Origin of the sequence: Aeromonas sp. S9(2024), assembly GCF_041403185.1 — a bacterium.
GTDB classification, from domain to species: Bacteria; Pseudomonadota; Gammaproteobacteria; order Enterobacterales; family Aeromonadaceae; genus Aeromonas; species Aeromonas enteropelogenes.
The window spans coordinates 343217-571077 of record NZ_JBGLRE010000002.1 but is presented as its reverse complement, the minus strand read 5'-3'; the positions used below and the strand labels follow the sequence as shown (position 1 = coordinate 571077).

At 60.2% G+C, this 227861-nt stretch carries 211 protein-coding genes, 1 tRNA gene, 1 riboswitch and 1 other annotated feature (2 of these 214 running past the window's edge); of the genes, 119 read left to right on the top strand and 93 right to left on the bottom strand.

Annotated elements, in window-relative coordinates; translation table 11 throughout:
- From nusA to pnp, 6 genes are all read left to right on the top strand, one after another.
- Positions 1-1171, top strand: the 3' portion of a protein-coding gene (gene nusA, locus ACB028_RS05880) for a transcription termination factor NusA (protein WP_225634183.1). It extends 332 nt beyond the left edge of the window; the window shows 1171 of its 1503 coding nt (coding positions 333-1503); the start codon falls outside the window, past its left edge; the stop codon is at positions 1169-1171.
- Positions 1172-1191: 20 nt separating this feature from the next.
- Positions 1192-3894 carry a translation initiation factor IF-2 gene (gene infB, locus ACB028_RS05875; protein WP_342017421.1) on the top strand — a complete coding sequence of 901 codons (2703 nt, stop codon included), beginning with the start codon at positions 1192-1194 and terminating at the stop codon, positions 3892-3894.
- Positions 3895-3949: 55 nt separating this feature from the next.
- The gene (gene rbfA, locus ACB028_RS05870; RefSeq protein ID WP_042028100.1) at positions 3950-4384 is read left to right on the top strand and encodes a 30S ribosome-binding factor RbfA; all 435 of its coding nucleotides are present in this window, start codon (positions 3950-3952) and stop codon (positions 4382-4384) included.
- 1 nt (position 4385) lies between these two features.
- Complete coding sequence (gene truB, locus ACB028_RS05865) at positions 4386-5336, top strand: tRNA pseudouridine(55) synthase TruB (protein ID WP_026455737.1); 951 nt, start codon at positions 4386-4388, stop codon at positions 5334-5336.
- A 143-nt stretch (positions 5337-5479) separates the two neighbouring features.
- A complete protein-coding gene (rpsO, locus tag ACB028_RS05860; protein ID WP_026455738.1) occupies positions 5480-5749 on the top strand; it encodes a 30S ribosomal protein S15 in 270 nt (89 codons plus the stop codon).
- 168 nt (positions 5750-5917) lie between these two features.
- Complete coding sequence (pnp, locus tag ACB028_RS05855) at positions 5918-8065, top strand: polyribonucleotide nucleotidyltransferase (protein ID WP_042073278.1); 2148 nt, start codon at positions 5918-5920, stop codon at positions 8063-8065.
- Positions 8066-8156: 91 nt separating this feature from the next.
- Here the strand turns inward: pnp and ACB028_RS05850 are convergent, their stop codons facing one another.
- From ACB028_RS05850 to ACB028_RS05805, 10 genes are all read right to left on the bottom strand, one after another.
- Complete coding sequence (locus ACB028_RS05850; protein WP_042073275.1) at positions 8157-9215, bottom strand: chemotaxis response regulator protein-glutamate methylesterase; 1059 nt, start codon at positions 9213-9215, stop codon at positions 8157-8159.
- Positions 9212-9703, bottom strand: coding sequence for a chemotaxis protein CheD (locus ACB028_RS05845; RefSeq protein ID WP_216994141.1), 492 nt, complete (start codon positions 9701-9703; stop codon positions 9212-9214). The genes ACB028_RS05850 and ACB028_RS05845 overlap by 4 nt, the downstream gene beginning before the upstream one ends.
- A 5-nt stretch (positions 9704-9708) precedes the next feature.
- Positions 9709-10512 (bottom strand): protein-glutamate O-methyltransferase CheR, encoded by an 804-nt coding sequence (locus ACB028_RS05840; RefSeq protein WP_026455742.1) that lies wholly within the window; start codon positions 10510-10512, stop codon positions 9709-9711.
- A gap of 51 nt (positions 10513-10563) precedes the next feature.
- Positions 10564-12735, bottom strand: coding sequence for a methyl-accepting chemotaxis protein (locus ACB028_RS05835; RefSeq protein WP_371143740.1), 2172 nt, complete (start codon positions 12733-12735; stop codon positions 10564-10566).
- A 47-nt stretch (positions 12736-12782) separates the two neighbouring features.
- Entirely contained in the window at positions 12783-13346 is a 564-nt protein-coding gene (locus ACB028_RS05830; protein ID WP_061476111.1) for a chemotaxis protein CheW, read from the bottom strand.
- Positions 13347-13564: 218 nt separating this feature from the next.
- Positions 13565-15775, bottom strand: coding sequence for a chemotaxis protein CheA (locus ACB028_RS05825; RefSeq protein ID WP_371143739.1), 2211 nt, complete (start codon positions 15773-15775; stop codon positions 13565-13567).
- A gap of 23 nt (positions 15776-15798) precedes the next feature.
- The gene (locus tag ACB028_RS05820; RefSeq protein WP_342010269.1) at positions 15799-16125 is read right to left on the bottom strand and encodes an STAS domain-containing protein; all 327 of its coding nucleotides are present in this window, start codon (positions 16123-16125) and stop codon (positions 15799-15801) included.
- Positions 16126-16138: 13 nt separating this feature from the next.
- Positions 16139-16507 carry a response regulator gene (locus ACB028_RS05815; RefSeq protein ID WP_026455745.1) on the bottom strand — a complete coding sequence of 123 codons (369 nt, stop codon included), beginning with the start codon at positions 16505-16507 and terminating at the stop codon, positions 16139-16141.
- Between the two features lie 9 nt (positions 16508-16516).
- Positions 16517-17719, bottom strand: a complete 1203-nt coding sequence (locus tag ACB028_RS05810; protein WP_371143738.1) for a methyl-accepting chemotaxis protein — start codon at positions 17717-17719, stop codon at positions 16517-16519.
- Positions 17720-18003: 284 nt separating this feature from the next.
- Complete coding sequence (locus ACB028_RS05805; protein WP_371143737.1) at positions 18004-19092, bottom strand: ketoacyl-ACP synthase III; 1089 nt, start codon at positions 19090-19092, stop codon at positions 18004-18006.
- Positions 19093-19294: 202 nt separating this feature from the next.
- Here ACB028_RS05805 and ACB028_RS05800 point away from each other — a divergent pair, with 202 nt between their 5' ends.
- The 3 genes from ACB028_RS05800 to ACB028_RS05790 all read left to right on the top strand — a co-directional run bounded on the left by ACB028_RS05800 (position 19295) and on the right by ACB028_RS05790 (position 23074).
- Positions 19295-20242 (top strand): LysR family transcriptional regulator, encoded by a 948-nt coding sequence (locus ACB028_RS05800; protein WP_223378858.1) that lies wholly within the window; start codon positions 19295-19297, stop codon positions 20240-20242.
- A 129-nt stretch (positions 20243-20371) separates the two neighbouring features.
- Positions 20372-20983, top strand: a complete 612-nt coding sequence (locus tag ACB028_RS05795) for a LysE family translocator (protein ID WP_371143736.1) — start codon at positions 20372-20374, stop codon at positions 20981-20983.
- A 219-nt stretch (positions 20984-21202) separates the two neighbouring features.
- Complete coding sequence (locus tag ACB028_RS05790) at positions 21203-23074, top strand: U32 family peptidase (RefSeq protein ID WP_371143735.1); 1872 nt, start codon at positions 21203-21205, stop codon at positions 23072-23074.
- Positions 23075-23251: 177 nt separating this feature from the next.
- On the opposite strand, the gene ACB028_RS05785 is transcribed toward ACB028_RS05790, so the two are convergent.
- The 3 genes from ACB028_RS05785 to ACB028_RS05775 form a co-directional block, all read right to left on the bottom strand.
- Entirely contained in the window at positions 23252-24040 is a 789-nt protein-coding gene (locus ACB028_RS05785; protein WP_371143734.1) for an SIR2 family protein, read from the bottom strand.
- A gap of 126 nt (positions 24041-24166) precedes the next feature.
- Positions 24167-24646 (bottom strand): methylated-DNA--[protein]-cysteine S-methyltransferase, encoded by a 480-nt coding sequence (locus ACB028_RS05780; RefSeq protein WP_371143733.1) that lies wholly within the window; start codon positions 24644-24646, stop codon positions 24167-24169.
- On the bottom strand, positions 24643-26190 hold the full coding sequence (locus tag ACB028_RS05775; RefSeq protein WP_371143732.1) for an AlkA N-terminal domain-containing protein: 1548 nt from the start codon (positions 26188-26190) through the stop codon (positions 24643-24645). The genes ACB028_RS05780 and ACB028_RS05775 overlap by 4 nt, the downstream gene beginning before the upstream one ends.
- Positions 26191-26491: 301 nt before the next feature.
- On the opposite strand from ACB028_RS05775, the gene ACB028_RS05770 reads away from it, so the two are divergent.
- The 6 genes from ACB028_RS05770 to ACB028_RS05745 all read left to right on the top strand — a co-directional run bounded on the left by ACB028_RS05770 (position 26492) and on the right by ACB028_RS05745 (position 30352).
- Positions 26492-26881 (top strand): type IV pilin protein, encoded by a 390-nt coding sequence (locus tag ACB028_RS05770; RefSeq protein WP_052445761.1) that lies wholly within the window; start codon positions 26492-26494, stop codon positions 26879-26881.
- Between the two features lies 1 nt (position 26882).
- The gene (locus tag ACB028_RS05765) at positions 26883-27302 is read left to right on the top strand and encodes a GspH/FimT family pseudopilin (RefSeq protein ID WP_042028083.1); all 420 of its coding nucleotides are present in this window, start codon (positions 26883-26885) and stop codon (positions 27300-27302) included.
- Entirely contained in the window at positions 27299-27700 is a 402-nt protein-coding gene (locus ACB028_RS05760; RefSeq protein WP_371143731.1) for a prepilin-type N-terminal cleavage/methylation domain-containing protein, read from the top strand. The genes ACB028_RS05765 and ACB028_RS05760 overlap by 4 nt, the downstream gene beginning before the upstream one ends.
- Positions 27694-28242 carry a PilW family protein gene (locus ACB028_RS05755; RefSeq protein WP_201940713.1) on the top strand — a complete coding sequence of 183 codons (549 nt, stop codon included), beginning with the start codon at positions 27694-27696 and terminating at the stop codon, positions 28240-28242. The genes ACB028_RS05760 and ACB028_RS05755 overlap by 7 nt, the downstream gene beginning before the upstream one ends.
- Positions 28239-29858 carry a hypothetical protein gene (locus ACB028_RS05750; protein ID WP_371143730.1) on the top strand — a complete coding sequence of 540 codons (1620 nt, stop codon included), beginning with the start codon at positions 28239-28241 and terminating at the stop codon, positions 29856-29858. Before ACB028_RS05755 ends, ACB028_RS05750 begins: the two co-directional genes overlap by 4 nt.
- Positions 29859-29950: 92 nt before the next feature.
- Positions 29951-30352, top strand: a complete 402-nt coding sequence (locus ACB028_RS05745) for a VOC family protein (RefSeq protein WP_371143729.1) — start codon at positions 29951-29953, stop codon at positions 30350-30352.
- 72 nt (positions 30353-30424) lie between these two features.
- On the opposite strand, the gene ACB028_RS05740 is transcribed toward ACB028_RS05745, so the two are convergent.
- The 4 genes from ACB028_RS05740 to ACB028_RS05725 all read right to left on the bottom strand — a co-directional run bounded on the left by ACB028_RS05740 (position 30425) and on the right by ACB028_RS05725 (position 33881).
- Complete coding sequence (locus tag ACB028_RS05740) at positions 30425-31903, bottom strand: carboxypeptidase M32 (RefSeq protein ID WP_371143728.1); 1479 nt, start codon at positions 31901-31903, stop codon at positions 30425-30427.
- A gap of 114 nt (positions 31904-32017) precedes the next feature.
- Entirely contained in the window at positions 32018-32599 is a 582-nt protein-coding gene (smrA, locus tag ACB028_RS05735; protein WP_371143727.1) for a DNA endonuclease SmrA, read from the bottom strand.
- Between the two features lie 99 nt (positions 32600-32698).
- Complete coding sequence (locus tag ACB028_RS05730; RefSeq protein WP_082037553.1) at positions 32699-32869, bottom strand: DUF3149 domain-containing protein; 171 nt, start codon at positions 32867-32869, stop codon at positions 32699-32701.
- Between the two features lie 121 nt (positions 32870-32990).
- On the bottom strand, positions 32991-33881 hold the full coding sequence (locus ACB028_RS05725) for a TraB/GumN family protein (RefSeq protein ID WP_224210246.1): 891 nt from the start codon (positions 33879-33881) through the stop codon (positions 32991-32993).
- Between the two features lie 87 nt (positions 33882-33968).
- On the opposite strand from ACB028_RS05725, the gene ACB028_RS05720 reads away from it, so the two are divergent.
- Positions 33969-34301 carry a DUF1904 family protein gene (locus ACB028_RS05720; RefSeq protein WP_371143726.1) on the top strand — a complete coding sequence of 111 codons (333 nt, stop codon included), beginning with the start codon at positions 33969-33971 and terminating at the stop codon, positions 34299-34301.
- 83 nt (positions 34302-34384) lie between these two features.
- Here the strand turns inward: ACB028_RS05720 and ACB028_RS05715 are convergent, their stop codons facing one another.
- The 6 genes from ACB028_RS05715 to ACB028_RS05690 form a co-directional block, all read right to left on the bottom strand.
- Positions 34385-35212: an SDR family oxidoreductase gene (locus ACB028_RS05715; RefSeq protein ID WP_371143725.1), complete on the bottom strand. Its 828-nt coding sequence runs from the start codon at positions 35210-35212 to the stop codon at positions 34385-34387.
- A gap of 107 nt (positions 35213-35319) precedes the next feature.
- Positions 35320-36768 (bottom strand): OprD family outer membrane porin, encoded by a 1449-nt coding sequence (locus ACB028_RS05710; protein ID WP_061475998.1) that lies wholly within the window; start codon positions 36766-36768, stop codon positions 35320-35322.
- Between the two features lie 491 nt (positions 36769-37259).
- Positions 37260-39197 (bottom strand): methyl-accepting chemotaxis protein, encoded by a 1938-nt coding sequence (locus ACB028_RS05705; RefSeq protein ID WP_371143724.1) that lies wholly within the window; start codon positions 39195-39197, stop codon positions 37260-37262.
- Positions 39198-39317: 120 nt separating this feature from the next.
- The gene (locus tag ACB028_RS05700; RefSeq protein WP_371143723.1) at positions 39318-40208 is read right to left on the bottom strand and encodes a DMT family transporter; all 891 of its coding nucleotides are present in this window, start codon (positions 40206-40208) and stop codon (positions 39318-39320) included.
- 309 nt (positions 40209-40517) lie between these two features.
- Positions 40518-40594, bottom strand: a tRNA-Arg gene (locus ACB028_RS05695).
- A gap of 50 nt (positions 40595-40644) precedes the next feature.
- Positions 40645-41796 carry a flagellar assembly protein FlgT gene (locus ACB028_RS05690; RefSeq protein WP_026456676.1) on the bottom strand — a complete coding sequence of 384 codons (1152 nt, stop codon included), beginning with the start codon at positions 41794-41796 and terminating at the stop codon, positions 40645-40647.
- A 200-nt stretch (positions 41797-41996) separates the two neighbouring features.
- On the opposite strand from ACB028_RS05690, the gene ACB028_RS05685 reads away from it, so the two are divergent.
- Positions 41997-42617 carry a FlgO family outer membrane protein gene (locus tag ACB028_RS05685; RefSeq protein ID WP_042028055.1) on the top strand — a complete coding sequence of 207 codons (621 nt, stop codon included), beginning with the start codon at positions 41997-41999 and terminating at the stop codon, positions 42615-42617.
- A gap of 10 nt (positions 42618-42627) precedes the next feature.
- On the top strand, positions 42628-43053 hold the full coding sequence (locus tag ACB028_RS05680; RefSeq protein WP_371143722.1) for an LPP20 family lipoprotein: 426 nt from the start codon (positions 42628-42630) through the stop codon (positions 43051-43053).
- A 90-nt stretch (positions 43054-43143) separates the two neighbouring features.
- Here the strand turns inward: ACB028_RS05680 and pheA are convergent, their stop codons facing one another.
- A complete protein-coding gene (pheA, locus tag ACB028_RS05675) occupies positions 43144-44316 on the bottom strand; it encodes a prephenate dehydratase (protein WP_223378815.1) in 1173 nt (390 codons plus the stop codon).
- Positions 44317-44354: 38 nt separating this feature from the next.
- Positions 44355-44488 (bottom strand) — a sequence feature (Phe leader region).
- A gap of 169 nt (positions 44489-44657) precedes the next feature.
- Between pheA and ACB028_RS05670 the strand changes: the two genes are divergently transcribed.
- The 17 genes from ACB028_RS05670 (at position 44658) to ACB028_RS05590 (ending at position 57667) form a co-directional block, all read left to right on the top strand.
- Complete coding sequence (locus tag ACB028_RS05670; RefSeq protein WP_371143721.1) at positions 44658-45269, top strand: HAD family hydrolase; 612 nt, start codon at positions 44658-44660, stop codon at positions 45267-45269.
- 18 nt (positions 45270-45287) lie between these two features.
- Positions 45288-45566 carry a DUF6482 family protein gene (locus tag ACB028_RS05665; RefSeq protein ID WP_026457152.1) on the top strand — a complete coding sequence of 93 codons (279 nt, stop codon included), beginning with the start codon at positions 45288-45290 and terminating at the stop codon, positions 45564-45566.
- Between the two features lie 80 nt (positions 45567-45646).
- Positions 45647-46492: a hypothetical protein gene (locus tag ACB028_RS05660; RefSeq protein ID WP_371143720.1), complete on the top strand. Its 846-nt coding sequence runs from the start codon at positions 45647-45649 to the stop codon at positions 46490-46492.
- Positions 46493-46602: 110 nt separating this feature from the next.
- Positions 46603-47175 (top strand): DUF3157 family protein, encoded by a 573-nt coding sequence (locus ACB028_RS05655; protein WP_371143719.1) that lies wholly within the window; start codon positions 46603-46605, stop codon positions 47173-47175.
- Between the two features lie 184 nt (positions 47176-47359).
- Positions 47360-47995, top strand: a complete 636-nt coding sequence (locus ACB028_RS05650; RefSeq protein ID WP_371143718.1) for an outer membrane beta-barrel protein — start codon at positions 47360-47362, stop codon at positions 47993-47995.
- A gap of 180 nt (positions 47996-48175) precedes the next feature.
- A complete protein-coding gene (locus ACB028_RS05645) occupies positions 48176-49120 on the top strand; it encodes a DUF523 and DUF1722 domain-containing protein (RefSeq protein ID WP_061475980.1) in 945 nt (314 codons plus the stop codon).
- Between the two features lie 63 nt (positions 49121-49183).
- Positions 49184-50071 carry a MerR family transcriptional regulator gene (locus ACB028_RS05640; RefSeq protein ID WP_371143717.1) on the top strand — a complete coding sequence of 296 codons (888 nt, stop codon included), beginning with the start codon at positions 49184-49186 and terminating at the stop codon, positions 50069-50071.
- The gene (gene phrB, locus ACB028_RS05635; RefSeq protein WP_371143716.1) at positions 50068-51489 is read left to right on the top strand and encodes a deoxyribodipyrimidine photo-lyase; all 1422 of its coding nucleotides are present in this window, start codon (positions 50068-50070) and stop codon (positions 51487-51489) included. The genes ACB028_RS05640 and phrB overlap by 4 nt, the downstream gene beginning before the upstream one ends.
- A gap of 1 nt (position 51490) precedes the next feature.
- Positions 51491-51919: a nuclear transport factor 2 family protein gene (locus tag ACB028_RS05630; RefSeq protein ID WP_371143715.1), complete on the top strand. Its 429-nt coding sequence runs from the start codon at positions 51491-51493 to the stop codon at positions 51917-51919.
- The gene (locus ACB028_RS05625; protein WP_371143714.1) at positions 51916-52650 is read left to right on the top strand and encodes an SDR family NAD(P)-dependent oxidoreductase; all 735 of its coding nucleotides are present in this window, start codon (positions 51916-51918) and stop codon (positions 52648-52650) included. Before ACB028_RS05630 ends, ACB028_RS05625 begins: the two co-directional genes overlap by 4 nt.
- On the top strand, positions 52647-53906 hold the full coding sequence (locus tag ACB028_RS05620) for an NAD(P)/FAD-dependent oxidoreductase (protein ID WP_371143713.1): 1260 nt from the start codon (positions 52647-52649) through the stop codon (positions 53904-53906). Before ACB028_RS05625 ends, ACB028_RS05620 begins: the two co-directional genes overlap by 4 nt.
- A complete protein-coding gene (locus ACB028_RS05615; protein WP_371143712.1) occupies positions 53903-54661 on the top strand; it encodes a DUF1365 domain-containing protein in 759 nt (252 codons plus the stop codon). Before ACB028_RS05620 ends, ACB028_RS05615 begins: the two co-directional genes overlap by 4 nt.
- The gene (locus ACB028_RS05610; RefSeq protein WP_342010229.1) at positions 54661-55917 is read left to right on the top strand and encodes a cyclopropane-fatty-acyl-phospholipid synthase family protein; all 1257 of its coding nucleotides are present in this window, start codon (positions 54661-54663) and stop codon (positions 55915-55917) included. Before ACB028_RS05615 ends, ACB028_RS05610 begins: the two co-directional genes overlap by 1 nt.
- 2 nt (positions 55918-55919) lie before the next feature.
- Complete coding sequence (locus tag ACB028_RS05605; RefSeq protein ID WP_342010228.1) at positions 55920-56399, top strand: DUF2878 domain-containing protein; 480 nt, start codon at positions 55920-55922, stop codon at positions 56397-56399.
- The gene (locus ACB028_RS05600) at positions 56396-56614 is read left to right on the top strand and encodes a TIGR02450 family Trp-rich protein (protein ID WP_124239298.1); all 219 of its coding nucleotides are present in this window, start codon (positions 56396-56398) and stop codon (positions 56612-56614) included. Before ACB028_RS05605 ends, ACB028_RS05600 begins: the two co-directional genes overlap by 4 nt.
- Positions 56571-57113: a chalcone isomerase family protein gene (locus ACB028_RS05595; RefSeq protein WP_342010227.1), complete on the top strand. Its 543-nt coding sequence runs from the start codon at positions 56571-56573 to the stop codon at positions 57111-57113. The genes ACB028_RS05600 and ACB028_RS05595 overlap by 44 nt, the downstream gene beginning before the upstream one ends.
- A gap of 14 nt (positions 57114-57127) precedes the next feature.
- Positions 57128-57667, top strand: coding sequence for a DUF3833 domain-containing protein (locus tag ACB028_RS05590; RefSeq protein WP_371143711.1), 540 nt, complete (start codon positions 57128-57130; stop codon positions 57665-57667).
- A gap of 73 nt (positions 57668-57740) precedes the next feature.
- Here ACB028_RS05590 and nqrM read toward each other — a convergent pair whose 3' ends face one another.
- The 9 genes from nqrM to ACB028_RS05545 all read right to left on the bottom strand — a co-directional run bounded on the left by nqrM (position 57741) and on the right by ACB028_RS05545 (position 65586).
- Positions 57741-57965, bottom strand: a complete 225-nt coding sequence (nqrM, locus tag ACB028_RS05585) for a (Na+)-NQR maturation NqrM (protein ID WP_026458096.1) — start codon at positions 57963-57965, stop codon at positions 57741-57743.
- A gap of 11 nt (positions 57966-57976) precedes the next feature.
- Positions 57977-59014 (bottom strand): FAD:protein FMN transferase, encoded by a 1038-nt coding sequence (locus ACB028_RS05580; protein WP_371143710.1) that lies wholly within the window; start codon positions 59012-59014, stop codon positions 57977-57979.
- Positions 59015-59017: 3 nt separating this feature from the next.
- On the bottom strand, positions 59018-60241 hold the full coding sequence (nqrF, locus tag ACB028_RS05575; RefSeq protein WP_042073202.1) for an NADH:ubiquinone reductase (Na(+)-transporting) subunit F: 1224 nt from the start codon (positions 60239-60241) through the stop codon (positions 59018-59020).
- A gap of 17 nt (positions 60242-60258) precedes the next feature.
- Complete coding sequence (gene nqrE / locus ACB028_RS05570) at positions 60259-60855, bottom strand: NADH:ubiquinone reductase (Na(+)-transporting) subunit E (RefSeq protein WP_026457917.1); 597 nt, start codon at positions 60853-60855, stop codon at positions 60259-60261.
- Positions 60856-60858: 3 nt separating this feature from the next.
- Positions 60859-61491, bottom strand: a complete 633-nt coding sequence (locus ACB028_RS05565; protein ID WP_042028012.1) for an NADH:ubiquinone reductase (Na(+)-transporting) subunit D — start codon at positions 61489-61491, stop codon at positions 60859-60861.
- Positions 61484-62272: a Na(+)-translocating NADH-quinone reductase subunit C gene (locus ACB028_RS05560; protein WP_026456010.1), complete on the bottom strand. Its 789-nt coding sequence runs from the start codon at positions 62270-62272 to the stop codon at positions 61484-61486. Before ACB028_RS05560 ends, ACB028_RS05565 begins: the two co-directional genes overlap by 8 nt.
- Positions 62262-63491, bottom strand: a complete 1230-nt coding sequence (locus ACB028_RS05555) for an NADH:ubiquinone reductase (Na(+)-transporting) subunit B (RefSeq protein WP_026456009.1) — start codon at positions 63489-63491, stop codon at positions 62262-62264. The genes ACB028_RS05560 and ACB028_RS05555 overlap by 11 nt, the downstream gene beginning before the upstream one ends.
- 3 nt (positions 63492-63494) lie before the next feature.
- Entirely contained in the window at positions 63495-64838 is a 1344-nt protein-coding gene (locus tag ACB028_RS05550; RefSeq protein WP_026456008.1) for a Na(+)-translocating NADH-quinone reductase subunit A, read from the bottom strand.
- A 442-nt stretch (positions 64839-65280) separates the two neighbouring features.
- On the bottom strand, positions 65281-65586 hold the full coding sequence (locus ACB028_RS05545) for a BolA family transcriptional regulator (protein WP_042028010.1): 306 nt from the start codon (positions 65584-65586) through the stop codon (positions 65281-65283).
- A 204-nt stretch (positions 65587-65790) separates the two neighbouring features.
- Here ACB028_RS05545 and ACB028_RS05540 point away from each other — a divergent pair, with 204 nt between their 5' ends.
- The 5 genes from ACB028_RS05540 (at position 65791) to ACB028_RS05520 (ending at position 70644) form a co-directional block, all read left to right on the top strand.
- Positions 65791-66924 carry a methyltransferase gene (locus ACB028_RS05540; RefSeq protein WP_342010225.1) on the top strand — a complete coding sequence of 378 codons (1134 nt, stop codon included), beginning with the start codon at positions 65791-65793 and terminating at the stop codon, positions 66922-66924.
- A gap of 18 nt (positions 66925-66942) precedes the next feature.
- Complete coding sequence (locus tag ACB028_RS05535; RefSeq protein ID WP_026456005.1) at positions 66943-67527, top strand: YajG family lipoprotein; 585 nt, start codon at positions 66943-66945, stop codon at positions 67525-67527.
- Between the two features lie 2 nt (positions 67528-67529).
- Positions 67530-68105, top strand: coding sequence for a peptidylprolyl isomerase (locus ACB028_RS05530; protein ID WP_371143709.1), 576 nt, complete (start codon positions 67530-67532; stop codon positions 68103-68105).
- A gap of 160 nt (positions 68106-68265) precedes the next feature.
- Positions 68266-69645 (top strand): MFS transporter, encoded by a 1380-nt coding sequence (locus ACB028_RS05525; protein ID WP_371143708.1) that lies wholly within the window; start codon positions 68266-68268, stop codon positions 69643-69645.
- A gap of 156 nt (positions 69646-69801) precedes the next feature.
- A complete protein-coding gene (locus ACB028_RS05520) occupies positions 69802-70644 on the top strand; it encodes an outer membrane protein OmpK (protein ID WP_042073198.1) in 843 nt (280 codons plus the stop codon).
- Between the two features lie 94 nt (positions 70645-70738).
- On the opposite strand, the gene ACB028_RS05515 is transcribed toward ACB028_RS05520, so the two are convergent.
- Positions 70739-71221 carry a YajQ family cyclic di-GMP-binding protein gene (locus tag ACB028_RS05515; protein ID WP_026456001.1) on the bottom strand — a complete coding sequence of 161 codons (483 nt, stop codon included), beginning with the start codon at positions 71219-71221 and terminating at the stop codon, positions 70739-70741.
- 200 nt (positions 71222-71421) lie between these two features.
- Between ACB028_RS05515 and ACB028_RS05510 the strand changes: the two genes are divergently transcribed.
- Positions 71422-72363, top strand: coding sequence for a ketopantoate reductase family protein (locus ACB028_RS05510; RefSeq protein ID WP_371143707.1), 942 nt, complete (start codon positions 71422-71424; stop codon positions 72361-72363).
- Between the two features lie 22 nt (positions 72364-72385).
- On the top strand, positions 72386-72946 hold the full coding sequence (locus ACB028_RS05505) for a DJ-1 family glyoxalase III (protein ID WP_371143706.1): 561 nt from the start codon (positions 72386-72388) through the stop codon (positions 72944-72946).
- Between the two features lie 89 nt (positions 72947-73035).
- Here ACB028_RS05505 and ACB028_RS05500 read toward each other — a convergent pair whose 3' ends face one another.
- On the bottom strand, positions 73036-73242 hold the full coding sequence (locus tag ACB028_RS05500) for a hypothetical protein (RefSeq protein ID WP_338611058.1): 207 nt from the start codon (positions 73240-73242) through the stop codon (positions 73036-73038).
- Between the two features lie 126 nt (positions 73243-73368).
- Between ACB028_RS05500 and dinB the strand changes: the two genes are divergently transcribed.
- The 6 genes from dinB to rlmM all read left to right on the top strand — a co-directional run bounded on the left by dinB (position 73369) and on the right by rlmM (position 79956).
- Positions 73369-74424, top strand: a complete 1056-nt coding sequence (gene dinB, locus ACB028_RS05495; protein WP_371143778.1) for a DNA polymerase IV — start codon at positions 73369-73371, stop codon at positions 74422-74424.
- Positions 74425-74494: 70 nt separating this feature from the next.
- Positions 74495-76636 carry a methyl-accepting chemotaxis protein gene (locus ACB028_RS05490; protein WP_371143705.1) on the top strand — a complete coding sequence of 714 codons (2142 nt, stop codon included), beginning with the start codon at positions 74495-74497 and terminating at the stop codon, positions 76634-76636.
- Between the two features lie 274 nt (positions 76637-76910).
- Entirely contained in the window at positions 76911-77831 is a 921-nt protein-coding gene (locus tag ACB028_RS05485) for a transcriptional regulator GcvA (protein WP_042027993.1), read from the top strand.
- A complete protein-coding gene (locus tag ACB028_RS05480) occupies positions 77824-78450 on the top strand; it encodes an alpha/beta fold hydrolase (RefSeq protein ID WP_371143704.1) in 627 nt (208 codons plus the stop codon). Before ACB028_RS05485 ends, ACB028_RS05480 begins: the two co-directional genes overlap by 8 nt.
- Before the next feature lie 32 nt (positions 78451-78482).
- Complete coding sequence (locus ACB028_RS05475; protein ID WP_225634249.1) at positions 78483-78869, top strand: DUF423 domain-containing protein; 387 nt, start codon at positions 78483-78485, stop codon at positions 78867-78869.
- Entirely contained in the window at positions 78862-79956 is a 1095-nt protein-coding gene (gene rlmM / locus ACB028_RS05470) for a 23S rRNA (cytidine(2498)-2'-O)-methyltransferase RlmM (protein ID WP_371143703.1), read from the top strand. Before ACB028_RS05475 ends, rlmM begins: the two co-directional genes overlap by 8 nt.
- Before the next feature lie 94 nt (positions 79957-80050).
- On the opposite strand, the gene ACB028_RS05465 is transcribed toward rlmM, so the two are convergent.
- From ACB028_RS05465 to queF, 7 genes are all read right to left on the bottom strand, one after another.
- Complete coding sequence (locus ACB028_RS05465) at positions 80051-80509, bottom strand: hypothetical protein (protein WP_338611051.1); 459 nt, start codon at positions 80507-80509, stop codon at positions 80051-80053.
- Between the two features lie 117 nt (positions 80510-80626).
- Entirely contained in the window at positions 80627-81634 is a 1008-nt protein-coding gene (locus tag ACB028_RS05460) for an isocitrate dehydrogenase (RefSeq protein ID WP_042073186.1), read from the bottom strand.
- Between the two features lie 160 nt (positions 81635-81794).
- Positions 81795-82607 (bottom strand): flap endonuclease Xni, encoded by an 813-nt coding sequence (gene xni, locus ACB028_RS05455; protein WP_371143702.1) that lies wholly within the window; start codon positions 82605-82607, stop codon positions 81795-81797.
- Positions 82608-82762: 155 nt separating this feature from the next.
- Positions 82763-84118, bottom strand: coding sequence for a nucleotide 5'-monophosphate nucleosidase PpnN (gene ppnN / locus ACB028_RS05450; protein WP_042027984.1), 1356 nt, complete (start codon positions 84116-84118; stop codon positions 82763-82765).
- A gap of 146 nt (positions 84119-84264) precedes the next feature.
- Complete coding sequence (locus tag ACB028_RS05445; RefSeq protein WP_223378770.1) at positions 84265-85872, bottom strand: diguanylate cyclase; 1608 nt, start codon at positions 85870-85872, stop codon at positions 84265-84267.
- Positions 85873-85963: 91 nt separating this feature from the next.
- Entirely contained in the window at positions 85964-88234 is a 2271-nt protein-coding gene (locus tag ACB028_RS05440) for a hypothetical protein (protein WP_371143701.1), read from the bottom strand.
- 180 nt (positions 88235-88414) lie between these two features.
- On the bottom strand, positions 88415-89275 hold the full coding sequence (gene queF, locus ACB028_RS05435) for an NADPH-dependent 7-cyano-7-deazaguanine reductase QueF (RefSeq protein WP_371143700.1): 861 nt from the start codon (positions 89273-89275) through the stop codon (positions 88415-88417).
- Between the two features lie 125 nt (positions 89276-89400).
- Between queF and syd the strand changes: the two genes are divergently transcribed.
- Positions 89401-89949 carry a SecY-interacting protein gene (gene syd / locus ACB028_RS05430; protein ID WP_371143699.1) on the top strand — a complete coding sequence of 183 codons (549 nt, stop codon included), beginning with the start codon at positions 89401-89403 and terminating at the stop codon, positions 89947-89949.
- Positions 89950-90045: 96 nt separating this feature from the next.
- Here the strand turns inward: syd and ACB028_RS05425 are convergent, their stop codons facing one another.
- The 5 genes from ACB028_RS05425 to ACB028_RS05405 form a co-directional block, all read right to left on the bottom strand.
- The gene (locus ACB028_RS05425; protein WP_223378762.1) at positions 90046-90819 is read right to left on the bottom strand and encodes a Zn-ribbon-containing protein; all 774 of its coding nucleotides are present in this window, start codon (positions 90817-90819) and stop codon (positions 90046-90048) included.
- 3 nt (positions 90820-90822) lie between these two features.
- Positions 90823-91119, bottom strand: coding sequence for a hypothetical protein (locus ACB028_RS05420; RefSeq protein WP_042073175.1), 297 nt, complete (start codon positions 91117-91119; stop codon positions 90823-90825).
- A 72-nt stretch (positions 91120-91191) separates the two neighbouring features.
- Positions 91192-91428, bottom strand: a complete 237-nt coding sequence (locus ACB028_RS05415) for a DUF2789 domain-containing protein (protein ID WP_026458264.1) — start codon at positions 91426-91428, stop codon at positions 91192-91194.
- 70 nt (positions 91429-91498) lie between these two features.
- Positions 91499-91798, bottom strand: coding sequence for a DUF3301 domain-containing protein (locus ACB028_RS05410; RefSeq protein WP_026458265.1), 300 nt, complete (start codon positions 91796-91798; stop codon positions 91499-91501).
- Positions 91799-91887: 89 nt separating this feature from the next.
- Positions 91888-92928, bottom strand: coding sequence for a DUF3549 family protein (locus ACB028_RS05405; protein ID WP_371143698.1), 1041 nt, complete (start codon positions 92926-92928; stop codon positions 91888-91890).
- 209 nt (positions 92929-93137) lie between these two features.
- Between ACB028_RS05405 and ACB028_RS05400 the strand changes: the two genes are divergently transcribed.
- The 6 genes from ACB028_RS05400 (at position 93138) to ptsG (ending at position 99439) form a co-directional block, all read left to right on the top strand.
- Complete coding sequence (locus ACB028_RS05400) at positions 93138-93473, top strand: YqcC family protein (RefSeq protein ID WP_026457550.1); 336 nt, start codon at positions 93138-93140, stop codon at positions 93471-93473.
- Positions 93470-94210, top strand: a complete 741-nt coding sequence (gene truC / locus ACB028_RS05395) for a tRNA pseudouridine(65) synthase TruC (protein WP_371143697.1) — start codon at positions 93470-93472, stop codon at positions 94208-94210. The genes ACB028_RS05400 and truC overlap by 4 nt, the downstream gene beginning before the upstream one ends.
- 82 nt (positions 94211-94292) lie before the next feature.
- Entirely contained in the window at positions 94293-94733 is a 441-nt protein-coding gene (locus ACB028_RS05390) for a flavodoxin (protein ID WP_223378754.1), read from the top strand.
- Positions 94734-95261: 528 nt separating this feature from the next.
- Entirely contained in the window at positions 95262-96536 is a 1275-nt protein-coding gene (locus ACB028_RS05385) for a maltoporin (RefSeq protein WP_042073170.1), read from the top strand.
- Between the two features lie 288 nt (positions 96537-96824).
- Positions 96825-97586 carry a MalM family protein gene (locus tag ACB028_RS05380; RefSeq protein ID WP_371143696.1) on the top strand — a complete coding sequence of 254 codons (762 nt, stop codon included), beginning with the start codon at positions 96825-96827 and terminating at the stop codon, positions 97584-97586.
- Positions 97587-98008: 422 nt separating this feature from the next.
- Positions 98009-99439 (top strand): PTS glucose transporter subunit IIBC, encoded by a 1431-nt coding sequence (gene ptsG, locus ACB028_RS05375; RefSeq protein ID WP_042027964.1) that lies wholly within the window; start codon positions 98009-98011, stop codon positions 99437-99439.
- A 232-nt stretch (positions 99440-99671) separates the two neighbouring features.
- Here the strand turns inward: ptsG and ACB028_RS05370 are convergent, their stop codons facing one another.
- From ACB028_RS05370 to map, 4 genes are all read right to left on the bottom strand, one after another.
- The gene (locus tag ACB028_RS05370) at positions 99672-100055 is read right to left on the bottom strand and encodes a DUF3461 family protein (RefSeq protein WP_005303475.1); all 384 of its coding nucleotides are present in this window, start codon (positions 100053-100055) and stop codon (positions 99672-99674) included.
- Between the two features lie 204 nt (positions 100056-100259).
- A complete protein-coding gene (gene dapD, locus ACB028_RS05365) occupies positions 100260-101087 on the bottom strand; it encodes a 2,3,4,5-tetrahydropyridine-2,6-dicarboxylate N-succinyltransferase (RefSeq protein WP_026458010.1) in 828 nt (275 codons plus the stop codon).
- A gap of 184 nt (positions 101088-101271) precedes the next feature.
- A complete protein-coding gene (glnD, locus tag ACB028_RS05360; protein WP_371143695.1) occupies positions 101272-103899 on the bottom strand; it encodes a bifunctional uridylyltransferase/uridylyl-removing protein GlnD in 2628 nt (875 codons plus the stop codon).
- Between the two features lie 84 nt (positions 103900-103983).
- Positions 103984-104772 carry a type I methionyl aminopeptidase gene (gene map / locus ACB028_RS05355; RefSeq protein WP_042027960.1) on the bottom strand — a complete coding sequence of 263 codons (789 nt, stop codon included), beginning with the start codon at positions 104770-104772 and terminating at the stop codon, positions 103984-103986.
- 373 nt (positions 104773-105145) lie between these two features.
- Here map and rpsB point away from each other — a divergent pair, with 373 nt between their 5' ends.
- The 17 genes from rpsB to accA all read left to right on the top strand — a co-directional run bounded on the left by rpsB (position 105146) and on the right by accA (position 124380).
- On the top strand, positions 105146-105874 hold the full coding sequence (gene rpsB / locus ACB028_RS05350) for a 30S ribosomal protein S2 (protein ID WP_005303470.1): 729 nt from the start codon (positions 105146-105148) through the stop codon (positions 105872-105874).
- Positions 105875-105978: 104 nt separating this feature from the next.
- Positions 105979-106860, top strand: a complete 882-nt coding sequence (gene tsf / locus ACB028_RS05345) for a translation elongation factor Ts (protein WP_026457973.1) — start codon at positions 105979-105981, stop codon at positions 106858-106860.
- Between the two features lie 71 nt (positions 106861-106931).
- The gene (pyrH, locus tag ACB028_RS05340; RefSeq protein WP_026457972.1) at positions 106932-107666 is read left to right on the top strand and encodes a UMP kinase; all 735 of its coding nucleotides are present in this window, start codon (positions 106932-106934) and stop codon (positions 107664-107666) included.
- Between the two features lie 47 nt (positions 107667-107713).
- Positions 107714-108271, top strand: a complete 558-nt coding sequence (gene frr / locus ACB028_RS05335; RefSeq protein WP_042027958.1) for a ribosome recycling factor — start codon at positions 107714-107716, stop codon at positions 108269-108271.
- Between the two features lie 72 nt (positions 108272-108343).
- Positions 108344-109120, top strand: coding sequence for a polyprenyl diphosphate synthase (gene uppS, locus ACB028_RS05330; RefSeq protein WP_371143694.1), 777 nt, complete (start codon positions 108344-108346; stop codon positions 109118-109120).
- Between the two features lie 27 nt (positions 109121-109147).
- Complete coding sequence (locus ACB028_RS05325; protein ID WP_042027954.1) at positions 109148-110005, top strand: phosphatidate cytidylyltransferase; 858 nt, start codon at positions 109148-109150, stop codon at positions 110003-110005.
- A complete protein-coding gene (gene ispC / locus ACB028_RS05320; protein ID WP_371143693.1) occupies positions 110005-111198 on the top strand; it encodes a 1-deoxy-D-xylulose-5-phosphate reductoisomerase in 1194 nt (397 codons plus the stop codon). The genes ACB028_RS05325 and ispC overlap by 1 nt, the downstream gene beginning before the upstream one ends.
- Positions 111198-112550 carry a sigma E protease regulator RseP gene (gene rseP, locus ACB028_RS05315; protein WP_061475945.1) on the top strand — a complete coding sequence of 451 codons (1353 nt, stop codon included), beginning with the start codon at positions 111198-111200 and terminating at the stop codon, positions 112548-112550. The genes ispC and rseP overlap by 1 nt, the downstream gene beginning before the upstream one ends.
- A 34-nt stretch (positions 112551-112584) precedes the next feature.
- Entirely contained in the window at positions 112585-115101 is a 2517-nt protein-coding gene (gene bamA, locus ACB028_RS05310) for an outer membrane protein assembly factor BamA (protein ID WP_042073162.1), read from the top strand.
- A 149-nt stretch (positions 115102-115250) separates the two neighbouring features.
- Positions 115251-115763 carry an OmpH family outer membrane protein gene (locus ACB028_RS05305; RefSeq protein WP_026456029.1) on the top strand — a complete coding sequence of 171 codons (513 nt, stop codon included), beginning with the start codon at positions 115251-115253 and terminating at the stop codon, positions 115761-115763.
- A gap of 3 nt (positions 115764-115766) precedes the next feature.
- A complete protein-coding gene (gene lpxD, locus ACB028_RS05300) occupies positions 115767-116786 on the top strand; it encodes a UDP-3-O-(3-hydroxymyristoyl)glucosamine N-acyltransferase (protein ID WP_042027945.1) in 1020 nt (339 codons plus the stop codon).
- A gap of 24 nt (positions 116787-116810) precedes the next feature.
- The gene (gene fabZ, locus ACB028_RS05295) at positions 116811-117272 is read left to right on the top strand and encodes a 3-hydroxyacyl-ACP dehydratase FabZ (RefSeq protein ID WP_026456027.1); all 462 of its coding nucleotides are present in this window, start codon (positions 116811-116813) and stop codon (positions 117270-117272) included.
- Between the two features lie 5 nt (positions 117273-117277).
- Positions 117278-118069, top strand: coding sequence for an acyl-ACP--UDP-N-acetylglucosamine O-acyltransferase (gene lpxA / locus ACB028_RS05290; protein WP_026456026.1), 792 nt, complete (start codon positions 117278-117280; stop codon positions 118067-118069).
- Complete coding sequence (gene lpxB / locus ACB028_RS05285; RefSeq protein WP_371143692.1) at positions 118062-119213, top strand: lipid-A-disaccharide synthase; 1152 nt, start codon at positions 118062-118064, stop codon at positions 119211-119213. The genes lpxA and lpxB overlap by 8 nt, the downstream gene beginning before the upstream one ends.
- A 67-nt stretch (positions 119214-119280) precedes the next feature.
- Positions 119281-119871, top strand: coding sequence for a ribonuclease HII (gene rnhB, locus ACB028_RS05280; RefSeq protein ID WP_224210199.1), 591 nt, complete (start codon positions 119281-119283; stop codon positions 119869-119871).
- 62 nt (positions 119872-119933) lie between these two features.
- Complete coding sequence (dnaE, locus tag ACB028_RS05275; protein WP_371143691.1) at positions 119934-123413, top strand: DNA polymerase III subunit alpha; 3480 nt, start codon at positions 119934-119936, stop codon at positions 123411-123413.
- 16 nt (positions 123414-123429) lie between these two features.
- Positions 123430-124380 carry an acetyl-CoA carboxylase carboxyl transferase subunit alpha gene (gene accA, locus ACB028_RS05270; RefSeq protein WP_026456022.1) on the top strand — a complete coding sequence of 317 codons (951 nt, stop codon included), beginning with the start codon at positions 123430-123432 and terminating at the stop codon, positions 124378-124380.
- Positions 124381-124595: 215 nt separating this feature from the next.
- Here the strand turns inward: accA and ACB028_RS05265 are convergent, their stop codons facing one another.
- The gene (locus ACB028_RS05265; RefSeq protein ID WP_026456021.1) at positions 124596-124778 is read right to left on the bottom strand and encodes a DUF3545 family protein; all 183 of its coding nucleotides are present in this window, start codon (positions 124776-124778) and stop codon (positions 124596-124598) included.
- 159 nt (positions 124779-124937) lie between these two features.
- Entirely contained in the window at positions 124938-125888 is a 951-nt protein-coding gene (gene tal / locus ACB028_RS05260) for a transaldolase (protein WP_042073158.1), read from the bottom strand.
- Between the two features lie 702 nt (positions 125889-126590).
- Between tal and ACB028_RS05255 the strand changes: the two genes are divergently transcribed.
- A complete protein-coding gene (locus tag ACB028_RS05255) occupies positions 126591-128021 on the top strand; it encodes a sodium:alanine symporter family protein (protein ID WP_042027935.1) in 1431 nt (476 codons plus the stop codon).
- A gap of 51 nt (positions 128022-128072) precedes the next feature.
- Here the strand turns inward: ACB028_RS05255 and ACB028_RS05250 are convergent, their stop codons facing one another.
- From ACB028_RS05250 to ACB028_RS05240, 3 genes are read right to left on the bottom strand one after another with little or no spacing between them, the layout of a single operon-like run.
- On the bottom strand, positions 128073-130049 hold the full coding sequence (locus ACB028_RS05250; protein WP_371143690.1) for a transglutaminaseTgpA domain-containing protein: 1977 nt from the start codon (positions 130047-130049) through the stop codon (positions 128073-128075).
- Positions 130036-131025 carry a DUF58 domain-containing protein gene (locus ACB028_RS05245; protein WP_268855282.1) on the bottom strand — a complete coding sequence of 330 codons (990 nt, stop codon included), beginning with the start codon at positions 131023-131025 and terminating at the stop codon, positions 130036-130038. The genes ACB028_RS05250 and ACB028_RS05245 overlap by 14 nt, the downstream gene beginning before the upstream one ends.
- The gene (locus ACB028_RS05240; RefSeq protein WP_268855283.1) at positions 131025-131945 is read right to left on the bottom strand and encodes a MoxR family ATPase; all 921 of its coding nucleotides are present in this window, start codon (positions 131943-131945) and stop codon (positions 131025-131027) included. The genes ACB028_RS05245 and ACB028_RS05240 overlap by 1 nt, the downstream gene beginning before the upstream one ends.
- A gap of 169 nt (positions 131946-132114) precedes the next feature.
- Here ACB028_RS05240 and ampC point away from each other — a divergent pair, with 169 nt between their 5' ends.
- Positions 132115-133263 carry an FOX/MOX family class C beta-lactamase gene (gene ampC, locus ACB028_RS05235; RefSeq protein WP_371143689.1) on the top strand — a complete coding sequence of 383 codons (1149 nt, stop codon included), beginning with the start codon at positions 132115-132117 and terminating at the stop codon, positions 133261-133263.
- Positions 133264-133370: 107 nt separating this feature from the next.
- Here ampC and ruvX read toward each other — a convergent pair whose 3' ends face one another.
- Together ruvX and ACB028_RS05225 are read right to left on the bottom strand one after the other, a co-directional pair.
- Positions 133371-133793, bottom strand: a complete 423-nt coding sequence (gene ruvX / locus ACB028_RS05230) for a Holliday junction resolvase RuvX (protein ID WP_026457452.1) — start codon at positions 133791-133793, stop codon at positions 133371-133373.
- Positions 133794-133839: 46 nt separating this feature from the next.
- Positions 133840-134394, bottom strand: a complete 555-nt coding sequence (locus tag ACB028_RS05225; protein WP_342013016.1) for a YqgE/AlgH family protein — start codon at positions 134392-134394, stop codon at positions 133840-133842.
- Between the two features lie 117 nt (positions 134395-134511).
- Between ACB028_RS05225 and ACB028_RS05220 the strand changes: the two genes are divergently transcribed.
- Entirely contained in the window at positions 134512-136137 is a 1626-nt protein-coding gene (locus tag ACB028_RS05220; RefSeq protein WP_371143688.1) for a methyl-accepting chemotaxis protein, read from the top strand.
- A gap of 147 nt (positions 136138-136284) precedes the next feature.
- Here ACB028_RS05220 and gshB read toward each other — a convergent pair whose 3' ends face one another.
- The 5 genes from gshB to metK form a co-directional block, all read right to left on the bottom strand.
- On the bottom strand, positions 136285-137238 hold the full coding sequence (gshB, locus tag ACB028_RS05215) for a glutathione synthase (protein ID WP_371143687.1): 954 nt from the start codon (positions 137236-137238) through the stop codon (positions 136285-136287).
- Positions 137239-137352: 114 nt separating this feature from the next.
- Positions 137353-138084: a 16S rRNA (uracil(1498)-N(3))-methyltransferase gene (rsmE, locus tag ACB028_RS05210; protein WP_224210193.1), complete on the bottom strand. Its 732-nt coding sequence runs from the start codon at positions 138082-138084 to the stop codon at positions 137353-137355.
- A gap of 65 nt (positions 138085-138149) precedes the next feature.
- A complete protein-coding gene (locus tag ACB028_RS05205; protein WP_026458599.1) occupies positions 138150-138854 on the bottom strand; it encodes an endonuclease in 705 nt (234 codons plus the stop codon).
- A 74-nt stretch (positions 138855-138928) separates the two neighbouring features.
- Positions 138929-139438 (bottom strand): SprT family zinc-dependent metalloprotease, encoded by a 510-nt coding sequence (locus tag ACB028_RS05200; protein WP_371143686.1) that lies wholly within the window; start codon positions 139436-139438, stop codon positions 138929-138931.
- Between the two features lie 69 nt (positions 139439-139507).
- A complete protein-coding gene (gene metK / locus ACB028_RS05195) occupies positions 139508-140659 on the bottom strand; it encodes a methionine adenosyltransferase (RefSeq protein ID WP_026457661.1) in 1152 nt (383 codons plus the stop codon).
- Positions 140660-141011: 352 nt separating this feature from the next.
- Here metK and tkt point away from each other — a divergent pair, with 352 nt between their 5' ends.
- Positions 141012-143003 carry a transketolase gene (gene tkt, locus ACB028_RS05190; protein ID WP_371143685.1) on the top strand — a complete coding sequence of 664 codons (1992 nt, stop codon included), beginning with the start codon at positions 141012-141014 and terminating at the stop codon, positions 143001-143003.
- A gap of 383 nt (positions 143004-143386) precedes the next feature.
- Complete coding sequence (locus ACB028_RS05185) at positions 143387-143788, top strand: hypothetical protein (protein WP_224212344.1); 402 nt, start codon at positions 143387-143389, stop codon at positions 143786-143788.
- 90 nt (positions 143789-143878) lie between these two features.
- Here the strand turns inward: ACB028_RS05185 and ACB028_RS05180 are convergent, their stop codons facing one another.
- Positions 143879-145144: a RidA family protein gene (locus ACB028_RS05180; RefSeq protein ID WP_371143684.1), complete on the bottom strand. Its 1266-nt coding sequence runs from the start codon at positions 145142-145144 to the stop codon at positions 143879-143881.
- A gap of 1269 nt (positions 145145-146413) precedes the next feature.
- Between ACB028_RS05180 and ACB028_RS05175 the strand changes: the two genes are divergently transcribed.
- Complete coding sequence (locus ACB028_RS05175) at positions 146414-147286, top strand: hypothetical protein (RefSeq protein WP_371143683.1); 873 nt, start codon at positions 146414-146416, stop codon at positions 147284-147286.
- Positions 147287-147311: 25 nt separating this feature from the next.
- Here the strand turns inward: ACB028_RS05175 and ACB028_RS05170 are convergent, their stop codons facing one another.
- Both ACB028_RS05170 and ACB028_RS05165 read right to left on the bottom strand, forming a co-directional pair.
- Positions 147312-148421, bottom strand: coding sequence for an anhydro-N-acetylmuramic acid kinase (locus ACB028_RS05170; RefSeq protein ID WP_371143682.1), 1110 nt, complete (start codon positions 148419-148421; stop codon positions 147312-147314).
- A gap of 232 nt (positions 148422-148653) precedes the next feature.
- Positions 148654-149979 carry a peptidoglycan DD-metalloendopeptidase family protein gene (locus tag ACB028_RS05165; RefSeq protein WP_223378700.1) on the bottom strand — a complete coding sequence of 442 codons (1326 nt, stop codon included), beginning with the start codon at positions 149977-149979 and terminating at the stop codon, positions 148654-148656.
- A gap of 109 nt (positions 149980-150088) precedes the next feature.
- Between ACB028_RS05165 and tyrS the strand changes: the two genes are divergently transcribed.
- Entirely contained in the window at positions 150089-151288 is a 1200-nt protein-coding gene (gene tyrS, locus ACB028_RS05160; RefSeq protein WP_026456088.1) for a tyrosine--tRNA ligase, read from the top strand.
- 84 nt (positions 151289-151372) lie between these two features.
- On the opposite strand, the gene ACB028_RS05155 is transcribed toward tyrS, so the two are convergent.
- On the bottom strand, positions 151373-152785 hold the full coding sequence (locus ACB028_RS05155; protein ID WP_371143681.1) for an MATE family efflux transporter: 1413 nt from the start codon (positions 152783-152785) through the stop codon (positions 151373-151375).
- A 73-nt stretch (positions 152786-152858) separates the two neighbouring features.
- On the bottom strand, positions 152859-153797 hold the full coding sequence (locus tag ACB028_RS05150; protein WP_371143680.1) for a LysR substrate-binding domain-containing protein: 939 nt from the start codon (positions 153795-153797) through the stop codon (positions 152859-152861).
- Positions 153798-154295: 498 nt separating this feature from the next.
- Between ACB028_RS05150 and ACB028_RS05145 the strand changes: the two genes are divergently transcribed.
- The 6 genes from ACB028_RS05145 to pdxY all read left to right on the top strand — a co-directional run bounded on the left by ACB028_RS05145 (position 154296) and on the right by pdxY (position 164299).
- Positions 154296-155588, top strand: coding sequence for an HAAAP family serine/threonine permease (locus tag ACB028_RS05145; protein WP_225634296.1), 1293 nt, complete (start codon positions 154296-154298; stop codon positions 155586-155588).
- 268 nt (positions 155589-155856) lie between these two features.
- Entirely contained in the window at positions 155857-157137 is a 1281-nt protein-coding gene (yjeH, locus tag ACB028_RS05140) for an L-methionine/branched-chain amino acid transporter (protein ID WP_042027885.1), read from the top strand.
- A gap of 380 nt (positions 157138-157517) precedes the next feature.
- Entirely contained in the window at positions 157518-159047 is a 1530-nt protein-coding gene (cadC, locus tag ACB028_RS05135; protein ID WP_371143679.1) for a lysine decarboxylation/transport transcriptional activator CadC, read from the top strand.
- 760 nt (positions 159048-159807) lie between these two features.
- Positions 159808-161142: a cadaverine/lysine antiporter gene (cadB, locus tag ACB028_RS05130; protein WP_371143678.1), complete on the top strand. Its 1335-nt coding sequence runs from the start codon at positions 159808-159810 to the stop codon at positions 161140-161142.
- A 78-nt stretch (positions 161143-161220) separates the two neighbouring features.
- Positions 161221-163362: a lysine decarboxylase CadA gene (locus ACB028_RS05125; RefSeq protein ID WP_026457947.1), complete on the top strand. Its 2142-nt coding sequence runs from the start codon at positions 161221-161223 to the stop codon at positions 163360-163362.
- Positions 163363-163420: 58 nt separating this feature from the next.
- Positions 163421-164299, top strand: coding sequence for a pyridoxal kinase PdxY (gene pdxY, locus ACB028_RS05120; RefSeq protein ID WP_371143677.1), 879 nt, complete (start codon positions 163421-163423; stop codon positions 164297-164299).
- Between the two features lie 66 nt (positions 164300-164365).
- Here the strand turns inward: pdxY and ACB028_RS05115 are convergent, their stop codons facing one another.
- Together ACB028_RS05115 and ACB028_RS05110 are read right to left on the bottom strand one after the other, a co-directional pair.
- The gene (locus ACB028_RS05115) at positions 164366-164818 is read right to left on the bottom strand and encodes a PliI family lysozyme inhibitor of I-type lysozyme (protein WP_371143676.1); all 453 of its coding nucleotides are present in this window, start codon (positions 164816-164818) and stop codon (positions 164366-164368) included.
- 45 nt (positions 164819-164863) lie between these two features.
- Positions 164864-166897: a M13 family metallopeptidase gene (locus ACB028_RS05110; RefSeq protein ID WP_371143675.1), complete on the bottom strand. Its 2034-nt coding sequence runs from the start codon at positions 166895-166897 to the stop codon at positions 164864-164866.
- 166 nt (positions 166898-167063) lie between these two features.
- On the opposite strand from ACB028_RS05110, the gene tilS reads away from it, so the two are divergent.
- Positions 167064-168425 (top strand): tRNA lysidine(34) synthetase TilS, encoded by a 1362-nt coding sequence (gene tilS / locus ACB028_RS05105; protein WP_371143674.1) that lies wholly within the window; start codon positions 167064-167066, stop codon positions 168423-168425.
- A gap of 45 nt (positions 168426-168470) precedes the next feature.
- Here the strand turns inward: tilS and ACB028_RS05100 are convergent, their stop codons facing one another.
- Positions 168471-169373 carry a GGDEF domain-containing protein gene (locus ACB028_RS05100; RefSeq protein WP_061475897.1) on the bottom strand — a complete coding sequence of 301 codons (903 nt, stop codon included), beginning with the start codon at positions 169371-169373 and terminating at the stop codon, positions 168471-168473.
- Between the two features lie 120 nt (positions 169374-169493).
- Between ACB028_RS05100 and ACB028_RS05095 the strand changes: the two genes are divergently transcribed.
- Positions 169494-171446, top strand: coding sequence for a cation:proton antiporter (locus tag ACB028_RS05095; protein ID WP_371143673.1), 1953 nt, complete (start codon positions 169494-169496; stop codon positions 171444-171446).
- A 6-nt stretch (positions 171447-171452) separates the two neighbouring features.
- On the opposite strand, the gene ACB028_RS05090 is transcribed toward ACB028_RS05095, so the two are convergent.
- From ACB028_RS05090 to ACB028_RS05075, 4 genes are all read right to left on the bottom strand, one after another.
- A complete protein-coding gene (locus ACB028_RS05090) occupies positions 171453-172616 on the bottom strand; it encodes a patatin-like phospholipase family protein (RefSeq protein ID WP_371143672.1) in 1164 nt (387 codons plus the stop codon).
- Between the two features lie 110 nt (positions 172617-172726).
- A complete protein-coding gene (locus tag ACB028_RS05085) occupies positions 172727-173605 on the bottom strand; it encodes an alpha/beta hydrolase (protein ID WP_371143671.1) in 879 nt (292 codons plus the stop codon).
- A 59-nt stretch (positions 173606-173664) separates the two neighbouring features.
- Positions 173665-174246: a TetR/AcrR family transcriptional regulator gene (locus tag ACB028_RS05080; RefSeq protein WP_371143670.1), complete on the bottom strand. Its 582-nt coding sequence runs from the start codon at positions 174244-174246 to the stop codon at positions 173665-173667.
- Between the two features lie 128 nt (positions 174247-174374).
- Positions 174375-175019, bottom strand: a complete 645-nt coding sequence (locus tag ACB028_RS05075; RefSeq protein WP_042027862.1) for a response regulator transcription factor — start codon at positions 175017-175019, stop codon at positions 174375-174377.
- Between the two features lie 158 nt (positions 175020-175177).
- Here ACB028_RS05075 and ACB028_RS05070 point away from each other — a divergent pair, with 158 nt between their 5' ends.
- Complete coding sequence (locus tag ACB028_RS05070; RefSeq protein ID WP_371143777.1) at positions 175178-175813, top strand: glutathione S-transferase N-terminal domain-containing protein; 636 nt, start codon at positions 175178-175180, stop codon at positions 175811-175813.
- Positions 175814-175883: 70 nt separating this feature from the next.
- Here the strand turns inward: ACB028_RS05070 and ACB028_RS05065 are convergent, their stop codons facing one another.
- From ACB028_RS05065 to ACB028_RS05045, 5 genes are all read right to left on the bottom strand, one after another.
- Entirely contained in the window at positions 175884-177995 is a 2112-nt protein-coding gene (locus ACB028_RS05065; RefSeq protein ID WP_371143669.1) for an alpha-amylase, read from the bottom strand.
- A 210-nt stretch (positions 177996-178205) separates the two neighbouring features.
- A complete protein-coding gene (locus ACB028_RS05060) occupies positions 178206-179366 on the bottom strand; it encodes a membrane protein (RefSeq protein WP_042073111.1) in 1161 nt (386 codons plus the stop codon).
- Positions 179366-179737 carry a GtrA family protein gene (locus tag ACB028_RS05055; protein WP_026456917.1) on the bottom strand — a complete coding sequence of 124 codons (372 nt, stop codon included), beginning with the start codon at positions 179735-179737 and terminating at the stop codon, positions 179366-179368. Before ACB028_RS05055 ends, ACB028_RS05060 begins: the two co-directional genes overlap by 1 nt.
- A complete protein-coding gene (locus ACB028_RS05050; RefSeq protein WP_338610948.1) occupies positions 179734-180750 on the bottom strand; it encodes a glycosyltransferase family 2 protein in 1017 nt (338 codons plus the stop codon). The genes ACB028_RS05055 and ACB028_RS05050 overlap by 4 nt, the downstream gene beginning before the upstream one ends.
- A 55-nt stretch (positions 180751-180805) precedes the next feature.
- Positions 180806-181351, bottom strand: a complete 546-nt coding sequence (locus ACB028_RS05045) for a hypothetical protein (RefSeq protein WP_026456915.1) — start codon at positions 181349-181351, stop codon at positions 180806-180808.
- A gap of 337 nt (positions 181352-181688) precedes the next feature.
- Here ACB028_RS05045 and ACB028_RS05040 point away from each other — a divergent pair, with 337 nt between their 5' ends.
- From ACB028_RS05040 to ACB028_RS05025, 4 genes are all read left to right on the top strand, one after another.
- The gene (locus ACB028_RS05040; RefSeq protein ID WP_371143668.1) at positions 181689-182462 is read left to right on the top strand and encodes a substrate-binding periplasmic protein; all 774 of its coding nucleotides are present in this window, start codon (positions 181689-181691) and stop codon (positions 182460-182462) included.
- Positions 182463-182534: 72 nt separating this feature from the next.
- Positions 182535-184019, top strand: coding sequence for a murein L,D-transpeptidase (locus tag ACB028_RS05035; protein WP_371143667.1), 1485 nt, complete (start codon positions 182535-182537; stop codon positions 184017-184019).
- 150 nt (positions 184020-184169) lie between these two features.
- On the top strand, positions 184170-184715 hold the full coding sequence (locus tag ACB028_RS05030) for a DUF882 domain-containing protein (RefSeq protein ID WP_042027856.1): 546 nt from the start codon (positions 184170-184172) through the stop codon (positions 184713-184715).
- A gap of 47 nt (positions 184716-184762) precedes the next feature.
- The gene (locus tag ACB028_RS05025; RefSeq protein ID WP_026458071.1) at positions 184763-185014 is read left to right on the top strand and encodes a lipoprotein; all 252 of its coding nucleotides are present in this window, start codon (positions 184763-184765) and stop codon (positions 185012-185014) included.
- A gap of 85 nt (positions 185015-185099) precedes the next feature.
- Here ACB028_RS05025 and ACB028_RS05020 read toward each other — a convergent pair whose 3' ends face one another.
- Both ACB028_RS05020 and cysZ read right to left on the bottom strand, forming a co-directional pair.
- Positions 185100-185714 carry a trimeric intracellular cation channel family protein gene (locus ACB028_RS05020; protein ID WP_042027855.1) on the bottom strand — a complete coding sequence of 205 codons (615 nt, stop codon included), beginning with the start codon at positions 185712-185714 and terminating at the stop codon, positions 185100-185102.
- A gap of 152 nt (positions 185715-185866) precedes the next feature.
- On the bottom strand, positions 185867-186631 hold the full coding sequence (gene cysZ, locus ACB028_RS05015; protein WP_201978422.1) for a sulfate transporter CysZ: 765 nt from the start codon (positions 186629-186631) through the stop codon (positions 185867-185869).
- A gap of 215 nt (positions 186632-186846) precedes the next feature.
- Here cysZ and ACB028_RS05010 point away from each other — a divergent pair, with 215 nt between their 5' ends.
- The 3 genes from ACB028_RS05010 (at position 186847) to ligA (ending at position 193458) form a co-directional block, all read left to right on the top strand.
- Positions 186847-190221, top strand: coding sequence for an AAA family ATPase (locus ACB028_RS05010; RefSeq protein ID WP_371143666.1), 3375 nt, complete (start codon positions 186847-186849; stop codon positions 190219-190221).
- 15 nt (positions 190222-190236) lie between these two features.
- Entirely contained in the window at positions 190237-191352 is a 1116-nt protein-coding gene (zipA, locus tag ACB028_RS05005; RefSeq protein ID WP_223378665.1) for a cell division protein ZipA, read from the top strand.
- Between the two features lie 99 nt (positions 191353-191451).
- Complete coding sequence (ligA, locus tag ACB028_RS05000; RefSeq protein WP_371143665.1) at positions 191452-193458, top strand: NAD-dependent DNA ligase LigA; 2007 nt, start codon at positions 191452-191454, stop codon at positions 193456-193458.
- 63 nt (positions 193459-193521) lie between these two features.
- On the opposite strand, the gene ACB028_RS04995 is transcribed toward ligA, so the two are convergent.
- Positions 193522-194496, bottom strand: coding sequence for an ABC transporter substrate binding protein (locus ACB028_RS04995; protein WP_342012992.1), 975 nt, complete (start codon positions 194494-194496; stop codon positions 193522-193524).
- Positions 194497-194942: 446 nt separating this feature from the next.
- On the opposite strand from ACB028_RS04995, the gene nrdD reads away from it, so the two are divergent.
- The 4 genes from nrdD (at position 194943) to ACB028_RS04975 (ending at position 198464) form a co-directional block, all read left to right on the top strand.
- On the top strand, positions 194943-197060 hold the full coding sequence (gene nrdD / locus ACB028_RS04990) for an anaerobic ribonucleoside-triphosphate reductase (protein ID WP_371143664.1): 2118 nt from the start codon (positions 194943-194945) through the stop codon (positions 197058-197060).
- Between the two features lie 99 nt (positions 197061-197159).
- The gene (gene nrdG / locus ACB028_RS04985) at positions 197160-197669 is read left to right on the top strand and encodes an anaerobic ribonucleoside-triphosphate reductase-activating protein (protein WP_223378663.1); all 510 of its coding nucleotides are present in this window, start codon (positions 197160-197162) and stop codon (positions 197667-197669) included.
- A gap of 64 nt (positions 197670-197733) precedes the next feature.
- Positions 197734-197904 (top strand): YqaE/Pmp3 family membrane protein, encoded by a 171-nt coding sequence (locus ACB028_RS04980; RefSeq protein ID WP_010673454.1) that lies wholly within the window; start codon positions 197734-197736, stop codon positions 197902-197904.
- A 167-nt stretch (positions 197905-198071) separates the two neighbouring features.
- Positions 198072-198464 carry an energy transducer TonB gene (locus tag ACB028_RS04975; protein ID WP_026456627.1) on the top strand — a complete coding sequence of 131 codons (393 nt, stop codon included), beginning with the start codon at positions 198072-198074 and terminating at the stop codon, positions 198462-198464.
- A 44-nt stretch (positions 198465-198508) separates the two neighbouring features.
- Here the strand turns inward: ACB028_RS04975 and ACB028_RS04970 are convergent, their stop codons facing one another.
- From ACB028_RS04970 to slyA, 4 genes are all read right to left on the bottom strand, one after another.
- Positions 198509-198865, bottom strand: a complete 357-nt coding sequence (locus ACB028_RS04970) for an MliC family protein (RefSeq protein ID WP_342012988.1) — start codon at positions 198863-198865, stop codon at positions 198509-198511.
- Between the two features lie 191 nt (positions 198866-199056).
- Positions 199057-200085: a DUF2955 domain-containing protein gene (locus tag ACB028_RS04965; protein ID WP_042073088.1), complete on the bottom strand. Its 1029-nt coding sequence runs from the start codon at positions 200083-200085 to the stop codon at positions 199057-199059.
- 10 nt (positions 200086-200095) lie between these two features.
- Positions 200096-201151: an HlyD family secretion protein gene (locus tag ACB028_RS04960; RefSeq protein ID WP_371143663.1), complete on the bottom strand. Its 1056-nt coding sequence runs from the start codon at positions 201149-201151 to the stop codon at positions 200096-200098.
- A 1-nt stretch (position 201152) separates the two neighbouring features.
- Positions 201153-201653, bottom strand: a complete 501-nt coding sequence (gene slyA, locus ACB028_RS04955; RefSeq protein ID WP_371143662.1) for a transcriptional regulator SlyA — start codon at positions 201651-201653, stop codon at positions 201153-201155.
- A gap of 255 nt (positions 201654-201908) precedes the next feature.
- Here slyA and ACB028_RS04950 point away from each other — a divergent pair, with 255 nt between their 5' ends.
- The 3 genes from ACB028_RS04950 (at position 201909) to ACB028_RS04940 (ending at position 204957) form a co-directional block, all read left to right on the top strand.
- The gene (locus ACB028_RS04950) at positions 201909-202067 is read left to right on the top strand and encodes a hypothetical protein (protein WP_371143661.1); all 159 of its coding nucleotides are present in this window, start codon (positions 201909-201911) and stop codon (positions 202065-202067) included.
- A 625-nt stretch (positions 202068-202692) separates the two neighbouring features.
- On the top strand, positions 202693-204261 hold the full coding sequence (locus ACB028_RS04945; RefSeq protein ID WP_371143660.1) for an ATP-binding protein: 1569 nt from the start codon (positions 202693-202695) through the stop codon (positions 204259-204261).
- 3 nt (positions 204262-204264) lie between these two features.
- Complete coding sequence (locus ACB028_RS04940) at positions 204265-204957, top strand: response regulator (RefSeq protein ID WP_042073085.1); 693 nt, start codon at positions 204265-204267, stop codon at positions 204955-204957.
- 106 nt (positions 204958-205063) lie between these two features.
- On the opposite strand, the gene ACB028_RS04935 is transcribed toward ACB028_RS04940, so the two are convergent.
- The gene (locus ACB028_RS04935) at positions 205064-205951 is read right to left on the bottom strand and encodes a DMT family transporter (protein WP_371143659.1); all 888 of its coding nucleotides are present in this window, start codon (positions 205949-205951) and stop codon (positions 205064-205066) included.
- Between the two features lie 96 nt (positions 205952-206047).
- Between ACB028_RS04935 and ACB028_RS04930 the strand changes: the two genes are divergently transcribed.
- Positions 206048-206839, top strand: coding sequence for a helix-turn-helix transcriptional regulator (locus ACB028_RS04930; RefSeq protein WP_216993967.1), 792 nt, complete (start codon positions 206048-206050; stop codon positions 206837-206839).
- A gap of 80 nt (positions 206840-206919) precedes the next feature.
- Here the strand turns inward: ACB028_RS04930 and ACB028_RS04925 are convergent, their stop codons facing one another.
- Entirely contained in the window at positions 206920-208437 is a 1518-nt protein-coding gene (locus ACB028_RS04925) for an aldehyde dehydrogenase family protein (protein ID WP_371143658.1), read from the bottom strand.
- A 235-nt stretch (positions 208438-208672) separates the two neighbouring features.
- Here ACB028_RS04925 and ACB028_RS04920 point away from each other — a divergent pair, with 235 nt between their 5' ends.
- The 12 genes from ACB028_RS04920 (at position 208673) to ACB028_RS04865 (ending at position 220069) form a co-directional block, all read left to right on the top strand.
- Positions 208673-210370 (top strand): sigma-54-dependent Fis family transcriptional regulator, encoded by a 1698-nt coding sequence (locus ACB028_RS04920; RefSeq protein WP_371143657.1) that lies wholly within the window; start codon positions 208673-208675, stop codon positions 210368-210370.
- A gap of 147 nt (positions 210371-210517) precedes the next feature.
- Complete coding sequence (locus tag ACB028_RS04915; protein WP_371143656.1) at positions 210518-211840, top strand: diguanylate cyclase; 1323 nt, start codon at positions 210518-210520, stop codon at positions 211838-211840.
- Positions 211837-212250, top strand: coding sequence for a VOC family protein (locus ACB028_RS04910; RefSeq protein ID WP_201940851.1), 414 nt, complete (start codon positions 211837-211839; stop codon positions 212248-212250). Before ACB028_RS04915 ends, ACB028_RS04910 begins: the two co-directional genes overlap by 4 nt.
- Before the next feature lie 101 nt (positions 212251-212351).
- Complete coding sequence (phoB, locus tag ACB028_RS04905; RefSeq protein ID WP_026457670.1) at positions 212352-213041, top strand: phosphate regulon transcriptional regulator PhoB; 690 nt, start codon at positions 212352-212354, stop codon at positions 213039-213041.
- A gap of 9 nt (positions 213042-213050) precedes the next feature.
- Entirely contained in the window at positions 213051-214346 is a 1296-nt protein-coding gene (gene phoR / locus ACB028_RS04900; protein ID WP_371143655.1) for a phosphate regulon sensor histidine kinase PhoR, read from the top strand.
- A gap of 248 nt (positions 214347-214594) precedes the next feature.
- Entirely contained in the window at positions 214595-215569 is a 975-nt protein-coding gene (locus ACB028_RS04895; protein ID WP_124238748.1) for a PstS family phosphate ABC transporter substrate-binding protein, read from the top strand.
- 183 nt (positions 215570-215752) lie between these two features.
- On the top strand, positions 215753-216559 hold the full coding sequence (locus ACB028_RS04890; protein WP_026457721.1) for a M48 family metallopeptidase: 807 nt from the start codon (positions 215753-215755) through the stop codon (positions 216557-216559).
- Positions 216547-217053: a GNAT family N-acetyltransferase gene (locus ACB028_RS04885; protein ID WP_042027816.1), complete on the top strand. Its 507-nt coding sequence runs from the start codon at positions 216547-216549 to the stop codon at positions 217051-217053. Before ACB028_RS04890 ends, ACB028_RS04885 begins: the two co-directional genes overlap by 13 nt.
- Positions 217054-217160: 107 nt before the next feature.
- Positions 217161-218063, top strand: coding sequence for an ROK family protein (locus ACB028_RS04880; RefSeq protein WP_371143654.1), 903 nt, complete (start codon positions 217161-217163; stop codon positions 218061-218063).
- A gap of 41 nt (positions 218064-218104) precedes the next feature.
- Positions 218105-218830, top strand: coding sequence for a copper homeostasis protein CutC (locus ACB028_RS04875; RefSeq protein WP_223378640.1), 726 nt, complete (start codon positions 218105-218107; stop codon positions 218828-218830).
- 155 nt (positions 218831-218985) lie between these two features.
- Positions 218986-219597, top strand: a complete 612-nt coding sequence (locus tag ACB028_RS04870; protein WP_026458368.1) for an FKBP-type peptidyl-prolyl cis-trans isomerase — start codon at positions 218986-218988, stop codon at positions 219595-219597.
- Positions 219598-219754: 157 nt separating this feature from the next.
- The gene (locus tag ACB028_RS04865; RefSeq protein WP_371143653.1) at positions 219755-220069 is read left to right on the top strand and encodes a DUF2845 domain-containing protein; all 315 of its coding nucleotides are present in this window, start codon (positions 219755-219757) and stop codon (positions 220067-220069) included.
- Positions 220070-220123: 54 nt separating this feature from the next.
- On the opposite strand, the gene ACB028_RS04860 is transcribed toward ACB028_RS04865, so the two are convergent.
- A complete protein-coding gene (locus tag ACB028_RS04860) occupies positions 220124-220342 on the bottom strand; it encodes a DUF1107 family protein (protein ID WP_042027810.1) in 219 nt (72 codons plus the stop codon).
- 206 nt (positions 220343-220548) lie between these two features.
- Here ACB028_RS04860 and yfcD point away from each other — a divergent pair, with 206 nt between their 5' ends.
- Complete coding sequence (gene yfcD / locus ACB028_RS04855) at positions 220549-221031, top strand: NUDIX hydrolase YfcD (protein WP_260391520.1); 483 nt, start codon at positions 220549-220551, stop codon at positions 221029-221031.
- A 53-nt stretch (positions 221032-221084) separates the two neighbouring features.
- Here yfcD and ACB028_RS04850 read toward each other — a convergent pair whose 3' ends face one another.
- Complete coding sequence (locus tag ACB028_RS04850; protein WP_371143652.1) at positions 221085-222011, bottom strand: phenylacetate--CoA ligase family protein; 927 nt, start codon at positions 222009-222011, stop codon at positions 221085-221087.
- 143 nt (positions 222012-222154) lie between these two features.
- On the opposite strand from ACB028_RS04850, the gene ACB028_RS04845 reads away from it, so the two are divergent.
- Both ACB028_RS04845 and ACB028_RS04840 read left to right on the top strand, forming a co-directional pair.
- Positions 222155-222628: a peroxiredoxin gene (locus ACB028_RS04845; protein WP_338610896.1), complete on the top strand. Its 474-nt coding sequence runs from the start codon at positions 222155-222157 to the stop codon at positions 222626-222628.
- Between the two features lie 125 nt (positions 222629-222753).
- On the top strand, positions 222754-223722 hold the full coding sequence (locus ACB028_RS04840; protein ID WP_042027804.1) for a calcium/sodium antiporter: 969 nt from the start codon (positions 222754-222756) through the stop codon (positions 223720-223722).
- Positions 223723-223790: 68 nt separating this feature from the next.
- On the opposite strand, the gene ACB028_RS04835 is transcribed toward ACB028_RS04840, so the two are convergent.
- Complete coding sequence (locus ACB028_RS04835) at positions 223791-224942, bottom strand: type III PLP-dependent enzyme (RefSeq protein WP_371143651.1); 1152 nt, start codon at positions 224940-224942, stop codon at positions 223791-223793.
- Positions 224943-225449: 507 nt separating this feature from the next.
- Positions 225450-225560: riboswitch (glycine riboswitch) on the top strand.
- 119 nt (positions 225561-225679) lie between these two features.
- Between ACB028_RS04835 and ACB028_RS04830 the strand changes: the two genes are divergently transcribed.
- Positions 225680-227056, top strand: a complete 1377-nt coding sequence (locus ACB028_RS04830; RefSeq protein WP_223378637.1) for a sodium:alanine symporter family protein — start codon at positions 225680-225682, stop codon at positions 227054-227056.
- Positions 227057-227171: 115 nt separating this feature from the next.
- Here ACB028_RS04830 and ACB028_RS04825 read toward each other — a convergent pair whose 3' ends face one another.
- Positions 227172-227861: the 3' portion of a protein ligase gene (locus ACB028_RS04825; RefSeq protein WP_371143650.1), read on the bottom strand. Its footprint extends 12 nt past the window's final position; 690 of the gene's 702 nt are visible here — the last part of the coding sequence; its start codon lies off the right edge, out of view; its stop codon occupies positions 227172-227174.

Below are 227861 nucleotides of genomic sequence, written 5' to 3'. Positions count from 1 at the left end.
GACTGCCAAGCAGGTCATCGTGCAGAAAGTGCGCGAAGCCGAGCGTTCACAAGTTGTTGACCAGTTCAAGGACAAAGAAGGCACCATCATCAGCGGCGTGGTCAAGAAGAGCAACCGCGACAACGTGATCCTGGATCTGGGCAGCAATGCAGAAGCCGTGATCTTCCGCGACGACATGCTGCCGCGCGAAACTTTCCGTCCTGGTGACCGCGTCCGTGGTCTGCTCTACGCAGTGCGTCCGGAAGCCCGTGGCTCCCAGCTGTTTGTCAGCCGCTCCAGCCCGGACTTCCTGAAAGAGCTGTTCCGCATCGAAGTACCGGAGATCGGTGAAGAGATGATCGAAATCATGGGCGCCGCCCGTGATCCGGGTTCCCGCGCCAAGATCGCGGTGAAGACCAACGATCGTCGCATCGACCCGATCGGTGCCTGCATCGGCATGCGCGGTGCCCGCGTTCAGGCCGTCTCCGCCGAGCTGAGTGGTGAGCGCGCCGACATCGTGCTGTACGATGACAACCCGGCCCAGTACGTGATCAATGCCATGGCGCCCGCCGATGTAGCCTCCATCATCGTCGATGAAGACAACCACACCATGGATATCGCAGTGGAAGCCGCCAACCTGGCCCAGGCCATCGGCCGCAACGGTCAGAACGTGCGTCTGGCATCTCAGCTGACCGGTTGGGAGCTGAACGTGATGACGGTTGAGGACATGCGTGCCAAGCACCAGGCCGAGAACGACCGCATCATGAACCTGTTCACCAGTACTCTGGACATCGATGACGATTTCGCCAGCCTGCTGATGGAAGAGGGCTTCTCCACACTGGAAGAGATCGCCTTCGTGCCGGTCAACGAGCTGCTGGCCATCGACGGTCTGGACGAAGACATGGTCGAAGAGCTGCGTAAGCGCGCCAAGGATGCCCTGACCACCAAGGCCCTGGCCAAAGAAGAATCTTTCGATGGCGTTGAGCCGTCCGAAGAACTGCTCAATCTGAACGGCCTCGGCCGTGAGATGGCTTACGCTCTGGCGGGCCGTGGCATCGGTACCCTGGAAGATTTGGCAGAGCAAGGCATCGATGACCTTGCCGATATCGAAGGGCTGACTGCCGAGAAGGCCGGTGAGCTCATTATGGCTGCTCGCAACATCTGTTGGTTCGGGGAAGAGCAGTCCGAGTAAGATCAAACGGAGGAAAATGAATGGCAGAAGTATCAGTCAAACAACTTGCCACTGACATCGACACACCGGTTGATCGTCTTCTCCAGCAGTTTGTCGATGCCGGTATCAGCAAGAGCAAGGCCGACGACATGGTTAGCGAGTCTGAGAAGCAGACCCTGCTGGCACACCTGAAGAAACAGCATGGAGGTGACGAGGTCACTGCTCCTGCCCGCATGACCTTGCAGCGCAAGACCAAGAGCACCATCAGTGTTCAGGGGACTGGCGGCAAGAACAAGGAAGTGCAGGTAGAAGTACGCAAGTCTCGCACCTATGTAAGACGCTCGGCGCTGGAAGATGAACAGCGTCAGGCGGAAGCCGAGGAAAAAGCGCGTTTGGAAGCAGAAGAAAAAGCTCGTCGCGAAGCCGAAGAGAAGGCCCGTCTCGAAGCTGAAGAGAAGGCTCGCCGTGAGGCTGAGCAGGCTCGTCGTGAAGCTGAGGAAAAGGCGCGGATCGAGGCACAACAAAAGGCTCGACAGGCTCAACAGCCCGCCAAAGCAGCCAGTAGCACAGCTCAGCAAGAGGCAGAAAAGATGGCCAAGCGCGAAGCAGAAGAACTGAAGCGCCAACAGGAACAAACAGCTTTGCAAAAAGCTGAAGAACTCGCCGCGAAGAAAGCCGAAGAGGCTCGTCTCATGGCAGAACAGAATGCAGCCCGCTGGGCTGAAGAAGACGCCGCCCGCGCCAAAGAGAGCAGCGATTATCACGTGACCACCTCCAAGCATGCCCAGGCTGCTGAAGATGAGCTGGATCGCAAGGAAGAGAGCAGCCGCCGTACTGCCGCTGCCGCCAAGGGGCCGAAGAAGGCCGGTCGCCGCGACGACGATCGCAATGACCGCAACTCCCGTGATCCGCGCGCTCGTAAAGGCAAGCGTGGCAAAGTTGCTACCCCGAATGCCATGAAGCACGGCTTCAACAAGCCGGCTGCCGCGGTTAACCGCGACGTGGTGATTGGCGAGACCATCACTGTGGCCGAGCTGGCCAACAAGATGGCGGTCAAGGGTGTCGAAGTCATCAAGGTGATGATGAAGATGGGCGCCATGGCTACCATCAACCAGGTTATCGACCAGGAGACCGCTCAGTTGGTCGCCGAGGAGATGGGCCACAAGGTAGTACTGCGCCGCGAGAACGAGCTGGAAGAGGCAGTACTTAGCGATCGTGACGAGACCTCCGAAGCCAAGCCGCGCGCACCGGTCGTGACCATCATGGGTCACGTTGACCACGGCAAGACCTCGCTGCTGGACTACATCCGTAAGGCCAAGGTTGCCGCAGGCGAAGCCGGTGGCATTACCCAGCACATCGGTGCTTACCACGTTAAGACCGAAAGCGGCATGATCACCTTCCTGGATACTCCGGGTCACGCAGCGTTTACCTCCATGCGTGCTCGTGGTGCCAAGGCGACTGACATCGTGGTGCTGGTCGTGGCTGCCGATGATGGCGTGATGCCGCAAACTATCGAAGCTATCCAGCACGCCAAGGCGGCCGGTGTGCCGCTGGTTGTTGCGGTCAACAAGATTGACAAGCCGGAAGCGGATCCGGATCGCGTCAAGACCGAGCTGGCCCGTTACGACGTCATGTCCGAAGACTGGGGTGGCGATTGCCAGTTCGTGCACGTCTCCGCCAAGTCCGGCGAAGGCATCGACGATCTGCTGGAAGCCATCCTGATCCAGGCCGAAGTACTGGAGCTGAAAGCCGTGGTTGACGGTATGGCCAACGGTGTAGTCATCGAATCCTTCCTCGACAAGGGTCGTGGTCCGGTTGCTACCGTACTGGTACAAGAAGGTACCCTGCGCCAAGGTGACATCGTGCTGTGCGGTCTCGAATACGGTCGTGTGCGCGCCATGCGTGACGAACTGGGTCGCGAGATCAAAGAGGCCGGTCCGTCCCTGCCGGTGGAAATCCTCGGTCTGTCCGGTGTTCCCTCTGCCGGTGATGAAGCGACCGTGGTGCGTGACGAGAAGAAGGCCCGTGAAGTGGCTCTCTACCGTCAAGGCAAGTTCCGCGAAGTCAAGCTGGCTCGCCAGCAGAAGGCCAAGCTGGAGAACATGTTCGCCAACATGACCGAGGGCGAAGTGTCCGAAGTGAACGTGGTGATCAAGGCCGACGTACAGGGTTCCGTGGAAGCGATCTGCGACGCTCTGGTCAAGCTCTCCACCGACGAAGTGAAGGTGAAGATCGTGGGTTCCGGTGTGGGTGGTATCACCGAGACAGACGCGACCCTGGCTGCCGCTTCCAGCGCCATCCTGGTGGGCTTCAACGTCCGTGCCGACGCCTCTGCGCGCAAGGTCATCGAGGCCGAGAGCCTGGATCTGCGCTACTACTCCGTCATCTATGACCTGATCGACGAAGTGAAGCAGGCCATGAGCGGCATGTTGGCGCCGGAGTACAAGCAGGAGATTATCGGTCTGGCCGAAGTGCGCAGCGTCTTCCGCTCACCGAAGTTTGGCGCCGTTGCCGGCTGTATGGTCACCGAAGGTGTGGTCAAGCGCTCCAACCGTATCCGTGTTCTGCGTGACAACGTGGTTATCTATGAAGGCGAGCTGGAATCCCTGCGTCGCTTCAAGGATGACGTCAACGAGGTTCGCAACGGCTACGAGTGTGGTATCGCGGTCAAGAACTACAACGACGTACGCGAAGGCGACCAGATCGAAGTTTACGAGACCGTTGAAATTCAGCGTACTCTGTAAGCCGAGAGTCAGACAAAATAGGGGGCCGCGGCCCCCTTTTATCGCAGGATAGATTATGGCCAGAGAATTCAGCCGGACCCGTCGGGTCGGGCAGCAGATCCAGCGTGAAATCGCGCTGATCCTGCAGCGCGAGGTGAAAGACCCGCGCATCGGCATGGTGACTGTTTCCGACGTGGAAGTGTCCCGTGACCTCAACTACGCCAAGGTTTATGTCACCTTCTTGCAGCTGGAGAATGACGCCGAGCGCATCAAGGAAGGGCTCAAGGCGCTGACTGAAGCGGCCGGTTACATCCGCAGCCTGCTGGGCAGCGCCATGCGCCTGCGTGTGGTGCCCGAGCTGCGTTTCTTCTACGACCAGACCCTGGTCGAGGGGATGCGTCTCTCCAACCTGGTGACCAATACCATCCGTGAAGACAAGCGTCGCATGGCCGAGTCAGGTCGTGAGGATGACGTGGCCGCTCCGGATGACACGACTGAGGATAAAGCCTGAGATGACCCGAAGACGTCGTTTCAAGGGCCGTGATGTGCACGGCATTCTGTTGCTGGACAAGCCGACCGGCCTGACCTCCAACGATGTGTTGCAGAAGGTAAAGCGGATCTACAACGCCGCCAAGGCCGGCCACACCGGCGCCCTGGATCCCCTGGCGACCGGCATGTTGCCGATTTGCCTGGGCGAGGCCACCAAGTTCTCCCAGTATCTGCTGGATGCGGACAAGCGCTATGAGGTGACTGCCAAGCTGGGTGAGCGCACCAACACCAGCGACTCCGATGGCGAGGTGGTTGCCACCCGTCCGGTGAACGTGGCCGTGGGTACCCTGATTGAGGCGCTGGACCAGTTCCGCGGCCCCATCATGCAGGTGCCGTCCATGTACTCCGCCCTCAAGCATAATGGCCGTCCGCTCTACGAGTATGCCCGCGAGGGGATCGAAATTGAGCGGGAAGCCCGCCCCATCACGATTTTCGAGCTCAAGCTCATCAGCTTCGAAGGGGACGAGGTCAAACTGGAAGTGCACTGCAGCAAAGGCACCTACATCCGCTCTCTGGTCGATGATCTGGGGGAAGTGCTGGGTTGTGGCGCTCATGTCACCCAGCTGCGCCGCACCCAGGTGGCCAGCTATCCGTACGATCGGATGCTGACCCTGGAGCAGCTTGAGTGCATCTTCGAGCAGGCCAAGGCCGAAAGCATTCCGCCGCGCGAGCAGCTGGATCCCCTGTTGCTACCGATGGACACCGCCGTGGCGTCTCTGCCCGAGGTGAACATGTTGGCCGTAGTGGCGGCCTATGTGAACCAGGGTCAGGCAGTTCAGGTGCCAGGTGCCCCAACCAGCGGTCAGGTTCGCATGACGGTCGGCCCCGAGCGCGAGTTCATCGGTGTCGGCGAAATTGATGATGATGGTCGGGTTGCCCCCAAGCGCCTGGTCCGTTATCACGACGAGGAGTGATCCTCAGGCGGTATCCGTGCTCTTGCCCGTTGCGCGTCTTTATCATTGCGAAAAGGGGCGGGGGCGATTATGATACCGCCCTCATTTCACGGCTGAATTAGAGATTGGCTGTGAACCTTTAAACACTCTACTGGAGTAATACCATGTCTCTAAATGCTGAGATCAAAGCTCAAATCGTTGCCGAGCACGCTCGTGGCGCCAACGACACCGGTTCCCCCGAAGTGCAAGTTGCCCTGCTGACTGCCCAGATCAACCATCTGCAAGGTCACTTCAAGGAGCACTCCAAGGATCACCACGGTCGTCGCGGTCTGCTGCGCATGGTTTCCCAGCGTCGTAAGCTGCTGGACTACCTGAAGCGTAAAGACGTTCAGCGTTACGCTGCTCTGATCGCCAAGCTGGGTCTGCGTCGTTAATCGACCATCAGATTTCGCGAAAAAGGGGAACCGTCAGGTTCCCCTTTTTTTATTCCCTATCAGCGCGTTGCCTGCCTCACAGAATTTGTGTCACCGCTTACCTTTTGCATCGAATCAAGTATACTTGTGCGCGAATTTAAAGAGCCAAATTGTAAAAAGGAAATTCACGTGAATCCTATTGTAAAGTCATTCCAGTACGGTCAACACACCGTCACACTGGAAACCGGTGTGATGGCCCGTCAAGCCACTGCGGCCGTGATGGTCAGCATGGACGATACCTGCGTCTTCGTGACCGTTGTTGGCAAGAAAGAGGCCGATCACGGCCGTGATTTCTTCCCGCTGACCGTCAACTACCAGGAGCGTACCTATGCTGCTGGTCGCATCCCGGGTGGCTTCTTCCGTCGTGAAGGCCGTCCGAGCGAAGGCGAGACCCTGATCTCCCGTCTGATCGACCGTCCTATTCGTCCGCTGTTCCCGGAAGGCTTCCTCAATGAGGTTCAGGTGGTTGCCACCGTCATGTCCGTGAACCCGGCCGTCTCTCCCGACATCGTTGCCATGATCGGTGCCTCCGCGGCACTGGCCATTTCCGGCATCCCGTTCGGCGGCCCGATCGGTGCAGCCCGCGTGGGTTACATGAACGGTCAGTACGTGCTGAACCCGACCACTACCGAACTGCCCCAGAGCGATCTGGATCTGGTGGTTGCCGGTACCGCCAACGCCGTGCTGATGGTGGAATCCGAAGCGGCCATCCTCTCCGAAGAGGTGATGCTGGGTGCCGTGGTGTTCGGTCACGAGCAGATGCAGGCCGTTATCAACGCCATCAACGAATTCGCTGCCGACGTCGGCACCAAGCCGTGGAACTGGACTGCGCCTGCCGTCAACGAAGCGCTGAAAGCCAAGGTTGCCGAGCTGGCCACTGCCGAGCTGGGTGAAGCCTACCGCATCACCGAGAAGGCCGTGCGTTACGAAACCATCGGTGCCATCAAGGCTCGCGTGGTTGAGCAAGTGATCGCTTCCGGCGTGGAAGAAGATGCCAAGAAGATCGGCGAAGAGTTCCACAGCCTGGAAAGCCGCATCGTCCGTGGTCGCGTCGTCCGTGGCGAGCCGCGTATCGATGGTCGCGATCCTGAGATGATCCGCGCCCTGTCCGTCGCCACCGGCGTACTGCCGCGTGCCCACGGCTCCGCCCTGTTCACCCGCGGTGAAACCCAGGCCATGGTCGTTGCGACCCTGGGTACCGAGCGTGACGCCCAGAACATTGACGAGCTGACCGGCAACCGCGCCGATCGCTTCATGCTGCACTACAACTTCCCGCCGTACTGCGTCGGTGAGACCGGCATGATGGGCAGCCCGAAGCGCCGCGAAATCGGTCACGGCCGTCTGGCCAAGCGCGGCGTTGCCGCCGTGATGCCGAGCGCCGACGAGTTCCCGTACGTGGTGCGCGTGGTTTCTGAAATCACCGAATCCAACGGCTCCTCCTCCATGGCCTCCGTCTGTGGTTCCTCCCTGGCGCTCATGGACGCCGGTGTGCCGATCAAGGCTTCCGTCGCCGGTATCGCCATGGGCCTGGTGAAGGAAGAAGAAGGTTTCGTCGTGCTGTCCGACATCCTGGGTGACGAAGATCACCTGGGCGACATGGACTTCAAGGTTGCCGGTACCACCGAAGGTGTGACCGCCCTGCAGATGGACATCAAGATCGAAGGCATCACCAAAGAGATCATGGAGATTGCCCTGAAGCAAGCTCGTGGTGCTCGCCTGCACATCCTGAAAGTGATGGACGAAGCCATCCAGGCTCCGCGTGCCGAGATCTCCGATTTCGCCCCGCGCATCCACACCATCAAGATCAACCCGGAGAAGATCAAGGACGTCATCGGCAAGGGTGGTTCCGTGATCCGCGCCCTGACCGAAGAGACCGGCACCAACATCGAGCTGGATGATGACGGTACCGTCCGCATCGCCGCCGTTGACGGTGACGCCGCCAAGGAAGCGATCCGCCGCATCGAGGCCATCACCGCCGAGATCGAAGTGAACCGTATCTACGAAGGCAAGGTTGTCCGTCTGGCCGACTTCGGCGCCTTCGTCAACATCCTGCCGGGCAAAGACGGTCTGGTTCACATCTCCCAGATCACCGATGCGCGTGTGCAGAACGTGGCCGACTACCTGAAGATCGGTGACGTGGTGAAGGTGAAGGTACTGGAAGTGGACCGTCAGGGCCGCGTACGCCTCTCCATCAAGGAAGCCAACGCGCCGACTGAAGCCGCTGCTCCGGCTGCCGATGCCGCTCCGGTCGCTGCCGAAGCGCCTGCTGCAGATTAAGACGCAGTGCTGACCGGGCTTGCCCGGTCTGGCTGACCAATCCGGCTCCCCCAGGGGAGCCGGATTTTTTTATGGCCGGCCAACAGAGTGGCTATCTGCCGAGAATGGCGTGATGCATCTCGTCGAGCGGGAGTATGTGGCGTGCGGCACCAAGCTTGATCGCCTCCTTTGGCATACCAAACACCACACAGGAGGCCTCATCCTGGGCATAGGTATTGGCACCGGCATCCAGCATCTCCCTGAGCCCTCTGGCGCCATCGTCTCCCATGCCGGTCATGATGATGCCGGTCGCGTTTTTGCCCGCGTATTTGGCCACGGAGCGAAACAGCACATCCACCGAAGGGCGATGGCGATTGATCAGGGGACCGTCGACCACCTCCACATGGTAGTAGGCACCGCTTCGCTTGAGCAGCATGTGCTTGCCGCCGGGGGCGATCAGCGCGAGCCCCGGGATGACCCTGTCATTGTTTTTTGCCTCCCGTACCTCGATTTGGCATAACCCGTTAAGGCGAGCGGCAAATGATGCCGTAAATTTCTCCGGCATATGCTGCACGATGACGATCCCCGGGCTGACCCGGGGAAGGGCCGTCAGCACAGCCTCCAGTGCCTGGGTACCGCCGGTGGAGGTACCGATGGCGATGAGTCGCTCCGTGGTTTGGGCCATGGCATCTCGCGTCGGCGCCAGTATGGCGTCGGCATGGATTTTGGTGGCAACCTGCAAAGGGGCCGGTTTGCCGAGTCGCTTGAGGTTGGCTTGGGAGGCCGCTCGTACTGCCATGGCCAGATCGTGGGCTGACTCCTGCAGAAAGCTTTTGATGCCCATGGTCGGTTTGGTGATGATGTCTGCAGCGCCGGCTGCCATGGCTTGCAGGGTGGTTTCGGCTCCCTTCTCGGTCAAAGATGAGCAGATGACCACCGGGGTGGGGTGCTCGGCCATTATTTTGGTGAGAAAAGTGATGCCATCCATCCGTGGCATCTCCACATCCAGCACGATGACATCCGGCCACTCCTTCTTCAGTTTCTCCAGTGCAAACAACGGATCGGAGGCGGTCGCGATCACCTTGATGTCGGGTTCCTGTTCCAGCACCCCTTGCAACACCTGTCTAACCACGGCGGAATCATCCACCAACATGACTCTTATCTGTTTCATTCCCCCGTCCCTCGATGATGTGGCAGACGATGATGACGCACCCAAACATGGCCGTTGTTGAGCTCGAAGATGAGGCTTCGGTGGCCAGAGAGGCCCAGATGATGCGCTTTTATGGTGAGGCCCAGATGCCGGGTCAACTGCCATGCGGCCTGGATATTTTGGTCGGCCACATTGGGGTAGTCTCCGGCAGGGGGCGTTATGTCAAACATGTGTCCGCCACCAAAAAGCTTTACTTCATACTCCTGGAGCGGGGGCGGATAGTGGCGGATGGCTTCGATAAACAAGGTGATCGCTTCGTCGCCATAACGGCCATCCAGGGTAGTGGTTTTGACTCCCCGGGTCGGCAGCATGTAGTGACACATCCCCCCCGATTTATGTTGTGGGTGCCACATGGTGATGGCGACACAGGAACCCAGATGGGTTTTGATCACGGCGTCCTCCTGGCCGAAGAAAAACTCTCCGGGGTGCAGCATGATCTCTCGTTGCATCATCATCACCGCTTTTGGTAGATGGAAGGGGAAACCAGATGCAGGCCATGAGGTAATCCGTTGAGGCTTTCGGCATGGCTAACAAGCAGGTAACCCCCGGTCCTGAGTCTGGGTACCAGCCGCTGCACGACCTCGGCCTTGGTCTCCTTGTTGAAGTAAATCATTACGTTGCGGATGAAGATGACATCGAACATGCCGATGTCGGGCAGCTCCTGGATGAGGTTGATGTGCAAAAATCTCACCCGCTCCTGCAGCTTGCGGTCGATGATGAAACTGCCTTCCTGTTGCCCTATGCCCTTCAGGCAGTATTTCATCAGGTATGACATGGGGATATTGTGCGCCCGCTCTATGGGGTAGCGTCCCAGCCTGGCCTGTTCCAGCATGCGCGACGAGATGTCCGAGGCCATGATTTCCCAGTTGAAGCCGCCGTGTTTTTCCGCCAGGGTCATCGCCAGACTGTAAGGTTCCTCCCCGGATGAACTGGCTGCACTCCATATCCGCAATGTCCGCTCCTTTGGCACGAGCGGCAGTACTGTATTGCAGAGAAAGTCGAAGTGTTTGGACTCCCTGAAGAAGTAGGTTTCATTGGTTGTCAGCAGATCCAGCGCCAGTTGCAACTCCTGATGATGGTCGCTCATGATCAGGCGAAAATAGTCACCATAACTGTCCAGTTCGTAATGGTGCAGGCGTTTGGAAAGCCGGCTGGCGACCAGTGCTTTCTTGGCCGGTGACAGGTCGATACCTGCGGCCTGATGTAACCAGCGCTGGAACTGGCCAAATTCGTCGTCATGAAGTTGAGTCTGGTACAAGGCTATGCTCCCGGCTCGGCAAAGCGGCCTGGTTGCCCAGGCCCCGGCACACTAGAAACGGACAAAGTCTCCCTCGTTGAATGGTCGTGGAGGAAGACCGGGCTGCTCACGGCCATTCCCCTCCAGAACAAAGCGCCCCTTGGTACTGTTCTGGGGTTGTGCGGCGTTGTGACCATTGCTCCTGTGGCTCTGTTCGAGAGTGAAGAATTCCATGACAAGCTGCAGTTGCTCTGCCTGGCTGCTCATCTCTTCTGCTGTGGCGGCCAGCTCTTCGCTGCAGGAGGCATTTTGCTGGGTAACCTGGCTGAGCTGGCTCATTGCCTGGTTAATCTGGCTGACACCGGTTGATTGCTCGGCAGAGGCAGCACTGATCTCCTGCACCAGATCGGATGTCTTGTTGATGGAGGGAACCATCTGATCGAGTAGCCGGCCGGCCTTTTCCGCCATTTCCACGCTGCTGGAGGCCAACTCGCCTATCTCCTGCGCCGCTACCTGGCTGCGCTCCGCCAGTTTGCGCACCTCGGCTGCGACGACAGCAAACCCCTTGCCATGATCCCCCGCTCGCGCCGCTTCGATGGCCGCATTGAGGGCCAGCAGATTGGTCTGGTAGGCGATGTCGTCGATGATGCCAATCCGTTTGGCGATCTGTTTCATGGCATCGACGGTCAGTTGGACGGCCTCACCGCCTTCGACAGCTTCCTTGGCTGCCTTGCTGGCCATGCCGTCTGTCACCTGGGCGTTATCGGTATTCTGGTTGATGCTGGCGCTCATCTGTTCGATGGATGCGCTGGTCTCTTCCATGCTGGAAGCCTGTTCACTGCTGGACTGGCTGATGGACTGGGCGGTGGCACTCACCTGCTCGGCGGCACTCGACAGATTGTCGGAGGCGCCGCGGACCTCGGTCACTATATTGGTCAGGGAATCGATGGTCTTGTTGAGGGCATCCTTGGTGGTACCAAAGACCCCCGGGTAGTCTGTCTCTATCTTCTGGGTCAGGTCTCCCTTGGCCAGACACTGCACGATCCGGATCACGTCATTGAGGCTGGTATCGATCACGTTGGCAATCTGGTTGATGCCTTCGCCCAGATTATGGAAGAAGCCGGATTTGCCGGCGAGATCCATGCGGCGGTGCAACTCGCCATTGATCACGGATTGTACTATTTCCGACATTTCGTGCTCGATAGCGACCTCTTTGGTGCGATCTGCCCACTCGACCACCGACCCCAGCCGTTCGCCACTGTCACTGAATACCGGGTTGGCGATCAGCGCAAAGGTACGTCCACCAAGCTGTATTTGGGTACGGTAGGTACTGTTGAGCTTGGCCAGCATGGTCCGCTGGTGCCCCGGATTTTTATGGAAGCTGTCAATATTGGCCCCCATCAGATTCGCAGTATTGAAGTTGTTGAGATCTTTCTTGATGTCCGACTCGGCCAGCTTGAGCATCTCGGTGACGGAGTCGTTCATGTAGATGATGTCGAGGTTGGTATCGGCGATCATGACGTTGGTGCTGGCACAATCGAGTGCTCTCTTGACCCTGAGGCTTTCATTAGCCGAGATTTTGGCGGCTTCATTGGCGGCCTTGACCTCATTTTCGATGGCGATCTCTTTGGTGCGATCAGCCCATTCCACGACTGACCCTAGCCGCTCGCCATTGTCACCAAATACGGGATTGGCAATCAGCGAAAAGGTTCTGCCGCCAATGGTTATCTGAGTGCGATAGGTTGTATCGAGCTTTTGCAGCATGGCCCGCTGATGGCTCGGATTCTTGTGGAAGTTGTCGATGTTCTTGCCCATCAAGTTTTTAACGTCCAGATTGGGCAGTTCCTTGCGAATATCTTGCTCCGCCTGGCCGAGCATGGTGGTGACCGCCTCGTTCATATAGATGATGTTGAGGTCGGTGTCGGCAATCATCACGTTGGTCGATGCGCCGTCCAGCGCCTTGCGCACCCGCAGATTCTCCCGGTACTGGGTCTGGTTGCTCTCGATAGTGTCCAATGCATTCCGCAAGCGGGTTTGCAGCAGGTTTAGGGTTTCATTGAACTCGTGGCAGAGGTCCCGTAGCGGGCCGGTGAGGGTAGACAGATCTATCTGGCCAGCTGTTTGCTCGAGGGTGATGGCGTGATGGATGAGCCGAGTTTCCTCAGCAAGCCTGATTAGCTGCTCTTGCTGCTGGTTGTAGCTGGAACCATTGCCGAAGAGCTTTTCAAACAGTGATTGAGTCATGAGCCTTATCCTTGTGCGACATGCCAATGCGTATTGAGCGTGAGTAATCAGGATGCCTGTATGTATTCCGGTAATTTTTCCGGTTGCTGCGCCAGTTCACTGAGCTGTGCCATCTCCTCAAGTGACAGGACTTTTTCCGTATCAATGAGGATGACGAATTTGCCGTTGACCTTGCCCATGCCGCTGATGAAGTCAGCCCTGATCCGGGCACCAAAGCTGGGGGGCGGTTCGATTTCACTGGGTGAAATGCTGAGGACTTCGGAGACGGAATCCACGACCACACCGATATCCTGGCTACCTTGTGTATCGTCATGATGGTGTAGGCCTTCAATGATGACGATGCAGGTACGCCGGGTGATGTTGGAGGGCGCGTTGCCAAAGCGGGCGTTGAGATCAACGACTGAAACCACGGCGCCGCGTAGATTGATCACACCGCGAATAAAGCTTGGCATCATGGGTATGGGGGTGATGTTCCCGTATTCGATGATCTCTTTGACTCCCAGGATATTGATGGCAAACATCTCTCCGTTGATGAGAAAAGTCAGGTACTGGGCATCACTGTGGGATGTGGCGGGGGGGGCAACCACGGCCACTTCGGTCGATGGGGTCATATCAGCCTCCGGTTGAAAAAAATGAGGAATGCTTCAGCGGTGTGCTGCAGGTGGCATCAGACTGCACCCACTGGCGTGGTTGGCTGGCTTGTAGCCAGGTCTCCTGTGCCAATATGTGCCGAAGGACATGGGAGATGACGCTATCAACCCGCATACAGACCGTGTACTGAACGAGAGGAATGGTGGGGACGTTGAAAGTGTGCTGCACAGTGTTTTCCTCAATTGATGCGCGGTTGATGTTGCAGCCGTGCCAGGGTCTGCCTGTTGATAAGGCCAGACTCCTGATGGATGGCGTGCTGGATCAACGAGGGAATATCAAGGATGAGAGCGACTTCGCCCCCTCCCAGAATGGTGGAGCCGCTGATCCCTTGCAGACGCTGGAATAATTTGCCAAGGGGTTTGATAACGGTCTGGAATTCACCCAGCAGCTCGTCGACGACCAGTCCCGATTTTTTGCCGCCGTGGCTGACGACCACGATATTCTCACGGCGCCCCTTGCTGCCCCGGGTGTCGAAATAGTGTTGCAGACGGATAAAGGGGAGGACTTCCCCTCGCAAGTTGATGAAATTTCGCCCCTGAGTATCGGCCAAGGCACTGGAGGTCAGTTCTACGCACTCGATCACCATATCCAGCGGGATGACGTAATAGGTATCACACACCTTGACCAGAAAGCCGTCGATGATGGCGAGTGTGAGGGGCAGTCTTATCTGTACCCGGGTGCCCTGGCCCGGAATGCTGTCCAGATCCACGGTTCCGCGCAGGGCTGTGATGTTGCTCTTGACCACATCCATGCCGACGCCACGTCCGGAGAGGTTGGTAATGGCTTCTGCTGTGGAAAATCCAGGCTCAAAGATGAGGTTGTAGATCTCCTGATCGGTGAGCGTGGTGCCAGCGCCAATCAAGCCTCGTTCCTGCGCTTTTTGCAGGATCCTGGTCTTGTTTAGGCCGGCTCCGTCATCCTTGATTTCAATCACTATGCTACTGGAGTCATGGTAGGCGTTGAGAGTCAGGGTTCCTTTTGCCGGTTTGCCGACAAGCTGCCTTTGCTCTGCAGGTTCGATGCCATGATCCATCGAGTTTCTGACCAGATGCATCAGTGGATCGCCAATTTTCTCCACCACCGACTTGTCCAGTTCGGTATCGGCACCCGAGATCACCAGGGCGATATCCTTGTTGAGCTCCTGGCTGACATCACGCACCACCCGCTGAAAGCGGTTGAAGGTATCACCGATGGACACCATTCGAAGGCGCAAGGCATTGTCCCTTATCTCTTCCACCAGGTTGGCGATGACGGACGTCGCTTCCTGTAGCTGGCTCTCTCTACTGCGCTTGGCCAGCATATTGGCGCCCGAGCTGGCTACCACCAGTTCACCTACCAGATTGATCAGGTCATCCAGCTTGTCGGCATGGACTCTGACATAGCGTCCTTCCTTGCTTTTATTCTCCTTGGTCTGGTGCTGCTTTTTCAGGGCTGCATCGACCACGACTTCATCGACGGAGCCCTGAGAGATGAGGATCTCTCCCAGTTTTGAGGCAGGGTGCTCTGTGGCCGAATGTTGTAGCTGGAGTCCGTGGCGCAGTTCTTCTGCGGTTAGCGCGCCGGTCTTGACCAGGAGTTGCCCCAGCATTTCGCTATCTTCCGGCAGGGCATTGATAAGGTCTATGTATTCGCTGATCTTGCTGTGAGGCGGCAAGATGGCGATCTGGCAATCATCTCTGACGAATTCAAAGACATCGCTGATCGCAGCCTTGTCTGCCTGGGAATCGAAATCGACCTCGAAGCCGAGGTAGCAGCTTTCCGGATCGAACTCCTCCCAATCCGGTATGGCCTGATGGATGGTTTCCAGCGAGCGTATGGTACCCAATGTGCCGAGATAGCGCAGAAATGCGGCGGGATCCATGCCGTTGCGCAGCACATCAGGCCCAAAACGCAGAGATATATGCCAAAGGGAACCGCTGGACAGCGGCACTTCCTCTTTTTCGATGGGAGGAGGCGAAGGCATTATCGTGTCGGGCAACTGGGCTTCCTGGGCATTCTGGTGCCGAATAAGGGCCAGGCGCAGCTTGTCATCCCGAGCGAGGGCGTCGGCGGTCAGGCTATCTCCCTGCTCAGCCACCACTTCTATCAGCAATTGAATGTGGTCGCAGCTCTCCAGAAGATCCTTGATAAGCGCCGAGGTCACCGATAATTGCTGGTTGCGGATCTGATCCAGCAGATCCTCGACAATATGGGTAAACCCCACGATCGGAAGCAGACCAAACAGGCCCGCGGAGCCCTTGATGGTGTGAGCCGCCCGGAATATGGCCCCGATGAGCTCGTTGTCGTCAGGATTTTCCTCCAGCAAGAGCAGAGAGGACTCCATTTCTTCAAGCAATTCGCGAGCCTCGGCAATATAGGTCTGCAGGGCCAGGTCAAGATTGATGCTCACGGGTGACTCCTCGGCATGGCGATTCAGGGGTGTTCAGCATGGGGAAACAGGGTGGGATCCCCAAAAAATCCCGACAATTGGCACAGCTCCAGCAGTTCGAGCACCGCATGGCTGTGCCAGACCAGGTGCAGTGGATAGCCATTGGCCAAGGCAGTCTTTTTGGCTGCCAGCAATAGCTGTAGCCCGGCACTGTCGATTTCAGTCACATTGGCCAGATTGAGTTCCAGCTCTTGTCCCTGGTGCAACAGGGGAGAGAGCGCCTCTTTCAGTTCGGCTACCGTGTAGATAGTGACGTCGTCAGGCAGGGTGAGCACAGTCTTGTCACCTTGCTGTTCGCGCTGCAATTCCATGGCTGACTCCAGGTTACGGCATGATGAGCTTGGCGACGGCCGCAAGCATCTGTTCCGGCTGGAAAGGTTTGACGACCCAGGCCTTGGCGCCGGCGGCCTGTCCCTCCTGCTTCTTGCTGTCCTGCGATTCGGTAGTCAGCATGATGACGGGGGTGAACTTGTAGCTGGAGAGTTTCTTGGCCTCTTTGACGAAACTGATGCCATCCATATTGGGCATGTTGACGTCGCTGATGATGAGATTGATCTTCTTGCCGTCGAGTTTGTTGAGGGCATCCTTGCCATCTTGCGCTTCGAGTACGTCGTAGCCTGCGGTTTTCAGCGTCATGCCAACTACTTGGCGAATGGTGGCTGAGTCATCCACGATCAGGATCGTTTTACCCATGTTTCTCTCCTAGAAAAAAGTAATGTCTGCACTGCTGACGGTAGGCTTGGTCGTTCGACCATGATGAATGTCCCTCTGCTCATCCGTGGCATAGGTGAGCTCCATGTCGGCCAGCCAGCTATCGGCATCGATCATGATCGGGCCGGAAGTGCGTACCTGTTGTTCCGGGTCGTTCAGATGGTTTGAAAGATGCTCCATGTTGTTGCGTACCTGGTTGAGGATCTGACTTACCCTGTCCTGAAACTGCAGCGAAATGATGACATTGGAGATTTCGTGATGAATGTCGGTGCTTTCGCTTTGCAGCAGGGAAGCCGATTCGGCGAGGCTGTCGGTCGCCTGACGAAAGCGGGTCAGCACCTGTTCGATAGCCTGCTCCGAGTTGGCGACCGAAACGTGATCCCGGGCGGCGGAGCTTTCGGCAATTTCTGAGACGCGGCCAATTCCAGCGTTGATGGTATCGACCTTGTCGCTCATCTTCTGTGCGGTTTCACTGGAGAGGCGGGAGAGGTTGCGCACCTCATCGGCGACTACGGCAAATCCTCGTCCTGCTTCACCTGCCCGCGCCGCTTCAATCGCAGCATTGAGGGCCAGCAGGTTGGTCTGGGAGGCAATCTTGGCGACATCCAGCGCCATGGTGTTGAGCTCCAGGGTATAAGCAGTCAGGCTCTTTATTTCTGCCAACATGGCATCACGGTTTTCCTGGGCCGAATGCATCAGGCTGAGTACCTCATTGAGCTGGAGCTGACTCTCGCTCAACACGGCGGCCATCCCTTTTGATTCGGTGCCACCCAGATCGCCGGCAGCCTGATGGGAGGCGCTGACCGCTTCTTCCAGCTTGTTGGCGAGCCCGCTGAAGCGCTGGGTCAGATCGATCATCGCCTCTTCAGTCTGCTGCCGGGAGCTCTCTATCTGTTGTGACCATATGGGGACCGCCTTTTGGCAGACCTCTTCCAGCCCGATGATCGCATTGGCGAAGGAAGCTGGGGTGGCGTCCTGCTCGTCGGTTGAGGCGTGAGTGTGGCGGGCCTGATTGACGCGATGGGAAGTCCAGAGTGCGGCACCAATGGCCAAGGCGCCGTTCAATAACAGGTAAAGCAAAGAAGAAGATCTGGACAGAAGCAGCAGGCAACCGAGCAATCCCAGCCCGATGCAGCTCAGCCAGCAAACCGGATCCCATAGCGGGTTGATCACGCCACTTTTGTGTTGTGCCATACGCAACTTATCCCTGTGCTAGTCATTAGCTTGGCCGTCGGGTTGTGCCATCCAGATTGGCAACCCAGGGCCTGGTTATATTTACTATTGGCTCAGTAAGGGTAGCGTAAAAAAAATAGTTGGTTGCAAGTCAGTATTGCTTGCCGAAAAAGAGGTAGGGCATTGATAAGGGGAGTTGATGCTGAGCGTTATTTCCGCCGATATCAGCGAGATAGCGAAATCTGGGGTAGCGAAGGAGAGAAAGACAAATAAGGAGCCTGCCATGGCAGGCTCCTTGAACCATGTCAGGCTTTGCTGGCGTGAGCCTGCTGGCAGCCTTCGACGGCATGGGCGATCAGCTCCAGCGCGCTCTGCTCACACGCTGGCAGCTCTTCATCGCACTGACTGATGGGGGTGATGCGATCGCCCCACTTGATGATGGCTGCACCCCAGGTGAGGCCGGCGCCAAAGGCTGCGGTCAGCAGATAGGAGTTCGGCTTGACGCGGCCTTGTTCCAGCGCTTCGCACAGTGCGATGGGCACGGTGGCGGCGGAGGTATTGCCGTAGTTTTCGATGTTCACCATCACCTTTTCCATGGGCGCGTTCATGCGCTTGGCCAGGGTTTCGATGATGCGGATATTGGCCTGGTGCGGCACGATGAGATCGATCTGCTCGGGAGCAATGCCGGCCTGTTCCAGTACAGTGCCGGTTGCCTCACCCATGCCACGGACGGCGCGCTTGAAAATCTCAGGGCCTTCGAAATTGAAGGTGAATAGGCCGTCAATGTCGGCAAAACGCACGCGATCTGTGCCGAAATTTGGCACATGCAGGATTTCTCTGGCTTCGCTGTCGCAGCCGAGCTTGTTGGCGATGAGGCCGCTTTCCTGCTCGCTCGCTTCGATGATCACGGCGCCAGCGCCATCGCCGAACAGCACGGCGGTATCGCGGCGGGCCCAGTCCAGCAGATAGGTCAGACGCTCGGCACCGATCACCAGCACCTTCTTCATCATGCCGGTCTGTACCAGCGAGGTGGCGACGGAGAGGGCGTAGACGAAACCGGTACAGGCAGCATTGAGGTCAAACACGGCGGCATTGGTGGCGCCAAGCTTCTTCTGCACCGCGGAAGCAGCGTTCGGCAGCAGGTTGTCCGGGGTGGCGGTAGCCAAGATGATGCCATCGAGATCGCTGGCCTCGAGACCGGCGCAGGCGAGAGCGCGGCGACCGGCCAGGGTGGCGAGATCCGAGGTGCTGACGTGGGAGATCCGGCGGGCCTTGATGCCGGTACGCGGATAGATCCACTCATCCGACGTATCCATGATGGTGCTGAGGTCATCGTTGGTCAGCACTGAGGGAGGCAAGCATTTGCCCCAACCGGTGATATTGGCGTATTTCATCTTGTTACCGCTTCTCAATGTGGATCGCCCGCGGGCGGAAAATCGCGCAATTATGCCGCACGAGACAACTACTGTCATCTTGTGGTCATGGTTATCTGGCAGGGAGGATGTGGCAATGGGCTGCAAAACAAGGGAAATTTCGCTTAAAGGGAAGGACTTGCCTGCCCTAAGATAGGGCTTTCTCCCTCGACGAGGCGACACCTTGCTCAAAGCCAATCTCAACCTGTTGCCTACCCTCAAGGTGTTGCTGGAGACCCGCAACATCAGCCGGGCGGCGGAGCTGCTGCACCTGAGCCAGCCTTCTATCAGCAAGCAGCTCGCCTTGCTGCGCAGCGAGTTTGGCGACGAGCTGCTGGTGCGGGAGGGGCAACGCTGGCTGCTGACGCCGCGAGCCGAAAGCCTGGCCGCCCAGCTGGCGGACTCTCTCGGTGCGTTAGAGCGGCTCTATGAGCCGCCCGGGTTCGAGCCCGGCCGCTGTGAACGGGTATTCCGGCTCGCCTCGTCCGATTACGTGGCCCAGCATATCCTGCCCGATATCTGCGCAGCGCTTGCCAAAGAGGCGCCGTTGGCGGCGCTTGAGTACAGCTTGTGGGACAAGCGCCAACTGCCACAGTTGTGGCAATCACAGCTTGACCTGGTCTCCACCATCACGGAACAGGTGCCGGATCAGATCCGCGGTCTGCATCAGGGGGAAGATCGGTTGGTTGTGTTGATGGGCCGCCGGCATCCGCTGGCGGACCGTCGCCTGACACTTGATGATTACCTCGCCTGGCCACACCTGCAGGTGAGCGGTGGTGGTGACAAGGATAGCCCGGTGGAGCAGGTGCTGGCGCCACAGGGCCTCTCCCGGCGCTGGTTTGCCCGAGTGCCCTTCTTTCAGGCGGCGGTGGAGGTATTGCTGCGCACCGACTGCCTGATGACCACACCCGCTCATATCGCCTGGCAACTCTCCTGCAATAACGAGCTCGCTTTTGTGGATCTCCCTTTTTCGACCCGCACCCAGCACTATCATCTGCTGTGGCATCAGCGCCACCATCAGGACCCGGCCCATCGCTGGTTTCGCGAGCTGGCCTATCCCTTCCTGCGGGACCACTTGCAAGGCACAGTGGTCGAGAGTCGCAAGGTGCTGGCTCAGACCCAGACCCGTTAGTGCCAGTCGGTTATGCCAAAGCATAGCCAATGGTTATGGGATCTATTCATAACTTTCATTTCTGGCATAGCCATGCGCCCCTTACCCTGAATCCAGGAACAATATATTCAGGGTGAGGGTAAGCACAAAATGGAACTGACGAGTTGGCTGGCATTGGCCGCAATTTGCGTGATGGGGGCCATCAGCCCGGGGCCGAGTCTGGCGTTGATCATTCGCAATACGGTGCAGGGAGGGCAGGGCCACGGGGTGGCGACTGCGTTGGGGCACGGTCTCGGGGTGGGTATCTACGCGCTTATCACGGCGCTTGGTCTGTCACTGCTGATCACCCAGACCCCCTTGCTGTTTGATCTCATCCGCTACGGTGGCGCCGTGTTTCTCGCCTGGCTCGGGGTCAAGGCGCTGTTAGCCAAACCTGCCAGTGGCGAGTCGCGTGAAGAGGAGATGCACCAGCTGCGCGGTCGTCAGGGGGCGTTCGAGGGCTTTATGGTGGCCTTTCTCAACCCCCAGCTCGCCATCTTCTTTATCGCCCTGTTCAGCCAGTTTGTGCATGCCGATACCGGCTGGTATGAGGGGAGCATCATGATGCTCACCGCTGGTGGTATCGACGCGCTCTGGTATGTGCTGGTGGCGTTGCTACTCTCCCGTGGCCCTGTGTTGGCCTGGCTCAAAGCCAAATCGTTCGTCATCGACAAAGTCAGTGGTCTGGTGCTGCTGGGGTTGGCACTCAAGGTGGTGATTTAGCATCAATATCAGGTGACGATTCTTCTCCTTGGCTGGGGGAGGAGGATAAGCGCAGCCTGCCGTAAAAGGAGGAGAGGGAATTTCCCTTGCCCAGGGAGAAGGGCCACGTGCGGCAGCACTAATCCTGTATTTCGCAGTGATCTTAAGCGGGATCAAGGCAATCAGGGTGGCAATGGCCTAGAGTGGCTGCCATTTGCTGTCCGCCCTGATCCCGAGACCATGCACCAGAACAAGCACTCCTTAAGCCACCACAACCGGTTGGAGCTACTGGCTCCAGCCAAGAACCTAGCCTATGGCATTGAAGCCATCAATCACGGCGCCGATGCCGTCTACATGGGCGGACCCGCCTTTGGCGCCCGCAGCGCGGCGGGCAACAGCATAGAGGATATTGAAGCGCTGGCGCGTCATGCCCATCGTTTCGGAGCCCAGGTTTTCGTTGCCTTCAATACCTTGCTGCATGACAGCGAGCTGGAGCAGGCCCGGCGGCTGACCCACCAGATCTATGAAGCGGGAGCCGATGCGCTTATCGTGCAGGATATGGGGCTGCTGGCGCTCGATCTCCCGCCCATTGCGCTCCATGCCAGTACCCAGACCGACAATCGCACCTCGGAGAAGGTGAAGTTCTTGCAGGATGTGGGCTTCTCCCAGGTGGTGCTGGCGCGTGAGCTGTCGCTCGAGCAGATCCGCGAGATCAGTGCGGCCACCAATGTGCAACTGGAGTTTTTTATCCACGGGGCGCTCTGCGTCTCCTACAGCGGCCAGTGCAACATCAGCCACGCCCGTACCGGCCGCAGCGCCAACCGCGGCGAGTGTGCCCAGCTCTGCCGGCTGCCCTGTTCGCTGCAAAAGCCGGATGGGGAAGTGCTGGTGGCCGACAGCCACCTGCTCTCCCTCAAGGACATGGATCAAACCGACAACCTGGAAGCGCTGATCGAAGCGGGGATCCGCTCTTTCAAAATTGAGGGGCGCCTCAAGGGGCTCGACTACGTCAAGAACGTCACCGCCTGGTATCGCCAGAAGCTCGACTCCATTTTGGAGCGCCGCAGTGATCTGGTGGCCTCCTCGGCCGGCCGTTGCAGCTACAGCTTCACACCGGATCCGAAAAAGAGCTTCAACCGCGGCAGCACCGACTATTTCCTCCATGGTCGCCAACAGGGGATTGACTCCACCCGCAGCCCGAAATATGTGGGCGAGCCGCTGGGGCGAGTTACCAGAGTCACCCGAGATGGCATCGAGATCGACGGTAAGCAGGTCACCCTCAACAACGGCGACGGTCTCGGCTTCTTCAAGCCGAACAACGAGCTGGTGGGGATGCGCCTCAACAAGGTCGAAGAGAAGGCGCAGAGTAAGCTGTTACTCCTGTCAGAGCGCATGCCAGGGCTGAAAGTTGGCACCGAGATCTACCGCAACCACGATCAGGCATTCAGCAAGATGCTGGAAAAGGCGAGCGCGGATCGCCGTATCCGGGTCGATATGCAGCTATCCGAGTGCGATGAAGGGATCCGGCTTGAATTGATCGACGAGCAGGGCATCAGCGCCGCCGTCACGCTCCCCTGTGACAAGCAGCCAGCCGACAACCCGGAGCGGGCGTTGCAACAGGCGCGTGACCAGCTTGGTAAACTTGGTAATACCCTGTTTGTGGCGCGCAAGATTGAGTTGGCGTTTACTCACCCGCTATTCATTGCCACATCACAACTCAACGCTTTGCGCCGGGACGGTATCGCCGCGCTGGAAGCTGCGCGTCTGGCCAGTTACCAGCGTCCCGAGCGACGCATCGCCCTGCGCGATGTCAGCTATCCCCAGCCCCGTCTCTCCTACCTTGGCAACGTGCTGAACAGTGCGGCCGAGCAGTTCTTCCGCGAGCACGGGGTGGAGCGCATCGCACCGGCCTATGAGGCGAACAAGGAGGAAGGGGAAGTGGTGCTGATGATCACCAAGCACTGCATTCGCTACAGCCAGAACCTCTGCCCGAAAGAGGTGCCTGGCCTCAAGGCCGAACCACTGGCGCTAAAGATGGGCAAGGATACCTTCCGCCTGCGCTTTGACTGCCGGCGCTGCGAAATGCATGTAATGGGAAGTCTGAAGCGTTGAAGATGTCTCCCCTTTTCCTTAATGGAAAGGGGGGCTATCTTGGTAAATCTCTGCACTAGTTAACACTATTTAGTTATATATGAGGCAAGTTATTATGTTATTTACTAATTTAAATATCGTTAATGGTTAAAAACGATGTAGGTGAGTTACATTTAAAATGCTGGCTGTGATTCTTAACTATTGAAATTTACTCAGAAACTCTTCCAATGCCTCTCCTGGATTTTCTTTCTCGGAAGAAATCATACTGATGCCCCACTGCTCAAGCACAGCTTCTTGTACCGGGTTCGGTTTCGCTGAGAAAATATAAGATTTTGGTTGTGCATCGCCTGCTTGATTGGCTTTCCATAACTTGGATAGCTTATAAAATAAAAGTCGCAGATTGATATCTGCCAAACCATATCCAATAAAAAGCACAGATTTACCTAAAACATCTGAACGAAGTTTTATATCAAGCGGTGTTTCAAATTCAAGCCGCTCAAAATAGCTCGTTTCATCAATAACAATCGACTTATCATCATCGAAATCACCATGAAACTTTACCACCTGTATATTGCCGCTTTTGATTCTTGTAAAGTCTGACACCGAGGCTATTTTAGTAAATGGCTTGTTATAATAGGCAAGGGCATTCTCAATCCATCTATCATAGTTGGTTGTGTATATTATGGGAAAATTGGCTTTGGCAATATACTCGTGCACTTTTGAGTTTGAAATATCAATCTCAGGGGAATGCCAAATTCTATCCATCCAGCTTCTTAAAGGGCCAATACTTCCTTTCTTTAAACGATAGTACTCTGCCAATGCATAATGATCGCCAAAAGATCTATATATTTCTGGTTCATAATCCAGATCCTTGGCTATCTTGTCGATCAGAGTGGACCATGATGGAAGACCAAGGTTCATAGACACGCCTGCACCAACAAAAAGAATCACATTTCCCTGTCTGTAGGCAGATAATAGTTGTTCCATATTTAATATCTCCTCAATAAATATGGATCTACCACTATACCTATTTCAGGGACTTGCATGAAGTCGTAAATGTAAAATGGATATCTATTTATGATAGACAGGGTCTATGATTAGCTAGATATCACGCTATTTAATCTTAATATTTTCCAGTTGCAGCAAGGCTTTTTTAATCTCCAATCCTCCCGCATAGCCGATCAGGCTGCCATTCTGGCCGATCACCCGATGGCAGGGGACGATAATCGAGAGCGGATTGCGACCGTTGGCGGCGCCCACTGCCCGCATCGCATTTGGTTTGCCAATGGCGCGCGCGATATCGCCGTAACTGCGGGTCTCGCCATAGGGGATATCACACAACGCTTGCCATACAGCCTGCTGAAAGGCGGTACCGCTGGCGGCGAGCGGCAGGGTGAAGCGCTGCAGGCGACCGGCAAAATAGGCCTCGAATTCGGCAAGATAGGGAGCGAGCGCCTCGCCATCTTGCTGCCAACCGCTCATATCGGGCAGCGCTCGCAGGCCTGCCACAAAGTCCACATGCACCAGGCCGCGCTCGTTGATGGCGATCAACAGATCGCCGCAGTGGGTTGGCAGAATATCATAGCGGATCATGGGGTTATCTCCTTGTGTTCGTTGTTTCCAGTGTTTTCGCCTGGGTGGGCTGGGTCAATCAGCTGCGCCGGCGCTTCACTCATGGCGTGCCACAGCCAGCTGGCGGCGTACGCTCGCCACGGTTGCCACGCCTCGCTTTGCGCCACGACCTCTTTCACCGGCAGCTTGTCGCCGCCTCCCAGTGCCTTTTGCAGCACCAGATCGGAGGCGGGGAAGGCGTCCGTGTCCAGCCCGCAACGCAGTCGCCAGTAGGCGACCGTCCAGGGGCCTATGCCAGGCAGCGCCAGCAGTTGCTCGTCGCTGGCACTGACGAGGGAGAGTTCGCCGCTCGCGATGGCGGTGGCCAGTCCCTGCAGCGTGCGAATGCGGCTGCCGGGCATGCCGATGCCATCGAGATCAAGCTCGCACAACTGGGCTGGCGTGGGCAGCCGAGCCACTCCGAATTGCGCCCCGGTACGCGTCACCAACCGTCCCAGTATGGTGATGGCGCCTTTGACCGATACCTGCTGGCCGACGATGGCGCGCAGCATCACCTCGTACTCATCCCAACCGCCTGGTAGCCTCACACCGGGCCAGCGCGCCTGCAGGCGCGCCATCAGCGGATCTTGTCCGAGTTGCTCGCCGATGCGCTGCATGTCGGCATCGAGATCCCACATCCGGCGCACGCGATACAGGAGATCAGGCAGCGCCGCGGGTGGCAGATCATGCACGGTGAGCGTCAGGCTGTGCCCCTTGCCTTGTGTGATGCGCACCAGACCACTCTGATCGCCGACACTATGGCGTCGCTCATACACTTCACCATCCACCCGCTCCAGCCCGGGGATCGCCCGTAGCCGGTAGAAAGCGAGCATGGCCGCCACATCAAACGGGGGCCGATACGGCAGCTGCAACGTCAGCGTTGCACCGCGATCATCCGGCAGTTTGTTGTTAGCCTGCTCACCCTGGTCCTCTTGCTGGCGCAGGGTGCGCGGCGCCATGCCATACGCCTGCAGCCAGGCGTCGTTGAAGCGGCGAATGCTCGAAAAGCCCGCAGCAAATGCGATGTCCGTGATGGATAGTTGCGTCTCTGTCAGCAGCCGTTTTGCGAGCAGCAGGCGACGCGTCTGCTCCACCTGTTTTGGCGACGCGCCGAGGTGCTGCCTGAATTCGCGGCGCAGCGTGCGCTCACTGAGGCCGGCTTGTTCGGCAAGTGCGGCGAGCGAGCCATCCGCCAGCTCACCGCGCTCGATGCGCGCCAACAAGCGGGCGAGCGCATGGGGCAGATCGCCGCGGGCTGCGGGGGCGAGCTCGGGGCGACAGCGCAGGCATGGGCGCAAGCCATATTGTTCGGCGGCAGCGGCACTTGGGAAGTAGCGCACATTGTGTTCGTGCGGCGGCCTGGCCGGGCAGACGGGGCGGCAGTAGATGCCGGTGGAGATGACACCGGTAAAGAAGCGGCCATCGAAGCGTGCATCGCGGGCAAGTCGCGCGGCGTGGCATTGCTCTCGGCTGAGGCCGTGGAGTGTCTCTTCCTGCAGATGGTCCTGGCTGGGTGACTGGGTCATGGCATGGCGGCTCGGTACGGGAGACATGATGAGAGAGTAAGGGGGCGAGGGGGCAGTGACTAGCCAGAAACGGACAGGGATAGCAAAAAAGCACGCATGAGCCCCTCGACATGAGTGGTACGCACAATAGGATTCATTTGCGTAAAAATTAATAACCGATCACATATTCATCAAATAGTCATTGCCTGGTGGGACTCGATACTGTCCAATCTAAATAGTTTTTTCTCTTTGATTATTAAGTATTGCCAATACATAGCTAACTTACTGATATAACACAATAACCACTTGCCAAGGACGATAAGTGAAATATCTTTCTGAAGGAGCCCGTGTCCGGGGCTTCAGCTTGACCGAACTGCTGATCACCATGACGGTAGTCAGCATCCTCGCCGCCATCGCGCTGCCCACCTATCGCGACTATCTGGAGAAAGGGCGGCGCTATGAAGCGCAGCAATTGATGATGGAGCAGGCGCTTGCACTCGAGCGCATCTTCACTGAGCAGGGCCGCTATCCCGTGCAATTCACGCTCCCTGCGAACTCCGATTTTTATCAGTTCAGCTACAGCCAGCTGGCGCAGTACACCTATCTGCTCAAGGCGACACCGACTCGTCTGCAAAAGGACAGTTGCGGCACCTTGACGCTGGATCACACCGGATATCGCGCCGCTGCGCGCAGCGATTGCTGGGGGTCATGAGATGAAGATACGAGGCTTTACCCTGATCGAGTTGATGGTGGCAGTGGTGATCGCGGCCATCCTGCTGATGGTCGGTATTCCCTCCCTGAGCGAACGACTCGCCGCCGAGCGGCTGGAGCGCTCCACCGGGGAGCTCGCCTCCGCCTACCGTTTCGCGCGCAGTGAGGCGGTGAAGCTGACGCTGCCCGTGGTGCTGCAAGGCACGCAGAACGGGGGCTGGGAGGTGACGGCCGACAGCAAGCTGCTCAGGCAGGCTGCCGCCCCCGGCGGAGGCGTGAGCATCTCGCCGTTTGCTCCCATCACCATAGCGCCGACCGGCAGCAGCGCGCAGGCCGAGATCACCCTGGCCAATCGCCTCGGCGAGCAGCGCGTGCTCTGCATCGCCCCGAGCGGCCAGCTGCTGCATGGGAGTTGTTCATGAGTGGCGGCCAACCGGGCGCCATGAGGCATCAGCAGGGGTTCAATCTGGTGGAGATCATGATCTCCATGGTGCTCGCGGTGATGGTATTTCTCGGGCTGGCCAAGGGGCAGGTGGTGTCGCTCAAACAGGCGCACTACAGCCTGCAGACGACTCTGGCCACCATAGCGGCGAGCAATAGCGTGGAGCAAATTTGGGGCACTCTGTGCGAAGTGCAGCGCACGCCCGAGCGTTTTTCCGATGATGGCTATCTCGCCCGCTTTGCCTTGCAGCCGGGGCAGCGCCTGCTGCTGCCTGCACGCTACAGCGACAACCTCGTGGTGACCATAGAGTGGCGTGATGGACGGGTCTCCGGTGCCAGGCAGGTGGCGTTGAATGCCGGATTTCCACCCCTATGTTGAACACCATGCACAGACAGCGCGGGGTCAGCCTGGTGGAGCTGATGATCGCCATGGTACTCGGCCTGCTGCTGATGCTGGCGGTCTTTGCCGGCTATGCCCCCATCAAACGCACCGTGGCCCAGAGCAAGGCGCTGGAGCAGGCGAGCGAGGTGCTGCGTTTTGCCACCCTCACCTTCACCAGCAGCATCAAGCAGGCGGATCGACTGATCGCCGTCACCCCGGATCGGCTGACGCTGGGATTCAGGGTGGAAGGGGGCGCCGAGGTGCTCTCCTGCCTTGGCAATCGTAAGACCGCCGACTTTACCGAGCAGTACCGGTTCACGCCGCCCGTGCTCAGTTGTGACGATGGCGAAGGGGCTCGTCTGCTGGTGACCGGGCTCAAGGAGCTGGAATTTGGCGAGCAAGGCTCGCTGGTTATCATCCGTATCCTGCCGGAAGGCTTGCCAGCCTATCTGGCTCCGGGGGTGACGGTACAGGTGGCGCGACGCAAGGCCATCTGGGATGCCGCACTGGCTGGTCAGGCCGCAGGAGGAGCAAGATGAACAAGAGATTGCAACGACAGCGGGGGGCCGTATTGCTGGTAGTGCTGGTGCTCAGCCTGCTCTCGAGCCTGCTGGTGCTGACCAGCATCCAGGACAACCAGATACAGGCCCGGCTCAGCGGCAATTTTCACAAGAAGATCAATGCCCAGCTCAGTGCCGAGCAGGGGATGAACGAGAGTTACCGAGCCTTGCGGACCACCCTGGAGGAGACGCCACGCAGCGAGTGGGCCGCGCTGATCCGGGCCGTACCCGAGCGGGGTAACGGGGTGCAGGATGGCAGCCACTATCAAATCGACAAACCGGCGCAGGCGGTGGCAGACACCCTGGCGCTCTATAGCAGTGGCCATTTTCTGGAGGGGAGCGCCGGCCTCAATGCCCTGTTTTCCCTCAGGCGCCAGCCCGGCAACCTGATCTTCCAGGATTCGGTGGTCGCCTGCGAGGGGCTCAGCCTCTCCGGCAGTGGGCTTATCGACAGTTACGATTCGCGCAAGGGCAGCTATGGTGGCAGCAATGTCAACCAGAATGCCAGCGTGGCGACGGTCAGCGATCAGGCCAATGTGGTGCTCGATGGCCACTCGCCCATCTGGGGCGATGTGAGGGCGACCGGCTCGGTTACCCTCAATGGCTCGTCCCCCGTCTCCGGCAGCCTGGCTGCGGGGGGCGATATCACCATCTCCCCGTCCTCCGACAAGATAGTGCGGGTGGATGGCAATCTGCAGGGGGGTGGCAACCTCACCCTGCAAGGAGGACGGATAACCGGCTCGGTGGCGATGAACGGCAATGTGGCCATGGGCTGGGGCACCAGCATCGACAGCGGCCAGCTCAACTATGGCGGGATGGGCAGCTTCAACGATGCAGAAAACCAGAAGTATCTGGAGCCCCAATATCGCCAGCATCCCAAGCTGCCGCCAGTGGCGGGTCAGGTGTGTGATCCCCTCAACGTGACGGCGCTCGCCGGCTCTCCCCAGTTTGCCAACCTGCCCATCAATGGTGCCCTGACGCTGGGGTCGACCCAGCAGATGGTGCTGACCGAGAGTCCCGCCACCGGCTCAGTCTCCAGCACCAACCAGCACAAGCCGACGTTGCCCTTCCCGGGCAAAGGGGAGGTTTTTGGCAAGGAGCAGACCCTCTACCGGCTGGACAGCCTCAACATGGGGGCCGATGCGGCGCTGACCATCCAGGGGGACGTGGTACTGGTAATTGACCGGGACTTCACCATGAGCGGCAGCAATAAGTTGACGGTGGCCGAGGGTAGCAGCCTGACCCTGATCGTCGGCGGCAAGGTCGAGTTGGGGGCGGGGGCCGAGGTGAGCGCAGCCAAACAGGGACTCACCACAGAGGGCACTCCTGCCATCTCCCTCTATTCGGCCTACAGCGGCAAGGACGGGGTCAAGCTGTCGGGCAACACGCCGCTCTATGCCGCTCTCTATGCTCCTCTGACCGAGATGAGCATCAGCGGCAGTGGCGGGCTGTATGGCGCGGTGCGCGCCAAATATCTGAACGAGAGCGGCGCTGGCGGCGTGCACTATGACGAGGCGCTCGGACTGGCGGATCTTGGCGCGGAACTTGGGCCTGCCCCCGTGCTGGCGCTGAAGCAGTGGCATTTTGTGCACTAGCAACAAGGCATCCGCACCGGCTTCAACGAAAAGGTCGAACCGGGCCGGCAACTGTGACAAGCTGGGATCCTGACATACAAGGAGGATTGCCCATGCCTGGTCCTGCCCGTGCCGGCGCCCTGATCTATGCCAAAGATCCCGGTTCGCTGACCCACTTTTATCGCACCTTGTTGCAGATGGATCTTCTCAGCCAGGATGAGCAGCTGGTGGTGCTGGAGAACGGCGATTTCCAGCTGCTGCTCCACACTATCCCGGAGCCCTATGCAGGCCAGATCGAGGTCACCCAGCCCCCCGAGCTGAGAGAGCGTAGTGCCATCAAACTGTTCTTTACCGTGCCGAGTCTCGCCTGGGCGGAGGCAAAAGCAGCCGATCTCGGCGGTGGCCTGTTGCCGCAGCAGTGGTCAGGCCCCGGCTTCGTGCTGCGTAATGCCTTTGATCCGGAAGGCAACATCCTGCAGTTGCGAGAGTTTCTCGGGGCCCCCGAGTCACACTGAATCTGCCAGGCGTACGATAAAAAAACGGGGCAGCCAGGCTGCCCCGTTTTTTCATGTCACAGTGTCAGGCCATCACTTCAGATAGCGCTGTTCCAGATGCTGGCGCAGCCAGTGCGGATTCAGCGCTTCGCTGGTGGCGCGGCGCACCAGCTCGTCAGTGTCATGAAGGCTCCCCTGGGACCAGATGTGGCGGCCCAGCCAGGCGAAGATCTCCGGCAGGCGGCCCGCCTCAAGAAGGCTGCTCATGCTGCCCAGCTCCTTCTCCAGTGCGAAACGCAATTGCGCCGCATACATGGCGCCGAGCGTATAGCTCGGGAAGTAGCCGAACGAGCCGTCGGTCCAGTGAATATCCTGCATACAGCCGTTCTGGTAGTTGCCCTTGGTAGAGAGGCCCAGCCACTGCTGCATCTTGGCATCCCACAGCTCGGGGATGTCCGCCACCTCGATGCGTCCCTCGATGAGGTCGCGCTCCAGCTCGTAGCGCAGGATCACGTGAGCCGGATAGGTCACCTCGTCCGCATCGACCCGGATAAAGCCGGGCTCGACCCGGTTATAGAGCTTGGCCAGATTGGCCGGGGCAAAGGCCGGCTGCTCGCCAAAGTGGGTGCGAATGCGTGGTGCCAAGAGCGCGAGGAAGGCGGGATCATGGCCCAGCTGCATCTCGCAAAACAGGCTCTGGCTCTCGTGAATGCCCATGGAGCGCGCCTCGGCCACCGGCTGGCCCAACAAGTGGCGCGGCAGCCCCTGCTCGTAACGGGCGTGACCGGTCTCGTGCACTATGCCCATCAGGCTGGAGACAAACTCCTGCTCATTGTAGCGGGTGGTGATGCGCACATCGGTCGGCACTCCGCCGCAAAACGGATGGTTGCTCACATCGAGGCGGCCGTGGGCAAAATCGAAACCGAGCAGTCCCATTACCTCCTGGCCGAGCGCCTGCTGGCTGGTGATGGGGAAGGGGCCTTGCGGGATCAGGATGGTTTCGCTCTTTTGCTGCTCGCTCACCCGCTGGATGAGGGAGGGGAGCCAGCTGGCGAGATCGCCGAAGATCTCGTCGAGCCGGGCGCTGGTCATGCCGGGCTCGTAGAGCGCCAGCATGGCGTCGTAAGGGCGCACGCCTAGGGCCCCTGCACGCAAGGAGGCGACCTCCCGCGACAGTTTCACGACTTCCTCAAGGTTCGGCGCAAAACCGGTCCAGTCGTTGTTTTTGCGCTGGCTGCGCCAGGCGTGCTCGCACTTGCTGCCGGCCAGCGACAGCGCCTCCACCAGCTCACCGGGCAAGAGGCTGGCATCCTGCCACTGGCGTTTGATCTCGCGCAAGTTGGCGCGCTGCACCTCATCCAGCGCTTCCGTTTCAGCCTTGGCGATCCAGTCGCCGAGCTCGGGAGCGGTACGCTTGTGGTGGATCAGCAGACCGAGCTCCGCCATGGCTTCGGCGCGGGCCTCGTTGCCCCCCTCCGGCATCATGGCAGCCTGATCCCAGCCGCAGATAGCCGAGAGGTGGGAGAAGCGGTGCAGCTGTTGCTGATGTTGTTCAAGTTTTTGATATGACATGGGATTGTCCTTGTTATCGTCCCTGATGCTATACACCCCGTACCTGGCATGATCGGGGCCGCTCGATGCTATCACTGCCATGACGCCCTGCGCCATGTTTGCCGGTTGGCCGGGTCAGCCGAGGCGCTTCTGGTGACGTTCGCGGTTTTCCGCCTTCTTGCGCTCGCTCTTTCGCAGTAGCACATAGAGGGCGCCACTGCCGCCGTGACGACGTTCGGCGCTGTGGATGGCCATCACTGCCGGCAACTGCGGCAGCCAGGCGCTCACATAGCTTTTGAGCAGGGCGCGTGGCGTACTGCGTTCCCCCTTGCCGTGCAGGATCAGCAGGCAGCGGATGTCCCGCTGTTCGCAATCCTGAACAAATTGCACCAGAGTCTGGCGCGCCTCGTTGAGGGTCTTCTGGTGCAGATCCAGGCTCGCCTGCAACTCGTATTTGCCGAGCCGCAGTTTCTTGTAGACCCCCTCCTGTACGCCGTCGCGCTTGAAGCCGACGATCTCGTGGGGATCGCGCATCTCGATCGCCTCCATGGTGAGGTGATCGAGTTCAAGTTGCTGTGCAGTGGCGGCCTGGCGGCGGGCCAGCTGGGCTTCGGTCGGGGTGGGTTTGCCCACTTGGGGATGAATATGATCGCTGCGAATGGGCCTGACATCGGCCACTTCATTCAGAAATAGCGAGAGTTCGTCGTTATGAGACACGGCAGGCTCTCCATCAGAAAAAGTGGGAGCCATTATAGCGGCGGGAAGCGGGACGGAAAACGGGACAGGCGGTCAGACGGGGCCGGCCGCCCTGGGTTGTTACGACTCGTTGTGATGGGGCTGCTGCTCTCCCTTGGGCGGCTGCGACTTCATCACCTTGTAGATGAAGTAGGCCGCATAAGAGCTGATCAGCAAGAAGGTACCGATCACCACCAGCATGGACATCAGCCCCACGCTGTTGCCAAACATCAGATCCAGCCAAAAATCCATTTTATTGCTCCTGTCACCCGATTGATGACAGGCATGATAAATACCTCTTTATCCGTAGGGAGATGATCCCGATCAACTCAATGGATGGTTATTAAACATCCACGCCGATTTGTGATCGTTCTCACTGGACTCCTTGCGTCATGGTTGGCTGGGTCAGCGGTGTGATGCGCCACCCTTGTTGCTCCAGCTGGGCCAGCAGCCCCTGTTCGCCGTAAAGATGCAGGGCGCCTACCACGATGAAGCTTTCATTCGGCAGGCTCGGCCATTTTTTCAGCCAGTTGCGGTTGCGCTCCGCCAGCAGGGTCTGCTCCATCCAGCTCTGCAGGGCGGGGGGAGCCATCTCCTCCTTGAGCAGATTGATGAGGGTGGCTTCGTCCCCCTGTTGCCACGCCTTCATCACGGCGGTAAAGGCATTCTCGAGCATGGGCAGCTCGTCCAGGGTGCTGGCCAGCATCAGGGTCTGGTTGTCACCGACACTGGCGAGATAACCGAGCTGTTCCAGCAGGGTTTCGAAGCCGACGACGGGTTTGCCCTCTTTGGCGGCCAAACCGGCAAAGTGCTGATCGATGCCGAGTTGGCTGTCAAAGCCAGTCTTGGCCATGGCCGCCTGGGTGAGGGTAATGGCGGCAAACCAGGGGCGCAGTGGCGAGAGGGTCGCCTCATCCAGACCATAGCGGGCCCCCGCCATCAGGGTGCGCTGGTAGAGCTCGGCAGGCAGGTACTCCTTGAGGCTCTTGCCATCGTTGAGCTGGGTGAGAGACGCCATCCCCTGCCACTGCTCCTGGCTGATGCTGTTCATGTCGACTTCCATCACCAGGGCACGACTCTGCAGCCAGGCGCGTTCGACGGGCTCGGGCAACGGATAGAGCGTGGGCTTGCCTGCATGAATGGAGCCCATCAGCCAGTGCTGCTCATCACCCTTGCTGACCCGGTAGAAGGCGGGATCGGCCAGGGCCGTCAGCGGCAGCAGCAGACAGAGCAGGAAGGAAAACAGTGTGCGGTGAAATTTCATGGGGCGCCTTATGTGTGTAGGGTGGCTTCTCTTCATGACTATAAACCCTATGATAAGACCTCCATTCAGATAACCAAGAGGTTTGCCATGCCCCATCTTCGTTTTCGCGCCATTTCCCTCGACACTCTGCAGCAGATCGGTGGTCCGCTGCTGGCCGAGCTCTGCACCCTGACCGGCGGCAAGCCGGAGTTTGTCACCATGGAGCTGATCGACAGCTGTCAGGTGCGCAATGGCGCGGTGGAGACGGGCTCACCCTTCGTCGAGTTGCACTGGTTCGAGCGACCACAAGCGATGCAGGACGCGGCAGCCGGGCTCATCACCCGCCACCTGAAGGCAGCATTGGGGGAGCAGACCTATGTGGTGGTACAGGTGATCCCCATGGTGAAAAGCGCCTACTACAGCAACGGCGAGCACTACTGATCGAGGCGACGGTGCGCGTCGTGCCAGCGGTTTGCCCCGGCTAGGAGGCGTCGGGCAGGGCCTGGATGGCCTGCTTGCCCGGTTCAGGCCGATTTGGCGAGGATCCGGTCCAGCCAGCGGCTTGGCAACAGGCGGCGCAAGATCGCAAACAGCCGGGTTGGAAAGGTAACGGGGTAACGATGGCGCGGCCGCTCGCTGGTGAGGGCGTGCAGCAGCGGCGGGATGCAGGCTTCGCTTGGCAGGGTAAAGCCGCGGGTGCCCCCTTCACGCTCCAGCCGGCTCAGGGTCTGCTGGTAGGCGGCCTGATGGCGGCTTTGCGCCGGATCGATATGGCGCAGGAAGGCGGCGCGGGCATTGGCGCGAAAACGGGTGTCGATGGGCCCTGGCTCGATCAGACTGATATGCACGCCGGTGCCGACCAGCTCTAGGCGCAGGGTATCGCTGTACCCCTCCAGCGCGAACTTGCTGGCGTTGTAGGCGCCGCGATACTTCATGGCCACCAGCCCCAGCACAGAGCTGTTTTGTACTATCCGACCCTCTCTTGCCGCCAGCATGGCGGGCAGAACCTGACGGATCAGGTGGTGCCAGCCAAACAGGTTGGTTTCGAACTGCTCGCGCAGCGCCTCGGTCGGCAGGTCTTCCAGTGCGCCAGGCTGGCCGTAGGCGCCGTTGTTAAAGAGACCATAGAGGCGCCCTCCGGCCAGTGCCAGCGCAGCGCCAGCCCCCTGCTCGATGGAGGCGGGATCCGCGAGATCAAGTTGCACTGCCAGCAATCCCGCCTGCTGCAACCGGGTCACATCCTCCGCTTTGCGGGCCGAGGCGATCACGGTGAAACCGTGCTCCCCCAACGCCTTGGCGGCGGCCAGCCCTATGCCGCTGGAGCAGCCGGTGATCAGCACAAAACGGGACATGAGAACCTTCCTTGTAGCCTGAGGGGAGTCGAGGCGCATGGTAGCCCGAGCGCCGGAAAAAAGAAAACCGGGCCGACTGGCCCGGTTTGCTGACAATCATTGCCTGCTTACATGATGGTAAACGGCATGATGACGTGGAACTTGACGTCATGCTCGGAGGCGAAGATGTTGGGGTAGTGAGTCCAACCGCCGCTCTGGGTGATGTCGTTGTTGTAGTCGGTGTAGTGCAGCTTGAACAGGGTGCCTTTCAGCTTGCCATCCTGCACGGTATAGCTGACATCGAAGTTGGCTGCCCATTCGGTGTCTTCCCCGTTGGCGGCTTTCTTGCCCTGACCATCTTCGATATCCCAACCGTAGGCACCGGATACACCCACAGACCAGCCCGGAGCACCCACCAGATCATCCAGGGAGCGAGTCACGCCGAAGAACACGGCTTTCTCGTTGTTGGCGTTCCAGTCGGAGCGGGAGTCCCACCAAATTTCGTTGGCGCCCTGGGAGTTGGCGTAGCCGCGGGTCAGACGGGGCAGGTAGTTGCCTTCAGCACCTTCTGCCTTGGTCCACATACCTTCCAGGCGGAAACCGTACGGGCCTGCGCCCCATGCGGCGGTCAACGCTTGCTGCCAAGCCAGGCCGTCATAAGTCTCGATCTCGGAACCGCCCTTGGTGTAGGTGTCAGTTTCGGAGCCGTAGAACTGGTAGCTGGTGGAGAGGCCGCCCAGTACGTCAAACTTGTGAGCCAGTTTGAAGTGGTAGCTGTCCATGTAGTCTTCGGACTGACCGAAAGAGGCGGTGATGGCGGTGCCATTTTCAAAGGTGTAACGAGCCGCAACAGCGTGGATGTAGTCGATGACGTTTTCGTCAGCAAACGGATCCATCCATGCCTTGGCGCGGGAGAAGACCTGGGTCTCTTTGTACCAGGGAGCCTTGTACTCGTCGGCAATGGCGTAAGTCAGGTAGAGACCACCGAAGTTGCCTTCAACCTGGCCACCGCGATAGGTACCCGGCTGATAGGACCAGTTGACACCGATCTGACCCGGTACGTAGAGCTGGGTGTAACCACCCTTGGCGGTCAGGGCGCCTTCCAGGAACTTCAGTTTCAGAGCTGCGTTGGAGAGGCTGAAACCACCTTCAGGAGAGCCATCCTTGAAGTTGTTACCCCAGCTGCGGCCAGCGAAGGAGAATTCGTTCTCTTGGTTGACGGCGTGGTCTTCGGTCACGGCCAGGTCATAGGCGCCAAAACCACCCAGATCCAGACCTACTGTGTCCCAGGCATAACCGGAGTTGAAGTTCAGGGCGGCTTGAACAGTGGAGTGGCTCAGGTTGGATTGGTACTGGCCTACATTGTTCTTGTCGTTGGGGTCACCGTCGATACGCTGACGATCACGCTGGAAGTAGAAGAGGCCGCCAGTGATTTTGGAATCATTGACGAAGGCTTCATAGGATTTGCCGTATTCCGGGCTCATCATGTCCTGGGCTGCCAACGCCATACCGGGGGCGACCAGCGCGGCTACCACAGCGGCACTTAAAGCGGCGCGCTTGAAGATCACTTTTTCCATTTCTATTGCTCCTGATTTTATGGACTTAGCTTTTTTGTTCCGGCAGTTGGCAGCAGGCCTACCGCTCGGTATTGGCATTGCAATCAAAACCCCGAAGGGCAAAAAAATCGTTGTATCTGGTCTGCAGCCGCGACGTCTTGGCACATCTGCGGTGGGCAGCTCTGTTCATCACTAATTGTGTTTTTTTGTGTTCCGATCCTTGGCTATCGGACAACTCAAGAGTACGTTCGCGGTGCGAAATATCAATTAAAAGTTCCCACCAAGTTTCAAAAATATGACCGAGTGCAAATAATCGTGACGGCCGCTCTCATACCGTTTCATCCCCCGTATGACGGCAATGAGAACGTTTTCTTGCTTGCCGTCAGGGTGTTGGAACCTGCGTATCCTGCAGGGTTATGCCGGTGCGGGTATAACCCGTATGCAACATATAATTTTGCGATACAAAAAAACTCACTCCGCCATGGCGGAGTGAGTAGGGAGAATGATGCGGATCAGCCTTGCTGGCCGAGGATGCGGGGGATCTGCTGGGCCTGGTGATGGATATGGGATGAAACCTGGACCGACAGCTGGCTGACCTGGTGCGCATGTTGATGGATGCGGGCGATCAGGTCGGCAAAGCTGGCAAGCTTGTGTTCCTGGCTTTTGGCGTTGTCCGCCCCCTGCAGGGCGATCACCGCCGTGTTGCGGGCGATTTCCCGTACTGCTTGGGTGGTCTGGCGCAATTGCTCGGCCTGGACCCGCTGGCTGCCGGATTCGCTGGTGATGCGGTTCAGCACGGTGGCAAGTTGCTCACCCGAGTGGGTCAGCCGTTTCAGTATGTCGGTGATCTGGTCAAGGGAACGTTGGGTATGGGCCGAGAGCGTGCGCACTTCATCCGCGACCACGGCAAATCCCCGCCCGGCTTCACCGGCCCGGGCTGCTTCAATGGCGGCATTGAGGGCCAGCAAGTTGGTCTGCTGGGCGATGTGGCCAATGACATCGACGATGGCGGAGACCTCGGTGACCGACCCCCTGAGCGCGCGCAAGGCCTCGTCGCTCTCGTCGATGGCGAGCCCGGTCTGATGGGTGGCGTGCAGCATATTGCCGACCAGCCCTTCGCTCTCGCTCATCGCCTGTTCGTTGTGATGGGCATGCCGGGCTATCTCGGCTGCGACCTGATGCACTTCGCTGGCCAGCTGGTTGAGCTCTCCCATCATCTGACCGCTCTCGTCGACCACCTGCTCCGTGGTACGGGTGCTCTGGTGGATTTCATCGACCTGATTGACCATGCCCTGCAGGCTGGTGGAGACCGCCGACAGCTGGCCAGCCTTGTGTTTTTGTTCCTGCTGCAGGCGTCCGATCAGACGGTTGTAGCTGGCGACGATATCCGCCAGTTCGTTGCGCTCGCGCCCCGTCGGCAGGGGATCGGCCTGGCCGGTCTGATCCAGTAGCAGGAAGGCGCTGCGCAACCGCAGCAGTGGCCTGAGCAGCCAGCGGCGCTGCACCAGGGCAAACAGCAGCGCGACCAGCACCAGACACAACGCCAGGGCACCCAGTATGGTGGCAAGGTGGCGGGTCACCGCCAGACGCGCCTGGGCGAGCTGTTCTCCCATCTGCCTGGTTGCCTGCAGCATCTGTAATATGTCCTCCTGTATCGCCTGACGGCCCGCCTGTTGCTGCCCCAACGCCTTGCTGCTGTTGGCCAGCTCCTGTGGGTAACGTTTGATCAGCGACAGCAGTTCGCTGCGGGGCAGCTCACCCAGCTCCTGGCGTTGTGGCTCACCCAGGGTGAATTCATCGGTCGGTGCCTCTTCATAGCGGCCGAGCAGAGGCAGGGCTTGCAACTGCTCCGCCTGTTTTTGCAGGGCGTCCAGTTCGAAGCGGATCCCCTCGAGCAACTTGTCGCTGCCCTGCGCCATGTAACGCTCGCGCAGATGGGCGAGTCCCGGCAGGCTGGCCAGCACGGTGGCGGCTCCCTCCCGGTATTGCCGGGCGACAACTCCTTGCTCGTCGGAGTTGCCCGAACCGGCGTAACGCAACAGGGCAATGGCCTGGCCAGCGAGCTCGTTTTCGGCATGTTGCAGCAGTGACTGGCTGTTGCCGGAGAGCTTGCCGGCGGCAAGATAGTCGTGCGCGATCCGCTGCTCCATCGCTGCCAGCTGCTGGCGCAGTGGCCCTGCCAGAGCATCGGGTTGTCCCGTCAGGCTTTCCAGCGCTTGCTGGCGCAGCGCCTGCGCTTCAGTGAGTCGTTGCGGATCGCCACTATCCAGATAGGCGCGCAGGGTATCTTGCAGGGAGACGGTGATCAGTTGCTGGCGAGCCTCATGCTGTTGTTGGGCGAGATTGCTCTGGCCCAGCTGCTGCCAGCCGTGGAGCAGGGCCAACGCCTGCCCTCCAGCAACCAGCAACAAGACGAGGGAGGAGAGGGTGGCGTAATGGGCGATTTTCACTGTGATCTTCCTGTATGCACAGACCATGGGGAGCATGGCGTGAGGCTAAACAGGATGCGTGGCATTTTTATGACAGGAGCCTTGCGCGCCTTGGTGGCAAGGGCGCCAGGCTCCCGACCGTTACTTCGGGTGTGCCGTTGCCAGTGCCGGGGTGGTTCGTTTGCCCTGCATACCGAGCAGGGCCCCCCCCATGATGAGAGTGCCAGCCAGCAGGTGGCGGGTTGTGAGCTGCTCGCCGTTGAGCAGCACCAGTAGAAGAGTACTCAACAGTGGCGTGAGATAGGCAAGGGCACCGATCCGGCGTGGATCTCCGTCCCGCAGCGCCAGATACCAGGTGACGAAGGCGGCCCCCATGGGACCGATCGCCAATCCGATGATAAGCCACCAGTCACCGGCCGGGATCTGTGTAAGGGGCAGGGGCCCCTCCTGTAGCCAGGCCAGCAGCAGGGCTAGCAAGCCCGCGGGCAGGCAGGCTGCCGCCGTCACGACTGCCGGCGCCGGGGGAAGCCGGCGTGAGAGTACGGAATAGGCGCCCCAGATGATGGCGGCGCCGAGTGCCAGCAGATAACCGGGCAGATAGGCCTGTTGCAGTTGCAGCTCGCCATTGACCATCACCAGCACGGAGCCGGCCAGGCCGAGCGCTCCGGCCAGCAGGTGGCGGGCTTGCAGCGGGTGACCCGGCAGCAGCAGGGGGGTGAACAGTATGATGCACAGCGGCCACAGGTAGTTGATGAGGTTTGCCTCCAGCACGGGAGCGTGGCGAAAGCTCATGAACAACAACAGGTGGTAGAACAAGAGGGCAGTCACAGTGACCAGCCAGGTGAGAGGGCTGGCTCGCCACTGGCGCCAGAATGGCAAGGCCCCCAGGCCGCAAAACAGCAGCACCAGGCCCACCAATACCAGTGGCGATACGCTGGTGACTCTGGAGGTGAGTGCCGCCAGAGAGGCCCACAGCAGTATGGTCAGCAGGGCGAAACCGGTGGACCTGTCCCACCAGGAAGAAGCAGACATCCAACACTCCTTTGCAAGATGCACGACATGATAAAAAAGAGGGCCAGTCTAGCAGAGCGGTTCTGTTTTCGGTGACGGGGTTTTTATCCGTGGCGCCTGTCGCTGATTTCGCGGGATGCAAGATCCCCATGCTGGCCAGCACCCGCGCGGCATTCTCGTCGCAGGTCATCTCCTGCGGCCTGGCGGTATACCGACTCAAGCAGGATGGTCATCGTTTTTCACTTTGGCCTGGTGTCGCAACTTTGGTTAACTAGGGCCGGAAATGATTAAGGGGTTGGCATAGTGACTATGCCAACCCCTTGTTTTGTATGGCGCTCCCGACTGGAGTCGAACCAGTGGCCTGTCCCTTAGGAGGGGACCGCTCTATCCTACTGAGCTACGGGAGCCTTGTGGCGGGCATTATACAAGAAGCCGCTCCCTTTTAAACCCTTGATTCTTATTCCAATACTGCCAAGTCCCCGTTCTGGATGTTGAATGGCGAATATTTGTTCTGGCTGCTGATGATGGCACCATCGTCGAATACCTGTACCACCTCGAACAATCCTGCGGCCGGGTTGCGCATCATGCGTGACTTGCCGTAAGGGTCGATGAAATCGGCGTTGTGCTGGACGCGGAACTGATCCCCCAGCTTGACCCCGTTGCGCCTGCCCAGATTGATGTAGGGGCCCCGTTCATTCTGGCCGACGATCCGGGCGGTGACGGGGGCGCAGCTGAGCTGGCTGACCAGATCCTGCGCCGCCTGCTGCAGTTGGTAATTGACCTCCTGGCCGTAGCTCGATTGCCAGAACTGGCCACCGCTGCTGCCCACCTGTGCCCGCTTGTCAAAGGTCCAGGTGGCGCGGCCCTGATACTCCTTGCGGCTGAGCAGGGAGCCGTTGATACCGTCGAACAGATAGAGCTGCATGCGAAAATTGCGCACCGGATCTTCAAACCAGCTGGTCAGCTGGTTGCCCTGGGGTTCGATGGAGAGGTCGTCGATGCTGCCGAGCACCAGATACTGGCTGTCGGTGCGCAGGCTCAGCGCCTTGATCTCCTCAAGGGCGCTGCGATCCCCCTGTTGCAGATGAAGCGGATCGATGCGCAGGTTTTCGTCCAGCCACTGGCGCACGGCCACCCCTTGCGGGGCGTTCGCCAGGTTCTCGAACATGCGCCGCGACAGATTGGCGGGCATGTCGTCGAGGGCGCCATAGCTCGCCTGGTCCGGATTGCGCATGCGCAGCCTGACCAGCGTCAAATCCTTGGCATAATGCTGGGTCTGGCAGATTTGGCGTTCCGCCTGAATGTCGGCCACCAGGGTGATGTACATGCGGCCGTTGCGCACCTCTTCCCGCTTGAGCCGGTATTGACGGATGTCGCCGCCGGAGCGGATCTGGATCTGCTCGGATCGCAGGCTGCCATTTTCCAGGCGCTGGATGCTGGAGACGGCGGCGCCACTCGCCAGCAGCGCCTGACGCAGGGCATCGCGGGTCGCCTGCTCGCGGGCATAGGCTTCATCCCCCAGAATGGCGGCGCTGCCCTGGGCTTCAATAAGCTCGGCATGGGCGCTCAGGCTGGCCAGCAGCAGGGTCAACAGCAGCGGTAATTTCATAACAGATACCTTGAAGAGGCGGGCAGAGGGCATTGTTTGATGCAATGGCGTCACTGGCCGACATAATTCACAACACGGGTTCGCCCTCTGCGCGGTGCAGGGACGATAATTAAAAAGCAAGATCCATGCCTCATTCCCGGCTCAAGCTTTGCGCCGGTTGTCCGATAACAAGTCAGGTGCAGATACAGGAACAGGTATCCATGAACAAACTCATCACGGCGTTGGCGCTCGCCCTGGCATTGACCGGGTGCGGCTCCGACCCCATCAATCGGGATCTGGGTGATCCCCGGCAGGCGGCAAAGGGGATGGAACTCAACTGGCTGGTGGCCCGCATGACCGATCAGTTGATGGAGCGCAAGTCTCTTACCACCCTGACCGAGCCCATCGCGGTGGCTTCTTTTGTCGATCTCGATACCCTGCAGGACACCAACTGGATGGGTCAGCAGATCGAGGAGAGTTTTATCTACGAGCTCAACCGTCGTGGAGAAGTGGTGGTGGACTTCAAGCTGACCGGCAGCATCAAGGTGACTCCCCAGGGGGATTTCGTGCTGAGCCGCAACTACAAAGAGCTCTCTTCCCGTCTGCCCATCTCCCGCATCCTGGTCGGTACCTTCAGCCGCAACAAGCAGGGGATCCTGGTCAACGCCCGCATCATCGACATGCGCACCAAGATGGTGGAGACCACGGCCCAGAGCCTGGTGCCGCAACAATATCTGGTCGGTGCCAACAATTCGTTTGGCCGGGCCTCCATCAACCGCGGTTATCTGATGCGGGGCAGCCAGGTCGGCCCCAGTGGGCATCTGGTCAACCTGACCCCGTAAGGAGCGAGTCATGAAGATCCTGTTTGGTTGCCTGCTGACCCTGATGCTGGCCGGTTGCAGTAGCAATCGGGTGGTGGATTACACCCAGGGCGGCAAGCCCGATGATTTTCCGGTGCTCAAGGCGGTCGGTTATGCGGTGATCGATATCCAGCCCGGCCCTTCCCAGTCCGAGAAGATGTTGCAGGCCATTCGCGCCTCCAAGATGGACGCCTACCGCGAGCTGGCCGAACAGCTCAACGGTCAGCAGGTACGGGCCCACAGCAGCTACAAGGACTTGACCCAGACTTCAAACGCATTGGATGTGTCGGTGGCCGGTATGGTGCGCGGTGCCCGGGTGGTGGCTACCTATCCGCGTGGCAACACCTATGCAACCGAGATGGAACTCGATACCCGTGCCCTCTATAACATCAACCAGCTGATGGCGGGTCAGTTCTGACTCCTCTTTGGGCAGACATAGGTTGAAGTGGCAAAACAAAAAGCGAACATGATGTTCGCCTTTTGTTGTTTTGATGCTCTGTCAGGCCAATCAGCTGCCCAGCAGCACCGGCGGCACCGTGGTCGGTTTCACGTCTTCGCTCGGGTAGCAGCCCAGTACCTTGATATAGCGGGTGATCTTGGTCAGCTCCACCAGGGCGGCTTGCATGGCCGGGGTCTGCAAATTGGCGGAGACATCCAGGTAGAACATCTCTTCCCACGGGTTGCCCTGCACCGGACGGGACTCCAGCTTGGTCATGTTGATCTCGTGGCTGCGCAGCACCAACAGCGCCTCTACCAGTGAGCCCGGTTTCTGGGAAGTGGACATGATGAGAGTGGTCTTGGCCGGGATCTGGGGCGCCACATCGATGGGCTTGCGCGCCACCACGATGAAGCGGCTGTAGTTCTCCTTCTGGTTGGCCAGTTGCTCGGCCAGCACGTCGAGCCCATACAGCTCGCCGCCAGCGGCGCTGCCGATGGCCGCCGCTTCGGGGCTCGCCAGCTCCTTCACCTTCATCATGGCGCTGGAGGAGGAGTCGCAGATCTCGTGGCGCGCCCCTTCCAGCTTGCTGAGGTAGTGGGAGCACTGCTGGAACACCTGCGGGTGGGCGTAGAAGGTCTTGATGCGGGACAGCTCGGTGGGCACGGCGGTGAGGATGCAGTGCTCGATGGGGTAGGTGAGCTCACCGACGATGGAGAGGCTGGTGTGCTGCATCACGTCATAGACTTCGTTGATGGAGCCCGAGCTGGTGTTCTCGATGGGCAGCACGCCGAAGGCGGCGCGGCCCGACTCCACCGCATCCAGCACCTCGCGAAAGTTCTGGCAGTTCACCTCGATCACCTGATCCTTGTAACGGGCCAGGTACTTGCGTGCGGCGAGGCTCGAATAAGAACCTCGCGGTCCCAGATAGGCGACGCTGGTCATGGGCTCCTGCTGCTCCGGGTTGAGCAGGCTCTGCAGATAGGCCTGCTGGGAGAGCACGGAATCCTCGATGATGGTGTGGTAGATGCGAGTGATGTACTGGGCATCCAGGCCAAGCTGACGGCCCTGCTGGATCAGGGCGACCAGCAGATCCTGCTCGCGCTGGGGATCGCGAATAGGGCGCGGGTTGGCCTGCTTGGCCCGGGCAACCTCGATGCTGAGGGTCTTGCGTTTTGCCAGCAGGGCAAGCAGCTCCTGATCCAACCGGGTAATGTCTTGTCTGATCTCGTCGAGCGTTGCCATGATTGTTCCCTGTCCAAGTAATTATTTGATATATATGCAAAAAAAAGCCTCCGCAGGGGAGGCTCGATTCGTCTTTGCTTTCTGTTCACGAGAGCTGTTTACAGGACGATTAGCCTTCCCTCAAGCGGGCCGGATAAACGAGAAAGCAAAGAAGAATAGGGTTTGCATGGTCATAATCCTCATTGTAACGCCTTAACCATTAAGGGATTTGGCGATTTGATGCAAGTAAAACTTGCCCGCGGAACGGGAAGGGGGCAGGGTATCCGGTGACGCGAATGGGCGTGTCCGAGAGTGGTTTGGCTCCCTCTGGTCCATTTCGCACGATGCGGGAGAGATACGGTATGGCCATTATTTTTGATCTGGGACGGGTGGTGGTGAGCTGGGATCCGGTTGCCATCGTCAGTTCGGTTCGGGGACCTTTGGAGGCCGAACGGCTGGCACAGCAGTTGTTTGAACATCCGGACTGGCAGGAGGTGGACAGAGGGACCCTGTCATTGCACACCATGGCACGCCGGGCCGAGCCGCGCACCGGCCTGAGTGCGGCCGACAACCTCGCCATTTTGCAAGCGGTACCGTCCTCCCTCAGGCCGGATCCCGCTATGCTAACCCTTATAGAGGAGCTGCACGGCGCGGGGCACAGCCTCTACGCCCTCTCCAACATGGGGCACGCCAGTATCGACTGGCTGGAGCAACATGAGGATTTCTGGCGTTTTTTCAGTGGCAAGGTGGTCTCTGCCCGAGTGCGCATGATGAAACCCGAGCCGGATATCTACCGCTATCTGCTGGTGTCGTTCGATCTTGCACCGTCCGATTGTCTCTTTATCGACGATACCCCGGCCAACGTGACTGCCGCCGAGACGCTCGGGATCCGGGGCATGGTGTTTTGCGATGCGGCGCGCTGCCGGCAGCAGCTGGTTGAACAGGGCTATTTGCCCGCAATAGACAAGGGGTAACCCCCTTTTGGGAGCCTTATGGAGCATGGCCGGTTTCGCAACTGGTTGAGTCACTACCCGCAGGCGACGCTGATCATCGCCTGTCGGGATGGCAGTGGCTACCAGCTGTGCGTCGAGGCGGAAGGGGAGTGTCAGTGCCTGACCGACAGTGAGGGGGGCTCCCTGACTTTCACTTCCCTTGAGCAGGCCGAGGGCTTCTTGCGAGCCCATCAGGTACATCAGGCCAGATTGCGGATTTATGACACCCATGGAGAGGATATGGTGCTCCAATCGCAGGAGATCGTCATAAAGTTTTGAATTTAACCGGACTCTTTAAGGGTCTATTCAGCTAATTGTCAGCACAATAATCCACCTTTTTACCATCCGGAGCTGTTTTAATGGATGCCAATGTTGTTGTGCTGAATCAAGGATACGATCAGGCGTTTCAGGCCAGGGAACAGCAGTTGATCGATCAGTTGTCAGCCTATGATGATCTGGTTATCTCCTTTTCAGGCCGGTTGGAATCCTGTTACTGCATCGATTTGTGCCGGGCCAGTGGCGTCCGGATCTGGGCCATGATCATGGATACCCCCACCCGCAGCCGCAGCGAAGTATCCCGCGCTATCCGCTATTGCCGGCGTTATGGCATAGACCACTGGATCGTCAAGACAGATGAGATGATCTTCTGCGATCAGTTGTCGCAACTGGACGAGATCATCGATCCCGTTCGCCGTCTTTGTGAACACAGGGCTACCCATCCAGAGTGGGCGACACAGCCATTCCTGCTGCCGGGGACGGCGGAGGAGCGGGCCGGGTACATAGAGATGTTCGGCTCCATCCCGGAAGACACCATCTGGCTGATGGCCGATCATGGTTTTACCAAAAGAGACGTGCGCTACGGCTTTAACAAACGCCAGCTGGATGATCTGGGCGGCTGCCTCAGTCACCGTTTTGCCCACCCCAGCCAGTTGCAGCCGCACCATTTGCGCATGGTCGATCAGGCGGAGCAGATACTGGCCGATATGGGGTTCGACGAGGCCCAGGTCTTCTTTCATATCCTCTGCGATGGCCGTGAACTCACCTGCAACAGTGGGCCAACCCTGGCCAGGGTACGTCTGCCCGAGCATCAGCGGGCCCGGGCATTCGACATGCAGCCGGACATTCTGCAGGCCCTCAAGGGAACCCTGTTCGATCTGGTCACTCTGGATATGGTGCCTCACGAACGCCACGAGCTGGCGATTTAGTCCGGCGAGGGCGTCGCCAGCTTGCCCGGAGAACGTGAGCCCCGTCATAGGCAAGGCGTGACAGGAGTGTTTATACTGTCGCCCTTTCAATGATATCGAGTCCCGACCCTATGAAATCTTTGTCCCGTCTGCTGGTTGCCCTGTGCCTCACTCCTGTGCTGGCGCAGGCGGCTCCTCTCTCTCAGGTGACCCTGCCCGATGGGCGCCAGGTCCAGCTCAATGATGACTTCACCTGGGAGTATCTGGTGGTCAAGCAGGCTGAGCCGGTCAAGGGGAACGAGGTGGTTGCGAAATCCGGCGCTGTGGTGGCGGTGGCGGCTCCCGTGCTGACCGAGCAGGCCAAGGCCCATCCCGAGCTGCTCTCCCAGGCGGTCCGTGATGGCATCATGGTCAAGCTGGACAAGGTTGAGGGCTCGGATCCCATGGCGCTGAGCTTTCAGATCAGCAACACCGGCACCCGCAATGTGGTCGGGGTGCGCGGCTGGGTGACGCTGTTCAGTGCCGACGGGGTACAGCTGCAGCGTCAGGAGGCGCGTTTCTGGGTCGCCGAGAACCGTCTGCCCGAGACCTATCTGCGCAAGGGACAGGTACGTCCGGCACGTGGTCTCGAGGTGTCGCGTCCGGCCGGGCTGACGGGAGAACCCCTGGTACGGATCGAAATCGACGAGGTGGTTTTCCGCTGATCCCCTGATCTCCTGACCCGGCTCAGTTGGTCCGGGTCAGGGCAGATGTTGCCGCCGTCATCACCTGCAATATCTGCTTACATCTGACATGGTTTGGCAACAGCTTGCCGCTCGGCATTGCCGCCGCCTGTTTGCACAATGACTCCATACCAGCTCTGACGAGCTTACCCATGGAGTCAATCACATGAATAAAACTGCAATTTCTCTTCTGGTCCTGGCCGGCTTCGCCTCTACCTCCGCACTGGCACAGGATGCGTTCAGCTACGCCAAAGGGTCGGCGACCTGGGCACACACCAAGTCCGACTACCTCAATGGCAAATCCAGCAACGACAGCAAGGGAACCCGTGATTTCGGCGGCCTGAGCCTGGATCTCTCCAAGAGCTTCGACTCCAACTTCTACGGCCGTGCCGGCACCGAATTTACCTCCCGCAACAATGGCAACGACAGCATGTCCATCTCCAGCGTCGGTGTCGGTGTGTTCACCCCCTTGAGCAGCGGCCTCAACCTCTATGGTGAGACAGGTTTGACCGGCTATCGCCTGGAGCGTGAGCTGGCTCATGATGTCAATGGATGGGATGCGGTCGCTCGCAAGGATAGCGGCAGCATGTACGGGGAAGTGGGTCTGCGTTACGACATCGGCAATGTGGAGCTCTCCACCGCCTATCGTTACGCCAACATGACCGATGATATGCACGACTTCAAGGTGGGCGGTGCCTACAAGTTCAACCAGAACTGGGCCCTGACTGCCGATTACACCTACCGCAACTGGGATCTGCAAAAAGGCTCCATCTCCAGCCTGGGAGTGAAGTACAGCTTCTGATGCGATGAACTCCGTAGTGTCTTTGATGTTTGCCCATGGCGATGGCCATGGGCTTTTTTTTTTGTCTGATGATGCTCCCTTGCTTGTTCCTGTGCCGTATCGGTTTGCAGTAGTTGTACAACTTCCTTTTTTTTGTATAACTGCTATAACTGAATCAAGGCTTATACAAGGGGTGCCATCATGTACAAGATTAAAGTCGGGATCAGTGCTTGCCTGCTGGGACAAGAGGTGCGGTTTGACGGGGGCCACAAGCGCTCCAGTTTCTGTGAACGGGATCTTGGGGCTCACTTTGACTATCACCCCGTCTGCCCCGAGATGGCCATCGGCCTGGGTGCCCCTCGCGCCGCCATCCGGCTGGTCAAGCGTCATGGCGAGGTACGCGCCGAGGCGAGCAACGGCAGCTTCGATGTCACGGAGAAATTAATCGCTTTCAGCGAGCAGAAGGCGCGCCAGCTCGACTTCATCTCCGGTTATATCCTCTGTGCCAAATCTCCCAGCTGCGGCATGGAACGGGTCAGAATTTATGGCGCCAACAACGAGGGGAGTGCCAAGGAGGGGGTAGGCCTGTTTGCCAAGGCATTGATGGAGGCCAACCCATTGCTGCCGGTGGAAGAGGATGGCCGGTTGTGCGACCCCATCCTGCGGGAGAACTTCGTGCTGCGGGTGTTTGCCTATCACGATTGGCAACAGCTCTGCGCGCGCGGGCTCAGCGCCGCCGCCCTCATCCGCTTTCACTCCCGCTACAAGTATCTGGTGCTCTCTCACGCTACCACTCACTACCGCGCCCTCGGGCAGATGCTCGGCAATCTGGGCAAGGCCAATCTGGAAGAGGTGGCAGAGCGCTACATCAAGGGGCTGATGGCGGCGCTGACCTTGCGGGCAAACCGGCGCAGCCACACCAATGTGTTGATGCACCTGCAAGGCTACTTCAAGCGGGTGCTGACCCCGGCCCAGAAGCAGGAGCTCTGCGACACCATCGACAAGTACCGCACCGGTATTTTTCCGCTGCTGGTGCCGCTGACCCTGATCCGCCACTACCTGCGGGAGTATCCCAATCCGTATCTTGCCGAGCAGGTTTACCTCAATCCTCATCCCGATACGCTCAAGCTGCGTTACGGGCTATGAATGCCGTGTGAAGGTCCCGGCAGCTGGCCGGGGCCTCTCTCCCAACTTTTGATGGACGTCGTTATGTCTGATTTACCGCAAGCCGCTTCCCCTTTGTCTGATGAGGGGATCTACCCCATCCGTGAGGTTTCCCGCCTCACTGGTGTCAATGCCGTCACCCTGCGTGCCTGGCAGCGTCGTTACGGTCTGGTACAGCCGGCCCGCACCGAGAAGGGGCACCGTCTCTACAGCGAGCAGGATATCCGCCAGATTGGCGAGATCCTGAGTTGGCTGGAGCGGGGAGTGAGCATAGGGCAGGTAAAGGGGCTGTTGAGCGAGCCCCAATCCCAGCCGGTGAGCGATCACTGGCAGCAGACTCTGGAGCAGTTCAGTCAGGCACTGCTCGCCTTCAACCAGCGCAAGGCGGAGGCCGAGCTCAACGACCTGCTGGCGAGCTACCCGTTCGAGCTGGTGCGCAGCCGGGTGCTGCAGCCGCTGGTGGAGCGGCTGCTGGGGCTGTGGCGCGAGCGGCCCGATGGCGAGCTGCTGCAACAGGTGTGGCTGGGCTGGCTGCATACCCGCTTCGCCCGCCACCTCATCGAGCAGGAGAAGGGCGTGCCGGTTACTCTGGCGAGCTGGGGGCAGGTCGGGCCCCTCGATCTGGTCTGGGCGGCCTATGAGCTGATTGGCCTGGGTTACGAGGTGCAACTGCTGGGGGCGGTCGAACCTCGCCATGTCACTCTGCTTGAGGGGCGCTCCACTCCCCCCTGGCTGGTGTTGCTGGGGGCCGGGCTTGGCAAGCAGGAGCTGGCCACCGGGTGGCCCACCGGCACCCGCTTCTTTGGCGAGCTGGGGCGCCTCTATGACGGCGACTGGCAGGCCGCTCACGGTTGGAAAGCCACTCTGGGTGAGGCAATAGCGGATGAGGCTGTCGTGGGGACCACCAGCGGGCGCGGGAGGAAAAAGTCATGAAGCTGGTCTGGTTTCGCAACGACTTGCGCCTTGCCGACAACCCGGCCTTGCGTCATGCCTGTGCCGGCGAGGAACCGGTCGCGGCGTTGTTTATTCTCTCGCCGACCCAGTGGCAAGCACACAAGCTGGCCCCCGTTCGCCAGCGTTTCATCCTGGCGCAGGTCGATGAGCTGGGCCGCGAGCTGGCGGCGCTCGGCATCCCGCTCCATTTGCTACGGGTCGAGACTTTTGCCGAAGTGCCGGCGGCGTTGGCTGACTTAAGTCGCGATCTGGGGGTGACCCGGCTCTACGCCAATCAGGCCATCGAGATCGACGAGCAGCGTCGGGATCGGGCCGTCAGTGCCGTGCTGGCGGAGCAGGAGATTGCTTGCCACTGGTTCAACGGCTGCTGCGTGCTGCCGCCCGGGCGGGTGCTGACCGGCTCGGGGGAGATGTTCAAGGTCTATACCCCCTTCAGCCGGGCCTGGCTCAAGGCTCTCGAGGAAGATGGCTTTGTCATTCACCGCGCTCCCGAGCCGCGCGGTGCATCACTGCCGTGGCAGCCGCTGGCCGAGCGGGAAGTTGTCGATGCCGCCCTTGGCGAGCTGACTCCGGATCCTCGCTGGCCGGTGGGGGAGGCCGAGTCTCAGCGCCGTCTGAACACCTTCCTCGATGAGGCTGTGCTCGATTATGGCGAGACCCGGGACTTTCCGGCCCTGGCGGGCACCTCTGTGCTCTCCCCCTATCTGGCGGCCGGTATCATCAGTCCGCGCCAGTGCGTAGGGGCACTGCAACAGCGCCTCGGCTATCGACCCCAGTCAAAGGCGCAGCCCGGATTTGTCTGGCTCAACGAGCTCATCTGGCGCGAGTTCTATCGCCATCTGCTGGTGCTGATCCCAAGCCTCTCCATGAATCGTCCCTTCAAAGCGGAGACGGCGGCCCTGCCGTGGAGCTGGGACCCGGATGCCTTTGCCGCCTGGTGTGAGGGACGCACCGGCTACCCCATCGTCGATGCGGCCATGCGCTGCCTCAATGCCACCGGCTGGATGCACAACCGGCTGCGGATGATAGTGGCGAGCTTCCTCACCAAGGATCTGCATATCCACTGGCGGCTCGGGGAGGACTACTTCATGAGCAAGCTGATAGACGGCGATCTGGCGGCCAACAACGGCGGCTGGCAGTGGGCGGCGGGCACAGGTGCCGATGCGGCCCCATACTTTCGGGTATTCAACCCCACCACCCAGGGACAAAGATTTGATCCACAAGGGGAGTTCATTCGTACCTGGGTCGCTGAACTGGCCGATGTGCCCGCAGCCTATCTGCACCAGCCTCACGACTGGCTGCGGCTCAAGGGGCGGCAGGATTATCCGGCCCCCATGGTGGATCACGCCGTCGCCCGGGTGAGAGCCATCGAAATGTTTCGCTTCCTGGAGAAATAACATGGATGAGCCGCTGGCCCGCTTCGTCGCCCTCTATCAGCAGCTGGACAGACAACAGTTGCACCGATTGTCCGAGGTCTATGCCGACGAGGTGATCTTTATCGATCCTGCCCACCGCATCGAGGGACTGGCGGCGCTCAGCGACTATTTTGCCGCCCTCTATCAGCGCCTCGCCTATTGTCGTTTTGTCATTACCAGTCAGCAGCAACAAGGGCGACAAGCCTGGCTCGGCTGGACCATGACCTTCTCCCACCCAAGGCTGCGTGTCGGCAAGCCAGTGACAGTGGAGGGGGCGACCCGCCTCGAGTTCGACGAGGAGGGCAAGGTCTGCCTGCACCGGGACTATTTTGACCTCGGCGCCATGCTCTATGAGCAGTTGCCGCTGCTCGGATCCCTGGTGCGGACCATCAAGGGGAGGCTGGGGGCATGAGCGGCCGGGTGCTGATCACAGGTGCCACCTCCGGCATCGGCCGCCAGCTGGCCCTCGATTACCGGCGCTCAGGCTGGCAGGTGTGGGGCTGTGGTCGCGATGAGGAGCGGCTGCAGGGGCTGGAGAGTGAGGGCATCACCCCCTTGCAGTTTGATACCCGAAATCCAGCGGCCATGAACGCAGTGGCGGGCACTCTGCCTGCGCTGGATCTGCTGATCCTCAACGCCGGTCATTGCGAATATATGGAGTTGGCCGAGGGGTTTGACGGCGCCCTGTTTGCTCGGGTGATTGAGACCAATCTCATCGCCACCGGTCATGCGCTGGCCGCCTTCCTGCCACTGCTGGGGGTGGGGGCCCGTCTTGCCATTGTCAGCTCGTCGGTGAGCTGGCTGCCGCTGCCAAGGGCCGAGGCCTATGGCGCCTCCAAGGCGGCCCTCGACTATCTGGCCGATACCCTGCGCCTCGATCTGGCCGGCAGAGGGATCGGGGTTACCCTGATCCGTCCCGGCTTTGTGGAAACGCCGCTCACCGCAAAGAATGATTTTCCCATGCCTTGCCTGGTGCCTGTGGAGGAGGCGTCCCGCGCCATCATGGACGGGCTTACCGCCGGTCACCATCAGATCCACTTTCCCCGTCGTTTCATCTGGCTGCTGCGCCTGCTTGGTGCGCTGCCGGTGGGACTCTGGCTGCGTCTTGGCAGCTCGCTTGTGTCGAAAGGACGCCACTCATGAAGAGAAAGATAGCCATCGTCGGTTCGGGGATTTCAGGGCTGACCGCCGGTTTTTTGCTCCACAAACAGCACGACATCACCCTGTTCGAGGCGGCGCCGACCCTGGGCGGCCATACCGCCACAGTCGACGTGGAGCAGGGCGGGCGACGTTACGCCATCGATACCGGCTTTATCGTGTTCAACGATCGCACCTACCCCAACTTCCTCAAATTGCTTGAACGGATCGGGGGGGCACGGCAACCGGCCGAGATGAGCTTCTCGGTGAAAAGCCCGGAGGGGCTTGAGTACAACGGTCACAACCTCGATACCCTGTTCGCCCAGCGCAGCAACCTGCTGAGCCCGCGGTTTTACGGCTTTGTTGCCGAGATCCTGCGCTTCAACCGGGAGGCTCACGCCTGGCTGGTGGATCACCAAGTCCTCGATGTTGGCTCCGAACTGACCCTGGGGGATTTCCTGCAGGCGGGGGAGTTTAGCGACTACTTCGCCCGTCACTACATACTGCCGATGGGGGCGGCCATCTGGTCATCCACCCTGGCCGATATGCGGGGCTTCCCCCTTGGCTTCTTCCTGCGATTTTTTGCCCATCACGGCCTGCTGGAGGTGGCAAACCGGCCCCAGTGGTACGTCATTCCCGGTGGCTCGCGCGAATACATAGGGCCGCTCACGGCGGGATGGCAGTCGCAGATCCGGCTGGCTTGCCCGGTAGCGGGGATCCGGCGAGTGACGAATGGCGTCATTGTCCAGAGCCGTGATGGCGAGGAGCAGTTTGACGAGGTGATACTCGCCTGCCACAGCGACCAGACGCTGACCCTGCTGGCGGATGCGAGCGAGCGGGAGCGGGCCATCCTCGGTGCCATGCCCTATCAGGCCAATGACGTCTGGCTCCACACCGACGCAACTTGCCTGCCGGTGCGCCGCAAGGCGTGGGCCAGCTGGAACTATCAGCTCGGTGATGATGACGGCGCACGGCCACTGGTGAGTTACAACATGAATATCCTGCAGGGGGTGAGTTCACCCGAGCCCTTCTGCGTCAGCCTCAATCCCGCAGGGCGGGTGGACGAGAGCAAGGTATTGCGCCGTTTCGTCTATCACCATCCGGTGTTCAATCAGAGCTCCATCGCCGCCCAGCAGCGGCGACCAGAGATCTGCGGCCAGCGGCACACTCACTTCTGCGGTGCCTACTGGTACAACGGCTTTCACGAGGATGGGGTGCGCAGCGCCCTGGATGTAGCCCGGCGCTTCGGGGCCGAGCTATGAAAGGCGCAACCGCGACTGCGAGCTGCGGGATCAGCGCCATCTGGCAGGGCTCGGTGCGCCACCGCCGCTTCGCGCCGAGGGCTCACGCCTTTTCGTACAGCCTCTTCATGCTGGGACTGGATCTCGACGAACTGCCGGGCCTCGATCAGGGAAGATGGTTCGCCGTGGAGCGGGCCGGGCTGCTCTCCTTTCGTCGTCATGACTACCTGCGGGGGAGTGCGGGCTCTCTCAAACAGGCGGTGTGGGACAAGGTGGCCGAGCTGGGCGGCGATGCCGACCCGAAGGGGCGGGTGTTGCTGCTCGGCAACGTACGTTGCCTGGGGTTTTACTTCAGCCCGGTCAACTTCTACTTCTGCGATCGGCAGGGGAAGACGCGCTATTTGCTGGCCGAGGTCTCCAACACCCCCTGGAACGAGCGCCACTACTATCTGCTGGATCTGGCGGCGCTGGCTCCCCACGACAAGGATTTTCACGTCTCCCCCTTCATGGGGCTGGCCATGCGTTACCACTGGCGGATCCGCCCGCCGGCACAGGAGACGCTGATTCACATCGAGAGCCATCCTGTATCCGGTGAGGCCAAGCTGTTTGATGCCACCCTGGCGCTGCGCCGCGTGCCGCTGTCACGCAAGGAGCTGGTGGCGCTGCTGGTCCGCTGGCCCTGGATGACCATGAGGGTGCTGCTCGGTATCTACTGGCAGGCCCTGCGTCTTTTTATCAAACGAACCCCCATATTTACCCATCCGGAGACTCGCTAATGGAACTGGTGCAATCTTCTGTTTCTGCCTCTTTCATCGACAAGGGGGCCAGGCAACTACTGCTCAATCTGCTGGGGCGGATCGACCAAGGCCAACTGCTGCTGCGAGATGGCCGCGAGCGTCACAGCTTTGGTGATGCAACCAGTGATTTGCATGCCGAGCTGGTGGTGCTGGATCCGGCCTTCTATCGCCGCCTGCTGCTGGGGGGCAGCATAGCTGCCGGTGAAACCTGGGTAGAAGGGCTCTGGACCAGCCCGGATCCGGTGGCGTTGGTGCGGTTGCTGGCGCGCAACCTGCCGTTGCTCGACAGCCTGGAGCGGCGCCTGGGCTGGCTCAGCTTCCCGTTCAACAAGGTGCGCCACTGGCGGAGTCGCAATACCCTGACCGGGTCGCGCGCCAACATCGCCGCCCACTACGATCTCGGCAACGCTCTCTATCAGGGTTTTCTCGACAGCCATATGCAGTATTCGAGCGCTATTTACCCGAGTACCGATGCCACTCTCGAGGAGGGGCAGCAGGCCAAGCTGCGTACCATCTGCGAGCGGCTCGAGCTCGGCCCGGACGATCATCTGCTGGAGATCGGGACCGGCTGGGGTGGGCTGGCCGTCTTTGCTGCTCGCCACTACGGCTGCCGGGTGACTACCACCACCATCTCCCAGGCCCAGCACGACTACGCAAAAGAGTGGATCGGGCGGGAGGGGCTCGGGGATCGCATCACCTTGCTACTGGAGGATTACCGCAAGCTGGAGGGACGGTTCGACAAGCTGGTCTCCATCGAGATGATAGAGGCGGTGGGTCACGCCTTTCTGCCGGACTACTTTCGCCAGCTGTCGCGCCTGCTCAAACCCGGTGGACACCTGCTCATTCAGGCCATCACCATCGCCGATCAGCGCCATGCCCAGTATCTACGCGGGGTCGATTTCATCCAGCGCTATATCTTCCCCGGTGGCTGCCTGCCGAGCGTCTCCCAGATGGCGGGATTGCTGGCCCGCGAAACCGACATGCAGCTGGTGCGGCTGCACGATCACGGCCATCACTATGCCCGTACCTTGGCCCACTGGTGCGAGCGCTTCCTGGCGCTGGCCCCCGAGCTGCCGGCCCTCGGCTACAGCCAGGACTTCATCCGGCTGTGGCACTTCTATTTCGCCTACTGCGAGGGGGGATTCTGGGAACGCACCATCAGCCTGGTACAGCTGGAGGCGGCCAAACCCGGGCCGCTCGGCTGGTCGGGAGACTTGCCGGTAAGCGGTCACTGACCATGTGGCGGTTGGCCCAACTGCTGGGGTTCAACCTCTACTGGTTGCTGGCGGTGAAGTGGCAGCAGCCGGGTCCCTTGCTTGCGATGCTGCTGCTTCATTTTCTCTGCTCGCCAAGCCGCAAAAGGGACCTGCGACTCCTGCCCTTGGCCCTTGCAGGCTGCCTGCTCGATCTGCTGCTCTGGCGGCTCGGGCTGTTCGATTTCAAGGCCGGTTTTCCGCTCTGGCTGGCGCTGCTCTGGGTCGGATTTGCCCTGACGCTGGCCCATGGCATGCGCTGGCTACTGCGATTACCCCGTTGGCAACAGGGGCTGTTTGGCATGCTTGGGGGTACGGTCTCCTATGTGGCGGGAGCCGAGATGGGAGCAGTACACTTACCCTGGGGCATCGGGATCAGTGCGGCCCTATTGGCTGTGATCTGGATGTGGTGGTTACCCCTACTACTGTGGGTAATGGTCAAGCTGGAGGGTGAGCCAAGATGAACACCTTTTCGACCGACACTTTGTTGTTTTCCAAGTGGACCAAAGAGAGCCAGCACGAGCTGACTGATCGCTTCTATCTGGTGGTGGCCTGCCAGCGGGATGCGCAGGGGCGGCTGATGCAGGTGGTGATGCAGGATATCAATACCCTGCAGGAACAGGAGATGGATTGGCATGAATTGGAAGATCCCAGCCATTGGCACATGGGGTGGAACTAGTCTGCTCTTGGCGGTGCTGAGTCTGCTCCTGGCGACTGCCGCGCAGGCTTCTGCCGTCCCCTGGCAACAGTTGCGTCCGGTCGGCCAGGGGGAGATGAACTGGCTCTGGTTCAAGCTCTATGACGCCACCCTCTACAGCGAGAGTGGTCGCTATCAGCCGAGCCATTATCCGCAGGCACTGACCCTGACCTATGCCAGAGCCATCGAACGTGAGGATCTGCTCAGCGCCACCGCTAAAGAGTGGCAGCGGCTCGGTCTTGGCAGTGAGGCCGATCGCCAGCGCTGGCTCGGGCAACTTGCGACCCTCTGGCCGGATGTGGCAGCCGGTGACAGGTTGACCTTCTATGTCGACAAGGCCGGAACCGGCCACTTCTGGTGGCAGGAGCAGCTCCTCGGCTCTCTCGCCGAACCGCAGTTTTCCGCCGCCTTTCTGGCTATCTGGCTGGCGGACAACAGCCGGGATCCAGCCCTTACCCGCCGCCTGCGCGGCCAACCCTGATGCCGGAGCCCTTTATGTCTTGCTACCGTCTATATCGTCTTCTCGCTTTGTTGCCACTCATGCTGCTGACAGGATGTGGTGCCAACCTCAATGACTACCGTGGCCAGGGGCCCGAGTGGGATCTCGCCCGTTTCTTCAGTGGCAAGCTGGTAGCCCATGGCCTGGTCACCGATCGCAGCGGCGAAGTGACCAGTCGCTTTCGGGTCGAGATGGAGGGGCGCTGGCAGGAGGGCAAGGGGGAACTGTTCGAGCAGTTCCATTTTGACGATGGTCGCCAGCAGACTCGCACCTGGTATCTACGCAAGGGGGCGGATGGCCACTGGCGCGGCAGCGCATCGGATGTGGTGGGGGAGGCGGTGGGCAAGACGGAAGGTTTTGCCCTCAACTGGCGTTACCAGCTCGATCTGGCGCTGCCGGACGGTGAAGTGGTACGAGTGAACTTCGATGACTGGATGTATCTGCTGGATGCGGATCGCTTGCTCAACCGGGCCAGGATCAGCAAGCTCGGCATTGATCTTGGGGAAGTGCTCCTCTATATCGAGCGCAAACCATAGCCTTGTGGCCGGACAAACCCCAGTAAAAAGCGCGCCACTGGCGCGCTTTTTGTTACCGTCGGAGCACAGGCGTTCAGATGATCCGGTTCTCTTCCAGCATCTTGCGACGGGCCTCTTCCTTGGCCATCTTCTTCTTGCGGTTGTCACAGGGTTCGGGGCAATCGCACTCTTTCTCGATGCCCACGCTGCCCAGGCCACCGCAGGAGCCGGAGATGCTCTTCTTCTGGAAGATGTAGCCGATGGCCATGGCCACCACTACCGCCAGAAACACCCCGAAGGTGATCAGAAAAATCTGCATGTTGCTGCCTCTTACTTTTTAACCAGATAGGGCTTGAAGGCGTCGGAGTAGGCCTCTTCAAAACCCTTGTCGGTCTTGGTGATCACGAAGATCGCCAGTCCCCGTTCGTTGGCGTAGGCCAGGCTCTTCTCGGTCCCCATCACCATGAACACGGTTGCCAGCCCGTCCGCCGTCATGCAGGAGGGGTGGATCACGGTGACCGATACCAGACGATGCTGGATCGGTTTGCCGGAGCGCGGATCTATGGTGTGGGAGAAACGCTGGCCATCCAGTTCGTAATAGTTGCGATAATCGCCGGAGGTGGCAACGCCGTTGTCACCCGGGACTATCACTTCCTGTACCGTGCCGGTGCCCGCGGTGGGTTTCTCGATGGCCACGCGCCAGGGATGGCCCTTGCCGTTGACGCCATTGATCCTCAGCTCGCCGCCGATTTCAACCAGATAGTTGCGGGCCCCCAGGGACTCCAGGTATTCGGCCACCTTGTCGACGCCAAACCCCTTGGCGATGGCGGAGAGATCCACGTAAAGATCCGGCACATCTTTTTGCAGGGTATCGGCATCGGCGGAGGTGATGACGTGCAGATTGCCAAGCCCGGTCTTCTGACGGGTCTGGGTGATCAGCTCGTCACTCGGGACCTTGGTCGGCCGTTTGTCCGGGCCAAAGCCCCACAGATTGACCAAGGGGCCAACGGTGACGTCCAGCGCCCCCTGGCTCTCACGGCCAATGTGAATGGCCTCAGTGACGACTCGAGCGGTGTCTCGCGACACTACGACCGGTGTGGAGTCACGATGCTGGTTGAAGCGGGAGAGCTCGGAATCGGGACGATAAGTCGACATCTGATCGTTGACCCGCTCCAGCAGCACATCCACTTCGGCCTGCAACTTGGCCGGATCGCTGATGACGTCATCCGCCACCTTGATGGAGTAGTAGGTTCCCATGGTGCTGCCGGTGATATGGATCTCCGGCTTGCTCTGGACCGTTTCCTGATCGCACCCAGTCAAGAAAAAGGCTAGCCCGAAGGCTAGCCAGGTCTTTACAACGCTGTGCATGGATTAACCACCAAAGTCATCCAGCAGGATGTTTTCGTCTTCAACGCCCAGATCCTTGAGCATGTTGATGACGGCGGCGTTCATCACGGGAGGACCACACATGTAGAACTCGCAATCTTCCGGCGCCTCGTGGTTCTTGAGATAGTTCTCGTAGAGCACGTTGTGGATGAAGCCGGTGTAGCCGTCCCAGTTGTCTTCCGGTTGCGGATCGGACAGGGCGACGTTCCAGGTGAAGTTCTCGTTCTCGGCGGCCAGCATGTCGAAATCCTCGACATAGAACATCTCGCGCTTGGAACGGGCACCGTACCAGAAGCTCATCTTGCGCTTGGACTTCAGGCGACGCAGCTGGTCGAAGATGTGGGAGCGCATCGGCGCCATACCCGCACCACCACCGATGAACACCATTTCGGCGTCGGTGTCCTTGGCGAAGAACTCGCCGAACGGACCGGAGATGGTCACCTTGTCACCCGCCTTCAGGCTGAAGATGTAGGAGGACATCTGTCCCGGAGGGGCAGTCCAGTTGCTGGGCGGCGGAGTCGCGATCCGCACGTTCAGCATGATGATGCCGAACTCTTCCGGATAGTTGGCCATGGAGTAAGCACGGATGATCGGCTCGTCAACCTTGGACTCCAGATCGAAGATCTTGAAGCGATCCCAGTCACCACGATACTCCTCGGGAATATCGAAGTCCTTGTAGCGGACGTGGTGAGCCGGCGCTTCAATCTGGATATAACCACCGGCGCGGAACGGTACGCTCTCGCCATCCGGGATCTGCAGCTTGAGCTCCTTGATGAAGGTGGCCTTGTTGTCATTGGAGATGACGGTACATTCCCACTTCTTCACGCCGAAGATCTCTTCCGGCAGTTCGATGTCCATGTCGCCGCGAACGGTGACCTGGCAGGCCAGACGCTCGCCGTGACGGGCCTCGCCCTTGCTGATGTGATCCAGTTCGGTCGGCAGGATGTCGCCGCCACCGGACTTCACCCGCACCTTGCACTGGCCGCAGGAGCCACCACCACCACAGGCGGAGGAGACGAAGATACCGCTGCCGGCCAGCACGCCGAGCAGTTTGCCACCGGCCGGGCTGGTCACAGCCTTGGCCGGGTCACCGTTGATGCTGATTGTCACGTCGCCCGCGGTCACCAGCTTGGACTTGGCGAACAGAATGACTGCCACCAGTGCCAGCAGGATCACGGTAAACATGACCACACCCAAAATAATTTCCATCTATCGTTCCTTTCCGATTACAGGGAGATACCAGAGAAGGACATGAAGCCCAGCGCCATCAGGCCGGCGGTGATGAAGGTGATGCCGAGGCCACGCAGACCTTCCGGAACATCGGAGTACTTCATCTTCTCGCGGATACCTGCCAGCGCAACGATCGCCAGCATCCAGCCTGCACCTGAACCCACGCCGTAGACCACAGACTCGACGAAGTTGTAGTCACGCTGCACCATGAAGGAGACGCCACCGAAGATAGCGCAGTTCACGGTGATGAGCGGCAAGAAGATGCCGAGCGCGTTGTAGAGGGCCGGGAAGTATTTATCCAGCGCCATCTCCAGGATCTGTACCAGGGCCGCGATCACACCGATGAAGGTGATGAAGCTCAGGAAGCTCAGGTCCAGATCGGGGGAGAGGGCACCAGCCTTCAACACGTAGTTGTAGATCAGGTTGTTGACCGGTACGGCGATGGTTTGCACCACGATAACGGCAATACCAAGACCCATGGAGGTCTTGACCTTCTTGGACACCGCCAGGAAGGTACACATCCCCAGGAAGAAGGAGAGTGCCAGGTTTTCGATGAAAATCGAACGAATCAACAGACTCAGATAGTGTTCCATACCTTAATCCTTTGCCTCCACCTGCTTGGGATCCTTGGTGCGAACGCCCCAGATGATCAGACCAATGATGAAGAATGCGCTCGGCGGCAGCAGCAGCAGGCCGTTCGGTACATACCAGCCACCGTTGTTCACCAGCGGCATCAGCTCGAGGCCGAACCAGGTGCCGGAGCCCAGCAGTTCACGCACGGTGGCGACGCTCAGCAGAATGGCGCCATAGCCCAGACCGTTACCGATACCGTCCAGGAAGGAGGGCAGCGGGGCACTCTTCATGGCGTAGGCTTCGGCACGACCCATTACGATACAGTTGGTGATGATCAGACCCACGAATACCGACAGCTGCTTGGAGATCTCATAGGCATAAGCCTTGAGCACCTGGTCAACCACGATAACCAGTGAGGCGATGATCGCCATCTGGGCAATGATCCGCACGCTGTTGGGGATCTGGTTGCGGATCAGGGAGATGAACAGGTTTGAGAAGGCGGTGACCGCCATGACCGCGAGGGTCATTACAAACGCTGTCTTCATCTGGCTGGTAACCGCCAGTGCGGAACAGACACCCAGCACCTGCAAGGCGATGGGGTTGTTGCCGAGCACAGGCGTCAACAGCAACTTTTTCATTTCGCTCTTGTCAGCCATTGTTGATTTCTCCTGCACGAACCTTGGCCAGGAAAGGACCGAAGCCCTTGGGACCCATCCAGAAGTCGAAGGTGTGCTGTACGCCGTTACCGGTCAGGGTAGCGCCGGACAGACCGTCAATCTCATGCTCAGAGCCAGCCGGAGCATGGCCCTTGATCACGCGCAGCGCGGGCATGCCGTTCTGATCGAACAATTTCTTGTCCTTGAACAGGGCTTCCCATGCCGGGTTTTCGATTTCGCCACCCAGACCCGGGGTTTCACCGTGGTCATAGTAGGTGATGCCCTTGATGGTCTGGCCATCCGGAGCAACGGCGACGAAGGCATACATGGTCGACCACAGACCCTGACCGTAGATGGGCAGGATGATGCTATCGATCTTGCCTTCGCTGTCCTTGGCGAAGAACACCGGGATCAGCTTGGAGATCTGGCGCAGGCCGGCCTTGTCGTCGGCCGCAGCCAGACGGATATTTTTGGCCGGATCTTTGGCAGCCTGCTTGGTATCGAAGTTGTCGGCATCGCCGTCAACAAAGTTACCGGTGGAGAGATCCACCAGGCGGGCTTCGATCTTGTCGCCATACAGCTTGGCCATGTCGCGCTTGGCGACATCGCTGATGTCCACACCGGCAACGGCGAGGATGTTGCTCTGCTTGTCCAGTGCCTTGTTCTCCTGTTGGGTAGAACGCAGGCCAACGGCGGCAACGGATACCACGATGGAACAGGCCAGACAGAGGCCAGTCACCACGCTAACGGTGCCGAGGGTTGAATCTTTATTAAACGCCACGAGCAATCCTCCGCTTGATGTTTGCCTGAGCGACGAAATGGTCAAACAAGGGAGCAAACAGGTTCGCAAACAGAATGGCCAGCATCATGCCTTCCGGGAACGCGGGGTTGACCACGCGAACCAGCACGACCATGACGCCGATCAGTGCGCCGTACCACCACTTGCCCTTGTTGGTAAAGGCTGCGGAGACAGGGTCGGTCGCCATGAAGGCCATACCGAAGGCGAAGCCACCCAGCACCAGGTGCCAGTGCCACGGCATGTTGAACATGGGGTTGGTGTCGGAACCGATGACGTTGAACAGCAGGGAAGTCGCGATCATACCGACCATCACGCCGGCGATGATGCGCCAGGAAGCGATGCGCATGTACACGATCATGGCGGCGCCCAGCAGGATCATCAGGGTGGAAACTTCACCGATGGAACCCGGCAAGTTACCCAGGAAGGCGTCCATCCAGCTGATGGCTTCGCCGGTGGCGCTGTTGATCAGTGCCATCTGGCCACCTTGGGCCCACTGGCTCAGGGCGGTCGCACCGGAGAAACCGTCAACGGCAACCCAGACTGCGTCGCCGGAGATTTGACCCGGGTAGGCGAAGAACAGGAACGCACGACCCGCCAGGGCCGGGTTCAGGAAGTTCTTGCCGGTACCACCGAACACTTCCTTGGCCATCACCACACCGAAGGTGATACCCAGGGCGGCTTGCCACAGGGGCAGCTCGGGCGGCACGATCAGGGCGAACAGGATGGAGGTCACGAAGAAGCCTTCGTTGATCTCGTGCTTGCGCACCATGGCGAACAGCACTTCCCAGAAACCACCGACCAGGAAGACGGTGATGTAGATCGGGAAGAAGTGGGCTGCGCCGATCAGCATCTTGCTGCCGACACCGGCCACGGCCGGATCCAGGGAGGCACCCAGCATGGTTGCCAGCGCATATTGCCAGCTGCTGGCACCGGCGGCGGTACCCAGATGGGCAATCGCGGCAATGGACTGGTTGCCGACGTTGTACATGCCCCAGAACATGGCCGGGAACACGGCCAGCCACACCATGATCATCATGCGCTTCAGATCGAGCGCATCACGAACGTGGGCAGCATTGCGGGTTACGGAACCCGGGGTATAGAACAGGGTATACGCCGCTTCGAACAGGGCGTAGTACTTGGCGTACTTCCCACCCGGCTCGAAGTGGTGTTCCATATTTTCAAGAAGTTGCTTGAAACTCATCGCTTAACCTTCCAGTTCAATCTTGGTCAGGCACTCACGCAAGATAGGGCCGTACTCGGTCTTGCCGGGGCAGACAAAAGTACAGAGGGCCAAATCTTCCTCATCCAGCTCCAGGCAGCCCAGTGCTTGTGCACCATCGGTATCGCCAGAGATCATGTCCCGCAGCAGCAGGGTCGGCAGGATGTCGAGTGGCATCACCCGCTCATAGTTGCCGATAGGCACCATGGAACGATCACTACCGTTGGTGGTGGTGGTGAAGTTGATCAGCTTGCCCTTCATCAGATGAGAAAGGGTGGTGCGGGTAATGGAGAACTTGTTGGCGCTGGGGTTGATCCAGCCCAGGAACTCTTTCTCGCGACCTTCACCCAGTGCGCAGACCTGATTGTGGTAACGACCCAGATAGTCGTGAACCCCGTCGGCCTTGGCACCGCTCAGCAGAGAACCGGAGATGATGCGGTTTTCGTCAGCACGCAGCTCGTTGTTGGTAATCTGGCTGATGCAGGCACCCAGACGGGTGCGCAGCAGACGCGGCTTGAGCACGTTCGGACCTGCCAGGGCGATCACCTTGTCGGTGAAGATCTGGCCGGTGGTGAACAGCTTGCCGTAGGCGATCACGTCCTGATAGTTGATGTGCCACTGCACCTTGGTGCTGCTGACCGGATCCAGGAAGTGGATATGGGTGCCAGGCAGACCGGCAGGATGAGGACCGACGAAGATCTCTTCCTTGACCTGGGCCAGGGGAGAGTGAGGCAGGCTGGCTTCGCCCTTGCAGACGTAGACGTTGCCATCAGTCAGGCGAGTCAGCACGGCCAGACCGTCGAGGAACGCCTGGGACTGTTCCTTGATGATCAGCTCGGGATTGGCTGCCAGCGGGTTGGTGTCCATCGCGGTCACAAAGATGGCGCGCGGGGCGGAGCCAACGGCGGGAACCTTGCTGAACGGACGGGTACGCAGCGCAGTCCACTGACCGGAGGCGAGCAGGATCTCCTGCACCTTGCTGCGTTCGAGCTTGGCCAGCTCGGCGGAGGCAAAGTGCTCGAAGGTTACCTGTTCGTCCGAGCCGTCGAGGTCGATGACCACGGACTGAAGAACACGTTTGGCACCACGGTTAATCTCTGAAACCACACCGGTGGCAGGAGCTGTGAATTTAACGCCGGGATTCTTCTTGTCTTCGAAGAGATCCTGACCTTTGATGACGCGATCACCTACTTTGACGAACATAGTAGGTCGCATCCCCACGAACTCCTCGCCCAGTGTAGCAACACGGGTGATGGCGGGGCCATCGTAGATTACTTGCTCTGGCGCACCCAGCACGGGGATGTCCAGTCCTCTTTTGATTGTAATCATACTTACTTGCACTACCGTTACGGGAAGAGAGGTTGGTTAGCGCCGAGAAATACATCACGACGGGTGGTCGAGTGACGATATTGCCGTTGCAACCAGTAAACAGCGCTGGCGATCATCCAATATGCGGGGTCACTCAAAAGCGCTTGAGTTTACCACTTATGACTCATTTTCTGCCATGACAAATGGGTAAAATCCCTGTGCCATCACAAAATTAACCTCTCCTGAATAAGGGGGTGAACCCCTCGTAAACCGTGGTTTTAAAGGTTTTTTTATTTGAATACCCCAATGGGGGTAATCTTATTGTTGAGAATATTGATTAGAAAAGATAATCCGGCAGTTTTGTTTGCGAATTATTCTCATATGGGGCTTTTTATCGCCCCATTTCCAATGACTTGCAGGCGGGATGGCAGAGGGATGCAGGAACTCTCCTGTTCTGGCCGCGTCAGGGTTTGCCGACGCAGCTCGGGGTGCGCGGTGCCTGGCCCTTTTGCTGCCATTCGCTCTCTGTGTAGGTATGCAGTGCCAGGGCATGTACCGGGCCGGCCAGCTCGGGGGCCAGCACTTCATTGATCAGGCGATGACGGGCCAGGAGACGTAGACCTTCAAATTGCGGGCTGACGATGACCACCTTGAAGTGGCTCTCTGAGCCGGGCTCAACACGATGCATATGGCTCTCGTTGATCACCTCCAGCAGGCTGGGAGTGAGGGCGGCGGTCAGTTTTGCTTCAATGTGTTGTTGCATGGTCATCAGGATGCTTCCAGAAAGTGAACGTGGGGCCATTCTATCGGCAGTTGCCTGGCGGAATAAGTCCCCTTATGGAGAGAAATATGGCCCGGGAACGCCGTCATGGCGGCCCGAACTGGTGAAATTCCTCTACCCCGCTAGAATAGCGCCACTTTGCGTCGCCCCTGGCGCCTGTTATCCGAATCAAGCCGAGGTTGGACTCATTCTATGGAAACCCTTCTTGTCACTCCCCATTGCCAGCTGACCCTCTATCGCTACCCGCGCCTGAGCCAGGAAACTCTGCAAGCCTGGGATGCGGCCGACGAATATCTGATCAACACCCTGGCTGAGTCCCCCCTGGAACAGGCAGGGCCCGTCATCATCATGAACGATGGATTCGGCGCCCTGGCGGCATTTTTGCACGATTACGCTCCCGTCAGCGTCACCGATTCCTATATCAGCGAGCGGGCCACGCTGGCCAATCTGATCGAAAACGGGCTGGATACCGACGGCATCCGGCTGCAGGATGCGCTGGCGCCCCTGCCCGAAGCGCCGGCACTGGTGGTGATCAAGGTTTCCAAATACCAGGCGCTGCTGGAGCAGCAACTGTTGGCCCTGCGTCAGGTGGTGACGCCCGCCACCCGCATCATCGCCGCCGGCAAGGCCAAGGACATTCACACCTCCACCCTCAAATTGTTCGAGAAATACCTGGGGGCAACCCGGACGTCGCTCGCCTGGAAGAAGGCGCGCCTTATCCACTGCGAACCGCAGGAAGAACGTCCGGCGCTGGCCAATCCGTTCCCCACCGTCTGGCCGCTGGAGGGCACCGACATGCTCATCCACAACCACGCCAACGTCTTTTCGCGCACCAGCCTGGATATCGGCGCCCGCTTCATGCTGGACAACTTGCCGATCCACAGTGCACGCAAGGTGATCGATCTGGGCTGTGGCAACGGAGTGCTGGGACTCTCGCTGCTGGCACGGGACAGCGAGGTGGAGGTGACCTTCGTCGACGAGTCCTACATGGCGGTGGCGTCGGCACGGCTCAACGTCGAACACAACCTGGCGGAGGCGCTGCCGCGGGCCAGCTTCATGGTCAACAACTGTCTGGATGGCGTCGAGACGGGGGCAGCGGATCGGATCCTCTGCAACCCGCCCTTCCATCAGCAGCAGGCGATCACCGATCATATCGCCTGGCAGATGTTCTGCGATGCCCACCGGGTGTTGCCCAAAGGGGGGGAACTCTGGATAGTAGGCAACCGTCATCTGGATTATCACAATAAACTCAAGCGCTTGTTTGCCAACGCACAAGTCGTTGCGTCAAACAGCAAATTCGTTATTTTGAAAGCCATCAAACGCTAACGTCAAAGGAAGTTCATGATGAAAAAGTCACTCTTGCTGCTGGCCGCCCTGATGCTCGGCGGGTGCGCAACCCATTGGCCCGAGACGGCGCTGCTCAATCCGCAGATCGTGCCGGCCAACCAGCAATACTACTCGGGCAACCGGATCACCATGGAAGGGGTAGACAAGCGTGAGGCTGCCTATGTCTTCTCCATCAAGAAGAAAGAGAAGGCCACCGTGCTGGTCAACAGCGAGCGTCCGCTCAATCTGCTGGTCGCAGAGAAGCTGGCCGAGGGGCTGCGCAGCCAGGGGCTCGAAGTGGGCAATAGCGGCACCACCAACCTGACCCTGGTTATCTCGACCGCGGCGGTCAATGTGGAAGAGAAGACCTTCACTTATGTCACCAAATCCCGGGTCAGCCTGCAGGTGATCGCCGATTTTCAGGGCAACCGTCTGACCAAACAGTTCAACATGTCCTCCAGCAAAGAGGGACCGGGCGAGCCGAGCATGGCGGATCTGGAATCCACTCTGAACCTGCAACTGGGCAACGTATTGCAGCAGATCATGGCGGATGAGGCCCTGCGTGGCTATCTGAAGGGTCAACCGAGCGGCGCAGGAGTCTGATCATGAAAAAACTCTGGTTGCTGGCCATGCTGGTCACTCCGCTGGCATTCGCCGGCCCGCAGGTGAGAATGGAGACCAACCACGGCAATATCGTGGTGGAGCTGGCACCCAAACAGGCGCCCCAGACGGTGAAGAACTTTCTGCGCTATGTGGCGGACGGCAGTTACGATGGCAGCCTGTTTCACCGGGTGATCCAGAACTTCGTGGTACAGGGGGGCGGCTACAACCAGCAGTTCCAGCAGTTGCCGACCTATGAGCCCGTGGTCAACGAATCTCGTGGCGGCCTGCCCAACAAGCGCGGTTCCATCGCCATGGCCCGCACCCAGGCGGTCGACAGCGCGACCCGCCAGTTCTACTTCAACCTGGTGGACAACAACAACCTCAACGCCAATGCCGGTGCCGGCTACACCGTCTTTGGCCTGGTGGTACAGGGAATGGAGGTGCTGGACAAGCTGGCACAGGTGCAGACTGGCTACAGCTCTATCCTGCGTGCCAACGACGTGCCGACCAGCCCCATCATCCTGAAGAAAGTGGTGTTGCTGGCCGAGAGCGGAATCGACAAGAAGGCGGGCAAGTAACCCTTTCTACCCGTGATGGCCGCTGCGACACGCTTTGTTGCAGAAGACAAGGCCCACCCCTTTCGGGGTGGGCCTTTTGTTTGTCTGGCGTTTGGCCCTGCCTTGGCTATCCGGGCCTAACCTGCCAAAATGGCGCACTTTTCCAAGATCCGTCAGGTAGTTGAACATGATCCGCAAACCGAGCTGGCGAGACTCGCTCGCCGTCTATCTCGAAGCCAGAGTGCTGATCCTCTTTGCCATGGGCTTTTCATCGGGTCTGCCCTTGCTGCTGGTCTTTGGCACCCTGTCGTTCTGGTTGCGCGAAGCGGATGTCAGCCTGACCGACATTGGTTATATGAGCTGGGTCGCCCTGGCTTATGGCTTCAAGTGGCTGTGGTCCCCCCTGGTGGATCGCATGCCGTTGCCGCTGCTCTCCAGGCTGCTTGGGCGTCGTCGCAGCTGGATGCTCTTCTCCCAGCTGCTGATCGCGGGGGCTCTGGTTGGCATGGCGCTCTGTGATCCCAAGACCGGACTGGCACAGCTGGCGCTGTTTGCCCTGCTGGTGGCCTTTGCCTCGGCGACCCAGGATATCGTCATCGATGCCTATCGCATTGAATCCGCGCCGGAGCGGTTGCAGGCGGCCATGGCGGCTTCTTACATGACGGGGTACCGGTTGGCGATGATCATGGCGGGGGCGGGAGCGCTGGCCCTGGCAGCCTGGTTTGGCAGCAACGTGGGCTATGACTATCGCGGCTGGCAGATAACCTATCTCCTGATGGCGGGGATGATGTCTCTTGGCATCATCACTACCCTCTTTTGCCATGAACCTCAGATCGACCAGGCTACCCAGGATCAGCAGCAAGCCGAGCGCAAGGCCTGCCTGCTGGCAAAGGGGTGGCCATTGCCGCTGGCGAGTGCGGGGGCCTGGGCCTATGAGGCCATCTGGTGCCCCTTTGCCGACTTCTTCCACCGTTACGGTCGCTCGGCGCTGCTGATCCTGGCGCTCATTGCCTGCTATCGGGTGGCGGATGTGGTGATGGGGGTGATGTCCAACAGCTTCTATGTGGATATGCAGTTCAGCAAGACCGAAGTCGCCACCATCACCAAGGTGTTCGGCGTCATCATGACGTTGGTGGGTGCGGCGCTCGGGGGCGTGCTGGTAATGCGATTCGGTACCCTGCGCATTTTGTTCCTGGGGGCGCTGCTGACTGCCAGTACCAACCTGCTGTTTGCCCTGCTCAACCAGGTGGGCCACAACCTGGAGCTGCTGACCCTGATCATCTCGCTGGACAACCTCAGCGCCGGGATCGCCACCGCCGCGTTTGTAACCTATCTCTCCAGCCTGACCAATGTCGCCTTTTCGGCGACGCAATACGCGTTGTTCAGCTCTGTGATGTTGCTGCTGCCCAAGCTGCTGGCTGGGTTTTCCGGCCAGATAGTGGAGCAGGTCGGCTACAGTGTCTTCTTCGTGGGAACCGGTTTATTGGGGCTGCCTGTGCTGCTGTTGATCGTCTTGGTAGCGAGAAAAGGGGAGTCGTTGTTCTCAATACCGAACAAATAGCAAGCGTTTGCGTTAAAGCGGGGGTGATTAGATTCACACTTCCAAAGAAAGTTCCCCAGAAGTTGTTTCTCCCCCTATTTTATTTGATTAGAATCCCATTCGCTCCTTGTGGGCAGGCTACGGAAAACCTCAACTAACACACAAGAGACCAATAAAATGGCCAAATTTACCAAGACTCTGATCGCTGCCGGCCTGCTGGCCGCTGCTGCCACTCCGGCGTTTGCTGCTGACTACAGCGGTGACATCCACAAGAACGATTACAAGTGGATGCAGTTCAACGTAATGCACACCATCGATCAGCGCCCGTTCACTGCCGCTGATGACGATTACAACGATACCTATCTGGAAATGGAGTTCGGCGGTCGTTCCGGTATTTTTGACCTGTATGGCTATGTCGATATCTTCGATATTTTCGACACCAAACACAGCGACAAGCACGGCGGCCAGAACCTGTTCATGAAGTTTGCTCCGCGCATGTCTCTGGATGCCCTGACTGGCATGGATCTCTCCTTCGGCCCGGTACAAGAGCTGTATATCGCCAACCTGAACAACATGGCTGATGGCCAGATGGAAAACCAGATCGGTCTGGGTGCAGACGTCATGGTTCCCTGGTTCGGCAAGGTTGGTATGAACCTGTACGCTCGCTACTCCAACGAGAACGAATTCTTCAGAGAAGAAGAGAACAGCTGGAACGGTTATCAGTTCTCCATGAACTGGTTCAAGCCTTTCTACACCTTCAGCAACGGCAGCTTCGTCTCCTATCAGGGCTACCTGGATTACGCCTTCGATCTGGATACCCATAACCGCGCCGATCGTACCAGCGACAACCTGGCTACCTTCCACGGTATCTACTGGCACTCCGATCGTTATGCCGTTGGTTATGGCCTGAAATACTTCATGGATGCCTACGGCACCAAAGATGGCTCCACCTCTTACAACGGTTCTCCCTGGAAGAGCTCTGGCTTCAGCCACTACTTCTCTGTTACCTACAAGTTCTAATCGAACTTGGGGTACAAAAAACCGGAGCCTTGGCTCCGGTTTTTTTATTTCTGCCCGATTGGATGGGCGCGAAGAGAGAAAGCGCCCGGGCCAATCAGTCGCGGAAATTCTGGAACTGCATCGGTTGGCCCAGTTCGGCGCCACGCACCATGGCCATCACTTCCTGCAGATCGTCACGCTTCTTGCCGGTGACGCGCACTTCGTCGCCCTGAATGGCGGCTTGAACCTTGATCTTGGAATCCTTGATCAGCTTGACCAGCTTCTTGGCCACTTCCTTATCGATACCCTGCTTGAACTTGACATTCAGGTGGAAGCGCTTGCCGGAATGCACCGAATCACCCACTTCCATGGAGCTGGTTTCGATATTGCGTTTGAGCAGGGCATTGCGCAGTATTTCAACCATCTGCTTGAGCTGGAAATCGGCATCCGCTTCCAGTTTCACCTCTTCCTTGTTCAACTCGAAGCTGGCCTCTACCCCACGAAAATCGAAACGGGTGGCCAGTTCACGATTGGCGTTGTCGACGGCGTTCAACACCTCGTTCATTTTGACTTCAGAGACAATATCGAATGACGGCATAACCGGGCTCCTCATGTTGCGTTATCGGGGGGCAAATCTACCAGAAAACGGGCAAATTTGCTGATTTTGATGGGACCGCTCTGCTAGAATCCCCTGCGCACAGGAGTGGTCGGACCCGTTAGTGTCCGCCAGCGACATCTTCACTTATCCCAGGTAACAGGTTGAGAGGATTGCAGCCCTTACCTCGATTGAGTCACATCATGCCAAGCGGATTACTGAATTCTCGACAGCCTTCGACACCTCAATGGACCCTGCTGGGCTGTGGCGCCCTCGGCGGCGTTTTTGCATCCTTGCTCACCCAAAGTGGTCAGCCGACCCGCGTCTTGTTGCGGGATCACCATCAATCAACCCTGCACCCGGGTATCGACTTCACCTCCCTAGAGGGGCACACCCAGCTGCTCGCCATCGAACGCGGATTTGTCAGCAAACCGGGACAGATCCAGCGCCTGCTGGTGATGACCAAAGCCAATCAGGTGATCGCGGCACTGACACCGTTGGTCGGCAAGCTGGCGGCCGGCGTGCCCATCGTGCTGCTGCACAACGGCATGGGCATTGCCGAGCAGGTCGTCGCCCTGTTTCCCCACAATCCGGTGATCGCCGGTGTCACCAGCCATGGCGCCATGAAGAGCGGTCACTTCGTGTTTCGCCACACCGGCAAGGGCGAGACCTGGCTTGGCCCGGTCAACGAGGCCGCCAGAGCCCATGCCGCGCTGGCCGATGAGCTGGCGCTGGCCCTCGGCCAGGCGGGCTGGGACGAGCAGATCCGGACCCGTCAGTGGCAGAAGCTGGCCATCAACTGTGCCATCAATCCCCTGACCGCGCTGCACAAGTTGAAAAACGGCGAACTGGCGGGGCCTCGTTTTGCCGATACCCTGCAACAGGTCTGTGTCGAGGTAGCCGATGTGATGTGCGCCGAGGGCATGCCGACCACGACCGAAGAGCTGCTGCGCCGGGTGATGACTGTGGTGGAGTTGACCGCCGATAATAACTCTTCCATGCATCAGGACATGGAGCAGAAGCGGGAGACCGAGATCGACGCCATCACGGGGTTCCTGCTGGCCAGCGCGGCAAAGCATGGCATTGCCGTGCCGGTCAATCAGGGGCTCTATCAGGCGATTAAAGAGAAGAGCCAGGTGGCGTGAGCCGAAAGGCAAGGAGGCGAGGATGAGCGTATTGGTGTTGGTGGCCCCGGGGTCGGAAGAGATTGAAACCGTGGCCATCGTCGATACTCTGGTGCGGGCCGGTATAGAGGTAGTGTTCGCCTCCTGCTGTCCGGCTGGTGAGCGCCAGATCAGGGCCTCTCGCGGGGTGCAACTGATGGCGGATTGCCATCTCGACGAGCTGACAATCCGCGACTTCGAGGCGATTGTAGTGCCCGGTGGCCTGCCCGGCAGCGAGGTGATCCGCGATACGCCGCTGGCCATCGAGCTGCTGCAAGCGCAGGCCGCTCTCGGCCGTTGGCGAGCCGCCATCTGCGCGGCTCCCGTGGTGGTGTTGCAGCATCACGGCTTGCTGGGGGAGGCCAGGGTCACCTGTCATCCCGGCTTCCAGTCACAGCTGCCGGCTGCACAGTTGGCAACGGACAGGGTGGTCAGGGATGAAGCTCACCGCCTCATTACCAGCCAGGGGCCTGGCAGCGCCATCGAATTTGCCCTCGAGTTGGTGCGGGTGCTGCGCGATGATGCCCTGGCCGAGCGCGTTGCGGCCCCCATGGTATTGCCATAAAGCAGGGCATGAAGTCCTCCTGCAAAACGGGCTCCCGCCATCACGGCGGGAGCCCGTTTTTTATCTGAGCGCAATGGGAAGAGCTTGGGTCAATAGTCGTACCGATCGCACTGTTTCTTGATGAATTCCCCCTGCCAGCGCGCCAGCTCCTCCCGTGTGCCCAGGGTATCCCCCTTCTCGATGGCCTGTTTGAGATGCGCCATCCTGTCATAAAGCCAGCGGCACTCCGCCGTGGGGTTGTTCTTGGCGCTCACGGCCAGCGGCAGCAGGCAGAGTCCCAGCCATAGATATTTCATCCCGAACGTTCCTTGTTGTGCATGAAAGGTCTCTTTGGAGTCTACCATCTTGTGCCAATGACGGGGATAGTGCGCCCTTTCGCCCTGGGGTAAGATAGCTGCATGTCTGGTTATTTATACAGTGGTATGCGCAAGATCATCCATATCGACATGGACTGCTTTTATGCGGCGGTGGAGATGCGGGACAACCCGGCGCTGCGTGACGTGCCGTTGGCGGTCGGCGGCGCATCCGATCGCCGTGGCGTCATCTCCACTTGCAACTATGTGGCCCGCCGTTTCGGCGTGCGTTCCGCCATGCCGACGGCGCTGGCGAAAAAGCTCTGCCCCCCCCTGGTGCTGCTGCCGGGGCGCATAGCGCTCTACAAGGATATTTCCCGCCAGTTGAGGGCCATCTTTCTGCGCTATACCGATCAGGTTGAACCCTTGTCGCTGGACGAGGCCTACCTCGATGTGACTCACAGTGCCTGCTGTGGTGGCAGTGCGACCCTGATGGCCCGGGAGATCCGCCATGCCATCGCCACCGAACTGGGGTTGACCGCCTCGGCAGGGGTGGCCCCCAACAAATTCCTGGCCAAGCTTGCCTCGGAGCAGCGCAAGCCCGACGGTCTGTTTGTCATCCGTCCCGACGAGGTGACCGAGTTTGTCCGCCAGCTGCCCCTTGGCAAACTGCCTGGGGTGGGGCGCAAGACTGCGGAGCGGCTCGAAGCGCAGGGGCTCTACAGTTGTGAAGATGCCAGAGCCTTGAGCGCACAGGAGCTGTGCGAGCGGTTTGGCAAATTGGGCGAGATGCTGGCGGGTCGGATCTGGGGGCGGGATGATCAGCCGGTTCAGGCACAACGCATACGCAAGACCATAGGGGTGGAGACCACGCTTGCGAGCGATCTGTGTGACGAGCAGGGCTGCCTTGCAGTACTGGACTCCCTGCTCCCCGAACTGGAGCGACGTTTTGAGGCCGTCTGCCCGGCAGATCAGTTGATGGGGCAGGGGATCAAGCTCAAGTTCTCCGATTTTCACCAGACGACTGTCTACCGCAGCCAGGGGGGTTACCAGCGCGGACTCTTTGCCGTCTTGCTGAAGGAGGGATTACAACGGGCTCAAGGGCGGCCGGTGCGTCTGCTGGGGCTGGTGGTCGGCCTGCCGAAAGAGGGGGAAGTGAACCAGCTGTCGCTGGATTTGCTCTGAAAAAGTTAAGTTTTTGTTTATAAAGTCGATACTCTATTTATCTCGGTATGACGTGAAGTAGGAACTTGGCATGCGCGCTCTCTCTGTCCAGGGTCGGATCACCCTGATCTCCGGTTGTTGTCTGTTGGTTACGGCCGCCGTCCTGGTTATCTCCTCGCTCTACAATGCCAACAAGATGCAGGATCAGGTGCTGCAGGCCACCATGCAGGAGGCCCAGCTGTCGGCCGAACACTGGATGACGGCGATAGGGGGTGAACAGGCAGCCAAGGTGACCAGTTACCTCGACGAAGCCTACTTCCGGGCCACCTTGCTGGCCGAAGATCTTCTGTTCCAGCGCAGGAATGCGGCCGAGAACTTTACCCATTCGGAAGCTCTGCGCGGGGCTCTTAATCAGCAGCTGAGGGATGCCGTGGCCTCCTCCGCCAATCTGCTCGGTGCCTATGCGGTGTTCGAGCCGGATCAGCTGGATGGGGAGGACAGCAACTATCAGGGCTCCAGCGCTCTGGGGGCCAATGACAAGGGACGCTTTGCCAGCTACTGGGCCAATGATCACGGAAAGATAGTCTCCGAGGTCATGGATGAGGAGGTGCTGGCCGACGAGAGTCCCACCGAGACCGGAGGGGTGGAAAATGAGTGGTATCGCTGCAGCATCCGCACCCGGGCGCTCTGTCTGCTCGAACCCTATCTGGATGAGGTGGGGGGCCAACAGATCCTGATGACCTCGGTCACCTATCCCTTGCAGGAAGAGGGGACCTTGCTCGGTATGGTGGGAGTCGATGTCCCCCTGACCAGTTTGCAACAGCTGGTGAGCAGCATGGATCAGCAACTCTACAGCGGAAAAGGCAAGATCCTGCTGGTCAGCCACGAGGGGCGGGTCGCCGGGGCCAACGAGTTTGACGTGTCCATGGGGCAGACGCTGGGTCAGCAATATTCCGAGCTAGCCGCCGATTTGAAAGGGTGGCTCGATCAGGGGCAAGTGCTGAGCCGCTGGAGTGATGACGGTGCCTTATTGCAGACCTTCGTGCCAGTCACCATGCGCGGTACCCCGCAACAGTGGGGTATCTATATCGAACTCCCCAGGGACGTGGTGCTGGCGTCGGCCAAGCGGCTGCATGGCAACCTGGCCGAGGAGGGCAGACGCAGTGTAGCCACCCAGGTGGTGATTGGCGTGCTCATCTCCCTCATCGCCCTGTGCGGTATCTGGCTGATGGCACGCCAGATAGTGGCTCCCATCCGTGCCGTGGTGGCTCGCCTCAAAGACATTGCCAGCGGTGAGGGGGATCTGACCCAGCGCATCGAGATCCAGCGCGAGGATGAGATCGGCGAGCTGGCCAAGTGGTTCAACAGCTTCCTCAACAAATTGCAATCCACCATCAGCCAGGTCATCGCCACCGTGGAGGGGACGCGAACCAGCGCGGAGCGGGCCGCCCAGGTGGCCGAGCGCACCAGCAACGGCATGCAGGCCCAGTATCAGGAAATTGATCTGGTGGCCACGGCATTCGAAGAGCTCAGTGCGACGGCGCTGCAGGTGTCCGGCAATGCCAGCGCCGCGGTGACGGCTGCCAACGAGACAGACACGGCGGCCCAGGAGGGCAAATATGTAGTGGCCGATACCCAGACCGCCATGGGGCGGTTGATGACGACCATCAATGAGGCCCAGCCGGTGGTGGAGCGGCTCTCGGCCAACAGCGAGAACATCAATGACATCCTTATCGTCATCCAGGGGATCGCGGAGCAGACCAATCTGCTGGCCCTGAACGCCGCCATCGAGGCAGCCCGGGCCGGCGAACAGGGGCGGGGTTTTGCCGTGGTGGCCGATGAGGTCCGCAATCTGGCGGGGCGCACCCAGAACGCCATCGTCGAGATCCAGACCTTGATCAGCGAGCTGCAATCGGGCACGGGTGCCGTGGTCAATGCGATCCGCGAGGGCCATGGTCAGGCGGATCAGACGCTCGCCAAGGTCGACCTGTCGGTACGGGTGCTGGAGCAGATCATCCAGTCCGTTTCCACCATCCATCAGATGAATGAACAGATCGCCAGGGCTGCCCAGGAGCAGACCCGGGTCGCGGAGGAGATCAATCGCAATGTCAGCAATATTCGCGATGTGAGCCACACCATTCGGGGTGAGGCGGCCACTTCCGCCGAAAATGGTCGTGAGCTGTCGGCACTGGCGGACAAGCAGCAGCAACTGGTGGGGCAGTTCAGGGTATAGAAAAAAGGCGCCATCCAATAAGAGGCGCCAAACACATTCAGATGACAGACTGGGTTAAATCGCGTCGATTTAGCCCCTCTTCCCGCAGAGGAAGAAACACAACACCACAATCACAGTCGGAAGGCTCACGGAAAACACATTAAACCAATATGTCGCAGAAAATGTGAGCCATATGACAACTGATTGCAGGGCGAATTATGTTTATTCACTGGTCGACCCGCAACCGACAAATTATAATGCGCCCCATTAGAAAAACTCATCGTCGGCTGGTGTCATGTCTCGTCGTTTACCCCCGCTCAATGCCCTCAAGGCGTTTGAAGCAGCGGCCCGTCACTTAAGCTTTACCCGTGCAGCAGAAGAGTTGTTTGTGACTCAGGCTGCCATCAGTCACCAGATCAAGGCGCTGGAGGAGTATCTTGGCATCAAGCTGTTCCGTCGCAAGAATCGCTCCTTGTTGCTGACCGAGGAGGGACAGGGCTATTTCCTCGATATCAAGGATATCTTTGCCTCCATTTCGGAAGCGACTGACAAGCTGCTGGCGCGCAGTGCCAAAGGGGCGCTCACTGTCAGCCTGCAGCCGAGTTTTGCCATCCAGTGGCTGGTGCCCAGGCTGGTCAAATTCAGCGAGCGTCACCCCGATATCGACGTGCGGATCAAGGCCGTCGATATGGACGAGGGATCGCTCACCGATGACGTGGACGTAGCCATCTACTACGGCCGTGGCAACTGGCCCGGATTGCGCTGTGACAAGCTGCATACCGAATACCTGATCCCGGTCTGCTCTCCCTTGCTGCTGACCGGCCCCAAACCGCTACGCACGCCGGACGATTTGACCCGGCATACCCTGTTGCACGACACCTCGCGACGGGACTGGAAGGCCTGGTTCCGCCAGCTCGACATCGATGCCCCCAACGTCAATCAGGGGCCCATCTTCAGCCACTCAACCATGGTGATCCAGGCGGCCATTCATGGACAAGGGGTGGCCCTTGGCCACAGCGTGCTGGCCCAGCCCGAGATCGAGGCCGGTCGCCTCATCTGCCCGTTCGAGCAGGTACTGGTGAGCAAGAACGCCTTCTACCTGGTGTGCCAGGAGCAGCAGTCCGATCAGGGCAAGATAGTCGCCTTCCGCGACTGGATGCTGGAGCTGGTGGAACAGGAAGAGGCCCGTCGCCGGGCAAGGCTTGCCGATGCATGAGGTGATCCGGGAGGGGGCGAGTGACGCCCCCGTTCGCATTTTGCTGGCCCACGGAGCCGGCGCCGGTATGGAACACGCCTTTCTCGCCGAACTCTCCCGTCTGCTGGCCGGGCCCGATATCGAGGTGGTGCGCTTCAACTTCCCCTACATGATCAAACGGGCCCGGGATGGCAAGCGTCGTCCGCCCGATCGTCAGCCAGCGCTGCTCGAGCACTGGCGCCAGATGGTGCGGGAGTTTGCCCACCCCAGACTGTTTCTGGCCGGCAAGTCCATGGGCGGGCGGATGGCGGCCGAGATTGCGGGCGAGATGAATGCTGCAGGATTGCTCATTCTCGGGTATCCTTTCCACCCCCCGGCCAAGCCCGAGTGCTGGCGGGGCGAGGTGCTCAAGCAGATCACCACGCCAACCCTGCTGCTGCAGGGGGAGCGTGACACCTTTGGCAGCCGTGCCGAACTGGTCGATTTCCCCTTCTCCTCCGCCGTATCGGTCCATTGGCTGACCGATGGTGATCATGGCTTCAAGCCGCGCAAGGCGAGTGGCGTGAGTGAACAGGAAAACCTGCAGCAGGCAGCGAACGAGATAAGGCGCTTTGTCACCAACCCCCCGGTACAGGGTTGAGGACAGCGAGCGGGAACACAAGGAGAGTTGGGATGCAGATCCACCGACACTGGCTGGTACTGGCCGGCTGCTTTGGCCTGACGGCCACCATGCTGGGCGCCTATGGTGCCCACGGCCTGGCGGCGACCGGCATTACGCCCGAGCGCCTGGCGGCCTTCAATACCGCCGTGCAATATCAGTTTTTTCACGCATTGGCCCTGCTGGTGCTGGGTTGGTGCGGCGTGCGCAGCAAGGTGATCACCTTTGCTGGCACCGCGTTTGTGCTGGGGATCCTGGGATTCTCCGGCAGTATTTATGCCATGGTGCTGCTTGGCAGCAAGGGGTTGGGGCTTATTACCCCGGCCGGTGGCCTCTGTTTTATGTTGGGATGGGCGGCCCTGATCTGGGCTGGCTGTCGTCTTGGAGGAAAAAATGAATAATCTGCTGCTGTATTGCCGCCCCGGTTTTGAGAAAGAGGCGGCGGCAGAGATCACCGAACGAGCCACTAACATGCAGTGTTATGGCTTTGCCCGGGTCAAGGACGACAGTGGCTACATCATCTTCGAATGCTATGGCGAGGACGAAGCTGATCTGCTGGCGCGCAAGCTGCCATTTCGCGAGCTCATCTTTATCCGCCAGATGCTGGTGGTGACCTGCGAGCTCAAAGATCTGGATCTGTCCGATCGCATCACCCCCATCCTGGAGGCGACCCGCGACTACGCCATCTGCGGCGATCTGCGGGTGGAAACCGCCGATACCAACGAGGCGAAAGAGCTGTCGGCCTTCTGCCGCAAATTCACCGTGCCGCTGCGCCAGGCGTTGCGCAGCAACGAGATCCTGACCAAGAAGGAGACCCCGAACCGCCCCGTGTTCCACGCCTTCTTCCTGGCCAACGACCATGTGTTGCTGGGTTACTCCTACTCCTTCAACAACTCCGCCTTCCACATGGGGATCCCGCGCCTGCGCTTCCCGGCCGATGCGCCGAGCCGCTCCAGCCTCAAGCTGGAAGAGGCCTTCTACGTGTTCGTACCGCGGGAAGAGTGGGACGTGCGGCTGCGCTCCGGCATGAAGGCGGTGGATCTCGGTGCCTGCCCGGGCGGCTGGACCTATCAGCTGGTGCGTCGCGACATGATGGTGACCGCGGTGGACAACGGCATGATGGCGCAATCCCTGATGGATACCGGCCAGGTCAAGCACATCCGCGATGATGGCTTTGTCTGGCGTCCCAGCAAGAAGAACATCTACTGGCTGGTGTGTGACATGGTCGACAAGCCGGCACGGGTGACCCACATGATCGCCGACTGGTTCCGCGAGGGCGATTGCCAGGAAGCTATGTTCAACCTCAAGCTGCCGATGAAGAAGCGCTACGCCGAGGCGGTGCACAACATCCAGGTGTTGCGTGAACTGCTGGCGGAGATCGACGGCGGCTTCATCATTCAGGCCAAGCAGCTCTACCACGATCGCGAAGAGATCACGGTGCACGTCTACAACAAGTACTGGGTCTCCAAGCTCGAACCCAAGGCGTGATAGAGACGGAATATCAGCCGTAACATACGGAAATAATGCCAGGACCGACGGGGTTGCCCGTCGGCTTTTTTTTATCTGCAAAAATGCGACAGGTTCAGAAGCGGTAGTCGACGCGCAGGGAGGATTCGTCGTCGGTCACTTTCAGCTCGATCTGCAGCGGAATGGTCTTGTCGACCGGATTGAACTGCATCTTGACGCCATCCCCTCTTAGCTTGATGGCGGTGTGCATGCCACCGGCCTGGAATTTGACCCTGGGTTTGTAGCGCTCGAACGACAGGCTGACACTCTTTTCCGGTGTCAGGTTGAGCTGCGGGTAGGAGGTGACTCTCTGGTTGCCATAGTTGTCAGTGGCGACATCGATCCCGAATGAGAGCGGCTTGGGAGCCTTGAGCAGGTCATTGGTATCCAGACTGGAGCGCCACACCTCGGTGGCGGCCCGCTTTTCCTGCTGCGGCAATCTGGCGGTCTGGGTCGGCAACGTCTGCTCGAAGGCAGAGACAGAGCCCCATAACAGCAGGTAACCCGGAACCAGAAAGCGCCAATACCCGTACATGAAAAACTCTCCCTGTTCTTCTTCTCTATTGAACATAGTTGCTCTCAAGAAGAGGGGAAAGTTGTCTGGAGCATAAAAAAGGGAGCCGAGGCTCCCTTTTAAAATCAATGAATTAGCTTACAGGCGATCGATAATGGCCTGGGTGAATTCACTGGTGGAGGCGCTGCCCCCAAGATCCCGGGTAACCCTGTCGCCGGATTCGATGGTGGCGCGAACCGCCTCGCGAATGCGCTCGGCTTTATCTTGCATGCCGAGGTATTCCAGCATCTGGATGGAGGCGAGGATCACCGAGGTGGGGTTGGCGATATTCTTGCCTGCGATATCCGGGGCCGAACCGTGCACCGCTTCGAAGATAGCGGCGCCATCACCGATGTTGGCACCAGGTGCCATGCCTAGGCCCCCGACCAGACCAGCGCACAGATCCGACAGGATGTCGCCGAACAGGTTGGTGGTGACCATTACATCGAAACGCTCCGGGTACATCACCAGATTCATGCAGGCGGCATCGACGATCATCTCCTCGCTCTGGATGTCCGGATAACGTGCCGCAACCTCGCGAGCCACTTCCAGGAACAACCCTGAGGTGGATTTGAGGATATTGGCCTTGTGGATGATGGTGACCTTCTTGCGCCCTTCCTGGCGGGCCAGTTCGAAGGCGAACTTGACGATGCGCTCGGCTCCGTCACGGGTCACTATGCTCATTGCCTCGGCGCTCTGGTTGTCGTCGCTACGCTTCTGGCCGGCACCCGAGTACATCCCCTCGGTATTTTCACGGACCGTGATGATATCGATGTTGTCGTAACGGCTCTTGGTGCCCTTGAAGGAGATGACGGGGCGGACGTTGGCGTAGAGGTTGAACTTCTTGCGCAGGGAGACGTTGATGGAGGTAAAACCGCCGCCGACCGGGGTGGTGAGCGGCCCTTTCAGGCTGACCTTGTTCTTCTCGATGAGATCCAGGGTCGCCTGGGGCAGCAGTTCGCCATGTTTTTCGAGGGCGGTCAGGCCCGCATCGGCGTAGTCGTATTCGAAGTCACAGCCGGCGTGGTTCAGGATCTGGATAGCCGATTCGATGATGCTGGGGCCAATGCCGTCGCCGGGGATCACGGTAATTTTTGTTTTGGACATGAGAGGGTTCCACTTCCAGGGAGTAGGGGAGGATGGGGCTGTTTTATATCATTTACTCAGCAAACCAACCAGATTCCTTTACATTTTACTCAATTTCCTCAACGAGGTGGGTGAGTCGTGTCATGGTTCGCGCCCTCGACCGGCAATTTGTGTGCACCAGTCACTCGGGTTGTGGCGGATAACGGATATCCCGCAGGTTGAATCCCAGTGGAATATCCTGTTGCAGCCGGACCAGCCGCTGGGCCAGCAGGGCCTCCTCCTGATGCTGCTGCAGCTTGCGCAGGGCCTTGGGGGCCTCTTCCTGTTGGCAAGCCGTCAGCAGGGTAGCCAGATCGCCATATTGTTGCAGCAGCTGGGTCGCTGTCTTGGGGCCTATGCCGGGGACTCCCTTGATGTTGGAGCCGCTCACCCCGGTCAGCGCCCAGAAATCCACCAGTTGGGTCGGCGCCACCCCGTAGTGCTGCTGGACGAAGGCGGCATCGAGCCAGCGCTTGTTGAAGTAGTCGCGGATCCGGATCTGCGGGCAGATGAGCTGGCAAAACCCCTTGTCGGTGGAGATGATGGTGGCCTGATGGCCGCGCCTGGCAATGCCGCAAGCCAGGGTTGCAACCAGATCGTCCGCCTCGTCGGTCTCGGACAGCAGGGCGTCCACGCCACACTCCCAGAATGCATCCTGCAGCTCTCCCAGCCCTTCACGCAGTTCGGTCGGCATTGGCGTGCGCCCCTCCTTGTAGGCCGGGTAGACCTCCTTGCGCCAGCTGTGGACCTCGCCATCGCTCTCTCCGTCAAAGACTGCGATGACATGGGTGGGTTTGCTGGCGGCCAGCAGCTTGCGGCAGGTATTGACGAGGTTGGCGCGGGTAGCGACGAGGGCCTGGGCGGGAGTCAGGGCCTGCTGGGCTTGCACCGCATGCAGACGGCGGATGAGATTGAGGGCGTCGATGATGAGCAGGTGTGGCCTGAGATTTGACATGGGGCACTCTTGGCTGTCGGGGCGCCACATTGTAACAACTGACGGAAGTCATGGCAGCCCTTCCATGGCCCGCGCGGCAAGCAGGGGATAAAAACGGGGGCCGATACGCCCCCGCTTGTCATCTTGATCTGCCTATCAGCAGGCTTGATTGGCCGTCAGCGCACTATCTCGTAACAGGGCACATACTGGCTGCCAGGCAGCTTCATCCGCTGCTGTTTGACGAAGCTCTCCAGCAGCCTGTCCATCAGGTGCATCAGCTCCTTGTCGCCATGGATCTTGAAGGGGCCCTTCTTCTCGATGGCGCGAATGCCCCCCTCCTTGACGTTGCCTGCGACGATACCAGAGAAGGCGCGCCTCAGATTGGCTGCCAGCAGCTGGGGGGGCTGGTTGCGATGCAGATCCAGGCCCCCCATGCTGGCGTGATCCGGCTCGAACGGCAGTTGGAACTCGGGCTCTATCCGCAAGGACCAGTTGAAGGAGTAGGCATCCCCGACCGATTTGCGGTATTCGCGAATTTTCGGCATCGCTTCTTTCATCACTCGGGCCACCTCGGGCGCATCGCCGACGATGATCCGGTAGAGCTTGGTGGCCGGTTCTCCCAAGGTGGCCTTGATGAAGTCGTCGATGGCGCGGAAGTAGTCGGCACTCTCCTTCGGACCGGTCAGCACGATGGGCATGGGCTGGCGCTCGTTGGCCGGGTGCATCATGATGCCGAGCAGGTAGAGCAGCTCCTCCGCCGTGCCGACGCCGCCCGGGAAGATGATGATGCCGTGACCGAGGCGCACGAAGGCCTCCAGGCGCTTCTCGATGTCCGGCAGGATCACCAGCTCGTTGACGATGGGGTTGGGCGGCTCGGCGGCTATGATAGAGGGTTCAGTCAGGCCGATATAGCGGCCGCTGCGCACCCGCTGCTTGGCGTGGCCGACGGCGGCGCCCTTCATCGGACCCTCCATGGCACCCGGGCCACAACCGGTGCAGATATTGAGTTCACGCAACCCCAGCTCGTTGCCCACGGCCCTGGTGTACTGGTACTCGATCTCGTTGATGGAGTGACCGCCCCAGCAGACGATCAGGTTGGGATCGGCGCCGGGCTGGATCACCTTGGCGTTGCGCAGGATGGCAAACACCACGTTGGAGATATGGGTGGAGTTGGTCAGGTTGACCTGGCGGTTGGACTCCAGCTGGTTGGAGACATAGAGGATGTCGCGCAGTACGGAGAAGAGGTGTTCCTGAATGCCGCGGATGATCTCGCCATCGACGAAGGCGTGCTCGGGGGCGTTGAACAGCTCCAGCTTGACCCCGCGCTCGCGCCGGATCACATGAATATCGAAGGATTTGAAACGCTCCAGTATCTCCTTGGAGCTGTCGGTATGGCTGCCCGAGTTGAGTACCGCCAGTGAGCAGTTGCGAAACAGCTGATAAATATCGCTAGAGGCGGTCTGTTTGAGGCGATCCACCTCGAGCTGTGACAGCAGGTCCATGCTGCCAACGGGATTGATGTGCGTAATCATAAATTCCCCTTTCACTCGCTTGTTATCGTTGTGTTTTCCCTGGGGAGAAAAGGGGGATGCTTGTGCATCCCCTGAGTTCGATAGTAGTGGCAAGGCAGGGGGAAGGGGAATAGGGATGAGTTGCGTTTGCTGTTTTTTTAGCCGCCTCAGGCGAGTGTCACTTGATCCCGGCCATTGTTCTTGGAGTGATAGAGCGCCTTGTCGGCCCGTTCGAACACGTCCGAGGGGTTGTCACCATCCTGGAACAGGGTGGCACCGATGGAGATGGTGATCTCCACCTTGGCATCACGAAACCGGAACGGGATGCTCTTGATGGTCTGGCGCAGGGCCTCCAGCGGCTTCTGGAACTTGTCCGGATTGATGTTGGGCAGCAGCACCACGAACTCTTCACCGCCAAAACGGGCGATGAAATCGGTATCGCGCAGGGTGCTCTGCAGGGCCTTGGCGACCACCTTCAACGCCTTGTCGCCGGCCATGTGGCCGTAGTTGTCATTGATGTGCTTGAAGTGATCGATGTCGATGATCGCCATGCACAGCGGGGTGCGGTAGCGCAACCAGCGCTTGTACTCCTGCTCCAGCCGCTCGTCGAGGGCCGCCCGGTTGTGAACCTGGGTCAGGCTGTCGAGGAACAGCTTGTGCTTCTGGATGGTGAGCCGCTTCTTGTATTCGGCGGTCTCCTCCTTCATCAGCCGCAGCTTGGACTCCATGGTGGAGAGGCGGGTGAGCAGGTGACGCTCACGGGCAGCGGTGTTTTCCCGCTCCTGCAGCAGCAGATTGATGGCTCCCATATGACTGGAGATGGCCTCTTTGAGAGCCTCCAGAGTCTGGTGGCTGGCCAGGGAGTGATCGATGGCCTGCAATTCGCTGACCAGCGCCTCCCGGGTCTCTTTGGTCTCGTTTTGCAGGGCACGCCCTTCATCCAGCGATTCGGTAAAGCCGACGTGAACCGCAGACAGGCTCTCGTTGAGGGTGCTCAAAAATGCCCGAGAGGCTTTGCGCTCCTCACGGGTGCCCTCGATGATAAGCTCGATCACCTGCATGCAGGTCTCGGCCAGCAGGTGAGGGGCTATGCCAAGCAGCAGTTGGCGGCGGATATCTCCTAGGCTCTCGCCGATGGCGCCGGCAAAATCGAGTTCCGTGATGAGGCGCTGCAGCTCGTCAGCGATACGGGCATGATCCTTGAAATCGAAAGAGTCATGTGGTGCCTGATGATGATCTTCGCTCTCTGACGCCTGGGGAGCTGGTTTGACTAGCAGTGGCTGGCTTGGCAGCAACTGGATTTTGATCGCTTGCTGATAGAATTCGAGCAGCTTGATCACCTTCTTCTGGTGGTCGGCGATACCGTAACCAGCCGGGCTTGCCAGAAACTCCTTGAGGGATTTGCGGGTCTCTTCCGGGAAGCCCTTGATGGTTTTGAGCTGCTTGGAACCGAGTTCGATGGCCGCCTGGGTCAGGTTCATCGACTCTTCTAGGGCATTGCTGTGCTGTTGCAGCAGTTTTTCGATGGCGAGCAGGTCGGCATCCAGCGAGGTGTAGGATGGATTGCCGTCGAGTTTTTGCTTCAGGCGGGCAAACCGGTTGTCGAGTTCCCGATCGAAACCACGGCAGGAGAGCATCAGTTTGTTGATGAACTGGATGCTGCGGATGCGTTCCGCATCGGAGAAAGAGAGAAGACCGTCAAGCTCCAGCTGTTTCTGCTGGAGGGACTCCCTGAGTCTGGCCAATTGTCCTGTTACGGCAGCGATGTCGTTCATTATCAGGTCGCCCTGTTGTCATTCTTGTTTTTTATGTTGGATAGCAACCGTGGTCGAACCTCGCTTCGAGCCTCGTCTGTTATCTATGTTTTTATTGGTCAACTGGTGCCTGCGTCCTTGCAAGTCGGGGCCAATTAACCCATTGCTTTTCATGAGAAGAATTGACTTTTACCAATCCCTTGTCAATCGCCATCAAGCCGCATTGCCACACATCCCCATTAAAAAATGCCGCCTGCTGGCAATCGATGGCAGCCAGCTCCAGCCAGGCACTTTCCTGGCATTTTTCACTGAGCTGAATGGCTCCTGACAGGGCGAGATAGCAGAGATCGAACAGCCCGTTGTGATCCAGCGCGGTGGCCGCCTTTGGCAGGAAGGGGTGACTCACTATCCCGAGGCTTATCTGGCGATCCAGCGGATATTCGCAGGGGAAGGCGGCGATGGACGCCAGCAGGTCGCCAGCCAGCTGATGCAGATTGGCGACGTGACGCTGGGGCACCACATAGAGGATATGGCCCTCCCGCAGATCATAGATACGGCCATCCTGGGGGGTCAGGGTGTCGACATAGGTGCCAAAGGCCTGCTCTATTTCGCGACTGGCCTGATAGCCGTGATGCTCCAGGGCGTTGATCAGGAAAGGGACCCGGAACAGCAGGTAGTGCAGCTTGTCGTCAAATTCGCTGGTGGGCTCTTCACTCAGGAACCAGCGTTCCGATTTCAACTGGCGTTTGGCCATCTCTCGCGGCCAGCGATTCATCAGGCGTTGCCAGTTGGCGAGGCCGGAGCGTGGCTCGATCTGCAGGGCCTCACCGGTACGCTTGACCTGCAGGCGGGCGGTACGCAGCTTGAGCCAGAGCGTGAAGAAGAGGTAGATGAAGAGCGCCAGCAGCAGGCTGGTGGTGATGCTCGACCAGAGGTAGCGCTCCTGCTGGTGCTGGCTGTTGCTCAGGCGCTGCTCCAGCTCCTTGATTTGCTGAGCCCGTTCAACCTGAACATAGTTGTCACGAATGGCCGCCTGCTCCAGGGCCAGCTCCTGCTGGCGCACCTCTTCACCCAGGCGATGGAACTGCTTGTAGCTGTCGAGGGCCTGGCGCAGATAACCCTTTTGTTCATATGCGAGGGAGAGCAGGCGGAACACCTCGTACTGGCGGCGAGTGTCACCAATCTGGCTGGAGAGGGTTCTGGCATTTTCCAGCTGCAAGATGGCGATGGCGGCTTCCTGCTTCTTCAGATAGAGCTCCCCCAGCAACAGCAGGGTGTCGATCAGCGGCTCCTTGGCATCGTTCAGCTCATGGGACTGACGTGCCGCGTTGAGGTAGTTGCCGGCCAGCGAAAGATTGCCGCTGTACAGGTAGGTCTTGCCGATCTCGTACTTCAGCAGGGAGGCCTGTGCCCGGTTGGTGCCTTCATCCAGCAGATCCAGCGCGTTGAAGAAGTAGACCAGCGCCATGTTGAGATCATTTTGATCGCGGTTGAGACGGGCCAGCACGATGAGGGAGTCACACAGCAGCGAACGGTTGCCGATGGAGTGAAAATAGTTGGCCGCCTCATTGGCATATTGCAGCGCCTTCTGGGGCTCCTGCTCCTCCTGATAGAGCTTGACGATCTGGTTCGACAAGAGACCGAGGAAGAGGGGGGCGTTGAGGTTCCTGGCGCGCTGCTGGGCATCGATATATTCACCGAGCGCCAGCTGGGGTTGTTGCAGGGCGCGATAGAGATCACCACTGATGGCGCTGACCCAGGCGCTGGCGAGCGGATTGGTGGACTTGGCCGCCCAGGTTCTGGCCTCGGCCAGATGGGCCTTGGCCCCTTCAAACTGCCGCTGCTCGATATCGTAACTGGTACGCAGCAGACGGCTGTATACCTGCAACTGACTCTGCTTGAGAAGAGGGGCTGCCAGCTGGCCGTCCAGCTGTTCCAGCAGGGGTTGCCGATTACCCTGCTGCTCCGGCATGCGCTCCAGGCTGCGCAGTTTGAGATAGAGCGCATGGGCTTTGAGTTCGGGTTGCTGCTCTTTTTCCGCCAGCGCGATGGCCGTGTCGAGCGCCTGCTGGGTGGCCTGATATTGACCGAGCTGCAGCAGGCACTTCCCCTTGAGCAGATTGGCACTGATATTCTGCGTCATATTGCTGTAGCTCAGGAGCGGTTCGCGATAGCCGAACTCCTGGCGATTGCTGATGATCTGCTGGGGATTGTTGGCTGCACGCGTCAGGAAGGCGGAGGTGATCTGGACGCATCTGGCCGGATCGGTCAACACCAGGGACTGAGCCTGTTGCAGGTCGACGGAGAGCTGCTCCCTGTCCAGATCCAGATTCGGAGCGGACACGGAGGTCATCATCATGGCCAGAAAAAACAGTTGATTCATTGGATTAAGGGCGGCGCAGAGGTGAGGGCATGTTATCCAAGGCCCCCCCTCTGAGTCCAGTGTTTACTGGTGGCCGCGATGCGGTCCGGGGACCGGAGAGGGGATTTATCCTCGCCTCTACTGTCTGGAGGCGGGCAAGGGGAGGGGGGTACCCTTTCTCCTTGCCTCTTTGAGCCGGGGTTACTGACGGATCAGGCGCAGGTTGGCGGGGACGGCCTCGAAATCGGAGCGGAACGGATTGATATCCAGCCCGCCGCGGCGAGTATAGCGGGCATAGACGGTCAGCTGCTGCGGTTGGCAGTAGTGCTGCAAGTCGATGAAGATCCGCTCGATGCACTGCTCGTGGAACTCGTTGTGCTGGCGAAACGAGATGAGGTAGCGCAGCAGCTTCTCCCGATCGACCCTGGGCCCCTTGTAGCGGATCACCACCGAGCCCCAGTCCGGCTGGCTGGTCACCAGGCAGTTGGATTTGAGCAGGTGGCTGTGCAGCGTCTCTTCCACCACCTCTGAGCCTGCGGCCCCCTGCAGCAGGGTCGCGTCAAACTCGTAACCATCGATCTCGATATCCTGATCGTCGATGCACTCCCCGGGCAGGGTGGCAATCTGGTGCGGCGCCCGGTCGAGGGGGAACAGGGTGACCTGGACGGCTTCTCCCGCACAGGCGCTGAGATCCTTGACCAGCATGGCCTGCACCGCCTCTATGGAGTCGCAGCGGGTCTGGTTGAAGGAGTTCAGATAGAGCTTGAAAGACTTGGATTCAATCAGGTTAGCGCTGGTGGCCGGTATGGTCACCTCGCCCACCGCGACCATCGGCTTGCCCTTGGCATTGAGCCAGGAGAGCTCGTAAAGGGTCCAGACATCGCAACCGGCAAACGGCAGTTCGGCACCCAGTTGCAGGTCGTCCCGGTTCAGGCTGCGCGGAACCGGCTGCAACAGGGAGGGGGTGTACTGGCTGATGTAGTCGGATTGCTGGCCCAGGGTGAGGCCCTTGAGGGCGCTGGCCCCCGCGTATCTCTCTTGTTTGCTCACGTGTTTGCTCATGAAGTGTGGTGATCCCAGGGAAAGGCATACTGGTGGCCCAATAGGGGCCCGGTTCAGGCGGCCTTGTCTGTCGCCATGTTTGATGGTGCAATAGCAGACTTTGCCAGCAATTGTGGGGATTTTCGATGTCGGATCAAGTTTTGTCTGCCCTGGCGCATTTTTTGGCCCGCTGGCAACGGGATGGCGAGGCTCGTCGAGGTCTGCCCTTGTGCGACTGGGAAGCGGACTGGCGCTCTCCGTGCCAGTTGCAGGAGCCGGTCGATGGTCGCATTCCCTGGCGACCTTATCAGCGCACCGAACCTGCCGATTTCAGCGCCCTCGCCGAGGCGCTGGAGCTGACATTGCACCCTGATGCGCTGGCGCTGTTTGGTCACTGGTTCAGTCGCCCCATCCCCTGCCTTTTCAAGGGGCTGCGCCTTGAGCTGATCCTGCCCTGGAACGAGGCGGATCTCGATCTGCTGAAAGAGAACCTTATCGGCCATCTGCTGATGCTGCGCAAACTCAAGCGGACCCCTTCCATCTTTATCGCGACTACGCGCAATGAGATGACCCTAATTTCGCTCGATAACGAGAGCGGTCAGGTGTGGCTGGAGTGGCTCGATTCCGGTCGCCAGCTGGTGCTGGCGCCCTCTCTGGCAGTATTTCTTGCGCGGCTGGAGACCCTGCCGCAATAAAGTTGTCGAAGAGTTGTGAATATAAAAGAAGGGCCTTGCCACGGAGCAAGGCCCTTCTCTTTATCTATCCCAGGCCGGACTATCTGAGCCCGACTCTTAATCCTTGAAATCCCAGGAGAGATTGGAGACCAGTCGGCAGTGGTCACATTTGAAGTCAAAGATCTCGTGCAGCGGCTCGGCCAGCGCCCAGTCTCCGCCACAGCCGGGGCAGGGGCGGGCTTTTTCCTCGGCGGCGTTCAGGCCGCCAACCCGGTAGAGGTAGTAGTAGGTGGGTATGCCGGTCAGGGCCTCCAACCGTTTGCCGAGATCGCTGCCTCGGCGATGGAGGCGACTGCCGACCTCACCAATCTCGTGCAGCGCCGCATGTTCGGCGATGGAGCCGTTCATCTGCAGCTGATCGCACGCCTCCCAATCTTCCTGCCACTTGATGATCTGCTTGTGATCCCCGTTAGCGATGGCGGGCAGGCGGTAGAGCGGGATGGGGGCAAAGTGATCGCCGCAGCGCAGTGGCGAGCAGGTGTGCAAAAAGCTGGTGTAGAGCAGCATCCAGCTGGGGCGGGGGCAGGGGTCAGTGCTGTCGGAGAGCAGGTCGGCCCCCTGCAGATGGAGCTTGGGCGCGAGCAGCCCCGCCTGGTGCAGCCCCTGCTCCGCCAGTTTGACCTGTTCGCTCTGGTTGTCCGGGTGCAGGCTGTCCTGCTCGGGGCAGACGACCCGGCTGACGAAATAGCCCTCGTGCATGCTGGTGGGGAACTCGCGCCCGAGGATCTGGCCCTGATAGCGCAGCATGTCGAGATAGTTGACGATGGCACGCTCGGCTTCGCCCAGCGAGGTGTCGCGGTAGCATTCAAAACAGAGTTCGACGATATACATGACTCAGTTCTGCCCCTGGCGGATCAACAGTTCGGTCAGTCGATCCAGTTTTTGTTCGAGTCGGTTCAGCTGTTCGCCCAGCTGTTGCAGCGTCGGCTCGCCCACAGGTTGCGGCGTTTCTTCTGGCTGACTGGTGGCCAGTTGTGGCTCGGCAGGCTGTTGTTTCCACTGGCTCAACACTTTGAGCAACTCGGCCATGGGGACGGGCTGGCTCAGGCGAGCCTTGATCATGGCGGTGGTGGGGGTCAGGCCCCGGGCGGCCAGTTCATTGGCGATACGGATGATCTCGTGGGCGGACATTAGCGTGCTCTGGGGGGATGGGGGATTGGTGCGGGATCTTAACCAAACCCCGATGGTGAGGAAAGAGGTTGCCTAGCGGGGCTGGCGCAGCATCACGTCCAGCTGATCGATCGCCTCGCACCAGTCCGAGTCGTGCCACAGGGCATCACGTAGAAAGCTGGCCTGGGAGCGGTTCCAGAAACTGGCTTCCGGCAGCAGGGTTTCATTGTCGAGGTGATGCTCATGCACGAAGCGGTGCAGGCTCAGCTCGTCGTTGGCCATGCCCAACTGGGCAAACAGGGCCGGCAGGTCGTGGACAAGGGGTTCCATCTCGTCTCTCCCGTTGCTTGACCCTGAGATTATAGCCAGCCAGTTCCCCCTGTTGCAGCCAGGCCCGGGCTCAAAGTGAGGGCATGCGGTGTGGCGGCAGCTCGACGCCGACCACGTGCAATCCCTGCATCTTGAGAGTGCCCTGATAATGGCTCTCGCCGTCGCTGGAGAACTCGAACTGGTAGTGGGTCAGCAGACGCAGTGGTTGGCGGGCCAGCTCGCGCTTGCCACGGGCCAATGACAGGAGCTGCAAGTCGTGGTGCTGACAGTAGCGACGCATATATTGCCAGGCCAGCTCGGCCTGTCGCCGCTGCTGCCAGAAGAGTCCGCCGATGGCCATCAGCAGCAGGATTCCGAGCATCTCTCCCATGGAGGGGCTTCCTTGTTGTCCATGTGATGACGGGAATCCCCATGCAGGGCTTCCCGTCTCCTTTTCGTTGTCCGTGCGCGAATGCGGGGTTAGGCTGAGGCGAACAGACGGCCGATGGCCTTGCCCAGTGCCTCGCTACGTTCGGGGTCGCGCAGCCTGGCCAGCATATCATTGCGCAGGGCCGGCAAGGTGACCAGTTCGGCAAAAACCTGATTGAAGAACTGGGTCGGTTGCAGGGCCAGCTGCTCCAGATAGTGGCTGAGCAGATCGGCATTTTTCAGATCGGGCCAGAGCCGGCCGGCGATGGCAAGCAGCAGTGCCGGACTGGGCTGGGTTTGCAGCAGGGTCAGCAGCTTGTTGGTGCGCAGAGTATTACCGTTGCAGGAGGCCAGCGCCCGGCACAGATAGGCGAGGGTCTCGGGATTGGGGGCTGCGCACTCCTGCTCCCGGCCGATGCGCTCCAGCAGGGCACCTTGCACTGCCGGTGGCAGGGGGGCGCTCTCCAGACTCTGGCAAAGGGCATAGAGGGGCTCCAGCGGCAGGGTTGGCAAAGCCTTGCACACCAGGGCCAGGTTGCGCTCATCGTGCAGTCGCTCCGCCAGATCGGCGAAGCCCTGTACTCCCAGGGTTTGCCAGCCATCGGCACCGGGCGCCGCCAGATAATGGCGCAGGGCATCGTAATAGGCGGACGGTGCCTGCTCCAGTTGATAGGCCAGCTTGGCATGCAGACTGGCCATCTTGGCCTCGGCCGGGCGGAAGGTATAGGGATTGTCGGCCAGCCGCTGGGCCTTCTCCTCATCCAGCTCGCCAGCCAGCTTGTAGCCCAGGGTTTCCACTACCTGATCCATGAAGTGTTTGGGGCCGCTTGAGATGAGCAAACCGCGCTCATCGAGGGCAAACTTGAGGAACCAGAGGTAGTGGCGGGATTCGGCTGGCTGAAAGAAGTGGACGCCAAGCCAGGCATGCTGCTGCAGGGGCCAGGGATAGGGCTCCTGCTGCTGCTCAATGCGAACAAAGAGATCGCTTGGCAGCGGGCGCACCTGGCGGCCCATGTCAAACAGCTGGAACTGGGTTCCTGCCTGGGTCAGAAATTCGGTCAGGGTATTGATGCTTGAAGCGGTGGCAGACATGGTGTAATCCGGCTTTGGGTGATGCGGGCCGATTATAAGGCCCTCGCCGAGGATCGCCAGTGGTTGCCACGGTTCGCCATGGCAGCGGTGCGGGGCGAGGTGTATAGTATCGCCCTTTTTTGACGGCGGCAGGCCCGGTCCGGCCGCCAGGCGATCGCGTCATGTTCGCCGCCCAAGGATCAACCCGTGGTGAAGAGGAAGAGAGCGAGATGAATCAATATTTGCTGGTAGCTGGCCTGTTGGGGGAACTCACCGCCGAGTTGCAACGCCTCGAACGCTGGCAAGCCGAACACCCTGGCGAGGAGGCGCTGGCGAGCACCCTGCCTTTTTGTGTCGATACCCTGAGCTTCGATCAGTGGCTGCAGTTCGTGCTGATCCCGCGCATGGAGCAGCTGGTGCTGCTGCAGGCCCCGTTGCCGAGCAACGTCTCCATCTATCCCATGGCCAGCGAAGTCTATAAAGAGGAGCTCGCCGAGGTGGCAGATCTGCTGCGCCTCATCGCCCGTTTCGATCTGCTGCTTTCCGGCAAAGTGGTGGAAAAATGAGCCTGACCCTGCTTTATCAGGATGACTGGCTGGTGGCGGTCAACAAGCCATCCGGCTTGCTGGTGCACCGCAGCTGGCTGGACAAGGCCGAGACCCGTTTTGCCATGCAGATGACTCGGGATCTGATCGGGGGCCGTCATGTCTACCCGGTACATCGCCTCGATCGTCCCACCTCCGGGGTGCTGCTGTTTGCGCTGGATCCAACCGTAGCCCGCACCCTGACCGAGGCGTTTGCCAATCGCCAGGTGCAAAAGGAGTATCTGGCGCTGGTGCGGGGCTGGGCGCCCGAGCAGGGGGTGATCGACTATCCCCTCAAGGAGCAGCTGGACAAGATAGCCGACGCCATGAGTGACCCGGATCGTCCGGCCCAGGAGGCCGTCACCACCTTCCGGCGTCTGCACAGCGTCGAGCTGCCTTATGCCGTCTCCAAGAAACACCCGACCAGCCGTTACAGCCTGGTCAAACTGTTCCCGAAGACAGGTCGCAAACACCAGCTGCGCCGCCACCTGGATCATCTGTTCCACCCCATTGTCGGTGATACCACCCACGGTGATGGTCGCCATAACCGCTTCTTTCGCGAGCAATATGGCTGTGAGCGCCTGCTGCTGGTGGCGCGCACCCTGAGCTTTGAGCATCCGGTGTTGAAGGTGCCGATGCGCATCCAGGCCCCCCTCGGTCAAGACGTGCTGCAGCTGTTTGCCGAACTGGGTTGGCCCGCCAGCGAGAGCGATTACTGAGCCTCATTCGGTGGCATCCCTGGTCTGCTTGCTGATAGAGTCGGTGATTATACCGACAACAAGTGCGTGCAGGAGGCAGGTAGTGGCGCAGATCGATATTGTGGTGGGAACCGTCTATGGTGCGGCCATGCTGGTGGCCGAGACGCTGGCGGACGAGCTTGAACGCAAGGGGCACCAGTGTGCCCTGCATGAAGAGGCTCGGCTGGAGGACATAGACCCCGGCCGTTTTTTGTTGCTGGTGAGTGCCACCACGGGCCAGGGGGATATTCCGCCCAATTTGCAACCTTTTGCCAGCGATCTGGCCGATCGGGCGCCCTGGCTCAAGGGGTTGCGCTATGCCCTGATCGCCATGGGTGACAGTAGCTACGAGCATTTCTGTGGGGCCGGCCGTCGTCTTGACGAGCAGCTGCAAGAGTTGGGGGCGAGCGCTGTGATCCCCCGCCTTGAACTGGATGCCACCCTTCATGATGAACCTGAACAGGTGGCACTTTCCTGGCTGAAGGAGTGGACGTTTCAGCCCTGAATTGTTTGTTAAATAGCGCCATAAAAATCCCCTGTCGGTTTGCCACAGGGGATTTTTATTTTCACTATCCGCCAACCCAATTGGTATCCATATTTCTCCCCTGCAAGGTATCTATTTCAAGATGCTAAAAAGTTATCCCGCTCATTTAGTGCCCAGAGGCCGCGACATAACGAGGAAATAAAAGTTCAATCATGAAAGCGATTTCAGTCATGTTTTTAAAAAAGGATGCGCAAATATTCACTTTTGCTTAGAAGCAAATTAATTGTTGGTACCGATTTCAAGTGCAATGTAATTTTAATTTTGTGTATTTTGGTGGTGTTTTGTTGCTCGATTTACTCTTTTTTTACTTCTGTTTGGCGCTGCGAACGTTTGCCGAGCGATTTGTCGCCATTTTGTGAGTCTGCTCATATTTGTCGCGATATGCGCTCCCTATAATCGACCTCGGTTATCACCTGCAGGATTGCCTGGTGATATGAAGTTGAATATTCAGGATCACACTCCTCACAGCGGGAAATAAGGAATATGACAATGAAAATGAAGTGGCTCCCGATTGCAGCAGCTGTTACTGCCGCCCTGGCTTCCCAAGCCGCCTTTGCCGTAGATTTCCACGGTTATATGCGTTCCGGTGTTGGTACTTCCGATAATGGCAGCCTCCAGACTTACTCCAAGCAGAAAGTCGGTCGTCTGGGTAACGAAGCCGAGACCTACGGCGAAGTACAGCTGGGTCAAGAGGCTTACAACAAGGATGGCAAGACCTTCTATGTAGACTCCATGTTTGCCATGGTCTCTGGTCAGCAAGGCCGTGACTGGGAAAGCACCAGCGGCAGCGATGCCGACTTCGCCCTGCGTCAGTTCAACGTGCAAGCCAAAGGTGTGCTGGGCTTTGCGCCGGAAGCCACCTTGTGGGCTGGTAAGCGTTACTACCAGCGTCACGATATTCATATCTCCGACTTCTATTACTGGGATGTATCCGGCGCGGGCGCCGGTGTAGAAAACATCCAGGCCGGTCCCGGCAAGCTCTCCTTCGCCTGGCTGCGCAACGACCCGTGGGATGACTACGATGAGTTCGTTGGTGGTGTCGGCGTAGACAAGCGCGTCGATACTGACGTGCTGGATGTGCGTTATGCCGGTATTCCGCTGTGGACCGACGCGTCCCTGGAGCTGGGTTATGACTTCGCTCGTGCCAACCTGACCGATGAGCAGAAAGCGGCACTGGGCAGCAAGGACTACGAGAAAAATGGCCACATGCTGACCGCCGAGCTGACTCAGTCCATGCTGGGTGGCTTCAACAAGACTGTGGTTCAGTACTTTGCTGACGGTTATGCATCCCAGGCCGTCGATTATGGTAGTGGTTCTGGCAACGGCCTGAGCCAGGCAGCCTCCAAAGGCGATGGCTGGCGTTTCATCAACTGGGGTGTGCTGCCTATCGGTGACAAAGTCGAATTCGGTCACCAGATTGTTTACGGCATGGCCAGTGACATTGATAACAACAGCGCTGACAAGGACACCTTCTCCGTCGTCGTTCGCCCGATGTACAAGTGGAACGACACCATGAAGACCATCGCCGAACTCGGTTATCACCACGATAGCTACGAGCCGAACAGTGGTACTGATTCCAGCACCATCGGCAAGAAGTACACCCTGGCACAGGCTTGGTCCGCTGGTTCCGGCTTCTGGGCCCGTCCGGAAATCCGTGTTTATGCCTCCTATCTGGATGCTGATGGACAGTTCCGTCCGGACTCCAACGGCGTGAAACAGGATGATTCCTGGAACTTCGGTGTTCAAGCTGAAGCCTGGTGGTAAGCTGTTTGATGTCATGAATGCAAGTGCCCCCGCATGACGGGGGCGCTTTTTTTACAACACTGTCCGTAGGGTTACGCAATGAGATATTCCGGGTTAGCCTTGACTGTATTTTGCTCAGTTGTCTTGGGGGGGTGTGCTTCGTTGGAAACAACCGTAGCCCCGACGCAAGAATTCAAATCCATTTTGGGAAATCGTGATACCGCGATGACCCAGCTGGCGTCGGTGAGCAGCTGCTGCCGTGATGTCTCCAGCCTGCCTTTTCAGGAGCTTCAGCCTGGGGCGACCAAGTTGGTCCCGATTGACAGCAGCTCCCCGGCTTACAACTTCAACGAAGGAAAAAGCTATTTTGCTGCCTTCCGCCTGCCTGTGAACTCAGGCAATTTGCGCATTACGGTGGATGGCTTGATCGACAAGTCCCTGTTTAATCCCACCGTAATGATGCTTGACTCCAAATTCAATGTGACCCGCAAGCTTGGCAGTGACGTATTCAAGTACGAGCCCGCCCGCATGCTGGAAGGCGATCGCATGGAGGCCGTGTTTACGGTGGATCGTTCCTATGTGGGTAACCCCAATAACGAGAGCTACATGGTGATCTATACGGATTCCGCCACGCTTGACAAGACAACGACCATCCTGAGCCCGTCCAAATTAATGACCAAGTCGCTGGGGGTTGTTGATTACGGTGAGAAAGATCCCGTTATTCCCCACTCTCCCTGGGGCGTGGTCAGCGTGTCGATGGAAGATCTGAGCGGGGTAAAAACAGATAGCAACTATTACAAGCCTGTCTATCAGGACGTGATCGATGCCAATACACCTGTGGTCAACCCGGAACCCAACAAGCTGGTTGTTCCGCTGGCAACCGGAGTGGGGAGCAAACCCGTGGCTCCCATGTTGGCCGAGACCGAAGCCTTCTATCAATCCCAGATCGAGAAAGCGGTCAATGCCGGTGATATCGACAAGGCGATGCAGCTGGTCAGCGAAGCTGAGCGTGCCGGTTCCAGCAAGGCCAAGGCGGTGTTCGTCGATGCGGTGAAGCGTTCCCAAAAGTAGGGATTAACCCGACTTTTTGACTGAGCAATATATTTTTAAGGCCTCCCTTGTTGGAGGCCTTTTTAATCGGTAGACTGTAATAATAAAAAGGAGTTGGTTACATAGTGTTACATTGTGTTTCCTGTGGATATATTTGGAATTATTAAAATACAAAGCGAAACTGTAATTTATCTATTTGTGTAATAGACTTATCATGCGGTAATTTATCTTGCGAAAATAAGATTTTATTGCAGCCAAACAAGTTGTGATCTCCCCTCCAAATTCAATATTCCTCTCTCTTCGAAAGCAGCAATTTATTACCCGGTGGGTTATATTTTGATGGTCAAAATAATCAAACCCGATCCGACGATATTTGGATGAACTGCTGTTATTTCATTCAAACAACTCGTTCAGGGAAGACAATCCATTCAGGAGCGCACACAATGTTGAAAAATGCTTTCTCTAATCTGCAAAAGGTTGGTAAGGCGCTGATGCTGCCCGTATCAGTCTTGCCCGTTGCAGGTATTCTGCTGGGGGTGGGTGCTGCCCACTTCAGCTGGCTGCCGGAAATCGTCTCCCAATTGATGGAGCAGGCAGGTGGTTCCGTGTTCGGCCAGATGGCCCTGCTGTTTGCAGTCGGTGTGGCACTTGGCTTCACCAATAACGACGGCGTATCCGGCCTGTCAGCCATCGTTGGCTACGGCATCATGGTCGCCACCCTGAAAGTCATGGCGCCGGTCATGGGCGTTGAAAGCATCGATACCGGTGTACTGGGTGGTATCCTGGCTGGTGGTATCGCCGCCTGGGCCTTCAACCGCTTCTACAAGATCCAGCTGCCAGAGTATCTGGGCTTCTTCGCCGGCAAGCGTGCCGTGCCCATCATTACCGGTTTCCTGTCTATCGGTCTGGGCGTGATCCTGTCCGTGATTTGGCCGCCGGTCGGTGGTGCCATCGGTGCCTTCTCTGACTGGGCTGCCAACCAGAACCCGGTACTGGCCTTCGGTATCTATGGTGTGGTTGAACGTTCCCTGATCCCGTTCGGTCTGCACCACATCTGGAACGTACCGTTCTTCTACCAGGCTGGTACCTGCGTCAACGGTGCCGGTGAAACCGTACACGGCATCATGACCTGCTTCCTGACTGCTGACGACGCATCTCGCGCCGCCGGTAACGGCTTCGGCCAGCTGGCCGGTGGTTACCTGTTCAAGATGTTCGGTCTGCCTGCTGCCGCGTTTGCCATCGCTCACGCTGCCAAGCCGGAAAACCGTGCCAAGGTCGTTGGTATCATGGCCTCCGCTGCCCTGACCTCCTTCCTGACCGGTATCACCGAGCCGATCGAGTTCTCCTTCCTGTTCGTGGCACCGGTACTGTATGCCATCCACGCCGTCCTGGCTGGTCTGGCTTACGTGTTGACCAACATGCTGGGCGTGGTTCACGGTCATACCTTCTCCAACGGCTTCATCGACTTCGTGGTGCAATCCCCGCGTGCCAGCAACATGCTGCTGCTGGTGGGTCTGGGTCTGGTCTACGCCGCTATCTACTACGTAGTGTTCAGCTTCGTGATCCGTGCCATGAACCTGAAAACTCCGGGCCGTGAAGACGAGACTGCCGAGGAGTCTGTGGGCCAAGGTAAAGACGAAATGTCCGCCGCTCTGGTTGCCGCCTTCGGTGGTAAAGAGAACATCGCCTCTCTGGATGCCTGCATCACCCGCCTGCGTGTCGGCGTGAAAGATGTGGCCAAGGTTGACCAGGCTGGTCTGAAGAAACTGGGCGCTGCCGGTGTGGTTGTGGCTGGTTCTGGCGTACAGGCCATCTTCGGCACCAAGTCCGACAACCTGAAAACCGACATGGATATCTGGATGAAGAGCAACTAATCCGGTTGTTTGAATCCTGGAGTTCCGAAAAGGGAGGCGCAAGCCTCCCTTTTTCCGTTTTGTAGCTGGGGTGTAGAGGGTTGCCGTGTCAGATAAGCGGAAATGAGGTGATTCACCGTTTTTTCTGTTTGGAGAGCAGGTGTTTGCCTCGAGAGTGGAGACAGTGATGTGGATTCTGCGTGTAGGGCAATAAAAAGAGCGCCATCAGGGCGCTCTTTGGGGAAGAGCAGGATTACAGCTTTTCGAGGTCCCGCTCGATTTCGCTGATCTTGTTTTGCACCACTTTTTCCAAATGGCGCAGGTCGCGCAGGATCTTCTGCTTGATATCCGGATCGGCCTGAACGTGCACGCCCTGAGTCAGGTTGTCCAGCTCGTCCACCACATACTTGAGATTGGCGTTGATCTCGGTGACATCCTTGTACTCATGGGTACCCGAGTCGACCAGCATGGTCTTGCGCTGGCGAGGGTATTTGAATTTCACGCTCTTGGCGAAGAACTCGCCTTTCTGCTTCTTGAAGTAGATCTTGAGGATGTCATGGTTGGCCTCCTGGCGCAGGGTGTAGCTGTCGACGGAGGCGGGATCCTGGATCCCCAGGCTCTTCAGATTCTCGTACATCAGGCTTCCTTGGTTTGAAACGATCCTGTGTCATCTATCTTAACCGAGCGGGTGTGGCTTGCCTGTGACAGGGGCGCCAAAATCCAAATGGGGTTCAAAAGGCCCTTTCTGCCTTATCCGAACATCATGCGAGATGCACCGACGAGCATTCTTCAACGATAAAAAAAGAGCGCCATCAGGCGCTCTTTTTCAAAGGACTGCCAGTTACTCGTCGATGGAGCGCAGCAGGGCATTGATGCCCACCTTGGCGCGAGTCTTGGCATCGACTTTCTTGACGATCACCGCAGCGTACAGGCTGTACTTGCCGCACTTGGAGGGCAGGGAGCCGGAAACCACAACGGAACCCGCCGGTACGCGGCCGTAGTGAATTTCGCCGGTTTCGCGGTCATAGATGCGAGTGGACTGGCCGATGAAGACGCCCATGGAGATGACGGAGCCTTCTTCCACGATAACGCCCTCAACCACCTCGGAACGGGCGCCGATGAAGCAGTTGTCCTCGATGATGGTCGGGTTGGCCTGCAGCGGCTCCAGTACGCCGCCGATGCCGACGCCGCCGGAGAGGTGGACGTTCTTGCCGATCTGGGCACAGGAGCCGACGGTGGCCCAGGTGTCGACCATGGTGCCTTCGTCAACGTAGGCACCGATGTTGACGTAGGAGGGCATCAGCACGGTATTGGGGGCGATGAAAGAGCCTTTGCGGGCGGTCGCCGGCGGCACCACGCGCACACCCGCTTCGCGGAACTGCTCTTCGGTGTAGTTGGAAAACTTGAGGGGAACCTTGTCGTAGTACTGGGCATCGTCACCCTTGATGATGCCGTTGTCGTTGATGCGGAACGAGAGCAGCACTGCCTTCTTCAGCCACTGGTGAACAACCCACTCGCCGGCAATCTTCTCGGCAACGCGGGCCTTGCCGGAGTCCAGCAGGTCGATGGCTTGCAGGATGGCGGATCTGGTGGCGCTATCCACTGTACCCGGAGTAATGGTGTCGCGGCGCTCGAAGGCCGATTCAATGATCTGTTGCAACTCGGTCATGACAGGTTTCCTTTAAAAAATTCTGTTTGTTGTATCACACTTTTCCGATCGTGTTTAAGAGGGGAAACCCGATTTCTTCAGTCTTGTGGCCATTTCTGTGTCACCCCTGGTGAGGCCTCTGGTTTCTCAGGGTAAAAACGCTCTGTAAACAGTCTCTTGCGAGGCTTTTTTGCTCACGCCACAGTCAGGATTGCTGCGGATTGAGCTGGTGTACCAGCCGCTCTTCCAGTTGCAGCTGCTGCTCCGCCGTCAGGGGATCTCCCGCCAGATTGGTGAGGCTGAAAAAGTCCTCTACCCGCTCCCCTATGGTGGTGATCTTGGCGGCGTGGAGCGACAGCCCGCACTGCTGGAACACGGCGCCGATGCGGGCCAGCAAGCCTGGTGTATCGAGCGCCGTCAGTTCCATCAGGGTGTGGCGGGTTTCTCCCTTGTGGGGCAGAAACACCACCCGGGTCGGCACGCTGAACTGGCGGTGACGTCGTGACAGCGGCTTGCTGCGCAGCACCAGCTTGCCGGGCTCCTGCAACGCTTTCTCCAGCGCCTTCTTGATGGGCGCGGTACGGTTCGGGCTGATGGGTTCACCGCTCGGCTCCAGCACCACGAAGGTATCAAGCACGAAGTTGCTGCGCGAGTTCATGATCTGGGCGTCGTGGATGTTGAGGTTCTTCTGATCCAATGCCGAGGCTACGGTGGCAAATAGATTCGGCGTGTCGCGACAGTAGATGAACACCTCGCTGCCACCCCGGGTCGGGTGCTTGCCAATGATCACCAGAGGAGCCGGGTTGTCGCCGTGTTCGATGATGTGGCGGCAGTGCCAGGCGATCTGTTCCGGGCTGTGGCGCAGGAAGTAGTCGGCCTTGAAGTCGGCCCACAAGCGGTTGACGGCTTCTTCCGTGACATCCCGCTGGGCCAGGAGCTGCTTGGCCTGACGCTGGTTTTCGCGGATCCGCAGGCGCATGTCCGGCGGGTTTTCCAGCCCCTGGCGCAGCGCCTTCTGGGTAGCGAAGTAGAGTTCCCGCAGCAAAGTGCCCTTCCAGTCGTTCCACAGAGTGTCGTTGGTGGCACAGATGTCGGCCACCGTCAGGCAGTAAAGCAGGTCGAGATGCTGTTCGTCCCGCACCTTCTGGGCAAAGTCGGTGACGACCTCGGGGTCGTAGATGTCGCGGCGCTGGGCGGTGACCGACATCAGCAGGTGATGGCGCACCAGCCAGGCGACCAACCGGCTCTCGTAGCGATCGAAGCCGTGCAGTTGGCAGAACTCCAGCGCATCGACCGCACCGAGCTCGGAGTGATCGCCACGCCGCCCCTTGGCGATGTCGTGGAACAGGGCGGCTACATAGAGCAGCTCCGGCTTGCGCAGCCGGGTAAACACCTCGTGGCAGAGCGGGTGGGTCTGGCGGCTGGCCGGATTGGGAAACTGATGGATGTTCTTGAGCAGCCGGTGGGTATGTTCATCCACCGTGTAGGCATGGAACATGTCGAACTGCATTTGGCCGACAATCAGGTTCCACTGGGGCAGATAGGCCGCCAGGATCCCGTACTTGTGCATCAGGCTGAGGGGCTGGCCGATGCCATTGGGGTGACGCAACAGCGCCATAAACAGGCGGCGGCACTCGGGGATATCCTGCAGCCAGCAGTTGAGCTTGCGCCGCGCCTCGCGCAGCTGGCGCAAGGTGGCCGAGTGAATGCCCGCTATCTCGGAATGCTGCGCCATCTGGTAGAAGAGGCGCAGGATGGCGGCGGGTTCGCGGGCAAACAGTTCGGCATCCACCGCATCGATGAGGCGGCCACGGAGCTGGAATTCATCGGAGAGGCGGCGCACGTCCATGGCGGTGTTGCCGAGGATCGCCTCGTCAAACAGCTGCAACAGCATCTCGTTGAGTTCGGAGACCCGTCGCACCGTCTGGTAGAAGCGCTTCATCATCTGCTCGACCGGGGTGTTGCCTTCCCCCTCAAAGCCCAGCATCTGGGCCACGGTGCGCTGGCGATCGAACAGCAGGCGGTTGTCCCCCTTGTTGATGGCCATGTGCAGGGCGAAGCGCACCTTCCACAGGAAGTTCTGGCAGTCGAGCAGCTCGCGGTATTCGGCGCGATTGAGAAAACCGTGGCTGGTCATCTCGAACAGGGTGGTGGCACCGAAGTGGCGGCGGGCCACCCAGGCCAGGGTCTGGATGTCGCGCAGGCCCCCCGGATTGCACTTGAGATCGGGTTCGAGCTTGTAGGCGGTACCGAGGAACTGCTGGTGGCGTTCGGCCTGCTCCTGGCGCTTGGCGCGAAAGAAGGCCTCGCTTGGCCAGAAGTGTTCTGGGCCGGTCGCCTCCCTGAGCTGCTGGAACCCCGCCTGGCGGCCGGTGATGTAGCGCGCCTCAATCAGGTTGGTGGCCACCGTGATGTCGGCCCGCCCCTGCTCGATGCACTCTGCCACGTTGCGTACCGCCTGGCCCACTTCCAGTTTCAGATCCCACAACAGGGTGATGAATTCACCAATGCGCAGCCCCAGCACCTCGTCCAGCTCGTCCCCGTCATAGAGGATCAGCAGGTCGATGTCGGAGTGGGGGTGCAGCTCACCCCGGCCATACCCTCCCACCGCGATCAGGGTGAGATCCGTTTTGTCGAAGCCGAATTTTTGCCACAACCGGGTCAGCAGCTGATCCATGTACTCCGAGCGGGTGGCGACCAGCTCGATGATGTTGTCGCCGGCGTCGAAGCGGGCGTGCAGCCAGCCAAGGAAACGACTCAGGTACTCCTTGCAGTTGTCACGGGTGAGCTGATCGTCGGGTAACAGGTGGGGGGAAAGCAGGCTGGCGTCCATGGCATCTCACACGCAGGTGGCTGGGAAATGGCGAAAACGGGCAATAAAAACCCCGGCGCTTCTGAGCAGAGCCGGGGTTCAATGTTAACCGTGTTTGATGAAACGGTCGATGGTGTCGTCAGGGCGCAGGGTCAGGATCTCGCAGCCATCTTCGGTCACCAGCAGGGTGTGTTCCCACTGGGCGGAGTCGCCGCCATCCTTGGTGGTCACGGTCCAGCCATCTTTCGGGTTGACCTTGCAGTGATACTTCTTGCTGTTGACCATGGGCTCGATGGTGAAGCACATGCCGGCCTTGAGCTCCAGCTTGCCGCTATTGCGGTAATGCAGGATCTGCGGCTCTTCGTGGAATTCGGCACCGATGCCGTGGCCGCAGTAGTCACGTACCACGGAGAAGCCGGCCTTCTCGACGATGGGCTGGATCACGGCGCCGATCTCGGTGATGCAGGCACCCGGGCGCACCGTCTTGATGGCGGCGTAGAGGCTCTCCTGGGCGACCTTGCACAGCTGGCGACGCAGCGGCGTGGTCTCGCCCACGATGAACATGGCGGAGGTATCGCCGTGGTAGCCATCCTTGATGACGGTGATGTCCAGGTTGATGATGTCGCCGTCGCGCAGCTTCTTGTGATTCGGAATGCCGTGGCAGATCACATCATTCACCGAGGTGCAGATGGATTTGGGGAAGCCATGGTAGTTGAGAGGGGCCGGGATGGCCTGCTGCACGTCAACGATGTAGTTGTGGCACAGGGTGTTCAGTTCGTCAGTGGTGACGCCAGCTTTGACATGGGGCGCAATCATGACCAGCACATCGGCGGCCAATTGGCCGGCAACGCGCATCTTTTCAATCTCTTCCGGTGTCTTGATTTTAATGGACATGGGATCTCTCTTGCGGCCTACCACAACAACCAGCAACGGCTGGTCGGGCAGGTAATGAAAAATAGATGCGTTTGCAATCAGGGCAAAATTTTATCCGCAACCCCTGCTCACTTCCAGTGTGATTGTCATCACATCGTCAAATCGACGTTGCAGCCTCTCCTGACGGGATCCAGATTTCACACCCGTTTGATGTGTCGCCGGTGGTGTCCTGAGCAAACTTATGGTATAAAGCGCGCCGGAATGGGGATCATGGGTCCCTGTTTCATCACCCTTACTTAAACAACACACACACATCGACACCTGTACCGGGGTGCCCCTTTGGGGTCGGTTACATGGGATGTGTGGAGGCCTAACCCCAATACAGAGGTATAAAATGGCTAAAGTTTCTATGCGCGACATGCTGCAAGCCGGCGTTCACTTCGGTCACCAGACTCGTTACTGGAACCCGAAAATGAAATCCTACATCTTCGGTGCCCGCAGCAAAGTTCACATCATCAACCTGGAAAAAACCGTTCCGATGTTTGACGATGCCATGAACTTCATCAGCTCCGTAGCTGCCAAGAAGGGCAAGGTACTGTTCGTAGGTACCAAGCGTGCCGCGTCTGAAGCCGTCAAAGAAGCCGCTGAGCGTTGCGACCAGTTCTACGTCAACCACCGCTGGCTGGGCGGCATGCTGACCAACTGGAAAACCGTTCGTCAGTCCATCAAGCGCCTGAAAGATCTGGAAACCCAGAGCCAGGACGGTACCTTCGACAAGCTGACCAAGAAAGAGGCGCTGATGCGTACTCGCGAAATGGAAAAGCTGGAGAAGAGCCTGGGTGGTATCAAGAACATGGGCGGCCTGCCTGACGTTCTGTTCGTTGTCGATGCCGACCACGAGCACATCGCTATCAAAGAAGCCAACAACCTGGGTATCCCGGTAGTTTCCATCGTTGATACCAACTCCAACCCGGACGGCGTTGATTACGTCATCCCGGGTAACGACGACGCTATCCGTGCCGTTCAGCTGTACCTGAATGCTGCTGCTGACACCGTACTGGAAGCTCGCGCTCAGGACATCGTTGTTCAAGCTGAACAAGATGGCTTCGTTGAAGCTGAGTAATTGATAAGGTCTGTAAAGCCCTTATTAACCAAGCTGATGTAATTGGTTAGCAGGGGCCCTTGTGGCCCCTGTTTCTTGTCAATTCAAGACCGAGGATACTGGACATGGCAAACATTACTGCCGCCCTGGTAAAAGAACTGCGCGAGCGCACCGCCGCTGGCATGATGGATTGCAAAAAAGCGCTGGAAGAAGCCAACGGTGATATCGAGCTGGCTATCGAGAACATGCGTAAATCCGGTCAGGCCAAAGCAGCCAAGAAAGCTGGCCGTATCGCCGCTGAAGGCGTGATCTTCGCCCGTACCGAAGGCAACGTTGCCGTCATGATCGAGCTGAACTGCGAAACTGACTTCGTTTCCAAGGATGCCGGCTTCCTGGCCATGGGTCAGAAGATCGTCGAGATCGCCGCTACCCAGAAGATCGCTGACGTTGACGCGCTGAAAGCCGCTGACTTTGGCAACGGTGAGTCCGTAGAGCTGACCATCACCAACCTGATCGCCAAGATCGGTGAGAACATGAACCTGCGTCGCGTGATGCTGGTTGAAGGTGACAACCTGGGTACCTACGTTCACGGTTCCCGTATCGGTGTTATCACCAAGCTGGTCGGCGGTACCGACGAGCTGGCCAAAGATCTGGCCATGCACGTAGCTGCCAACAGCCCGCAATTCGTCAAGCCGGAAGATGTATCTGCCGACGTCGTTGCCAAAGAGCGCGAAATCCAGATCGACATCGCCGTCAACTCTGGCAAGCCGAAAGAGATCGCCGAGAAGATGGTTGAAGGCCGCATGAAGAAGTTCACCGGTGAGGTTTCCCTGACTGGTCAACCGTTCGTGAAAGATCCTTCCATGACCGTTGCCGAACTGCTGAAGAAAGAAGGTGCTGACGTTGTTTCCTTCACCCGTTTCGAAGTGGGCGAAGGCATCGAGAAGCAAGAGACCGATTTCGCTGCTGAAGTTGCAGCTCAAATCGCGGCCGCTCAAAAGGCCTAATCGAACCGGTTTTTCCGTTTCCCCAGACCGCGACTTATGTCGCGGTCTTTATATGACCAGGAATCAGTGACATGAGTACCAATCCCAAGCCTGCATACAGACGTGTTCTTCTGAAGTTGAGTGGTGAAGCCCTGCAAGGATCCGAGGGTTTTGGCATTGATCCGGCCGTGCTGGATCGGATGGCCCAAGAGATCAAAGAACTGGTTGAGCTGGGTGTTCAGGTCGGTCTGGTCATCGGTGGCGGCAACCTGTTCCGTGGCGCCGGTCTTGCCAAAGCTGGCATGAACCGTGTGGTGGGCGACCACATGGGTATGCTGGCGACCGTGATGAACGGTCTGGCCATGCGTGATGCCCTGCATCGTGCTTATGTGAATGCCCGTCTGATGTCTGCCATCTCCCTGCAAGGGATCTGTGACTCCTATGTCTGGGCAGAAGCCATCAGCCAGCTGCGCGCTGGCAAGGTGGTAATTTTCTCCGCCGGTACCGGCAACCCCTTCTTTACTACCGATTCTGCCGCCTGCCTGCGCGGGATCGAGATCGAAGCCGACGTGGTGCTGAAAGCCACCAAGGTCGATGGTGTCTTCAACGAGGATCCGGTTAAGAATCCGGATGCCGTGCTGTATCATGAACTGAGTTATGATGAAGTTCTTGAAAAAGAGCTCAAGGTGATGGATCTTGCTGCCTTTACTCTGGCCCGTGACCATGACCTGCCGATCCGCGTGTTCAACATGAACAAACCGGGTGCCCTGCGCCGGGTTATCATGGGTGAGCCGGAAGGCACCCTGATCCATCACGTCAGCAAATAAGATAGATACGAGCTGTAGACGGCTCGTTCGCCAAAAGGAAAACCACTGTGATCAACGAGATTAAAAACGACGCCAAGGACCGTATGGGCAAGAGCGTTGAGTCGCTCAAGACCCAGATGTCCAAGATCCGTACCGGCCGTGCTCATCCGAGCCTGCTCGACGGTATCCAGGTTGAGTACTACGGTGCTGCCACTCCGCTGAAACAGTTGGCCAACGTGGTGGCAGAAGATGCTCGTACCCTCTCCATCTCCATCTTCGATCGCTCCATGATCCAGGCCGTTGAAAAGGCGATCCTGACCTCCGATCTGGGCCTGAATCCGTCCAGTAACGGCCAGACCCTGCGTGTGCCGCTGCCGCCGCTGACCGAAGAGCGTCGTCGCGATCTGACCAAGGTGGTGCGTGCCGAAGCAGAAAACGCCCGTGTCGCCGTGCGTAACATCCGTCGCGATGCCAACGCCGACCTCAAGGCGCTGCTGAAAGAGAAAGAGATCTCCGAAGATGACGACCGTCGTGCCCAGGAAGAGATCCAGAAGCTGACCGACTCCTTCGTCAAGCTGGTCGATGAGGCCCTTGCCGCAAAGGAGAAGGAGCTAATGGAAATCTAAGGCTTCGAAAGGTATATTACGAGCGCCGTGTAGTGCCCCTGCACGGCGCTTTTGTCTTTGTGGGAGAAAAACATGTCGCTTTTGGCTGCGTTGGGTGATTGTGCCAACTCGTCTTTGCCACGTCACGTCGCCATCATCATGGATGGTAACGGTCGCTGGGCCCAGAACCGAGGCAAGATGCGGGTTTACGGGCACAAGGCAGGCGTCAAGTCGGTACGCGAGGCGGTCACCTTTGCGGCGCGGGCCAAGATGAAGGCATTGACTCTGTTTGCCTTCTCCAGCGAGAACTGGCGTCGCCCGGAAGGGGAGGTCAGTGCTCTTATGGAGCTGTTTGTCACCGTGCTGGGTCGCGAGGTGCAGAAACTGCACAGCAATGGGATCCGGCTCAAGGTGATCGGCGATACCTCTCGTTTCAGTGAACGATTGCAGGCAAAAATCGCCAAGGCGGAAGCGCTGACCGCCAACAACAAGGGACTGACGCTGAACATTGCGGCCAACTACGGGGGGCAGTGGGATATCGCCCAGGCTGCCCGCAAGCTGGCCAGGGCCGTGGCTGCCGGTGAAATGGCCGCCGATGACATTGATGAAACCATGCTGAGCAGTGCCGTCTGCATGGCCGATCTGCCCCCCGTGGATCTGTTGATCCGGACCGGTGGTGATCATCGCATCAGCAACTTTGTGTTATGGCAGCTCGCCTATGCCGAGCTCTATTTTACCCCGGTATTGTGGCCCGATTTCAACGAAGCCGAGTTCAGCGAGGCGGTCGCCTCTTTCGTGGCGCGCGAGCGCCGCTTCGGCTGTACGGGTGAACAGATCCGGGAATTGATCGCCGAGCAGCAGACCGGCTAAACCCCGCTCCCAAGAGAGAGGTTTCTTTTGCTAAAACAACGAATTATTACTGCTTTGATGTTGATCCCCCTGGTCCTGGGGGCGCTCTTCTTTTTGCCATTGAAGTTTTTTGCCCTGTTGGCATCGCTGGTATTTTTGCTGGCCAGTCGTGAATGGAGCACCTTCGTGTCGGCCAAGCCGCTGCAGTGGTTGCCCATCGTATTCTGTCTGTTGCTCGGCGCCAGCCTGTTCTGCTTGCCGGTGGAACAGCTCTGGGCCCCTGGCCTGCATCCTCTGGTGATGGGGGTGCTCTGGACCGCCGCCAGCTGGTGGTTGCTGGGGCTGATCCTGGTATTGCGCTACCCCCAAAGCGCCAAGTTGTGGCGTGAATCCGTCTGGCTCAAGTCCCTGTTTGGCCTGGTAACCCTGGTGCCCTTCTTCTGGTCCCTGGTGGCCATTCGCGGTTACAACTTCTACCACGACCCCATGATGGGGGCCTGGATATTGCTGTTCGTCATGGGACTGGTCTGGGCGGCAGATTCTGGCGCGTATTTTTTTGGCAAGGCGTTCGGCAAGCACAAGCTGGCGCCCGCCGTCAGCCCGGGTAAAACCATTGAAGGCATGTGTGGCGGCCTCTTTACCGCCAGTCTGCTGGCCATCGGTGTGACTTGGTGGATGGGCTTTGTGCCTGTCAAGATGGGCATAGTGCTGTTCTGCTCCCTCTTGGCGGTGCTGGCCTCCGTACTGGGTGATCTGACCGAGAGCATGTTCAAGCGCGAGGCGGGCATCAAGGATTCCGGTACCCTGCTGCCCGGTCACGGCGGCGTGCTCGACCGGATTGACAGCCTGACCGCCGCCCTGCCGGTCTTCTTGCTCAGCTATCTGTTGCTCAGTCAGGAGTTCTGATGCGTAACCTGGTGATTCTGGGAGCCTCCGGCTCCATCGGTCAGAGTACCCTGAAGGTGCTGCGCCATAACCCGGGCCGTTGGCAAGTGTTGGCGCTGACCGCCGCCCGCAGCGTGGATGCCATGCTGCAGGATTGTCTCGAATTTTCCCCGCGCTTTGCCGTCATGGTTGACGAGGAGGCTGCCCGCGAGCTGGCGAGCCGCCTCAAGACCCATGGCAGCCAGACCCGGGTGATGTCCGGCACCGCGGCCCTGTGCGAAGTTGCGGCGCATCCCGATGCTCACAGCGTGATGGCGGCCATCGTCGGTGCGGCAGGACTGGCACCCACCATGGCGGCGGTGCGTGCCGGCAAGCGCATTCTGCTGGCCAACAAGGAAGCGCTGGTAATGTCCGGCGCCTTCTTCATGGAGGCGGTGCGCGAACACGGCGCCGAGCTGTTGCCCATCGACAGCGAGCACAACGCCATCTTCCAGTGCCTGCCGACCGCCATCCAGCGTCAGCCTGGCTTCTGTGATCTGGCTGCGGCGGGGATCAGCAAGATCCTGCTGACCGGTTCAGGTGGTCCGTTCCGCTATACCGAGGTGTCAGAGCTGGCCAAGGTAACCCCGGCCCAGGCCATTGCCCATCCCAACTGGTCGATGGGGGCCAAGATTTCGGTGGATTCCGCCACCATGATCAACAAGGGGCTGGAATATATCGAGGCGCGCTGGCTGTTCAACGCCGCTCCCGAGCAGATCCAGGTGGTCATTCATCCGCAGTCCGTCATTCACTCCATGGTGCAGTACAAGGATGGCTCCGTGCTGGCCCAGCTCGGCAATCCGGACATGTGTACCCCCATCGCCCATGCGCTGGCTTATCCCAATCGCATCCCTTCCGGCGTGGAACCTTTGGATTTTTTCAGTGTCGGAGAGTTCAGCTTCATTCGACCCGATTACGATCGCTACCCCTGTCTGGCGCTGGCCATCAATGCCTGCCAGAAGGGACAGGCGGCCACCACGGCGCTCAATGCTGCCAACGAAGAGGCGGTCGCAGCCTTCCTGGCCGAGCGGATCGGTTTCATGGATATCGCCCGGATCAACGAGGCCGTGATGCTGGCGCTGGAGAACAGTGCCGTCAGTTCTCTCGATGATCTGTTTGCCCTGGATGGTGCGGCCCGTGCCCGTGCCCACCACCTGATTGAGGAGATTGGCTGATGGGCGGTGTATTGTGGAACATCGGCGCCTTTGTCGTTGCGCTGGGCCTGCTGGTTGCAGTGCATGAATTCGGCCACTTCTGGGTGGCCCGTCGCTGCGGTGTCAAGGTGGAGCGTTTCTCCATCGGTTTTGGCAAGGCGATCTGGCGCCGGATGGGTAAAGACGGTACCGAATATGTGCTGGCACTGATCCCGCTCGGGGGCTACGTCAAGATGCTGGATGGCCGGGTCGATGAACTCAAACCCGGTGAAGAGCAGCAAGCGTTCAATCACAAGAGCGTCTGGGCACGGATGGCCATCGTCGCGGCCGGTCCCATGGCCAACTTCGTGTTTGCCCTAGTCGCCCTGTGGCTGATGTTCATGATCGGGGTGCCGAGTGTCAAACCCGTGATTGGCGAGGTGCGTCCCGCCTCCATCGTGGCTCAGGCCGGTATCGAGCCTGGTGTCGAGATCGTCGGAGTAGGGGATGAGCAGACCGGTGACTGGGAGAGCGTAACCTATGCCCTCATCAGCCATCTGGGTGACAAGTCGGTCACCCTGAAGGTGCAGGCGCCGCAGACCAGCTACGCCACCGAGAAGACTCTGTCGCTGGAAGGCTGGCGCTTCGATCCTGACAAGGAGTCTCCCATCGGCAGCCTGGGCATAGTCCCCCTGGGTGGCAAGATGCTGCCTGTGGTGGCCTCGGTGGTGGCCAAGAGTGCCAGTGAAAAGGCAGGTCTGCAGGTTGGTGATCGCCTCAAACAGGTGGGCGATCAGGAGATAACCACCTGGCTCCAGTTTGTCGAACAGGTGCAACAGTCGCCGGGCGAGCCGCTACAGATAGTGGTGGAGCGCAACAACCAAGATCTCGGCTTGACCCTGACCCCGGATAGCAGGAAGGTACAGGGCAAGGTGGTCGGTTATGTCGGACTCGCTCCGCAACTGGTTCCATTACCGGATGAATATCGAATTCTGTTACAGTATGGGCCTTTACAGGCGCTGTGGCAGGGTGCTGACAAGACCTGGAGCCTGATCACGCTCACTTTCGACATGATTGGCAAGCTGATTGGCGGCATAGTGTCGCTGGACAACCTGAGCGGGCCCATCTCCATTGCCAAGGGAGCGGGTAGCAGTGCCGATTACGGTCTGGTCTATTTCTTGAGTTTTCTGGCACTGATCAGTGTCAACCTGGGGATCATCAACCTGTTTCCCCTGCCGGTGCTGGATGGTGGTCATCTTGTCTACTTCCTGATCGAAGCGATCACCGGCAAGCCGGTATCGGAAAAAGTACAGGAAGTGGGTTTCAGGATCGGCGCCGCCATTCTGATGTTATTGATGGGTATTGCGCTGTTTAACGATTTCGCTCGCCTCTGAGGCCAGAGCATCAACAAGGACACATAAGAACAAAATGGCTGTTAAAAAAGCATTGGTGTTGAGTTGCCTGCTGGGTGCCAGTTTCCTGGCCCAGGCGGCCCCTGCCTCTTTTGTGGTGCAAGATATCCAGGTCGAGGGCCTGCAACGGGTGACCCTGGGTGCCGCACTGTTGAACCTGCCGATCCGGGTTGGCGACAACGTCGACTCCGTGACCCTGGCGAATGCCATCAAGAAACTCTATGCCTCCGGCAACTTCGAGGATGTGAAGGTCTACCGCGATGGCCAGGTGCTGCAGGTGATGGTCAAGGAGCGTCCGACCATTTCCAGCATCGAGTTTTCCGGCAACAAGGACATCAAGGAAGAGCAGCTGACCCAGAGCCTGGAGTCCTCCGGCATCCGGGTCGGTGATCCCCTGGATCGCACCGTGCTCACCTCCCTCGAGAAGGGACTGGAAGATTTCTATTACGGTGTGGGCAAATACTCCGCCAGAGTAAAGGCCATCGTCACCCCGCTGCCACGCAACAGGGTCGACCTCAAGTTCACCTTCGTAGAAGGCCAGGCCGCCAAGATCCAGCAGATCAACATCGTCGGCAACAATGTCTTCCCGGAAGAGAAGCTCATCGCCCAGCTCTCCCTGCGCGATGAGGTGCCCTGGTGGAACTTCACTGCGGATCAGCGTTACCAGAAGCAGAAGCTGGCCGGTGACATCGAGACCCTGCGCTCCTACTACATGGACCGTGGCTATATCCGTTTCGCCCAGGAGTCCACCCAGGTCTCCATGACTCCGGACAAGAAAGGCGTCTACGTCACCCTGAACATCAAGGAAGGGGATCAATACAAGGTCTCCGGTATCCAGCTCAAGGGCAACCTCATCGATCGTGCCGGCGAGATGAAGGGGCTCATTCCCATCGAGGCTGGCAGCGTCTACTCGGCGAGCCAGGTGACCCACACCGAAGAGGTACTCTCCAAGTTCCTCGGTCGCTACGGCTACGCCTATCCCAAGGTGGTCACCTTCCCGCAGGTCAATGACGAGACCAAGGAAGTGGAGCTTATCGTCAACGTCGAGCCGGGTCCCCGCGTCTATGTACGCAACATCAACTTCAACGGCAACGTGACCACCGAAGATCAGGTACTGCGCCGCGAGATGCGCCAGATGGAAGGCACCTGGCTCTCCTCCGACAATATCGAACAGTCCAAGACCCGTCTCAACCGCCTCGGTTATTTCGAGAGCGTCGAAGTGGATACCAAGCGGGTGCCGGGCAACGATGATCTGGTCGATCTCGACTTCAAGGTCAAGGAGCAGCCGGCCGGTTCCATCAACGCGGGCGTCGGTTATGGTACCGAGTCTGGCCTCAGCCTGCAGGCGGGGATCTCCCAGGACAACTTCATGGGGACCGGCAAGCGGGTCTCCATCAACGCCAGTACCAACGACTACTCCAAGAACGTCGATCTGAGCTACAACGATCCCTACTTCACCGTGGATGGTGTCAGCCTGGGTGGCCGTGTCTACTACAACCAGTTCCGTGCCGATGATGCGGATATTGTGGATTACGAGAACGAGACCATAGGCTTCCGTCTCTCCAGCGGTTTCCCGGTCAACGAGCACAACCGTCTGGACTTCAGTACCGGTATCGAAAGCTCCAAGCTGAGCCGTCCTACCTTCAATGAGTCCAAGTTCAACGAGTGTATCGCCGACAACAAGCCGTCAGCAGACAACACCTACTGCTACGACCTGTGGAACGACAACCGTCAATCGGTACAGATGGACCAGTTCTGGGATCTCTATGCCAAGGGGGAGGACAGCGTCGACTTCGTCACCGTTGACCTGACTGCAGGCTGGACTCGTTCCACTCTCAACAAGGGGATGTTCCCGACCGCAGGTGATCGTCAGCGGGTCAACGCCAAGGTCACCATTCCTGGCATGGATCTGCAGTACTACAAACTCTCGGCCGAAGATGCCCACTACTTCCCGCTGGACGCGGATCACAGCTGGGTCATGATCGGCAAAGGCCGGGTCTCCTACGGTAACGGCTATGGTGACAGCACCATGCTGCCTTTCTTCGAAAACTACTATGCCGGTGGTTTCGATACGGTGCGCGGCTTCAAGAGCAACACCATAGGTCCCAAGGCGATCTACCGGCAGTACACGAACAACGGTACCGGGGCTCCGACGGCGACGGGTTATTACGAAGGTTCCGACACCTCGGTCGGCGGTAATGCCCTGGCGGTGGCCTCGTTCGAATTGGTCTTCCCGACTCCCTTCGTCTCCGAGACCTATCGTCCGCAGATCCGCAGCACCGTCTTCGTCGATGCGGGCTCCGTATGGAGTACCGATTTTGCCAACGGCGCCTACCCCTGTGCTCCTGGCGCAGACTGCAACTACCAGAGCCAGGACTACTCGGATCCGGCCAACATCCGGGTCTCCGCCGGTGTCTCACTGCAGTGGCTCTCGCCCATGGGGCCGCTGGTGTTCGCTCTGGCCAAGCCAATCAAGAAATATGAAGGGGATCGTACCGAAGTCTTCTCCTTCAACATCGGTCGTACCTTCTAAACGACATCACGCCCCCACCCGCAAGGTGGGGGTATTCAATGATGGGATGCGCAGTTTGCGTGCCTCACCAGGTAACAAGACGGTAGTCATGCCGCTTGCATAATCGGGTAAATCAGGTAGCCCTCACCATGAGGGAACAAGGAGTAAGTGTGAATAAAGCGTTGAAAGTAGCTGGTTTGAGTTTTGCACTGATGGCTGCCGGCATGAGCTCAGCCTTCGCTGACACCAAGATCGCCGTGGTCGACATGGGCGAGGTGTTCCAGAAGCTGCCCCAGCGTGAAGCCGTGGCCAAGAAGCTCAAGGGCGAATTCGAGCCGCGCATGCGCGAGCTGCAGAAGCTGGAAGCCGACGGCCAGAAACTGGTCGAGAAGTTCCGCAAGGACGAGGCCTTCATGAGCGCCGAGCAGAAGAAGCAGAACCAGGAGAAGCTGGCCAAGCTGCAGATGGAGTTCAACAAGAAGCGTCAGGCATTTGAGCAGGACAACGGCCGCCGTCAGTCCGAAGAGCGCAACAAGATCCTGACCAAGGTGCAGGCTGCCATCGATTCCATCGCCAAGAGCAATGGTTACGATCTGGTGCTGGAGCGCAATGCCGCCCCCTATGCCGCCAGCAAGCTGGACATCTCTGCCCAGGTTATTTCTCAGGTAAGCAAGAGCAACTAATTGATGTCATTCACTCTCGCACAGCTGGCCCAGCAACTGGGGGCCCAGGTTCATGGCGACGGAACCCTGGAAATCCGCAAGGTAGCGACACTGGAAAAGGCCGGGGAGGGGGATATCACCTTCCTGTCCAACAAAAAGTACCGGCATTATCTGGAGCAGAGCAAGGCCACGGCCGTGCTCATCACAGAAGCGGATCTGCCGTTTTGTCCCACCAACGCCCTGGTGCTCAAAGACCCCTATGTGGGCTTTGCCCGGGTGGCCCAACTGCTGGATACCACCCCGCAGCCGGCGATGGATATCCATCCGAGCGCCGTTATCGCGGCGGACGTGCAACTGGGCGAGAGAGTGGCCATCGGTGCCAATGCGGTGATCGAATCCGGCGTCGTGCTGGGTGACGATGTGCGCATTGGCCCGGGCTGTTTCGTTGGCAAAAATACCCGGCTGGGCGCCCGTTCCCGCCTGTGGGCCAACGTCACCCTGTATCACAATGTCACCATGGGCACCGACTGTCTGGTTCAATCCGGTACAGTGATCGGGGCCGATGGTTTCGGCTACGCCAACGAGCGTGGCGAATGGATCAAGATTCCCCAGCTTGGCGGCGTGACCATCGGCAACCGGGTCGAGATCGGCGCCTGCACCACCATTGACCGTGGCGCGCTGGAAGATACCCGCATCGCTGACAACGTCATCATCGACAACCAGTGCCAGATTGCCCACAACGTCGAGATAGGCTACGGCACTGCCGTGGCGGGCTCCACCGTGATGGCGGGTAGTCTCAAGGTCGGCAAATACTGTATCATTGGCGGCGCCTCCGTCTTTAACGGGCATATGGAGATCTGCGATCAGGCCACCGTTACCGGTATGGCCATGGTGATGCGACCCATTACCGAGCCCGGTGTCTACTCTTCCGGCATCCCCCTGCAGACTAATAAAGAGTGGCGCAAGACCGCCGCCCGGGTGATGCGTATCGAAGAGATGCACAAGCGGTTGAGCAAGCTTGAGAAGAAGCTGGATCAAGAATAATCACGATTGGTATAGGGTACTGTTTTGACTACTGAAAAGAAGAGCCTGGATATCCAGGAAATCATGAACCTGCTGCCCCACCGTTATCCGTTCCTGATGGTGGACCGGGTGGACGACTACGAGATCAGCGATGAGCGCAAAACCCTGCGCGCCATCAAGAACATCTCGTTCAACGAGCCTATCTTCCAGGGCCACTTCCCGGCCAAGCCGGTGTTTCCCGGTGTGCTGATCCTGGAAGCCATGGCGCAGGCGACCGGTATCCTGGCGTTTACCATGGTGGGCAAGCCGTCCCCCAATGAACTCTATTATTTTGCCTCAATCGACAACGCTCGCTTCAAGCGCCCGGTCGGCCCCGGCGATCAGCTGGTGCTGGACGTGGAGTTTCTGAAAGAGCGCCGCGGTATTGCCAAGTTCACCGGTGTCGCTACCGTCGACGGTGAAGTGGTTTGTACCGCCGAGCTGATGTGCGCCAAACGCGAGGTTTAACACACGTGATCGACCAGACTGCCATCATTCACGATACTGCCATCGTCCATGAGTCTGCTGTGATCGGTAAAGGGGTTGAAATCGGCCCCTTTTCTGTCATCGGCGCCGAAGTAACGATCGGTGACGACACCTGGGTGGGTTCCCATGTGGTGATCAAGGGCCCGACCAAGATCGGTCGTGGCAACAAGATCTTCCAGCACACCTCCATCGGTGAGGATTGCCAGGACAAGAAGTACGCCGGCGAGCGCACCTTCCTCGAGATTGGCGACAATAACGTCATTCGCGAAAACTGCACCTTCCACCGCGGTACCGTGCAGGATCAGAGCCTGACCAAGGTGGGCAGCGGCAACCTGTTCATGGTCAACGTGCACGTCGCCCATGACTGCATCATCGGTGACAACTGCATCTTCGCCAACAACGCGACCCTGGCGGGCCACGTGGTGATCGGCGATTTCGTGATCTTTGGCGGTCTCTCCGCGATCCACCAGTTCGGCCGCGTCGGCTCCCACGCCTTCGTCGGTGGCTGCGCCGCCCTCAACAAGGACGTGCCGCCCTACGTGATGGCCGCCGGTAACTACGCCAAACCGTTCGGGGTCAACTCCGAAGGCTTGCGTCGTCGCGGTTACACGCCTGAGGCCATCTCCGCCGTCAAGCGCGCCTACAAAGAGATCTTCCGCTCCGGCAAGACCATCGAAGAGGTGCTGCCGGTGCTGACCGAAATGGCCGCAGCCGAACCTGCGGTGCAGCTCTATGTCGACTTCCTCAAAGACAATGAGCGCGGGATCATCCGTGCCTGATCCTGTCGACAACAAGATCCGCATCGGCATCGTCGCCGGAGAAGTTTCCGGCGATATTCTGGCTGCGGGTCTGGTGCGCGAGCTGCAAGCCCGCTATCCGGACGCGCAGTTCGAAGGGATCGCCGGGCCGCGCATGCAGGCCCTGGGCGTAAAAGCCCTGTTCGAGATGGAAGAGCTGGCGGTGATGGGCATCAGCGAGGTGCTGGGCCGTCTGCCCCGTATTCTCAAGGTGCGCCGTGAACTGCTGCGCCATTTCATCGCCAATCCGCCCGATATCTTCATCGGGGTGGATGCACCGGATTTCAATATCGGGGTGGAGCTGAAGCTGCGCCGCGCCGGTATCAAGACGGTTCACTATGTCAGCCCCTCCGTCTGGGCCTGGCGCCAGAACCGCATTCACAAGATCAAGGCCGCTACCGACATGGTGCTCGCCTTCCTGCCGTTCGAGAAGGCCTTCTACGACAGATTCGAGGCTCCCTGCCGCTTCGTCGGCCACACCATGGCGGATGACATTCCGCTGGTGCCGGATCAGGCTGCGGTGCGCAGAACCCTCGGTATCGACGCCAACCGCCGCTGGCTGGCGGTGCTGCCGGGTAGCCGGACCGCAGAAGTGGGCTTTATGTCCCCCCTGTTTCTCGAGGCGTGCAAGCACCTGACGGTGCGCTACCCGGATCTCGGCTTCATTGTGCCCCTGGTCAACGAGAAGCGGCGCGAACAGTTCATGGCCATCAAGGCTGAAGTGGCGCCGGATCTCGACATGGTGCTGCTGGAAGGGCAGGGACGCGAGGCGATGATCGCCGCCGATGTGGTGATGCTCGCCTCCGGTACCGCGTCGCTCGAGGCCATGCTGGTGAAAAAACCCATGGTGGTGGGTTACAAGCTCAAACCCTTCAGTTACTGGCTGGCCCAGCGCCTGGTGAAGACCGAGTTCGTCTCCCTGCCAAACCTGCTGGCGGGTCGCATGCTGGTGCCCGAACTCATCCAGCACGAGTGTACTCCGGAAAACCTGGTGGTCGAGGTCAGCAAATACTTCGAGCATGACAACAGTGAGCTGGTGAACACCTTCACCGAATTGCACCAGCTCATCCGCTGCAATGCGGATCACCAGGCCGCCGAGGCGGTGGCCGAGTTGCTCGGCAGATAAGGCTGCGGCCGGCTGTGCCCATGTTATGTCAGGCCCTGCGGGGCCTGTTTTGATTCAAGGCGACAAGATGATGATCGATATTCCTGACGACAAGCTGGTTGCCGGTGTGGACGAGGTGGGGCGTGGTCCCCTGGTGGGGGACGTGGTGACCGCCGCCGTCATCCTCGACCCGGCCAATCCCATCGCCGGCCTTGCCGACTCCAAGAAGCTCTCCGAGAAGAAGCGCCTGGCCCTGTTTGACGAGATCAGGGAGAAGGCGCTGGCCTTCGCCATCGGCCGCGCCAGCCCGGCGGAAATCGACGAGCTCAATATACTGCACGCCACCATGCTGGCGATGCAGCGTGCCGTGGCGGGGCTCAAGGTCACGCCGGAACTGGTCTTTATCGACGGTAACCGCTGCCCGGCCCTGCCGATGGAAGCCCGCGCCGTGGTCAAGGGGGACAGCCTGGTGGCCGCCATCAGCGCCGCATCGATCCTGGCCAAGGTGACCCGGGATGCGGAGATGACCGAACTGGACAGCCGCCATCCCGAATACGGCTTTGCCCGTCACAAGGGCTACCCGACTGCGGAGCATCTTGCCATTCTGGCGGAACGCGGGCCCCTGCCCGAATATCGCAAAAGCTTCAAACCGGTGCGCCGCGCACTGGGGATCGAATAACCCATGCCACGCTGTCTGCATGACGACATTCACGCCAGCTGGCGCCACGAGAGGGGATAACCATGGCTGACCCCCGTTTTATCCATCTGCGCGTTCACACCGACTTCTCCATGGTGGACGGTCTGCAGAAGATCAACCCCATCGTCGGGGCGGCAGCGACCGATGGCATGCCGGCCCTGGCCCTGACCGACCAGATGAACATGTGCGGCCTGGTACGCTTCTATGGCGCCGCCCACGGCAAGGGGATCAAGCCCATCGTCGGGGCCGACTTCTGGGTACAGAGCAATGAGCTCGGCGACGAGCAGTTCCGCCTCACCCTGCTCGCCATGGACAACGACGGCTACCAGAACATCACCCTGCTCATCTCCCGCGGCTACCAGCGCGGCCATGTGCAGGGGCGCCCGGTCATCGACAAGGAGTGGCTGGCCGAGCACGCCAAAGGGGTGATCGTCCTCTCCGGTGGCCGTGAGGGGGATGTGGGCAAGTTCCTGCTCAAGGGCAACCGCCAGATGACGGAGCAGTGTCTCACTTTTTATCAGGAGCACTTCCCCGACGCCTACTATCTCGAGCTGTTGCGCACCGGTCGGCCGGATGAAGAGGCCTACCTGCACATGGCGGTCGCCCTGGCCACCGAATTCGAGCTGCCGGTGGTGGCGACCAACGAGGTGGTGTTCCTGAGTGCTGATGATTTCGACGCTCACGAGATCCGGGTCGCCATCCACGATGGCTATACCCTGATGGATAAGCGCCGTCCACGCCGCTACAGCCCCCAGCAGTACCTGCGCAGCCAGGAAGAGATGTGCGAGCTCTTCGCCGACATCCCGGAGGCGCTCGAGAACACGGTGGAGATCGCCAAGCGCTGCAACGTGACGGTGCGCCTCGGCGAATACTTCCTGCCGAACTTCCCCACCGGTGACATGACCACCGAAGACTTCCTGGTGATGAAATCGAAAGAGGGCCTCGAGGAGCGCCTCGAGTTCCTGTTCCCGGATCCGGCGGTGCGCGCCGAGCGGCGTCCGGAGTATGACGAGCGTCTCGACGTCGAGCTGAAAGTGATCAACCAGATGGGCTTCCCGGGTTACTTCCTCATCGTGATGGAGTTTATCCAGTGGTCCAAGGACAACGGCATTCCCGTTGGCCCGGGTCGGGGTTCGGGGGCTGGTTCGCTCGTTGCCTACGCCCTCAAGATCACTGACTTGGATCCCCTCGAATTCGACCTGCTGTTCGAACGCTTCCTCAACCCGGAGCGGGTCTCCATGCCCGACTTCGACGTTGACTTCTGCATGGACAGACGCGATGAGGTGATCGAGCACGTCTCCGACATGTATGGCCGCGATGCGGTCTCCCAGATCATCACCTTCGGCAGCATGGCAGCTAAGGCGGTAGTGCGGGACGTGGGCCGTGTGCTGGGCCATGCCTATGGCTTTGTGGATCGCATCTCCAAGCTCATTCCACCGGATCCGGGTATGACCCTGGCCAAGGCGTTCGAGGCCGAACCCAAGCTGCCCGAGCTCTACGAGCAGGATGAAGAGGTCAAAGACCTTATCGACATGGCGCGCCGCCTCGAAGGGGTTGTGCGCAACGCCGGTAAACACGCCGGTGGCGTGGTGATCGCGCCCACCAAGATCACCGACTTTGCGCCGCTCTACTGCGATGACGAGGGGCATCACCCGGTCACTCAGTTCGACAAGAACGACGTGGAGTACGCGGGCCTGGTGAAGTTCGACTTCCTGGGGTTGCGAACGCTGACCATCATCGACTGGGCGCTCGGCATGATCAACCCGCGCCTTGCCAAAGAGGGCAAGCCGCCGGTCGATATCGCCGCCATCCCCATCGATGACAAGAAGTCGTTCGACTTGCTGCAGCGCTACGAGACCACTGCGGTATTCCAGCTCGAATCCCGCGGCATGAAGGATCTCATCAAACGGCTGCGCCCCGACTGCTTTGAAGACATGATCGCGCTGGTAGCCCTGTTCCGGCCGGGCCCGCTCCAGTCCGGCATGGTGGACAACTTCATCGACCGCAAACACGGCAATGAAGCCATCTCCTATCCGGATGAGAAGTGGCAGCACGAGAGCCTCAAACCCATACTCGAGCCCACCTACGGCATCATCCTCTACCAGGAGCAGGTGATGCAGATCGCCCAGACCCTGGCGGGTTATACCCTGGGTGGCGCAGATATGCTGCGCCGGGCCATGGGTAAGAAAAAACCCGAGGAGATGGCCAAGCAGCGGGCCGGTTTTGAAGAGGGCGCCATCAAGAACGGGGTCGATGGCGAGCTGGCTATGAAGATCTTCGACCTGGTGGAGAAGTTCGCGGGCTACGGCTTCAACAAGTCGCACTCCGCCGCCTATGCGCTGGTCTCCTACCAGACCCTCTGGCTCAAGACCCACTTCCCGGCCGAGTTTATGGCGGCGGTGATGACTGCCGATATGGACAACACCGACAAGATAGTGACCCTGGTGGACGAGTGCCAGCGCATGGGGCTCACCGTGATACCACCGGACGTGAACACCGGCCGCTACCGCTTCACCGTCAACGACGATGGCCACATCGTCTATGGCATCGGTGCGGTGAAGGGGGTGGGGGAAGGGCCTATCGAAGCCATTCTCTCGGCGCGAGATCAGGACGGCCCCTTCCGCGATCTGTTTGACTTCTGCAACCGGGTCGACATCAAGAAGCTCAACAAGCGGGTGATGGAAAAACTCATCCTCTCCGGCGCCATGGACCGGCTCGGTCCTCACCGCGCCGCCCTGATGGCGACCCTGGAAGAGGCGATGCGCGCCGCCGAGCAGCACGCCAAGGCGCAGGCTGTGGGCCAGGTCGACATGTTCGGTGTGCTCACCGAAGAGATCGACGACGTCAAGAAGGCATTTGCCAACGTGCCCCACTGGCCTGACAAGGTGTGGCTGGAGGGGGAGCGCGAGACCCTCGGACTGTACCTGACTGGTCACCCCATCAATCAATACAGCAGCGAGCTGCGTCGCTATACCTCGGGCCGCCTGTGCGATCTGCATCCCACCTCCCGGGATACGGTGACCACGGCGGCGGGTCTGGTGATCGCGGCACGCAGCATGGTGACCAAGCGTGGCAACAAGATGGGGATCTTCACCCTGGACGACCGTTCCGGTCGCCTGGATGTGACCCTGTTCAGTGAAGCGCTGGAAAAATATGAAGAGTTGATGCAAAAAGACCGCATTTTGGTGGTTTCTGGACAGGTCAGCTTTGATGACTTCTCCGGTGGCCTTAAAATGTCGGCCCGGGAATTACTGGATATCAACGATGCGAGGGAGCGTTTTGCCAGGGCAATTCGCATCTCCCTTGATGAGACGCGGATCGATGATCGCTTTTTTCCGCGTTTGTGCGAGATTTTGGAGCCCGCCCGTGCCGGAGTCTGTCCGGTTCAGGTAAACTATCGTCGCCCCGGCTCCCGGGTGCGATTGACACTTGGTACCGAGTGGCGGGTGACACCCACCGATCAACTGATAGATGACTTGCGAGTCCTGCTTGGACGAGAGCGGGTTGAATTGGTTTTTGATTAGAGGATCTATAGTCCCTATGAGTCTTTTTCTGGATTTTGAACAGCCGATCGCCGAATTGCAGGCGCAGATTGATGAACTCCGTCATGTGAGTGAAGGCAATCACGCCGTGGATCTCAAAGAAGAGATCCGCCGGCTGGAGAAGAAAAACGAAGAGCTGACCAAGAAGATCTTCGGCGATCTGGGTGCCTGGCAGGTGTCACAGATGGCGCGTCATCCCCAGCGCCCTTATACCCTCGATTACATCGAGCACATCTTCACCGACTTCGACGAGCTGGCCGGCGATCGCGCCTATGCCGATGACAAGGCCATCGTCGGCGGCATCGCCCGTCTCGACGGCGAGCCCGTGATGATCATCGGTCACCAGAAGGGTCGCGAGACCAAGGAGAAGATCAAGCGCAACTTCGGCATGCCGCGTCCGGAAGGGTATCGCAAGGCCCTGCGCCTGATGGAGATGGCCGAGCGCTTCAAGATGCCGATCATCACCTTCATCGATACCCCGGGCGCCTATCCGGGCGTGGGTGCCGAAGAGCGTGGCCAATCCGAAGCCATCGCCCGCAACCTGAAAGTCATGGCCGGTCTGACCGTGCCGGTAGTCTGCACCGTGATTGGTGAGGGTGGCTCGGGTGGTGCACTGGCCATCGGCGTGGGCGATCGCGTCAACATGCTGCAGTACTCCACCTACTCCGTCATCTCGCCGGAAGGGTGTGCCTCCATCCTGTGGAAGAGTGCCGACAAGGCCTCCGTGGCGGCCGATGCCATGGGCATCACGGCCCAGCGCCTGAAGGAGCTCAAGCTCGTCGATTCCATCGTCGAGGAGCCGCTTGGCGGCGCTCACCGCGACGTGGAGAAGATGGCCAAGCACCTGAAAGACCGGATCCTGCAGGATCTGAATGCCCTGCGTCCGCTCGATACCGAACAGCTGCTGGAGCAGCGCTATCAGCGTCTGCTGGGCTACGGTTACTGCTAAACCCGGCTCGGCACCTGCATCATGAAGCCCCCGTCCTGCACGGGGGCTTTTTTATGTCTGCTTCTGGTCAGAGGTTCAGAGACTCAGAAGGGTTGGGGAGTAAAGCAGGATTGGCTTGGGGGCGTGCCCGCCGCAATTAGCCTGTCGGGGGCAGGATGGCCGGGTAAAATAAAACGCCCCGCAGGGGCGGGGCGCTGGTATCTCATGTGTCGGTGTTACAATTCAATCTCGTCACACATTCCTTCGTAGGCGATATCGATGGATTGCAGCTCCTTCTGCAGGCGATGCTTGTCTTTCAACGCCTCAATCTCACGCCACTTGCGTTTTTTTCCCGTTGTCCCGCGGCTACGCGAACCGAGTTCAACCACCTCTTCATACTCGAAGTTGAACATGTCCATGGCTCCCTCCTTGGTTGTTATCGTTTTCACCATCCGTATAACATAACGACATTGAAAGTAAAACGTTTTTATTGCGACTCCATGACAGCGCTAAAAAAAGCCCATAAAAAAACCGGGAGCCCAACATGGCTCCCGGTTTTTTTCAGCAAAAAGAGTCGATTACAGGTGGCTTGCCAGCATGGTTTCCAGCTTGCCCTGGTCGATGGCAAACAGGCGGATGCCTTCACCCAGCTTCTCGACAGCCATGGCGTCCTGGTTCAGCTCCCAGCGGAATTCGGCTTCAGTCATCGGGGTCGGCTTGGGCATACGCTCGCCGGTGTAGTCCAGCTTGCGAACCACGGCGCCTTCGGCCTTGCTCAGCTCTTCCAGCAGGGCCGGGCCAATGGTCAGACGGTCACAGCCAGCCAGTTCCAGGATCTCGCCGGTGTTGCGGAAGCTCGCGCCCATCACCACGGTCGGGTAGTCATGCTGCTTGTAGTAGTTGTAGATGGCGGTGACGGAGACCACGCCCGGATCTTCGCTCGCGGTGTAGTCGCGGTTGTGCTTGGCCTTGTACCAGTCGAGGATGCGGCCCACGAACGGGGAGATCAGGAAGGCGCCGGCTTCGGCACAGGCACGGGCCTGGGCGAAGGAGAACAGCAGGGTCAGGTTGCACTGGATACCCTCTTTTTCCAGTACTTCGGCGGCGCGGATCCCTTCCCAGGTGGAGGCCAGCTTGATCAGGATGCGATCGTTGCTGATGCCGGCGTCGTTGTAGAGACGGATCAGTTTGCGGGCCTTGGCGATGCTGGCCTCGGTGTCGAAGGAGAGACGGGCATCCACTTCGGTGGAGATGCGGCCCGGGACGATCTTCAGCACTTCCAGACCGATGTTGACCGCCAGCTTGTCGCCCGCGTCGATGATTTGCTGTGCCTTGTCCTGGCTCTGGGATTTTGCCCAGTTGATGGCGTCTTCGATCAGCGGAGCGTACTCGGGGATCTCGGAGGCCTTCAGAACCAGAGAAGGGTTGGTGGTGGCATCGATGGGCTGATAGCGTTTGATGGCTTCGATATCACCGGTATCGGCAACAACAGTGGTCAGGGCTTTCAGCTGGGTTAATTTATCGGCCATAGCGAATATCATCTCTTAATGCGGGAGTCATCCCGGGGTTGCGGGCGTGAGACGGCGATTCTGAAATAAAATTACAGGTTCCTGTTGCCTCATGCTCAGAAAAACGCGACGGGGCCAGCCCATCGTCATTGCCTGCCTAATTAATACTGATGTGGTGCATCCTGCAATAGGGAGGGTTGGCCGTTAATCATCCAGTGTTTGATGTCACCTCAAAAACCATGATAAAAGTATATGATTAGTAAGGTTTTTTACTTCCTGCAACAAGGTCGGCTCCGCTTGTCGTCGGGCCATCTTTTTTCACCAATATCCATATTTGTGTCCTCGATCACATAAATTATTACTTCAGGTACTTGAAATTTAATTACATGGAAAACGTTTGGCGACAGTGCGCGATTTGAGCGCCGTTTCAGGCAAGCGTTTGCATTTTTTGACGAGGTTTGGCGGCGGCAGATGAAAGGTTCTCTTATGAGGCTTGTTTTCTGCTTGCTCGATTAACTTATTGGAATTGTTGAAAGTTTGCGATTTGAATGGAGCTTTTTGGGCTTTTTCCGTTCGTTTTTTGTATCCCGAGTGATCGGGATCACTATTCTGAACTCCCCCGCTATGCTAGATTCCGCCCCTTTAGCGAAACGCTAATTAAAACGACAGACAAAAAACGGCCGGCACGGATCGGCCATGGATGTGAATAACAACGAGAGAATTATGGACACTTTGATTGCGATGCTAAACGACCTGATGTGGGGAGCCGTGCTCATCTACCTGCTCATCGGGGTCGGAATTTTCTTCACCTTCAGACTCGGCTTTATCCAGGTCCGCCACTTTGGCCACATGTTTTCCGTGCTGAAGAACAGCCGTAAATCGGACAACGCAGGCATCTCCTCCTTCCAGGCTCTTTGTACCAGTCTCGCCGCACGTGTCGGCACCGGCAACCTGGCCGGTGTGGCCGTAGCCATCTATCTGGGTGGCCCGGGCGCCATCTTCTGGATGTGGCTGATCGCCTTCATCGGCATGGCGACCGCCTTCGTCGAGAGCACCCTGGCCCAGCTCTACAAGGTCAAGGATGAAGACGGCAACTATCGTGGCGGCCCCGCCTACTACATGGAAAAGGGGCTTGGCATGCGCTGGATGGGGGTGCTGTTTTCACTGTGCCTGATCCTGGCCTTCGGTCTGGTGTTCAACGCGGTGCAGGCCAACTCCATCAGCCTGGCGATGAACGTGGCTTTCGGCATTCCTGACTGGGTCAGCGGCCTGGCGCTGGTGGTCCTCTCCGGCCTCATCATCTTCGGCGGGATTCGCGGCATCGCCCGTTTCGCCGAACTGGTAGTGCCCTTCATGGCACTGGCCTACATCCTGCTGGCGCTGATCATCGTCGCCATGAATATCAGCGAACTGCCCGGTGTGTTTGCCCTGATCATCAAGTCGGCGTTTGGTATCGAACAGGCAGGGTCCGGTGCCCTAGGTTATGCCATCTCCCAGGCGATGATCAACGGCATCAAGCGCGGCCTCTTCTCCAACGAGGCGGGCATGGGTTCTGCGCCCAACGCCGCAGCGACTGCGACCCCTTATCCGCCCCATCCGGCCTCCCAGGGTTATGTGCAGATGCTGGGGGTCTTCATGGACACCATCGTCATCTGCAGCTGTACCGCGGCCATCATCCTGGTCTCCGGCCAGTTTGAACCGGGTTCCGGTGTGACCGGCGTCGAGCTGACCCAGCGTGCGCTGTCATCCCAGATAGGCAACGGTGGCAACATCTTCATCGCCGCAGCCATCTTCTTCTTCGCCTTCACCTCCATAGTGGCGAACTACTCCTACGCGGAGACCAACCTGGTGTTCCTCGAGCACAACCACAAGGGCGGTCTGATGCTGTTCCGTCTGTTCGTGCTGGGCATGGTGATGTTCGGTTCCGTGGGCGAGCTGCCGACCGTGTGGGCCATGGCGGATGTCTCCATGGGGCTGATGGCCATCGTCAACCTGGTGGCGATCCTGCTGCTCTCCGGCGTTGCCATCAAGCTGGCCAAGGATTACAACGACCAGCTCAAGTTGGGCAAGCTGCCTACCTTCGATGCCAACAAGTACCCCGAGATCCGCTCCCAACTGGAAGCGGGGATCTGGGACAACCCGACCAAGAAATAAGAGCGGGTGAGTCAGACCGACAAGGGGAGCCAGTGGCTCCCCTTTTTTTCGTTATGTCAGCCGATCCCAGCGGCGACAGACCTGGTTCAGCCGTCGCCGCAGCTGGCGCCAGTAGCGTTGGCGCTGCCGTGCATTGAGGGGGGCGTAGCGCCACCTGCGATAGAGCCAGGCACTTTGTCGCAGGGGATGGACCAGCTCGGGACGCAGCTGTGCCAGATGTTCGCACCACAGGGCCAGGCTTTCCCCCGGAGCGGGCGAGCAGCCTGTCTTCCGACCCCGTTTTAGCAGTGGCGACCAGATGCGTTGTTGTGGCGGTTGGCGGCCTGGCCAGAACAGGGGCAGGCTCACCAGCAGGGTAACCAGCATCAGGCTGGTGAGGATAAGCCATGGGATCTGGCCGGCGAGTGCCGGCCAGCGTTGGCCGAGCTGCTGCCAGAGTTGGCTGGCATCATGACCCAGCACCCAGCGGCTCCACTGATAGTCGATGTTGCTGCCCCACCAGCGCAGCTGGTTGAGCAGGGCCCAGTTGCGATAGCGCTGCAGGGCGAGGGGATCGGCGGCGGTAAACTCCTCGTTCAGCGCCTGGGTGATGCCCCCTTCGATACGCTCTGGCGCGACTACCGCAGTGGGATCGATGCGTCGCCAGCGCCCGGCACCATCGAGATACTCCACCCAGGCGTGGGCATCGAACTGGTGTACCGCCAGATAGTTGCCGCTGGGATTCCACTCGCCGCCGAGATAACCGGTCACCAGCCGGGCTGGCACCCCGGCTGAGCGCAGCACGAAGGCGGTGGCCATGGCGTAGTGGCCACAAAAGCCGCGCCGGGTATCGAACAGAAACTCATCCACTCCGTCGTCGCCAAGGGGAGGGGGCATCAGGGTGTAGGCATAGGGCTCACGGCGAAAGGTCGCCAGCAAGGCGGCCACCATGGCATCCCGCTCGGGGTATTGCTCGCGCAAGTCAAGGGCGAAGGCGCGCGCCCTGGGGTTGCCCGCCACCGGTAGTTGCAGATTGCGCTGGAGTGATTGCGGGGTGACATCTTGTTCTGCCTGAAGGCCGCTTACCCGATAGCGAATGGTCACCTCGCCGCGTCCCTGGCGATAGAGGGTGGCAAGGGGGGTCACCAGTACGGGACCATCCAGCACCAAGGGACTGGCCAGGGCAAAGGCCCAGCGATGGCGCTGGGGCTCGGCGATCACCTCGTAACTGCCGGTTGGCAGAGGCACATCGGATAGCACACCGGGTACGTCCTCTCTGGTTGGAACGGCGCGCTGCCAGGTCTTGACTTCGGCGCTCAGCTGCCAGCTCCGGCCATCGAAATACTCTTGGCGCATCACCGGAAAGTAACGCTCGCTGGTGGGGGGCGGGCCACCTGCGAAGGTGACGCGAAAGGCGAGCTCGGACGAGTTGGCCAGCTCGCTGATGTCCCCGGGTGATACCTCCTCCGACAGCCCCGACAGGGCGCGGCTGGTGGCGGGCATCTGCCATAGAGGCGGCAGTTTTGGCAGCAGCAAAAACAGGGTAAGTAGCAATGGAAAGGCCAGCAGCAGCGCAAAGCCCGCCTTGCGCCAGGGCTGCTGCAAGGCGGGATCCACCGCCGCCACCAGCGCTGTGATTGCCAGCCAGAGGGTCAGCGCCATCACCAGGGCCCAGCCGATGCTCTGACGATGTACCAGCGCCAGCGCGATGAGGAAGAAGGCGAGCAGCAGCACCTGCTCTATGTCCCGCTCTCGCCGCACCTCTATCATCTTGAGGCTATAGCCGAGCCAGAGCAGGTTGATGAGGGCCGGCAGGGTGCCCAGCGCCCGCCATTGCCATACCAGCAGCAAGATGCCGATGCCGGCCAGCAGCGCCAGTAGCCGGGCAGGGGGCGGATGCCAGCCCCGCCACAGCATCATGGCGCGCACGCCCAGGGTCGCGGCGCCCACGGCCAGCACCCATAGTTGCAGCTGGGGCCAGAGCGCCGCCGCCAGCAGCAGTTGTTGCAGGGCGATGAGCGGCAGCAGGCGACGGTTATCGAGCAGCATCCTTCACCCTCTCTGCTGTTGTATCCCCCTTGTCGCCAACGCGCGCCAGTGCCAGCCGGCAACGCTGCAAAAAGGCGGGCCCGCTCTCGGGACCGAGGGGCTGGCCCGCCAGGGTCAGGGTGAAGGGGACGCCCCGCTTGGCGAAATCGCTGCACCACCAGGCCAGCACTGACAGCCGCGCTTCGAGATCCTGGCCACTGACCCGGGAGAGGGAGAGGTGGGTGTCATCTTGCAGGGGCTCTTCGAACTGCTTGACCAGGAGGCCGCGTCCCTGGGCGAGCTGCTTCCAGGCGATCCGGCTCGGCGGCTCCCCCGGGCGATGCTCCCGCAGGGTATCAAAGTCCCCGAGAGTGGCGGGAACGGTTTGCCCCTGTCCCTCTTGTTCCGTTTGCGAGGCGCCCGTGAGCAAACTCCCATAAAGGGGCGCGGGGGCGAGCCAGGCCTCCAGTTGCAGATCCAGCAGTGACCAGCAGCGAAACAGCCCTAGGGGGTAGCGGCTCTCCACCCTTAGCCGGTTCAACGCCACCCGGCCGCGCCGGCCGCCCTTGACTGGCAGGATCAGGCTGGCGGGAGCCGGGTCGGCTTGCGCCAGCCAGAGGGAGCCTTCGTTCAGGGTAAACTGCAGTGCCCGCGCAGGGCGAAGGGCTCTCACCGTCACCCGGATGGGCAGGGGCTGGACCGCTTCACCCAGCACCATGGGGCCCCCAAGCAGGGACAACCCCAGCAGGTTGCGATGGGTGAGCCACATGGCGGCCATAAACAGGCTGGCGAGGCAGTAGGCAATCAGCAGCACTAGGTTGTTCTGGTAGTTGGTGCCGAGCAGATAGATGGCGATCATCACCAGCAGGTAGCCAAGCCCGAGGCGGGTCGGCAGGATAAACAGGCTGCGCGGCCCCAGCGTTACCTGGCGGGCGGGGGGAATGCGGCGGGCCAGCCAGCGCCGCTGCCATGCATCCCGTCGGTGTCGCCAGCCCATCAAGGATTGTCCGGATCCACCCTGGCCAGCAGGCGCTGACTCAGGGGGCAGGCCTCGCCGCGTTGCACGCCAAAGCTCCCCCTGAGCCTGTGTTCGGCCACATAGGGGAAAACGGCCTGCACATCCTCTGCCGTCACGAAACGGCGCCCCGCGACCAGGGCCCAGGCGCGGCTGACCGCCAGCAGGGTGCGAGCGGCCCGGGGGGAGAGGGGCTGGGGCAGATCCTCATCGAACCGGCTCTGGTGGACCAGCGCCAGCAGGTAGTCGAGGGTGGCATCGGAGAGATGAATGTCATCTGCCTGCGCTTGCAGGGCGGCCAGGGCGGCAGCATCCAGCTGGCGGGTCAGGGTGACGGGCTGGTTGGCACCGCGCAGTAGCTGTCGCTCGGCTTCCCTTGGGGGAAAGCCTAGCGACAGGCGTACGGCGAAGCGATCGAGCTGGGACTCCGGCAGGGGATAGGTGCCTGCCTGATCCGCCGGATTCTGGGTAGCGATGACGAAGAAGGGGGAGGGGAGCGGATAGCTCTGTCCCTCCATGCTCACACTGTGCTCGGCCATGGCCTCCAGCAGGGCGCTCTGCACCTTGGGGCTGGCGCGGTTGATCTCGTCGGCCAGCAACACCTGGGTGAAGACGGGGCCGGGGTGAAAGCGAAACTGCTGCTGGACTTTATCGAAGATCTGCAGCCCCAGCAGATCGGCAGGCAGCAGATCGGCGGTGAACTGCACTCGCCGGCAATCGAGCCCCAGCACCTGGGCCAGCGCATGGGCCAGGGTGGTCTTGCCCATGCCGGGCAGATCCTCGATCAGCAGATGGCCGCGAGCCAGCAAGGTGACCAGAGCTATCTTGAGTTGCTGCGGCTTGCCGAGGATCACCTGCTCCAGGGCCGTCAACAGTTGCGCAATCTGTTCCTGTGTCCTCATTCGCACCTCCATTGTGCTCTCTCCCATTTATACCCCAGTCAGAAGAGATTGGTCTAAGCTGGCCGTCGTTTATTTCTTGGTGACTTCACAGAGACTTCACACAGGCTCACCCTGGGCTCATGCAGCATGGTTATAGTGGCATCTCTGACTCCACCATGAGATTGACACCATGAAACAACGAATCGCGCTATCACTGCTGGCATTGGGGCCCCTGTTGCTCGTCCCACGCGTTTATGCCACGGCAGATGAGCCCATGGCGAGCATAGTGGAAAAGGCTGTCCAGCCGCTGCTGGAGGAGTACCGGATCCCGGGCATGGCGGTCGCCGTGCTGAAGGAGGGCAAGCCTCACTACTTCAATTATGGCGTCGCCAATCGGGAGAGCGGCCGGCGCATCAGCGAGCGGACCCTGTTCGAGATTGGTTCGGTCAGCAAGACCTTTACTGCGACCCTGGGCACCTACGCGGTCGTCAAAGGGGGCTTTCGGCTGGATGACAAGGTGAGCCAGCACGCGCCCTGGTTGCAGAATTCGGCGTTTGATCGGGTCACCATGGCCCAGCTGGCGACCTACAGCGCAGGGGGCTTGCCGTTGCAGTTTCCCGATGCGGTCGACTCAAACGAGAGAATGCGCCAGTACTACCGGCAGTGGTCACCGCTTTATGCGGCAGGCACTCATCGCGAGTACTCCAACCCCAGCATAGGTCTGTTCGGCCATCTGGCGGCGAGCACCCTGGGCCAACCATTCAGACAACTGATGAGCCAGACTCTGCTGCCCAAGCTCGATTTGCAGCACACCTATCTCGAGGTGCCAGACGCAGCCATGGTTGACTATGCCTATGGCTATTCGAAGGAAGACAAACCCGTCAGGGTCAATCCCGGAGTGCTGGCGGACGAAGCCTATGGCATCAAGACCAGCGCGGCGGATCTCATCAAGTTTGTGGGCGCCAACATGACAGGCAGTGGCGACAAGGCGGTGCAGCAAGCGCTGGCCATGACCCGTACCGGTTTCTACTCGGTGGGAGAGATGACTCAGGGGCTGGGGTGGGAGAGCTACGCCTATCCCGTGACCGAACAGGCGCTGCTGGCGGGCAATTCACCGGCGGTGAGCTTCAAGGCCAATCCGGTCAAGCCCTTTGTGGCTCCCAAAGTGATGGGGAACGAGCGACTCTACAACAAGACGGGCTCGACCAACGGCTTTGGTGCCTATGTGGTGTTTGTTCCGGCCAGAGGCGTGGGCATCGTCATGCTGGCCAATCGCAACTATCCCATTGAGGCCAGAGTCAAGGCCGCCTATGCCATCCTGCGCCATCTGGTGCCCTGATGGCCGCATTCAATGTTTGGCCATGATAAGTGGCTGGTTGATGTAAACAATGACGCCGGGCTGATCCCGGCGTCATTGTTTATGGGGCTTGGAGGGGGATAAGCGGATTAGCCGTATTGCTCTTCCATCCAGGCTTCGACGATCAGCTGGGCGGAGACGCCGTCCACGCTGCCTTTCTCCAGGGCGCGATAGCCACCCTGCGCGAACAGGCGGGCCCGGGCATCCGTGGTGGTGAGCCGCTCATCCTTGAACTCCACCGGCTTGCCGAAGCGGCCGTGCAGGCGATTGCCGAATTTGCGGGCGCGCACCGTGATCTCCTGATCGGTGCCGTCCATGTTGAGCGGCAGACCGACAATGAGCAGATCCGGTTGCCACTCCTTGAGCAGCTTCTCTATCTCGTCCCAGTTGGGGATGCCGTCGTTGGCCTTGAGGGCGCGCAGCGGGCGGGCCGTGCCGGTGAGCTCCTGGCCGATGGCGACCCCTATGCTCTTGGTGCCGTAGTCAAAGCCCATGATACTGCGTGATGACATTGAATAATTTCCTCAAAATGCGTCGCAAAATGCACAGCAGATTGCATCAGCCGTGGCCGATGTCGCTGGACAGGTGAACGGGATTGACGCCAATGCTGGCGGCGGCGCGTTGCCAGCGCTGGTGGATGGGGGTCTTGAACACCAGATCCGGATTGGGAGGGATCACCAGCCAGGCGCCCTCGACCAGCTCCTGCTCCAGCTGACCTGCACTCCAGCCGGCATAACCCAGGGCAACCAGCCAGTGATCCGGCGCCTCGTCGGTGCCCAGAGTCTCGAGAATGTCCTTGGAGGTGGTCACCATCACCTCGTCTCCCACCTGCAGGGTGGAGTTGAACCCGGGGCGGAAGCTGTGCAGCACGAAGCCGCGATCGGCGTGCACCGGTCCCCCCTGCAGCACGGGCTGCTTGAGTTCCGGGTTGGCGGGCGGGGCCAGCTTGAGCTGAGCCAGCATGGTCTCCAGCGTCATATCCACCGGAATATTGACCACCAGCCCCATGGCGCCTTGTTCATTGTGTTCGCACAGGTAAACCAGCGAACGCTCGAAATAGGGGTCGGTGAGGCTCGGCATGGCGAGCAGGAAGTGATTTTGCAGTGTTTGCATATGGGCCAAATATTGCAAAGGTATTTGCGTCAATTATGGCAGCTCGCTTCGTCTGGCAAAACCGCTTTTTGGCGGCTGGTTCAGGCCTATCAATCTATTTCGGGTGGAGAGAAAGCCATGGAAGGTATTTCAATCAAGCAGAAGCTTATCCTGGGCTGCGTAGTCCCCCTGCTGGCGCTGTTGCTGCTGGTCATAGGGGCAACCCAGGCGATGTCCCAGCTGATGACGGGGATAAACGCCATGTATCAGGGAGAGGTGGTCCAGCTCAAGGAGCTCAAGCAGATCGCCGATCTCTACGCGGTCAAGGTGATCGATGCTGCCAACAAGGCCAACGTCGGGGGCTTTGAACCTGCCCGTTCCAAAGCGGACATGAGCGCCGCCCAGCAGGAGATAACCCTGATCTGGCGCCAATATCGCAGCCACAACATGAGCGACGAGGAGCGCAGGCTGGCGGACAAGGTGGAGGGGTTGTTTGCCGCCGCCAATCACGAGATAGACAGCGTGATGCAGTTGCTGGATCGCTCGCAGGGGCAGGATCGCACGGCCCTCTCCGCCGCCATCATGCCCCTTTATCAGGTGATCGACCCGGTCAGCGATGCGGTGAGCGTGCTGGTGGAATATCAGCTGACGGAAGCGGAGAAGAAAGTGGCCGAGCTCAACCAGCTCAGACAGCAGCTGACCCAGCTGTTTATCGCGCTGTTTGTGGTGGTGGGTGGCTGCGTGCTGTTTATCGGGATTTGGGCCGGGCGCAGCGTCAGCCAGCCGCTGGCGGCCATGGGTCAGATCCTGCGCGGTATGCAGACGGATCTCGACTTGAGCAAGCAGGCCCCCGTACTGCGCAAGGATGAGATGGGCAGCCTGGCGCACTCCCTCAACGAGGTGATCCGCCATTTCCGTGGCCTCATCGCCCAGATCAACGACATGGCGGAGCAGCTTGCCAGGGAGTCGGCCCAGCTGGCCCATATCGGAGTCGAGAGCCGCCAGCGTTTTGCCCAGCAGCAGGCGGAGACGGATCAGACCGCCACCGCCATGAACCAGATGAGCAGCACGGTGGCCGAAGTGGCCAACAGTTCCAACAACGCCGCCGATGCGGCCCGTCATGCCGATGACAGCGCGCGGCACGGCCACAAGACAGTGGAAGACGCCATCCACCGGATGTCCGGTCTCTCCTCCCAGATCCAGAACACGGCGGCCATGATCACCCAGCTGGCGGATGATAGCCGGGATATCGGCAGCGTGATGGACGCCATTCGCGGCATTGCCGAGCAGACCAACCTGCTGGCTCTCAACGCCGCCATTGAGGCGGCCAGGGCCGGGGATCAGGGACGCGGCTTTGCTGTGGTCGCCGACGAGGTGCGCACCCTGGCCCAGCGCACCCAGCGTTCCACTGAAGAGATTGGCAAGACCATCATCAAGTTGCAGCAGGGGGCCAACCAGGCGGCCAGCAGCATGGAGCAGGGGTTGGAGCAGGTGGAGGAGTCCAACCGCACCGTGCTGGCCTGTGGTCAGGCGCTGGGGGATATCGTCAGTTCGGTCAACGTGATCAACGAGATGAACACCCAGATTGCCACGGCGGCGGAGGAGCAGAGCAAGGTGGCCGAGGAGATCACCCGCAACGTGGTCAATATCGCCCATATCTCGACCGAGTCGACCGAGGCGGCGACCCAGCTCAATCAGAGTTGCCACGAGCTGGAGCAGCTGTCGAACGATCTCAAGGCGAAGGTGGGGCAGTTCCGCTGCTAAGAGAGTACCGCCCGGGTGTGACGGCCTGATCCGTGAGCGGGGCTGAATGGATCATGATGATTCCCGCGTCAGCGGCAGAAACCGGAGGCAAAAAAAGAGGCGGCACAGGGTGCCGCCTCTTTCGTTGCTGTTTGTTGTTTGCCAGCGTTAGGCCTTGGCCAACCGACGCTCGATGGCGTCCATCAGCATGCCGGTGATGTGAACCGGGAAGGCCGCCTCGATCTCGCGGATGCAGGTCGGGCTGGTCACGTTGATCTCGGTCAGGCGATCACCAATGATGTCGAGTCCGACGAAGATGAGGCCCTTCTCCTTGAGAGTCGGGCCGACCGCGCGGGCGATGGCCCAGTCGGAGACGCTCAAGGGGCGTGCCTCGCCACGACCGCCGGCGGCCAGGTTGCCGCGAGTTTCGCCCTGGGCCGGGATGCGCGCCAGACAGTAGGGAACCGGCTCGCCGTCCACCACCAGCACCCGCTTGTCCCCCTCCTTGATGGCCGACAGGTAGGTCTGCGCCATGCAGTAACGCTGGCCGTGCTCGGTCAATGTCTCGATGATGACGCCGACGTTGGCATCATCCTCCTTCATGCGGAAGATGGAGGCGCCACCCATGCCGTCGAGGGGCTTGAGGATGACGTCCTTGTGCTGGGCGTGGAAGGCGCGCAGCTTGTCGGCACGACGCGTAACCAGCGTGGTCGGGGTGTGCTCGGCAAACCAGGCGGTGTAGAGCTTCTCGTTGGCGTCGCGCAGGCTCTGGGGCTTGTTGACGATGAGGCAGCCCTCGTCCTCGGCACGCTCCAGCATGTAGGTGGCGTAGATGAACTCGGTGTCAAACGGCGGATCCTTGCGCATCAGGATCACGTCCAGGCTGGAGAGGGGCTGATCGACCACCTCGCCCAGGGTGAACCAGTTGGCGTAGTCATGCTTGACCGTGAGCGGACGCATGGTGCCAAATGCCCGGCCTTCCTGCATGTAGAGATCCTTCATCTCCAGATAGAAGAGCTCATAGCCGCGCTTTTGCGCCTCTTCGAGCATGGCGAAGCTGGAATCCTTCTTGATGTTGATGGACGAAATGGGGTCCATCACGATGCCGAGTTTAATGGTCATCCGCTGTTCCTTTTTAATGGCTCGATAGGGTTGTAGGGTCGATTAGCGCAGCGTAATCGTCCGCTTGCGGCTGCGTCGATGCAGCCATGGGGCTGATTGATGCGGCCGATAGTATCAAGCGAGATCGCCGAAGCGACACTGCAGTGCCGTAATGGCGGTCAGGGCGGCGGTTTCGGTGCGCAGCACCCGCGGCCCGAGCAGCATCTCTTTGAAATCTTCCTGCACGGTACGGGCGATCTCCTCGCCAGACAAGCCCCCTTCCGGGCCGATCAGCAGGCGCACGCCATGCTCCGGCACCGGCAGGGTGTTGATGCTGTACTCGGCGCGCGGGTGCAGGTTGAGCTTGAGCTCTTTGGTCTCTTCCGCCAGCCAGGCGTCCAGCTCCATCGGCATGCGCACCTCTGGCACCACGTTGCGGCCGCACTGCTCGCAGGCGCTGATCACCACTTTCTGCCACTGCTCGCGTTTTTTCTCCAGCCGATCCGCCGGCAGCTTGACGCCGCAGCGCTCGGAGAAGAGCGGGGTGATGCAGGTGACGCCCAGCTCCACCGATTTCTGGATGGTGAAATCCATCTTGTCGCCGCGGCTGATCACCTGACCCAGGTGAATGGCGAGCGGTGACTCCACCGAGCGCTGTTCGCAGCTGTCTATGGTCACGTCCACCGACTTCTTGCCGACGCTGGTGATGGTGGCGGGGTACTGGTTGCCGTCGCCATTGAACAGCTCGAGCTGTTGGCCCGGCTGCATGCGCAGCACCCGGCCGATGTGGTTGGCACCGTCTTCCGACAGGGCGAGGGTCTGGCCCACCTGCAGGGTGGCCGGTTCATAGATACGTGGAATGCGCATGGCGGCTTATCAGTCTCTTGCTCGTTCAACAGGCGAGGATGCCTGATCCTCGCCATTAGATAGGGTTATTGGCACTGCTTTTCAATAAAGGGGTTGGTATTGCCCTGCAGCTTGCCGATGCGACGGTTGCGCTCGCACTCCCAGCCCTCGGCCGGGTACTGGCGATCCCAGGCTTCGAACAGTCTACGCTGTTGCGCGGCAAGGCGCAGCCCATACTGCTGGCTCATGTAGAGATAGGCACGGGCGATCTGGCCGCGTACCGGCCCCTTGGGCGGCTGCACCCGGCGATCCTTGAAGTCCACCAGCATCTGGCACTGGCCGTATTGATCCGGCTTGCCGTTCCAGTCGGAGAAACGGAAGTTGGCGCGATCGCCGTTCACCTCGCCGATGGCGGGGTAGAGGTTGTGCATGTCCCCCTCCATCTTGTTGAACTCGTCGCTCTTGCCGCAGTTTTTGCGGCCTCCTTCCTGCCAGCATTTGAGCTGGTGGCCGAACTCCCAGGCGGGCACCACGTGTTCCCACTCGATGCGGGCGGCGCGCTTGGGTTGCTTGCGCGGTTCATAGCCGCAGCTGGCGAGATCCGGGCTCATTTTCCTGCCCTGATAGTCGATGTCGCAGCCACAGTAGAAGCTGGTGACGGCGGGTTGGGTCTGGTAAAGCCTGACCAGATCCTGCTTGGCTTCGCGAAAGGTCTGGGCATGCAGGGGGGCGCTGAGCAGCGGCAAACCGGCCAGCAGGGTCAGAGTGAGGGACAACAGCGGACGAAACATGGAGATCCTTGAAAATAAAGCAGTTTAACGTAACGAATCGGGCACCCTAGCACAGAGGTGCGACACAGGCTGGCTTATTCCGGCTGGGCTCGCTCCAGTGCCGTATGGCAGCGGCGACAGTGGTAGCGGGCCTCGCCGCGCATCACCTTGTTGTGGCGACGGATCGACAGCTGATGCAGCTGGCACTGACAGCGATAGGGCACGGTCGGCTGTGCCAGTACCGCCAGATCGAAGCTGTGGGTGGTTCTGGGCTCAAGGCCGAACACTTCCCGCATTACCGACTGCCACTGCCTGCCGTGGGGCAGTACCCGCGCCTTGCCGCGCCCTTCACCCCAGAGCGCATAGACCAGCAGGTGGGCGACCTCGTGGGGCACCACCTCGGCCAGAAAGGCCTGCTGGTTGTCCTGATAGAGGGCGGGGTTGAAGCGTAGCTCCCAGGTTTGCAACCGTGCCGACCCGGCTGCCCGGCCCCGCATGTTGCAATGAATGCGCGGGCGGGGGAAGGTGCGGCCAAGGCGCGCCTCGGCCTGGGTGAAGCAGGCGTCAACGCGTTGATGGAGCTGGGATTCTAGCTGGGCAGACATGGGACTTCCGGTGGTCGGCAGACAAGTAAAAGGGGAGCCAGGCTCCCCTTTATATCACAACCGTGAGCCTTACAGGCCGGCGGCAGCGCGCAGCAGCTCGGCCTTGTCGGTCTGCTCCCAGGGGAACTCGTTGCGACCGAAGTGACCGTAGGCGGCGGTAGCCTGGTAGATGGGACGCTTGAGATCCAGCATCTCGATCAGGCCATACGGGCGCAGTTCGAAGTGTTCGCGCACCAGCTTGACCAGCAGATCCTCGGCCACCTTGGCGGTACCGAAGGTCTCGACGCTGATGGAGGTCGGCTCGGCCACGCCGATGGCGTAGGAGACCTGCACTTCACAGCGATCGGCCAGGCCGGCGGCAACGATGTTCTTGGCCACGTAGCGGGCAGCGTAGGCGGCGGAGCGGTCAACCTTGGACGGATCCTTGCCGGAGAAGGCGCCACCACCGTGACGGGCCATGCCGCCGTAGGTGTCGACGATGATCTTGCGACCGGTCAGACCGCAGTCACCCATGGGGCCGCCGATAACGAAACGGCCGGTCGGGTTGATGAAGTACTTGGTGTCCTTGGTGATCCACTCTTGCGGCAGCACCGGCTTGATGATCTCTTCGCGTACCGCTTCCACCAGATCGCTGTGGCTGATGGAGTCACAGTGCTGGGTGGAGAGCACCACGGCGTCCACGCCCAGGATCTTGCCTGCGTCATCGTAGGCGAAGGTCAGCTGGCTCTTGGCATCCGGACGCAGCCACGGCAGGGTGCCATTCTTGCGTACTTCGGCCTGGCGCTTGACCAGCAGGTGGGAGTAGGTGATGGGTGCCGGCATCAGCACGTCGGTTTCGTTGGTGGCGTAGCCGAACATCAAGCCCTGGTCACCGGCCCCCTGCTCCAGCGGGTCGCTGCGGTCAACGCCCTGGTTGATGTCCGGGGACTGCTTGCCGATGGCGTTCAGCACGGCGCAGGAGTCGGCATCGAAGCCCATGTCGGAGTGGGTGTAGCCGATTTCGCGCACGGTATTACGCACGATCTCTTCGATATCGACCCAAGCAGAGGTGGTTACTTCACCGGCCACCATGACCATGCCGGTCTTGACCAGGGTCTCGCAGGCGACGCGCGCCTTGGTGTCTTGCTGGAGAATGGCGTCCAGCACCGCATCGGAGATCTGGTCCGCGATTTTATCGGGATGGCCTTCGGAGACCGACTCGGAAGTAAACAGCTTTGCCATGATGAAATTCTCAGTTTGTCCGGGTTATCGCCAGTGCAATAACCGGGTGATATTGGGATGACTGTAGAGGTATCTACATCTGGACGTCTATTCTAGTTAGCGCCCCCCTTGAATGCCAGTACTATTTTCCCGCTACCGGCCAGTTTGGTTTCTTATGACACCCTGCTATCTCCAAAGGGATGGAGATCAAACGTTTGCAGCCGGTTTGGGCCGCCAACCCAAGGCGAGAAAAGCGATTGTCCTCCCAAAGCCACTTTATTCATCCAGATAACATTTGCACGGCGCGCGCCCTGCTGGGACAATAACGCGCCTTAATCTTGGCCATCAAATGAAGCAATCGCAGGAGATACAGATGCCTTCTCGTAAAGAGCTTGCCAATGCCATTCGTGCATTGAGTATGGATGCCGTTCAAAAAGCCAACTCCGGTCACCCGGGCGCCCCCATGGGAATGGCGGATATCGCCGAAGTATTGTGGCGCAGCCACCTGAAACATAACCCGAACAACCCCAAGTGGGCCGACCGCGACCGTTTCATCCTCTCCAACGGCCACGGCTCCATGCTGCTGTACTCCCTGCTGCACCTCTCCGGTTATGACCTCTCCATCGATGATCTGAAAAACTTCCGCCAGCTGCACTCTCGCACCCCGGGTCACCCGGAGTACGGCTACGCGCCGGGCGTCGAGACCACTACTGGCCCGCTGGGTCAGGGCATCACCAACGCCGTGGGCATGGCGATCGCCGAGAAGGCCATGGCCGAGCAGTTCAACAAGCCGGGTCACGACATCGTTGACCACTACACCTACGCCTTCATGGGTGACGGCTGCCTGATGGAAGGTATCTCCCACGAGGCTTGCTCCCTGGCCGGTACCCTGCAACTGGGCAAGCTGATCGCGTTCTGGGATGACAACGGCATCTCCATCGACGGTCACGTGGAAGGCTGGTTCACCGACGACACCGTCAAGCGCTTCGAAGCCTACGGCTGGCACGTCATCCCGGCCGTTGACGGTCACAACCCGGAAGCGATCAACGCCGCCATCGAAGCCGCCAAGGCCGAGACCGGCAAGCCGACCCTGATCTGCTGCCGCACCATCATCGGTTACGGTTCCCCGAACAAGTCCGGCTCTCACGACTGCCACGGCGCACCGCTCGGCAACGACGAGATCGCCGCTGCCCGCGCCTTCCTGAAGTGGGACCACGCACCGTTCGAGATCCCGGCCGACATCGCTGCCGAGTGGAACGGTCGCGAGAAGGGCGCTGCGCTGGAAGCCGACTGGGCTGCCAAGTTTGCCGCCTATGAAGCCGCTCACCCGGCGCTGGCTGCCGAGTTCAAGCGCCGCAGCGCTGGCGAACTGCCGGCCAACTGGGCAAGCGAATCTGCCAAGATCATCGAAAACCTGCAGGCCAATCCGGCCAAGATCGCCACCCGCAAGGCCTCCCAGAACGCTCTGGAAGCCTTCGGCAAGCTGCTGCCGGAATTCATGGGTGGCTCCGCCGACCTGGCTCCGTCCAACCTGACCATGTGGTCCGGCTCCAAGTCCCTGACCAACGATGATGCCTCCGGCAACTACATCCACTACGGTGTACGCGAGTTCGGCATGTCCGCCATCATGAACGGTATCGCCCTGCACGGTGGTTTCATCCCCTACGGCGCCACCTTCCTGATGTTCATGGAGTATGCCCGCAACGCCCTGCGCATGGCCGCCCTGATGAAGCAGCGTTCCATCTTCGTTTACACCCACGACTCCATCGGTCTGGGTGAAGATGGCCCGACTCACCAGCCGGTCGAGCAGATCGCTTCCCTGCGTCTGACTCCGAACATGAGCACCTGGCGTCCGTGTGACCAGGTGGAATCTGCCATCGCCTGGAAACACGCCATCGAGCGTACCGACGGCCCGACCTCTCTGATCTTCTCTCGTCAGAACCTGGCCCAGATGGACCGCACCGCCCAGCAGCTGGCCGATGCCGCCAAGGGTGGTTATGTGCTGAAAGATTGCGCCGGTACCCCGGAGCTGATCCTGATCGCCACCGGTTCCGAAGTGGAGCTGGCTGTGGCCGCTTATGAGCAGCTGACTGCCAAGGGCCGTGCCGTGCGTGTGGTCTCCCTGCCTTGCACCGACGTATTCGACGCGCAATCCGCCGAATACAAGGAGTCCGTGCTGCCGGCGGCCGTCACCAAGCGTGTGGCCATCGAAGCGGGTATCGCCGACTACTGGTACAAGTACGTGGGCTTTGGCGGCAAGATCATCGGCATGCGCTCCTTCGGCGAGTCCGCGCCGGCCGAGCTGCTGTTCAAGGAATTCGGCTTTACCGTGGAAAACGTGGTTGCGACTGCAGAGTCCCTGTAACAGCCCCTGTAATAGCTGACCATTGGGTCGCGCAGGCCCAATAGCCGGAAAATAAAACGCCCTCCATCGCAAGATGGGGGGCGTTTTTATAAGAAATTTCTGATTGGGAGATATAGCTGAATCAGGGAATATATTTTTGACTTAAATTTCCTAATTTTGAACAGTCTCACTTTTATCTTAACCATGTTACATGATTGGTGTCATACGATGCTTTTCATAATATATTATGTGCCTGAATGGCGATTTTTTCGCGCTCAATGAAGTATCGTTTTTGGTGATAAAGGGCAGGTGAATTACTTTTTCGGATTGTCATGCTAGTGATTGGTTTAATTATAAATAAATCAGGTGATATATAGCATTTTAAAAGGATAGGAGTATCTATAATGGTTTGTTCTATCGTAGTTGATCAGTCAGAAAGAAAATTGAAGATAAATGCTGATTCGTATGATGTGAACCGAATTTCTGATGTCCAAGTGAAAGTGCTTACATGGAAGGATAATTTGATAAATATGCTATTGCTTGGGCTGATCACATCAAGCATTCTCTTCTACTTTATCCCACCTGAAGCGCAGGGCAAGGGAATGACATTATTTCTGCCCGCGGTAGCTTTTCTGGTAGGAATAGTGATGGCCCTGATCACCAGTGCCAAGTACGTCTTCAGACTGGAATTTAAAAATGCAGATGAAACTGGCGTGCAATGGATCACCGTCGCCAAGAGTAGAAATGCGCAGGAGTACGAGGTCTTCAAATTGAAAGAGGCGGAGCTTAAACAGATCCTCGGATAATGAAGGCTGCTTTTTAACTGCGGGCCGCCAATGCTGACTCCCGAAAAAAACACCGGCCTAAGCCGGTGTTTTTTATTATTTAACGCAACCTTACGCCTGCGGCGGGGTGCTTTCGGCGTTGGACATCACCGCATCAATTTGCACCAGGGCGCCTGCGGGCAGCTCGCGTACCGCGATCACGGTGCGGGCGGGCTGATAATCCGGGAAGTAGCGGGTATAGATGGCGTTGACCGCCTCCAGATCCTCGATACTGGCCAGCTGGATATTGACCTTGACGATATCGTCCATCACATGGTCGATGCTCTCCACAATCGCCTTGATATGGTTCAGGCACTGGGCGGTCTGCTCCTTGACGCAACCGGTCAGGATCTTGCCGGTGGCGAGATCGACCGGCAGCTGCCCGGCGATATGGTTGTAGTGGGAGAAGGCGACGGTCTGGGTGTGCAGGGGGCTGCGCGGTGCCTTGTCGGTATTGCGGGCGCGGATCACCAAGTTGTGTCTGTCTTCCACCAGCTGGGGCGGGGTGCCGTCACCGTGGGAGATGACCGCATCCATCTGCACCAAGGCGTCCATCGGCAGGGCAGAGGCGGCAATCACGCTGCGGGCCGGCAGATAGGCGGCGGCGCGGGCGATGGCGGAATCCGGGAAGAAGGTAGTGTAGACCTCGTTGACGGCATCCAGATCGGCGAGATTTTTCAGATAGACGGTCACCTTGACGATATCGTCGAAGGGCACGTCGATCCCCTCCAGAATGGCCTTGATGTTATTCAGGCACTGGGCCGCCTGCTCCTTGATGCCACCGGCAACCAGCTGGCCGGAGGCTGCATCAATGGGCAGCTGGGCGCCGATATTGTTGTAGTGGGAGAAGGCGACGGTCTGGGTGGAGAGGGCGCTTTGCGGCGCACGGCTGCTGTTGCGAGCCAGCTTCACCAGGGCGCAGGGGGCCTGCGGATAGGTGCCTTCGCCGTTGGAGATGATGGCGTCCATCTGAACCTTGGCGCCCAGCGGCAGGGCGGCTACCGCAAGGGTGGTGCGGGTCGGCACATAGCCCGGGAAGAATTCGCGATAGACCTCGTTGACCGCATCCAGATCGGCGATGTCGCTGAGGAATACGGTGAGTTTCACCATATCGTCCATCACGTGATCGATACTCTCGACGATGGCCTTGATATTGGTCAGGCATTGTCTGGCTTGCATCTTGACATCACCCTCGATCAGCTTGCCGGTGCGGGGATCGACCGGTAACTGGGCTGCAATATTGTTGTAGTGGGAGAAAGCCACCGTCTGGGTGTAGGGGCCCAGGCCCTGGGGGGCGTTGGAGGTATTTCTGGCAGCCTTGATGATGGTGTCACTCATGGTGATATTCCTCGTTGTAATACTGGTTATCGATGTAGGGACAGGTTAACCCTCGCCAACGCCTTATCTATTTTGACGTCGCTCCTGCCTTGCCGTGTTTTATCTCTTTAATATTTACCCTGGCCTGCAATCACTGCAGGCATAAGGCTATAAAGGCAAACACAGGAGCCGCTGCCTCTATTTATGACTAAATCCATCAATTGAGGGATTTGATAAAAAGAAGCCCAGGTTGGGTTAATGATTTCAGACAGGGAAATCCTATGAGGCGTGAACACGGGATGCAAACCGGGATCTCATTTCTATGAGATGGCTCAACGCACTGAAATATAGCCAGATTGCGATTCAATTCACGGGCAGGATAGGGACAAAGCGGGCTAAATGACTCTTAACACCAGGGCACATCAGCTACGGCAAGGCTCTCTCCTGGGTCGAACAGGGGGCGACTCTGTGAATAAAGCGTTAATAATATGCCGAAACCCGGCAGTTCATGCATTCAATTATGCATAGATATGTATTTTTAGGATTTTTTAGGGGCTACCCAAACGCTGGAAAATATGCCTGCCTGCGTCAATAAAGATGCATCTGGAATATAATTCAGTGGCGCTGCATGGGCGACCTATAAGAGTGATATCGGTATGGTGCGTCCATGACGCACCAACAGGTGAAAAGGACTCCTTTCTGATTACCTTGGTAATAACGAAATATGCCATGAATTTGCAGCACCGAAATAAGCGGCCATCGTTCGGTTGCTGGCCAATCTGATCCGCCGGGTGGTACGCGGGGAACGGGTTGTTTCGGATTGGCTCGCATCCCCCGGCGCCCTGCTCGGCGATAAGGCGATAAGAGTGCCTTGATGAGGAAAGATGCTCAGCGGGTTGAGTGTGAGCTGCGACAGAAGCGGCGGTGACCTGACGAGCCCTTCCCGTGCCACAGAATGCCGCCATGGCTGCACCTCCCGGGCGTTATATGGACACGGGGGCTGGGGGGTATGGCGCATCATCTTGAAAAACTATCGCCTAACTTATTGTTTAAAAAATAGAAATGATCGAAGAGCGCAGCCGCTTGCCATTTTGTCGTAGCCGCCCGGCAACACAATGAATAACGGGAGCTGATATGCAATATGTTGCTTTTTTGATCGCCTGTTGATGGTGGTGTTGGTATGGTCATCAAAGGGTCTGCCGGATAGCGCACAGGGTCCGGCACTCAACTGCCAGGAAGTTGGCCAGCGCGATCGCAATGCGGTCGCCCTTACCTGATGGTGGAGGGCTTATGTTGGGTTTTGTTCTGGGTGATATGTACTGTCAAGGGGGCTCGCACTCCTTGCCTCCCAAGCTGGGGAAACACTTTCCCATTCCCCTTGGTTATCAACTACATGGTCGCGTGTCGGCCGCCATCATGACCATAGAGACCCTGCTCAATACCCCTTATCCACAGAAGCGGTATCGGGAGCTGATCTATGGGGCCTATATCGAGCGTCAGCGTCTCCTGTTTGCCGAGCACGTCATCGTGGCCCGGCTGGAAGGAGACGAGGGACTGGCGCTCTCCATCGACCTCTCTTTTATCGCCACCGCGGTGCCTGTCGGTCTGATCGCCATCTCCGAGGAGCTGGCGTTGCTGACGGCGCCGCGTCCCAAGAAGTCTCACCCTCACTACGAGGTGCTGTGCAAGGTGATCGACTGCGTGGTGATGCTGATGTTCTATGGCAAGGTGATCCGCCAGCGCAATGCGGTGCTGGAAGACATAGGCCACCAGTTTGGCTATCACCCGGCGCCCGATCTGACGGCGCGGATTGGCAAGGGGGAGGGGGACGATTACGAGGCCTTCATGGTCAATATCCTCACCTGCATCGCCCACTCGGGCTCCTTCAAGGAGGCGCTGGAGAACGGGGCCAAGATGGGGATACGGGAGCCCGCCTTTTTCTGCATCGTCGGCGCCATTGCCAGCACTCTCTGGGGAGTGCCCAAGTTGTGGGCCTACCAGGCCTCACAGCTGATCAATCGCTCTCATCCCTACTACATCCAGAACCTGATGCGCTGTGAGGCGCGCGCCGGCCTCAGCCAGGTTAATCTGGTGGCCCCCAGGCCGTCCCCGTTTGTCTGGCTGTGGCGACAGATCTCCCGCCTGTTCAAGGGCGCCGCTTAGGACATCCTGATATCGAGCCCTGTGCTTACGCGGGATAGAGGGCGCCCAGTATGGCAGGGCGGCTGGCGCCGGTGACGGCGGGCAGGTTGCCGGGCAGGCGATGGATAAAGCGCTGCGCCAGCCAGGCGAAGGCGGCCCCCTCTACCCAGTCCGGGGCGATGCCCAGCTCGTCGGTGGTGGTGATGCACCACCCGGGCAAGAGTGCCGCAAGTTCCGCCAGCAGCGGGCCGTGATGGGCGCCCCCGCCACAGACAAACAGTTCGCCGTTCTCGGCCATTCCCTCAAGGGCTGGCAGCTGACTGGCGATGCTGTGGCAGGTCAGTGCCTGCAGGGTGCGCTGCACATCGGCAGGGTCGTAAGCCTGACCCGCCAATGCCTCGTCCAGCCAGGCCAGGGTAAACATCTCGCGCCCCGTACTTTTGGGCCAGGGGGCGGTGAAGTAGGGGTGAGCAAGCAGCTGCGCGAGCAGCTCGGGGATAAGAGTGCCACTGGCCGCCCAGCGGCCGCCCGCGTCATAGTCGCCCCCGTGCGGATGGTGGCGGCGATACCAGCCATCGAGCAGGGTGTTGGCGGGGCCGGTATCAAAACCGTATACCCCGTCGGCGTCGCCCGGCAGCACAGAGATATTGGCGATGCCGCCGAGGTTCAGCACCACCCGCAGGGCGCCGGGGCTGGCGAAGCGTGCCTGATGGAAGGCGGGCACCAGCGGGGCGCCCTGGCCACCGAGGGCCATATCCATGGTACGAAAATCGGCCACCACATCGATACCGGTGAGGGCAGCCAGGAGCGCCCCGTTGCCGATCTGCAGGGTAAACCCGAGCTGTGGGCGATGGCGGATGGTCTGGCCATGGGAGCCGATGGCGCGGATATCGGCAGGGGTCAGCCCAGCCTTGGCGAGCAGGGCACGGGTGGCGGCGGCAAATTCCCGGGCCACCAGGTTGTCGGCGACGCCCATGCGATCAATCTCGTTCTCGCCCGGGGTGCAGAGGGAATGCAGCTCGCGGGCAACCGGTGCCGGCCAGAGGTGGCAGAGCGCCGCCTCGACCTTAAGCTGCTCCCCGTCGATGGCCAGCAGTACGGCATCTATCCCGTCCATGCTGGTACCCGACATCAACCCGATATAGCGCTCACTCATGGCATCTCCTTGTATGACGGGAAACCTGGTCAGGGGTTACAGAGAGGAGAGGGTGACACATGATGCCGGGGCCAGCTCCGGTGCCCGACATTAGCCCTGTACCACGCTCGATCATCTCGTCTCCCCGTGTGTCGCCTTCGGTCATGTGCCAAAGGCGCCAGATAAAAGTCCGGGGGCCATGCCCCCGTCGTTACTGTTAGTTGTCATCCGGCGGTAATGACCCGCCCGAGGCTCAATTGCCGCGGTTGCTTCGCTTGTTCTGGGCCAGCTGGATCTCGCTGCTGTCCAGCTTGGCCAGTTGTGGCGTCGCCAGTTTTTTGAAGTTGGCGAGCTCGCGCCCGGTGAGTGTCTCGGCCTGGGGCAGGGTGAGAGTGCGCGGGTTTTTGTGCACGCCGCCCACCACGAATTCATAGTGCAGGTGCGGACCCGTTACGCGGCCCGTGCCCCCCAGAGTACCTATGGTTTGCCCCTGTTTCACCCGCTGCCCCTTGTTGACGGTGCGCTTGGTGAGGTGCAGGTACTTGGTCACATAGTTGCCCGCATGCTTGATGAAGACATAGTTGCCGTTGAACTGGTTGTAGCCGGCGGCCACCACGCTGCCTGAGCCCGCCGCCATGATGGGGGTACCCACGGGCGCTACATAGTCGATGCCGTTGTGGGGGCGGATCTTGCCGGTTACCGGATGGAGGCGGCGCGGGTTGAAGTTGGAGCTGATGTATTTGAAATTGACCGGCGCGCGCAGGAAGCTCTTGCGCATCGCCTTGCCCTGAGGCGTGTAGTAGTTGCCATCGTCATGAAGGACGGCGCGGTAGATCTCGCCCTGGTTGATGAATTCGGCGGCCAGGATATCGCCGGAGGCAACCCGCTCATCGTCGCGGAATTTCTCCTCATAGACTACCCGGAAGCTGTCTCCCGGCTGCAGATCCTGGGCAAAGTCGATGTCCCAGCCGAAGATGGCGGCCAGATCCATGATCTGATCCTCTGTCATGCCCGCCTCGACTGCAGCGCCCCAGAAGCTGGAGCGGATCTCCCCCTTGCTGACCAGCTCCCGGGTATCGAGGGCCATCTTGACGTTGCGGGCCACGAAGGTGTCATCCTGACGGCTCACCTTGAGGGCCTGCTCCAGGCTATGGGGGTAATAGAGGCTGTGCAGCTCACCGTTCTGGGTGAGCTTGAAGGTGAGCTCCTGGCCCGGCTGCAGCATGCGCAGCGGGTTGCTGCCCTCGAGCTGATCGATAAGGTGCAGGTCAGTGGTGCTCAGACCCAGGCGCTGGAAGATGATCCCCATATTGTCACCCCGGCGAACCTTGACCTGCTTGGTGATATAGGTCGGTTTGGGCGGGGTGACCGGCTGCTCTACTTGTGCAGTCAGCTCGGCAGGAGCGGGGGCCTCGTCGGTTTGCTCGCTCATGGCAATCTCGTTGCCGTTGTCATCGACCCGGGTGGCCACGGCCTGTTCACTGGGCCAGGCGATCAGCATCATGGTCAGGATGCTCAGGATAAGCACCATCTTGCGATGCCAGTGGGGAAGAGAATTGAAGGCGTGCCAAATAACCATGGAAGTTGATGCAGTCGAGCAGAATGGAAGGATTTTACAGCCTTTCCAATTGGCCCGCCATTCCAGTAATATGTCTGGCCCTGTGGAATCGTGATTGGAGTGTCAAAAAATGTCCCAGCTCGAGGTGGCGCTAGCCGAGATCAAGCGCGGAGCGGAAGAAATTCTGGTTGAAGAAGAACTGGTTGCCAAGTTGAAGGAAGGGCGCCCCCTGCGCATCAAGTTGGGTATGGACCCGACCGCTCCCGACATTCACCTGGGTCATACCGTGATCCTCAACAAGCTGAAGACCTTCCAGGATCTGGGTCACGAGATCATCCTGCTGATCGGTGATTTCACCGCCATGGTGGGGGATCCCTCCGGCAAGAACACTACCCGTCCGCCGCTCTCTGAAGAGGCCATCAAGCACAACGCCCTCACCTATGCGGAGCAGGCGTTCAAGATCCTCGATCCCAAGAAGACCCGCATCGAGTACAACTCCAGTTGGCTGGGTGAGCTGGGCGCGACCGGCATGATCAAGCTGGCGGCCAAGCAGACCGTGGCCCGCATGATGGAGCGTGACGACTTCAAAAAGCGCTACAGCAACGGGCAATCCATCGCCATCCACGAATTCCTCTATCCGCTGCTGCAAGGCTATGACTCGGTCGCCCTGAAGGCGGACGTCGAGCTCGGCGGTACCGACCAGAAGTTCAACCTGCTGATGGGGCGCGAGCTGCAAAAGGATGCCGGCATGGCCGCCCAATGCGTGCTGATGATGCCGCTGCTGGTGGGTCTGGACGGCGTCAAGAAGATGTCCAAGTCCGCAGGCAACTACATCGGCGTGCACGACGCCCCGGGCGAGATGTTCGGCAAGATCATGTCCATCACCGACGATCTGATGTGGAACTACTACGAGCTGCTCTCCTTCCGCCCGCTCGCCGAGATTGAAGCGTTCAAGGCCGGCATCGCCGCCGGTACCCTGAACCCGCGCGACGTCAAGATCTGGCTGGCGAAAGAGATCATCACTCGCTATCACGACGAGGCGGCGGCCGAGGCGGCCCACGAAGATTTCACCCAGCGTTTTTCCAAGAACGCCATTCCGGACGAGATGCCGGAGGTCGAACTGGCGCTGGAAGGGGAAGGGCTGGCGATTGCCAACTTGCTCAAAGACGCCGAGCTGGTTGCCACCACCTCAGAGGCGCTGCGTATGATCAAGCAGGGCGCGGTCAAGGTTGACGGCGAAAAACTAGAAGATGGCAAGGCGCTTATTGGTGCCGGCACAGCCGTCTACCAGGTCGGCAAGCGCAAGTTTGCCCGGGTGACCGTTAAATAAGCCGTGTTCTGAACACCGCTGCCATGAAAAAGCCTCCCTTGTGGAGGCTTTTTTGTATCTGTCATTCGCGGTCTTTGCCGAGCGTCAGCGGGCCAGCTCGACGGTGCGTGCCGCCGTCGCCACGGCCCGGCGCCGATGAGTTTGGGGTGCACAGGCACGCTTGAGGCGCAGCCACTCGCGCCACAGCAGCCAGCACAGCGGTGGGGTGAGCAGCAGCACGGTGGCGGGCTGGGCCATCAGTACCCCGTCTTTGCCCCACATCAGCGGCAGCAGGAAGATGAACGGCAGCAGCAATACCGTCTTGGCGATCGAGATGATCAGCGCCTGGCGGGTGCGCGCCATGGATTGCAGCAGCACTATGCCGAACATGATGACCCCCTCCAGCGGAATCGCCCCCAGATTGAGCAGCAGGCTGCTGACCGCGGCATCGATGAGTTCGGGATCCTCCCTGCCGGTATAGAGCATGGCCACCTGCCGGGGCAGCAGCTGTATGGTGAGCCACACCAGCATGCCGTAGATAAGGGTGAACTTGAGGCCCATCTCCATCAGGTACTTGAGATTGCGATGACGCCTGGCCCCCGCTGCCTGGCTGATGAGGGGCTGGATGCCGAAGGCGAGCCCTTGCAGGATCACGATAAAGACTGCCTCGGTATAGCCGGCCACGGTAAAGCCCGCCAGATCCTTCACGTTGCCATGCACCATCAGCTGGCTGTTGTGCAGCATCAGCAGCAGTCCCAGGTTGAACTGGGCGATGAGGCTCGGCAGGCCGGTAAAGAGCAGGTTCGGCATGGCGGGAAGATGGGGCACCAGATCACGCCAGCCCAGTCGCAGCCTGGCATAGGGGGTAAAGAAGTAGCCAAGGCCGATGAGGCTCACTGTCCCCTCCGCCATCAGGGTGGCCTGGGCGGTGCCGGTCAGGCCCAGCTCCAGTTTGGCCACCATCACATAGTTGAGGAGGATGTTGAGCACGGCGCCGGCGCTCACCAGCACCATGGCGAGCTTGGGGCGCCCGTCGTTGCGCAGCAGATAGGGCACCGCCAGGTTGCTGGCCAGCAGCAGGGTACCACCACCGATCCAGTAGAGGTAATCGCTGGCCTGTTGCCAGGTCTCGGTGCCCTGCTCTATGCCAAGCCCCAGCAATATATCCGTGTGGGTGTAATAGAGGAGAACGGGAGCGGTCACCCCCAGCACCAGCAGCAGCCAGAGGGCATTGACCAGCGCCTGGCGCGCTAGCGGGATGTTCTTCGCCCCCTGCTGGAAGGAGATGGCGGTGGCCGCTCCCATGCTGATCATGGCGGCGAGACCGCTCAACACCATGATGACGGGGTAGACCAGGTTGATGCCGGCAAGGCCGGCGGCGCCGACAAAATGGCCGACGAAGATGCCATCAATGAGGTAATAGGCTCCGGATACCAGCATGGCGAGGATCGAGGGGAGGGCGTAGGCCCAGAAGCGGCGGGTCATGGCCCGTTGCCGCAATGTGAAATAGGCAGACATATCTGTTCTCTTGCGGAGTTCGATTATCGAGCAGACAGTCTAGATTAATTCTTTTTTGGTGATAATCCTGGTTTTACTTGATGAATTGATGAGTATTGCTCATCAATTCAGGGTTTTGGTAGTGCGCCTTGAGCATGTCGATCAGGATGCGCAACCCGCTGCCCAGCTGGTGCCGGTTGGGATAGAAGAGATAGAAGCCGGCAAAGGTGGGGCTCCAGGGCTCCAGTACCGTGACGAGTTTGCCCTGGGCCACCTTCTGGGTTACCTCTTCTTCCAGGCAATAGGCCAGCCCCAGCCCCGCCTCGGCCGCCCCCAGATAGAGGGCAGGGGTGCTGGTGGTGAGTGGCCCCGTCACCTCTATCTCCAGCAGGTTGCCATCGGCGGCGAAGGCCCAGCGGTAGTGATGATGAGGGGTGAGGCGATAGCCGATGCAGGCGTGACGGCTAAGCTCGCTCGGGTGCTCAGGTATGCCGTGCTGTGCCAGATAGGCGGGGGAGCCCACCACCAGATAGCGCTGGGGCGGGCCCAGGGGGATGGCGATCATCTCCTTGGGCAACAGATCCCCGTAAAAGAGGGCGGCGTCATAGCCATCCTCGATCATCCGCGGCATCAGTTCCTGCTCCACCACCTCCACCTGCATTTTGGGGTAGCGCCCCAGATAATCGATGAGTACCGGCGCCAGCAGGCTGTCGATGGCGCTGCGCGGGGCGCAGATCTTGAGTCGTCCCACCGGTTCGTCGCTGTTGCGGGCCAGCTCGCTGAGAGCCTCTTCCAGGGTATTGAGGGTGGGCAGCAACTGCTTGAGCAGGCGTTGTCCCGCCTCGGTCGGCACCACGGCGCGAGTGCTGCGGTTGAGCAGGCGCACCCCCAGCCGCTCTTCCATGCCTTTCAGACTGTGGCTCAGGGCTGAGGCAGAGACGCCCAGCTCAAGGGCTGCCTTGCTGAAACTGCGGTGGCGGGCGACGGCGGCAAACACCGCCAGTTCGGCGAGATCGGTACGGGTAATGGTCATCGGCAATCCACGAAGAGGTGTGGCTCACAAGGGTACGCCAAGGGGGAGCGGGGCACAATCCACCGCAAAAGACGGGATGTTGCCGAAAAGTAACAACTAAAAATGGAGTGAAAATGCCAAATGAAATTTGAATTGTTAAAAAAAATTCAAGGCAAGGCATCTCTAATGTGATCTTGGTCGGTCGAAAGGCGACTCGAATCAAACTTTGGTTGATTAATTCAAAAAAACGCTGTGATTGATAGGGTCTTTTAATTACAGTCATTCCATCGAGAGCGTCTCTTGTTTCCAGATTGTTAATCTGGGCTGATTTGGACCTCAATGGCTATGTTTCGCGGCATCGATTGTTGCGGCCTTGTTGTCACAAGGAGTGATGACCTGATTGCCGGGGTGTACGTGATGAATTGCAAGCATGGACGACCGCTGTTCCAGGGATGAGGAGCCGGGCCAAGGCCCGAATGAACAACAAGAATCCCTTTTCCTAGATGACAGGAACAACATATGTCTGACATGAATATTGCAGCTGATGGTCTTGTAGCCAGCAAGGCTTCCCGTGGCCTCAACAAGGCCGATGTGGTCTGGATGCTGGGTCTGTACGGTACCGCCATCGGTGCCGGTGTGCTCTTCCTGCCGATCAATGCCGGTGTCGGTGGTCTGTGGCCGCTGGTGGCCATGCTGATCCTGGCCCTGCCGCTGACCTTTTTCGCCCACCGTGGTCTGACCCGTTTCGTGCTGTCCGGTTCCACCCGTGATGGCGACATCACTGAAGTGGTGGAAGAGCACTTCGGCAAGACCGCAGGCAAGTTCATCACCCTGCTCTATTTCTTCGCCATCTACCCGATCCTGCTGATGTACTCCGTGGCCATCACCAACACGGTCGAGAGCCTGATGGTGCACCAGCTGGGCATGACGCCGCCCCCGCGCGTCCTGCTCTCCCTGGGTCTGATCCTCGGCCTGATGGCGATCGTTCGCCTCGGTGGCGACGTGATCGTCAAGGCGATGAGCGTGCTGGTATTCCCGTTCGTGATCACCCTGATGGGCCTGGCGCTCTACCTGATCCCGCACTGGAACGGTGCCATCATCACCGAAGCGCCGGCTCTGTCCGAAGCCTTCAGCGGTGACTTCATCAAGACCCTGTGGCTGGCGATCCCGGTAATGGTGTTCTCCTTCAACCACTCCCCGATCATCTCCTCCTTCGCGGTGGACAACAAGGGTCGCTACGGTGAAGGTGCCGAGAAGAAGTGCAGCAACATCCTGCTGGGCGCCCACGTCATGATGGTGATGACAGTGATGTTCTTCGTGTTCAGCTGCGTACTGAGCCTCTCCCCGGCTGACCTGGCGGCTGCCAAGGAGCAGAACATCTCCATCCTGTCCTACCTGGCCAACCACTTCGACAACCCGGTTATCGCCACCGTGGCACCGCTGATCGCCATGGTTGCCATCAGCAAATCCTTCCTGGGTCACTACCTGGGTGCGCAAGAGGGCATGAACGGCCTGATGGCCAAGGCGCTGCGCGAGAAGGGCAAGAAGGTTGACACCAAGCAGCTGAACAAGATCACCGCGGTGTTCATGATCCTGACCACCTGGGCCATCGCCACCATCAACCCGAGCATCCTCGGCATGATTGAAGACCTGGGCGGCCCCATCATCGCGATGCTGCTGTTCCTGATGCCGATGTACGCCGTCGCCAAGGTACCTGCCATGCGCAAGTACGCCGGCAACATCAGCAACGGCTTCGTGACCATCATTGGCCTGATCGCCATGTCCGGCATCATCTACAAGCTGGTTGCCTGATAACACAGATCAATCAGTTGAAAGAGAAAGCCGCCTCGCAAGAGGCGGCTTTTTTGTTTTTCGAGTTTGAGCGATGCGCCGTGCAGCAGAGCGGGCCGCGCCTGTATTCCCTTCTCAGGGATGGCGCGGTTCTCCTCGTGTTCCTTCCCCATTGACGCTTTTTGAGTGATCAGTCGACAAGCCTTGGCCATCTGGCGCCAAAAGGCTTAACAAAGGGGCGGGGGGGGCCTAACATGGCTGGACATTTTTTGAATCGGGACAAAAGGATATGTCTGCGTTGAAGAAGGATCTCGGACTCTGGCAGGGGATGGGGCTGCTCGCTACCTCCCTGCTCGGCACCGGTATCTTTGTGGTACCGGCGACCGCGGCGTCGTTGGCGGGGGGGGCCTCGCTCTGGGCCTGGTTGCTGCTGATTGCGCTGGTACTGCCCATCGCCTTTACCTTCGCCCGCCTCGGGCGCCGTTATCCCCACGCCGGCGGGGCGCCGCACCTGATAGGCCTCGCCTTTGGCAATGGCGCCGAGCGTTTCTCCGCCTTCCTGTTTCTGGCGGTGCTGCCGGTGGGATTGCCCGCCGCCCTGATGATTGCCGCCGGGTTCTGGCACGCCCTGTTTGACATGGGGGAGTGGACCCTGTGGGGCATCCAGCTGCTCACTCTGCTCGGCGTCTTTCTGCTCGGGCTGCGGGGGGCGCGCTCCTCCGGCAACCTGCAGCTGCTGATCGCCCTGGCCATTTTGGGACTCACCCTGCTTATCTGGTTCAAGGGGGATCTGAGCTGGCGTGACGCGGCCCAGCCGTTGCCTGCCGCCAGCGAGTGGCCCGCCATGGGCACGGCGCTGGCGGTGATGTTCTGGTGTTTCGTCGGGCTGGAAGCCTTCGCCCATATGGGGGAGGAGTTCAAGCGGCCAGAGCGGGATTATCCCCTTGCCCTGCTCGGTGGCGTGCTGCTGGCGGGGCTCATCTACTGGATCCACTCGCTGGTGGTACTGAAATATGGCCTCTATGGGGACGAGGCGAAGAATGCCACCGCCATCCCCTCTCTGCTGGCCCTGCTGTTTGGTCCCACTGCCAAGTGGCTGGTGGCGATCCTTGGCTACCTCTCCTGTTTTGCCAGCATCAACATCTATCTGCAGGGCTTTGCCCGGCTGATCTGGAGCATGGCGCGCGAAGGCAAGCTGCCTGCCTCCCTGGCCCGCCTCACCGCCCGGGGCGCCCCCTTGCTGGCGCTCAGCTGGGTGCTCGCCATCTGCCTGCTCTCTATCACCCTGATCATCTGGTTGAAGCTGCCGCTGGATGAATTGATCCGCTACGCCAACGGCAACTTCGTGCTGGTCTATCTGCTCTGCATGGCGGCGGGCTGGCGTCTGCTCGGCGGGGTGGGCAAGGGGTTGGCGGGGCTCAGCGTGCTGCTTTGCGCCGCCGTGCTGGTGGCACTCGCTTCCGAGGTGCTCTATGCAGTGGTGCTGAGTGCAGGCTACGGCCTCTTCTCCCTGTGGCGCCGTCATCTGCGCCGTAGCCGCGAACGGGACATGCTCGCCGTCTGCAAGTAAAGGGCTACGGATAAAGGACTACGGATAAAGGGCAGAACAAGCCTCCGCTACATGGGGGCTTTTGTTTTTCATATGGATACTGACTTGCCCACCAGCCCGCTAAAACCCCCGTTCCGGATCAATTCAGAGGCGATTTGTCGGCAAAAAAAGTGGGATCTATCTCTCGTTTTGCTTAAAGTGATTCTCCCCGTTCGCCGAGTTCGGGGTGCCCGCAAGGATGCCATCCAGACGTAACAGGATGGTCTGGCCAGACTGACTCCCGATTATCTTCACGGTTCCCCAACGCTGTCACCCGGTGTGACGGCTGCCTGTGCCGTTTCGTCAGTATCGGCCTTACGTCGCTCTCATCGTGCATCGTCTTCATCTGCAGTGAGTGAACCATGAGCGAATCGATTTTTGAGATCCATGACTGGACCCTGAGGGTGGATGACAACACGTTGTCGCGCCCCGAGCGGGAGGTCTACCTCGAGCCCAGACTGGTCAATCTGTTGCGGTTTCTGGCGTGCAATGCCGGTACCGTGTTTGGTCGTGACGCCCTGATCAACGAAGTATGGGAGGGCGCCGAGGTCACCGATCAGGTGGTTACCCAGTCCATCTTCGAGTTGCGCAAGATCCTCAAAGATGGCCGCACCGATGCGGCCGACTATATCGTGACCGTGCCCAAGCGCGGCTACAAGCTGGTGGCGCCGGTGCGCGTGCAGCAGGTGGTCGGTCTGGTGATGGCGGACGAGTTGCCGGCCGCCAGCCAGACGGACGGCGAGCTGGACAGCGTCGACAAGGTGGCGGATGAGACGGCGCAGAATGTGACTCCCTTCCCGGCCGGCCCGCTGACCCGCGCCATCTCCACCCATGGCAAGGACGGTCGCAGCCGCTGGAAGATGGCGAGCTTCGATATCTTCGTCGCCCTGGTGCTGGTCGCCATCGTCAGCATGCTCAGCTACCAGCATGCTGCTCCCCAGGTGCACACCATGCTGGATCCGGATCTGCTGGTGTTTCGCTTCCACGCCGGCCTGGATGGCAACAACCAGGATGTGCGCCTAGCCGACGGCATCACCCGCACCCTGATGGGAGAGGTGGCCGCCGCCACGCCGCTGCGGGTGCAGTATGGGGCTACCCGGTTGATTGGGGGGATCAGGCCCGGCAAGGAGCTGAGCGTGCGGGTTTCCCGCCAGCCGAGAGGTGCCTATCTGGATCTGGAGTATCGCAACCTCAATACCAACCGGGTGCTGTTCAGCCACCAGTATCTGTTCAGTCGCGACAACGTTCACGAGGTGCTGCAGGCGAGCAGCCGGGATCTGCTGCAGGTGCTCGAACAGCCACAGGCGCAGCCGGGCATGGGTTGGCCCACAGATGCGGGTTCCCTGATCGCCATGATGGAGGCTCGCTACTACACCAACAGCCGCGACCCGGTGGCGCTGAAGCAGGGGGTCGACCTGCTCGACAAATCCCTGGCCAGCCAGCCGGATCAGCCCCTGCTACTGGCGGAGCGTTATCTGGCCGGTGAAGTGCTGGCGACGCTCACGGGTGAACCCGAGAGCAACCCCCTGCAGGAGATTGGCGATCATCTGGCCCATGTGGTGCAGCTCCAGAGCGGCACCTTGCCCGCCAGGGTCTGGGAGGCACTGAGCCTGAGAGCCATCCTGAATGGCCAGCAGCAACAGGCAGGCGAGCTGCTGGCGCAGGCCGCCGGTCGGGGCTGTTCCGTGCTCTATTACATACTGCAGGGCAAGCTGGCCGAGCTGGATGGCCGCCCCGAGGCGGCGGGGGATGCCTACAGTCACGCCTTCCTGATGGAGGCCACCGAGCAGACCTATCTGCTCTGCCAGCAACTCGGTTTTTACAGCAATATGGAGACCCTGACCCCGGCGCTGTTCAATACCCTGGGTCAGAGTAAGGTAAAGCTGTTCTAAGTGCCTGCATAAAGCAGCTGACTGCCACTCAGGTCAGTCGTGAAGGCCGCCTGCGGGCGGCCTTTTGCTTGTCTGGCGTCCGCTATTCAGGGATGGCAGCAAGAGTCGCTCGCAGGCCAGATGGGGTGTTAGCTTGCCCTTGTCCCTTCTTTCTTTTGCTCCCTTTCTGCTTGCCATGACGCAGCCCGGTCGGGTTGCGACTGGCCACTCTTACCCCGTTGCTGTCTCTCTACCCTGAGCGACTGCGCGCTTTCTTCTGCCTTTGTGCCTCTTTGTTAGGGGTGTCCATTTTTGTGCCTTGGGATGGCTTGTCCGGCGCACCACCTTTCACGTTTTCGGTTGTCCTCTTGGCGGAGATGAGTGTCATCCGGCTGCGATTTTGTCTATGGCTGCAAAGCCGTATCCGGTTGCCGGCTGGCGATAGGGAGGGCTGGGGAATGTCATCTGCCCTTTGTACTTATCAAGGGGATGAGAAAAATATCAAGGCGGCTTGATAAGGAGATTATCAAGGCCCATCAAGAGGCGCTGCCGGTATCAAGGTTTTATCAAGATGGGGCTTGATGGATGAATCAAACTTATGTTTTTAAACAGTTTTATCTCTATGGGAAAGAAGGCGAAAAAAACTTCACTCATATTTTTATCCCTTAGCGGGACTTTATGTTTTCCGGTGACCGGGAGCCTAGTCTGTGGCCATTCCCTGGCGGGTGACGCCGTCAGATATGTCTGTGACGACCCGACTTTTTATAGCACCGGAGATCTTATGTCCCTAGATACGAGCAAGAAGATCGGCCTTATCGCCTGTACAGGCGTGGTGGCCGGCAACATGATGGGGAGCGGCATCGCCCTGCTGCCCTCTGCCCTGGCCACTATTGGCTCCATCTCGATTTTCAGTTGGGCCATCTGTCTGGTTGGCGCCATGGGCCTGGCCTTTGTGTTTGCCCGCCTTGCCACCAAGAACCCGCAGGAAGGGGGCCCCATCGCCTACGCCGGCGAGATCTCCCCGGTGTTCGGTTTCCAGACCGGCGTGCTCTATTACCACGCGAACTGGATTGGCAACCTGGCCATCGCCATCACCGGCGTCTCTTACCTCTCCGTCTTTTTCCCCATCCTCAACAGCCCGATCCCGGCCGCCGTGGCCACCATCGCTGCGGTGTGGATCTTCACCTTCGTCAACCTGCTTGGCGGTAGCTGGGTGAGCCGGCTCTGTACCCTGGGTCTGGTGCTGATCCTGCTGCCTGTCGTAGGCACCGCCCTGGTCGGCTGGAGCCACTTTGACAGCACCCTCTACAGCCAGAACTGGAACACCACAGGGAGCAGCGATATCCATGCGGTCATCAGCGCCGTGCTGATCTGCCTCTGGTCCTTCGTGGGTGTGGAGTCCGCCGCCGTCTCCTCCGGCATGGTGAAAAATCCCAAGCGCACCGTACCGCTCGCCACCATGCTGGGTACCGGCATCGCGGGTGTCATCTACATCCTCTCCACCCAGGTGATCGGCGGCATGTTCCCGGCCGATGAAGTGGCCGCCTCCGGCGCTCCGTTTGCCATGGCCTCCTCCGCCATCTTCGGCAGCTGGTCCGCCCCCTTCGTGTCCGCCTTCACCGCCCTGGCCTGCTTCACCTCTTTGGGCTCCTGGATGATGCTGGTGGGCGAGGCGGGCAAGCGCGCCGCCCATGATGGCAACTTCCCGAAAGTCTATGGCGAAGTGGACAAGAACGGCGTGGCCAAGAAGGGGCTGATCCTGGCTTCCCTCAAGATGACTGCCCTGATGATCGGCCTGACCGCCTTCACCTCCCAGTCCGCCCACGCGGCCGACCTGTTCAACGTGCTGACCACGGATGCGGTGCTGCTGACCATGCTGCCCTACTTCTACTCCAGCATTAACCTGATCCGTTTCGAGGGTATGACCTCCCGCAGCGTTGGCGCCATGATCTTCTCCGGCGTCGCCTGTGTCTTCTGTCTGGTGGCCCTGATGGGTGCCAAGGGGTCAAACCTCACCGCTACCTTCGTGGTGTCGCTCATCATCCTGATGTTCTACGCCAAAAAACAGGGGCTGCGTCAGCATGACGCCCTGCTCAAAGAGCAGACCAGTCACTAATTCTCCCTTTTCATCTTCCGTGCGCTCTTCACTCACCATCCCTGATGGAGAGCGCCCCCTTACGTGTGGAGCATTACGATGAATATCATTGCCATCCTCAACCACCTGGGCGTTTTCTTTAAAGAAGAACCCATCCGCCAGCTGCAAGCCTCTCTCGAGCGCAAGGGTTTCGAGGTCGTCTATCCGGTCGATGTGGCCGATCTGCTCAAGCTTATCGAGAAGAACCCGCGCGTCTGCGGCGCCATCTTCGACTGGGACAAATATTCCCTGGGTCTGTGCAAGGAGATCCACGATCGCAACGAGAAGCTGCCGATCTTCGCCTTCGCCAACGATCAGTCCACCCTCGACATCCACCTGACCGATCTGCGCCTGAACGTGCACTTTTTCGAGTACCGTCTCGGCATGGCCGACGACATCGCCCTCAAGATGAACCAGGCCACCCAGGACTATCAGGACGCCATCCTGCCGCCGTTCACCAAGGCGCTGTTCAAGTATGTGGAAGAGGGCAAGTACACCTTCTGTACTCCGGGTCACATGGGCGGTACCGCCTTCCAGATGAGCCCGGCCGGCAGCCTCTTCTATGACTTCTACGGCCCCAACGCCTTCAAGGCGGACGTCTCCATCTCCATGCCGGAGCTCGGCTCCCTGCTGGATCACTCCGGCCCCCACAAGGATGCCGAAGAGTACATTGCGCGCACCTTCAACGCCGATCGTTCCTACATAGTCACCAACGGCACCTCCACCGCCAACAAGATTGTCGGCATGTACTCCGCGCCGGCGGGCAGCACAGTGCTGGTGGATCGCAACTGCCACAAGTCGCTCACTCACCTGATGATGATGAACGACGTGACCCCGATCTATTTCCGTCCGACCCGCAACGCCTACGGCATCCTGGGTGGCATCCCGCAGAGCGAGTTCCGCCGCGAGACGATTGCCGCCAAGGTGGCCGCGACCCCGGGTGCCCAGGCTCCCCGTTACGCCGTGGTGACCAACTCCACCTATGACGGCCTGCTCTACAACACCGGCTTCATCAAGGAAGCGCTGGATACCCCCTTCATCCACTTCGACAGCGCCTGGGTGCCCTACACCAACTTCAGCCCGATTTATGAGGGCAAGTGCGGCATGAGCGGCGACGCCATCCCGGGCAAGGTGTTCTACGAGACCCAGTCCACCCACAAGCTGCTGGCGGCCTTCTCCCAGGCCTCGATGATCCACATCAAGGGCGACGTGGAGGAAGAGACCTTCAACGAAGCCTTCATGATGCACACCTCTACCTCGCCGCAGTACGGCATCGTGGCGTCCACCGAGATCTCCGCCGCCATGATGCGGGGCAACACCGGCAAGCGGCTGATCAAGGACTCCATCGATCGCGCCATCTCTTTCCGTAAAGAGATCAAGCGCCTGCGTACCGAGAGCGAAGGCTGGTTCTTCGACGTGTGGCAGCCGGACAACATCGACACAGTCGAGTGCTGGAAGCTGGATCCGAAAGATGACTGGCACGGCTTCAAGGATATCGACGACGAACACATGTACCTGGATCCCATCAAGGTGACCCTGCTCACTCCGGGCATGGGCCGCGATGGCCAGCTGCTGGAGAGCGGTATCCCGGCCTCCCTGGTCTCCAAGTTCCTGGACGAACGCGGCATCGTGGTAGAGAAGACCGGCCCCTACAACATGCTGTTCCTTTTCTCCATCGGTATCGACAAGTCCAAGGCGATGCAGCTGCTGCGCGCCCTGACCGAGTTCAAGCGCGGCTATGATCTGAATCTCACCATCAAGAGCATTCTGCCGAGCCTCTATCGTGAAGATCCGGCCTTCTATGAAGGTATGCGCATCCAGGATCTGGCCCAGCGCATCCACGATCTGACCCGCAAGTACCGTCTGCCGGAGCTGATGTTCAAGGCGTTCGACGTGCTGCCGGAGATGAAGATGACCCCGCATGCCGCCTGGCAGCAGGAGCTGGCCGGCAACGTGGAAGAAGTGCCCCTGCGTGACATGGTGGATCGCATCAGCGCCAACATGATCCTGCCCTACCCGCCGGGAGTGCCCCTGGTTCTGCCGGGCGAGATGGTGACTACCGACTCCCTGCCGGTGCTCGAGTTCCTCGAGATGCTGTGCGAGATCGGTGCCCACTACCCGGGCTTTGAGACCGACATCCACGGCCTCTATCGTCAGGCCGATGGCAGCTACACCGTCAAGGTCCTGCGCCAGGCAGACTAATCACAACGGGCCGCGAGGCCCGTTTTTTCCTTCGGTTTTCTTGTGTGAGTCGCCAATCATGAAGCGAGTGATCTCCATTCAATCCCACGTGGTCTTTGGCTGTGCCGGCAACAGCGCCGCCGTTTTCCCCATGCGCCGTCTGGGGGTGGAAGTGTGGCCCGTCAACACGGTGCAGTTCTCCAATCACACCCAGTACAGCCAGGGGTGGCAGGGGATGGTGATGCCGGCGGGCCACATCGGTCAGCTGATGGCGGGCCTCACCGACATCGGCGTGCTGGGGCAGTGCGATGCGCTGCTCAGCGGGTATCTCGGCTCTGCCGCTCAGGGGGAGGAGATACTGGCGGCGGTGGCCAGGCTCAAGGCGTGTAATCCGCGCGCCCTCTATTTTTGCGATCCCGTGATGGGCCACCCCAACAAGGGGTGTATCGTCGCCCCCGGCGTCGCCGAGTTCTTCAAGGATCGGGCGCTGGCCTGCGCCGACATGCTGGCCCCCAACCTGCTGGAGCTGGAGCGGCTCACCGGCCGCGAGATCCACAACGTGCCCGAGGCGGTGGCGGCCTGCCAGCAGCTGCGGGCGCGGGGGGCCAGGCTGGTGCTGGTCAAGCATCTGGGGCGGGCCGGATTCGGCCACGATCGCTTCGAAATGCTGCTGGTGTGCGACGAGGGGGCCTTTCATATCTCGCGCCCCCTCTATCCGTTTGCTCGCCAGCCCATCGGGGTGGGAGATCTGCTAAGTGCCACCATGCTGGCCAATCTGTTGGCCGGATACGAGCCGGTGGTGGCGTTCGAGCGGACCAACGCCAGCGTGGATGCGGTGCTGGCCCAGACCTGGCTGGTCAATGCCTATGAGCTGCAACTGGTGGCGGCCCAGCACGAGATGGCGCAGCCCCATGTGCGCATCCGGGCGACCCGGCTTGCCCTGACCTGCGCCGCCTGATTGGCGCCAGATAGCAAAAAGCCCTGATGATCAGGGCTTTTTCTTGCGTGCCGATTTGGGCTGTGGTCAGTCTTGCGGGCTCTTGAGCGCCTTGATGATGTCCTCGCCCGGAGGCAGATCCCTTATCTGGTGAAACAGTTCGAGTTCCCCCTGGGGGCCTATGGTGAAGGCATCGCCGCTCAGGTAGCTGCCGCTGCCGGCGCTCTCCATGATGACCACCAGCTCGGGCTGCTTGTCACCGTTGAGATCCAGCAGTTTCAACTCCCTGATGCTGCCCTCCCGGGGCAATACCTTGCCCTCGACAAACTGGTCGAGGGGAAACTGGGGATTGGCCCCGGTGTAGAGGCGCACGTCATAGCTGCCGATGGAGGCGGGCTCGCCGCGACCCTCGCTCACCACGAGGACCTGGCCTGAGGGGAGGGTCAGTTGGCGAGAGGCCCCTTCCGCCCCTTGTGCGACCATGGGCAGGGTGAAAAGAGGCAGGGCGAGCAGCCCCAGCGCCATCATCCTGTTTTTCATCGTTGACTCCTTACGGGGACGGCGGGGCGCCCCCGTTGGTGGTGTTTACCAGATCTTCACCCGTTTCTCGGGCGGCAGATAGAGCTTGTCACCCGGCTGGATGTTGAATGCCTCGTAGAAGGCGGGAATGTTCGGTACCACGCCGTTGACCCTGTATTCGGGCGGGGAGTGGGGATCGGAGCGCAGCAGCATCTGCATCAGCTCGGGGCGGTACATCCCCTTCCACACCTGGGCCCAGCCGAGGAAGAAGCGTTGCTCGCCGGTGAAGCCGTCCAGTACCGGTGCCTCCTTGCCATCGAGCGATAGCTCGTAGGCTTTGTGGGCGATGGTGAGGCCACCGAGATCGCCGATGTTCTCGCCCAGGGTGAACTGGCCGTTGACGAACTGTCCTTTGATGGGCTCGAAGCGGTTGTACTGGGCCACCAGCCGGCTGGTGCGGAAGCGGAACTCCTTGAGATCCTGCGGTGTCCACCAGTCGCGCATCATGCCGTCGCCGTCGGATTTGGCCCCCTGATCATCGAAACCGTGGCCCATCTCGTGGCCGATCACTCCGCCGATGGCGCCATAGTTGACCGCATCGTCCGCCGTCATGTCGAAGAAGGGGGGTTGCAGTATGGCCGCCGGGAAGACGATCTCGTTGTTGCTCGAGTTGTAGTAGGCGTTCACCGTCTGGGGCGACATGTGCCACTCGTCCCGATCGACCGACTTGCCGAGGCGGGCGAGATCGTCGGCGTATTCAAATGCCTGGGTCCGCTGCAGGTTGCCCACCAGATCGTCCGGCTTGATGACGATACCGCTGTAGTCTTTCCACTTGTCCGGATAGCCAATCTTGGGTCTGAACTTGGCCAGCTTCTCGAGGGCCTGCGCCTTGGTCTCTGGCGACATCCAGTCGAGTTCTTCGATGCTCTGGCCGTAGGCGGTGCGCAGGTTTTCCACCAGCTGCTCCATCCGGGCCTTGGCCTCGGGCGGGAAGTAGCGGGCCACGTAGAGCTGGCCGACGGCCTCGCCCAGGTGATCATTGAGCACCCCCAGTGCCCGCTCCCAGCTGGCGCGCTGCTTGGGTGTGCCGCTTAAGGTGGTGCCGTAGAAGGCGAAGTTGGCGCGATCCGTCTCGCCGTCGAGGTAAGGGGCGTAGTCGGTCAGCAGCTGCCACTTGAGGTAGGCCTGCCAGTCGGCGATGGGGGTCTGGGCCATCACCTTGTCCAGCGCGCTCAGGTAGCTCGGCTGGCCGATGATGAGATCGGGCTGGGCGGCGATGCCGGCTCCATCGAGATAGGCCTGCCAGTCGATGGCGGGAGCGAGGCGGGCCAGCTCGCTAGCCGGGCGCTTGTTGTAGTTCTTCTCCCGATCCCGCAGGGTGACGTTGTCCCACTGGATGGCTGCGAGTCGGGTCTCGAGGGCGAGAATGCGTTTGGCCTTGCCGCTCGGGTCGGACTCACCGAGCCGGGTCAGCATGCTGGCAATGTGGCGCTCGTATTTTTGGCGCAGGGCCTGACTGTCGGCATCCGTCTTGAGGTAATAATCCCGATCCGGCAGTCCCAGGCCCCCTTGATAGAGGTAGACAGCGTAGCGATCCGGCGCCTTGGCGTCGGGGCCGATCCCGATCCCGAACGGGGCGCCGCCACCGAGTTTGCTCGCCTCGGCAAAGGCGCGGGCCAGATCCCGTTGGTCGTGGATCTGATCGATCTGGGCGAGGGCGGGAGCGAGTGGTGACAGCCCCTTGACATCACGGCCCGCCTGATCCAGATAGCTGGCGTAGAGATCGCGGATCTGTTGGGTAGGCGTGCCGTCGGCGGCGCTCTGGTGGGCCAGCCCCTCGACCAGCACCCGCACGTCTGCGAGGGATTTGTCCCTCAGCATGTAGAAGGCGCCATCGGCGGGGCGATCGTCGGGGATCTTGGCGCTGGCGAGCCATTTGCCGTTTACGTAGCGAAAGAAGTCGTCGCCCGGGCTGACGGTGGTGTCCATGTTGGCCAGCGCCAGTCCCGAGTGTTTGGGGTCGCCTTGCGGTGCCTGACTGCAGCCGGCCAGCAGGGCCAGTCCAATGAGGCCGGCCAGTATGCTTTTCTTGTTGTTCATGCTGTTTGATTCCAATTCCGGTTGTTTGCTTCCCTTGCAACGGGGGCATCCTGGTACCACTTTCGGTACCATCTTGGGTACTGGGATGCGGCTCACTCTAGCAGTCGGGTTGCAGCTTGATAAGCCCGACTCTGTTAAGATCGGCCGGTTCGTTTCGGGGAAGCCTATGATTTCTCATCTTTATTCTCGCTTTTGTCAGACCCTGCCTGTGCCGGAAGGTTCCACCCGTCTGCTGGTGGCGTTCAGCGGCGGGCTCGACTCCACCGTGCTGCTGGTGCTGGCGGCGCAGTTCGCCCGCGAGCACGGCCTTGGCTTGCGCGCCCTCCACGTTCACCATGGTCTGAGCCCCCACGCCGATGAGTGGGTTGCCCACTGCGAAACCGTCTGTCAGCAATTGGCGGTAACCCTCATGGTGGAGCGGGTGCAGCTGGTGCGCGGCAATGGCGAGAGCCTGGAGGCCCAGGCCCGGGAGGCGCGCTACCGGTGTCTGACTACGCACATGGGGGAGGGGGAGTGGCTGCTCACCGCCCATCATCAGGACGATCAGCTGGAGACCCTGTTGCTGGCCTTGAAACGGGGCGCCGGGCTGCGTGGCCTGGCCGGGATCCTGCCACGCCAGCCCTTTGCTGGTGGCCTGTTGCTACGCCCCTTGCTCGATATCAGTCGTCGGGAGTTGGCCAAGGCCGCCGCCACCCTGCCTTATGGCTGGGTGGAGGATGAGAGCAACCGGGACGTGAGCTACGATCGCAACTTTTTGCGTCAGGAGCTTATTCCCCGGCTCAAGGCGCGCTGGCCTGCCATGGCCCAGACCGCGAGCCGCACCATGGCGATCTGCGCCGAGCAAGAAGCACTGCTGGAGGAGCTGGCCGAACAGGACTGGCATCTGGCGGGCGAGGGGGAGGCGCTCCATATCGCCGCCCTGCAGCCCCTCTCGCCAGCGCGGCGCAACAATCTGCTGCGCTACTGGATCCGTCGCCAGGGGGGCGAGATGCCCTCTCGTGAACAGCTCAACCGGCTCTGGCAGGAGGTGGCGCTGGCCCGCGGGGATGCCAACCCGCAGCTCAACTGGGGCAAGCAGAGCTGTCGCCGCTTCCAGGACCGCCTCTATCTGGTCACCCCCGACCTGCAGCCTTGCCAGCTGGAGCTGCCATTGACCACGGGAGAGGTGATTTCACTGCCTGACGGACTGGGCACGCTCCTGCTTCGCCGGCAAACCGGCGGGGAGGGATTGCTGCGGTTGCCCCGGGGTGACGAACCGCTCTCGGTGCGCTTTCAGGTGGTGCCCGGTACCATGCTCAAACCGGTAGGGCGCGCCGGCAGTCGCCGTCTGAAAAAACTGCTGCAGGAGTATGGTGTGCCCTCCTGGCAGCGGGGGCGCATTCCCATCCTCTACTATGGCGATCAGGTGGCGGCCGTGGTGGGGCTTTTTGTCTGTGACGGTTTTCTGGCGCAGGAGGAGGGGCTGAGATGTGAGTGGCAGGCGGCCCGGCTTGCCCCCGTCATGCCGGAGTCAGGCGATCTGGATTGAATCGCGGCCCCCCATCCTGTTTCCATGGCGGGGCCGCCAGATTGTCTATTCGCCGGGATCTGTCTTGCCCGCTCTCTTGCGGGCATAGAGGTGGTTGTCGGCCGCCTCGTAGAGGCTCTGCACGTCGACCCCGGATTGCCAGGTCGCGGCCCCCAGGCTGCAGCCAACCGAGAAGGCTGAGAGTTCCTTGCTGGTCATCAGCATGTGCTGCAGACGCAGCCAGACCGGACGCCATGCCTCGGGTTCGGCCGGTTGCAGCAGCAGCGCAAACTCGTCCCCCCCGAGCCGGAATGCCTGATCCGTGCTGCGGATACACCCCTTGAGCAGCATGGCAAAGCGGCTCAGCACCAGATCCCCCACCGGATGACCCCAGGTGTCGTTGATCTGCTTGAAGCGATCCAGATCCAGCAGCACCAGCACCAACCCGTGGGGCTCGCGGCCATGCTGCTCGATGGCGCGGCCGATGGCCTCATCGAAGTAGGAGCGGTTGCCAAGGCCGGTCAGGTGATCGAGTCGCACCAGCTGATCGAGCTTTTCAAGCCGCAGATAGAGCGGCAGCAGCAGGCTCAGCAACTGATGGCACTGCAGCAGCCGCCGTTGCTGGTGGCTGCTCATGGGCAGATCCAGCTCGTAGTGCAGCTGGCCGAGCAGCTGGCCATGCTGGCCGCGCAGCTCGAAGGAGTGGTTGTGCGGTGTCAGGGTCGCCAGGGGCGGATGCTGGATCAGGGAACGGGGCTGCTCGTGCTCGAAGTAGAGGCTGTGGATCCTGACAATTTTTGCCGCCTGGGCGGCAAAGGTTGTCAGCAGAGCGTCGAGATCCTGCTGCCCCAGCAACTGTTCCAGCAACTGGTTACGCTCGACGCTATGTAACGGCACGACCCGCTCGCTCTGGTGCACCCACAGCTCGAGGCTATGGGCAAAACCATTGAGTGATGACGTATTTTCCATGGTTTTCCACCTGTAAACACCTGACTACTCCCCCCTTCCCTGCAATTGGCATGCCCAATATATCTTTCCTGCCTCCCGGCCCAGCTGACTAGACTTAAGTTGATAAAAGGAGAGGAAAATTTGTATACAGATCTGCTGATCCTGCTGTTTGCCGCCGTCCTGCTGGTGGCGATTTTCCGGCGCCTCGGGCTGCCGGTGATCCTCGCCTATCTGATCGCCGGGGTACTGCTCGGCCCGCACGGACTGGCGCTGGTGACCGGCCAGTCCACTATGCAGACCATCGCCGAGCTCGGTATCGTCTTTTTGATGTTTTCCCTGGGGCTGGAGTTCTCCCTGCCCAAATTGCTGGCGATGCGCCGGCTGGTGCTGGGGGTGGGCGGGCTACAGGTGCTGCTCACCTCCCTGCTCTTTTTCTGGCTTGCCCGTTGGTGGGGGCTCAGCCTGCCCCAGGCGCTGGTGGTTTCCGGCACCCTGGCGCTCTCCTCGACCGCCGTGGTGATCAAGCAGCTGGGTGAGCAGAAACAGCTCCATACCCGCCGTGCCCAGCTCGGGGTGAGCGTGCTGCTGTTTCAGGATCTGGCGGTGGTGCCGCTGCTGGTGATGATCCCCATCCTGGCCCAGCCCGAGGTGCAGGGCAGCGCCCTGCTGGCAGAGATCGCCTGGGCCACCCTCAAGGGACTGTTCGCCCTGTTTAGCCTGTTGGCAGTCGGCAAGTGGTTGCTGCCGCTTTTGTTTCACGAGGTGGCGCGGGCCCGCTCCGACGAGCTGTTCGTGCTGAGCGCCCTGCTGGTGGCTTTGCTGGCCGCCGCCATGACCTATTCGCTGGGCTTGTCGATGGCGCTGGGGGCCTTTCTGGCGGGCATGATGCTGGGGGAGTCCCACTATCGCCACCAGCTGGAGGTGGACATCAAGCCGTTTCGCGACGTGCTGATGGGGCTTTTTTTTATCACCATCGGCATGGCCATGAACTGGGAACTGGTGGCCAGAGACTGGTGGCAGGTACTGCTCTGCGTGCTGGGACTGGTGCTGTGCAAAGCCCTGCTGGTGCTGCTGGCCGGTCGTCTGATGGGGGAGCGCAAGCGTGACGCCTTGGCGGCGGGCATCATGCTGAGCCAGGTCGGCGAATTCGGTTTCGTGCTGCTGGCGCTGGCCAGCCACCATGGCCTGCTGGCGAGGGAGCTGGTGTCGCTGCTGATCGGCATGGGGATCATCTCCATCGCCATGACCCCCTGGCTGGTGATCCAGGCCCACTCCCTGGCCCGCAGTCTGACCGATCCCGCCCTGTTGACCCGCTCCGAGGTGGCCCAGTCGGGCCTTAGCAAAACCCAGCACGTGATCATCGCCGGCTTCGGCCGTGCCGGGCAGACCTGCGCCCGCTTCCTGAAGCTCGAAGAGATCCCTTTTCTGGCGCTGGATCTCGACCCCGAGCGGGTGAGCGAAGCGAAACTGGCGGGGGAGCAGGTGGCCTTCGGCGATGCCAGCCGGCGCGATATCCTGCTGGCCGCCGGCCTGCTGCGGGCCCGGCTGGTGATCATCACCTTCGACGATCGCAAGCGGGTCGAGGCCATGCTGGCGCTGATACGCGAGCTGGCCGGGGATCTCAAGGTGCTGGTGCGCACCCGGGATGACAGCTTTCTCGAGCAGCTGAAACAGGCGGGGGCGTTCGAGGTGATCCCCGAATCCCAGGAGGGGGCCCTGATGCTGGTCTCCCATCTGCTGGTCAACTGCGACGTTCCCCTGGGGCGGGTGATCCGGCGCATGGAGCACGAGCGCAGCAGCCAGTATCGCTTCCTGCACGGCTTCTACTGGGGGGATCAGAGTGCCAGCAACATGGAGGCCGATCAGCTGCTCGAACGGCTCCACCCGCTGCTGCTGCACGATCAGGCCTGGGCGGTGGGGCGCGAGGTGCAGGAGCTGCCGCTGGGGGAGGTGAGGATCAAGGAGGTGCAGCGCGGCGATCAGACCCTGGAACCCAGGGCCGAGCTGCGGCTCGCAGCCGGCGACCGGCTGATCCTGTTTGGTACTGCGGTGGCCATGGAGCAGGCCGAGCAGCGACTGCTGGAAGGGCACTGAGCCCAGTTACAGCTGGGGCTCCAGCATGGCCTCGTCCCTGAGCAGCGCCTCCAGATTGAGAAATTCGATCACCCGCGCCCGCTCTTTCAGGGTGTCCTGATAGCCCAGCTTGATGAGCTGCTGGCAGTAGCCCGGATAGAACATCAGGAAGCTGGCCAGGCTGCTGGTTTCGTCCCCCTTCACTCCCAGAACCCGCAACAGGCGGCGCAGATGCAGCGGCAACTTGCGCAGGTAGGGAAGCGCCATCTCGTCGAGATCCTGACTCGGTTTCAGCACGCAGGTCTCCACCCGCTTGAGCTTGAGACGCCGGCGCTCGCGCTCGGGGATGAGATCCAGGGTCTGGTTGATGCGCCACAGCCGCTCCAGATCCGAGTTGAGGGTGTCGGTGAACACGGTATCGAGCAAGTGGCTGGCGATGTTGGAGCTGGTCAGGTGACCATGGTGCTGGGTGGGCGCCGTGCGGGTCGGCGGATCCAGGGTGATGAGCAGGATCCGCTCCGCCCCCAGATGGATCGCCGGGCTGAGGGGGCTTAACTGATGGATGGAACCATCGCCGTAAAACTTGCCCCCTATCTGGGTCGCCGGAAAGACAAAGGGCAGCGCCGCGGAGGCCAGCAGGTGATCCGAAGTAAGCAGGGTACGCACCCCGCGCCGTCTGGCCCGCTCCCAGGGATGGTGCTCGTTGCGCCCCTGGAAGAAGGTGGTGGAGAGGCCGTCGTCGTAGTCGGAGGCGGTAATGGCCAGCGCCTCCAGGCTGCCGTAGAGGATGTTGTCGTCGATGCGGTGATAGTCGATGAGCTGATCCAGCAGGCGGTGCAGGGGGGCATTGTCGAACAGGTGAAAGGCATGGTTGGTGTTGGGGGTGATGAGCCCGGCCGAGCCTTCATACATCAGGCGCCACAGCAGACGGCCGGGGTGAAAGTCGAAGATATGGTGGGTCTCGAAGCGGCGCCAGACCCACTCCAGCTTGCGCACCCCCAGATGAAAGCAGGAGGCGTAACAGGCCAGCGCGGTGACATTGAGGGCCCCTGCCGAAGTGCCGCACAGGATGGGAAAGGGGATGCCGAGATTGCGGGGATAGAGCTCCGCAATCGCCTTGAGGGCGCCGACCTGATAGGCGGCCCGGGCGCCGCCTCCGGTGAGCAACAATGCGGTGTTGGGTCTGGCCATAGGGGTGCGCCTTATCGTTATCCATGCCGTTTTTCCCACTGACAAGTTAACTATAAAGCGCTGTATCAAATATAAAAAAGGGTGCTGACGCGTTTTTTTTCGCCCCTTGCTTACAAGTCGCGGTGAGGATGTTCGGGCCTTGCCAGCTGATCGAAGGCGGCAAAGACAGGGGCGCTGGCGAGGATGCGCCCGTGGCCGAGTCCCCGGGTGCTCACCAGTTTGGTGTGGCCCTCCTGGCTGGCGCGAAGCGAATCGTCGTGGGGGGCAAATCTGTCCTCCTCATCGTGCACTATCATGGCGGGGCCGTGGCGGCTGGCGAGCCGGCTCAGGGGATCGACCGTGCTCAAGGGGTGTTGGTACTCCTGCTCAATTTCCTTGACCACCGCATCGAACAGCCGGATGGAATAGCCGGAGCGGGCCACCATGCCGTAGAGCTGGGGCACATAGTCGAGCACCGGCGAGATGAGTAGCAGCGGCAGTGTATCCATGGCCGGTTGGCGGCTGGAGAGGGTGACGGCGCCCCCCATGCTGTGGGCTATGATGCCGGCGATGGGGCCCAGCTCGTCGGCCACGCTGGCTGCCAGTTCGTCAAAGGCGCGTACGAAGCGGGGCAGGTGACCGGTCTGGCCGGCGCTGTGGCCGTGGGCCGGATGATCGTAGGCAATCGCCGTAAAGCCCTGGGTGGCGATATGGCTCATCAGCGGATAGAACTGGGTGGCGCTGCCGGACCAGCCGTGCATCAGCAGCCAGACCGGCCCCTGACCGAGGCGGTAGCTCATCAATACGCCTTCGCTGGTATGCACGGCCTGCTTGACCAGCCCGGCCGGGGGCGTCTCGTCCCGCTGGCTGCGCTGGGGGGTGAGCAGCAGCTTGCTGGCGGTGCGCTTGGCGTGGGCGGGAGCGATCCTGTGGTGCAGACGGGTGCCGATCCCCAGCAACCATTTGCTCGGGTTGAAGCGGCGGGTGTTGAAGTAGATCTTGCTGCTCATGATAATCCTGTCGGTTTTGTGTGCGAACGGTCGTGCTTTTTTGTCGGTTTTTAAAAGGATCAGCGCCAGCTGGCCAGTACCTTCTCCACCTCGGGCCAGAAGTGACGGGCCGGATCCTGGCAAAGATCCAGGGCATTGAACACCTGATCCGCCAGATAGAGGCCGTAGAGCCGGTAGACGGCGCGCCAGGGATCCATGTCGCCGCGCCACTCCCCCTGCGCCTGGCCCTTCACTACCTGGCGAGCCAGGTAGTCGAGCCAGAAACGCACCAGCTGGCGGGCCGCCTGCTGCACCTCACCATCCTGGGCCGAGGTCCAGGCATCGAGGAACATGCAGCGACCGGCAAAGCATTGGTTCCAGGCCAGCCAGGCTTGCAACAGGGCGGTCAGCTTGTCGTGCTGGCTGGCGTGTTGCTGCTGGCGCACCGGCTGGATCACCCGCTCGCGAAACACCTGGGCGGCATACTCCAGCACGGCGATCTGCAGGTTGTCGCGGGACTGAAAGTGGGCAAACAGGCCGCTCTTGGACATCTCGCATGCCGTTGCCAGCGAGCCTATGGTCAGGCTCTCCAGCCCTTGCCGGCTCGCCTGCTCGAACGCAGTCTGCAAAATGTTGTCGCGGGTCAGGCGCCCCTTGCTCATCGCTCTCTCCTCCATTGCCCGGGCAGCATAAAGTACGATCGTGCTAATTGTCGAGCGGCAAAGCACTCGGGGCGCTGTTGCTTTCTGTCGGGTCTACGAAAAAAGAGGAGCCGCTAAGGGGGAGCGGCTCAGTTGTCCTTGATATCCATCTGTTGCAGGGCGATCACTGCCTGGGTGCGGTTTTTGACGCCGAGCTTGCGGAAGATGGCGGTGATATGAGCCTTGATGGTGGCTTCGGAGACGTTGAGCTCCCAGGCGATCTGCTTGTTGAGGCTGCCATCGCGCAGCATCACCAGCACCTTATACTGCTGGGGCGTGAGGCTTGCCAGCTTGCTGGCAAAATCGGGGCCGTCCTCGGATTCCGGGTGCAGCGAGATGCCCTCCGGCACCCAGTTGTCCCCCCCGATCACCGTATTGAGGGCGCTGACCAGCTCCTTCATGGGGGCGGATTTGGGGATGAAACCGAGGGCTCCCAGTCGCAGCACCTGCTGGATGATGGCGGGATCTTCCGAGGCAGAGACCACCACGATGGGCAGATCCGGATACTGGCCGCGCAGATGGGCCAGCCCCTCGAAGCCATTTGCCCCCGGCATCTTGAGGTCGAGCAGCAGCAGATCGACCTCGGGGTGCTCCCCCAGCAGTTGGGTCAGGCTGTCGATGGAGTCCGCTTCCAGCAACTGGGCCTCGTCGATGGCCATGTGGACTGCCTGATATAGGGCGCTGCGAAACAGGGGGTGGTCATCTGCAATGACGATGGTAAATTGGCTATCCATAGCTCACATGGTTGCTAACTGATTGTTTTGAAAACTCAAACTAGCATCGCTCCCCAAGAGGGTCAAACCCGCTGGTGTGCAAATGTGAGGTGACCATCGGATGTGATGCCACTGGGGCAGACAGGATGGCTGGCACGGATTCATGCAGGAGGCAAATGATGGGATCCCTGGTATTGACGGTGGGCACGGGCTCCACCTGGGCGATGCGGGCGGCGCTAGTGCTCGCCATGAGTGGACTGGAGTGGCAGGTGCAGGTGTTCGATCTGGACGACGCCGCCGCCCTGACGCGGCTCAAGCGGCAGGCACCGGCCGGGCTGGTGCCCTGGCTGGATCATGACGGGGTGCGGGTACACGACTCGCTGGCTATCGCCGAATATATCCATGAGCTGTGCCCGGATCGCCAGCTCTATCCCCCCTCGCTGGCCGAGCGGGCCCTGGCCCGCAGTCTGTGCGCCGAGCTGCATGCCGGTTTTCGCCAGATACGCACCCTGCTGCCCTTCTTTCTGGGAGCGCCGACCCGCATCGACCCACCGGTGGAGGCCATCGGCGAGCTTGCCAGATTGCAGGAGAGCTGGGGGCAGGCGCGGGGGCCCTTCTATTTTGGCGAGGAGGGCATCCTGGATGCCTTCTACGCCGTGATGGCCTACCGGCTGGCGAGCTATGGTATCCAGTTGCCCGGTTTGGCGGGAGAGTATCAAAAAGCCCTGCTGGCCTGGCCCCTGTGGCAGGAAACCCTGGTCAAGGCACGGTTGCAATGGCCCGCCGAGGCGCAACGCCAGGACGCCAGCGCCTAGTATTCGGCAAAAAGAGGAGGGGAGCCATGGGCTCCCCTCCTGTCAAATGGCGGGTGTTAAACCGGCTGGCTTACGGTTGGCGCCCGGCGAACACCACCACCACCTTGTCATCTCCCTTCTCCCGCACGAAGGCGTAGGGGGCATCTTCGATCTTCTTGTGACTGCCCGCAGCAATGGCCGGATGGGCGGCGCGGAACTGGCCGAGGCGCTGCCAGTGTTTGACCAGCTCGGCCTTCTCGCCGCTGGCCAGCTCCTGCCAGTTCATGTCGGAACGCACGCTTTGGTCGAACACGCCCCCATCCCTGGCGAGCCCGCGGCCCGATTCATCGCCGTAGTAGATCTGAATGCCCCCCGGCAGCAGCATAAAGCTGCTGGCGACCCTGCGCTGCAGCGGCACGTCCTGATAGTCACCGAAGAACAGCTTGGTGTCGTGGGAGCTGATGTAGCTCAGCACGTTGAACCCGGGATCCTGGTTGATACGGCTGGCGTAGCTGGCATAGGTGGGCTCGGCGCCCGCCAGACACTGGGCCTGGGGCAGGGCGAACTCACGCTGGTAGTCGAAGTTGATCAGGGAATCGAAGCCATTTTGGTACCAGAAGTCCTTGGCGACCCCGTGATCCCACACCTCGCCCACCATGTAGAAGGGCAGGTCATCGAGTTTCTTGTCCGGATTGGCGGCCTTCCACTCCTTGAGGGCGGCGGTGCCGGCTTGCTTGAGCTTGGCCCACACCTCGGGCTCCAGGTGCTTGACGGTATCGGCGCGAAAACCGTCGATGCCGAAGCGGCGCACCCAGTCGGTGTGCCAGGTGATCAGGTAGTCGCTCACAGTGGCGTTGGGCAGCACCTTGGCCCTGGTGTCCTGTTTGGCCGCCAGCAGCGGCGGCAGCCCCACCGGTTTGGTGGACTCGGTGAGGAAGTCAGGGAGCCCGGCCACCGAGCCGGTGACGTCGTCAGTGCCGGGTTGCGGGTAGCCCGGCAGGCCGGCGCGCACCCAGTCGGGGCCCCACCACTTGCTCCAGGCGGGTGATTGATAGTCGATAAACTGGTTGTAGCCATGCCAGTCGAGGCCGCCGCTCGGGCGCCACTCGCTCCAGCGGCCTGGCAAATTTCCGGTATTTTGGGCCAGCTCTGTGAGCCCCAGATCTTGTAAATCGGCCAGGGTGGCGTAACCGGCGTGGTTCATCACCACGTCCAGGATGATCCGCATGCCGCGTTTGTGCGCCTCGTCCACCAGGGTTTTCAGGCTCTCCTCGTCACCGTAGTTGGGATCAATTTTGGTGAAGTCCAGCGCCCAGTAGCCGTGGTAGGCGTAGAAGGGGAAGTTGCCCCGCTCGCCGCCGCCGATAAAGCCGTGCACCTGCTCCACCATGGGGGTGATCCAGATGGCGTTGATGCCGAGCTGCTTGATGTAGTCGAGTTTCTCGGTCAACCCCTTGAAATCGCCGCCGTGCCAGGTGGCCACCTCGTCCTGGCCATCCTTCTGGCGGCCGAAGCTGTGATCGTTGGCGGGGTCGCCGTTGTGAAAGCGATCGGTCAGCAGGAAATAGACGCTCGCCTGATCCCAACTGAAGGGGGCCGGTTTGGCCGCCTTGACCGGCTCGAGCAGCAGCAGGCCGCCGCTCTCTTTGGCCGGCGTCAGGGTCAGCTTGCCCTGTTTCACCACGCCCTCCTGTCCCGAATAAGCATCTCTGAGCCGAGTGCCGTCGGGCCAGACCCCGTTTAGCGATACCGTGACCGGGCCGCCATCCCAGCTGATGCAGGGCTCTTGTGGTGGCTGGCGCTTGAACTCGCTCTTTTTGGTGGCGCGCAGCACCTTGAGGCTGGGGATATCCGGGTTGAAGGTGAACTCGTAGTCCCCCGCCAGCATCACCCGCAGGGTAAAGCTCTCTCCCTTGCTGCATTTATCCATGGGCTGGGCGGTGCCGAAGGGGAGCGGCTTGGCCTCGCTAGGGCCAAAGCTGGAGCCACAACTGTTGGCGGCGTCGCCGATGCGAATTTGATGGCTGCCCTTGGCCAGGGGATGGGTCAGCGTCACCGTCCCCTTGTCCAGCGCCAGCGGAGTCGCCACAGCCTGGTCATCCACATAGAGGTGGATGTCGGGGGCGGCCAGAGCCTGGGAGACAAAGGGCTGGCTGGCCAGCAGGGCGAGCCACAAGGGGGAGAGACGATAAGCGCGACGCATAAGCCATTCCTTGAGCGGGGCGAGGTGAAGGTGCGCCCATTCTAGGAGGCAGGCCCTTGGCCCTGGAGCGCTAAAACGCCGATTTGTGACGTTAGTTCAAATGGTTACGTTTTCAAGAAGGGGAAAGTGTGATGCCTGCCGTGTCGGTGTAAAAACCGCTGCCATAAAAAATGCCGGTCCAGGGACCGGCATTGTCAGGCTGTGGTGTCGTCAGACGGTAAAAAACTTGAAGTTGACGAAGGCGACCGCGATGAAGGAGGCCACCATGCCGCTGATGCAGAGCACTGCCGGACGAATGGCCGGCCAGCGATGGGTCATCAGTATGATGGCCAGCAGGGTCGGGTAGAGGCCGAACATGTAGCGCGGCATGGCGTTGAGCCCCGTCATCAGCGGTATGGTGCAGCAGATGAACATCAGGGTCGCCTCGGCCCAGCGCTTCTGGCTGAACAGATAGGCGTTCAGGCACCAGCCGAAGATCACCATGATGGAGAGGTAAGCCTTGCGACCGCCGAGCTCGAAACCGCTCAGCCACCAGTCCAGTGGGCTGTCCATGGAACGGCCCCAGGCCACCTGAATGTGCTTGAAGGCAAATGCATCCCCGGTGAGGTGATAGAGGTAGAGCATATAGGCGAACAGGCCGAACGGGATCAGCCAGAGGGTGAATACCACCTTGAAGGCGCGCTCGGTGAAGCGGAAGAACTCGCGCCAGCCGTAGGCTTGCAGCGCCAGGATCAGCACGGGGAACACCATCATGACCCCCAGGTTGCGGGTGGCCGAGATACAGACCCCGAGCGCCGCCACCATCAGCCACTGCTCCCGATAGGCGAACAGGAACATTCCCAGCATCAGCGCCATGAACATCGACTCGGTATAACCGGAGACGAAATAGGCAGAGAAGGGGGAGAAGGCGAGCAGCCAGACACCGAAGCGGGCGGTCTCGTCACCCAGCTTGAGTTGACGCAGCACCAGCAGCATCAGCGGCATGCTGGCGAAGAAGCCGATGTTGGCCACCAGCATCAGGCCGATCAGGCTCTCTACGTTGAGCAGGCTGGAGAGGGAGCCGGCCAGCATGGGATAGAGGGGCATGAAAGCCCAGTTGGCTGCATTGCCCTTGCTGAGCCAGCGCGGGTAGAGGTCGTAGCCGTTTTCGATGATGCGCTGGAACCAGACGCAGTCGAACTGGCAATAGGCCTGCAGCGGACCGATATCGGTGGCGCCGTAGAGTTGGACCCCGAAGTAGCCCATGCCATAGAGAGCAACCCGGCTCAGCACGAAGGCGGCGATGATCATCAGCCAGTCACGGCCGCTGATCCGCAGTGATGGACGATAGGGGCCCGCCTGTGCGGGGGCCATGGTGGTCATGTCATTCATCAGGCAAACACCCAGACGCGAGAGAGGAGATAGGTCAGCACGGTCACGGTCAGCGTGGCGATCACCACGGGCAACAGACCGGAGAGCCCTGCAAACAGCAGGCCGCTCAGAATGAGGTTACGTACCGCCAGCGAGAAGAGGGCGACCAGCAGAAACTTGCTGGCGGCACCCTGCTTCTGGAAGGTGATGTAACGATGGCCGAAAAAGGAGAACCAGAACGCGATGGCAAACGCCAACGTCGTGACCAGGTGCTCGGAGATGGTGGGCCAGGTGTGAAACAGCGCGAACGAGGTGCCGAGATCGACGAGGGTCGCGCCCCCGCCGACAAAACCGAACCGTACCAGCCGCCAGAATTCCTCGCGGGAGATCATTGGGACGCCTGCTCCTGCTTGTCAGCCTCGGGCTTGTCATCCTGCCCTTGCCGGGCCTCCTGCCGGGCATACTGGCCGTAGACCCCTTCGATAAGGTAAACAGGGCGCTGCTTCACTTCCACGAACATGCGACCGATGTACTCGCCAATGATGCCGAGCGACAGCAGCTGGATACCACCGAGGAACAGCACCACGGACATGAGGGACGCATAACCGGGGACGTCAATGCCGAAGAAGACCACCTGGGTGATGATCTTGATGAGATAGAGGAAGGCGATGAAGGAGACACCGACACCCACATAGCTCCAGACGCGCAGCGGCCAGCTGGAGAAGCTCAGCAGACCGTCGAGGGCGAAGTTCCACAGCTTCCAGTAGTTGAACTTGGTCTCACCCGCGTGGCGGGCAGGACGCTCATAGGGAACGCCAACGGCGCGAAAACCGGCCCAGGCAAACAGCCCCTTCATGAAGCGGTTGCGCTCCGGCAACTGTTTGATCGCCTCCACCACGCGGCGGTCGATCAGGCGAAAATCGCCGGCGTTTTCCGGCAGCTTGGTGCTGGTGGAGAGGGCGTTGAAGAAGCGGTAGAAGCCACCGGCGGTGACACGTTTCATCGGAGTGTCGGCACTGCGATCCACCCGGATGCCGTAGACGGTGTCATAGTCGCCAGTCTGCCACAGCTTGACGAATTCGAGAATGAGGGCGGGGGGATCCTGCAGATCCACGTCCATCGGGACTATGGCATCCCCTTTGGCCTGGTGCAGACCGGCGGTGAGGGCCGCCTCCTTGCCGAAGTTGCGGGCCAGGTTGACCAGGGTTACGCGGGGATCGCGAGCGATGGCCTGCTCGACCACTTCACGGGTGCGGTCACGGCTGCCGTCGTTGACGAATACAATTTCAAGCTGGTCTTTCAGCGGGGCCAGTTCGTTGTCTATCGCATTGATGAAGGCATCGATGCTCTCTTCCTCGTTGTATACGGGAACGACCAGAGAGAGTCGAAAATCTGGATACGACATAAGAACGTCCTTATTTTGGATAGTTGCTTTTATCAAACCGTGCGCGGGGCAAGGCTCACTGGGCAAGGGTCATGCGTACCGACTGCACATTGATGGGAGTCGGTGCCGACAGGGCCAGAAAGTTGGGGTGTTTAGGGTCTGCCGTCAATGAATTGCCCGGCAGGCTGAGGCGGATCTCGTTGATGCCCGCTTTCGCCAGCTTCACCGTGGTGGTGAAGTTGTTGCCCAGGGCCACCTTCAGCAGGGCGCCGGCTTGCGGGCTGTTGATGCGGGCATGCACGGTCAGCTCATCGGGGTTGGCTGCCTGCTTGGGCAACACGAAATAGAGGCCACCCTGACCGCTAAGCTGGGTGCCCTCGGCGCCGGGTTTCTTGGCCCAGCCTTCACTGGAGAGAAAACGGCTTGGTTTGGTCAGATTGAGCTCGTTGCCCGGCTGATAGGTCATGCTGGAGTTGTGCTCCCAGAAGCGGGTCTTGCCCTCCAGGTAATAGAGCCGGTAGGCCAGGCTCACGTTGGGGTGAGCGGCCAGATAGAGGGTGTAGAGGTAAAAACCGCTCAACGCCAGGATTGCAGTTAGAAAACCAAACTTTTTGTACGTCATATCACTCTCTACGCCTGACAAAAAATAGGTAGGCCGATTTCGCGCATATGCTAATCCAATTGCAAAAAAAGCATAGTGGATCACAAAAAAATATTTGCTCACATATTAACCCCTTCACTCCCTGTGCCCAACCCCGGGAGTTCAAAAGGCAGGACTTGGTAATTTGCCGTTCAGACGGCAAGAAGTGCTGACGGCAAGAGGGGCGTCGGTCTGGGAAGAAATACGAGCCGATTGCTTGCTGCGTCAGCTTCCTGCACATATAGATCGTCATAGGAGTGCTATCGCCATTTTGGTGAGGCCGTTTTATGATGACTCATCTGTTTGTCAAGGACGACATATGAAATGGACTGCCTACTGTTTGCTGCTTTGCTGCTGGATGCCGCAGGCATTTGCCGCCAGCCTCTGTCCGGCTCCACTTCGGGTCGGTTTTGACAACTGGCCGCCTTATCACTACTACGACGGGGATGCACGTCAGCAGGTGCACGGATTTGCCGTCGAGACGCTCAACGGCGTGCTGGCCCGCATCGGCTGCCAGGCCAATTATGTGGAACTGCCCTGGAAACGGGTGTTGCACGAGATTGAGCTCGGCAAGCTGGATATGGCGATGGAGGTCTATTTCAACGAGGACCGGGCCCGCTACGGCTATTTCTCCGATACCTACAACCCGGGACGCACGCTCCTGTGGGTACGCAAGGGGCAGCATTATCACGAGCAGGACCTGGCGAGCTGGCTGGTCAGTGGTCACAAACTCGGGGTGACCAAGGATTACTTCTATGGTGACGAGGTGATGGCCCTGCTGGCTTACCATGGTGCCCAGGTGAGCACGGTCAACGATGAGCAGAACTACGGCAAGCTGGTGCTTGGGCGGATCGACGGTTTCCTCGGTGACATGCTGGCCACCCCCTGGGGGCTCAAGGAGCAAGGGCTGGCCGGCCAGATAGTCCCTCATGGCAAGCCGGTGCATGAGTTGCCCACCTTCTTTCTTTTCAGCAAAAAGCGTTTTTCTCCGGACTTTATTGCGCGTTTCAATCAGGAGCTGGCCGCCTTCAAGGTGACGAGCGAGTATGACGCCATCTGGCGACGTTATGTGTCGCCGGAACTGGCAAAGTGATAGCCATTCGCGCATCATGAGCAGCCCGACCGCAGGGTCGGGCAGAGTAAATAAATCGTTTTTGAGGTATCCATGGGGATGAAGTATTGGCTGGCTCTGGCCAATCTGGTGTGGCTGGGCTGCCTGCCCACGACTGTGGCACTGGCTGCAGAGACGCCCATCGTGGTGACTGTCGGTGAAACCCGGCATGACTGGTATCAAAGTTCCCAGGCCGAACTGGCCCGGGCCGAACTGGAACAGCAGTTGCAAGAGGCGGTGCTGGCCCGCTTGCATCCGGATTTCTTTGCGTTGTGGAAGCGTTTGAACGCCACACCCGCCTCCCAGCGTGGCGCCATTTATGACGAGGTCTTTACCAAGCTCACTCGCTTCCAACACGCCTGGCGGGGGATGGATCTGGTCTCCCGCGAGCAGATGAAGACCCTCAAGCTGGATCTCAGTCAGTCAATCAACCTGGCCCCGACGACTGATGACCTGCTGACTCAGGTCAGGGCGCTGCGTCCGCAGGTCGCCGAGTATGAGGCTGTGCGAGAAAAAGTGCGCAAGTTGCTGGCCATGCCGATGGCTCGCAAGTGGCCTTCACTCGACATTCCTACCCTGCGTGCCGGTGAAACCTCCACCGAGCTCGGGACGATCCGCGCCATGCTGAACGAGCTGGGGGATGTCGCCCCCCTGCATCAGGATGCCGTTTATGATGCCGAAACAGAACAGGCCATCAAGGCATTCCAGCGCCGTCATGGCCTCACCGCCGACGGCATCATAGGCCGTCAGACCCGTACCTGGCTCAATACCGGCCCCGAGGTGCGCGCCAGCTTGCTGCTGCGCAACCTGTGGCGTCGCGATCTGGTGGATCAGCTCGCCAAGCCCCGTTATGTGCTGGTCAACATCCCCGATTACCGCCTGAGCGTGGTGGAGTCCGGTAGCGAGGTGTTTACCAGCCGGGTGATCGTCGGCAAGGAGCAGCGGGCGACCCCCATCCTGGCCAGCGAGATCCGATCCATCGTGCTCAACCCGGCCTGGCATGTGCCGCGATCCATTCTGAGCAAGGATATTCTGCCCAAACTCGGGCGGGATCCCGCCTACCTGAGCCGTGAGCAGTTCGAGGTGGTCGACGGTGAAGGCAATCCGGTACAGTTCACCGAAGAGGAGTGGCATCAGGCTCTGGCTGCAGGCTTCCCTTACCGCCTGCGGCAAAAGCCGGGGGATCACAACGCCCTGGGGCGCTACAAGTTCTACCTGCCCAACAACGATGCCATCTATCTGCACTCCACCCCCCGCAAGGGATTGTTCGAGCAGGGTGCGCGGGCCTTCAGCTCGGGTTGCATCCGGGTGGAACATGCCGACGATCTGGCTGAACTGTTGCTGGCGGACTCCCGCTATCAGCCGGACAAGGTCGCCAGCATTCTCAAGCAGTCCCAGACCAAGTGGCTGCCGCTGACCTCCCCGATCCCGGTGTTTACCGTCTACTGGAGCAGCTGGGTCGACGAGACCGGGCGTCAGCAACTGCGCAACGATATTTACGGATTTGATCGAGTCAGCTTCCAGAGCCGTTTGTTGTGATCCCTGCCACAGTGTGAAAAGCCCGACCCCGGTCGGGCTTTTTCATGGAGCCTTGCGGTTTGACATAGTCCCTCGCACACGGGTAGTTTCAAGCGTCTTTGTCACATTTACTTACCCGTTTTGCATCAATGAGCGATGGATCAACTCCTTATGCTGGAACAAGAGATAAGTCGACGTCGTCTGCTGCTGGGAGCCGGTTGTCTGCTGGGTGGCGCCCTGCTTCCCCTCCCGGCGCTGGCAAGCCGCAGCACGGCCGGGCGTGAACTGAGCTTTTTCAATCTCAACACCGGCGAGCGGGTGCGCGCCAGTTACTGGGAGAATGGCCATTACCTGAGCGACGGGCTGGCCGAGCTTAACCACATACTGCGGGATTACCGTCGCAACGAAGTGTTCAATATCGACAGGCGGTTATTCGATCAGCTCTATCTGTTGCAGCAAAAACTGGGGCGGCGCAGCGAGATCCAGCTCATTTCCGGCTATCGTTCACCGGCCACCAATCGCCAGAAGCGCAGCAAGAGCCGCGGCGTGGCCAAGCAGAGCTATCACACCCTGGGGCAGGCGGTGGATGTGCGGATCCCCGGGGTGCAACTGGCCCACCTGCGCAAGGCCGCCCTCAATCTGGGGGTCGGCGGGGTCGGTTATTATCCCCATGACAACTTTGTCCATCTCGATACCGGCCCGGTTCGTAGCTGGTAAATGTATCAACAAGCTGACAAGATCGTCGCTCCAGTGAGGAGATAACGATGAAACAGATAATGATTGGCGCTCTGGTCGCCCTCTTGCTGACCGGTTGCAGCAAACTCAACCGCGATAATTACGACAAGTTGAAGATGGGCATGACGTACGCGCAGGCCAGTGAAATCCTTGGCAAGGCGGAGCGGTGTGACGATGCGCTGGGCACCACCAGCTGCGTCTGGGGCGGGGAAGGCAAGAACATCAAGATCCGCTTCATCGCTGACAAGGCGACCTTCTTCAGCTCGGAAGGGATCAACTGACACCTGAGTCTGTCATGACAAAAAAGCGCCCGAGGGCGCTTTTTTGTGTTCTGAATTTAAGCGGCTTTGCCAGAAGCTGGCGTAATCAGTGGGTTGCGTACTGGTAGTTGAAGGTGGGGAGTCCCCACTTGAAACGTACCGCCAGCAGGCGCAACACAAAACCGATACCGATAGACCCGAACGCCGCCCAGTCGTTGGGCAGGCCTTGCTCCAGGGCAAAGCAGTAGAGGGCGGCTGTCACCAGCGAGATGGCGGCATAGAGTTCGCGACGAAACACCAGCGGAATGCGCTGGCAGAGCAGATCCCTGAGCACACCGCCAAACACCCCGGTCACCACCGCCATGATGCAGGCGATGCCGGCACCATGGCCCATATCCAGAGCCCTGGCTGCACCGAAGATGGAGAAGACCACCAGCCCCAGGGCATCCAGCGCCATGAACAGCTTGCCGAGGTAGCGCATCAGCGGTGCAGAGATAACTCCCGCCATGGCGGCGCCTGCCACCAACAGCACATACTCCGGATGCTCAACCCAGAGCAGGGGATAGTGGCCCAGCAGCACATCGCGGATGGTGCCCCCCCCGATGGCCGTCGCAGACGCGATGATCACTACGCCAAACAGATCCATCCGCCGCCGACCCGCTGCCAGCGCGCCGGTCATCCCTTCGGCCACCAGGCCGAGCAAGAAGAGAGCATGTAACATGAGTTATCCCAGGGTGCGATTCAGGGCTGCATCCTATCAAGTCGCGCCATATGGGACAAGGAAAGCAAACCATCCATTATTTTAATTCATGCGAAATGGAGCGAAAAAGAAAAAGGCACCCGAAGGTGCCTTGGTTGCATCAGGTTTGGGGATCAGCGGCCAAGCTGTTCCTGGCGGTAGTGATCGACCCACATGGCGGTCGCGCCACAGATGGCGACCGGCATTACGAACAGGTTCACCACCGGGATGGCGGAGAAGAGGGTGACCAGGGCACCGAAGCTCAGGCACTTGCCGCGGCGTTGCTTGAGGGCGTCGCGCATGGTGATGAAATCGATCTTGTGGTTATCGAACGGATAGTCGACGTACTGGATCGCCATCATCCAGGCACTGAACAGGAACCAGAGCACGGGGGCCAGGGTCTGGCCGACCACGGGGATGAGGAACAGGATGAGACAACCGATCGCCTTGGGCAGGTAGTACTTCAGCTTGATCCACTCGCGGCCGAAGGTGCGCGGTACATCCTTGACGATATCCAGCATGCCGCTGTCGTTCGGGGTCTCGCCGGTGAGGATCTGCTCAACCTTCTCCGCCAGCAGGCCATTGAAGGGGGCGGCTATCCAGTTCGCCACCGAGCTGAACACAAAGGAGAAGACCACCAGTATGGTCACCAGGGCGATGGGCCAGAGCAGATAGTCCAGCCAGTCGAGCCAGGTGGGGATCTGCTGGTGCAGCCAGGCGAACAGACCGTCCAGCTGCAGCAGCAGGGCGTAGAAGGCGCCGGCAAACAGCACGAAGTTGACCAGCAGGGGGATCAGGACGAAGGTGCGGATACCGGGTTGGCGGATGAGAGAAAAGCCGCGCAGGAAGTAATCGGCGCCGCTGATTGAATCTTTTACCATACGGGGTGATTGGCTCATATGAGCTCCATCTGTTCATGGGAAAGTGCCTGCATATTACAAACAAGCCTTTGATTTGGTAAAGTCGCCAGTCCATTCCTTTTCCGACCAGGTTCAGCCGGGCTCCGGATGTTGTTGCGGGGAAGCCGCCTGCCTGTGACAAACCAGGCTCCGGTTTGGATTTGGTAACGTCGGCTGCTCGCCCCCCTCTTTATTTTTTATTTGTGTAGGCCTCCATGCGTCTGAAGTTGATCAAACTCGCCGGTTTCAAGTCGTTTGTCGAACCGACCCGTATCGAGCTTGATGCCGACATGACCGCCGTGGTCGGCCCCAATGGCTGCGGCAAGTCCAATGTGATCGACGCGGTGCGCTGGGTGCTGGGAGAAAGCTCGGCCCGCCACCTGCGCGGCGAGAACATGACGGACGTCATCTTCAACGGCTCCATCAACCGCAGCCCCCATGGCCGCGCCTCGGTGGAGTTGGTATTCGACAACCCCCACAACCGGGTGCCCGGCGAATTTGGCCGTTTCACCGAGATCTCGGTACGCCGCGAGGTGCTGCGCGACGGCTCCAACCACTACCAGATCAACGGTCAGAAGTGTCGTCGCAAGGATGTCACCGATCTCTTCCTCGGAACGGGTCTTGGGCCGCGCAGTTACGCCATCATAGAGCAAGGCACCGTCAGCCGGCTGGTGGAGTCTCGCCCTGCCGACCTCAAACTCTTTATGGAAGAGGCGGCCGGGGTCTCCCGCTACAAGGAGCGGCGCCGGGAAACCGAGCAGCGTATCCGCCACACCCAGGAAAACCTTGAACGCCTCGGCGATATTCGCGGCGAGCTGGGATCCCGCCTTGAGCACTTGAAGTCCCAGGCCGAGACCGCCGAGCGTTACAAGCAGCTCAAGAGTCGCTCGCGCGCCGCCCGTGCCGAGCTGATTGGCTCCGAGCTGTGGGCGCTGGAGACCCGCCTTGGCGAGGCGAAAAGCGAGCTGGCCCAGGCCGAGCAGACGCTGGCGGCGCTCGATGCCAAGCGCACTGCCGACGAGGGGCGCCACGTCACTCTGTCGGTGGCTCGCCAGGAAGCCCAGGCCGAGCAGGCGAGCCGCCAGCAGCAGCTCTTTCTCGGCGGCCAGGCCATCGCCCGTCTCGAGCAGCAGCAACTTCACCAGCACGAACTGGGCCGCGACTGGCAGGCCCGCCAGCAGACGCTGGGGGAGCGGATCGCCCAGCGCAAAGCCCAGCTCGCCAGCCAGCAGGAACAACTGACCGACGGGGTACTCAAAGCCGAGCTGGAGGATGCCAGGCTGGAGCAGTGTGAGCAGTTGCTCACCGAGCAGCAAGAGGCACGGCTTATCGCCAGCGAACAACTGGAGCAGGCTCGTCAGCGGCAACAATTGTGGCAACAACAACTGGCGCAACTGCAGGGGCAGATCAACCAGACTCGAGCCCGGGTCGGAGGCCTGCAGGAGTTGCAAGCCAAGACCCGGCTGGCACGGCTCAAGCTGGAAGATGAGCGTGCCGGCCCCATCAAGGGGGACGATGAGACGCTGCAACCCCGTCTCGACGAGCTGGGCGCCGAGCTGGAGCTGACCCGGGCCGGATTGGGGGAGCTGACCGCACAACTGCAACAGGCAGTGGATGAACATGAGCGGCTCAGGCAGGAGCATGGCCAGCAGCAGGGCTTGCTGCGCGAACTCGAAGCCAGGCTGACCACCCTGGATCAGATCCTCGGGGAGCAGATGGAAGGGGACACCCTGGCAGACCGGTTGCAGGTAGCCCCCGAGTGGGCCCAGGCCCTGGACAAGGTGCTTGGCCGCTGGCTCACGGCCACCCCGTCCGATGAGTGCAATCTGGCACAAGAGGGGCTCTGGATTGGTCCAGCCCAGCCCGTGGTTCCCGGCACCCTGGCGGCGCAACTCGATGGCGACCATATTCCCGCCTTTCTCAACGCCATCTGGCTGGCCGATACGCGGGACGCAGCCCTGGCCCGCCAGCCAACGCTGTTGGCCGGTGAGTCGGTGCTGACTCCTGCCGGAGATTGGTTTGGTTCCAACTGGGCTGATCTGGGGCAGGGCAGCACCCTGGGCACCCTGGCGCTGCTCGGCGAGCGTGAGCGGTTGCATACCGAGCAAAGCACGGCCATGGCGCATCTGGCGCGGCTGGCCGAGCAGTTAACCGCGGCCGAGGCCGGACGAGCCCGGCTGTCGAGTGCGCAGGAGCTGTCGCAGCGAACCCTGCGCGAGCAAGAGCAAAAGTGGCAGCAACTGCGGGAAGCCTGGAGCTTGCAACAGGGGCAACGGCAGGAGCGAATGCAGCGGCTCGGCCAGCTGGGTGAAGAGCTTGCCCGGCTTGACCAGGAGCAGGCCGACGAGGTGCAGCGGCTGGAGCTTGCCTGCCAGCAACTGGCGCAGGAGGAGGCGCAGCTTGCCGAGTTGCAGGAGCAGGGCGAGCCGCTTACCCAAGGGCTGCAGGCCGCCCAGGAGCGGGTCAGCCAATGCGAACGAATGCTGGAAGAGGCGCGTGTGCGGCGCGAGCAGCAAGGGAGGGTCTGTCAGCGTCTGCAACTGGAGCAGCAGAATCTGCGTCAGCTGATCACTCTGGGGGAGGAGGAGCTGGCGCGGCTCGGGCTGGAGCTGGTCAGCCTGAAAGGGCCGGATGGCGAAGGAGTACCGGATCTCGCCCCCCTGCTCGCCGAGCAGCGCAATCTGGAGGCACAACAGCTGGCCTGCCATCAGCGGCTCGCGGAGCTGGAGCGCCAGCTGACCGAGCTGGAACAGGCGCGCAGTGCCGATCACAAGCAGCTGGTGGCCTTGCAGGAGAAGCTGGCCCAGCTCAGGCTCGAGCGCGAGCGCAACCTGACCCGCCGCCAGGGACTGCACGAACAGTTCGAGGAGTTGGGCGTGCGGCTGGTGGATCTCGATCAGGCGGTGTTGATTGCCGCCGATCGCGGCAAGCTGCGCCAGGAGATCCAGACCCTGGAGGCGCAAGTGGAAGCGCTCGGCGCCATCAACCTGGCGGCGCTGGAGGAGTATGAGGAGGCGAAAACCCGCGCAACCTACCTCGAAAACCAGTGTCAGGATCTTGAGCAGGCCCTCGAAACCTTGAGCCAAGCCATTAAAAGAATTGATAAAGAGACACAAATACGGTTCCGGGACACTTTCGATAAGGTCAACGAAGATTTAAAATCCCTGTTTCCAAAAGTGTTCGGGGGAGGCAGTGCCTGGCTTGAACTGACCTCGGATGATCTTTTGGAGGCCGGAGTGAGCATCATGGCGAGACCTCCGGGTAAGAAGAATGCTACCATTGCCCTGCTTTCCGGGGGGGAGAAGGCGCTAACCGCCCTTGCGCTGGTTTTTGCCATCTTCAGACTCAATCCAGCACCTTTTTGTCTGCTGGATGAGGTGGATGCACCGCTCGATGAAGTGAACGTCGGTCGCTTCTGTTCTCTTGTCAAAGAGATGTCGAGCACAGTACAGTTCGTTTACATCAGTCATAATAAGGTCTCCATGGAGATGGCTGAGCAGCTGGTTGGCGTCACGATGCAAGAGCCCGGAGTTTCGCGCATTGTGTCGGTCGATATCGGTGAAGCCGTCGCTTTGGCTGAGCAAAACTAGAAAGAGAAGCAGCTAATGCAGGAATTGCGTTACATCTTGGTTGCCCTGGGCGGTATTGCCATCGCGGCATTGCTCATTCACGGGTTGTGGAGCAACAGAAAAAATCGTCAGGCACCGATCAAGGAAAAACCGCTTGGCCGGATGGACTCCAAATCGCGGGATCGTGATGACGATGCCTTCGACAGCGATGGCATAGGTCAGGTTCGTGTAGTCAGTGGTGGCCGTCGTGCCGAGCCCAAGCTCCACCGCGAAGAGCGTCAGCCCGAGTTGAGCCGTCGTCCTGCCGCCCCCGCCTTCGATGAAGATGAAGAAGACGATCTGCCGCCCCCCGTCGTGCGCAAGCCTGCCGCCCGTCCGGTTCCGCCCCCTCCGGTTTACGAGGAAGAGGAAGCCTTCGACGAGCCGCTGTCCGAGCCGTTGGAAGAGGTGCCAGCCGCCCCCGTGCGCAAGCCTGCCCAGGTCAATCGCCGTACTCCGGTTTACCGTTCCCGTCCCCAGCGTGAACCCGTGATGCCGGTGGCCGACGATGAACCGTTGGTCGAGCCCGCTTACGCCACCGCACCGACCTTCGGTGCCCGCGAACCGGCTCATGCCCCCGAATACCAGGCACAACCCCGTCATGTGGCCCCCGAGCCCGTGCATGAGGAGCCGGCCTATGAAGCGCCCGTGGCCGAAGAGCCGCGTCTCGCCCCGCAGCCGGTCGAGAAAATCTGGCAGGATGTTTACGTCATCAACCTGATGGGTCGTCCGGGTCACGATCTGCAAGGGGCGACCCTGCTCTCCTCCCTGATGGCGCTGGGCTTCAAGTTTGGCGAGATGGATATCTTCCACCGCCACGAAGATCCCAACGGCAAGGGCGAGGTGCTCTTCTCCATGATCAACATGGTCAAGCCGGGCACCTTCAATCCGTACCGGATGGAGCAGTTCTCCACCCCGGGTGTGTCGCTCTTCATGCAGCTGCCCCTGCGCAGCAACGCGGCCTTCGCCTTCGAAGACATGCTGCAGGCCGCCGATCAGCTGGCAAGCGATCTGGATGCCATGCTGACCGACATGGAGCGCAGCCCCCTGAGCGACGAGACCATCGCCCGTTACCGCCAGGAACTGGCGGCCTACGAGGCCAGTCGCGACTAAGACGCCACGGGCTCTGAGCAATAAAAAGTGCGGTACCTGGGTGCCGCATTTTTATTTGTCCCCTGGCAGGTTTTACCCATCACACTTCGAGACTTTTTCATGAGCGATATCCTCTCCCGCCACCGTCAACTGTGTGAGCTGCTGACCGAATATGGGCATCAGTACTATGTGCTGGACAACCCCACAGTCCCGGACGCCGAATACGATCGCCTGATGCGCGAGCTGCTTGAGCTGGAAGCGGCCCATCCCGAACTGAAAACCCCGGCATCCCCGAGCGTGCGGGTAGGGGGTCAGCCGCTGTCTGCGTTCAAGCAGGTGCGCCACGAGATCCCCATGCTGAGCCTGGACAACGTGTTCAGCAGTGAAGAGCTGCAGGCGTTCGAGCAGCGCATGAGCGATCGCCTCAAGCGCGAGGTTTGCTTCACCTTCTGCTGCGAGCCCAAGCTGGACGGTCTGGCGGTGAGTCTGCTCTATGTGGATGGCCAGTTGGTGCAGGCCGCCACCCGGGGGGATGGCACCACCGGTGAGGAGATCACCGAAAACGTGCGCACCATCAAGGCCATTCCGCTCACCCTGCGGGGCACGGGCTGGCCGGCAAGGCTGGAGGTACGTGGCGAAGTCTTTATGCCCAAGGCCGGTTTCGAGGCGATGAATGCCAAGGCGCTGGCGGCGGGCGAGAAGGTGTTCGTCAACCCGCGCAACGCCGCCGCCGGCAGCCTGCGCCAGCTCGATTCGCGTATCACCGCCGCCCGTCCGCTGGCCTTTTATGCCTACGGTGTCGGGGTCGGTGGCGACGAGCTGGGGGATTCCCACTTCGGCCGCCTCAATCAGCTGAAAGCCTGGGGGTTGCCGCTCAGTCCCGAGGTGAAACTCAAGGAAGGGGCGGCCGGTTGTCAGGCCTTCCACGACGACATCCTGGCCCGCCGTGGCGAGCTCCCTTACGAGATTGATGGCGTGGTCTACAAGGTCGACAACATTGCCCTGCAACAGGAGCTGGGCTTTGTGGCCCGTGCCCCACGCTGGGCCACCGCCCACAAGTTCCCGGCGCAGGAGGAGATGACGCTCCTCGAGAACGTCGAGTTCCAGGTTGGTCGCACCGGCGCCGTGACCCCGGTGGCCAAGCTCAAACCGGTTTTTGTCGGCGGCGTCACCGTCTCCAACGCTACCCTGCACAATGCCGACGAGATCGAGCGGCTTGGCGTCATGGTCGGCGATACCGTGATCGTGCGCCGGGCGGGGGACGTGATCCCGCAGATCGTCGCCGTGGTGGAGGCGCAGCGCCCGGCGGATGCCCGCGCGATCCTGTTCCCGACCCAGTGCCCGGTGTGCGGCTCTGCGGTGGAGCGGCTGGAAGGGGAGGCGGTGGCCCGCTGCTCTGGCGGACTGTTTTGCGAAGCCCAGCGCAAGGAGGCGATCAAGCACTTTGCCGCCCGCCGTGCCATGGACGTGGACGGCCTTGGCGACAAGATTGTCGAGCAGCTGGTGGACAAGGGGCTGGTGAAGACTCCGGCCGATCTGTTTGCCCTCAACGCCATCCAGCTGGCCGGGCTCGAGCGGATGGGGCAAAAGTCTGCCCTCAATCTGGTGGCCGCCATCGACAAAGCGCGCAGCACCACGCTGCCGCGCTTCCTGTTTTCCCTCGGTATTCGCGAAGTGGGGGAGGCGACCGCGCTGAACCTGGCCAACCATTTTCTGACCCTGGATGCATTGCGCGCGGCTTCCGTCGAGCAGCTGCTCGAGGTGGCGGATGTGGGGGACGTGGTGGCCAAGCATGTCTACTACTTCCTGCGCCAGCCCCACAACGTGGAAGTGCTGGAGGCCCTGCTGGCGGCCGGCATCCACTGGCCCGCCATCGAGAAGAAGGAGGCTGCGGAGCAGCCCTTTGCCGGCAAGACCTTCGTGCTGACCGGTACCCTCACTACCCTGTCGCGCAATGACGCCAAGGCGGCGCTGCAGGCGCTTGGCGCCAAGGTGGCGGGGTCGGTGTCGGCCAAGACGGACGTGCTGGTCGCCGGTGAAGCGGCGGGCTCCAAACTGGCCAAGGCTCAGGAACTCGGCATCACTATCTGGACCGAAGAGGAGTTGCAGGCGGCGCTGCAGGGCTGACCATTGGGTACGTCGTTCCATCATGAAAACCCGGCCATCAGGCCGGGTTTTCATTTTGGGGGATTAGTCACGCCATTGGACCTTGTTTTGCCATCTTTCTGGCAGGGTCAGGCCCCAGCGGGCCAGTTCGTACTTGCTGAAGACATACTCTCCGCGCAGCGCGGCCCTGGGGGATAAGCGTCGGGGGAAGGTACCGGCCAGTATGGTGTTGATCAGTTCGGCGGCCTTGATCCCCTGCTCGTGGCCATCCAGCACCAGACCGCCGATGCTCTTGCCCTTGCCCACCGAAAATTCCCAGAAACTGAACAGGGGAACCGGGCTGTGAGCACTGGCCCAGGCCAGCGCAGTCTGCTCGTTGACATGCTGGCCGTTGGGGTCCGCCAGGGTGTGGTAGAGGCCGATGAAGATGGCCTGGTAACCATTTTTCCTGGCATCGAGAATTGCCTTCTGCCAACTGGCGTAGTCCCCTATCTGCTGACTGTCGATCAGGGTACGGCCGATGCGCAGGCTGGTCTGCTGCTTGAATTCGTACTCGATGGCGGTGCGTGCCACATGACTGGCATCAAACAGCACCAGGGCTTTGCCAAGGCCGCCCATCAGCTGGCTCATCTCGCTGATGCTGCGCTTGAGCAGGGGGCGCTCCAGTACCCCGGTGATCTTGACGTGACCGACCAGTCCGTTGTTGCGGGGGTTCTCGTTCATCCCGAGAAAGACCACAGGGGTACCGAAGGACGCGATATCGTTGGCCAGATACTGGATGGCGATGTCGTCTCCCAATACCACCAGATCCGGTTTGACCTTGTGGTAGTAGGCGAGGGCCCTGTCGGCTACCTCGTCGTAATTGCTGGCGGGGTGGCGTTTGGTATCCATGTAGAAGTGGCTGAAGGTGTGATCACCCTTGAGGCCTTCACGTAGCCCCTCGTTGTAGCTCTGATCCCATGAATAGCCGGCGTGATAACTGCTGATCACCAGAATATGGGCTGCCCACAGGGGAAGCGGCAGGGTGCAAAGCAGAACCAGCATCAGGGATTTGAGCATGCAGTTTCCCGTTTTTTGTATGTGGTGTGTGTCTTGCCAGTATGCGGGGGCAGGGGGCGGGTTGTCATGTGTCGCATGCTGGCGCAGGCATCAAATTTTCTGATGAGGCCGGATCGGACGCCAGCCCGCACCCCCATTGAGGAGAGGTCTGTTTGGCGCTCTTTTTGGCTGGTTGTGATCTGTCCCGCCAATGGCAAAACCTGTTCTGGATCAATAAATGATGGTCGGCTTTCGGGCCTAATAGACCCCACATATAGGTCTGCATTCGATTTTAATCCCTATATGTTGTGTTATTAAGCTGTGTATAAGCTGTTCCCTTTCTATCTTCAGCCCTGGCTTGTCAAGCCTCGGCTGAATTTATTTGCGTCCAGGACGAGATGCGGGGAGGGGAGCTCAACAAGGGTGAGCCATCGGCACAGAGCCTGGCCTTTTAACGGGGAAAATCCATGAAACCGGTTGTGATCAAACGTGACGGATGTCGCGCACCATTCAATGCCCAACTGATCGGCGAAGCGGTCAGTCGAGCGGCGGAAGCGGTCAATCAGGCCAATCCTGCCCTGGCGGAGCGCATTGCCAATGCGGTCAGCCAGGAACTGGAGGGGCGTGGTGAAGTTGATATCCACGAGATCCAGAACCGGGTCGAAAACCATCTGATGGCTTCCGACGACAAGGCCATCGCCCGCGCCTACATCGAATATCGTCACGATCGGGATCTGGCCCGCGAGGCCCGTGGCCGCCTGGCCCAGGAGATCCGCGGCCTGGTGGAGCAGACCAACGCGGCCCTGCTCAACGAGAACGCCAACAAGGATTCCAAGGTGATCCCGACCCAGCGCGACCTGCTGGCGGGCATCGTCGCCAAGCACTACGCCACCAGCCACATGCTGCCCCGTGATGTGGTCCAGGCGCACGAGAGCGGCGATCTGCACTTCCACGATCTCGACTACTCCCCCTTCTTCCCCATGTTCAACTGCATGTTGATCGACCTGAAGGGGATGCTGACCCACGGCTTCAAGATGGGCAACGCCGAGATCGATACCCCCAAATCCATCAGCACCGCCACCGCGGTGACCGCCCAGATCATCGCCCAGGTAGCGAGCCACATCTATGGTGGCACTACCATCAACCGCATCGATGAAGTGCTGGCGCCCTATGTGACCATCAGCTGGGAGAAGAATCGCCAGGTGGCCGAGGAGTGGGGCATTGCGGACGCCGAGGGCTACGCCATGGCCCGCACCGAGAAGGAGTGCTACGACGCCTTCCAGTCCCTCGAATACGAGGTGAACACCCTGCATACCGCCAATGGCCAGACCCCGTTCGTCACCTTCGGCTTTGGCCTGGGAGAGAGCTGGGAGTCGCGGATGATCCAGCGCGCCATCCTGCAAAACCGCATCGCCGGCCTTGGCAAGAACAAGAAGACCGCCGTGTTCCCGAAACTGGTGTTTGCCATCAAGGATGGTCTCAACCACAAGCAGGGCGATCCCAACTACGACATCAAGCAGCTGGCCCTGGAGTGCGCCTCCAAGCGCATGTATCCGGATATCCTCAACTACGACCAGGTGGTCAAGGTGACCGGCTCCTTCAAGACTCCCATGGGCTGCCGCTCCTTCCTCGGCGCCTACGAGGAGAATGGCGAGCTCATTCACGAGGGGCGCAACAACCTGGGGGTAGTGAGCCTCAACCTGCCGCGCATCGCCCTCAAATCCCGCGATGAGGCGGACTTCTGGGACAAGCTGGATGCCGCCCTGCGGGTCGCCAAGACCGCATTGATGTACCGCATCAAGCGTCTGGATGGCGTCAAGGCGCGGGTTGCTCCCATCCTCTATATGGAAGGGGCTTGCGGCGTGCGCCTCAAGGCAGACGACAACGTCAGCGAGATCTTCAAGAATGGTCGCGCCTCCATCTCGCTCGGCTATATCGGGATCCACGAGACCATCAACGCCCTGTTTGGCGATCAGGTGCACCTGTTCGACAATGACGAGCTGCAACAGAAGGCCATCGCCATCGTCGAGCGCCTCAAGGCGGCCACCGACGAGTGGAAGGAGGAGACCGGCTACGGTTTCAGCCTCTACTCCACCCCGAGCGAGAACCTCTGCTCCCGTTTCTGCCGCATCGATGCCAAGGAGTTTGGCGTGGTGCCGGGTGTGACCGACAAGGGTTACTACACCAACAGCTTCCACCTCGACGTGGAGAAGCAGGTGAACCCCTATGACAAGCTGGACTTCGAGGCGCCCTATCCGCCCATCGCCAGCGGCGGTTTCATCTGCTACGGCGAGTACCCCAATATCCAGCACAACCTGGAAGCGCTGGAGAACGTCTGGGACTACAGCTATGACAAGGTGCCCTACTACGGCACCAACACTCCCATCGACGAGTGCTACGAGTGCGGCTTCACCGGCGAGTTCGAGTGCACCTCCAAGGGCTTCACCTGCCCGCGCTGCGGCAACCACGACCCGGCCAAGGTGTCGGTGACCCGTCGGGTGTGCGGCTACCTCGGCAGCCCGGATGCGCGCCCCTTCAACGCGGGCAAGCAGGAAGAGGTCAAGCGCCGCGTCAAGCATATGTAAGCGCAATCGTGATGAAGAGCTGGCCCCTGACTCAAGGGGCCATTTTCATTGGGCGGCGACAGGTCTCTGTCGTTGCACGAGCGAGGCAGGAGAGAAGCGATGCACTACCACCAGTACTACCCGGTCGACGTGATCAACGGCCCCGGCACCCGAGCCACCCTGTTTGTGTCGGGCTGCGAACACCAGTGCCCCGGCTGCTACAACCAGAGCACCTGGCGCCTCGACGGTGGCCACCCGTTCGATCAGGCCATGAGCGATCGCATCATTGCGGATCTCAACGACACCCGCATCAAGCGGCGGGGTCTGTCGCTCTCCGGCGGTGATCCGCTCCATCCGGCCAACGTGCCCCACGTGCTGGCGCTGGTGAAGCGGGTGCGTGCCGAGTGTCCCGGCAAGGACATCTGGTGCTGGACCGGCTATCTGCTGGCAGAGCTCAGCCCGGCCCAGAGTGAGCTGGTTTGCTTGCTGGACGTGCTGGTGGATGGCAAGTTCGAAAAGGGGCTGGCGGACCCCGGTCTGCTCTGGCGCGGCAGCAGCAATCAGCAGATCCACGATCTCAACGCCTGGCGGGAAGGGGGTGAGCACATTCCCTGTCTGGTTTGCAGTTGAGGCCAATGCTGTTTATGGTTAGGCCACCCAAGTATCGTGACAATCTTTGATGAGGCATTGCGAGATGAACAATCTGCTCAAGATCCTGCTGGCCATTTTCCTGCCCCCTGTGTGCGCCTTTATCCAGGTCGGCTTCAGCCTGCATTTCTTAATCAACATAGTGCTGACCCTGCTCGGCGGCTTGCCCGGCATGGTTCACGCGCTCTGGCTGGTGGTGAGCGACAAGCGTGCCTGACCATCTTCCCTCGTCATCCCGCTCAATTGTTGAAAAAGAAGGGCCAACCTCACGGGTTGGCCCTTTTGTACATGTTCAGCCGACAGCTTTTTCGTTAGGATTCATCACTGACCAAATGGAGAAGCCCGATGGCTTGCAGGCCCGGCAGAGAGAACAAGGAGCGTGGTATGAAGTGGAAGATGGCAATCTGGTCAGGGGTGATGCTGGCACTGCTGCAAGGGTGCCTGTCCCGCGAGGTGGCAGTGGTCGACCGTGAGCCTGTCGCTGTGACGCTGGAACAGTTGCCGAACTACTGGATACAGCAGAACCAGCGCTCATGGTTTGCCAGCGATGAAGAAGCGCTGCCCACCAAACCGGTCAAGGGCTATGTGGACGTGCGTTATGTGATTGATGAGGATGGCAGGCCGACCAAACCCGAGGTGGTGGCGGCCGAGCCGCCCGGCGAGCTGGAGCAGAGCGCCCTGGCGACTCTCTCGCGGATCCGCTACAGCCCGGCAGAGGACAATCCGGACGCCATTCCGGTGCAGGTGACCAACCGTTTCAACATCGAGGTCAATTGACCCGAGCGCGATGACATCAGACCCCGGCCGTGCCGGGGTCTCTCTTATTGCTGTTTGCACTCCCGATAGGCGATCTGCCACTCCCCTTGCGGATCCCTAAGCTCGACAAAACCTTCCTCCCCCTTGTTCCACCAGACGGCCTGGAACTCGTCGCTATAGCGGGCCCCCGACGCGGAGACGGCTTGGGGCAGGGTGTAATCCTTGCCATCCGGCAGTGCCAGTTTGATAAAGTCGAGGCTCTGATCGGAGAGGGCGAAATAGCGTACCTGTACTTTTTGCCCCTGCTCGCACAGGTAGTTGATTGGCTCGCCACCGGTGGCGACCAGGGTGCCATTCTGGGCACAGCCGGTGAGCAGGGCAAACGCCAAAGCCGAGGTGGTGAAAAGGGAAATGCGGCGCATGATATGGACTCCTTTGCTATCTAACGCCGTGAGCCTAACAGGTTGGGCAGGATCTGCAATTGTCCGTTTTTGGAATGCGTCGGCAGCTGTCCATCGCGCATCTGCCGCCACGCCATAGGACTTGGCCATAAAAAAACGCCCCGGCAGGCTGCGGGGCGAAAAGCGGATCATCCTTGAAGCACCATGAAAAATCAGTAGCCAAAGCGGGTTGCCTCAAAGCGGTTGAGCAGGCGATGGATGAGGTAGCAGGCGAGCAGGGTGGCGACGATGGCAAACAGTATGCTGCTCACCCGGTAGAGAGCGCTGAACACCAGATCGTTGCCCGGAGTCAGGTACTGGCCAAACAGGATCCCCAAGGTGGTGAGGGCGCCGAAGCCGACGCCGGAACCGCTTGCCTCCTTCACATGGGCATGGCTGAACAACATGGCGCCGAACCAGAGCAGGGGCGCGACCAGGATCAGCTGCCCGGACCAGTCATAGAGCAGCAGCTGGCCGATGAGGCCAAAGCTCACCCCGAGCAGGGTGCCCATGGCCCGCTTACGGGCATAACTCAGGGCGCCATTCCAGTGCATGGGAAACAGCAGCAGCAGGGTGGTGGCCTGGGCCGACATGGAGTCGCGCAGATCGAAGGCCTGAAACACCAGGAAGGAGAGGGTGGCGATGCTGGCTCCCAGCAGCGCCTCGTGGCGCATCCGGTGCGGAGCCTTGGGGGCAGCCGCCGGCGTCGGGCGTGGCTCCACATCCGGGAGCAGGGCCGTCATCAGGTAGGCGATCAGCACCGACAGCACACTGGCCCACAGGTTGTTGAGGATCAGGTCGTTAAGATCGGTCTGGGGATAGCTGGCAAAGTGCAGCATGATGCTCAGACTCAGCACGCCATTGGCACCGAACAGGAATAGGCTACCCCGGGACATGGCGGCAAAGCGATAGAGAAACAGCAAGAAGACCAATAGGGTCATCAGCGCTGGGTGGCCGCCAAACAGTCCCCCAAGCAGGCCCACCTCCACCCCGCAGACGATGGCGGAGGCGATCAGCTGGCGTGCCGCATGACCATTCATCACCGGCACCATGCCCAGCAGCAGGACGGGCGTCACCGTGTAGAAGACGCCATAGTTCCAGCCGAAGATCTTGCAGAGCAAGAACCCCGTGGTGCTACCAAAGGCGATGCGCAGGCATTGGCGCAACTCGTTGCCGGTCAGGGGCCTGTGCCACAGAGTCATGGTCGCCACCTTAATAGATGTAGTGCAGCAGGCTGAGCAGATGGATCTGGGCGCGAGCCAGCATGGCGGTCAGGCCGTTGTCCGGCAGCAACTGCACGGTGGCGCGGGCGCCGGCCGGCAGATGGCTGGGCAGTTGCTCCAGGGTCAGGTGCAGGCGCAGGCGTTGGGCATCCCGCACCCAGCGATCCGACTCCACCGGGGCCGCCAGGGTGCCATTGGCATCGAACTGGCCGGCGCTCACCCCGGCATCCAGGCTGCTGACCCGGGCCGGGTAGAGTTCGCCTGGATTGCCGTCGAAGGCGACCAGTGCCCGGGTCTCATCTCCCACATGGCGCAGGCTCTTCTCGCGAAAATCGGCGATCACGTCCACTTGATCCGCCACCAGCGCCAGCAGCGGACCACCTGCCGTCGCCATGCTGCCCGGTTTGAGTTGCAGGTTGGTGATGATGCCATCCTGATCGGCATGAACCCGGCTGTAGGTCAGCGCCAGTTCGGCCTGGGCCAGCTTGTTGCGCGCCTGACGCAGCAGCAGGTTGTCCTCACCGCTGGCACCGCGGCTGGCCCTGATCTCGTCCCGTTTGGCCTTGCTGGCCGCCAGGTTGGCCCGGGCGTTGCGCAGGGCGCTGTCCGCTTCGTCTTTTTGTTGCAGTGACACCATGTGGCGCTGGTAGAGGGAACCGATCCGCGCCGCTTCCCGTCCCTTCTGGCTGGCAAGGGCCTCCTTGGCTTTGATATCCGCATCGGCGGCGGCCAGGGCGGCATCCAGCTCGCTGTTTTGTTGCTCGGCTTGATCCAGGGCGAGCCGGGCCTGTTCCACCGCGAGTTCAAAGGGCACGGGATCCAGGGTAAAGAGCAGATCCCCTTTCTTGACATGCTGGTTGTTGTGGACGGCCACTTCCACCACCTTGCCGCTGACCTGGGGGGCCAGCTTGGTGACGACCCGAGTCGCCATGGCCTGGGGGGTGAGGGGCATCAGCAGATCGGCTACCAGAAAGTAGGCAAAGAGGATGACGAAGCCGGCCATGGACCATCTGATCCAGCGGGCAAATTGTTGATCCGGGGTCATTTTACTCTCCTGCTTCAGGGTGTTTCTGGTGGCCGGCCAGTTGCTCGTGGTGCCACTCGATCCTGCCAAGGGCATTGGCCGAGATGCGCTGCACTATGGCTTCAAACTGGCGCAGGCTCTGTTCATCTATGCCGACCAGCAGCTCCTGGCGAACGCGCATGATGCGACCGGCAATCTGGTCGAGCAGGGCCTGGCCCTCGGCGGTGACGCAGACGATGCGAGCCCGTTTGTCCTGACTGCAGCAGTGGCGCTCGATCAGCCCCTGCTCCTCCAGCTGGCCCAGGGTGCGCATCAGGGAGGGCAGTTCGATCTCGAGGGCGTCGGCCAGGGTCTTCTGGCTCACTTCTCCTCCCATGCGGGAGAGTTTCCACAAGGCGGTCCAGCGAGGATGGGTGAGGCCCAGGGGCGCGAGTTCCAGATCGGCGGCGGTGCGCCAGAGCCGGTGCATGCGGGCTATCTGTTCGGCGAGGGAGAGCTCGCGCAACCTTTCCAAATCCTTCACGTCGGTCACCTCAGTTTACTTAGCTTGCTAAGCATTATATTTATTTAGCAGGCTAAGTAAATAGTGTGATGTGGATCATCTTTTTGTGCAGGGTGGCAGGTGAGCCTTGGGTGGGATCGATAGAGTCTTTTTTTGCGATGATACGGACAGAGGAAAATAGTGACTCATTATTTTCAGCGTATTTTCATGTCTATCGTGCAGCTTGTTTTTTATTCGCTAATATTATTCAGGTCTGGATCAGGGAGGCATTTTGCGATGGATAAATATGAGGTGGATGGGGGATATCTGGTACTGGAACGCCTGTTACGCGATACAGAAAATGCATCTGAACTTCATGCGGGAGCGGATTGGGAGAGTAGCGAAATATGTCATGAATTTGACCCTGCCAATATTCCTGTGTTGCTGGCGGAATAACTGGAGCATCTATATCTGCTCGAATGAATAAACTGGTATGCAGGTATTGGCCGGTTTGTTCTGGCTCTTTCTCACGCACTCATTTTCCCATCACCTTTCCCGGGCTCTGCCGACGGGAGCGCTGGCTCCCTGTATGGCGATACAGCCTGTATGACAGTCTGTTGCTGACGAGAAGAATCTGGGGTCGCCATACTCCTCTGTATTATTGTTGGGCCTGACGTCCTGATTGGCGCTGGCAGTTGCTCCGGTTTCTCACAGGTGAATGCTGCATGGAGCAATAGTGTGAAAAGCTGGCTGCCTGGTTGCCATGCCCGGTGTCGGTAAAGCATGTCGGGATGGGAGCCGTGGTGTTTAAGTTTTTAATGTTTTTATATGATTTTGTCGCTTGGGTAAATGACGAAAGGGATGACACGCAATAGAGTGCAGGACGAAACACACGCAGTATTACAATAAACGGCGACCCCGCCCAGGGTCGCCAATAATATCCGCCCGGTGATGTACCTGCTCTGTACGGGTGATACTGTCATCATCGGGCCGCACGCCTCGAAACGCCGGCATCCATGATTGACCCTGCCTCCCGGCATCCGCACTATTGGGTGGCGTTCTGACGTTGTAAGGTTTGTGCATGAAACTTCGCCACCAACTGGTGACCCTCTCCCTCGGTTTATCCCTGCTGCTGATCCTCATTCTGGGCTCGCTGCTCGCCCTCTTCATCCGTCATCTGCTGGAGAGCAATCTGGAGGACAAAGGGGGCGATCTGGCCCGCATCATGTCTGCCGACAGCCGGGTGGTCGCCGCCCTGCAACGCGGTGAGGATCCCGCCCTGCGCGACTATGTGGAGGGGATTTGCCGGCGCACCGATGCCACCTACATGGTGGTGACCGACGAACATGGCCGGCGTCTGAGTCATCCTAGAGCCAAGCTGATCGGCCAGCAATTTCGCGGCGAGGATATCTGGCCTGCCCTGCAGGAGCGGCGCAGCTACTGCTCCCGTGACGAGGGGACCCTGGGGCTGGCGATCCGCTGCTTCTCTCCGGTGATCGGGGCCGATGGCCGTCCCATGGGGGCGGTCGTGGTGGGTTATCTGATGACGGCGGTGGAGGGTATCTATTTGCAGCGCATCTCGCTGCTGGTCTGCGCCATCGCCGCCGTATTCGGTTGCGCGCTGGTGCTGTCATTCTGGATGCAGCAGCGGCTGCGCAAGACCCTGCTCGATCTGGAGCCCGAGGCGATCGTGCGCCGCTTCACCCTGCAAGATCTGCTGCTCGAATACATCACCGAAGGGGTGATAGCGCTCGATGACAACGGCAACATCAGCATGATCAACAGCACCGCCTGCTACCAGTTGCGCCTGCCCGGCACGGGTCGCCATGCCCTCCTGGGGCAGTCGCTGGCCGAACTGGTACCATCGCTGACCCCTTGTCTGACGCAGGAGGGGGGCGAGCTCAGCTTCGCCATCCAGGGGGAGCCCTTTGTCGGGCGCTGGCAGGTGGTCAATGGTCGGGCACCGTGGCGGCTGTTCATTTTCAGTCGTCCCGAAGTGGCGGCGAGTCTCGGGGTACAGGTGACCCATCTGCGCCAGTATGCCGAGATGCTGCGAATGCAGAGCCACGAGTTTGCCAACAAGCTGAGCAGCCTCTCCGGTCTGCTCCAGCTTGGCCACGTGGATCAGGCGGTGGAGCTTATCCAGCAGGAGAATGAAGCCTGCCAGACCATGCTGCAGGAGCTGTTGCGGCTCATCGACAACAAGCCGGTGGCCGGTCTCATCCTCGGCAAGTTCAGCCGTGCCAGGGAGCTTGGGGTGACGCTCGAGCTCGACCCCGATTCGTCGCTCGGGGAGTACTCCGCCTCGGTCTCGGCGGATCTCATTACTCTCATCGGCAACCTGCTGGACAACGGTCTGCAGGCCGCCTGGCGCAACCGCCAGCAGTGCCCCCCCAGGGTGCTCTTGTCACTGTGCGATGTGGGGCGCCGGCTGGTGATCGAGGTGGAAGACAGTGGCGAAGGAGTTGACGAGGAGCTGGCCGATCATCTGTTCGATTACGGGGCGACTCGCCAGAGCGGTGATCACGGGGTGGGCCTGTTCCTGGTCAAGGAGACGGTGGGGCGTCACCAGGGTGTGATAGAATGGCGGCGAACTGCCGAACGGACCACATTGTTTGGCATCTATTTGAATAAAAACCAGTTAATGTGAGCCATGGACCCAATAATCACGCTTGTTATTGAAGATGACGATCGGATCGGCGCCATCCTGTCGGAGCTGGTGGCGGCGACCCCGGGGTTTTCCCTGCTGGGGCGGGCCGGCACCCTGGCCCAGGCCGACGAGATGATGGCCGGGGTGGTGCCGCAACTGCTGCTGGTGGATATCTCCCTGCCCGATGGCTCGGGTCTTGAATGGGTGAACCGCCTGCGCAGTCACAACCGTGAAGCCTATGTCATCATGGTGACCGCCTCCCGCGAGGTGGAGACCATACAGCAAGCGCTCAATCTCGGGGTGCATGACTACATCATCAAGCCGCTGCGGCTGTTTCGCATCCAGCAGAGCCTGGACGAGATCCTGCAACTGCATCGCAAGCTGTGTGAGCGGGGGCGGCTGGAGCAGGAAGATCTCGACAAGCTGCTGGGCAAGGGGCGACCCCAGGCCAGAGAGATGCGCATCACCCCCAAGGGGATCGACAGCATCACCCTGCGTCAGGTGCTTGAATTGCTGGCGGGGGAGCCGGACAGCGTCTTCTCCACCGATACCGTGGCGCTGCGCCTCTCCCTGAGTCGCACCACGGCGCGCCGCTATCTGGAGTATCTGGAGTCGGAAGACAGAGTGGATGTGGAGCTCAACTATGGCCAGCGGGGCCGGCCGGAGCGTCGCTATCGCTGGCGCCGGGAGAGCTGATCTGCCAGCTCGCCACGCATACACAAACGAATATTCAGACAAAAGGGAGCCGAGGCTCCCTTTTGTCTGTTTGTGGTCCCGTGTCCTTGCGAGGGGAGCGTCGTTTTTATGCCTCTTGGGCAAGGGCGGGGCGGGCTCTTGGCTTGAGCTGGGCGAGCATGACGCCCCCCAGGATGAGGCCACCCCCCAGCAGGTGATAGCCGTGGATGGGCTCTCCCAGGGTGATGACGGCGATCAGCGCCGTGCACAGTGGCATCAGGTTCATAAACACCGAGGTGCGCTCCGGCCCGAGAGTGGCCAGGCCGCGCATCCAGCAGTAGGCGGCGAAGATGGAGGAGGCGAGCCCGGCGAACAGCACCATGCTCCAGCCCTGGGCGGGAATGGCCAGGGAGTCGGCGGAGAGGGCCAGCGGAATGAGCAGCAGCACCGCCAGCAGGATCTGCAGGTAGAGGTTGAGCCAGGGGCCAAACGGCAGTTGCCAGCGGCGGATCAAGAGGCCATAGAGCGCATAGCTGGCGGCCCCCAGCAGCATCATGCCATCCCCCGGGTTGATGCCGGTGTGCAGCAGCGCCAGCGGCTGGCCCTGGCCGAGCAGCCAGAGCACCCCGAACAGGGAGAGGCTCATTCCCAGCAATGCTTGCTTGCCGGGGCGCTGGCCGAAGAAGAGCGCGCCCTGCAGCAGGGTCAGCAGGGGCAGCAGGGAGCCGATGACCCCCATGTTGGTAGCCGAGGTCGAGTGGGCGGCGTAGTAGGCGAGGCACTGGTAGAGCACCATGCCGAGCAGGGAGAGCACCAGCAGCTTGCCGAACCAAGGGCGGATCTCGCTGCGCCGGCGCCAGAGTGCGGGCAGGCAGAAGGGGCTCAGGGCCAGGGCGGCGATCACCCAGCGGTAAAACGAGATGGCGGCGGGATCCACCACGCCGGCGGCGGCCTTGGAGACCACGGTGTTGGCGGCCCAGATCAGGATGGCGAGCAGGGGGAAGAGAATAGGCATAGGCACTCCTTGATACGATGGTGAGAGTCTAGCCTTGTCTTGAACTATGTAAGTAGCGTAAATAAGACATCTCATAACCGCTTTGGGACATTCTTCATGGGTGACCTCACGATGGCCGAGCAGGATCGCCTGCTGGCCACTCCCAATCCTCTCTACTTTCGCTACAGCCAGATCCAGGGAGGCAACGCCTGCGCCGAGCACGCCCACCCCTGGGGCCAGCTCAGCCTCATCAGTCTGGGGGTCATGGTGGTGGAGGTGGCGGGGCTGCGGCTGGTGGCGCCGCCCGACTACCTTATCTGGGTGCCGGCCAACTTGCCCCACAGCGCCTTCAACGAACAGACCCTGGACTACACCTCCATCTATGTGGGACACACCCTGGCAGAACGCCTGCCAAGGGAACCCGTGCTGCTGGCGCTGACCCCCCTGCTGCGTGCCCTGCTGGAGGACTTCACCCAGCGCCGGCTCGGCCACATGGAGGATGAGTGGGACCGGCGCCAGGGCGAGCTCTTCATCGAGAAGCTGGCCCGCACCCGCTGCCAGCCGAGCTATTTGCCCCAGAGTTGCGATCGCCTGCTCGCTCCCTTGTTGGCGGCGCTACAGGCCGCGCCGGAGGACAACCGTACCCAGGCCGAGTGGGCCAGTGTCTTGCACACCACGGAGCGCACTTTGGCGCGGCGCTGCCAGAAGGAGCTTGGCATGAGCCTCGGTCAGTGGCGTACCCGGCTGCGCATGGTGCGTGCCCTGTCCTGGCTGCGCGGTGAGATGCCGGTGCAGGAGATCGCCTGGCGGTTAGGTTACACCTCCACCTCGGCCTTTATCGCCATGTTCCAGCGCGAGCAGGGCTGTGCCCCCCAGCGCTATCGCCAGCAGCTGGGTCAGCCCGGGTGATCCCTGTGGCAGTTGGGAAGCGTTCGACGGAAAAAAGAGAGGGCGCCTTACAGGCGCCCTTTTTATCAGCGATGGCCGGTTTAGAAGAAGCCGAGCGGGTTGATGTCGTGGCTCACCAGCAGGTTCTTGGTGTTCTGGTAGTGGTCCAGCATCATCTTGTGGGTCTCGCGACCGATCCCTGACTTCTTGTAGCCGCCGAAGGCAGCGTGGGCCGGGTAGGCGTGGTAGCAGTTGACCCAGACCCGGCCGGCCTGGATGCCGCGCCCCATGCGCCAGGCCAGGTTGCTGTCGCGGGTCCACAGGCCCGCCCCCAGGCCGTACTGGGTGTCGTTAGCGATGGCCAGGGCATCCGCCTCGTCCTTGAAGGTGGTGACCCCGAGGGCCGGCCCGAAGATCTCCTCCTGGAACACCCGCATCTTGTTCTGGCCGTGGAAGATGGTGGGCTGGATGTAGAAGCCCCCTTCCAGCCCGTTCACCTTGGCCGGGCCGCCGCCGATCAGCATCTTGGCCCCTTCGCCGCGACCGATCTCCATGTAGCTTAGGATCTTGTCGAACTGCTCGCGGGACGCCTGGGCACCGACCTGGGTGGCGGTGTCGAGGGGGTTGCCCTGCACTATGGTGCGGGCGCGGGCCAGCACCCTGTCCATGAAGTCGTCATAAATACTTTCTTGCACCAGGGCGCGGGAGGGGCAGGTGCACACCTCGCCCTGATTGAAGAAAGTCATCAGCATGCCCTCCACCGCTTTGTCGATGTAGTTGCTCTCGTGCTGCATCACATCGGCGAAGTAGATGTTGGGGGACTTGCCACCCAGCTCCACGGTGGAGGGGATCAGCTTGTCGGCGGCGCAGCGCAGGATATGGGCCCCCACCTCGGTGGAGCCGGTGAAGGCGAGCTTCTGGATCCGGTCGCTGGTGGCCAGCGCCTGGCCCGCCTCGGCGCCGAAGCCGTTGACCACGTTGACCACGCCGGGGGGCAGTATGTCCTTGATGAGATCCATCATCAGCATGATGGTGACCGGGGTCTGCTCGGCGGGCTTGAGCACGCTGCAGCAACCTGCTGCGAGCACGGGAGCCAGTTTCCAGGCCGCCATCAGCAGGGGGAAGTTCCACGGGATGATCTGGCCGACCACGCCGATGGGCTCCTTGAAATGGTAGCTGACGGTGTTCTGGTCCAGCTCGGCGGCGGATCCCTCCTGGGCGCGGATGCAGCCGGCGAAGTAGCGGAAGTGATCCACCACCAGGGGCAGGTCGGCGGCCAGGGTCTCGCGCACCGCCTTGCCGTTCTCCCAGGTCTCGGCGATGGCGAGCACTTCGATATTTTGCTCGATGCGATCGGCGATGCGCAGCAGCAGGTTGCTGCGCTCGGTGACGCTGGTCTTGCTCCAGCTGGCGAACGCCTTGTGAGCGGCGTCCAGTGCCAGCTCGATGTCGGCGGCGTCGGAGCGGGCCACCTCGCAGAACACCTTGCCATCCACCGGCGAAATGTTTTCAAAGTAGCGGCCGGCGCGCGGCGCCACCCAGTCGCCACCGATGAAGTTGTCATAACGGGACTTGAAGCTGACCAGGGCACCTGCCTGACCGGGAGCGGTATAAATCATCTCATCATCCTTATGTGTGTGGTCCTGACCGGGCTAGCGAGCAGCCCGGTTGCTGCTGTGTATCGCAAGGGGCGTGCCAGAGGGTCTGACCAGCGCTTCAAAAGTTACAAAAACGTTATCAAACGGGATGTGGCAGCGTATCTTGGTTAACCAGTGACCCCGGCTGTGACCATGAAACTGTGCCATTTCTGGACAGTAGTCGTGACAGTCGTGCCATTTGTGAACAGGAGGTGTGATGAGCGAATTTCCCCAATCCGGCCCTATCCAGCGCTCCTGGCAGCGCTGCCTGCATCAGGGGCTGAGCCGCCAGCAGAGCGCCGAGCTGGATCTGTTGCCAAGAGGAGAGCTCACGGCGAGATTGGAAGGGCACAGGGAGCTGATCGCCTGCTTTGAGCGTTTCGTGCTGCCGCTGTTTGGCCAGCTGCTGGCGGGGCGACCCTGCCGCCTGTTGCTGTGCGACGCAGAAGGGGCGATTCTGGCCGCCAGCGGTGACGACGGCTTCGCCCGCCATGCCGAGCGTATTTTTCTGCGCAGCGGCGCCCGCTGGGGGGAGGGGAGCAAGGGCACCAACGCCATCGGCACGGCGCTCGCCGAACAGAGCGAGGTACAGGTGCTCGGGGCCCAACACTTTTTCGCCCAGCACAGTTTTCTCAGCTGTAGCGCCTGCCCGCTGCTCGGGCCCGACGGCAGACTGCTCGGGGTGCTCGATATCTCCACCGAGGCGGCCCACCACGGCGGCGATATGTTGGGCACGGTGCGGCTGTTGGCCATGACCCTGGAAAACGCGCTGCTGGCGCGCCAGCCGGGCTGGCTGGTGGATCTCGAGCCCCAGAGTCTTTGGTCCGCCCGCCTGCTGCTGGGGGAGGGGGGCGAGCTGCTCGGTGCCAACCGGGCCGGCCGGCTCTGGCTTGGCCAACACTCCTTCGATGGCAAGCAACTGCTGCGCGAGGGACGCGGCCTGCGGCTGGTGCCCGAGCCGGTCGAAAGGCCCTCGCCGCTTCCGCCATTGGGGAGCGGGCGGGAATCCTTGCCAGAACCTTCACAGGTACCGCTTAAGATGCTGGAGCGCGGCATCTCTCTGCTTATCGAAGGGGAGACCGGCAGTGGCAAGGAGCATCTGGTGCGAGCGCTGCATCGTCAGTCGAGCCGCCAGGATAAACCCCTGGTGTGCGTCAACTGCGGCGCCCTGCCGGCGGATCTGGTGGAGGCAGAGCTGTTCGGCTATGTGGGCGGGGCCTTTAGCGGTGCCCGCAGCCAGGGCAGCCAGGGCTATCTGCGCGCCGCCCACGGCGGCATCCTGATGCTGGACGAGATCGGCGAGCTGCCGCTGTCGGCCCAGACCCGGCTGCTGCGGGTATTGCAAGAGCGAGCCGTCACCCCGGTCGGCAGCACTCGCCCCGAGCCGGTGGATTTCTGGCTGGTCAGCGCCAGCCACCGGGATCTGGCGGCCATGGTGGCGGCCGGCAGCTTTCGCGAAGATCTCTATTACCGCATCTGCGGCTGGCGCCAGCAGCTGGCGCCGCTGCGGGATTGGCCGGCCCACGAGCGGCGGGCACTGATCCTGCGGTTGCTGACCGAGATGGATCCGGCGCTGCAGCTGACCCGGGAGGCGGAGCAGCAACTGCTGGCTCATCCCTTGCCCGGAAATGTACGCCAGCTCAAACAGGCACTCGAAGTAGCTTGCGTGCTGGCGGAGGGACAAGAGTGGGTTGAAGCCTCCCACCTGCATCTGCCAGCGGTCGTCCCTGCGCCCGCGCTGGTGCCTGTTCCGCCATCCACTTCAGTGACTGCGGGTATCACCAGTCTGCGCGAGCAGAGCCGGCATCAGGTACAGCAGACCCTGGCGGATTGTGGTGGCAACGTGAGCGAGGCGGCGCGCCGGCTCGGCATCAGCCGCACCACCCTATATCGGGCATTGAAAGCATGTAACTGATGGAATTTTAAGTATTTTCCATTAATTGCATGCTTGTTCCCGCCATCCTTTGTATCATGTCGGACCAGAACGGCGCTGAACCATGAGTGGATTCAGTGCGACCCTGCCCCGTTGGGCAGGTGCGTCAATCGTGATGCCAGGCTAAGCATGACCTCTTCCTACATTCGTCTTGTCGACCGCTCTTTTCGCGCCCTGCTGGGGCTGACCCTTGCCATCATCCTGCTGTTTGAATTCGGCCCGGAGCGGGTACTGGATCTGCAGGAGTGGCCCGTTATCGTCACCGTGCAGCGGGCGGCGGATGTGACGCCGGAGCAGGCGCGCTATCTCTCGTCGCCGGAAGGCAAACCTGGCGTGCAATGCATTTTGCCCGCCCGCCAGCACATAGTGCCGGGCTGCAGACTGACCTTGACCCTGACGCTCCCCGATGAGGGGATCGATCTCGCCCGCTTTGACACCCTGCATGTGCGCCTGAGCGTGACTGGCGAAGGAGGTCAGGATTGGCGTCTCTATCTGCGTAACCATGATCCGGCCAGCGATCTGCCCGGGGATCCCCTTGCCCCCAAGTTCAACGAGATCATCTTTCGTCCGGCGGATTACGGCAGGCTCCACAAGGTGCCCCTCGACGTGTTCGCACCGGCAACCTGGTGGATCAAGCAATACAATGTGCCGCTGCAACAGCAAGGGCCTGACTTGCACCGGGTCTATGCCATCGAGCTCGCCGCCGGTTACGATATGCAGCCAGGCACACACGGGGCCATTATCGAGGAGTTGCATTTTCATGGCCCCTGGCTCGATGCCAGCCTCTTCTATCGCCTGATCCTGGCGGTCTGGTTTATCTATGGTTGCATCATACTGGTGGCCAACCATCTGCATATGAAACAGCGCCTGCAGCATGCCCATCAGGCCAGACTGGCGGCGGAGGAACACAATCGCACCCTCTGTGAGGAGAGTCGCCGCTCCCGCGAGGAGGCTACTCATGATCCCCTGACCGGCGCCTTCAACCGGCTGGGCGGAGAAGAGTTGCTGGAGGGGTTGGGTGAGCGTGCTTTTTCCCTCATCTATCTGGATGTGGATCACTTCAAGCAGATCAACGATGGCCATGGCCACCCGGTGGGGGACGAGGTGCTCAAGCATCTGGTCAGCCAGATCCTGCGCCACTGTGATACTTTCTGCCACCTGGTGCGCTGGGGCGGGGAGGAGTTCGTGCTGATCTGCCTTCACTACGATCAGGAGCAGGCTTGCGCACTGGCCGAGCGGCTGCGCCTGATGCTGGCGGCGGATCCCCACTGGCCCGAAGCGCTCAGGGTGACCGTCTCGTTCGGGGTGGCCGAGCGCGCCGGCGATCCGCTGGAGCAGGTGATCCGGCGGGCAGATGCCGCCCTCTATCAGGCCAAGCAACGGGGCCGCAACCGGGTGGAGACAAGCTCGCCAGCCTCTCCCTCCATACTGACGACAAGGGAAACAACATGACGGGACAAACAATCGGTGCACTGACCCTGCTGGTGGCCGACTACGACGAGGCCATCGCCTTTTTCACCCGGGGGCTTGGCTTTACGCTGCTGGAAGACACACAGCTTGACGAGCCGGGCAAACCGGGCAAGCGCTGGGTGCGGGTCGCCCCGGCGGGCGGGCAGGGCTCGGCCCTGTTGCTGGCCCGCGCGGCTACCCCGGAGCAGCAGGCCGCCATCGGCCGCCAGGGCGGCGGGCGGGTCTTTCTGTTTCTCGAGACTGATGACTTTTGGCGGGATTACGAGCGGATGCTGGCCTATGGCGTGCATTTTTGCGAGCAGCCGCGCAGCGAACCTTACGGCACTGTGGTGGTATTTGAGGACATCAGTGGCAACCGCTGGGATCTGCTGCAACGCACGGCTGCCAACTGAATCTGAAAACGTTTATCATCCGCCCTGTCATCGAGTCATAAAAGTGTCACAGAAAATTCTAATAATTGGCGCACCCATCTTCACAGAGGAGAGAGAAGGGAATGGCTAAGCGAATTCTGGTGGTTGAGGACGAGGCACCGATCCGCGAAATGCTCTGTTTCGTGCTGGAGCAGAAGGGATACGAGACGATTGAGGCGGAAGATTTTGCCGATGGACTGGCGAAGGTGCGTGAACCCTACCCCGAACTCATCGTGCTGGACTGGATGATGCCCGGTGGCAGCGGTATCCAGTTCATCAAGCAGCTCAAGCAGGATGAAGTGACCCGCCAGATCCCGGTGGTGATGCTCACCGCTCGTGGCGAGGAAGAGGACAAGGTCCGCGGTCTCGAGGCGGGGGCCGATGACTACATCACCAAGCCGTTCTCTCCCAAGGAGCTGACTGCTCGCCTGCATGCGGTGATGCGCCGGGTCTCTCCCACCTCTGTGGACGAGGTGATCGAGGTGCAGGGGCTCAAGCTGGATCCTGTCTCTCATCGGGTCAGTGCCGAGGAGAAGGCGCTGGACATGGGGCCGACCGAGTTCAAACTGCTGCACTTCTTCATGACCCATCCCGAGCGGGTCTACAGCCGCGAGCAACTGCTGAACAATGTCTGGGGGACCAATGTGTATGTCGAGGACAGAACCGTGGACGTGCACATTCGTCGCCTGCGCAAAGCGATCGAAGAGACTGGACACGACAGACTGATCCAGACGGTACGTGGAGCCGGATACCGTTTCTCAACCCGTCTCTAAGAGGCAATTATGTTGCAACCTTACGCCTGGCGGCGACAGTTGTGGCGAATGGTATTCTTCTATTCGCCGTTCGTGTTGGTCGGCTGGTTGATTGATCATCTTGCCCTCTGCCTGCTGGTGGCTGCCCTGCTCCATCTCGGCTGGCACTACCGTTTCCAGAAACGCTTGTCGGACTGGCTGTGGCACGATCGCAGCCTGGTTCCCCCCCATGGCAGTGGCAGCTGGGAGCATATCTTCAACGGTATCTACAAGTTGCAGCAGCGCCACCGGGCCAGACGGCGCGAGCTGGCGGGCCTCATCCGCCGCTTTCGCGAAGGGGCCGAGGCGCTGCCCGATGCGGCCGTGGTGATCCGCACCGACGGCAGCATTCTCTGGTGCAACCGGTTGGCCGAACAGCTGCTGGGGTTTCGCTGGCCAGAGGACTCGGGCCAACATGTGGGCAACCTCATTCGCAATCCGGCTTTCGGCGCCTACCTCGGCAAGGGGGAGTATGACGAGCCCCTCGAGATGAACTCCCCGGTCAACGAGGAGAAGTTTCTCGAGTTTCGCATCATGCCCTACGCCGAGGATCAGGCCATGCTGGTGGTGCGGGACGTGACCCGGCTGCGCCATCTGGAGAAGACCCGCAAGCACTTCATCTCCAACGTCTCCCACGAGCTGCGCACTCCGCTCACCGTGCTCAAGGGCTATCTGGAGATGACTGAGGAGCCGCCGCCCCCCGCGGTGTGGGCCAAGGCACACAGGGTGATGATGGAGCAGACCATCCGCATGGACAACCTGGTCAACCAGCTGCTCACCCTGTCGCGCATCGAGGCGGCGCCGTCGGTGGATCTCTCCCATCTGGTGGACATGCCCGCCATGCTGGGGCTGCTGGAGCTGGAGGCCAGGGCGCTCTCCGGCGAACGGGGACACCAGATCGAGTTCAACGTGCAGTCAAACCTGTTCGTGCGCGGTGATCAGGAGCAGTTGCGCAGCGCGGTGTCCAACCTGGTCTACAACGCCATCCACTACACCCCGGCGGGGCGCAAAATCACGGTAGAGTGGCGTGCCCAGGGCACCATGGCACTGTTTGCGGTCAAGGATGAGGGGGAGGGGATTGCTCCCGAGCACCTGGCGCGCCTCACCGAGCGTTTCTATCGGGTCGACAAGGCCCGCTCGCGCCATACCGGTGGCTCGGGGCTCGGCCTTGCCATCGTCAAGCATGCCCTCAGTCATCACGACTGTCACCTCGACATCGAGAGCCGGATCGGCCTTGGCAGCCGCTTCAGCTTCCTCATTCCGGCGCGCATGGTGGTGATTAAATAATCTTTTTAGACAATGAGTTAGATACGAAGGAAGGGCTGCATTCGCAGCCCTTCCTGCATTTGTGCAAATCCTTGCCCATGTCATTAAAGTGTCACATTAAATCCATAAATTTGTCACTGCCAGGTCAGATACTGGCGCCGTTTCAAGAACGGACCTTCTGTAACTTTGGAGAGGGTGATCGGGTTTGAACCATGTATCAACGTCATACTGACGATTGCCTTCTGCAACCTTGGACTTGGAGAGATTGGATGAAACTCAACAAACTGGCTGGTGTTATCGGATTCACCGCTGCAACCCTGTTTTCTGCCAGCACCCTGGCCTATGGTGTCGATAAGGATCTGCCAGAGTACGCCCCGACCAGCGGCATCTCCGGCAACCTGTCTTCCGTCGGCTCGGACACCCTGGCCAACATGATGACCCTGTGGGCCGAAGAATTTAAGCGTGTCTATCCCAACGTCAACGTGCAGATCCAGGCCGCCGGTTCTTCCACCGCGCCGACCGCCCTGACCGAAGGGGTTGCCCAGTTTGGCCCGATGAGCCGCGCCATGAAGGCGGGCGAGATCGAGGCGTTCGAGAAGCGTTACGGTTACAAGCCGACCGCCATCCGCGTGGCTGTCGATGCCCTGGCGGTGTTCGTCAACAAGGACAACCCCATCAAGGGGCTGACCATGCAGCAGGTTGACTCCGTCTTCTCCAGCACCCTCAAGTGCGGCGAAGCCAAGGCTGCCACCAAGTGGTCTGATCTGGGTCTGGAGGGCAACTGGTCCAGCAAGGATCTGCAGCTGTTCGGCCGCAACTCCGTCTCCGGTACTTACGGCTACTTCAAAGAGCACGCCCTGTGCAACGGCGACTTCAAGAGCGGCGTGAACGAGCAGCCGGGTTCTGCCTCCGTGGTGCAGTCCGTCTCCGCCTCCCTGAACGGCATCGGCTACTCGGGCATCGGTTATGTGACCTCCGGGGTGCGCGCCGTACCGCTCTCCAAGGATGGCAAGACTTTCGTCGAGGCGAACTCTGATAACGCCATCACCGGCAAGTATCCGCTCTCCCGCTTCCTCTACGTTTACGTGAACAAGCACCCGAACAAGCCCCTCTCCCCGATGGAGCAGGAGTTCGTGAAGATGATGTTGTCCAAGGCGGGCCAGAGCATCGTCGCCAAGGACGGTTATGTGCCGGTACCGGCCAAGGTCGCCATGGCCGACCTGAAGAAGCTGGACATCATGTAACACTGCTGCCAGCCCGTGACGCAAAAACGAGCCCCCTGCGGGCTCGTTTTGTTTATGGGACGCCGTTTTGGCAAGTCGGGCAGGATCTTCTCGGCCATTTTTCGGCCATTGAAAAATGCACTCCCTTGCGTCCCGAGTCGGCATTTCCGAAAATAGGGCAACGTTATGGTTAAGGAGTCTTTCATGACCGCCCCGTTTTACAAGTTTGGCCTGGCAGCCCTGTGCACGTCTCTGCTGCTTGGTTGTGCCCAGTCACCGACCGGTCGCAGCCAGATGTTGCTCTACTCCCCCCAGCAGATGAGCCAGCTGGGAGCAGACTCCTTCGAGCAGATGAAGAAGCAGGAGAAGGTGAGCACGGATGCGAGGCTCAACGCTTATGTCTCCTGTGTCGCCAGGGCGGTGACCGCCCAGGTGCCCGCCAGCTACGGCATCAGCAACTGGGAAGTGGTGGTGTTTGACTCCAAGCAGGTCAACGCCTTCGCCCTGCCCGGTGGCAAGATCGGGGTCTACAGCGGCCTGCTCAAGGTAGCCAAGAATCAGGATCAGCTGGCCACCGTCATCGGCCACGAGCTGACCCACGTGCTGGCCCAGCACTCCAACGAGCGTCTCTCCCGCAGCCAGCTGGCAGATATCGGTCTGTCGGTGGCGGACATTGCCATGGGCACCAGCGAATATCGCGGCGCCACCATGGCGGCCCTTGGCCTTGGCATGGAAGTCGGGGTACTGCTGCCCTATGGTCGCGAGCAGGAGAGTGAGGCAGACCGTCTGGGGCTGGATCTGATGGCCCGCGCCGGTTTTGATCCCGCCGCCGCTATTCCCCTGTGGCAAAACATGAGCGCGGCCTCCGGCGGCAAGAATCCGCCCCAGCTGCTCTCCACTCACCCCAGCAACGAGAGCCGCATTGCCGAGCTGCAGGCGCAGCAAGCCGAGGTGCAGCCTCTCTATCAGCAGGCACGTGCCAACGGCCTGGTGCCCCAATGCAAGGCATAAGCCTGCGCATGGCGCGGCCCGATGACGCCGCCGCCATGACGGTGATGCAGCGGGCCAGCTGGCTCGCCGCCTATAGCCAGGTGCTGGGCCAGGACATGCTGGCCCAACTGGACGTGACCGAGCATCTGCAGATCTGGCAAGGCCGGCTCGCCGAACCAGGTCCACGCCCCATGCTACTCTGCCTGGATGAGGTGGTGATAGGCCTTCTTTACTGGCAGCAGGAGCAGGAGGAGGGCCTAGCCACCGCCAGGATCCGGGCGCTTTATCTGCACCCGGATCACTGGCGCCATGGGTATGGCAAGCGACTGTGGCAGGCGGTGGCGATGCAGATGCGGCGCAGCGGCTGCGAGTGCGTCAGATTGTGGCTGCTCGATGGCAACCGGATCGGCGAGGGGTTTTACCTGCGCCGCGGCTTCGTGTTCGACGGCAAACAGCGGACCCTGACCAGCCTTGGCCAACCCTGTCTGCAGCGGCAAATGTTCCGTCTGCTTTGATCCCGCTTTGGTTTTACGCCCCGTGTCACTTTATTTTTTTTGCGAATTAATACAATGTCCCCCCAGAACTGATCCGGATGACAGCTAACAGACAAGGGAGTGCGGGCATGTATTACGGCTTTGATATCGGTGGTACCAAGATTGCCTTTGCGGTGTATGACGGGGCCTTGAATCTCTGTCATGAGGAGCAGGTGGCCACACCGGGCAATGATTACGAGGCGTTGCAGCAGCTGATCCGCGAGCGGGTCGAGCAGGCAGACGCCCGCTTCGGTGCCAGGGGGGCGGTCGGCATCGGCTTTCCCGGCATCCTCAATCGTCACGACCACAGCATAGTGGCGGCCAACCTGCCCGCCATCAATGGTCGCCATCTGGGGGCCGATCTGGTGGAACGGCTGGATCGCCCGGTCAAGGTGGACAACGATGCCAACTGCTTCCTCTGGTCGGAGGTGCACAAGGGAGCGGCGGATGGCGCCGGCAGTGCCCTTGGGGTCACTATCGGCACCGGTATCGGCGGCGCCGTCTACCTCGCAGGCACCCTCATCCAGGGACGCAACTGGCTGGCCGGCGAGATAGGCCACTACCCGCTGCCGGCCACCATCCTGATGAAATACCCCGAGCTGCCCCGTCCCCGCTGTGGCTGTGGTCGTCTGGTCTGTTTCGAGACCTACGCCTCCGGTACCGGGCTGGAGCGGCTCTATCACCATTTTCACGGTCAGCGTGCCACGGGGCGCCAGATTGTGGCTCGTTTCGAGGCCCATGAGCCCCATGCGGTGGCCACGATCGATTGCTGGCTGGAGATCATGGCCGCCGGCCTGGCTACCGCCATCTCGGTGATCGATCCCGAGGTAGTGGTGCTGGGCGGGGGCCTGAGCGGCCTGCCCGCTCTCTACGAACAATTGCCGCTGCGCCTGCCCGGCCATCTATTGCCCGGGGTCGCCCTGCCCGAGATCCGCCAGGCCCGCTTCGGCGGTGCCGGTGGCGTGCGTGGTGCAGCCTTGCTCAACCTTTGAGATCGGATGTGGGGTCTGATCTCCCCGATAAAGGAGTCGTCATGACCCGTCTTGAAATCTGCATCGACAACCTGGAATCCCTGTTTACCGCCCAGCAGGCGGGGGCGGATCGTATCGAACTCTGCTCCGCCCTGGGGCTGGGTGGCCTGACCCCCTCCCACGGCTTCATGCAGTTGGCGGCGCGCCATGCCACCGTGCCCGTCTATGCCATGATCCGTCCCCGTGCCGGCGACTTCTGTTTCAGCGATGGCGAGTTCGAGATGATGTTGCAGGATATCGCCGCGGCGCGTTCGGCCGGTTTGCAGGGGGTCGTCGTCGGTCTGCTGGATGAAGAGGGGCGAGTGCCCGCCGTCAGGCTCAAGCAACTGGTGGAAGCGGCAGGCCCCCTTGGCGTCACCTTCCACCGCGCCATCGATCTCTCCTCCGACTGGCGGGCGGATCTGGAAATCATCGTCAATGCCGGTTGTGAGCGCATCCTGAGCTCAGGCCATGCGCCGACCGCGCTGGCGGGGCTTGAGACTCTGCAGGCCATGCAGCAGGCGCTGGCGGGCCGTGCCAGCCTGATGCCGGGGGCCGGAGTCAATGCTGACAACGTGCGCACCATCATCGAATTTACCGGGGTGAGCGAGGTACATATGTCCGGCATGGGCTGGCGTGGCGGCATGGTGCCTCACGGAGTCAACATGGGCACCTCGGACGATGGCCGGGTCAATATTACCGATGGTTCCAAGGTCGCGGCGGTGCGGGCCCTGCTGGATCGACCCTGATCCTCTGATCAACGCCGCCTGTGGGCGGCGTTTTTGTCGCGGCATGTGAACTCACTCCCACGGACGGGGAAATCAGGGGCGCCGCCGGCAGCACCTGACACAAAAGTCTGATATCATCCCGACTCTTTTACATCAGGACCCGGAGCAACATCTCAATGTCCCAATACGACTCTATCGAACAGAAGGCCAGCTATGGCATCGGCCGCAACATGGGTGATCAGCTGGCGCAGCAAGCCTTCGCCGGTCTGGATATCCCGGCCCTGCAACAAGGCCTGGCGGATGCCCTGAACGGTCTGGAATTCGCGGTAAGCCGTGACGATATCAATGATGCCTTCCAGGTCATCACCGCCCGCATGCAGGAAGAGCAGGAAGCGGTCGCCAAGGCAGCCGCTGCCGAAGGCGAAGCCTTCCTGGCCGACAACGCCAAGCGCGCCGAAGTGACCGTGACCGATTCCGGTCTGCAGTACGAAGTGCTGGTCGAAGGCAACGGCGCCGTACCGGTAGCCGGTCAGTCCGTGCGTGTTCACTACCACGGTACCTTCACCCACGGTGGCGTATTCGACAGCTCGGTCGCTCGCGGCCAGCCGGCCGAGTTCCCGGTGACCGGCGTGATCAAGGGTTGGGTTGAAGCCCTGCAGCTGATGCCGGTTGGCTCCAAGTGGAAGCTCTACATTCCGCAGGATCTGGCTTACGGTGCCCGTGGCGCTGGCTCCATCCCGCCGTACTCCGCACTGGTGTTCGAAGTGGAGCTGCTGGACATCCTGTGATCCGGCTGGCGTGATGCAAGCGGCGACCCTCGGGTCGCCGTTTGTTTTTGGGCGTGTTTGCCAGTGAACGAAAAGGCAGCGACGAGCACTCATGGGGGGCTTTTTTCGCCGCCGGGAATCGTCATACTGCAACTGAACCCCAGTTGAGGTGTGTCCCATGAACAAGACGATGAAGGTGGCGGCGGCCATGGCTGCGCTGCTTGCCACACTGCCTGCCAGCGCCGATGCGATGCGTTGCAAGAATGCGTTGATCACCGAGGGCGACAGCACGGCCCTGATGCTGCTCAAGTGCGGGGAGCCCATGCTGCGCGAAGAGCTCAGTCGCAATGAGGAGAACCAGTTCGGTTATCTGGTGCCGGTGAAGTATGGCGAGCGCTGGACCTACAACTTCGGCAAGAGCGAGTTCATGCGCTTCGTCACCGTGCGCAACGGCATCATCACCGATATCGAAAACGGCCCGCGCGGCGAGTAGCCGGCGGGCAAACAGCATGGAAGCATTAAGGACAGGAGGGCAAATCCCCTTGACTCACTGTTCCGGCAAGGGCTCGGCGTGACTGAGCTGGCGCAGGGCCTGGTTGATCTGGCCTGCCAGTCTCAGGCGCCGGTGGCAGCTCAACCCGTGCAGACTGAGCCTGCCTGCGCTGAATTCAAATGTTCCCCATGACTCGATGGCAAAGGAGCCCCGGTGGAAGCTCTTGATGTATCTTGCGATCTGCCGCGGGGATAACTGCTTGAAAACCTTCATCACAACGTTACCTGCTTGCTTGAACAGGGCACACTATGGGGGCGGTTGATGACAGCCATGTGACATTTCATCGAGTTTTGCATGAATCCTTTTTTGGTGTTCGCTTCGGGCAAAGCAAGGGCACCATTTGAAAAAGTAGTGCCATCACAATCCCTTGCACCGATATACTGCGGGCAGTCGAATGGAATGAGCAAAAGGGCCTGCACGTGGAATGGGTTGATGTGGTGGATGAAGAGAACCGGGTGATCGGGGTGGCCGAGCGGGCCAAGGTGCGGCGGGAGAATCTCTGCCATCGTGCCAGCTACATCCTGGTGCTCGACGAGGCAGATCGCATCCTGGTGCAGCGCCGCACCCTCTGCAAGGATTTCTGCCCCGGCATGCTGGATGCCTGCGCCGGTGGCGTGGTGACCGCGGGCGAACAGATGGAGCCCTCTGCCCGGCGCGAGCTGGCCGAAGAGCTGGGGATCCACGATGTACCGCTGCAAGGCTTCGGTACTTTTTATGCCGAGGGGGAGGGGTATCGGGTCTGGGGTGGCCTCTACAGCTGCCGCTATCAGGGGCCGCTTCAGCTGCAGGCCGAAGAGGTGAGCGAGGTGCACTGGATGAGTCAGGCCGAGATCGCCGAACGGGCCGACGAGTTTACCCCGGACTCCCTGCTCGCCATCGCCACCTGGCAGGCTCGGCGCTAACAGCAATCCCATCCGGAACAATACGGGCAGCCACTGGCTGCCCGTTTTCGTTCCTAGTCCAGCTTGAGCCGCCGGTTGGTGCGCCCGCAGGGGCTGGGGGCCGCCAGCCAGTGCCCCTGCCAGTCGGTGACAAGACGCAGCAGTGGATACTCCAGATCGAGCCGGGTCACCACCAGCTGTCCGCTCTCCCCTGCGTTGACCGGCTGGCCGCTGGCCGGGTCGATGATCTCCACCAGGCAGCTCTCGTTGACGATAAAGCCCTCGCCAGGCTGGCTCTCGTAGGCCACCACGCCTATGTCCTGCCAGACCAGGCAGTTGAACGCCTGAATGCCATAGATAGCTTGCAGCGGGGCCGTCTCGGGGTGGGTAACCTCGCACAACAGGGCGGTGTGCAGGGAGTCGGTGGCCACCTCGGCCGCCTCGGCAGCTTCCAGCAGATCCAGCAGGGTGACCAGCGGGCCGACAAAGCCGGTAGGCTGGTAGCGTTGCAGCGCCTCCAGCTGGCGCTGGGTGTCATGAGGGCCGCAGGGCACCACGGGAGCGCCGAGCTGGCGAGCGCCGTTGTCGAAGATGAAGGCGGTAGGGCCGGCGTGGTAGTCGTGGCCGTTGAGCATCACCTCGCCGGACTTGAAGCCGGCGGCAAACAGGGCGCGCGCGGCCCCCCACCAGTCCGCCCCCGCATATTCGGGAATGGCCAGCTGGCCCGGGCTTGCGAAGGCGCGCAGTGCCTGGCTGGCGGGGCGACCGGTGAGTCCGGCAAACGGCGGATGGGCCTGCTGGGCGGCAAACAGTTCGGCGCTGTCGAGCAGGGGCAGGGTGGCCAGTTCGGCCAGACCCTCGAGACGGCATTGACGATAGGCACTGGAGTAACCGGCGCAATACTGGCTGACGTGGGTAAGTTGATGATTAAGCTGGTCCAGTTGCTGTTGTGCACGCAAGGCGGGGGGACGAATTTCCAGACCATCGTAGTAGTGTTGCATGGGGCCTCCTGGCGCCGTGAAACCTGCTCAAGATTAGTCTGCCTGCTGGAAAAATGCCTGCCGGGGAGCGGGTCGTTGCGATGGGATATGACGGATGGCTGCGCTAGACTGGGGCTTCACCAATCGACTCGGGACGAGAGATCATGATTGCAGTTGGCCAACCCTTGCCTTCGGGCGAATTTACCTTCATCACAGCCGCGGGCAAGCAGGTACAGGATGTCCAGACCCTGTTTGCCGGCAAGAAGGTGGTGCTGTTCGCGGTGCCTGGTGCCTTCACCCCCACCTGCTCCAACGCCCATCTGCCGGGCTATGTGGTGCTGGCCGACCAGTTTCAGGCCAAGGGGGTGGACGCCATCTGTTGTCTGTCGGTCAACGATGCCTTCGTGATGAAGGCGTGGCAGGATGCCCAGAACGCCGATGCCATCACCATGCTGGCGGACGGCGACGGCAGCTGGACCCGAGCCCTTGGCCTTGCCAAGGAGACGGGGGCCTTTGGCGGCCTGCGTGCCCAGCGCTTTGCCCTCATCGCCAACGATGGTGTGGTCGAGCAGCTCTTTGTGGAGGAGCCGGGCAAGTTCGAGGTGTCGGATGCCCAGAGCCTGTTGGCGGCGCTGTGAAATCATCAATCGTCGTTTGATTTCCCCTTGAAATAGAAAGGCGGCCCGCTACACTGGGCCCGCTTCTGGAAGAAGCCAGGCCCGTGCCTGGCTTTTGTGTTTGCAGACCATGGAATAGAGACGATATGACCCTGGCTTTTGTTGCCCTGATTGCCGGACTGGCGCTGCTGGTCTGGAGTGCGGATAAATTTGTCGATGGCGCCGCCGCGACCGCCCGTTATGCCGGCATGCCACCGCTGCTCATCGGCATGGTGATCATCGGTTTTGGTACCTCGGCCCCCGAGATGGTGGTGTCGGCCCTGGCCGCCTCCCAGGGCAACCCCGGGCTGGCGCTCGGCAATGCCTATGGCTCCAATATCACCAATATTGCCCTGATCCTGGGTTTGACGGCTCTCATCAGCCCGATTGCCGTTGCCTCCCAGGTGGTGCGCAAAGAGATCCCCATCCTGCTCGGTATCACCCTGCTCTCCGGTGCCCTGCTCATCGACGGTCATCTGGGCCGCACCGATGCGGCCATCCTGGGCGTCGTGTTCGTGGCGCTGATGGGCTGGTCCATCTGGGCCGGCATGAACGGCAAAGGGGATGCGCTGGATGCGGAGACCGAAGAGGACATCGAGAGCGAAGGCATGTCCCTCAAGCTGGCTCTGTTCTGGCTGGTGGTGGGGCTGGTGCTGCTCATCGGTGCCTCCCGTCTGCTGGTATGGGGCGCGGTGACCATCGCCCAGGGCTTTGGCATCAGCGATCTGGTGATTGGTCTCACCATAGTCGCCATCGGCACCTCGCTGCCGGAGCTGGCCTCCTCCCTTATCGCCATTCGCAAGAATGAGCACGATCTGGCCCTCGGCAACGTGCTGGGCTCCAACCTGTTCAACACCCTGGCGGTGGTCGGGATCGCGGCAGGGATCCATCCGCTGGATGTGGCGCCGGAAGTGCTTTCCCGCGACTGGAGCCTGATGATGGGCCTGACCCTGTTGCTGCTGGTGATGTGCCTGGGTCGCAAGGGGCAGGGGCGGATCAACCGGCTGGAGGGGGGCGTGTTGCTCTCCTGCTTCGTGGGTTACACCGGCTGGTTGCTGACCAGCCAGTTTATCTGACGATTCGCCAGACAATAAAAAGAAGGGGGAAGCATCGGCTTCCCCCTTTTGTTTTTGGCGAAGGCCTATCAGGCCACGGCCACCAGCTTTTGCCCCTGCTGGGCGCTGTCCAGGATCAGGATGCTCGCCTTGGGGAAGAAGTTGAAGGTGGAAGCCGATGCCCAGGTGTAGGCCCCCATCACCCGGCCGACCACCAGCTCGCCAATCTCCAGATCCGGCAGCATGATGCCGTCGCGAATGACGTCCACGCTGTCGCAGGTGGGGCCGGAAAGCACGGCGTTGTGCAACTCACCGTGGGCATAAGGAGTGCTGACCGGATAGGTGACGTGGTCATAGAGCTGGCCGTTGTAGCTGCCGTAGAGACCATCATCCAGGTAGTACCAGATCTTGTCGCCGCGGTGGGCCTTGCCCATGACGCTGGCCACCGAGGTCATGGCTGGCGCGCTGATGAAGCGGCCCGGCTCGGCGATCTTCTGCACCGTGGCGGGCAGCTTGGCCAGCGCCTCGCGGATCGGGGCGCAGAAGCCGTCGATGTCGAACTCGCCGCCGTCGTAATCCACCGGGAAACCGCCGCCGATATCCAGCACCCAGGGCTTGAGCCCGAGCTCCCAGGCCTGCTCCATGATCTCGCGACAGGCGTCGATGGCCTGCACGTGGCGACGGGAGTGAGGCACCTGGGAGCCGACGTGGAACGACAGCCCCATCACCTTGATCCCCTTGGCCTGGGCCAGCTGCAGCAGGGGCAGCGCCTGCTCCGGTGTACAACCGAACTTCTTGGAAAGATCGACCTTGGTCTCGGGATTGGGGAAGCTCACCCGTAGCAGCAGCTTGACCTCGTCCTTGTAGGGCAGGAACTTCTCCAGTTCCAGCGGGTTGTCATAGACGAACACGGTGCAGCCGTATTCCAGCGCGTAACGGATGTCGCTGTCGCGCTTGATGGGGTGGGTATGAATGCAGCGCCCCGGGCGGACACCCTGACTGCGCACCAGATCCACTTCGCCATTGGTGGCCAGATCGAAACAGGCCCCCTCTTCCTTCAAGACAGAGACCACCGCCTCGTGGGGCAGGGGCTTGAGTGCATAATGCAAGCGCACATCGGGCAGGGCGGCCGCCAGGGCCCGATACTGTTTGCGGACGGCTGCCTTATCGAGCAGCAGCAGGGGGGAGCCGAATTGTTCAACCAGCTGACGGTAATCTTGTGCGACCAGGGTCTCGTTCATTCTCTTTTGAAAGTCCTTAGGGGGCGTTATATGCCCAAGCCATATGCGATTGAACCGGCGACGGCCGGGTCAGGCGAGCGGTCCGGCGGGACCAACCTGGCACAGTGCATAAATTGAGAGCAGAGTGCTTGGTTATGCGCGGGATTATCGGCTTATTGAGTTTCTGTGCAAGCATTTTGATTGGATATGTTGTTGAGTTTTTCTGCATGAAACGAGATAGAGAATTGCTTTTTATCCCGTCATCTTGTGCGTCGGGACACGTTTGATGCAGGCCAGGTTAACTCTATGATTGTTAACCACTATTTAACATCTTGCCGATGGGATGGCCGATCATGAAAAAAGTGCGGGAGCGGGCCGGCAAGTGCGAGACAGCTCACAATTTTTGGATTACCATGCCCGCTTCCTAATCCAAATTAGTTCGGATGAAGGTAGCAGGAGAGTGATGGGCAACCATCCACCGAAGAAGTGAATCTTTCAGGTACCGGGCAACCGGTGTGGACTGCTACTGGACGATACTCTGGAGAGACCCGTTGAATCGGGCGCCGAAGGAGCAAGGCATCATGATTGCATCGCAATCTGGCGCCGGAAACTCTCAGGCAAAAGGACAGAGGGGATGGGATGGTTGTACTTTGGGTTGTACTTTGGCTTAGCCCGCATCCGATCGCCTCTGGCCGATCGCGACACCTATGGGAAGATCATCCTTCTCCTCCTTAATTTCTGTTTCTTAAGGAGGATGCATGTCATCAATTCAAGCGGCGCTCACCGCCATCGATAGTTTTGTCTGGGGGCCACCCCTGCTGATCCTGCTGGTCGGGACCGGTATTTACCTTACCCTGCGTCTGGGACTGCTTCAGCTGGTGCGCTTGCCGCTCGCGCTGCGTCTGGTATTCGGCCGTGATCAGGGCCAGGGCAAGCAGGGGGATGTCTCCAGCTTTGGCGCTCTGTGCACCGCCCTCTCTGCCACCATAGGTACCGGCAACATCGTCGGCGTTGCCACCGCCATCAAGCTCGGTGGTCCGGGAGCCCTGTTCTGGATGTGGATGGCAGCCCTGTTTGGCATGGCCACCAAGTACGCCGAGTGTCTGTTGGCGGTCAAATATCGCCAGCAGGATGCCAACGGCCAGATGGCCGGTGGCCCCATGTACTATCTGGAAAAGGGGCTTGGCTCCAGAGTGCTCGCCAAGCTGTTCGCCTTGTTTGGCATCGGCGTGGCCTTCTTCGGGATCGGGACCTTCCCCCAGGTCAACGCCATCTCGGATGCCATGACTTTGTCGTTCTCGGTGCCCCGCGAGGCGACCGCCGTGGTACTGACCCTGCTGGTGGGCCTGGTGACTCTGGGGGGGATCAAGTCCATCTCCAGCGTGTCAAGCAAGGTGGTCCCCTTCATGGCCCTCTTCTATATCGCCGCCTGTCTCGGGGTGCTGTTTGCCAATGCCGCTGCCTTGCCGGATGCGGTGGCGCTGGTGTTGCAGAGCGCCTTCACCGGCCATGCGGCCACCGGTGGCTTCGTCGGCGCCGGCATCATGCTGGCGATCCAGTCCGGGGTGGCGCGCGGCGTCTTCTCCAACGAGTCCGGGTTGGGCTCGGCCCCCATCGCCGCGGCGGCGGCCAAGACCAATTCCTGCGTGGAGCAGGGGCTGGTCTCCATGACCGGCACCTTCTTCGACACCATCATCATCTGCACCATGACCGGCCTGACCCTGGTGGTGACCGGAGTGTGGAGCGGGGATCTCAGCGGCGCCGCCATGACCAGCCAGGCCTTCGCCCAGGGGCTGGATGCCCATATCGGTCAGTATCTGGTGAGTATCGGCCTGCTGTTTTTTGCCTTCACCACCATCCTTGGCTGGAACTACTACGGCGAGCGCTGTACCGAGTACCTGTTCGGGGTCAAGGCGATCAAGCCCTACCGCCTGGTCTATCTGGTGCTGGTGGCGTGCGGCGCCTTCCTGCATCTCGACATGATTTGGCTCTTGGCCGACATCGTCAACGGCCTGATGGCGGTGCCCAATCTCATCGGTCTTATCGGCCTGCGCCACGTGGTGATTGCCGAGACCCGGGCCTACTTCAGCCGTGACCGGGATACGGAGTCCGAGCCTGAGCCGCAGACCGCCTGATCTCGCCACCGCGTCTCACGTTCCCCTTGAAAAAAGCAAGCCACGACCCCGGGTCGTGGCTTTTTAGTTGGTGCGCCGAATGGTTGGTGAACCAAGAGCGTAATGTGGGTAAGGGCTAGTTGCCCGCCAGCAACCGTTGCAGTCTGTGGTTGACCTCGGCCACCAGTTCGCCATCGCTCCCTTGCCAATGGATGGCTTGCGCGAGTGTGGTGGAGGTGCCCGGCAAAAAGCGCAGCTCCCCGCCCGCCAGCTCGTAGAAGCGGCTCGCCATCCGGGTACCCTCATCCACATTTCCCGCCACCAGCAGCATGGCCTGGGCCAGCACGGCGCCGCCGTGATCCTGCCCCGGCGCCAGCCAGCGCTGGGCGGTGCCGGTTATCTTGCGCCCCCCGATCATCAGGTTGTACTGGCCGTCACAAAACGAGCCGGGCACGAAGTCATAGCTCCCCTCAAGGTCGTATTGCGCCAGCAAACTCAGCAGCGGCGCGCCCAGCTGCCGGTAGTAGTGAGCGAGATCCGTGGTGGTGCGGGGCAGCAGCAGGGAGAGGTTGAGGATGCCGGCGCCGTGAGGCACGGCGGTGCCACCGCTGTCGCGTACAAACACGGGCCAGCCTTCGGCGGCGAGTTGCTCGCAGGCGCTTTGATAGTGGGGCAGCCGCGTATCTTTGCGGGTAACGATGAGGCATTGGGGCGCCTGCCAGAGGTGGGCCATGGCCGTACCCGTGTGGGCGCAATCGCGCAGCCAGTGCTGCTCCCGGGCGAGGATCTGATCCGGGGTATGGCTTTCAGGCAGAGGGGGAAGCAG

Excerpts from the sequence above, each read along its gene's own strand:
- infB (WP_342017421.1), top strand. The coding sequence starts at position 1,192 with ATGGCAGAAGTATCAGTCAAACAACTTGCCACTGACATCGACACACCG.
- rbfA (WP_042028100.1), top strand. The coding sequence starts at position 3,950 with ATGGCCAGAGAATTCAGCCGGACCCGTCGGGTCGGGCAGCAGATCCAG.
- truB (WP_026455737.1), top strand. The coding sequence starts at position 4,386 with ATGACCCGAAGACGTCGTTTCAAGGGCCGTGATGTGCACGGCATTCTG.
- rpsO (WP_026455738.1), top strand. The coding sequence starts at position 5,480 with ATGTCTCTAAATGCTGAGATCAAAGCTCAAATCGTTGCCGAGCACGCT.
- ACB028_RS05850 (WP_042073275.1), bottom strand. The coding sequence starts at position 9,215 with ATGAAACAGATAAGAGTCATGTTGGTGGATGATTCCGCCGTGGTTAGA.
- ACB028_RS05845 (WP_216994141.1), bottom strand. The coding sequence starts at position 9,703 with ATGCAACGAGAGATCATGCTGCACCCCGGAGAGTTTTTCTTCGGCCAG.
- ACB028_RS05835 (WP_371143740.1), bottom strand. The coding sequence starts at position 12,735 with ATGACTCAATCACTGTTTGAAAAGCTCTTCGGCAATGGTTCCAGCTAC.
- ACB028_RS05830 (WP_061476111.1), bottom strand. The coding sequence starts at position 13,346 with ATGACCCCATCGACCGAAGTGGCCGTGGTTGCCCCCCCCGCCACATCC.
- ACB028_RS05820 (WP_342010269.1), bottom strand. The coding sequence starts at position 16,125 with ATGGAATTGCAGCGCGAACAGCAAGGTGACAAGACTGTGCTCACCCTG.
- ACB028_RS05815 (WP_026455745.1), bottom strand. The coding sequence starts at position 16,507 with ATGGGTAAAACGATCCTGATCGTGGATGACTCAGCCACCATTCGCCAA.
- ACB028_RS05810 (WP_371143738.1), bottom strand. The coding sequence starts at position 17,719 with ATGGCACAACACAAAAGTGGCGTGATCAACCCGCTATGGGATCCGGTT.
- ACB028_RS05805 (WP_371143737.1), bottom strand. The coding sequence starts at position 19,092 with ATGAAATACGCCAATATCACCGGTTGGGGCAAATGCTTGCCTCCCTCA.
- ACB028_RS05795 (WP_371143736.1), top strand. The coding sequence starts at position 20,372 with ATGGAACTGACGAGTTGGCTGGCATTGGCCGCAATTTGCGTGATGGGG.
- ACB028_RS05790 (WP_371143735.1), top strand. The coding sequence starts at position 21,203 with ATGCACCAGAACAAGCACTCCTTAAGCCACCACAACCGGTTGGAGCTA.
- ACB028_RS05785 (WP_371143734.1), bottom strand. The coding sequence starts at position 24,040 with ATGGAACAACTATTATCTGCCTACAGACAGGGAAATGTGATTCTTTTT.
- ACB028_RS05780 (WP_371143733.1), bottom strand. The coding sequence starts at position 24,646 with ATGATCCGCTATGATATTCTGCCAACCCACTGCGGCGATCTGTTGATC.
- ACB028_RS05775 (WP_371143732.1), bottom strand. The coding sequence starts at position 26,190 with ATGACCCAGTCACCCAGCCAGGACCATCTGCAGGAAGAGACACTCCAC.
- ACB028_RS05765 (WP_042028083.1), top strand. The coding sequence starts at position 26,883 with ATGAAGATACGAGGCTTTACCCTGATCGAGTTGATGGTGGCAGTGGTG.
- ACB028_RS05760 (WP_371143731.1), top strand. The coding sequence starts at position 27,299 with ATGAGTGGCGGCCAACCGGGCGCCATGAGGCATCAGCAGGGGTTCAAT.
- ACB028_RS05755 (WP_201940713.1), top strand. The coding sequence starts at position 27,694 with ATGTTGAACACCATGCACAGACAGCGCGGGGTCAGCCTGGTGGAGCTG.
- ACB028_RS05750 (WP_371143730.1), top strand. The coding sequence starts at position 28,239 with ATGAACAAGAGATTGCAACGACAGCGGGGGGCCGTATTGCTGGTAGTG.
- ACB028_RS05745 (WP_371143729.1), top strand. The coding sequence starts at position 29,951 with ATGCCTGGTCCTGCCCGTGCCGGCGCCCTGATCTATGCCAAAGATCCC.
- ACB028_RS05740 (WP_371143728.1), bottom strand. The coding sequence starts at position 31,903 with ATGTCATATCAAAAACTTGAACAACATCAGCAACAGCTGCACCGCTTC.
- ACB028_RS05730 (WP_082037553.1), bottom strand. The coding sequence starts at position 32,869 with ATGGATTTTTGGCTGGATCTGATGTTTGGCAACAGCGTGGGGCTGATG.
- ACB028_RS05725 (WP_224210246.1), bottom strand. The coding sequence starts at position 33,881 with ATGAAATTTCACCGCACACTGTTTTCCTTCCTGCTCTGTCTGCTGCTG.
- ACB028_RS05720 (WP_371143726.1), top strand. The coding sequence starts at position 33,969 with ATGCCCCATCTTCGTTTTCGCGCCATTTCCCTCGACACTCTGCAGCAG.
- ACB028_RS05715 (WP_371143725.1), bottom strand. The coding sequence starts at position 35,212 with ATGTCCCGTTTTGTGCTGATCACCGGCTGCTCCAGCGGCATAGGGCTG.
- ACB028_RS05710 (WP_061475998.1), bottom strand. The coding sequence starts at position 36,768 with ATGGAAAAAGTGATCTTCAAGCGCGCCGCTTTAAGTGCCGCTGTGGTA.
- ACB028_RS05700 (WP_371143723.1), bottom strand. The coding sequence starts at position 40,208 with ATGTCTGCTTCTTCCTGGTGGGACAGGTCCACCGGTTTCGCCCTGCTG.
- ACB028_RS05690 (WP_026456676.1), bottom strand. The coding sequence starts at position 41,796 with ATGAAATTACCGCTGCTGTTGACCCTGCTGCTGGCCAGCCTGAGCGCC.
- ACB028_RS05685 (WP_042028055.1), top strand. The coding sequence starts at position 41,997 with ATGAACAAACTCATCACGGCGTTGGCGCTCGCCCTGGCATTGACCGGG.
- ACB028_RS05680 (WP_371143722.1), top strand. The coding sequence starts at position 42,628 with ATGAAGATCCTGTTTGGTTGCCTGCTGACCCTGATGCTGGCCGGTTGC.
- pheA (WP_223378815.1), bottom strand. The coding sequence starts at position 44,316 with ATGGCAACGCTCGACGAGATCAGACAAGACATTACCCGGTTGGATCAG.
- ACB028_RS05670 (WP_371143721.1), top strand. The coding sequence starts at position 44,658 with ATGGCCATTATTTTTGATCTGGGACGGGTGGTGGTGAGCTGGGATCCG.
- ACB028_RS05665 (WP_026457152.1), top strand. The coding sequence starts at position 45,288 with ATGGAGCATGGCCGGTTTCGCAACTGGTTGAGTCACTACCCGCAGGCG.
- ACB028_RS05660 (WP_371143720.1), top strand. The coding sequence starts at position 45,647 with ATGGATGCCAATGTTGTTGTGCTGAATCAAGGATACGATCAGGCGTTT.
- ACB028_RS05655 (WP_371143719.1), top strand. The coding sequence starts at position 46,603 with ATGAAATCTTTGTCCCGTCTGCTGGTTGCCCTGTGCCTCACTCCTGTG.
- ACB028_RS05650 (WP_371143718.1), top strand. The coding sequence starts at position 47,360 with ATGAATAAAACTGCAATTTCTCTTCTGGTCCTGGCCGGCTTCGCCTCT.
- ACB028_RS05645 (WP_061475980.1), top strand. The coding sequence starts at position 48,176 with ATGTACAAGATTAAAGTCGGGATCAGTGCTTGCCTGCTGGGACAAGAG.
- ACB028_RS05640 (WP_371143717.1), top strand. The coding sequence starts at position 49,184 with ATGTCTGATTTACCGCAAGCCGCTTCCCCTTTGTCTGATGAGGGGATC.
- phrB (WP_371143716.1), top strand. The coding sequence starts at position 50,068 with ATGAAGCTGGTCTGGTTTCGCAACGACTTGCGCCTTGCCGACAACCCG.
- ACB028_RS05630 (WP_371143715.1), top strand. The coding sequence starts at position 51,491 with ATGGATGAGCCGCTGGCCCGCTTCGTCGCCCTCTATCAGCAGCTGGAC.
- ACB028_RS05625 (WP_371143714.1), top strand. The coding sequence starts at position 51,916 with ATGAGCGGCCGGGTGCTGATCACAGGTGCCACCTCCGGCATCGGCCGC.
- ACB028_RS05620 (WP_371143713.1), top strand. The coding sequence starts at position 52,647 with ATGAAGAGAAAGATAGCCATCGTCGGTTCGGGGATTTCAGGGCTGACC.
- ACB028_RS05615 (WP_371143712.1), top strand. The coding sequence starts at position 53,903 with ATGAAAGGCGCAACCGCGACTGCGAGCTGCGGGATCAGCGCCATCTGG.
- ACB028_RS05610 (WP_342010229.1), top strand. The coding sequence starts at position 54,661 with ATGGAACTGGTGCAATCTTCTGTTTCTGCCTCTTTCATCGACAAGGGG.
- ACB028_RS05605 (WP_342010228.1), top strand. The coding sequence starts at position 55,920 with ATGTGGCGGTTGGCCCAACTGCTGGGGTTCAACCTCTACTGGTTGCTG.
- ACB028_RS05600 (WP_124239298.1), top strand. The coding sequence starts at position 56,396 with ATGAACACCTTTTCGACCGACACTTTGTTGTTTTCCAAGTGGACCAAA.
- ACB028_RS05595 (WP_342010227.1), top strand. The coding sequence starts at position 56,571 with ATGAATTGGAAGATCCCAGCCATTGGCACATGGGGTGGAACTAGTCTG.
- ACB028_RS05590 (WP_371143711.1), top strand. The coding sequence starts at position 57,128 with ATGTCTTGCTACCGTCTATATCGTCTTCTCGCTTTGTTGCCACTCATG.
- nqrM (WP_026458096.1), bottom strand. The coding sequence starts at position 57,965 with ATGCAGATTTTTCTGATCACCTTCGGGGTGTTTCTGGCGGTAGTGGTG.
- ACB028_RS05580 (WP_371143710.1), bottom strand. The coding sequence starts at position 59,014 with ATGCACAGCGTTGTAAAGACCTGGCTAGCCTTCGGGCTAGCCTTTTTC.
- nqrF (WP_042073202.1), bottom strand. The coding sequence starts at position 60,241 with ATGGAAATTATTTTGGGTGTGGTCATGTTTACCGTGATCCTGCTGGCA.
- nqrE (WP_026457917.1), bottom strand. The coding sequence starts at position 60,855 with ATGGAACACTATCTGAGTCTGTTGATTCGTTCGATTTTCATCGAAAAC.
- ACB028_RS05565 (WP_042028012.1), bottom strand. The coding sequence starts at position 61,491 with ATGGCTGACAAGAGCGAAATGAAAAAGTTGCTGTTGACGCCTGTGCTC.
- ACB028_RS05555 (WP_026456009.1), bottom strand. The coding sequence starts at position 63,491 with ATGAGTTTCAAGCAACTTCTTGAAAATATGGAACACCACTTCGAGCCG.
- ACB028_RS05550 (WP_026456008.1), bottom strand. The coding sequence starts at position 64,838 with ATGATTACAATCAAAAGAGGACTGGACATCCCCGTGCTGGGTGCGCCA.
- ACB028_RS05545 (WP_042028010.1), bottom strand. The coding sequence starts at position 65,586 with ATGACCATGCAACAACACATTGAAGCAAAACTGACCGCCGCCCTCACT.
- ACB028_RS05540 (WP_342010225.1), top strand. The coding sequence starts at position 65,791 with ATGGAAACCCTTCTTGTCACTCCCCATTGCCAGCTGACCCTCTATCGC.
- ACB028_RS05535 (WP_026456005.1), top strand. The coding sequence starts at position 66,943 with ATGAAAAAGTCACTCTTGCTGCTGGCCGCCCTGATGCTCGGCGGGTGC.
- ACB028_RS05530 (WP_371143709.1), top strand. The coding sequence starts at position 67,530 with ATGAAAAAACTCTGGTTGCTGGCCATGCTGGTCACTCCGCTGGCATTC.
- ACB028_RS05520 (WP_042073198.1), top strand. The coding sequence starts at position 69,802 with ATGGCCAAATTTACCAAGACTCTGATCGCTGCCGGCCTGCTGGCCGCT.
- ACB028_RS05515 (WP_026456001.1), bottom strand. The coding sequence starts at position 71,221 with ATGCCGTCATTCGATATTGTCTCTGAAGTCAAAATGAACGAGGTGTTG.
- ACB028_RS05510 (WP_371143707.1), top strand. The coding sequence starts at position 71,422 with ATGCCAAGCGGATTACTGAATTCTCGACAGCCTTCGACACCTCAATGG.
- ACB028_RS05505 (WP_371143706.1), top strand. The coding sequence starts at position 72,386 with ATGAGCGTATTGGTGTTGGTGGCCCCGGGGTCGGAAGAGATTGAAACC.
- ACB028_RS05500 (WP_338611058.1), bottom strand. The coding sequence starts at position 73,242 with ATGAAATATCTATGGCTGGGACTCTGCCTGCTGCCGCTGGCCGTGAGC.
- dinB (WP_371143778.1), top strand. The coding sequence starts at position 73,369 with ATGCGCAAGATCATCCATATCGACATGGACTGCTTTTATGCGGCGGTG.
- ACB028_RS05490 (WP_371143705.1), top strand. The coding sequence starts at position 74,495 with ATGCGCGCTCTCTCTGTCCAGGGTCGGATCACCCTGATCTCCGGTTGT.
- ACB028_RS05485 (WP_042027993.1), top strand. The coding sequence starts at position 76,911 with ATGTCTCGTCGTTTACCCCCGCTCAATGCCCTCAAGGCGTTTGAAGCA.
- ACB028_RS05480 (WP_371143704.1), top strand. The coding sequence starts at position 77,824 with ATGCATGAGGTGATCCGGGAGGGGGCGAGTGACGCCCCCGTTCGCATT.
- ACB028_RS05475 (WP_225634249.1), top strand. The coding sequence starts at position 78,483 with ATGCAGATCCACCGACACTGGCTGGTACTGGCCGGCTGCTTTGGCCTG.
- rlmM (WP_371143703.1), top strand. The coding sequence starts at position 78,862 with ATGAATAATCTGCTGCTGTATTGCCGCCCCGGTTTTGAGAAAGAGGCG.
- ACB028_RS05465 (WP_338611051.1), bottom strand. The coding sequence starts at position 80,509 with ATGTACGGGTATTGGCGCTTTCTGGTTCCGGGTTACCTGCTGTTATGG.
- ACB028_RS05460 (WP_042073186.1), bottom strand. The coding sequence starts at position 81,634 with ATGTCCAAAACAAAAATTACCGTGATCCCCGGCGACGGCATTGGCCCC.
- xni (WP_371143702.1), bottom strand. The coding sequence starts at position 82,607 with ATGTCAAATCTCAGGCCACACCTGCTCATCATCGACGCCCTCAATCTC.
- ppnN (WP_042027984.1), bottom strand. The coding sequence starts at position 84,118 with ATGATTACGCACATCAATCCCGTTGGCAGCATGGACCTGCTGTCACAG.
- ACB028_RS05445 (WP_223378770.1), bottom strand. The coding sequence starts at position 85,872 with ATGAACGACATCGCTGCCGTAACAGGACAATTGGCCAGACTCAGGGAG.
- ACB028_RS05440 (WP_371143701.1), bottom strand. The coding sequence starts at position 88,234 with ATGAATCAACTGTTTTTTCTGGCCATGATGATGACCTCCGTGTCCGCT.
- queF (WP_371143700.1), bottom strand. The coding sequence starts at position 89,275 with ATGAGCAAACACGTGAGCAAACAAGAGAGATACGCGGGGGCCAGCGCC.
- syd (WP_371143699.1), top strand. The coding sequence starts at position 89,401 with ATGTCGGATCAAGTTTTGTCTGCCCTGGCGCATTTTTTGGCCCGCTGG.
- ACB028_RS05425 (WP_223378762.1), bottom strand. The coding sequence starts at position 90,819 with ATGTATATCGTCGAACTCTGTTTTGAATGCTACCGCGACACCTCGCTG.
- ACB028_RS05420 (WP_042073175.1), bottom strand. The coding sequence starts at position 91,119 with ATGTCCGCCCACGAGATCATCCGTATCGCCAATGAACTGGCCGCCCGG.
- ACB028_RS05415 (WP_026458264.1), bottom strand. The coding sequence starts at position 91,428 with ATGGAACCCCTTGTCCACGACCTGCCGGCCCTGTTTGCCCAGTTGGGC.
- ACB028_RS05410 (WP_026458265.1), bottom strand. The coding sequence starts at position 91,798 with ATGGGAGAGATGCTCGGAATCCTGCTGCTGATGGCCATCGGCGGACTC.
- ACB028_RS05405 (WP_371143698.1), bottom strand. The coding sequence starts at position 92,928 with ATGTCTGCCACCGCTTCAAGCATCAATACCCTGACCGAATTTCTGACC.
- ACB028_RS05400 (WP_026457550.1), top strand. The coding sequence starts at position 93,138 with ATGAATCAATATTTGCTGGTAGCTGGCCTGTTGGGGGAACTCACCGCC.
- truC (WP_371143697.1), top strand. The coding sequence starts at position 93,470 with ATGAGCCTGACCCTGCTTTATCAGGATGACTGGCTGGTGGCGGTCAAC.
- ACB028_RS05385 (WP_042073170.1), top strand. The coding sequence starts at position 95,262 with ATGAAAATGAAGTGGCTCCCGATTGCAGCAGCTGTTACTGCCGCCCTG.
- ptsG (WP_042027964.1), top strand. The coding sequence starts at position 98,009 with ATGTTGAAAAATGCTTTCTCTAATCTGCAAAAGGTTGGTAAGGCGCTG.
- ACB028_RS05370 (WP_005303475.1), bottom strand. The coding sequence starts at position 100,055 with ATGTACGAGAATCTGAAGAGCCTGGGGATCCAGGATCCCGCCTCCGTC.
- dapD (WP_026458010.1), bottom strand. The coding sequence starts at position 101,087 with ATGACCGAGTTGCAACAGATCATTGAATCGGCCTTCGAGCGCCGCGAC.
- glnD (WP_371143695.1), bottom strand. The coding sequence starts at position 103,899 with ATGGACGCCAGCCTGCTTTCCCCCCACCTGTTACCCGACGATCAGCTC.
- map (WP_042027960.1), bottom strand. The coding sequence starts at position 104,772 with ATGTCCATTAAAATCAAGACACCGGAAGAGATTGAAAAGATGCGCGTT.
- rpsB (WP_005303470.1), top strand. The coding sequence starts at position 105,146 with ATGGCTAAAGTTTCTATGCGCGACATGCTGCAAGCCGGCGTTCACTTC.
- tsf (WP_026457973.1), top strand. The coding sequence starts at position 105,979 with ATGGCAAACATTACTGCCGCCCTGGTAAAAGAACTGCGCGAGCGCACC.
- pyrH (WP_026457972.1), top strand. The coding sequence starts at position 106,932 with ATGAGTACCAATCCCAAGCCTGCATACAGACGTGTTCTTCTGAAGTTG.
- uppS (WP_371143694.1), top strand. The coding sequence starts at position 108,344 with ATGTCGCTTTTGGCTGCGTTGGGTGATTGTGCCAACTCGTCTTTGCCA.
- ispC (WP_371143693.1), top strand. The coding sequence starts at position 110,005 with ATGCGTAACCTGGTGATTCTGGGAGCCTCCGGCTCCATCGGTCAGAGT.
- rseP (WP_061475945.1), top strand. The coding sequence starts at position 111,198 with ATGGGCGGTGTATTGTGGAACATCGGCGCCTTTGTCGTTGCGCTGGGC.
- bamA (WP_042073162.1), top strand. The coding sequence starts at position 112,585 with ATGGCTGTTAAAAAAGCATTGGTGTTGAGTTGCCTGCTGGGTGCCAGT.
- lpxD (WP_042027945.1), top strand. The coding sequence starts at position 115,767 with ATGTCATTCACTCTCGCACAGCTGGCCCAGCAACTGGGGGCCCAGGTT.
- rnhB (WP_224210199.1), top strand. The coding sequence starts at position 119,281 with ATGATGATCGATATTCCTGACGACAAGCTGGTTGCCGGTGTGGACGAG.
- dnaE (WP_371143691.1), top strand. The coding sequence starts at position 119,934 with ATGGCTGACCCCCGTTTTATCCATCTGCGCGTTCACACCGACTTCTCC.
- accA (WP_026456022.1), top strand. The coding sequence starts at position 123,430 with ATGAGTCTTTTTCTGGATTTTGAACAGCCGATCGCCGAATTGCAGGCG.
- ACB028_RS05265 (WP_026456021.1), bottom strand. The coding sequence starts at position 124,778 with ATGGACATGTTCAACTTCGAGTATGAAGAGGTGGTTGAACTCGGTTCG.
- tal (WP_042073158.1), bottom strand. The coding sequence starts at position 125,888 with ATGGCCGATAAATTAACCCAGCTGAAAGCCCTGACCACTGTTGTTGCC.
- ACB028_RS05255 (WP_042027935.1), top strand. The coding sequence starts at position 126,591 with ATGGACACTTTGATTGCGATGCTAAACGACCTGATGTGGGGAGCCGTG.
- ACB028_RS05250 (WP_371143690.1), bottom strand. The coding sequence starts at position 130,049 with ATGCTGCTCGATAACCGTCGCCTGCTGCCGCTCATCGCCCTGCAACAA.
- ACB028_RS05245 (WP_268855282.1), bottom strand. The coding sequence starts at position 131,025 with ATGGGCTGGCGACACCGACGGGATGCATGGCAGCGGCGCTGGCTGGCC.
- ACB028_RS05240 (WP_268855283.1), bottom strand. The coding sequence starts at position 131,945 with ATGAGGACACAGGAACAGATTGCGCAACTGTTGACGGCCCTGGAGCAG.
- ampC (WP_371143689.1), top strand. The coding sequence starts at position 132,115 with ATGAAACAACGAATCGCGCTATCACTGCTGGCATTGGGGCCCCTGTTG.
- ruvX (WP_026457452.1), bottom strand. The coding sequence starts at position 133,793 with ATGTCATCACGCAGTATCATGGGCTTTGACTACGGCACCAAGAGCATA.
- ACB028_RS05225 (WP_342013016.1), bottom strand. The coding sequence starts at position 134,394 with ATGCAAACACTGCAAAATCACTTCCTGCTCGCCATGCCGAGCCTCACC.
- ACB028_RS05220 (WP_371143688.1), top strand. The coding sequence starts at position 134,512 with ATGGAAGGTATTTCAATCAAGCAGAAGCTTATCCTGGGCTGCGTAGTC.
- gshB (WP_371143687.1), bottom strand. The coding sequence starts at position 137,238 with ATGACCATTAAACTCGGCATCGTGATGGACCCCATTTCGTCCATCAAC.
- rsmE (WP_224210193.1), bottom strand. The coding sequence starts at position 138,084 with ATGCGCATTCCACGTATCTATGAACCGGCCACCCTGCAGGTGGGCCAG.
- ACB028_RS05205 (WP_026458599.1), bottom strand. The coding sequence starts at position 138,854 with ATGTTTCGTCCGCTGTTGTCCCTCACTCTGACCCTGCTGGCCGGTTTG.
- ACB028_RS05200 (WP_371143686.1), bottom strand. The coding sequence starts at position 139,438 with ATGTCTGCCCAGCTAGAATCCCAGCTCCATCAACGCGTTGACGCCTGC.
- metK (WP_026457661.1), bottom strand. The coding sequence starts at position 140,659 with ATGGCAAAGCTGTTTACTTCCGAGTCGGTCTCCGAAGGCCATCCCGAT.
- tkt (WP_371143685.1), top strand. The coding sequence starts at position 141,012 with ATGCCTTCTCGTAAAGAGCTTGCCAATGCCATTCGTGCATTGAGTATG.
- ACB028_RS05185 (WP_224212344.1), top strand. The coding sequence starts at position 143,387 with ATGGTTTGTTCTATCGTAGTTGATCAGTCAGAAAGAAAATTGAAGATA.
- ACB028_RS05180 (WP_371143684.1), bottom strand. The coding sequence starts at position 145,144 with ATGAGTGACACCATCATCAAGGCTGCCAGAAATACCTCCAACGCCCCC.
- ACB028_RS05175 (WP_371143683.1), top strand. The coding sequence starts at position 146,414 with ATGTTGGGTTTTGTTCTGGGTGATATGTACTGTCAAGGGGGCTCGCAC.
- ACB028_RS05170 (WP_371143682.1), bottom strand. The coding sequence starts at position 148,421 with ATGAGTGAGCGCTATATCGGGTTGATGTCGGGTACCAGCATGGACGGG.
- ACB028_RS05165 (WP_223378700.1), bottom strand. The coding sequence starts at position 149,979 with ATGGTTATTTGGCACGCCTTCAATTCTCTTCCCCACTGGCATCGCAAG.
- tyrS (WP_026456088.1), top strand. The coding sequence starts at position 150,089 with ATGTCCCAGCTCGAGGTGGCGCTAGCCGAGATCAAGCGCGGAGCGGAA.
- ACB028_RS05155 (WP_371143681.1), bottom strand. The coding sequence starts at position 152,785 with ATGTCTGCCTATTTCACATTGCGGCAACGGGCCATGACCCGCCGCTTC.
- ACB028_RS05150 (WP_371143680.1), bottom strand. The coding sequence starts at position 153,797 with ATGACCATTACCCGTACCGATCTCGCCGAACTGGCGGTGTTTGCCGCC.
- ACB028_RS05145 (WP_225634296.1), top strand. The coding sequence starts at position 154,296 with ATGTCTGACATGAATATTGCAGCTGATGGTCTTGTAGCCAGCAAGGCT.
- yjeH (WP_042027885.1), top strand. The coding sequence starts at position 155,857 with ATGTCTGCGTTGAAGAAGGATCTCGGACTCTGGCAGGGGATGGGGCTG.
- cadC (WP_371143679.1), top strand. The coding sequence starts at position 157,518 with ATGAGCGAATCGATTTTTGAGATCCATGACTGGACCCTGAGGGTGGAT.
- cadB (WP_371143678.1), top strand. The coding sequence starts at position 159,808 with ATGTCCCTAGATACGAGCAAGAAGATCGGCCTTATCGCCTGTACAGGC.
- ACB028_RS05125 (WP_026457947.1), top strand. The coding sequence starts at position 161,221 with ATGAATATCATTGCCATCCTCAACCACCTGGGCGTTTTCTTTAAAGAA.
- pdxY (WP_371143677.1), top strand. The coding sequence starts at position 163,421 with ATGAAGCGAGTGATCTCCATTCAATCCCACGTGGTCTTTGGCTGTGCC.
- ACB028_RS05115 (WP_371143676.1), bottom strand. The coding sequence starts at position 164,818 with ATGAAAAACAGGATGATGGCGCTGGGGCTGCTCGCCCTGCCTCTTTTC.
- ACB028_RS05110 (WP_371143675.1), bottom strand. The coding sequence starts at position 166,897 with ATGAACAACAAGAAAAGCATACTGGCCGGCCTCATTGGACTGGCCCTG.
- tilS (WP_371143674.1), top strand. The coding sequence starts at position 167,064 with ATGATTTCTCATCTTTATTCTCGCTTTTGTCAGACCCTGCCTGTGCCG.
- ACB028_RS05100 (WP_061475897.1), bottom strand. The coding sequence starts at position 169,373 with ATGGAAAATACGTCATCACTCAATGGTTTTGCCCATAGCCTCGAGCTG.
- ACB028_RS05090 (WP_371143672.1), bottom strand. The coding sequence starts at position 172,616 with ATGGCCAGACCCAACACCGCATTGTTGCTCACCGGAGGCGGCGCCCGG.
- ACB028_RS05085 (WP_371143671.1), bottom strand. The coding sequence starts at position 173,605 with ATGAGCAGCAAGATCTACTTCAACACCCGCCGCTTCAACCCGAGCAAA.
- ACB028_RS05080 (WP_371143670.1), bottom strand. The coding sequence starts at position 174,246 with ATGAGCAAGGGGCGCCTGACCCGCGACAACATTTTGCAGACTGCGTTC.
- ACB028_RS05075 (WP_042027862.1), bottom strand. The coding sequence starts at position 175,019 with ATGGATAGCCAATTTACCATCGTCATTGCAGATGACCACCCCCTGTTT.
- ACB028_RS05070 (WP_371143777.1), top strand. The coding sequence starts at position 175,178 with ATGGGATCCCTGGTATTGACGGTGGGCACGGGCTCCACCTGGGCGATG.
- ACB028_RS05065 (WP_371143669.1), bottom strand. The coding sequence starts at position 177,995 with ATGCGTCGCGCTTATCGTCTCTCCCCCTTGTGGCTCGCCCTGCTGGCC.
- ACB028_RS05060 (WP_042073111.1), bottom strand. The coding sequence starts at position 179,366 with ATGAATGACATGACCACCATGGCCCCCGCACAGGCGGGCCCCTATCGT.
- ACB028_RS05055 (WP_026456917.1), bottom strand. The coding sequence starts at position 179,737 with ATGATCTCCCGCGAGGAATTCTGGCGGCTGGTACGGTTCGGTTTTGTC.
- ACB028_RS05050 (WP_338610948.1), bottom strand. The coding sequence starts at position 180,750 with ATGTCGTATCCAGATTTTCGACTCTCTCTGGTCGTTCCCGTATACAAC.
- ACB028_RS05045 (WP_026456915.1), bottom strand. The coding sequence starts at position 181,351 with ATGACGTACAAAAAGTTTGGTTTTCTAACTGCAATCCTGGCGTTGAGC.
- ACB028_RS05040 (WP_371143668.1), top strand. The coding sequence starts at position 181,689 with ATGAAATGGACTGCCTACTGTTTGCTGCTTTGCTGCTGGATGCCGCAG.
- ACB028_RS05035 (WP_371143667.1), top strand. The coding sequence starts at position 182,535 with ATGGGGATGAAGTATTGGCTGGCTCTGGCCAATCTGGTGTGGCTGGGC.
- ACB028_RS05030 (WP_042027856.1), top strand. The coding sequence starts at position 184,170 with ATGCTGGAACAAGAGATAAGTCGACGTCGTCTGCTGCTGGGAGCCGGT.
- ACB028_RS05025 (WP_026458071.1), top strand. The coding sequence starts at position 184,763 with ATGAAACAGATAATGATTGGCGCTCTGGTCGCCCTCTTGCTGACCGGT.
- ACB028_RS05020 (WP_042027855.1), bottom strand. The coding sequence starts at position 185,714 with ATGTTACATGCTCTCTTCTTGCTCGGCCTGGTGGCCGAAGGGATGACC.
- cysZ (WP_201978422.1), bottom strand. The coding sequence starts at position 186,631 with ATGAGCCAATCACCCCGTATGGTAAAAGATTCAATCAGCGGCGCCGAT.
- ACB028_RS05010 (WP_371143666.1), top strand. The coding sequence starts at position 186,847 with ATGCGTCTGAAGTTGATCAAACTCGCCGGTTTCAAGTCGTTTGTCGAA.
- zipA (WP_223378665.1), top strand. The coding sequence starts at position 190,237 with ATGCAGGAATTGCGTTACATCTTGGTTGCCCTGGGCGGTATTGCCATC.
- ligA (WP_371143665.1), top strand. The coding sequence starts at position 191,452 with ATGAGCGATATCCTCTCCCGCCACCGTCAACTGTGTGAGCTGCTGACC.
- ACB028_RS04995 (WP_342012992.1), bottom strand. The coding sequence starts at position 194,496 with ATGCTCAAATCCCTGATGCTGGTTCTGCTTTGCACCCTGCCGCTTCCC.
- nrdD (WP_371143664.1), top strand. The coding sequence starts at position 194,943 with ATGAAACCGGTTGTGATCAAACGTGACGGATGTCGCGCACCATTCAAT.
- nrdG (WP_223378663.1), top strand. The coding sequence starts at position 197,160 with ATGCACTACCACCAGTACTACCCGGTCGACGTGATCAACGGCCCCGGC.
- ACB028_RS04980 (WP_010673454.1), top strand. The coding sequence starts at position 197,734 with ATGAACAATCTGCTCAAGATCCTGCTGGCCATTTTCCTGCCCCCTGTG.
- ACB028_RS04975 (WP_026456627.1), top strand. The coding sequence starts at position 198,072 with ATGAAGTGGAAGATGGCAATCTGGTCAGGGGTGATGCTGGCACTGCTG.
- ACB028_RS04970 (WP_342012988.1), bottom strand. The coding sequence starts at position 198,865 with ATGCGCCGCATTTCCCTTTTCACCACCTCGGCTTTGGCGTTTGCCCTG.
- ACB028_RS04965 (WP_042073088.1), bottom strand. The coding sequence starts at position 200,085 with ATGACTCTGTGGCACAGGCCCCTGACCGGCAACGAGTTGCGCCAATGC.
- ACB028_RS04960 (WP_371143663.1), bottom strand. The coding sequence starts at position 201,151 with ATGACCCCGGATCAACAATTTGCCCGCTGGATCAGATGGTCCATGGCC.
- ACB028_RS04950 (WP_371143661.1), top strand. The coding sequence starts at position 201,909 with ATGGATAAATATGAGGTGGATGGGGGATATCTGGTACTGGAACGCCTG.
- ACB028_RS04945 (WP_371143660.1), top strand. The coding sequence starts at position 202,693 with ATGAAACTTCGCCACCAACTGGTGACCCTCTCCCTCGGTTTATCCCTG.
- ACB028_RS04940 (WP_042073085.1), top strand. The coding sequence starts at position 204,265 with ATGGACCCAATAATCACGCTTGTTATTGAAGATGACGATCGGATCGGC.
- ACB028_RS04935 (WP_371143659.1), bottom strand. The coding sequence starts at position 205,951 with ATGCCTATTCTCTTCCCCCTGCTCGCCATCCTGATCTGGGCCGCCAAC.
- ACB028_RS04930 (WP_216993967.1), top strand. The coding sequence starts at position 206,048 with ATGGGTGACCTCACGATGGCCGAGCAGGATCGCCTGCTGGCCACTCCC.
- ACB028_RS04925 (WP_371143658.1), bottom strand. The coding sequence starts at position 208,437 with ATGATTTATACCGCTCCCGGTCAGGCAGGTGCCCTGGTCAGCTTCAAG.
- ACB028_RS04920 (WP_371143657.1), top strand. The coding sequence starts at position 208,673 with ATGAGCGAATTTCCCCAATCCGGCCCTATCCAGCGCTCCTGGCAGCGC.
- ACB028_RS04915 (WP_371143656.1), top strand. The coding sequence starts at position 210,518 with ATGACCTCTTCCTACATTCGTCTTGTCGACCGCTCTTTTCGCGCCCTG.
- ACB028_RS04910 (WP_201940851.1), top strand. The coding sequence starts at position 211,837 with ATGACGGGACAAACAATCGGTGCACTGACCCTGCTGGTGGCCGACTAC.
- phoB (WP_026457670.1), top strand. The coding sequence starts at position 212,352 with ATGGCTAAGCGAATTCTGGTGGTTGAGGACGAGGCACCGATCCGCGAA.
- phoR (WP_371143655.1), top strand. The coding sequence starts at position 213,051 with ATGTTGCAACCTTACGCCTGGCGGCGACAGTTGTGGCGAATGGTATTC.
- ACB028_RS04895 (WP_124238748.1), top strand. The coding sequence starts at position 214,595 with ATGAAACTCAACAAACTGGCTGGTGTTATCGGATTCACCGCTGCAACC.
- ACB028_RS04890 (WP_026457721.1), top strand. The coding sequence starts at position 215,753 with ATGACCGCCCCGTTTTACAAGTTTGGCCTGGCAGCCCTGTGCACGTCT.
- ACB028_RS04885 (WP_042027816.1), top strand. The coding sequence starts at position 216,547 with ATGCAAGGCATAAGCCTGCGCATGGCGCGGCCCGATGACGCCGCCGCC.
- ACB028_RS04880 (WP_371143654.1), top strand. The coding sequence starts at position 217,161 with ATGTATTACGGCTTTGATATCGGTGGTACCAAGATTGCCTTTGCGGTG.
- ACB028_RS04875 (WP_223378640.1), top strand. The coding sequence starts at position 218,105 with ATGACCCGTCTTGAAATCTGCATCGACAACCTGGAATCCCTGTTTACC.
- ACB028_RS04870 (WP_026458368.1), top strand. The coding sequence starts at position 218,986 with ATGTCCCAATACGACTCTATCGAACAGAAGGCCAGCTATGGCATCGGC.
- ACB028_RS04865 (WP_371143653.1), top strand. The coding sequence starts at position 219,755 with ATGAACAAGACGATGAAGGTGGCGGCGGCCATGGCTGCGCTGCTTGCC.
- ACB028_RS04860 (WP_042027810.1), bottom strand. The coding sequence starts at position 220,342 with ATGAAGGTTTTCAAGCAGTTATCCCCGCGGCAGATCGCAAGATACATC.
- ACB028_RS04850 (WP_371143652.1), bottom strand. The coding sequence starts at position 222,011 with ATGCAACACTACTACGATGGTCTGGAAATTCGTCCCCCCGCCTTGCGT.
- ACB028_RS04845 (WP_338610896.1), top strand. The coding sequence starts at position 222,155 with ATGATTGCAGTTGGCCAACCCTTGCCTTCGGGCGAATTTACCTTCATC.
- ACB028_RS04840 (WP_042027804.1), top strand. The coding sequence starts at position 222,754 with ATGACCCTGGCTTTTGTTGCCCTGATTGCCGGACTGGCGCTGCTGGTC.
- ACB028_RS04835 (WP_371143651.1), bottom strand. The coding sequence starts at position 224,942 with ATGAACGAGACCCTGGTCGCACAAGATTACCGTCAGCTGGTTGAACAA.
- ACB028_RS04830 (WP_223378637.1), top strand. The coding sequence starts at position 225,680 with ATGTCATCAATTCAAGCGGCGCTCACCGCCATCGATAGTTTTGTCTGG.